We start from the raw sequence: 230,686 nt of genomic DNA on the forward strand, positions 1-230,686 counted from the left end.
CTCAAATTATCCACATCAAAACTCCTATATTTAGATATTCTCTCTATGCTTTATATTTCAGTTTCCATCTGCACTTTTTCTCTTATTTTATTCCTGCAGTAGCTTTCAGTCATTAGCGCCTGAGATAATGGTTTTTTTGATTTTTCCAATGTGATTAACGTATGTAAAATTGTGCACAACCCTATCAGGTGATTCAGCGTGCCAAACAAAAAATCACCGAGCAGACCAAGCCGTTCTGGACCAAAAGAAGAAAGAGACTCATTAAAGTCATAAAAAGGAGAGCTGACCGTCTTTCATGTCAGAGGTTGTAAGCCCAAAACAATTGATACCGTTGTGAATTTAACCAAAAAGCAGAGTTTTCTCATATAAAGAAATCCAAATATTTTGTATTTCTTAAAATATAACTTTGATTATTCATCATCCTTGCTTATCCCTTTGATCATCCTTCGCCCAAAACCTTAAGTAAAAACAAATAGAATATTACTCTACCTTCATAACATTAATTTTTTGCTTATTCTACACTCTAATTCATGGGCTTTTGAATGTCCATTATTCTTCGCAATATCACACCAAAAAAGTGAAAAACCAAGCATACCTTTTTCATAAAAATTTAATGCGATATTGTATTGAGCAATTTTATGCCCCAGCACAGCAGAAGCCTGCTCCCATTGTTGAGATTTAACTTCATCACGAACTGATAATTCATAGTGTTGATATATTCGAAATGCAGATTCAGAATTACCTACTTTAGCCTCTTCTATTAAGCGGGAGATCTCCTTTTCCTCAAGAAAAAAAGTAGTCATAGTGGACTGAGGATGCTCATCGGATTCTGAAGACCCCTCATCAAAATCAAAAGGATTATTTTTCACCTCAGCTCCTGATGAAATTTTATTAAACATTAAGATCAATATAAAAATGATTAGCTTAGAGAGTTCAGCACATAAAGAAAACCGCTTCACTTACCAAACAGTTCATCCAATGAGATGTCCATATGATTAGGCACAGTCTGAATCTCTTTTCCTATTGGCTTACTTAAAAAATGCTTTTCTTCGCCCATAGCTTTTAGCCAAGAATTCCATATTGTAGGGTCGTGGCGCACCCCAGATAAGCCACTAACACTCTGTTTTAGCTTGTCAATTTCAGCGCGCAACAAATCGTTAATTGAGCTATCAAAGTTTTTTTGTTTAACGTGCTCCATAAACTCCTTAGGAACACCCAAATTATGAGACTTTATATAATGAGAAAAACCCTCTGGCCACACCCATTCACCATCAGTTAAGTCTCGGCAGCCCATTTTAGCTTTTTCGACGCCGCATCTAAAGCGGCAATGCGAGAAACCTAACCATGCAAACAACTCTTCACCTTGATCAAGATAGTGAGAAATTTTTTTTCGTGTTAGTTCGTCGATACTATTGTCAACCAAGAAAGCTGGAGCTGCATACTCATCGTATTTTTCCGGCCAATAGCCTATGCTCTTTAACATCGTCACACCTCAAACCTTTCGTCACACAATTGGTTGATAAACCTTTTTACCTTGTCCATTTGGATGAAGAACAGTATTTTCCGTACCGTCTGGATTTATTGTCGTTGCTTGCTCATTCCAAACCACAACATTTCCATTATTAGTCACCGCCATTCGCCCCAATCCTCCAAGCACAGGAACCCCCGTTGTGTTTGCAAGCTCTTGTCGTGCAGGCCCCAACTCTCTTTGACAGGCTACAGCCTCAATACCCTCCGGAGTAAAACCCCAAGATTTAATTAGCTCTCCCAATCCAGATCCCGACACGGGTTTGCCGTGAAGATAAAATGCACTTCCTTCACCATGACATACAAACGTCAGAATTTTCACATTTTTTAACTGATCAATGTTCTCTCTGGAAATAATTGGAACATTACGAGCTTTAGCTAAACGCTCAACACTTTTTGCTACAACCTCATCTGCAGGGTCAAGATTTAAAATTGCATTTTGATATCTATCATTCAGGATGTCGTAGTTTTCAGGAATAGCCTCCTTACACATCAACCCCATCGGATCAACCCACCCCACCGGGTTGGGCGCATACTGATAATTATTCACCCCACCCAACAACCCAATAGGATCTTGCGTCGTGAACTGCCCTAGAGTCGGGTCGTAATAGCGGTGCCGGTTGTAGTGTAATCCGGTTTCTTCATCAAAATACTGACCCTGAAACCGCAGATTGTTTTCAACTTCCTCCACGTCTTTTTCCGCGACATTCCCGTAGGTTTTATAGCGCGCTTTCCAGACAAGTTTACCTTGTTGGCTGGTGAGTTCGCGGGGCGTGCCGAGGTGGTCGAGGTGGTAGTGGTAGATCTCGCCGTCCTGGACCATGGCGAGAGGTTTGAAGCTTTCCGGCTCGTAGACGTAAGTCTTCTTAAGGTTGTTGCGAGTTTCCTGGGCGAGCTGGTCGCCGGCCCAGAGGTAGTGGGTTTCACCGAAGTTGTCTTGTTTGCGAATGCGGCGGCCGATGGGGTCGTAGGCGTATTCCGTTGCCTGCCCTTCTTTAACCACTTTCACTAATTGGTTGTTGAAGTTGTATTCAAAAATTGTTTCGAGCTTGCCGCCTTTACCACGCGCTTCGCGGATCAGGTTGCCGCGTGCGTCGTAATCGAATTTACGGTCGCCTTGCATCTGCAGGCGGTTACCGCGCGTGGTTTTTCCGGTGTCGCTTTTTTGTTGGCCAAGCAGGTTGCCGGCAGGGTCGAAGACGAAGTGTTCGTTTAAATCGCCTTCGGTGCGTTTGAGTTTGTCCACCATGTCGTAGACGTAACGCACTTCCCAGCTACCGTCTTTAAAGCTACTTAAATTACCGAACGGATCGTATTGGTATTCGCGGTTGATCAGATCACTTTTTTGCTGGCGATGGATGGCGTGTTGTTTCGCCAGGCGCCCCATGGGGTCGTAATCGCTGTGGGTAATGATGTCACCCTGGATGCGATTTAACTCGCGTCCAAAATCATCGCGCTGAATTTGGGTAATGGCTACGCCGTTAAATAAGACTTGTTGCAAACGATCAAAATGATCGTAGGCGTAATCAATAGTTTCACGGCCCGGCAATTGCAGTTTTTTCAACTGCCCATTGGCCGCGCGCTGGAAGTGAATATCCACCATGCGGTCGCTGATGCGCTGGCGCTTTTCGTTAAGGTCGCTGTGGTGCTCTTTGATTAAAAACCCCAGGCGGTCGTATTGAAATGCGAGGTATTGGTGGCTGTTGTAGGTTTCAGTCAAGCGGCCGACCGGGTCGTACATGTAGCGGCTGTATTCCGCTGTCGCGTCCGGATTTTTTAATGCGCGACTGGTTTTGGACAGCATACGCCCGAGCGGGTCGCGTTCAAATTCGGTAACGACTTCACCGGCATCCAGGTGTTTAATCAAGTGGCCGACTTTGTTGTATTTGTAGTGCTGAACGCGCCCATCAAAGCCCACTTCTTTAATCAGGCGTTCGTTGCCGTCGTAAACGAATTGGTAGTCATCACCATTTTCGTTAATCAGACGCGTCAGGTTGCGTTCGTTGTCGTATTCATAGCGGAGGCTGTTGCCTTCCGGGTCGGTGCGGCGCACAACCTGGCTCAAGCCATCGTATTCATATTTTGTGACGCGCCCGCGCCGGTCGCTGATGCGTTCGACCTGGCCATTGGCGTTGTATCGGATATCAACTTTTTCGCCGCCGGGATACGTCACCCGCTCCAGTTCGCCGCTGTCGTTATAAAAATAACGCGTCGTGCCGCCGTGGTGGCGGCTGGCGAGCCACACATCCATCTGCACGATCTGCCCCAAGGCGTTGTATTTAAAACTTTGCTTGTGGCCCGCCGGGTTAATCACCGCCGTCAATTCGCCGGCAGCATTCCATTCGTAACGGGTAATGCGTTCGCGCGCATCCAGTTGTTGGCTGAGCAAACCCTGCGCATTGTAGCGATAACGCGTGATCTGGCCGTCCGGTGCGGTGAGGGTATCGAGCAAGCCACGCGCGTTGTAACTGCGGCGCCAGAGTGCGCCATCTTTGTCGGTGGACGTGAGCAGCTTGCCGTGAAAAAAAAAACGCGTCTGACGCTGATCGAGCGCGTCAATGACACCGATTAAATTGCATGCACCGTCGTAGGCATAACGGGTGGTATTGCCTTCAGGATCGGTGTAGCTGGCAAGCAGGCCATTGTCGTAAGTGTAACGATGGGTATTGCCTTCGTTATCAATTTCTTCAGTGATCAATCCGAATTCGTTGTAGGTGTAATAAGACGTGTAGCCACGACTGTCGGTGGCCTGGCTGCGATGGTTGTCCGGGTCCCATTGAAAGCGGTAATCGTAGATGCCCTTGTCACCCCAGGCGCGCAGACAACGCGCTTGCGTGTCTTCGCCATCCCATTCGTAGTAATAACTGAACCCGGTGGCCAGGGTGCGGCGGCTGAATAAATGATGGTTATAGGCATAGCTTTCGCCGCGCCCGGCTGCATCGCGGTGCGCGATCAGGTCACCGTCATCGCTATAGTCGTACTCAGCCACTATCCGACTCTGTTGCGAGGCACTGTCCTGCAGCGTGATGCGACTTACGCGGCCATGGGCATCGCGGTTGAATTGCAAGGCCTTGCCCCAACTTCCCGCCACACGGATTAGCGCGTTATAGGCATCGTAATGCAGGTTAAGCACAAAACCTTGCTCGGCCTCACCGGATGCCTGGCGGGCTTGGTACGCGGGATGTTGTATCTGGGTCAGACGGAAGGCGCCGGTTTGACCGAGGCGTGTAAAAACTTTGTGCGGCTGGCCTTGCTTGCGCAGCACGTAGGCATCGTACGAGATGGCATCCAAGTCCATCTGCTCGTTCAGTAATTTGCTGCGCTGATACGGGCGTGGGCGTTTAAACGTTAGGATGCGGCCTTCGTCATCACTCAGTTCGACCGTATGGTGGCCTTCGTATAAGCGCTCGCAACCACTGTGCGTCCAGCCATGACCCAGGCCGATATCGCGGCTGTGGCCGGTGCGATAAGTACGTTTCCAGGTGAAGGGCAGCGGGCCAGGCAATGTAAAGTCAGTGAGACTTAGCAGCTCCTCGCCGGAGATCATGCTGATAGGACAGCCATTGGTGCAGGTGTTGGCAACCGCGGCAGCGCCTTCGTTAGCGGTGTTGGATACCTTGCCGGGCTGGACGCTGGTCACGGCATTTTGGTCCGAGCAGGTCTCGCTGGACTCCGCCGTTACCGCATGGGCTTTGACGTCTTCTTTGGGGGGCGGCAGTGAATCAGAAGCACTGCTCTTGCCCCCGCCTTTCGCGCTGCGATGCCCACGAAATTCGGTGCCCGCCGTCGCGTCTGGCTGAGCCGTTACCGGCATCAACTGCAACTTTCTGCTGTTCAGGGCGCTGCCGACCTCCTGCTGGATTTTCTCCTGGGAGGGCGGTACCGGTTGCTTGGGAAACAATAATTTCCACACTTCCGCCCAAGTCGCCGGCTGAATCAGGCGGGCGGATTGCAGGATCTGCCGGGAGTCTTTCGCGGGGGCTCCACCTGAGGCGGTGGCAGTGTTAACGGGGGAGAGTTGAAACTCGGCGCCGGTAGTGTTCTTAAACAGTATTTTCATACATCCCTGCTGCTACATAGATATTCCGCAATGCGGGCAACAATAAAACAGGTCGCGCGGTATTCGCAAACCCAATTCAAACGAAGGCTCATGCTATCACAGCAAAATGGCTGCGAAACCGGGCGCGGATAACGTTTTTGACGAAAGGTTTACATCTTCATACAAGCCATCCGAAAAGTGAGTGCTAAACTCGCCCCATCTATATCAATAATGATCGCGAGGACGCCGTGACCGACGCAAACCGGCATATGCAGCAAACCCTGGAGACGATTTACCGCACCGAATCGCGCCGCGTACTGGCGACACTGATTCGCTTGCTGGGCGACTTTGATCTGGCTGAAGAAGCCTTGCATGACGCCTTCAGCGCTGCCATGGACCAATGGCCTCGCGACGGCCTGCCGGATAACCCTCGCGCCTGGCTGGTGTCCACCGGACGCTTCAAGGCGATTGATCAACTGCGCCGCCGGGCGCGCTTTGATACCTCACTGGAAGATGTCGCCGACCGTCTGGATGAAGAAGCAGAGGAGATGGACGACGAGAATATTGAGGATGATCGCCTGCGTCTGGTATTTACCTGTTGCCACCCCAGCCTGTCTCCCGATGCCCAGGTGGCGCTTACCTTGCGTGAAGTCTGCGACCTGACAACCGAAGAAATCGCCCGCGCTTTTCTGACGTCCGCACCGACGGTAGCCCAGCGCATCGTGCGCGCCAAAGCCAAGATCCGCGATGCCCGTATTCCCTACGAAGTCCCGGCGCCGGCCCAGCTACCCGAGCGGCTAGACTCCGTATTGCACGTCATCTACCTGGTGTTTAATGAAGGCTACTCCGCCTCTACCGGTAACGCCGTAACCCGCCACGACCTCTCTGCCGAGGCCATTCGCCTGGGGCGTTTGCTGGTGGAATTACTGCCGGAATCCGAAGCCATGGGTTTGCTGGCCTTGATGTTATTGCATGATTCCCGCCGCCACGCGCGTATGTCGGCCGATGGTGATTTGATCTTGCTGGACGAACAGGATCGTTCACTCTGGGATCGCCAGCTTATCGCCGAAGGTAGCGAATTGATCACCCGCTCATTGAGCTCGCGCCGCTTTGGTCCCTATACCATCCAGGCCGCCATTGTCGGTGTTCACGCCGAAGCGGCCACACCAGCAGATACCGATTGGCATGAAATTGTCGGGCTTTACGACTTGTTGTTGCGCGTGGCCCCTTCGCCAGTGGTAGAGCTCAATCGTGCCGTTGCTGTCGCCATGCGCGACGGCCCGGAAGCCGGTCTGGCCATTATTGATGACATGGTTAACCGGGGCGAACTCAAGGATTACCATTTGCTGCATTCTGCTCGCGCCGATCTGTGCCGTCGACTGGGCCTTCGGACAGAAGCAAAAGCAGCCTATGAACAGGCGCTTAAACTCACCAAGCAAGAGCCGGAGCGGCGTTTTTTGGAGCGACGTATCGCCGAGCTGTAAAAAAATTTTTCCTCTCTGTCGATTCTGCGCACGGCCAAACGACTATCAATAAAAACCGCCAACCAGCAGGAACGACACCATGAAATACCTCTGTCTTATTTACTATGACGAAGATGTCATGAATGCCCTATCGCCCAAGGAGTGGAAAGCGCTGATCAGCGAATGCACGGCCTATTCCGAGCAACTGCAGGCCAGCCATTACTTCCTGGCTGGCGATGCGCTGGAGTCCGTCCATACCGCCACCACCGTGCGCGTGCGCAACGGCAAATTATCAGCAACCGACGGCCCATTCGCGGAAACCAAAGAACAGCTTGCCGGTTATTGTTTACTTGAAGCGCGGGATTTAAACGAAGCCATTCAACTAGCGAGCAAATTGCCGCCAGCGCGCTATGGCGGTGTAGAGGTGCGACCTGTTCGAGAGATGGAAGAAACGCTTGTTCAAGCGGCCAGTTAAACCCTCTTAGTTAGCCCTACCAAGGAAATATTATGACAACCAAGAGATCCATCATCATGACCATTGCCCTGATTATCATCGCGCTGATTGCCATTCTGCTGATAGTGGCTGCAACCAAACCCGATCAGTTTCGCGTTGAGCGCAGCATGATTATCAACGCCTCGCCGGAACGACAAACAATGGCACCAGAGTCGAATGGATAATGGAAGGCCCGAATTCCTTCATCAGCAAACTTATGCATGTCTTTATCAATATGGACAAGATGGTCGGCAAAGACTTTGAGGCTGGCTTGCAGCAGATGAAAACAGTCGCCGAGGCGCCAGAGAGAGCTTCGGTACGTTAATCAATTCAACAACCCAAGGAGAAACAGTATGTCCACATCCAACGAAGAAATCGAAATCCGCGCCAGTATTGAACAATGGGAAGCCGCCATGCGCACCGGCAAGGTTGACGAGATCGTCAAATACTATGCCGACAACCTCGTCGCTTATGATGCCGTCATGAAGCTGCAGTTTGTCGGCAAACAGGCCTACACCGACCATTGGCATGCCTGCATGGAATTTGCGCCACATGGCATGATTTACGAAGCTCGCGATCTGGTTATCCACACCGAAGGCAGTATCGCATTCAGCTACAACCTGGCCCGGTGCGGTGGCTATGATGACCAGGGCAACGAGCAATACTCCTGGATGCGGGTAACACGCGGTTATCGCAAAATAAATGGCCAATGGCTCGTGGTCCATGAGCATTTTTCCAGTCCGTTTGATATGGAGAGTGGTAAGGTGTTGTTTGATGCGAAACCCTGATTAATTGAAAAACATTTCAAAAATCGGAGCGCATTTCCGCAACCCATGCACATTGAGATTGATTCAGTACAAACTGCCCGCAACGCCGTTAATTAACAGGATATTTTATGAAATACCTTTGCCTCGTTTATTACGATGAAAATGTTATCAACGCCATGGCTCCACAAGAGTGGGAGTCGCTGAACAAGGAATGCATTGCCTGCGGCGACAACCTGCGCAGCACCGGCCACTTTCTCGGTGGCAACGCGCTGCAACCGGTAAACACGGCAATGACGTTGCGCATTCGTGACGGTAAGCCCCAGGTTACCGATGGCCCTTTCGCGGAAACCAAAGAGCAATTGGCCGGCTTTTATTTATTGGAGGCCGAGAATCTCGATCAGGTGATTCAACTGGCAGGAAAAATTCCACCCGCGCGACTTGGCAGCATAGAGATTCGCCCCCTCCGTGAATTGCAGCCTGAGTAATCAGGCTGCCATAACCCCGGGAGAAAGGCTATGACAACGTCCTCCACTGACCTGGCACCGGTAAGGGTTGAACAGAAAGGCCCCATGCGCGTTGCCGGTCTACGCCTGCGGCTTGATGATCAAGCGGCTCAAAAGATACCCGCATTATGGCAAGAACTCGCACCGTATCTGGGTAAGGTTCCAGCGCAAGTGGGTCATGCAGATTATGGTTTGTGTATCCGTGTCGATCACAGCAATAGCTGCTTTGATTATCTGGCGGGCATGGAAATTGAAAAGGATATTGAAGATAGATCCGGCGTGCCGGCGGAATGGATTGAGATAATGCTACCCGAGCAACAATACGCTGTTTTTGCTCATCAACAACATGTGTCGCAATTGCGCCAGACCATTCACAACATCTTTGATCGATGGCTGCTTACCTCAGGTTATGTCCACATTGCTGGCGGCCCCGGCACGGTACATTTTATTGAACGTTACGGCGAAGCGTTTAATCCGCAGACAGGTATTGGTGATATTGAAATCTGGCTCCCCGTTAAAACCAAGTGATGTTTCAGTAATTCATCTTCAGCAGGAGAATGATCATGACCGACAATATCAAGAACCCCCAGGTGGTATCCCGTGAAGAATGGCTTGTCGCACGTAAAGCGCACCTGCAAAAAGAAAAAGAATTTACCCATCTACGCGACCAGTTAAGCGCTGAGCGGCGAGCCTTGCCGTGGGTAAAAGTCGATAAGGAATATATCTTTGAAGGACCACAAGGCAAGGAAACCTTAAGCGATTTATTCAATGGTCGCAGTCAATTGGTGGTGTATCACTTTATGTTTGCCCCCGGCTGGGAGCAGGGTTGTGACGGTTGCTCGTTTTTAGCCGATCATTTTGATGGACCCAACCTGCACCTTCCCCATCACGATGTGACCTTGCTCGCGGTATCGCGCGCGCCCTGGCAAGAATTTCAGGCATTTAAGAAACGCATGGGCTGGCAGTTCAAATGGGTTTCCTCATTCGGTAGTGATTTTAATTACGATTACCACGTCAGCCCCAGTGAAGCCGAAATAGCCGCGGGCAAAATGTATTACAACTATGAAGAGCAAGAGGGCGAACCCGGCGAGGGTCCCGGTTTCAGTGTGTTTTATAAAGACGAATCGGGCAATATTTTCCACACCTATTCCGCGTACGCCCGCGGCGGTGACATTCTGATTAACACCTATAATTTTCTGGAGCTCACACCGAAAGGACGCAATGAAGAGGAAATTATGGATTGGATGCGACTTCACGATGAATACGAAGATGCTCAACCGACCAAGGAAGCCTGCTGTCATTGAGCCTGCGAAACAGGCGCCCGTTATCCAAACAGGCGCCTACTTTTGGCGATCAAGCCATCTCGGCTCGAATCGTATCAAGCAATTTTTTGGTTGCGCGAATACCGGCCTCTTCACTTAATTTATTGCCTTCGTATTCAATACCGATATAGCCCTGATAATTAGCCGCTTTCACCAGCTTTAACATAGCTCGAAAGTCGATACTGCTTTCGTTGCCCTGCTCGTCAAAATCAAAACTCTTGGCACTCACCGCACCGGCATAAGGCATGAGTTCCGCCACGCCTTTGTAGATATCATATTGTTCAACACACGGAGATTCCCACATATCGCCATCGCGGCGTCGAACACAGAAATTGCCGAAATCCGGCATAGTACCGCAACGCGGGTGATCCACCGCGCGCATCACATCCGCCAATAATTTTGCATTGGAAGAAAAGCCGCCATGGTTTTCAACCAGAACATGGATATTGAAATCCTCCGAAAACTCGCACAAGGCACGCAGTGTTTCGGTGGAACGTTTTTTCCAGTCAGCCTCGGTTCCCTCGCCATGCAAGTTGATACGAATGGCTGTGCAGTCGAGATATCTGGCCGCTTCAATCCATTTTTTATGCCCCTCAACGGCGGCCGTGCGAATTTTTTTATCGGCAGACGCCATCTCTGGCTCACCGTCAACCATGATTAAAGAATTCACTACGCCATTATCTTCAGCACGTTGCTTGAGTTGGCGTAAAAACACTTGGTCTTTCGCTTTGTCCATAAAAAATTGATTAACGTACTCCACTGCGCCTATGTCATAGGTTGTGCGCGCAACAACCGGAAAATCCAACGCTTTGATCTCACCGGCGAACAACGCCTTGTGCAGTGACCACTGCGCCAGGGAAATCTCGAAGTCAAAGGCTGGCGCAGCAACCGCGCCCATCGTAGCAACCCCCAGGGACGTGCTGCCAATAAGCCCTGCAGATGCAATAAGGAAGTGTCGACGAGAGAGGAAAAAGTCTGAAGAAGACATAGGCGTTGACCTTGTGATTGTTATTGACACAAGGATTCTACTGGGGGGATGGACGGCAGGACAATGACTTTACGTTAGCTTACAGAAGGGGTAAAAAAACCTGTGATGCGCAATTGCCATCACCCAGAGCAACCGGTAAAAATCGAGCGAAACCGGGACTACTGCCAGTTGCGCCGCGTACTGAATTGCGGGCGCAAGAATTCCATCTGGTCGCCGCGAATACGGTCACTGTTGATCAGCGCCAGATATTCCGCCGTATTAGGGCAGAAAGGCAAAGCCAACAATTCCATATTCACCTCGGTCAATAGTCGATTGCCTTTATGCTGATTACAGCGTTTGCATGCCGCTACCACATTATTCCATTTATCTTTGCCGCCACGACTCAAAGGATGCACATGGTCACGGGACAACTGTCCGTAGGTAAAGGAGCGCCCGCAGTACAGGCATTGATAATGATCGCGCGCAAACAGAGCTGCATTGGTTAACGGGGGAATCAAGCGCATGCGCGCAAGGCGGTTGCCGCCACAGGCAATGATGGCTGGCAAATCCATGTAGGTTTGCAGCCCCGTCAGACGGGAGTGACCACCGTGCACCCGGCGAACAAAACCGCCCAGGCTCCAGGCCACCAGGTCGCGCACATAAAGACACACAGCTTCTTGCCAATGCAGCCACTCGATCGGTTGACCCGCCGTATTAAGCCGCAATATTCGTGCTTCCATCGACACCTCCAACGTAGAGAAACCGGACAAAACCAGAAACTACCACTCGAACATCGATACGCTACTACTGCTTTTACTACGTTTTTATGACAAACGCTATCGCCCTTGAGCGGTTTTATGATCTTTTAGCTATACATTGATGAAATTGTCACATTGGACTTGATAAAAGAATACTGGAGAAAGCCGAAAAAAGCTCTCTCCAGGTAGGGGGCAGGATAAAAATTTTTACGCGGATATTACGCACAAACCTTACCGCAGCGTGCTCATTTGGAGGGTGGTAAAACAGCCTCTTCGACGACGGGCGCACGAGCAGGTACTTCATCCGCTTTACGACTAACCAGCCCTTTGACCTTATCGCGAAAATATTTTTCCACGTAAAGGTAGGTGAAGCGAGAAATCAGAACGGTTAACAGAATCAGGGCCATATTAATCAGCACAGCCCAGACGCCGAGATTTTTGGGGGCCGCTTTAAACACAACTTCATACAGGTTGGAAAAGAACGAAAGGATAATGTCGTGGGTCAGGTAGATGGAATACGACCACAGCCCGATACTGCGCAACGGAGACGTGTCCAGCAGCCGCCCCACAAAACCGTGAATGGGACTGGCAAACACCATCAACAACAAACAGAAAGATGCCAGGGTCATGACAAGGTAGCCGTCGCCCCGATGCGCAAGACACACCGCAGCCACCGTCAATGCAACAGCCATGATTTCCAGCACATGAATATTGAAACGTGCCAACCCTTGCGCAATGTCATCCTTCCAGCGATACAAGAACACGCCGCAATAAAATGCGGACATGCAGCGGATAAAGCCGTAATCATAGGTTCCATCCATTTGCCCCGCCGGGTTAACACTGAAGAGAAAGGCATACCCCGGAATAATGACCAGTAAAGGAAAGAGTTTGCTGCCGCTACGGTCGAAGGTGGTTAACAAAATAAAAAAGGCGATATAGGTAAAAAACTCGACGCTGATACTCCAGCTGGGATGATTCCACGACAGGTAATCATGCACCCCCATGGAATGCACCAGGAACAGGTTGCTGACAAAGCTGTACACATTGTTATGTTCAAACTGATCCACGCCGCCGTAACCGGCGCTGATAAAGTACTGTTTGCCCAGGATATAAGGCACCCATACCAGGAGCATAAACACGTGCAGAGGGTAAATTCGCCCAAGCCGCAGGCTGATGTATTCCCGAAACGCTAAACCCTGGCGGATCTTATCGGCATAGGCGAGCGTCAACACAAACCCCGATAAGATAAAAAAGAAATCCACAAACAGATAACTGTTTTTAACAAAATCGAGGCTTTTGGTTCCAACGATAAAATGCGAATGGAAAAGTAAAACAAGACACGCTGCCACACCGCGTAACGATTCCAGCTTGCTATACATAGCAACCCCCTTTGCATTGTGAAGATGTCAGCTTCAAGCAGCTAAACTGCCGCAGCCTAATCTGGCGATAGCGAAAGAACAATGACAAACGGGCGGAATAACGTGGAAAAAGCTTTCTGGTTATCACAAAAAATGTAAATGCTGTCGCGCAAATAATTTCATGCGCATTTTATCAACATAAACAGACAGCAGCGCAAATCGATAATAGAACTTAAGATGGCTAATTGGCAAACCGGCCATAAAATAAACCCCCGCTGCGGGGGGCAGCGAGGGTTTGTGTCTTACAGGATGGGAGCCCGACCTTAGGCTGATATATGGCGCAACTCCTGTCGATCCTTGCCACACAGATCCGTGTGCATGCGTCCGTAACAGTTGCCATTATTGTTGAACGGCACGTCATACACCAGTGGGCATTGGCGGAGAGTTTTGTAGGAAATATCTCACACGCCAGCCGATTTTGGCCCACCGTCAGGCTCGCTCAGAAACTCCTGCCATGTTGACCTGAGCGGGTTTATAATCGCGCCCCTTGCAGGCGGTGCCGCCCCTCACATTCATATGGCGCAACCCCAGCCCCAAAACCCGGGCCCAAAAGCTGGAGCAGACTATGGCAGTAAAAAAGAAAGGTGCGGATTTCGAACAATCCCTCAATGCCCTCGAAACCCTGGTTAACAAGATGGAAAAGGGCGATATGACCCTGGAAGAATCACTCAAAGCCTTTGAAACCGGCATCCAGTTGACGCGGGAATGCCAGGCGCGCTTGGCGGCTGCCGAGCAACAGGTCCAAAAGCTGGTGGAAAATCAGGGAGTTATTAGCCTTGAGCCCTTTGACGCCCAAGGCGATGACGAATGAGTGAAGACTTCAGCCAGTTTGTGGCCGAGTGCCGCCAACGTGTGGATAGCGCGCTGCAAAACCTCTTACCGGTCACCACAGGGCCAGGCGAGCGCCTGCGGGACGCCATGCGTTACAGCCTGTTTAATGGCGGCAAACGGGTCCGCCCTATCCTTGCCTACGCCAGCGGACTCGCCGTCGGCGACACACTGACTCAGGCACAACAGGCCTCACTCGATGCCGTCGCCTGTGCGCTGGAATGTGTCCATGCCTACAGCTTGGTCCACGACGATCTGCCCGCCATGGACGATGATGACCTCCGGCGTGGCAAACCCACCTGTCATATCGCCTTTGATGAAGCCACCGCCATTCTCGCCGGCGACGCCTTACAAACCCTGGCATTTGAGTTGCTAAGTGACGCGCCGCACCTGGACGCCGCCTGCAAGCTGGCCTTGCTGCAGCAACTGACGCGTGCCTCTGGGGTGCGCGGTATGGTGTTGGGCCAGGCCATCGATCTGGCGGCAGTCAACCAACAGTTAAATCTGGACCAGCTGGAAACCATGCACCGCCACAAAACCGGTGCCTTGATCAGCGCCAGTGTGGCCATGGGCGCTATCGTGTGTGGGGCCGACGCAACGCGCCTTCAGGCATTAACCACTTATGCGGATGCTATCGGGCTGGCGTTTCAGGTGCAGGACGACATCCTGGATGTCACCACTGACACGGCCATTCTCGGCAAACAACAGGGCGCGGATGTCGCCCGTAACAAGCCCACCTATGTGTCTTTATTAGGGTTGGATAACGCACGAGCCAAAGCGCAGGAATTACATCAGCAGGCGCTGGCGGCGCTGGCGGATTTTGATCAGCGGGCGCAGCCGTTACGGGCACTTTCGGCCTATATCATCGAACGCAGTCACTAAACCGCTGCCTTAATCTGGGAATGCGCAGTAATCGGGCGCTAGGCAATGGGCCGCAGCCCGCCTACAATGTCGCCCTTTGACCGGCGTAATATAAGATCAATCTTGACCAACCGATGGCAGTCAATGTTTAACGAAATACCCACAAGCCGCCCGTCCACGCCCCTCCTGGATAGCCTTGACTCTCCGGCAGAACTGCGTGCGCTCAGCGAAAAGCAGCTGCCCGAGCTGGCCGAGGAACTGCGGGCGTTCCTGCTCTACAGCGTGGGCCAGACCGGTGGTCACTTTGGTGCCGGCCTCGGCGTCGTTGAATTGACCATTGCCTTGCATTACGTTTACCAGACCCCCGATGACCGCCTGGTCTGGGATGTCGGCCACCAGACCTACCCTCATAAAATCCTGACCAATCGCCGCGAGCGTATGCACAGCATGCGTCAGGGTGGGGGCTTGTCCGGCTTTCCCAAACGCGATGAAAGTGAATACGACACCTTCGGCGTAGGACACTCCAGTACTTCCATCAGCGCCGCACTGGGCATGGCTATCGGCAGTCAGATGGCCGAGAGTGAGCGCAAATGTGTAGCCGTCATTGGCGATGGTGCCATGACTGCGGGTATGGCCTTTGAGGCCCTGAACCACGCGGCCCATATCGACAGCGACATGTTAGTCATCCTCAATGACAACAATATGTCTATTTCCCCGAATGTCGGCGGTCTGGCCACCTATCTCTCCAAGATTTGGGGCAGCAAGTTTTACAATTCCCTGCGCGAAGGCAGTAAGCAAGTACTCACCAAGATCCCTCAGGCCTGGGAATTCGCCCGCCGCACGGAAGAGCATTTCAAAGGCTTTGTCTCACCCGGCACGCTGTTCGAAGAAATGGGCTTTAACTATATTGGCCCTATCGACGGCCATGACCTGATCAGCCTGGTGCGCTACCTGCGCAACCTGCGTGAAGTCAAAGGCCCCAAGCTGCTGCACGTGATTACCCAGAAGGGTAAGGGCTTTGGCCCGGCAGAAGCAGATCCGGTGGGCTATCACGCCCTCAACAAGATCGAGCCAAAAAAGACGGTCATCAAAAACGCCAATATCACCGTCAAACCCAAATACCAGCAGGTGTTCGGCGATTGGTTGTGCGATATGGCGGCGCAAGATGAGCGCTTGGTCGGCATTACGCCCGCGATGTGTGAAGGTTCAGGCATGGTGGAATTCGCGCAGAATTTTCCCGAGCGCTTCTATGATGTGGCGATTGCTGAGCAGCACGCTGTGACGCTTGCAGCGGGTATCGCTTGTGAGGGCCAGAAGCCTGTAGTGGCGATCTACTCCACCTTTTTACAACGTGCCTATGATCAATTGATCCACGACGTGGCGCTGCAAAATCTGGACGTTACCTTTGCCATTGACCGCGCCGGCATGGTGGGCGAAGACGGCGCGACCCATGCCGGCGCGTTTGATATCAGCTTCCTGCGCTGTATCCCGAACATGGTGATTGCCGCACCGAGCGATGAAAACGAATGCCGTCAGCTGCTCTATACGGCTTATCAGTACCCGGGCCCGTCCGCCGTCCGCTATCCGCGTGGTACCGGCACCGGTGTCGCTATCCATGCAGCAATGACCGAACTACCCCTCGGCAAAGGGCTGGTAAAACGGGAAGGCAAGCAGGTCGCCATTCTGAATTTCGGCACATCACTGGCCAGCGCATTACAGGCGGCGGAAAAACTTAACGCCAGTGTGTGCGATATGCGCTTTGTAAAACCGTTGGACACTGACCTGATTGAACGCATGGCCGCAGAACACAGCCTGCTGGTAACTCTGGAAGAAAACGTTATTGCCGGTGGCGCCGGTGCCGCCGTGAGTGAATACCTGGCCAGTATGGGTGTGGTGATGCCAATACTGCACCTGGGGTTCAGCGACCGCTTTGTGGAGCAGGACAGCCAGAAACAACAATTAGCTGACCAAGGGCTGGATGCCGCCGGTATTGAGCAGGCTATCCTCGCCCGTCAGGCCTTGCTGGCGGGGAAAAAAATCGTTGCGGGTTGATCGGGACTGTTAATCGAGCACCAAGAGCGAACCATCAGGAGCGAATCATGAGCGGACACATTGCCAAGTTATCCCATCAGGTGTTTTTCTGGCTGAAGAACCCGGATTCTGCCGAAGATCTGGAACAACTGCTTATCGGCATCCGCAGCCTGTCCGCCATAGAAACTGTGCGCGGTATGCATGTGGGCGTGCCCGCCGCGACCGAGCAACGCCCGGTCATCGACAACAGTTACAGCGCCTCCGAATTGCTCTTCTTCGATAGCATCGAAGACCAGAATGCCTACCAGACGCACCCCTTGCATGAACAATTCATCGCCGATTACTCCCACCTGTGGAGCAAGGTGATGGTGTTTGACTCCATCAGCCGCGCCACCGAAAACGAGTTTGGCTTGTAGCCATTCAGCGCTCCCAAGGCACGCCCGCGGCAAACTTCTCCACCAGAAAATCGATAAACAACCGCACCTTGGCGGCGAGATAGCGTTGCTGTGGGTACAGTACCCATACGCCGGTATCGGTAAATTGATACTCATCCAGCACCGACACCAGTTGCCCGCTCGCCAGGTATTCGGTCACGTAATAGTCCGGCAACTGCGCCAGACCAATGCCGCGCAAGGCAGCATCGACCAGCGCCGGGCCGGAGTTGGCGTGCCAGTTGCCAGTCACCACCAGGTCCTTACGTGCGCCTTTATCCAGAAACAGCCAGTGATCGCGCGAACCGATCAGGCAATTGTGCTGCTCCAGCTCCGCCAGGGTGTGCGGCTGCGGATGGTGAGCGAAATAATCCGGCGAGCCCACCACAAATTCCCGGCGATGACACAAACGGCGCGCTACCAATGTGGATTCTTTAAGCACGCCCATGCGAATCGCAATATCGTAGCCCTCTTCAATCAATTCCAATTGCCGATTGGTCAGGTGCATACTGATTTTTAATTGCGGATACAGGGTATGGAATTCATTCACCAGTGGAGCGATATAACGTTCACCGAACGTCGTTGCGGCAGTAATCTTTAACAGGCCAGTGGGATTGGTCTGGTGATGATCCAGGGCCAGTTCGGCATCCTTGAATCCTTCAAATAACTGACGGCAACTCTCGTAATAGAGCGCCCCGCTGTCGGTCAGACGGATCTGGCGGGTGGTGCGATACAGCAATTGGGTGCCGAGTTGCTGCTCCAGTTGACTGACCAAACGGCTGATGTGCGAACTTGATACTTGCAATTGACGGGCTGCTGCCGAAAAATTCCCCAACCGTACCACTTCTACAAAGGCTTCAATTCTCTCCCAGCGTTGCATTATTGTCCCTCTGCAATAATTATCTGTGTTAATCGATGTTTATGATGTGTGCGGGGATAGTCTACACTGATCGACTCGCCCAATGAATCCGTTAAAACAAACCTTAACCTTAAGGTTCCGACCTACTTTCACTGAATTCCCGGAGGAATGCCCATGAAATCCCGTGCTGCCGTCGCCTTTGCTGCTGGAAAACCCCTCGAACTTGCCGAAATCGATGTTCAAGGCCCCAAGCAGGGAGAGGTACTGGTGCGGATCGTGGCTACCAGCGTCTGCCATACCGATGCTTATACCCTGTCAGGTGCTGACCCGGAGGGTTTGTTCCCGGCCGTACTGGGCCATGAAGGTGCCGGTATTGTCGAGGAAGTTGGTCCGGGCGTGACCAGCCTCAAGCCGGGCGACCATGTTATTCCGCTATACACCGCTGAATGCGGCAAGTGTAAATTTTGCCTTTCCGGCAAGACCAATCTGTGCGGCGCCGTACGCGCAACCCAGGGCAAAGGCTTGATGCCGGACTCCACCTCCCGTTTTTCCCTTGACGGCAAGCCGTTGTTTCACTACATGGGCACCTCGACTTTTTCTGAATATACCGTGCTGCCTGAAGTGTCCCTTGCCAAAATTTCCCCTGAAGCCCCGCTGGAAAAAATTTGTTTGCTGGGTTGTGGCGTCACCACCGGGATCGGCGCGGTGATCAATACCGCCAAAGTACAGCCGGGCTCCACCGTCGCCGTATTCGGTTTGGGCGCCATCGGCCTGGCAGTTATCCAAGGCGCGAAGATGGTGAGTGCCGCCCGCATCATTGCCATCGATATCAACCCCGACAAATTCGCCCTCGCCCAACAATTCGGCGCGACAGATTTTGTGAATCCGAAAGACCATGCCGACCCCATCCAACAGGTGATTATCGATATGACTGACGGCGGGGTGGACTACTCCTTCGAATGTATCGGCAATGTGAATGTCATGCGCTCAGCGCTGGAGTGCTGCCATAAGGGCTGGGGTGAATCCATCATCATCGGCGTGGCCGGTGCCGGCCAGGAAATCTCTACCCGCCCCTTCCAACTGGTCACGGGGCGAGTGTGGAAAGGCTCGGCCTTTGGCGGCGTGAAGGGCCGCAGCCAATTACCCGGCTACGTGGAACAATATATGCGCGGCGAGATCAAGATTGATGAATTCATCACTCACGATATGCCCTTCGAGAAGATCAACGAAGCATTTGATCTGCTGCATGAAGGCAAGAGCATCCGCACGGTGCTGCATTATTAAAGGTACCCGTAGGTCGGATTAGCGCAGCGTAATCCGACAACACTTTCTTCAAATGAGACCGCGTCGGATCAGGCTACGCTAATCCGACCTACGACAACTGCCTAACAACGGAATGATCATGTCAGATACATCCCTTACCCTGGTGTCCGCCACCAAAAGCTTCGGTGGTTGGCTCAAGCGTTACAAGCACAGCTCCAAAACACTCAATTGCGAGATGATCTTCGCCATCTACCTGCCGCCCCAGGCAGAAAGCGGCCCGGTGCCATTGGTGTGGTGGCTCTCCGGCCTTACCTGTACCGACGAAAACTTTATGCAAAAGGCCGGGGCACAACGTGTTGCCGCCGAACTCGGCCTGGCGATCATCTGCCCGGACACCAGCCCGCGCGGCGTTGAACTGCCGGGCGAAGATGACAGTTACGATTTCGGCTCCGGCGCCGGTTTTTACGTCAACGCCACGCAAGCTCCCTGGAGCAGCCATTACCGCATGTACGACTACATTGCCGATGAGCTGCCCGCGCTGGTGCGCAATCACTTCCCGGTGAATGGCCGCGAAGCGATCAGCGGTCATTCCATGGGTGGCCACGGGGCGCTGGTGCTGGCACTGCGTAACCCCTCGCGCTACGCCTCGGTATCCGCCTTCGCGCCGATTGCCAATCCCAGCAACTGCCCCTGGGGTCAAAAAGCCTTTAGCGGTTATCTGGGTGACAATCAGGATTTGTGGGCGCAGTACGATGCCTGTGAGTTAATCGCCTGCGGTGCGTCCAAGCAGCCGCTGTTGATTGACCAGGGCGACAGCGACAACTTCCTCAAAGACCAGTTAAAGCCCGAACACCTTGAGCGCGCCTGCCGCGACTATAACCACCCACTCACCCTGCGTTACCAACCCGGCTACGATCACAGCTACTTCTTTATCGCGACCTTTATTGAGGCGCATCTGCGTTATCACGCAGAGCATCTCCAGAACCCGTGATGGAGCTCGGCAAGGATGCCGCTTTAATCGGCTCGCACGCCGCCTGCCTTTACTTCCCTTTACGCCGTTTTGGTCGCGCCACACCGCGTCTACACCTTGCTCATGCCCACGCTTTCGGGTAACCTTTTGCCCAATAGATTATATTATATTATTAATTAAATCCGATTTTCTGACTCAGCCCTGGCTTTGATACCCTGGTCTCGATAGTAGTAACGCACCCCCCGGTTGCGCCGATTGTTATCAGGCTCGTGAGTGTGAATTGATGTCTGACAATAACAAGATCAAAAAACCCCTTCGCTCGGCGCAATGGTTCGGCCAGAGAGATAAGAACGGTTTTATGTACCGCAGTTGGATGCGCAACCAGGGCATGCCTGAACATCATTTTCAGGATCGGCCCATCATAGGTATCTGTAATACCTGGTCGGAACTGACTCCCTGTAACGCCCACTTCCGCGACCTGGCTGACCGGGTGCGGCGCGGTGTATTGGAAGCGGGCGGCGTGCCGGTCGAGTTTCCGGTGTTCTCCAACGGTGAATCCAATCTGCGCCCTACCGCCATGTTGACCCGCAACCTGGCTTCAATGGATGTGGAAGAGTCCATCCGTGGTAATCCCATTGATGGGGTCGTGCTCTTGGCCGGGTGTGACAAGACCACGCCGGCGCTGCTGATGGGCGCCGCCAGCTGCGATCTGCCGACCATCGTCGTCACCGGTGGTCCGATGCTTAATGGCAAACATAAGGGAATGGATGTCGGCTCGGGCACCCATGTCTGGCGGATGAGTGAAGACTACAAGGCTGGTCTGATTTCCCTGCAGGAATTTATGGATGCGGAAGCGGATATGTCGCGCTCCGCCGGCACCTGCAACACCATGGGCACGGCCTCCACCATGGCCTGCATGGTGGAGGCCATGGGCGCCTCCCTGCCCCACAATGCCGCGATTCCGGCGGTGGACGCGCGGCGCAACGCACTGGCCTTTGCCTCCGGCATGCGTATTGTGGGCATGGTGGCGGAAGATCTGAAACTATCGCAATTGCTGACCCGCGAGGCCTTTATCAATGCCATTCGGGTTAATGCGGCCATCGGCGGCTCGACTAACGCGGTGATCCATTTGAAAGCCATTGCCCAACGGGTCGGTGTTGAGTTGACGCTGGATGACTGGCAAACCTACGGCCAAGGCGTGCCGACCCTGGTGAACCTGCAACCATCCGGCCAGTATCTGATGGAAGAGTTTTACTACGCCGGGGGCCTGCCAGCAGTACTGCGGCGGCTGGGCGAGGCGGATCTGTTACATACTGCTGCATTAACGGCAAACGGCAAGAGCCTGTGGGACAACAATCGCGATGCACCCTGTTACAACGATGACGTGATTCGCCCCCTGAATAACCCCTTGTGCACCAGCGGCGGTATCTGCATCCTGCGCGGTAACCTGGCGCCGCGCGGTGCGGTGCTTAAATCCTCCGCCGCCACGCCGGCGTTGATGAATCATCGCGGACGCGCCGTGGTATTCGAAAATTTCGAGCATTACAAAGCGCGCATCATGGACCCGCACCTGGAGGTAGATGCTTCGTCAGTTCTGGTCCTGAAAAACTGCGGCCCCAAGGGCTACCCCGGCATGGCAGAAGTGGGCAACATGGGTTTGCCGCCGAAGCTCTTGAAACAGGGTGTAACGGACATGCTGCGCATCTCCGATGCGCGTATGAGCGGCACGGCATTTGGCACCGTGGTGTTACATGTGGCCCCGGAGGCGATGGAACTGGGCCCGCTGGCCGCCGTGCGGGATGGCGACATAATTCATCTTGATGCGCATAACGGATTGCTGGAGATCGACATCAGCAACGAAGAATTACAGGCACGCATCGCGCAACTGCGTGTCACGCGTAAACCGGTACAACCCGGCGGTTATCTACAGTTGTATATTGACCATGTTATGCAGGCCGACGAAGGCTGCGATTTTGATTTTCTGGTGGGCTGTCGCGGTGCTGAAGTGCCCGCGCATTCTCACTGACACAATCAAACCCACTAACCACAGCATGCATATAACAACCTAAGAGCCGCCGATGAATCTCAGTAACCAGTACCCGAGTTTGCGCGGGAAGATTGTATTGATCACCGGCGGTGCCTCCGGCATTGGCGCCAACCTGGTGGAGGCGTTTTGTCGACAGCATGCACGTGTGGCGTTTATCGACATCCGCAATGAGGATGCCGAAAAATTGGTGGCATCACTCAGTGATATCCCCGGCTGCACCGCGCCAGTGTATTACCATTGTAATTTATTGAATATCCCGCGCGTGCAGGAAACCATCGCCCGGGTGCGCAAAGAGTTAGGGCTGGTGAGCGTGCTGATCAACAACGCCGCCAACGACACACGCCACGATTTTCGCAAAGTGACGGTGGCCTATTGGGATGAACGCCTGGCAGTCAATTTGCGGCATCATTTTTTTGCGGCGCAGGCCGTTTACTGGCATATGAAAGAGTTGGGCGGCGGCTCGATTATCAATCTCGGCTCCATGAGCTGGTACGCCACCCAGGGCGGTATGCCCGGTTACACCAGTTCGAAAGCCGCGATTGAAGGCTTGACGCGCGGCCTGGCGCGGGACATGGGCAGCGACAATATCCGTGTGAATACGCTGGTCCCTGGCTGGGTAATGACGGAACGGCAGTTGGCGATGTTGATGAATGAAAAAAGTGCGCAGGCCATTCTTGATAACCAGTGCATGAAAAAAAATGTCATGCCGGAAGATATCAGTGCAATGGCGTTGTTCCTGGCGTCGGATGACAGCCGGGTTTGCACCGCGCAGCACTTCATCGTCGACGGCGGCTGGATTTAATACGACGCTGTAAACTATAAACCGTAGGTCGGATTAGCGCAGCGTAATCCGACAAAAACAGCCAGGAAAGAAAATACATTTTAAAAAAGCACAACATAAAAATTACGGGTGATTGTTGACATATTGCACCCGGGCATTGTCGGATTACGCTGCGCTAATCCGACCTACACAAGCGATTAATGTAATACGTGAACATCCAATAATTTTATCGTCACGAGGAAGCCACAATGAAACGATTATTACGCTCGCTCTACACCGCCACGCTTGCATCCAGCTTGCTGATTGCCAGTACCGCCTCAGCACTGACCGTCGGGTTCTCCCAGGTTGGTTCGGAAAGCGGCTGGCGCACCAGCTTTTCTGAATCGGTTAAGGCTGAAGCAGAAAAACGCGGCATTAACCTGAAATTTTCCGACGCGCAACAAAAACAGGAAAACCAGATTAAAGCTGTGCGCAGTTTTATCGCCCAGGGTGTCGATGCCATCATCATTGCCCCGGTGGTCGAAACGGGTTGGCAACCGATCCTGATGGAAGCCAAACGCGCGCGAATTCCGGTGGTGATCGTCGATCGTAATGTGGCCCTCAACAACGATTCGCTTTACCTCACCCGCATTGCACCGGACTTCGAACTGGAAGGTGAAAAGGCGGCAAACTGGCTGATGGAAAAAACCGACGGCAAATGCAACATCCTTGAACTGCAAGGCACCGTCGGTTCCAGCGCGGCTATCGGGCGGATGAAAGGGTTTAATAAAGTCTTGGCGCAACACCCGGACGCGAAGATTGTACGCAGCCAGACCGCTGAATTTACCCGCGCCAAAGGCAAGGAAGTGATGGAAAGTTTGTTGAAAGCCGAAGGTGGTGGCAAAAATATTTGTGCGCTGTGGTCCCACAACGATGAAATGGCCCTGGGCGCTATCCAGGCCATCAGAGAAGCCGGCCTGCAACCGGGCAAAGATATCCTCGTCGTGTCTGTCGATGCGGTTAACGATGCGCTTAAAGCTATCGTTGACGGCAGCATTAATGTATCGGTTGAACTCAGTCCGCACCTCGGCGGCCCGGCATTCGATGTGATCGAACAATACCGCAACGGCAAAAAAGATTTTGAAAAATGGATCCGCATGGGCGGCAATGTCTTCACTGCCGAAAATGCCGCCGATGAATTAGCTAAACGCAAATAATGTAGGTCGGATTAGGCGCACCGCGCCGTAATCCGACACTGATTCATTAATTTCTCCGCGTCGGATTACGCTGCGCTAATCCGACCTACTGCGACGATTGATTTATGTCTACTACTACGGCTGTTCTCCAGTTACGGGGAATCCAAAAAAAATTTCCCGGCGTGCATGCGCTGAAAGGCGTGGACTTTACGCTGCGCGCTGGCGAGATCCATGCGTTGCTCGGTGAAAACGGTGCAGGCAAATCCACCCTGATTAAAGTCATGACCGGTGTTTACACCCGGGACGGCGGCGACATCCTGCTGGAGGGAAAGCCGATCTTCCCAGGCAACACAGGCGACGCCCAGGCGTTGGGCATCAGTACCGTGTATCAGGAGGTGAACCTGCTGCCCAACCTCAGTGTTGCGCATAATATTTTTCTTGGGCGCGAGCCAAAGCGCTGGGGATTCATCGACTGGAAAACCATCAATCAACAATCCCATGCCTTGCTGAAAGATTACGACCTGGATATTGACGTGACGCGACCGCTGTCCAGCTACTCCATCGCCGTGCAACAGTTGATCGCTATTGCGCGTGGTGTGGATATGTCAGCCAAGGTGTTGATCCTTGACGAGCCGACCGCGAGTCTCGACGCCGATGAAGTGCAATCCCTGTTTCGCATTATGCGCAGCTTGAAAGAGCGCGGTATCGGCATCGTGTTTGTTACGCACTTTCTCGATCAGGTGTACGCCGTGTGTGATCGCATTACGATCTTGCGCAATGCAGAATTAGTGGGCGAATTCGACGCTGCCACACTGAGCCGCCCTGAACTGGTGGGGCATATGCTCGGCAAAGAACTGGCTGCATTGGAAGAACGTATGCATCAGACAACCAGTGAGCAACAACGACCCTCCGCGTTAAAACTCACCCAGGTCGGCAGAGCCGGCTCATTGGAGCCCATTGATCTGCAAGTTGCGCAAGGTGAAGTGGTCGGACTCGCGGGCTTACTGGGTTCAGGCCGCACCGAATTGTGTCGATTGATCTTTGGGGTGGATAAAAAGCACACCGGTACCGTGATCTTTCACGGCAAAGACATTCATTTGTCTTCCACGAAAGAAGCCATCGATTTGGGTATGGGTTTGTGCCCGGAAGATCGCAAACACGACGGTATCCTCGGCCCCTTGTCAATTCGCGAAAATATTATCCTCGCCCAACAAATCAAACAGGGCTGGTGGCGATTTATTCCGCGCAAACAGCAAAATGCTATTGCCGAAAAATATGTAAAAGATATTAATATCGCCACGTCTGATATTGAGAAGCCCATCGAGCAACTGAGCGGCGGCAATCAACAAAAAGTGATCCTGGCCCGTTGGCTGGCGTCGAACCCCAGGCTGTTAATCCTTGATGAACCTACACGCGGTATCGACATCGGTGCCCATGCGGAGATCATTAAATTGATTCGCCAATTGTGCGACCAAGGTTTATCGCTGATCGTCGCCTCGTCCGAATTGGAAGAGCTGGTGGCCTTCAGTGATAAGGTGGTGGTCTTGCGCGATCGCAAAAAGGTGGCGGAATTAACCGGCGCTGACATTCAACCCGATACCATCATGCGCGCGATTGCTTCCGCATAAACCTCATTAGCCGAGACGTAAAAAAGCGAGCTCATATTATGAATGCCTTGTTATCCAACTCGCAATTGCGCCGTTATATCTGGCCGGTTGCCGGACTCCTGCTTCTGCTGTTAATCAACCTGGTTATTTCACCGGAATTTTTTAACCTGACGTATAAAGATGGCCGCTTCTACGGCAGCCTGATTGATGTGTTAAACCGCGCAGCACCCATCGCACTCCTGGCTATCGGGATGACATTGGTGATTGCGACCGGTGGGGTCGATTTGTCCGTCGGATCGGTCATGGCGATTGCCGGTGCAGTCAGCGCTTATTTAATTGTCTCGGGTGTGGATAGCCTCACCGTTATCATCGCTGGCGGCCTGGCAGCCGGTTTAGTGGGCGGCATGATCAACGGATTGTTGGTGGGCTATTTAAATATCCAGCCCATTGTGGCGACCTTAATTTTAATGGTGGCCGGGCGGGGTGTTGCGCAATTAATTAATGAAGGGCAAATCGTTACCTTTCAGCACGAGGCGTTCAGTTTTCTTGGTACCGGTTATTTCCTCGGACTGCCGTTTCCCGTTGTACTGGTGATCATTACGTTTGTATTGGTGCAATTGCTGATGCGCCGTACCGCGCTGGGCTTGTATGTAGAAGCCGTCGGTGCCAATGCCTCAGCGAGTCGTTATCTGGGTATTAATGCCAAGGCCATTAAACTCAGTGTGTATTGCCTGGCCGGTTTGTGTGCGGCCCTGGCGGGGATGATTGCCGCCGCCGACATCAAAGGTTCGGATGCAAACAACGCCGGTTTATGGTTGGAGCTGGATGCGATCCTTGCAGTCGTGATCGGCGGCGCATCACTGATGGGCGGGCGTTTTTCATTGCTGCTGTCCATCATCGGCGCCCTGATTATCCAGACGCTTACCGTCACCATCATCATGAGCGGCATTCCACCCAAATTCAATTTATTGATCAAGGCGTCGGCCATTATCCTGGTATTACTGATGCAATCTCCGCGCTTCCAGCAACAGTTGTCCAGCCTTATGTTGTGGAGAAAGCGCCATGGTTAATCGCAAATTTATTCCGTTGATCGTCACCTGTTGTCTGTTCTTTTTATTGTTTGGTATCGGCTCGGTGCAATTCGAATCCTTCGGCACGCCGCGGGTATTCTTTAATTTATTAACCGACAACGCCTTCCTGATTATTGCCGCCGTCGGCATGACCTTTGTCATCTTGTCAGGCGGCATTGATCTCTCCGTCGGTGCAGTTATCGCCCTCACCGGCGTCATCAGCAGCGTATTGATTTCACAATACAACTGGCACCCGTTGGTGGTATTTCCGGTCGTGTTATTACTCGGCACCGGCTTCGGCGCAGCCATGGGTACATTAATTTATGTCTATAAACTGCAACCATTTATCGTGACGCTGGCCGGTATGTTCCTCGCGCGCGGCCTGGCCAGCGTGATCAGTGAAGAATCCATTCCGATCACTCACGAATTCTACGACGCGGTCTCCATGTTCGGTTTTGAATTACCGGGCGGCGCCTGGATCGGCAGCTCCACCATCATTTGTTTAGTGGTGCTCGTCATCGCTATTATCGCAGCGCATTACACGCGCTTTGGCGGCCGGGTCTATGCGCTGGGTGGCGACAATAACTCCGCCGCCCTGATGGGCGTTCCCCTCGCCAGTACCACCATCGCCATCTACGCCACCAGCTCATTCCTCGCCACGCTGTCTGGCATTGTGTATTCTTTCTACACCTTTTCTGGCTATTCACTCGCCGCCGTCGGCGTAGAACTGGATGCAATTGCGGCAGTGGTTATTGGCGGCACCTTGCTGACCGGTGGCTACGGATATGTGATTGGAACCTTGGTCGGCGTACTGATTATGGGCGTAGTACAAACCTATATTTCCTTCGACGGCACCCTGAGCAGCTGGTGGACCAAGATCGTCATTGGCGTGTTGCTGTTTTGTTTTATTGCTATGCAGCGGGCACTGAGTAGAACACAGTAATCAAAATAACTTACGGGTGAGATGATGAACTCGCATCACCCGTTTGTTCTCCTACAGACGACGCGCTTGTCGATTCGCTATTTTCCCGCTCATCCGGAACCTCACTCTCTATCGGTGCTGCTTCCTCGAACGGCTCAGGCTCGTCAATGTCTTCCGGTGATTTACCTTCACTGTCTTCAACCTCCGGTTTGCTGTCCTCGCGCGGCTCTGCTTCAACATCGTCTTCATCCGGTGGATCCAGCGGGATCAAGTCTTCCGGTATTACCTCGCGAATTTTTTCGACCGGGTTTTCAAGTGGGCTTTCTTCTTCCATATCACGTAGGTCATCCGGGGATTCAATCACGCGAAACCGCAGGATGCCGATGACTTGATTCGCTTCAGTGACGACGTGGATTTGCCATCGCCCACTGGGATAAGGCGGGAAGTTTAACTTGTGGGTCCAGGCGCGATAACCGGCCTCACGCCCGCCGCTAATGTCGAGAGCGATTTTATCCACTATGCGTCCGTTGCGCCGCCAGACGTGATAGATCCGCTCATTCAATCCGCGCGGCGCGCGAATAGCGGTGTAAGCATAAAGTCCGGAACGCAATTGCTCCACTGTGATGACGTTTAGTGAATTCTCCGGCGAACGGCTTCGGTCATCAATGCGGTCAGTTACCGCAACCTCGGTCAAGCGCAAGGTGGCAGGCGGTATCCACGCACGCACCGAGACACCGATAATGGCCACCACCACAATGCCGGCTATGGTGAGCAAACTGCGCTTCCACCAGTTGAACGGCAATGCCCGCACAATACCTGGTAGTGACAAAAGGATGGCGATGCCCAAAGACAGCAAATAACTTTTTGGTGTGGGCAGCTGAAAAATAATCGGCAAGGCTGTTAACAACACGGCGAACAAGGTGACGCCATGAAAGATAAAGTACAGCCAGCGTTTGGCAGCCAGCCAGCGATAATAGATGGGATCAACAATGGAGATAAATGCAGCGATGATCAACAGCGAGGTAAAGACCATCTGCCCACCGTTCCACACGGTGGTGATAAAGAAAAAGGGGACAACAAAAAACAGACTTTCCTGATGCACCAGTTGGGTGGCAAAACTCAATAACGGTGGCGGTAATTTAAAACCGAACCAGGAAGAAACACTGCGCTGTAATAAATTCTCCAGTGCCAGCCAACCCCAACTGAGCAACATCAATGCCGAGACAAGCTGGGCAAATTTTTCCTGCTCGCGTTCCACCAACAGAAAACTGGCCACACCGGAAACAAAACCAAACAGCGCCACCGCCCAAGGGAAGCGGGTCACCAATGCAATAATGCGCAACACCAACATCTTGGCAAGGTTCATTGCACTGGCTACCAGTGGTCGCATCATCACATCGATTATTCTCGCAGGGTCAGATATACAAAAGGCGATAACATAGCTGATGTTATCGCCTTTATCAGTGGTATGACGCACTTACTGCAAGAGCGTCTTAACTGGTTTGCGTTACTCGGTGGCGTGCACCTGACGTTCAAGCTTGTGCCGCATAAAGAACAGCAAACCAAATGCCAGGATCAGAAACGCCGGGAACAGTGCCAGGTTTTGCAAAGTGGCCTGCCCGGCCGCCACCTCAACAGCTTCGGCGGTGATGCCGCTGGCAACCGCTTCTGCCTTGGCTTCGTCTAACCAGCGCCCGATAACGGGGTTCCAGATCGACATGGAGAACATGCCCGCACCGCCAATCAATGACATCCCCAAAGCACCGGTCTTGGGTTGGTATTCGCTGATAAAACCGATCATGGTCGGCCAGAAATAAGTAACGCCCAACGCGAAGACTACTGCTGAAACATACACCATCATGCCTGAGGCTGTGCTCAGCAAGAAGATACCGATGGTGGTGACAATCGCCGACATCAGCAACACACCAACAGCGTTAAAGGCTTCTACAATCGGCCCTGCAAAATAGCGACCCAAAGCCATCACACCGGTAACCAGAGCCAGGAACAGCATCGGATGCGCACCGGAGGCGCCGAAGATTAACTCGGCCCATTGGGTTGTACCGAATTCGGAGGCAGCGGTGAGTGTCATGCAGAAGAACATAAAGATAAACAGGGGCGAAAAGAGTGAACGAATATTGGTGGCGGTCGAAGTTTCCGAATTCGCGGTGGCCGGGAATGGATGACCAAAGATCATAAAGCCGTAGATGATGGTAGGAATAATCATCACCGCAATTTGTAATTGCCAGCCCAGTCCCATCTTGGTCATCGCTGCCGATACCAAGGCACCGATCACAATACCGCCCGGGAACCACACATGGAATTTATTCAGCATCGCGGTTTTGCGGGTGTGGTACATGTCGGCGATCAGCGGATTACACGCCGCTTCCACGGAACCATTAGCAAAGCCGATAAAGAAACTGGATAACAACAAGGTCCAGAAGCCGGTAGCGGTCATGGTCAACACCAGACCGAGCAGGTGACAAATAAAGGCCAGGTACAATAACTTTTTTGCACCCAGGTAGTTATAGATCAAACCACCGAACATCATCGCGACCGGAAAACCAAAGAATGCCATACCGTTGATCCAGCCGAGCTGCTGGTTGGTCAGGTCAAAACTGAGGCTGAGGTCGTTGAGGATACCCGCACGGATAGCGAAGGTCATGGCGGTAACAATCAATGCGATACAACTCGCATTAAAAATGCGGGAGGGATTAACGGTATTAACCATAGCGTTTACCTGATTATTGTTGTGACGATGTTATGTGTTGTTGGTTCATGACTTAACTTATGGCATCAAGTGGGGTGCGCGCGCTTTGCATCACCCCACCTGATAAGCACGGGGGTTACAGTGCTGTCCAGGTACCGTTGGCGCCGGATGAATGTAGCACGGCCTGAATAAAACGCATACCTTCAACACCGGTTTCTATACCGGGTACCCAGGCTTGCATCTCATGGGTTTTACCTTGCTGACGCGCCAGCAGGATATCGGCAAAATCCTGGTATAAATTGGCAAAGCCTTCAAGATAACCTTCGGGATGGCCGCCGGGCGTACGCATACCGCGTGCAGCTACGTCACTGCCAATATCACCGCGACGGGTCACGCGCTGACGTGGCTTGTTCAATTCACAGAACCACAATTCGTTGGGATTTTCCTGTGCCCATTCGATGCCGGCTTTTTCACCGTATACACGAATGCGCAAACCGTTTTCACAACCCGGTGCAACCTGGCTGCTCCACAACATGCCTTTGGCTCCGTCGGCAAAACGCAACATGACGTGCACGTTGTCGTCCACCGGGCGGCCGTCCACAAAACTGGCCAGGTCGGCACACACGGTTTCCACTTTTTGCTGCGTGATAAAACGGGCGAGTTGAAACGCATGGGTACCGATGTCCCCCAGACAACCGGCCAGGCCGGAACGGGCAGGGTCGGTGCGCCAGGATGCTTGTTTATTGTCATCACCGGCCGCTTCAGTAAGCCACTCTTGCGGATATTCCGCCTGCACCACGCGCAATTTACCCAACTTGCCCTGCGCAACCAATTCACGCGCGTAGCGCACCAGGGGATAACCGCTGTAGTTGTGCGTCAAACCGAAGAAGCAACCCGAGGATTGCACAAGCTTTTCCAGCTCCAGTGCTTCTTCGAGTGTGCGCGTTACCGGTTTATCGCAAATCACATCCATACCCGCTTCAAGACAAGCTTTCGCCACAGGAAAGTGCATGTGGTTCGGGGTAACGATGACGACGACCTGCGCACCATCCGGGCGACTTTTTTCTGCGCGAATCATGTCTTCATAAGAGGTATAAGCGCGATCGGCAGCAATGTGCAAATCCGCAGCAGACGCCTGTGCTATATCCGGTTTGGATGAAAGCGCACCGGCGACTAATTCAAAGCGGTCATCTATCCGCGCCGCAATACGATGCACTGCACCGATAAAAGCACCGCGACCACCGCCAACCATTGCGTATCGAATTTTGGGAGTTGTCATTGTGAATCTTCTTCTGTGTATTGTTGATCGAGCCTGCACAGCAGTGCTGTGCAGGGACGCGCGAATTAAATTTTTAAACCGAGGATGCGGCGATTTGCCACTTCATCCGTACCGCCTTTGGCAAAATCATCAAAGGCTTTTTCGGTGACGCGGATGATGTGTTCCTGGATAAACTTCGCACCTTCTTTCGCGCCGTCTTCCGGATGTTTCAGGCAGCATTCCCATTCCAGCACCGCCCAACCTTCATAATTGTAAGCAGCGAACTTGGAGAAGATTTGTTTGAAGTCGACCTGACCATCGCCCAATGAACGGAAACGTCCGGCGCGATCTACCCAATTTTCATAACCACCATAAACACCTTGCTGGGCAGTGGGATTAAATTCCGCATCCTTCACATGGAACATCTTGATGCGGTCGTGATAGCGGTCGATAAACGCGAGGTAATCCAGTTGTTGCAATACAAAATGGCTGGGGTCAAACAGGATATTGCAGCGCGGGTGGTGTTCAACGGCGGCAAGAAAACGCTCAAAGGTCGCGCCGTCGTGCAAGTCTTCACCGGGATGGATTTCATAACACACATCCACACCCGCTTTATCAAACGCATCCAGAATTGGTAACCAGCGGGCGGCCAATTCGCGGAAACCGGTATCCACCAAACCGGCGGGACGCTGAGGCCACGGATACAAATAAGGCCACAATAGTGCGCCGGAAAAGGTCGCATGCGCATCGAGGCCGAGATTTTTACTGGCTTGCGCCGCCAACATCAATTGATTCACCGCCCACTTCTGGCGCTCCACGGGATTTCCACGGACAGACTCAGGCGCAAAGCCGTCAAACATTTCATCGTAGGCCGGGTGCACGGCGACCAACTGGCCTTGCAAATGCGTGGATAATTCCGTGACCACCAAATCGTGTTTGGCCAGAATAGATTTGAACTCGTTGCAGTATTCCATGCTGGTTGCCGCGCGCTCCAGATCAAACACGCGACCATCCCAGGTAGGAATCTGTACGCCTTTAAAGCCCAGGCTGCTGGCCCAGGCGGCGATAGTATCCAGGGAATTGAAGGGCGCTTCATCACTACAGAATTGTGCGAGGAATATTGCAGGACCTTTGAGGGTTTTCATGGCCGTTCTCCAAAGCGATTTCAGATGAATTTATTGTAATGAGGGTATTGTCAGGCAAATTATAGTCCGCAAGACTTTATTCGATGTCGTATAGCGGTGCGACAGATCAAACAGTAATTTACACAACTTAACGCTGCTCGGACAGCAGTGATTTTTACGCGTTCAAACGGCGCCAAATTTTTCATCTCGCCATGAAACAACTTGCGCGTTTTGTTACATGCATTGTGTTTTTCCGGGCGAACCTGCCGGGGTGGTATTTTACTGGTAAAAAAACGCAAGGCGAGTAAGGTTTTGTGAACGAAGGGCTTGCTGCAAGAAATGTGATGCGAATCTGGCGCAGCGAAACCGCTGCGCGATTCATGATTTAAAGTCCAAGGTGTCGGATTACGCTGCGCTAATCCGACCTACTTCCAGTTCCGGTTTGGTATTTGGTTTAAAGACGCGCTTGTTCGGCTTTGACATGTTTCATGATGTTGAGAAATGTATCCGTCCAATAAATATCGTTGTTGTCGGCGAGATATTTGAGCAGCTCTTCGTGGGCTTCTTTGGATACCGATAAATGATCACCGCCAATACCGTGGAACGTAAAATTGGCCATAGTGCCTTTTTCAGCGGCCTCTTTCACCACCGCAATCAACTGCTTGCCGGTGACATTTTCGGGTACAGCTACGGTTACCGCGTAAGGATCGAGGGTAGTCATATCCGGGATAACACCGCCGAACGCCGATTTAATGGCAACAAATTCTGATTTGATAGCCGGCAGATAATTTTCACCACCGGCTTTTAAATCACCACAGGGTGTAGTGTAAGTACGTTCACGTTTGCCATCGATGGAAAACAATACCGTGTTAGCAAAACGAATCTGGTCAGCGAGTGCGTCGACACTGATCTTGTCCAGATCGCGGTGTGGCACGACCCAACTTTCGCGACCGGGAATAGCACCGGAGCATTGATGAAAGATAGTGTGGTTCGCCAGTTCATGACCGCTGGCCGCCGCCGCGCGCCAATCTTCCAGGCGCTTGTCGATGGTGTCGCTCGCCAGGGTTAAATAAAAGCTGCCTTTCAGTTTATATTTATCCAGCGCTGGAATGGCATTATCCAGTTGTGAATTCAGTGCGTCATCGTAAGCCAGATTGACCGCTGCCTTGGCACCGTTTGGCCAAGTGAAGCTTTTTTTGTCCGCAGCAAAACCCGAGGGTATCGTCACGGCTACGCCCAATAATAAAAACGCTTTCAAAAAGGTAAATTTCATGATTTTCCCCTCGTTATTGTTAATCAAGCGTGTTCGTGTAGGTCGGATTAGCGATAGCGTAATCCGACACTTTCTTCAGGCTAGGCCCTAATTCATTACACAGCCAGCAACTTTATCTTTATTAACGCTTCGGTTGATTACGCTTCGGTTAATTAGCGTTTCGTCGGATTACGCTGCGCTAATCCGACCTACAAAAAACGGGTTGGCCCTTGTGAGGCCAACCCGTTTTTTATCAGACCGAGTAATGCGTCATGATTAAATTTTCATATCACCGAAAAAATTTTTCATGCCGTCAAACCAGCTGCGCTGCCGGGGCGAATTCTTTCCGCCGTGCATGGTCGCCTGGAATTCACGCAGCAATTCTTTTTGCTTGGCGGTGAGGTCCACCGGTGTTTCCACCACCACCCGGCACAACAAGTCACCGGGCTGGCCACCACGCACCGGCGTTACACCTTTGCCGCGCAATTTAAACATCTTGCCGGTTTGGGTTTCGGCCGGGACTTTCAATTTGACGCGTCCATCCAGTGTCGGCACTTCCAGTTCACCGCCCAGCGCTGCATCAACAAAATCAATCGGCACTTCACAGTACAAATCATTGCCTTCGCGCTCAAAGATATCGTGGCGACGCACACTGACCTGCACATACAAATCACCACTGGGTCCGCCGCCAAAACCGGCCTCGCCTTCGCCGGACAAACGAATGCGGTCACCGGTATCGACACCAGCGGGCACTTTAACGGAAAGGGTTTTGGTTTCTTCCACACGCCCCTGGCCATGACACGATTTACACGGATCAGAAATGACTGTGCCGCGACCGTGACAGCTCGGACAGGTTTGCTGAACAGAGAAAAAGCCCTGCTGCATCCGCACCTGACCGCGCCCACCACAGGTGGTACAGGTCACCGGTTTGCTACCGGACTTTGCACCACTGCCGTCGCAGGTTTTACAGGACACCAGCGTCGGCACTTTAATCTGGACGGTAGTTCCTTTGACCGCCTCTTCCAGGCTCAGCTCAAGGGTATAACGCAGGTCTGAACCACGACTTGCGCCGCCGCGCCCGCCACGGCCACCGGCCGCCGCGCCAAAGATATCGCCAAAGACATCACCAAAAATATCACTGAAATTACTGAAGCCTGCACCGGCACCGCCCATGCCCGATTGCGGATCAACACCGGCGTGACCGTACTGGTCATAGGCCGCACGCTTTTGCGCATCAGAGAGTACTTCGTAGGCTTCGTTGGCCTCTTTGAATTTTTCTTCTGCGGATTTGTCATCCGGGTTGCGGTCCGGGTGATGTTTCATCGCCTCGCGGCGATAAGCCTTTTTTAAATCCGCGGCAGACACGTCGCGAGAGACGCCCAGCACTTCGTAGTAGTCGCGTTTTGCCATGCTTGCAGCTTTCCAAATAAATCAGTTCAAAAAAATTACTGAGACAGGGTTTTTGTTCTAAAAAATATGCTTCGCTTAACGTGACAAATGCGGGACTTGCCCGCATTTGTCGTCGTTCACTTACACATTAGGATAATGATTATTTTTTATCATCCTTCACTTCTTCGAATTCGGCTTCCACGACGCCGTCATCATCGGCTTTCTTGCCGCTGTCTGCTCCACCAGCAGCACCTGCACCACCTTGACCTTGAGCAGATTGTTCAGCGTAAAGTTTTTGCGCGAGTGAACCGGAGGCTTCTGTCAGCTTCGTAGTGGCCGCCTGGATTTTTTCCAGATCATCACCTTTCACCACCTCTTCAGCTTCCTTGATAGCAGACTCAATTGCTGATTTTTCATCAGCCGTTGCTTTATCACCGGCTTCTTTCAAGGTTTTTTGCGTGGCATGGATCAAGCCTTCCAGGGTATTGCGCGCACCGACCACTTCAGCAAACTTGCGGTCTGCTTCAGCATTGGCCTCCGCGTCTTTCACCATCTTTTCGATTTCGTCATCGGACAAACCGGAAGACGCTTTTATAACAATAGACTGTTCTTTGCCAGTTGCCTTGTCTTTCGCGCTCACATTCAGGATACCGTTCGCGTCGATGTCGAAGGTCACTTCGATTTGCGGCATACCGCGCGGTGCCGGCGGAATATCGCTCAGGTCAAAACGGCCCAGGGATTTATTCTGCGATGCCTGCTTGCGCTCACCTTGTACAACGTGAATCGTCACCGCTGTCTGGTTGTCATCTGCCGTAGAGAACGTTTGTGATTTCTTGGTTGGAATCGTGGTGTTCTTATCAATCAAGGGTGTAGCCACACCGCCCATGGTTTCAATACCCAAGGTCAACGGGGTAACGTCAAGCAACAATACGTCTTTTACATCACCGGCCAGTACAGCGCCCTGAATCGCTGCACCAATAGCCACAGCTTCGTCCGGGTTCACGTCTTTACGTGGCTCTTTGCCGAAGAAATCAGCCACTGCTTTCTGTACCAATGGCATACGGGTTTGGCCGCCCACCAGAATCACATCATCGATATCGCTGATGGATTTACCGGAATCTTTAATGGCCATCTTGACCGGGTCCATTGAGCGAGTTACCAGCTCTTCAACCAGTGATTCCAGTTTGGCGCGGGTCAGTTTTACCACCAGGTGTTTTGGACCGCTTGCATCGGCAGTAATGTACGGCAGGTTCACTTCAGTCTGCTGACTGGAGGACAGCTCAATCTTCGCTTTCTCCGCCGCTTCTTTCAAACGTTGCAATGCCAGCGGATCATTGTGCAGGTCGATACCGGTATCTTTCTTGAAGGTATCAGCCAGGAACTCAATCAAGCGCAAGTCGAAGTCTTCACCACCCAGGAAGGTGTCACCGTTGGTGGACAGCACTTCAAATTGATGCTCGCCATCAACGTCTGCAATTTCAATAATGGAGATATCGAAGGTACCACCACCCAGGTCGTAAACGGCAATGGTGCGATCACCTTTACCTTTGTCCAAACCATAGGCCAGGGCCGCAGCGGTCGGCTCGTTGATAATACGTTTTACATCGAGACCAGCAATCTTGCCCGCATCTTTGGTGGCTTGGCGTTGTGAGTCATTGAAGTAAGCCGGTACCGTAATAACCGCTTCGGTAACTTTTTCGCCGAGATATTCTTCAGCGGTTTTCTTCATTTTTTTCAGCACTTCGGCCGAAATTTGCGGCGGTGCTTTTTTATCGCCTTTCACTTCTACCCAGGCGTCCCCATTGTCAGCGGCGACAATTTTGTAGGGCACCATCTTGATGTCTTTTTGCACCACGTCGTCTTTGAATTTACGACCGATCAAACGCTTGACAGCATAAAGCGTGTTGTTGGGGTTAGTGACGGACTGGCGTTTTGCACTTTGGCCCACCAGAATTTCATCGTCATTGGTAAACGCGACGATGGACGGGGTCGTGCGATCACCTTCAGAGTTTTCGATTACCTTGGGCTTGCCGCCCTCCATAATGGAGACGCAAGAGTTGGTAGTACCCAAGTCGATGCCGATAATTTTACCCATGTGATATCTCCTGAATTTTTAGCTGGCGCAAGCGCTGCTCACGCACATAAATCTTGGTTGAATGTTGACTGTCTCACCGGCACCCGGCCTGTTGTTGACACTTGGTGATCTATATTGGCCTGCCCGGGTGGATTTCAAGGCTGGGGGCGACAAATCCCTACAAACAGACCGACTATTTTCAGCGGTTTGATCAATCCGCAGCCTTGGCGACCACGACCATCGCCGGGCGCACCAGACGACCGTGCAAGGTATAACCTTTCTGGAACACATTGATCACGGTGTTGGGTTCGACGTCCGGATTGGGTACGGCTGAGACCGCCTGATGCAATTGCGGATCAAACGGTGCCCCTTGCGGGTCGACCGTCACCACCTGATGGCGAGCCAATGAATCGAGGAAGGATTTCAGGGTGAGCTGAATACCTTCGGCCACCGGGGCCAGGGATTCGTTACCAGCGTCTATCGCCGCCAGCGCACGCTCAAGGTTATCAACCACCGGCAACAAATCATTCACCATTCTTTCCAGGCCGAACTTATGGGCTTTTTCCACATCCTGTTCTGCACGACGGCGGGCATTCTGGGCATCGGCCTGCGCGCGCAATACATTTTCACGCGCGGCATCCAGTTCGGCAGTTAAGCTGGCGATTTGCGCCTGCAAGGCTTCGACGGACACCTCAACGTCCACATCGGCTTGCGTCTCCGGGGCACTGGCTTCGGCGGTGGGGGATTCTTGCTGATACTCTTCGTTGTTAGCCACGCTGGCCTCCATCTTTTATTACCTACGTTCTTTCAATCGGCAGCGGTTCAGCTGCCGGCTAAGCTGTGCGGGGTATATGGGGCTAGCACTGTGGGATTCAAGGCATGTCCACATTTTTGACCGGGGCTTTATCTGCCCTCTGGTCGACGCGCACCAGATACTGTATAAATAACCAGAAAATTTCCCCTTGTGCCGAGGCCCCTATGCTCACTCATCTCAGCATTCAGAACTTCACGCTGGTCGACCACCTGGATCTGGACCTGAAACCCGGTATGACGGTCATTACCGGCGAGACGGGTTCCGGCAAGTCCATCATGCTGGAAGCCCTGGGGCAGACACTGGGCGACCGGGCCGATGGCCAACGGGTGCGCCAGGGCGCGCAGCGTGCCGACATCAGTGCCAGTTTTGACACCAGCAAGATCCGCATCGCCAACAAATGGCTCAAGGAACACGACCTGCAACAGGACGAAACACCCAATGACTGCCTGTTGCGCCGCGTAATCAGCAGCGACGGCAAATCCAAGGCCTACATCAACGGTCAACCGGTTACCCTGCAACAGCTGCGCACCCTGGGCGAGATGCTGATTGATATCCACAGCCAACACGAACACCAATCGCTCTTGTTAAAAGACACGCATCGCCGCCTGCTGGACGACTTTGCCAACCAGGCCGAATTGGCCCGCCAGGTGCGCCAGGCCTTCCGCGAATGGCAAAGCCGGCTGGAGCATTACCTGCACTTGCGCGATAACGCCGCTGAGGTCAGCGCTCGCTTCCAACTACTCAATTATCAAGTGCAAGAGCTGGATCAGTTGGGTCTGAAGACCGGCGAGCTGGATGCACTCGAAGCGGAGCAGCGCACCTTGGCCAACGCCGAAGATATCCTGCGCGGTAGCCAACAACTGGCCGCTATTTGTAGCGATGATGAGCAGGGTTTGTCCATCAACCTGCATCGCGCCCTGCATATCCTGCGCGCCCTGCCGGAAAAAACGGCGGCATTGCAGGAAGCGGAACAATTGCTCACCAGCGCGCAGATCCAGGTACAGGAAGCGCAGCATGAAATTGAACACCATATCGACGGCTTTGCCCTGGATCCGGAACGCCTCGCCTTTGTGGAAGAGCGTTTGTCAGCCATCTACGACATTGCCCGCAAACACCGTATTACCCCCGAGCAACTGCCTGAGCTGATTGCCCAGCTCAGCAGCGAACTGGCTGAGCTGCAAGGGGGCGACGCGCGGTTGGATGTGCTGGAACAGCAGGTTAATGACGCCGAGCGGCAATACCGCCAGTTGGCCGAAACTCTGTCGGCACAACGCCAGAAAGCCGGGTTGAAACTGGCCAAACAGGTCAATGCGCAATTGCAAAAACTGGGGATGGAGAACGCCCATTTACTGGTCAGCCTGATTCCCTTTAATGACAAACCGAGCTTGCACGGTCTGGAAGACGTGGAATTCCTGATCAGCACCAACCCCGGCCAGCCGCCGCGCCCACTGAGTAAAGTTGCCTCTGGCGGTGAGTTGTCACGCATCAGCCTGGCGATTCAGGTGATCACCGCCCAGACCTCTGCCACCCCCACCCTGGTATTCGACGAAGTGGACGTTGGCATCGGCGGCGCTACCGCCGATGTGGTCGGTAACCTGCTGCGTCAGTTGGGCGAAAAAGGCCAGGTGATCTGCGTCACCCATCTCGCGCAGGTCGCCAGCAAAGGCCATCAGCACCTGCAAGTCAGCAAAACCGCCCGTAAAAACAGCGCCGAATCCACCCTGGTGGAATTGAATGGTGATGCAAAAGTGGAAGAGATAGCACGCATGCTCGGCGGCGCGAAAGTGACCGAACAATCCCTGGCCCACGCTCGGGAAATATTGGAAAGTTAGGGGAAAGGGGAAAGGGGAAAGGGGAAAGGGGAAAGGGGAAAGGGGAAAGGGGAAAGGGGAAAGGGGAAAGGAAGGATGATGGCTTTTCTCAAAATGGCAATCCACTGCCCTTGTTTTCCCTTTTCCTTCCCCTTTTACGCCCTTACTTCTTCATCGGTTTAACGTAAAGCACCAGGCTGTGGTCAGTCAGTTGGAAGCCGTGTTCGGCGGCGATGCGTTTTTGCAGGTCTTCAATTTCACTGTTGTGAAACTCAATCACTTCGCCAGTGTCTACACGCACCATGTGATCGTGATGGTCACCACGCGCGATCTCGAAGACTGAATGGCCTCCATCAAAATTATGACGAACCACCAAGCCCGCACTTTCGAACTGGGTCAGCACGCGATACACCGTCGCCAGACCAACATCATCGCCCGCTTCCATCAGTGCCTTGTACACATCTTCGGCACTCATATGGTGTTGCTCCGCCGATTCCAGCATTTGCAGAATCTTTACGCGCGGCAAGGTAACCTTAAGTCCAGCCTTGCGCAGTTCCTGGTTTTCGTCTGCCATTTTTCCTCCGAAATCTTCGCAGTATCCCCGTTGATCGGGTATTATCCCCATTCTTTTGCCAAGTGGAAGCCCTAATATGAAATTAGCCAGTCGCCTCATACTGGTCGCTGTTGTGATTGCAAGTCTTGCCGGTTGTACCAATTTCCGTTTCCCTGGCGTGCACAAGATCAATATTCAACAAGGTCACATCATCACTGAAGAGATGGTCCAACAACTCAAACCCGGCATGACCAAGCGCCAGGTGCGTTTTGTGTTGGGCAATTCGCTCCTCCCCAATACCTTTAACGATGATCGATGGGACTACTACTACAGCTTGCGCCGCGGTGCGGATGGCAAGTTCTTTGACTACTTATTAACGGTCTATTTTGAAGGCGACAGCATGCTGCGTTGGGAGGGTGATTATCTACCCGGACCGGCCCCGATGAGCACGGATAAATCCGAAGATTACCTGGAAGATGCCAAGCTGAATACGCCGCTGCCCACCAACATTGATGATCCTGTACCGCCAGCGGCACCGGACCTGGAAGAATAGTCGCCAAATCCCGGCTCAGCCCCCGCTTCTGTCCCCGCCTCGGCGGGGACAGTCGTTTCTGGCTTTTACTCAGCAATACAGATTTGGTCGCGGCCACCGTGCTTGGCCAGGTAAAGCGCGTCATCTGCCATTTGCAGCAAGGTGTCTGCGGTCAGAGCGCTGCTCAGTTCGGCACAGGCCACTCCCGCACTGAGCGTGACAGTAAAGTGTTTAGTGTCGACGCTGAAATTGATCTCCTTGAAATTCTGCCGCACATCATCCAGCAAGCGTCGAGCCTCTGTGGCATCACAACCCGGTAAGACAGCGACAAATTCTTCACCGCCATAGCGACCGATACTATCGGTTTTGCGCAGACGTTGGCGCAGCAGGTGAGCCAGCGCCTTGATAACTTTATCACCCGCCGGATGGCCATAGGTGTCGTTGACGGATTTGAAATGATCCAGATCGATCATGGCGACACATAATGGTTCACCACTGCGCCGGGTGCGCGCCAATTCGATATCCACCTGTTCCTTGATACGCGAGTGCTTAAGCAACCCGGTGAGGCTATCACGATCAATAGCGCTGCTTAATTGACGACTGCGGGCCGCGCGAATCGATACGGCAGAGATAAGCTCGCGGTCACTGATAGGCTTGGCAATAAAGTCATCACCCGCCTGCCCCATCGCTTTGATCCGCTGATCCACGTCCGTCTCCGACGACAAATAGGTGATAGGTACACGCAGCCACTCATCGCTCAGGCGAATCACCCGGGCCAACTCGGGCCCGGAATATTCGGGAATATTGAGATCCAGCAGGATCATCTCCGGGTTGAAGTTGCGCAGGGCGGTCAGCACGTCCTCCGGGTTCGTCACCAGGTCCACCAGCATCCCCGCCGAGGTCAGCACCAGTCGATAATGTTCCGCCAGGGTTGCATCGTCGTCGACAATCAACACGCGATAAGGCAGTTCGCGGCGGCGATCAAGGTAATGTTCCAGCCGATCCACCAGCCGGATAACGTCCAGGGGTTTAACGAAATAACCGATAGCGCCGGCCTTGACCGCTGCATGGTAAGCCGCAAAATCGTCCCGCGCCGAGATAAAGACCACGGGCAAGGGTTTGGCCAGGGTTTGCTGTAACGCCGCGATCAAAGACGGCGACTCACGCCGCTCGGCGTCAAACACAATATCCACCACCATAAAATCCGGTGGCGCACGCAGGATGGCAGCCTCTGCCGCTTCCAAACGATCAAAATGCTCCACACGGTGGCCGAAGTGACGCAGGTTCAAGGCGATGTCTTCTGCAACGGCAGGGTCATCTTCAAGCAGGTAAATCAGCGTTTGTGTGGTGGCTTTTTCCGGATTCGCCACGGCCACCTGCGCGGGTGGCTGTTCGGCTTGCGTCAACGCCGCCAGTGCACCTACCGCAACAGAAAAGATACGCAGCTGGCCCTGATCAACATCCTGCCCGAGCCATTGCTGTACCTGAATCTCCAGTTGCTTGGCCTGTTTGCCGAGCCGGGTAAAACCAAAACTGCCGGCAGAGCCGGCCAGCTTATGTAAGCGTTGGTGAAGCTGTGCCAGGCGTGCTGCCTGTTGCGTACCCGGATCGGCGAGGGCACCGGCTGCCAGTTCGTGCAATGCAGCGAGCTCCTGGGGTAAGCGGGCGGCGTAGTCCTCGCGCAGCGCGTTGAGTTTTGCGGTGATGTCGGCGTTTGTTGTAGGCACAGGATTTCCTAATCAGGACAACAGTTTTGATCAGCCACCAAAAGCGGCGCACCTTGTGGTATCAGACTGGCCGTTCGCATCAGGATTCCGGTCCGCTACAAGGAATTTCTTTAAACACTATAGACGCTATCTATACTTACGAAACATCAGACGACGATGTTGCGCCAGGGATTCTGTCAGCTTGGATTGATCGGGTACTTTGTCTTATTTTGCTTCAGCAACTTGCATTGATGATGCGAACAGCTGGGCAATGCTGTTAACCGGATATTCATAAGAACGAAAAACCGAGACTTACTATCAATGCTTAAACGAATCGCTGTGCAGGACCTGCGTCTTGGCATGTACATCCATGAACTCTGCGGCTCCTGGATGGAACACCCTTTCTGGCGTTCACGCTTTTTACTCACCCAGCAAAACGACTTGAAAACCCTCCTCGCCAGCGGTATCCGCGAAGTCTGGATCGATACCGCCAAGGGCGCGGATGTCACGCAGGGGGCTACGGCCAGAACCGATGAAGACGTAGCCGAGGAGACAGAATACCTGTTGCGGGAAGCGGACAAATCGCTGTCCACCTCAACCACCAGTATGGCGGACGAAGTTCGCCAGGCCATGAAGCTGTGTAATACGGCCAAGCAATCGGTGGTGGATATGTTCAGCACGGCGCGCATGGGTAAAGCCATTGAGGTGGGCCAGGCCCTGACACTGGTGGAAGATATCGCTAACTCAGCCTCGCGCCACCCTCACGCGCTGATCAGCCTCGCGCGACTCAAGAATGTCGATGAATATACCTACATGCACTCCGTGGCCGTGTGCGGTTTGATGATCGCCCTCGCCCGCCAGTTGAATATGAACGAGGAACGCGTCCGCGAAGCAGGCCTTGCCGGACTGCTGCATGACATCGGCAAGATCGCCATTACCAACCAGATCCTCAACAAGCCCGGCAAGCTGACCGATACCGAATTTGCCGTGATGAAGACTCACCCGGAGCGCGGGCTGCGCATCTTGCAAAGCAGCGATTCCGTCAGTCCGGCGGTGCTGGATGTGTGCTTGCACCATCACGAAAAAATCGACGGTACCGGCTATCCCCACGGCCTGCGCGGTGACGACATCAGTTTGCTCGCGCGCATGGGTGCGGTGAGCGATGTGTACGATGCAATTACCTCGGATCGCCCGTACAAACAGGGCTGGCTACCCGCCGAGGCAATCCGCAAGATGGCCGAATGGAGCAAAGGGCATTTTGACGATGCGGTCTTCCAGGCGTTTGTCAAAACGGTCGGGATTTATCCCATCGGCTCGCTGGTGCGCCTGACCAGCGGGCGCCTCGGGGTGGTGATTGAACAAAACGCCGACTCACTCCTGACTCCCAGAATCAAAGTCTTCTTTTCCACCAAATCCCGAGTGCAGATCGCGCCAGAAGTGGTGGACCTGGCCCGCCAGCAGGACGAAAAAATCGTGGGCCGGGAATCGGCCGAGACCTGGGGATTTCGCAACCTGGAACACTTGTGGATTGATCAGTAGCAGGCGTGCGCCGCCAACAAGCGAAGCGGTGCCAAAAAGATTGCTCTACACCACATTTCTGGCATGTAAATTTGCATTCCTACTAAAATCGTTCATACTTCGCCCAACATAGGCCGCAGGTATTATCAGACGGCCCCCTGACCGCCGCTCGGCTGTCAGCTCCCTTTATTCCCTTCCCTCATACTGACCGGATAGCAGATGCAGGGAAAACAAGTTGCTTCGCAGTCGACATCTGTTTGTCGCGATCATTTTTATCCGGCGGTACCGCTCCGCCGTTACCCAATTGCAGGACGTGATGGATATCCGATGATGAAAAGGTTGTTATTTATCCTGGGCTGTTTATTCAGCACCACTGTTTGCGCCACCTTGAATGACGGCATTAAAGCTTTTGATAATCAGAATTATGCTGCTGCGCTGGCCGAGTTTCGCACCCTCGCCAATGTCGGCAACGCCGAAGCGCGTTATTACCTCGGCATCATGCAGAAGGACGGGCTGGGGATGCCCCAGGACAAGGGCCGCGCAATCGCCTGGCTGAAAAAGTCCGCCCGCCAGGGGCACGCCTTGTCCAACTATGAAGTCGGCAAGATGCTGCTCGACGGGGATGGCGTAACACAAGACGTACCCGATGCCATTAAATGGCTCACGGTCGCTGCCAACGCTGGTATCGAGCCCGCCCAGATAACCCTGGCCACCCTCTATTCCGAAGGAACCAGGACCGACCGAAACCTTCCCCAAGCCATTAGCTGGTTTGAAAAGTCCGCCCGGCAAGGCAATGCCCAGTCCCAGTTCCAACTGGCCAACAGTTTTTTCAAGGGCGAGGGCCAACCCCAGGATTACGCCCAGGCCATCTACTGGTATCAACAAGCGGCCGAACAAGGCCATACCGAAGCCCAGTACACCCTGGCGTATCTGCATATGGAGGGCAAGCATACTCCTCAGGATTACGCCGCCGCATTTCAATGGTTCGAAAAAGCCGCTAACGCCCAGCACCCCGAAGCACAATTCATGCTGGGCTACCTGTACGACCAGGGCACTGGCGTGGCCAAAAATGCCAGGTCCGCCCATGAGTGGTATCTGAAAGCGGCAAACCAGGGTTATGGCGAAGCGCAGTTAATGGTGGGCTACCTGTATTTTGTCGGCAAAGGTACCCGGAAAAATCCGCAATTGGCAGAAGAGTGGGTGGCAAAAGCCGTTGCCCAGGGCAACACCAAAGCCCAAAAAACCCTCGACGATATTCGCAAGGCCCAAGCGCAGTAAATCACCTGATTCCTCCATGATGCGGTGAAGATTCATCGGGGTGGTGTAGTGCCTGTAGATTGTGAAGAAGCGACAAAAGGTGGGAGATAAACACCTGAGAGCAAGCGGTGAGAAAACGTGTTTAACAAAAAGGCGTGGCTAATTTTTTTGAGAGGTTAATCCATGAATGTAAACAACACACAACGCAAAAAGCACGGCCTGGCCCTGGCCATCGCCGGCTTGATGCTAACGCCTTGGGCGCAGGCAGCGGATGTCAACATCTCCGGCTTTTTATCCGTCGGTGGTGGCTTCGTTGACGATGAAACCAGTATCGCCTACGGCGGTTATGACGATGAAGATTTAACGTTCGACAAAAATCTGCTCGGCTTGCAAGTGAGCGGCAAGGTGAACGAAAAAATTTCGGCCACCGTGCAAATGATCGCACGCAGCAGTGACGATTATGACTTTAGTGCGGAGTGGGCTTACCTGACCTGGCAAGCCACCGAAAACAGTAAAGTACGTGTCGGTCGCCTGCGCACCCCGTTTTATATGTTCTCCGATTACCTGGATGTGGGTTATACCTACGCCTGGATCTCGGCACCGCAAGAACTCTATTACTTGCCGTTTAACAATGTTAACGGCATCGACTATTACCTGACCTCCGCCCTGGGCAGTTTCGATACCAGCTTCCAGGTTTACGTCGGCAGTTTTGATGATGACTTTGTACTCACGGGCATTTCTGCGACAGCGGAATCCAAAAACCAGATGGGTGTCGCAGCCACTATCGGGCGCGATTGGTGGACGCTGCGTGCCGCCTATCACCAAACCGACCTGACGATTGAGTTCAGCGATTTTCAGTTGAGCGAAACCGTCAGCTTCAATCAATTTTTGGGTCAGCTTGAAGCCTCACCCTTTGCCGATACGGTTACCAAGGTATTGGTCGACGAAGATCGCACAACGTTTGCGGAAGTGGGCCTCAACATCGACACTGGCCGTTTTGTTGCGGCGGCGGAATATGTCGAGTTTGATGTAGAGGATTCATTCCTCTCCAAAAATATTCGCCACTACATCATGGGCGGTGTGCGCGCCGGGGATTTTTTATTCCACGTAACCAGCGCCAAGTCGGATGACGAACTCGCCTCACCGGAAGCCGGTATTCCAGTAAGTGCGGAGACTGCACCCATCATCGGCACCTTACAGGCGATTGCGGCAACCCGCGGTGAATTCCGCGATACCATGTCTTACGGTGTACGCTGGGACGTCAGTTCCGGTGTGGCATTGAAGCTGCAATACGACGACGTGGATGATAATAAAGGCGAACAGAAAGTTTTCTCTGTTGCGTTGCAATCAGTGTTCTAAGAGGAAGCGCCATGATGAAAAATTTCTTACGTTCTGTAGCCGCTATGGCAATCATCAGTTGGTCCGGTGCGGTGCTGGCTGAAGTGGCTGTTATTGTTCATCCTTCGGCCGGCTTTGACAGTTTGACTGCCGATGAAATCTCACGCCTGTTCCTGGGAAAAAGCAAAAGTTTTCCCAACGGCTCGCCCGCCATTCCCCTGAACCAGGACGATGGCTCTGCCACGCGCGACCAGTTCAACCAGGCAATTTGCGATAAAAGCCCCAGCCAATATAAAGCCTATTGGTCCAAGCTGGTATTTACCGGAAAAGGCACGCCGCCCAAGGACAGCGGCGATGACGCAGCGGTAAAAACCCTGGTTGCGGGTAACCCGAAGATGATCGGTTATGTGGACGCCAGTGCAGTGGATGACTCGGTTAAGGTGATCTACAAACTGCCGTAAAGTAGCTGTAAGTAAGATGTATCGCTAAATCAAAACGCCCGGTGAATCCGGGCGTTTTTTATGAAAAGAAACCTTACTGACGCTCCCAGATTTCGCGCAATTGATCCACCAGCAACATCGGATCAAAGGGCTTGGCGATGACACCGACTGCACCAAGGTCCAGGTAAGCCTGTACTTCCTGCGGTTGCACCTTGGCGGTCATAAACACCACCGGCGTGGTGGCCAGTGTGGGAAATTCACGCAAGCCTGCCAGGGTTTCCGGGCCATCCATATTGGGCATCATCACATCCATCAGGATTAAATCCGGATTAAATGCCTCGGCTTTTTGCAACGCCTCACTGCCGGATGAACATACCTCCAGCGTAAACCCGTGAATCGTCTCCAGCACCATGACGGCGATTGCCTGGATATCCGGATCATCTTCAACATACAAAATTCGTTGCAACTCGGTGTGCATGATGCGTCCCCCACACTATTCCGCACAAGGTAAGGTAATCGTAAAACAACTTCCCAGCCCCGGCTGCGACTCAACGCTGATTTTACCGTTCATGTGTTCCAGCAGTTCTTTGGTGATTGCCAGCCCCAGGCCCGTGCCACCTTTCTGCCGGGAATCCGAGGCATCGGCCTGGGAAAATTTTTCAAACAGGCGGTGCTGAAACTCCAGCGGTATACCGGAACCATAATCAATGACCGACAGTGCAACATGCTTGTCATCCGTCGTTATTACACGAATATCGACACGGCCGCCGGGCGGTGAGAATTTAGCGGCGTTGGATAGCAAATTGGTCATCACCTGCAAGAAACGTTGTTCGTCCACCATGACATACAGATCTTCCGCCATCGGCGCCAACTGGAAACTTACCTGATATTGGTCACCGTAGGTTTTGTTTTCATAGACCGCCTGTTCCAACAATGCTTGCAGCGGTTGCCGGAGGAAATTGAAGGTCATCTTGCCAGCCAATAATTTTTCCATGTCGAGCAGGTCATTGATCAACAAGGTGAGGCGTTGGCTGTTCTTGTAGGCGATGTCGAGCATGGTGCGGGATTTTTCCGGCGCGTCATTGAGCGCCCCGCTGACTACCAGCTTCAAGGCACCGGAGATGGAGGTCAAAGGCGTCCGCAATTCATGGCTGACCGTCGATACAAATTCGTCTTTCATGTGTTCCATTTTCTTGCGCTCGGTAATATCCCAGATAAAACCATCCAGGTATTTCAAATAGCCCTGCGCATCAAAGATACCGCGCCCCACTTCCTGCAACCAACACCATTGTCCATCGGCCCGTTGCACGCGATATTCCAGCGTAAACTCGCGCTTCTCGCTAATCGCCGCGCGCACAATACGACCAGCTGTGCCGGCATCATCCGGATGCATGATATCGCTGAAACTGCGTCGCCGATTGTCGATAAAATCTTCGGCCGGATAACCGGTAAGTGCCTCAATTTCATCGCTGAGGAACTGCATACTCCATTGATGATCGTTGACACAACGGTAGATTGCACCGGGCAAATTGCTCAACATGCTGCGAAAGCGTTCTTCATTTTCTTCCAGCGCGCGGCGCGATTCCATGAGCGCGGTGATATCCACATGGGTGCCGAACATCATCAACGGCATGCCGTCCGCCGTGCGCTTGGAAACGCTGCCATGGGCGTGTATCCACACCCAAAAACCCAATTTGTGACGCATGCGGAACTGGCAATCGTAATAATCTGTCCGGCCACTGAAATGCTGTTGGAGCATGGCCTGGGCGCGCACCAGATCCTCTTTGTTGGTCAGTGATGACCAGGTCGACATACTCAGCGGTTGCAACTCTTCCAGCGAATAGCCGAGCATTTGTGCCCAACGTTCATTGAAGGATGCCGCCCCGGTCTGCACGTTAATTTCCCAAGTGCCAACATTAGCGCCGTTGATAATGGACTGAAGATTTTCAGCATTGCGTTGCAGCAAGTTATTGGCTGATCGTAGATAAAATAATTGCATCACCTGCCGCGCCAATGCGGCCAACGCCTTTTGTTGTTCTGCGGTCAGGGTGCGAGGTTTGTAGTCCACCACGCACAGGGTACCCAGTGCAGCACCCGCGTCTGTCACCAGCGGCGCACCGGCATAAAAGCGAATGTGCGGCTCACCGGTCACCAGGGGGTTGTCGACAAACCGTTTATCCAGCAATGCGTCGGGAACAATGGTCAGCTGCTCCGGTTGTAAGATGGCGTGCGCACAAAAGGCAACGTCGCGGGTGGTTTCGGAACCCTCCAGCCCCACACTGGATTTAAACCATTGGCGCTCCTTATCAACCAACGAGATGATGGACGTCGGCACATCGCAGATCATGCTGGCGATAGCAGTGATATCGTCAAAGTTTTTTTCCCGGGGGGTATCCAGGATCGATAAGTCATAGAGTGCTTGCAGGCGCAGCATCTCATTGGTGGGCAAGGGCGGTTTCATGATGATCTACCGGTATCATCCTGCAACAGGAGCGCCTTATGGCTGCATAAAAAATGATTCAATGACATCAAGAAATTCCTGACTGGATTCACGATTTTTAACAAAGGCCATTTCAATCTGCTGTTTTTGTGTTTCATTGAGTTCACTGGACGACAACACAATGATCTTGGCGGCGGGCTGGTATTCGCGCAATTCCGGCAACAAATCCCAACCATTGCCATCGGGTAAACCCAAATCCAGGATAACGAGTTGGTACAGGTTTTCCTGCATCTTCTCGCGCGCTTCCGCCAGGCTGGCCGCGCCGTCAAACTCGGCGTAACGATGCCCGATAAAAGCAATTAGCCGCTGCAAATCCACATCGTCTTCAATATGCAAAATATGAATCGGCACGGATTGGTTGTGGCTGACAGCGTCCTTGACCAGGGACAACAGGCGCGTTTCGTTGATCGGCTTTTCCAGCCAGTCTACATGGGACAAATTCAGGTCGCTGTTGATGGTGAGGCGCCCTTCATCTACCGCTGCGGAGACCACCACCACCGGTATGTCGGCGGTACTTTTACGCGCGCGAATTTGTTGCAAGACCTGCAGGCCACTCATGTCCGGCAACATTAAATCCAGGGTGACGGCACCGTAAAGTTTACGGGAGAGACTCAATAAGGCCGTTGCCCCACGATCGGCAATATCCACCTGATAACCCGCATTACGCAGCATGGTGGCAATCAGATCTGCCACCTCATGGTTATCTTCAACCACCAGGATGGGGCGGGATTCTACCATCGGCTCCGCCCGCGTCGAAAAATTAACGGGCGAGCTATTCACGCATGGCAAGTCGAAATAAAAGGTCGAACCCACGCCCTCGACGGATTCAAAACCGATACTGCCGCCCATGCGTTCCACCAATTCCTTGCATATCGCCAGCCCCAATCCTGTGCCGCCTTTCTGGCGACGATCCGATGAATCTGCCTGGGAAAATTTCTGGAAGATACGCGAACGAAATTCTTCCGGGATACCACTGCCATTATCACTTACTGCCACACGCACCAGCTCCCGGTGGAGGCTCACGGTAATCTTGACGACGCTGTCGGGCGGGGAAAACTTGGCGGCGTTGGACAGGAAGTTGGTGAGCACTTGCAGGAAGCGGGTTGCATCCACCACCACCTGTACATTCACCTCACTCCCCTGCAACTGAAAGCTCACCTGGTGTTGGGCCGCGTAAGCGGTATTTTCCTCCAATGCCTGCTGGATCAACGGCACCAATTCATGAGAGCGCATATCAAAATGCATCTTGCCCGCTACCAGCTTCTCCATATCCAACAAGTCGTTCACCAGATGATTTAATCGCAAACTGTTTTTGTGGGCGATGTTGATCATCTTATACAGGTTGGGCGGCAATTCGCCGGTAGCGCCGCCGACGATTAACCCCAATGAACCGCTGATAGCAGTCAGTGGTGTACGCAACTCGTGACTGACCGTAGAGATAAATTCGCTCTTGAGGCGATCTGTGCGTTTTAGCTCGGTGATGTCGCGCGCGATGCCGAGAAACCCGTTGATATCACCCTGCGCGTCGCGCAGGCAGGTCACCGCCAGTAACACCGGAATATGGCTGCCGTCGCGATGCACGTAGGTCCATTCACTTTCATCCTTTTCACCGCGGCGCGCCTTGGCCACATAGGCTTCAAAGGCATCCGTAATGTTCAGGTTTAATTCAGCGGATATTGCACGCGCGTGCGCCATCATTTCTTCCGGCAAATGAAAGGCCACGGGCGTGTGTTTTCCGACAACCTCCTCGGACATATAGCCGAGCATATTTTCCGCACCGCGATTGAATGTTTTGATGAGGCCTTTTTCATCAACCGAGATAATGGCCACACTCGCCGCATCGAAGATGGCCTGACGCAGCTCATTGGTTTCCTGCAAGCGTTGTTCCGCATCCTTGGCAGCCGTGACATCGGAAATAAATCCATGCCAGAGAATGCTGCCATCATCCAGTTTTTCCGGCTGCGCATCCCCCTGCACCCAGATCAAGCCGCGCTGTGGATGGTTAACGCGGTAGCTGACCCGCCAGGTCGACAGGGTGGTTGCCGATTCATTCACCGAGGCGGCCACCGCCTCGCGGTCGTCCGGGTGGATGACCTGATAGATCGCGTCCGCATGAATGGAGGCTTGCGCCGGGTTGATGCCATAGACCATTTTGATGCCGGTACTCGCATACGGAAAAAACGAACTGCCATCAGGGTTCAATTGAAATTGATACAAAAAGCCGGGCAATCGATCACTTAATTTGGTGAAGCGTCGGTAGAGTGCACGCTGCCGGTCATCCTGTTGCCAATGGGTGATAACCGACCCCATCCAACGTGCCAGCAAGCGCATAAAATCCTTGTCCTGTTCATCGAAGGGCGTCGCGCGTGCCGCACTGGCGCATGAAAAGCTGACCGTGCCATAGACATCACCCTCAACCCAGAGCGGAACGCCAATATAGGATTGCAATTGCAGCTCTGTATGCGCCGGGTGATCGATAAAAGGAAAATCGGAAAAACATTGCACGGCCACAACGTCACCATCGGCCAAGGTGATGCTGCAAGGTGTTTGCTGCAAGGGAAAGTGTTGCTCGTCCTGAAAGCGACCATCGGGAGAGATTTGTACCACTACCGCGTAGTCAGTATTTTTTACCCGGCTGATGATGCCGTAATGCATGCCCAGGTGGCGTGCGCCCAGAATCAGCGAGCGGCGCAGCTGCTCTTCAAATTCCACCGCCGGCAAGGAGGCAATGTCATTCAGCGCACGCAGGGCAGCCTGCTGGCGCAGGATCGTGAGTTCATTATGTTTGCGCGATGAAATATCCGTGTAGACACCGAGCAAACGCGCGGCGCGGCCATCCGCTAGCCACTCCACCACCTTGCCGCGGGTGTAAAACCATTTATAGGTTCCGTCGTGAATACGCAGGCGGTGTTCATTTTCAAACATGGGCGTCTCGCCTTTGATATGGCGAGTCATGTCATTCACGCACTGCTCTTTGTCGTGGGGATGCAAGCGACTTAACCATTCTTCGCCATCATCCTCAACGGAGTAATCCGTCGGCACGCCACAGATTTTTTTCCATTCCAGTGAGAAGGTGGCCTTATTGGTAACGATATCCCATTCCCAAAAGCCTGAATCACTGCTCGCCAGCGCCAACATCAAACGTTGCCGCGCCGTTTCGCTGGAGTCGCGCTCCTGTTCTAATTGGATGCGGTGTTCATCAATCAATGCGCGAATGTAACGCCGGGTAAAATGCCACAGCAACAGCATCATCACCTGCGCCAACAGCAACGCGAATAACCATTTCACCAGGGTGTCGCGGCGCGTTTCATTATAGATGGCGTGTTCGTTGGAGATATCCTGCCAACTGAAGATGGCAGCAACCGGGGGACGCTGCGGGTCAAGGTCGCCCTGAAAATCCCGCAAGGCGATAGCATGAATCAGATAGACCTTATCTTGCCAGGTCACGATCCGGTAACCCGGCTGAGAAGGATCGGGCAGCAGGCCATTCAGGTACCAATGCTTGAAGATGTCATCGGAAAAGCTTTCCAATAACCAGCGCCCTTCCGTAGCGTGTTCAGGCAGGGTCAGTTCAGCGCGCGCCCTGTCCCATAGGACGGAGTTAAGTAATTCCGGCGCTAACACAATGGCTCGCCCCGAACCTTCGGCGTGCGGCCGTTGAGCCAGTAAACCCACCCCGACTTCAATCGCGGCAATCGGTAAATCACCCGCATTACCCAGCGCAAACACCGGCGCCACCCCTCGGTACCCGGCACCGTGGCGACTTACCTCCATACCTTCATGCAAGCTCCCGTCGGTTAATACCTCCATGACCAACGGACGCAAATGGAGCTGCCGATCACCGAAACGTTCAGGCCGATGCATGCGCAATAATACAGTTGCGTCCGGCGCCAGGTTAACTTGCAGGTAGCGCGCATCCAATGCTTGCAGGTCGCGCCAGTAAGGCTGCAACTGGCGCTCAAGTTCGGCGCGTATGCGTGCCATGTCTTCGCTGTTTTCAGCAGGATCACGTTGATGGATATCGTAGGCGGTACGGATGGTGGTCAGGATTTGCGGGTTAGCCGCAATTAACTCCGCCCCTTGCACGGCTTGTCGTGTCAGATGCCAGCGATTGATGTTTACCTGTACTGCCAGCATCTCCACGCCCGAGCCCAGGCGGTCGCGCCATAACTTATCCTGTTGCCGCCATTCATAATGCAGCAACAATACGAACACGCCGGTCAGCACCAGAGCCAACAGCCAGGGCATCACCCGGAACAGGCGTTTTATCTTCTTATAAGGCATGGGTTATCTCTGGCAATCCGCACTACAAAAAGGCCACTCAAACATGACTCAGTGTAGTGCAAAATTGCCAAAGCGCCTGTTACCTGCCACACCTGGCTCAACAATCCGGCAATATTGACCGGAATTGGATTTACATACATTTGCCCAGGAAGACTACGTGTTGTCGCTTTATTTATTCTTCTACTTATTCTTCCATTTGTTTTTCAATGTAATCTCTTATTTGCCCTTCAATCGGTTTACTTTACTGCGTGCTTACCCTGCTACTTATTTTCCGGCCTGATTAATTTGCGTTGTTCGAGTGCTTCAATGATCAGCTTTCTCGCCATCCACGCCACCGTTCGATCTTGCCGCTTGGCAAGCAATCGAACCGCGTTATTAATTTCCGTATCCACCCTCAGGGTGAGAACAACTTCTTTTTTCATGGCCAACAGTAACAAGCTTCCAGTGAATTCAGCAAAATGGAAAATGCGTTTCCATACCTTGAACGTCAGCACTTTGCATACAGCACAAGTACCTTGAGCGATAGTAGCAACAACTTTTTTATGCTTTCAATGAATACAATGTATTCATTGTATGGGTGTACCTCAGGTGCTATATATTTTCACAGGGATTTAGCCTCGCGCTAAAAAATGTTTATTTATTTGCGTTAAACGCAACTGATTATATGAGATGTACCCAAGGAAATGCAATTAAAAGATATTGTGCGCACCCGCATCTGCACATCACAGCAACACAATGCCGATGACTTCAAAGCCTTTATCCATTGGGCAAGGATGATCGACGAGGAGGTTATGCAGAATGTATTGGGTGAAATACACGAAGAATTACAACAGGAAGCGCAGCACTTCCAACAGATAAGCCAATTGGTCGGGCGGCCGCTCTTGCACCACCAATTGCGCCTGCAATGGTGCCGCTTCTGCACGCAGTTACAAGCCTATTACCGCCCCGTTTCTGCGCATGCCTGCGCCACCAGATTACATTGATGCTCAGGGATATTGTTATGCAGGAAGACTGGCAAGCCGTAAAAGTTCGGGTAAAAAGCAAAATCTGCATCATCCGGATGATACCCAATTACCCCATGGGCGCTTTTGCTGAATGGGTAACGGCACAGAATCTCGAGATCGCCCCGCTGGTCGATATGCTCGACATCATCCAGCTGGATCTGGATGCCGATGAGGCCGCCCTACGTCACACCAAAAACAAAACTCCCTCGCAGTTACGACTTCACGCACTCTACGGTTACTGGTGCCTTTATTGCTCCCAAATTCGTGCTTACTACAAGGCGATACTTCGCGATCCACACTGCAAGCGGCGATTGTCGTTTTTGTTGTAGCGAATTTGTGGAGCAATCTTTTTTAGCACCGACCGGGATATTAATAATATCCGCCTCTTTACCACCCCAATGCAATGTTATAGTATAACAATTTGTACCTTAACAAGTCCGCCAGATCAAACGCGGCACCGACATAATTTTCAGCAAGATTACACCGTCGTAAAACAACGAGAGAGTAACAACACGCGCGCCGATTAATTAGCGGTTTGATTCAACATGAGAGCCTATTGTTATGTTATAACATTTTTAACTTATTGATAGTGATGGGCAACCACGCATCCAGTTTGATTATCACGAGGAGTTGTTGTGAACAGAAAATTTGCTTTGCTCAGTCTTGTTTGTGCGGCGCAGGCCACACTGGCCAATGATCTGGAAGGCGTCATCCTTAACGAACAAGGAAGACCTATTGCCGGGGCGGCAATTGAAGTGGTCGGTGGCCGGATACGTGCTGAGTCAGATCAACAAGGACGTTTTGTCATTCCCAATCTCTCGGCGAAGGAGCAGGAACTGCATATCAAAGCCCCGGGCTTCAGCCATCGTGTTGTGCATGTCGGCAATTCGAACGAGCCCGTTTCATTAACACTGACCGCTTCCCCGCTGGAAATTATCAACGTCGTTGGTTTACCGTGGCATGCATCCAACATTGAGTCAGCCCAACCCATCAGCGTATTAGCCGATGAACAATTGCGCCGCCGCCAGGCTTCGACACTGGGTGACACGCTGAAGTATGAAGTGGGTGTGCACTCAAGCTATTACGGCCCTGTTGCCAGCAGCCCTATTATTCGCGGCATGGATGGCCCACGGGTGCTGATCACCCAGAACAGTCTCGATGCCGGTGATGCATCACGCGTCGGTCCTGACCACGCCGTTGCGACCGAGACATCCACGGCCAGCCAGATTGAAATCCTGCGCGGTCCGGCCACGTTGTTTTACGGTAGTGGCGCCATCGGCGGTGTGGTCAATATTGTCGATAACCGGGTACCTCAGTCCAGTGACACTCGCGGAGAATTTCGTGCTGAGCACAATTCAGTTGCAGATGACCAGTTACTCTCCGGCAGCCTTACCACCGGTACTGAAAATATCGCGGTCCACCTCGACGGTTTCTGGCGCGACGCTGATGACTACAAAATTCCCGGCAATGCAGCGGTCGGTGGAGAACAGGGTGATCGTTTGGCAAACTCTGCCTACGATGCGCAAGGTGTTAATCTCGGCAGCAGTGTGTTACTCGACAATGGTTTTGTAGGCGTATCGGTAGGACGCCTGGAGCGCACCTACGGCATCCCCGGCCACTCCCATCGCGATGAAGATGTTCCCGTACATGCGGACCTCGAACAAGACCGCATCCAGTTGAACAGCGAGCTTACGTTGGATCATGCGTTTTTCAGTGGCCTCAATACCCGTTTCGGTTACACCGATTACAGCCACGATGAAATCGAACTGGATCAGGTTGCTACCACGTTTTCCAATGAAAGTTATGAAGCGCGCGCTGAACTTTTTCACCATCCGCTCATGGATTGGCGTGGTGCATTTACCTTGCATTACAAACGCAGTGATTTTTATGCATCCGGCGCCGAAGCTTTTACACCACCAAGCCTGACAGAAACCTGGGCATTGGCCCTGCTTGAAGAACGTCACTTTGGCGAATTGTTGATCCAACTGGGTGGACGGGTCGAGCATAACGATATTTCGACTGACCGCTTCACCGCGAACATGGGACTCGCGGAGGGTTCGCTTTTATCTGTTTATGCAGTTGATCATCAATCAACACCCTTCAGTGCCTCTGCGGGTGCCGTCTGGGAATTTACACCCGGTTACAATCTCGCGGTTTCACTCAGCCATGCGCAACGCACACCGTCTGCATCGGAACTTTTTTCCTACGGTGCCCATATCGGTTCCGGCCTGTTTGAAGTGGGTTCATTGTTAGCCATCTCCCAAGCGGAAAACGGTAACGTGACATTTGATTTGTCGCGCCAGGATATCGAACTGGAAAAGTCCAACAACATCGACATTTCCCTACGTAAATTTACCGGCGACGTGGGTTTTATCACCAACATTTTCTATAACGCCGTTGAAGATTATTACTACCTCGCCAACACCGGACTGACACAACAAATCAGTCACCAGCACGATGACCATTTCCATTACTTCGACCTTCCGGTTTATCTCTATCAGGCTCAGGACGTCAATCTTTACGGCGCGGAAGGTGAATTTATCTGGCAAGTAAATGAACCGTTAAAGCTGACGCTGATGACAGATTACATTCGTGCAGAGTTGCGCGATGGCGGTGACCTGCCGCGCACGCCGCCGCTACGCGTTGGAGGAAAGATCAATTATCAATGGCAAGCCATGGCGTTTGAGCTGAGCGCTTCGCACTACCTTGAGCAGGATAAGGTCGCAGAACTGGAGACAGAAACCGATGGCTATACCTTGGTAGATATGCAAATAACCTACGACGCAAGTCGCTGGGCTCCCGGTGTATCTCTGTATGTGAAAGGCTCCAATCTTACCGACGAATACGCACGCGTCCACTCCTCCTTCCTGAAAGACAAAGCCCCCTTACCTGCCCGCGCCTTTGCGCTGGGTATCAGCGGACAATTTTAATTTTTTATTCACCCTAACCCACGAGGAAACTATGAAACATAACAGCCTGGTTCGCGGAGCGCGTTATCTGCTCCCCCTTTTTTTGATCAGTTTATTGAGCGCCTGTGGTGGAAGCGACACCAATATCGTTGAGCGCGACCCCGTCAACAACCCCGACCCGGTTGATCCGCCTGTCGAGCATCACAGCGGCGCGCGGCTGCTGGTGACCCAACCCGGTGCGCATGATCACGTTCTGGTATTTGACCTTGAAGAAAAAACTGAACTCGCCAACCTGCACGTTGAAGGCAACATCAGCGGTCTTTATGCAAGCCCTAACAATCGCTACGGTATCGCTGTACAAGGCAATGCCGGCATCGTGAACTTTATTGACAGCGGTGTTGAATGGGAAACCCACGGTGACCACGGGCACCTGCACCTGAGCGAGCCGGCGATGGTCGATTTTCAAATGGCGGGGACCAAACCGGCGCACGTGACCAAACATGAAGATCAGATCGTGATTTTCTTTGATGGTGCGGAAGGCACGCCAGCGGAAATTCGCATCGTGACGGAAAGCGGTATTGCTGATGGCGCAACCCTCGCCGAATACTCCGACAACATCAATCAACACGGTGCGGCCCAAGCCTGGGGCGAGTATCTGATTGCTACCGCGCGTGATGGCAACATTACGCCAGCAACAACACTGCCTTCCATGGTGCGAGTGAGCGAGCGCCATGGTGATCATTTCCATGAACTCGAACTTTTCGATGCACCTGAACACGCTTGCACCGGCTTGCACGGCAGCGCCCAGAATGTGGGTTTCGTTACCTTTGGCTGTACCGACGGTGTGCTAGTGATTGAACCCCATGACGATCATTTTCACGCGCATAAAATTGCTCACGATACGCGCATCAGCAGTTTATATGGGCACCCGAATGTGATCGATTTTGTCGGTACCGGCAGAAACAGTAATGAAGAGCCCGTAGCTCTGTTTGCAGTGAGTCCAGCCACGGAAACCATCACCGCCATCAGCTACGATAGAACGCCGCGCGCTTACAGCTTTGCTGAAGACGGTGAAGTATTTTTGATTCTCGATACGGAAGGCGGCTTAACGGCCCTCGATACGCACGACTGGTCCGTGGTCGGCGAGCGCATTCAGGTTACCGCAGCGGCTGAAGGTGAAGGCCAGGTGTTTCGCCTGACGTTGTCCGACGACGGTGAGACAGCCTATATCGCCGACGTCGGGGCACAGGAAATTCTGGTGGTTGATATTCATGAGTGGGCCATAGACAACGACGCCACTATCGAACTTGATTTTGCGCCCGGTCCTATCCTGTGGGTGGGGACATCAAACGAAGAAGGGGAACATGATCACTAATTGATGGATTAGCTATTAATCCAGTTTTTATTTTCTGCACCACTCAATCCGCATCATCCATCGGCCTATCGTGTCCTGCCGATGGGTGATACACCAACGGCCACTGAAACCTGTGAGCGAGGGCTGCGCGCAGCAACCGTGGCTCCCTCTGCTTAACCGGCAGCAGTAAAGCGAGCAACACAATCGGCCAGGCTGCAGATTGTAAACGCCAGGGGAATTGGGAGATCGACCGCCTGGATTTTTGCACTAATTCCAATTCGATTCTGATGGCAGTCCATTTTTTACGTATGCGATACCGGCATCAAGTGGTTGATCACCAACGCTGGAGTTGATTGAAATTATGCCGGTTGCTCTTGCTGCTCCCCCGGGGCATCTCGCCTTGATTATCGTTAGCGAATACCGGCTAACGAAACCATCAGCCCAATCAAGGCACAGGCACCAACCACTTTGATAACACCTACTTTGTAACGAAACAGCGCAATGCCTGCACCCAATGCGATCAATGCAGATGGCCATTCAAATTTTCCGTCGAAGCCTGCGGGCCAAAGTACGTGGTAACCAAAGAACAACGCGAGATTCAAGATCACACCCACAACCGCAGCAGTAATCGCCAATAAGGGCGCAGTAAATTTCAAGCTGTTGTGCGTCGTCTCAATAAAAGGTGCGCCCGCAAAGATAAAAATAAATGACGGCAGGAAGGTGAACCAGGTAACTATCGTTGCGGCGACAGCACCGGCCAGGAACATCAGGTCCGGGCCGAACACGGCTTTGACATAAGCCCCCACAAATCCCACAAACGCCACCACCATAATCAGCGGTCCCGGTGTGGTTTCACCTAACGCCAGACCATCAATCATTTGTGTGGGTGTCAGCCAGCCGTAATGACCGACCGCGCCCTGATAAACATAGGGCAATACAGCATAGGCCCCGCCAAAGGTGAGCAGCGCCGCCTTGGTAAAGAACCAGGCCATCTGGGTAAATGTATGCGCCCACCCTAAGGTGGCCCAGAGCAATAGCATGGGAACAACCCACAACAGCAGTCCAGCCAGGAGCACACAGGTCAAATGCGACCAGCGAAATAATGCATGCGCTGGCGTTGGTGTATGGTCATCAATCAAGGCTGCACCGAAATCCTGCTGCGCCTGGCCGTGACCACCGCCACTTTTGAAATAATCAGGCGCATAACGTCCGCCCACATAACCCACGAGCGCCGCCCCGATAACGATGTAGGGAAAAGGAATGTTAAACGCAAAAATCGCCACAAAAGCCGCGGCCGCGATGGCCCAAAGAACATTGTTTTTCAGTGCCCGCGAACCGATTCGATGGGCCGCCTGGACCACAATGGCTGTAACCGCAGGCTTGATGCCGTAGAACAAACCAGCCACCCAACCGACGTCACCATAGGCAATATAAACCCACGACAGTACGATAAGAATAAACAGCGAAGGCAGAACAAACAGCACACCAGCTACAATACCGCCCCAGGTGCGATGCATCAGCCAACCGATATAGGTAGCGAGCTGCTGTGCTTCCGGGCCCGGTAATAACATGCAGTAGTTAAGCGCGTGCAAAAAACGCTTTTCACTGATCCAGCGGCGGCGTTCCACCAGCTCCTGATGCATAATCGCAATTTGCCCGGCGGGACCGCCAAAGCTGATAAAGCCGAGCTTAAGCCAGAATAAAAATGCGTCCCAAAAACTGACTTCCGAGGGTGTTGGTAAAGGGTCGGCTGTCGTGTTGCCGGGAGAAAGATTCATGCATTTTTCCTTGTGGACACATTGCACCCGATTCTAGCAGTTGCCACCTATAGATGTTATCCACTGTCGAATTTCCTGCACCACCCAATCCGCATCATCCATCGGCATATCGTGACCCGCCGATGAGTGATACACCAAGGGCCACTGAAACATTTGGGCAAGGGCTGCGCTGGCGCGCGGGGACACCATGCGATCCTTCTGGCTGGCGAGCACCAATCCTCTCACTGCACAGGCGTTGCGCGGACGAAACTGCGCGGCTGCGCGCAGCATCTTCAGAATAGTCGTGCGGGTAATCGGGCGTTGCGCCTGGATGTCGAGCCATCGTTGCAAAAGCTGTGAATAGCGCACCGTGTCGTTACTCACCAGGCGCAGCACCCGTGCTTCCCGCTGCTTGACCGGCAGCAATAAAGCGAGCAACACGGTCGGCCAGGCGGCGGGTTGTAAACGCCAGGAGAGTGGTTGATCGCCGGCGCTGGAGTTGATCAACACGAGGCCGCTGATGTCTTGCGGAAAACGTTGCGCCCAATCCAGAGCAACCATGCCGCCCATGGAAATTCCCACGATAAACACCGGTTCGCCGGATGCCAACGCAGCAGCGATATCCGCTTCTGCGCGCGCGTGATCGGTCATGGCTTCGATGGAATCAAGCGCTGACGTGCGGAAATATTTTCCGCAACCGGGAAAGTCGGGAATGTGCAAATGACAATGCTGACCGATGGCCGTGTGCAGGCGCACCGGAAATTCCAGCCAGTGCGCCGCTTCGCGGGCCAGTCCGCGCAATAAAATAATATGCATCATGAAAACCAGAGGCTCTGGGCGGTTTGGGTTAACAACGCCGCTTGTTGTTTTTCAGGCAGCCAGTTATTGCTATTCAATGCGGCCGCAAGCATGAAATCGAGCAACAGGATATGCCGCCGCAGCACACGTGCGTGGCGATGTTTCATTTGCGGGTTAAATAATCCCGCAAAATTTAATAATTGTCGCGGGCGTTTTTTAACCCAGGCCCAGGAACCCATCTCCAGGGTAAGCGACAAAAAATGTTGTTGCGGTGACGGACTGCTCGCCGTGAACAACGCATGGAAATAATCCCACACATCACCGTGGGATAAATAATGCATCGACTGGGGCTCAAAGATATAAATGTGATTGGGATAGGTGCGCTCCCACAGCAGTTTCAGCGCAACATAATCCGCAATATTATCGATGGGTTTACGGCGATAGGCATGGGGAAACCAGAGGCGATCCTGCATACCAAAACCGGAATGTAGATCAAGGGCCAGTGCCATTGGCCGGCCAAATACCTGCCGTTTGATCACCCGCTCCAGCGCAAGATTTTCTGCTTCCATCGCCGCGCCCTTTTTGCCGCGATACCAGGGAAAAAATCCGCCGAGCCGATGGCCGCCGCCAAGCAATTTCACTTCATCTTCCGCATCAATCGGCGCATTGCGATTCAGATCAACGCCGTTGCCATTGCAGCGGCGATTCAGGCACATGCCCACCGGATTCAAAATCGGCATAAACACCAGTTGTATTTGTGCGATCTGTTGCTGCAATTGCACATCCCAACACAATCGCTCCAGCAGGGTTTGCAACCAGGCAATCAACACCTGGGAGCCAATACGCTCAACGCCATGCATGCCCGCGGTCATCAGGACCGTGGGCGCATGGGGATCGCGCGATCCCAGCGACAGGGAATAGAGCGGTAATGGCAAAGACTGCCAGGTCAGCAGGTGTTCCACCTGTGCCGTAAGGGTGTGTGGGTGCTGCGCTATCAAGGCTTCCAGTTCAAGCAGTTCCGGCAGCTGTTGTGCCACGACTTTTTGCTGCGCCGCATCGCGCACAACCGGGAGTGTCATAGCAGTGGATGCATTTTCCTGTTCGTTTGATTGCTGTCCATTTAATGGCTGTCCGTTCATCGTACCTGAGGTCACCTGTTACCTGCATTTTCACGAGTATAGCGGATCAGGCCAAGAGGAAGTGTACGCCGGCGAACATGCGGGGAAGCGGATAAAAAAGCGGGGACAAAAAAAGCGCCGTGCAATCTAATGACACGGCGCCAGCGCGATATATGACAAATTAATTACTGAATACTTTCTTCGGTGGGCGCCAGTACCAACTGGCCATCTTTTACCGGGATGCGTTGACCGGGATCATAAGTCATCTTGACAGTACCTTCTTCGTCTTTGAAACGATAGGTGACGTTATAACCGGTAATTTCTTCGCGGGTGTCATAGACCGTGTTACAGACTTGCTCGGTAGTGGTATAGGTATTATTTTTTTGCATATTGTCCTGCACGCGATCACCGGCATAACCACCGGCAACAGCGCCCGCCACCGTGGCCACCTTTTTACCACTGCCGCCACCCACCTGATGACCCAACACACCACCGACTACCGCACCGATAGCTTTACCGGCGATGCGGTGTTCATCTTTCACCGGCTTTTGCCGCACGACGGTTTCCTCGCGACATTCTTCGCGGGGAATCTGGATTTGTTTTGTGAGTGTTTCGGTGTTTACCACCTCGGCATACGCGGGCTCTTTTAACAATTGATAACTGGCAATTGCACCACCGGCGGTGGCAATACCAATACCTAATACAGTGCCAATAATCATGGATTTATTCATCGTGGTGTACTCCTTTGACTAAAAAGTCGTTTAACAGCTTGTTACCATCATTTATACCGGGGAAATCTTAACGAAAGCTGAATGTAAAAAATAAACCCCATTCTCGGCCGGGAAGAATGGGGTTTATTTTTTATCGATGCACAGAAATTTTTTCAGAATGTGATTTTTGTAACACGTGATTTATGACATCAATCACTGGCATCCTCATCTTTACTTTTTTCAGCCCGTTTGCGCCGCGCTTCTTTGGGATCGGATTTCAAAGGCCGATAAATTTCCACGCGGTCACCGGGATGCAATTCATAGGTATCCGGCGGATTTAACCCTTTGGTACCCAGCGCCTGTCCGAAGATGCCCATCCGTGCGCTGGTGATATCAATCTCCGGAAATATTTTTACAATACCGGAACGCTCTACCGCCTGTAATGCGGTCGTACCTGGCTCTACCAGCAACTCAATAATTTTCTGCTGGTGTGGCAAGGCGTAAGCGACTTCCACCGTAATTAAATCAAAATCTGCCATATACCCTCTTACTCTACTCAATACGTCCATAAACCGTTTGTGCTCGCGCGCACAAGGCATCAACCTGACGGTTGGCAACGGCTTCAAATAATTTACCCACGGCCATACCCAGCAAACGGTTTTTCAATTCAAACTCTAACTCAAAACTGACTTTACATGCCGCATCACTTAAGGGCGTAAAACGCCAGCAGCCGTGCAGCTTGGAAAAGGGACCATCCACCAATGTCATGGTCATGCAGGTGGGCGGTTGCAAATGATTGCGTGTGATAAAACTTTGCGTCACACCGGCCTTTTGCAAATCGAGCTGCGCTTCAAGCCAGTCATTTTCGCGGCGCAAAATCTTTGCACCGACACAGCCATCCATATACTGCGGATAGGCTTCAATATCATTCACCAGATCAAACATCTGCTGCGCGGAATACTGCACCAGTGCAGAGCGCTGTACCTTATGGGTCAAAAATTACGACTCCCCGAAAAAATTTTTCAATACCGGATACAAACCACCGAGCAATACGGCTAACACCGCCAGCGGCGAAATGTAACGCAACAACCAATACCAGATGCGTATAAAACGGGTGGAATCCAGTTTTAATTCATGTTCAATCAGTTCGCGTTTCACACGCCAACCGACATAGATGGCGGTGAGCAAACCGCCGAGCGGCAGCATGACATTGGTGGTGAGGAAGTCAATCAAACCAAAGAAATTGAGATCCCACAGAATTTTTTTATCGACCCAGACATTGAACGAAAATACCGTGCCCAATCCCAACAACCAGGCGCCCAGCGCAATCAATAAGCTGGCGCTGATACGATGAAAGCGAAAGCGTTCCGTCAGGTAAGCAACGGCGGGCTCCAATAAGGAAATTGTCGAACTCCATGCAGCGAGAATCACCAGCGCAAAAAAAGCGCTGCCAAACACGTTGCCCCAGGGCATGGCCCCAAACGCGATAGGCAAGGTTACAAACATCAGCCCCGGCCCTTCGCTGGGCGTGATATCCGGCGTGGCAAATACCAGCGGAAAGATCGCCAGCCCCGCCACCAGTGCGACGGTGGTATCGAGCAACGCCACTGTCACCGCCGTCTTGCCAATGGCCGAGGTGCTCGGCATATAGGCACCATAAGCCATGATCGCCGCCATGCCGAGGCTCAGCGTAAAGAACGCATGACCCAACGCAATCAGCGCACCGCGCACAGACAAATCTTCCGGATGAAAGCTGAACAGGAAACGCAAACCGGCAGCGAAATCACCAGCATAGATGGCGTAGGCCAACAGCAGCAACAGGAGCAAAAACAGCACCGGCATCATAACGCGCACCGCCGCTTCCAGGCCTTTGTTGACACCGAACATCAGGATCAACGCGGTCATGGAAATAAAGGCGGTTTGCCACTGCACCAGTTGACTGCGGTTGGCCAGCAGCTCATCAAAAATGTTGCCCGAGGCTTCGCCGTCCAGGCCGGCAAAGCGGTTGTCCAGGGCGAGTGTAAAATATTCGAGGGTCCAGCCAGCAATCACGGTGTAGTAGGACAGGATCAGGAATGCGGCAATCACCCCCATCCAGCCAATCACATTCCAGCCGCGCAGCAGGCCACTGTCGCGGGATACCGTTTGAACGGAGGTAATGGGGTTGGCGCGGGCGCGGCGGCCCACCAGGATTTCGGCAATCATGATCGGGATGCCGATGATGGCAACGCACACCAGGTACATCAATACAAATGCACCGCCACCGTTTTCACCGGTCACATAGGGGAATTTCCAGATATTACCCAAACCCACCGCCGAGCCGGTGGCAGCGAGGATAAAGGTGCCCCGGTGGCCCCAGATGGCATGTTGTTTAAATCGCTTCACTGACGTGGCTCCGTGTAGCTGCTGGATGATGAAGCACGGCTCCCGATGGGCGCTGGGCCGGATTGTAGCGGGATTAGCGCGACAGCATAAGCCCGCAGTCGAGACAGGCCGCACTCTTTGCCGATATAATGCCGCCCTTTTTCGCGTTATCAGGACTGTTTTCTCTCATGGCTAAAAAGCAGAACAAGAACAGCGGCAACACCATTGCCCTGAACAAAAAAGCCAAATTCGACTACGAGCTGCACGAGCGTTTCGAGGCAGGCGTGGCGCTGCTCGGCTGGGAAGTCAAAAGCCTGCGCGCCGGCAAAGTCCAGATGACGGACACCTACGTTATCTTCAAGAACGGCGAAGCCTGGCTGCTGGGCTCGCAGATTACGCCCCTGGCCACGGCCTCCACCCATTTCGTTACCGACCCGCTGCGCACGCGCAAATTATTGTTGAACCGCCGCGAACTAACGCGCTTGCAGGACGCCATCGAACAAAAAGGTTATACCGTGGTGGCCACAGCGCTTTATTGGAAGGCGCACCTGATCAAGTGCGAAATCGCCATCGCCAAAGGTAAGCAGTTGCACGATAAACGCGAAACTGAAAAAAATCGCGATTGGGCGCGCCAAAAACAACGTATATTCCAGGCGGGCAATAAAGAATAACGACGGGGCCGCTGGCGTTCTGCGCGGCCTACTCTGTACAAACCGACCTGCGCTGAACGATTTGTGCAGAACGACCGGTACAGAATGATAGGGAACCTCCTTATGGCACACGCTCGCGGACATTTCACGTCCCGTTTTGGATTTTTGATGGCCGCCGCCGGCTCCGCCATCGGGCTGGGAAATATCTGGGGCTTTCCCACCCAGGCGGCCAGTAACGGCGGCGGTGCCTTTGTCCTCGCCTATTTCATTCTCGCGTTTTTATTAGCCTACCCCGCCCTGATGGCCGAGCTGATTATCGGCCGCCACAGCAACGCCAATATCGTTACCGCCTTGAGTACCTTGAGCGATCGCCCGCTGTTACGTCGCGTCGGCGGCATGGTGGGTTATTACGGTGTGCTGGTGGTGAGTTTGATCCTGAGTTTTTATGCCATTGTCGCTGGCTGGATTCTTGCCAAATTTGCCGCGCCGTTGATGCAACTCCTGGGCTTTGAGGCAGGGGCAGGCTGGCTGGCGCAAAGCGGGCTGGTGCGCGACCTGTCCGCCTGTTTTGTATTTTCGCTGATGACCGTGTGGATTGTTGCGCGCGGTGTAAGCCAGGGCATTGAAGCCTGGTCAACGCGGCTGATGCCGACCCTGGCGATTTTATTGTTGGCGTTGATTGTTTATGTGCTGAACCAGCCCGGCGCTGCAGAGGGATTGCGCGTATATTTATTGCCGGATTTTTCACGGGTCCTTGATCCGTCTTTGTTATTGAGTGCGATGGGGCAGGCGTTTTTTTCGCTGTCATTAGGCGTAGGGACCATGTTGGTCTACGGCTCCTATCTCGGCCGCGCCCTCTCGGAAAGAGACCGGCAGGACAAATTACCGCACATCGGCGCGACCCTGACCTTGCTCGATACCAGCTTTGCATTTGTGGCGGGCTTGTTGATTATTCCCGCGATGTACGTCGCGCAGGCACAGGGCATCGCCATCTACGGCGCGGCGGGCGAATTACTTGCGGGGCCGGGATTGGTCTTGCAAGTATTGCCCAGCCTGTTCGACAACATGGGCAACGCCGGCGTGTGGTTGGCGATGACCTTCTTTGCGCTGATGACCATCGCCGCGCTCACCTCGTCTATCTCAATGCTGGAAGCGCCCGTGTCCGTCGTGACGGAAAAAAGTGGCGCGCCGCGCACGCGGGTGACGATGATGATCGGCGGTATTATTTTTCTGATCAGTGCCATCATCGTGATGAATTTTGCCGCGCTGTTCGACGGTGTCGTGTCCTTTACGACGGAATTCAGCCAGCCCTTGTTGGGGTTGGCGCTGTGTTTATTTGCCGGTTGGGTGTGGCATCGCGATAAAAAAATCCAGGCCTTGGCCGCGCAGCAAGGTATAGAGCGGCAGGGCATCTTCTGGCGCATCTGGCCCTTTTATGTACGCATCATCTGCCCGCTGTTGATTCTTGTGACATTTATGCAAAGCCTGCGGGTTTAACACTCACGGCCACTTGCGCTCGGCAAGATACTGGACAAGACTCAATGGGTTACGCGCTGCGGCTGAAGATAACAGGTATGTGATCGAGACAACTGAGCCGAGGGAGGTTTTGCGCCACAGTAGTTATTTATCAAAGGAACTATCATGATGCGCGCCCTATTCCCTTCCCTCTTGTCATTTTTGAGTATCACCACAGTTTTACTATTCCTGAGCGCCTGCCAACAAACCGGGCCGCGTATTGAAACCCGCAAAGACGACTCGGTAAATTTTTCCAAATACCGGACCTACGCCCTGTTAAAAAGTAGCCGTGCTGCAACACCGGACAATGAGATTGCCCAGCATTTTATCCATGCCATCCGCGAGCAAATGGATGCGCGGGGCTATACCTACAGCGAAGAAAAACCGGACCTGCTGATTAATTACCAGGTCAACATCCAGAATTTATTAAAGGAGATGGGCAGCGCTGAACCGGCGCGGGTGACCGAGGGTGGTTACTACAGCCATTCGCAGGAGCTCTATCGCGGCATGCCCGCCACGCAGGAACATACGCAGGTATTTATCGAACGTAAGGGTGCCGCGCGCATTGATATTATTGATGCAAAAAAACGCCAGTTAATCTGGCAGGGTGATGCCCAGGGGCGTTTGACAGAAGAAGCACTGATGCGTCCCAAAGAACCGATTCGCGCAACGGTTGCAGATTTACTGCGCGAGTTTCCCCAGCGTAAAAAATAATTTTCTTCAGGAAAAGGAAGAGCCCCATGAAAAAAACGGCGAGCGTATTGAGTACCCTGTGTCTGGTGCTGCTTGGGTTATCCTGGAGCGCCCAGGCAGCTAATGTCAGTTTCCTCAAAAACTCCCTGTTGCAGCAATTGACTGACGAGGACATCACCTCACTCAAGCAGGAGGTGACACAAGTACTCAACAGAACACCTGACCAGAAAATTATTCGCTGGCATTCAGCAAACAATAAGATCCAGGTGCAGATACTACCCAAATTATCATTTATGGAAGCCGCGCGGGAATGCCGGCGCACGCTGTTTAAATTTACCGCCGATCAACGTCGCGCTGAACACTACCGCTTTGATATCTGCAAAGACGGCGAGGGCCACTGGCAAGTCAGCGACTCCTTAATGCGGCAAACCACCGACAGTGATTGGGCACTACTGGAAAACACCGTCAAGGAAGTACTGGAATCCGCACGCGATAATCGACTGCCCGCTTCGTGGTTTAATCCGGCAAGTAAAAACGCCGGTGTCGTTGTACCAGTCAGCGTGTTATCACATGAGGGTAATTTTTGTCGTGAGTTGGCGATCAGCATCATCAACGCTAAAGGCGGCACCATGGATGGGCACTACACCTTTTGTAAAAGGAATGGTCAGTGGGAGCGTCTGGGTCAGTAAACGCTGCTACGCCAGAGCCACCAGATACACCAGCCATAATGGCTGGTTTTCACTGGTGTTGCGGATAACATAATCACCTTCATCCTGCCAGTACACGATAACATCAGTGAAGCCTGCTTCGAGCAACACCTCACGCACTTCTGTCAGCGTCCAGAAGCGCCATTCATAGGTAAAGGCTTTCTTCAGGCGCGAGCCATCTTTAAATTCAAAATGAATGTGGTTCACCACATCGTGGGTAATGGGATCGACTTCGCCCTGATCCCACACGTATTTGCAGCCCTGCCCGATAGCACGTTTGGTACGCACCGCCTGGTGCGCTTCCCAGCCGCCGTACAGGTCGAGCATAAACACCCCATCGTCCACCAGCGAATGTCTCACGCTGGAAAAATAATCGCGCAGGGTGACGCGGTCCTTAAAGATCCAGTAGCTGAAATTAAACGCATTGATAAGATCAAATTTTTGTTCCGGCGGTAAACGTACATCCTGCTGCAACAGCGTGACCCGTTCACTCGCGCTCCCGAGGGGAACAAGATTATGTTGCCGCCCCCAGGCCAGAACATTCGGATCAATATCTACACCGGTAGCATGGCGCTGCTTATGGCTGGCAGCCCAGGTGCAACTTAACAGCGCCGTCCCGCAAAAATCTTCACGCATGCTATACGCTTTACGTTTGCGGTATTTTTTAAAGGCTTTATCAATAAAGGCCACTTCCACATCAGCCGCTTGCACACTGCGTTGGTAGAGTTCGTGACGATCAGCTTTGTTTGCAGACAATACAGATTTTTTACTCACCGACTGGAGCCCCGTTTTCATATCCAGGAATTTTCATGCGCTAGATTTATCGCGCTTGATGCAACACGCGGGGGAGGTTATCACGGGATAATGATGCTTTACCAACAACGCAGGCGCAGAATGGGTGATGTGATTAAAATCGCTGGCAATGTGACAGAAAAGTGACAAAAAAATACGCGCAAGAACTTATAGGCATATGAAATGCAAGGCAGCATCATGCGGACAAAAATGCAGGGAAATCGGCCTACCGCCGTAGGAGCCTATCGCGCCATCATCCGCAACATCAACACAAGATCAGCGCGGCCCGTTGTAGACCAGCCGCTCTTTGATGGCATCCGCCTTGATACGGGTTTGGTGCAGGAGTTCATTCAGAAACCGCACATCATCGTATAATTCACCATGGGTCTCATTCGCCAGGCGACGCCCCATTTCTTGCGCAAGGCGCATCAGATCGGCCAGTTCACGCGCAGTTTCCTGCTGTTCTTCTTTAAGCATGGTTTGTTGCCTGTCGACCACATCAGCTTTGGATGTCTTTTCCATAACAGCCTCCATATTGACGCATTTAATCTTACTTCTTCGCAGCGTGCGAAACAGATCTTCATCAGCGCTATTAAGTATAGGTGAATTTTTACCGGTTACCGGTTACCGGTTACTGCTACAGGTTATGGCAATAGCGAAGCTGAAAGGTTTCCCCGGCGCGCAACCGACTGGTCAGTGGCGGCATTGATGACATGCTTTCTCTCACTCAGGCAGAGTGCTATATTGCGCCGCGCGATAACAAAAAAGACAACAAGAAAAAAAGTTATGACCCACAAGCCACACCTGACATTCTGGCAAATCTGGAATATGTGCTTTGGCTTTATTGGTATCCAGTTTGGTTTTGCATTGCAAAACGCCAATGTCAGCCGCATTTTTCAAATCCTCGGTGCCTCCATCGACGATATTCCAATCCTGTGGGTGGCCGCACCCATCACCGGATTATTGATCCAACCCGTCATCGGCTACATGAGTGATAAAACCTGGGGCCGACTTGGGCGCCGCCGCCCTTATCTGTTGTGCGGCGCGCTGCTGGCCAGCCTGGCATTGTTTGTGATGCCCAACTCGCCGACGCTGTGGATCGCCGCCGGGATGTTGTGGATCATGGATGCCTCGCTCAATATTGCGCTAGGGCCGTCTATTGCCCTGGTGGGCGATATGTTGCCGGAAGAACAACGCTCCAGCGGTTTTTCCATGCAGAGTTTTTTTATCGGTGTCAGCGCCGTAGTCGCTTCCGCCTTGCCCTGGATACTGACCAATGGTTTTGGTGTTACCAATGTGGCCAATGAAGGTGCCGTACCGCCTTCGGTGATTTATGCGTTTTATATCGGCGGTGGCATCATGCTCGCCTCTATCGCCTGGGCTATTTACTCAACACCAGAATACAGTCCCGAACAATTGGCAGCGTTCAGGGAACGCCACCTTGTTCGTCGAGCAATGCAAGTGCGTGTTGATACGCGGATAAAATTTTTTCGCGGCGGGGCGTGGTTTCTTGTTACCGGTTGTCTCGGCGTGCTGATTATTTCCGCCGGACAACTCGATGAAAAACTGTATGTCCTGGTGGGTGGGCTGGCACTCTTCGGGGCGATCCAAATCACGGCTGGCCTGTTGCGCAAACATGGGCGAACCGATAACGGTCTGTATCAGGTTACCCAGGATTTATTGCGCATGCCCAGGACCATGCAGCAACTGGCAGTGGTGCAATTCCTTACCTGGTTTGCCTTATTTTCGATGTGGATTTACGGCACGGCTGCTGTCACGTCATTTCATTATGGTGCAACGGATACCACCAGCCTGCTCTACAACACCGGCGCGGATTGGGTGGGCGTACTCTTTGCGACCTATAATGGATTTGCGGCGCTGGCTGCGATTGCCATTCCCATGATGGTACGCTGCAGTAATCGCAAAGTGACACATGTGGTGAATTTGTGTTTGGGCGCACTGGCTCTGATATCGTTTATCTGGATCAGCGATCCGCGCTGGTTGCTGTTGTCTATGGTGGCCATGGGATTTGCCTGGGCATCCATATTGTCCATGCCTTATGCGATCCTCTCCTGCTCATTACCGCCGGAAAAAATGGGCGTCTATGCGGGCCTGTTCAATTTTTTTATTGTGATCCCGCAAATCCTGGCATCCAGTGTGCTGGCATTGATTGTCAGCACACTATTTGGCGGACAGACGATTTACGCGATGGTGCTGGCCGGCGCTTTTATGTTATTCGCCGCGATTGCGATGTGCTTTGTGCAGGACGAAGGTGAAACAAACGGCACAATTGCGCTCTAACTAACACAACAGGCCGGCCGCACTGTTCATACCGGTCATTTATTCTTTACCATTCTTCATTAAGCTTCCCGTCGTAAAAACACCCAATGAGAAAGAGGCTGTCATGACTTCATCTTTTCAAGCAACCGACACACTCCACGTGGGCGACAAATCCTATCGCATCTATCCCTTCAGCAAGGTGCAACAACATTACCCGGTAGACAAGCTGCCGTTCTCGCTCAAGATTTTGTTGGAGAATTTATTGCGCCATGCCAACACCAATTTTGTGACCGATGACGATATCAAGGCGCTGGCCAACTGGGACCCGACGGCGGAACCCACCCAGGAAATTGCCTTCGTGCCGGCGCGGGTTATCTTGCAGGATTTCACCGGCGTGCCTGCTATTGTGGACCTCGCCGCAATGCGCGACGCCGTGACAGAACTGGGTGGTAATGCGCAGCAGATCAATCCCCTCTCACCGGTTGAACTGGTGATCGACCACTCGGTGATGGTGGATTTCTTTGGCTCTGAAGACGCCTTCGCCAAAAACACCGCCGTTGAAATCGAGCGCAACCGCGAGCGCTATCAGTTCCTGCGCTGGGGTCAGAAAGCCTTCTCCAATTTTAAAGTGGTGCCGCCGGGCACCGGCATCGTCCATCAGGTGAACCTGGAATATCTGGCGCGCTGTGTATTTGCCAATGAAACCACCGACCAGGCCGAAGCCTACCCGGATACCCTGGTAGGCACTGATTCCCACACCACAATGATCAATGGCCTGGGCGTGCTGGGCTGGGGCGTGGGCGGTATTGAAGCCGAGGCCGCGATGCTCGGCCAGCCAATCTCCATGCTGATTCCCCAGGTCGTGGGCTTCAAACTGACGGGCCAGTTACCGGAAGGCGCCACCGCTACCGATCTGGTGCTGACCGTCACGCAGATGCTACGCAAGCTCGGCGTGGTGGGTAAATTTGTGGAATTCTTCGGCCCCGGCCTTAAACACCTCTCTCTCGCCGACCGCGCCACCATCGGCAACATGGCGCCGGAGTATGGCGCAACCTGCGGCATCTTTCCGGTCGACCAGCAAACCCTGGATTACCTGCGCTTCACTGGCCGCAGCGAAAACCAATTGCGCCTCACCGAGGCCTACATGAAAGCCATGGGCCTCTGGCATGACGACAACAGCCCGGAAGCGCATTACAGTGACTTGCTGACCCTCGATCTCGCCGATGTCGTCCCGTCTCTCGCTGGACCCAAACGCCCGCAGGATCGCATCTCGTTGAGCGAGAGCAAAGCCAGCTTCGGCAAAACCCTGGGAGAATTCCAGGCCCAGCGCGACACGCTGATCAAGACCACGACCCTGGATAAATTTGCCGATGAAGGCGGTGCAACCGCTGTGGGCAATCAATCAGCGGAGCAACCGGGGGATGTGCCCGTCAGTTATCGCGGTGAGCATTTCAGCCTGAAACACGGGGCGGTCGTGATCGCCGCCATCACCAGTTGCACCAATACCTCCAACCCGGCGGTGCTGATGGCTGCTGGTTTGGTGGCCCGCAAGGCACGTGCCCTCGGCCTGCGCAGCAAGCCCTGGGTCAAGACCAGCCTGGCGCCCGGCTCACAAGTGGTGACCGATTACCTGAGCAAAGCCGGTTTACTGGCGGACCTGGAGGCTTTGGGGTTTTATCTGGTGGGCTATGGCTGTACCACCTGTATCGGCAACTCCGGCCCCTTGCCGGATGAGATTTCGTCTGCAATCCGCCAGGGCGACCTGATGGTGGCCTCGGTGTTGTCCGGCAACCGTAATTTTGAAGGCCGGATTCATGCCGAAGTCCGCACCAACTACCTGGCGTCGCCGCCACTGGTGGTGGCCTATGCGTTGGCCGGCACGATGGATATCGATCTCTATGGAGAACCGCTGGGCACCGGCAGCGATGGCCAGCCGGTGTTCCTGAAGGACATCTGGCCGAGCAATGCGGAGATTCAAGCCAGCATCGCCAGCCATCTCGACCCCTCCATGTTTGCCAGCAAATATGCCGACGTTTATCGGGGTGACGAGAACTGGAATGCACTACCCATTACCGAGAGCGAGCTGTACGCCTGGCCCGAGTCCGACTATGTGCGCAAGCCGCCGTTCTTTGAAGGCATCACCGCCGAGGCTGATGCGGTTAAAGCGATTGAAAAAGCCCGCTGCCTGGTCATGGTGGGCGACAGTATCACCACCGACCATATCTCACCCGCTGGCGCCATCATGCCCGACAGTCCGGCCGGCGTGTACCTGCAACAACAAGGTGTGCAGCCGGACGATTTCAATTCCTATGGCTCGCGTCGGGGCAACCATGAAGTGATGATGCGCGGCACCTTCGCGAATGTCCGTCTGAAAAACCAGATAGCCCCAGGTACTGAAGGAAGCTGGACGACCTATCTGCCTGAACAGAAAGTGATGAGCATCTATGACGCCGCCGAGTTGTACCGCCAGAATAAGACGCCGCTGATCGTATTGGCGGGTAAAGAATATGGCTCCGGTTCATCGCGCGACTGGGCGGCAAAAGGTCCGGCCTTGTTGGGTGTGAAGGCGGTGATTGCGCAAAGTTATGAACGCATCCACCGCTCTAACCTGGTGGGGATGGGTATCTTGCCGCTGCAATTTAAAAGCGGTGATTCCGCAGCCTCGCTCGGGCTGACAGGAACAGAAATCTTTGACATTCCAATAGTGCATCCGGACACCCGCGAATTAATTGTGACCGCACACAAAGACGGTGGCGAACCCATTCAATTTATTGCCCATGTGCGTATCGATACGCCGAATGAATTCGCCTATTTCCAGAACGGCGGCATCCTGCATTATGTGTTGCGTAATCTGGCCCGGTGAGCGTTTTATCAGGACGGATTCCCGAGCGAAAATTTTATCGGCACAAACAACTCCAACTCGCTACTGGCGAGTACCTCAGGCAAGGGTGGGAAAGGCGCTGCATCTTTGACCGCCTCTTCCGCCGCTTTATTCAGCAACACATAGTCAGAGGTTTCGATCGGCTTTAACGATTTAATATTTCCCTGGTCATCAATCACCAGATTAAATTTCACGCTGCCGGCTTGTTGCAATTGTTGCGCGCGCCGCGGATAACTGACACGGGCATAGATGGTGCCCAACACTTCGGAGATGTAAAACTGGCGCGCCAGCAGGGTTTGCGATGTTATCGCTGCACGTTCTTCTTCTGCGCCATCTTTTTCCGCCGCTATTGTCGCCGCTGCTTTTTTTACAGGCTCAGATTTTACCGGTGCCGGCGGTGCGCTGGCGACAACGATCGGTGCCGGAACCGGAATCGGCGCAGGCTTTTCCAGGCGCGGTTTATTCTCCGCTTCCGGCTTGGCCGCTGGTGCCGGCACAGGTGCCGCTGCTACGGTAACTTCCGATTCCTCCGCGGAGTCCGTTGATTTTTTCAGCCAATTTTCCACTACCGCGATACGGCTTAAGCGCGGCTCAAGGTGCAAATAGCGATGGCGCAAATCGGGATTGATATCGCCCATCAACAACAGGTCATCACGGTAGGTAGATGACAAGGGCACGCGCCCCAACCATGAACGTAACAAGAGTGCAAAAAAATTATCATCGGGAATATTGCCGAGCAAGGTGTTGTTCACTATCACATCCATCCCCTGACCCGGCACCACACTGAGCACAATGTGATCGTTGGTTTCAAAGCGTCCGCCAAACAAGCCGTCAAAGAGAACCATGTTGTCGGCCTGCGCCATGAGCACGGCAGAGGAGTTGTTGATCGCCGCACCTTCAATCCACATCCGACTGAAACGGCGCAGCGTCATGCCTTCCGGTGCGAGGATTTTTAATTCCATTCGCTTGGCAACAGGACTGGTAACCAGCACCTCGGCATCGCTGCTTAACAACTCGGTATACAGCGCTCCCCAGAATTGATCGCGCCCCAATTCCTTATGCAGGGCAATACCATTCAATAAAGGCTCTGCATGCACCATTCCGGACAACATCAATAGCAGCAACCCAAACCCTGCGCTGCAAAACCGCTTAAATGATCTACCGAAAAACATGACCTCATTACCCCACGTCAAAAAACGGCTGACCGGCCAATACCGATCATTCGACCGCGGGATACTAATCAATGAATAAGACAATTTAGCGACGGGCGAGATCAGGAATCCAGGTGGGGCTTATCTGTTGCGGAGGGACGACCGATATACAACAGGCGACCGTCGGGCAGGGTTCTTATACTGATTGTTCCCTGTTGATGAAGGTATGCCATAGCACGCTCAACCCTGCGACGCTCTTCGTGCAGGCGCTGCCGCAAAATCCACCATTGCAGGATGCCATCCAGCGTATCCGCAACCTGCTCGCGCCCCTGCAGATAGCGGGCAATTTCTTCAGCCAGGGATTGAATGTCCGGTTCCTCCTCATCATTTACCTTCAACTCGCCGCTCCCTGTTAATAGAGATTAGAAAAAAATACACACAGACCACGCACACCATTAGTGCAGCAAATAGCGTTGAGCAACATTTATACCAGTACGGTTTTATTGGCTAATCGATTGATCAGGCAATACTTTTTCTAACAGAAACCATAACAGGTGGGTCGACATTAACCCGCAGGCCTGTTGCTGCGCACTGTCACACCATCTTCATATTGGTATTTAACTGGCTTGCGCAGGTGGGTTCTTTTACACCCATAAAATAAAAAATGTGCGGAGCAGGGAAAATTGATATGCATTGCATATAGAACGAATCAGAATGAAATAAAAAGCGGCACGCTTGACGAAAGCATATTTATAAAATATTGGCACCTCTTCCCCTTGCCCCAACTTGATTTTGACTTGCCCTGTGTTAGCTTTATCAACCCGGTGTTAAAAAATGTATAGACGTTGATATGAATGGATGGAGTCATCAGGACGGTTGTTGATGTAAAACGATAAGACATCACCGGTAGTGATCTGTTAACAAGGACAATGGGAAGCTCACTATGAACAGCACCTCTGTTATCTCTTGTGGTGATAACGACCACAATCATCATTCCACGACTGACAATTCGCACCAGGCCTCACAGGAAAAAATCCGCTTGCTGCAGACGTTTACCGGCCTGAATCTTGTCGGCCATTCACCGACATTTGTCGATACGCTTCAATTAATTCAGAAGATCGCCCAGTGCCATGCGCCGGTATTAATCCGCGGCGAAACAGGAACGGGAAAAGAAAATGCAGCACGGGCAATGCATTATTTAAGCGAGCGGCGCGAGTGCGGTTTTATACCGCTTAATTGCGCGGCTATCCCTGATGAGCTATTTGAAAGCGAACTCTTTGGCCATGAGAAAGGCGCCTTTACCGATGCCAAAAGCAGTCAGGCCGGTTTGGTTGCCTTGGCTAATGGCGGCACTCTATTTCTCGATGAAGTCGATAGCCTGACGCCCAAGGCACAAGCAGCTTTGTTACGTTTCTTGCAGACGCGCGAGTACCGCCCGCTCGGCGGACGTGACACCCGTCAAGCCGATGTACGCATTCTGGCTGCCACCAATGCCGATCTCTCGCAACGCGTGGAAGAGAAATTATTCCGCGAGGATTTGTTTTATCGACTTAATGTACTGACGGTTTTTATGCCGTCGCTGCGCGCGCGGAAGGATGATATTCCGCTGATTGCCAGAGCGTTACTTCATAAATTTTCTGAGGAGTACCGCGCTGCCCCTAAACAGTTATCCGGCCAGTTCATTCATTATCTGATGCAGCAAACCTGGCCCGGCAACGTTCGCGAGCTGGAAAATACCCTGCTGCGTGCGTTTTTGCTGTCCCCCGAGACGTTACTGACTGCGCCTGCCGGGATGCCACCGGGCGATGCATTGTTTGAAACGCATTCACGCTTAGAAAAAAAATCGGGATTAACAAAACATGCAGCAGTAGAAGACAATTCGGCTTTAACAGGAAAATCGCCAGAGAGCGAAGTGCACAAAGCTGAGCATATGCTTCACTCTATCAATCCCCAGCTCAGCTTTCAGGATGCCAAGGCCGAGGTGATAACACAATTTGAAGAACAATACCTCAAGCAGGTATTGTCGATAACAGAAGGAAATGTATCAGCAGCTGCGCGTATTGCCGGAAAAGAACGACGCGCGCTCGGGAAGTTGATTCGCAAATACCGGATCGACAAAAGCCTTTATCAATCGGCACCGGCGTTTTAACGATAACTCGTTAATTTTTTTCCCGACTTTCGACCAGGTTTGTTATTAAATCAGGTTTGTTATCAAAAAGGAAAACCCCATTTCTGATAACAAACCTGATTCATCCTGCTGTAAAAACCCGCTTAAGGAACCGACACAGTCGACGCACTTAAATAGGCCTTGTTATCACTGACATCCACTGTCTTCCCCGCGATGGTAAACTCGCCATTGAGACGGATATCAGTAGAAGAACTGCCAAGCATCAATTCAATCTTGCCCGGCTCAACAATATAACGCATCTCTTGATCATAAAAACCCAGCTGATTCACCGCCAGCGAAAAGGTCAGGGTCACACTCTCTTTTGCTTTTACATGCACACGCTGAAAACCTTTTAATTCCTTGACGGGTCGCGTCAGGCTTGCAATCGGATCGCGTATATATAATTGCACCACTTCGTCACCGTCGCGCGAACCGCTGTTAGTCAGGGTCATGCGGATATCTACCACATCACCGGCCTTGGCCGAGGTTTTGCTCACCTGGAAATTACTGTAAGTAAATTGGGTGTAACTCAAGCCATGCCCAAAGGGATAAAGCGCGCTGGTTTCGGTAAACGCGTAACCGCGCTTGGCGGATGGTTTGTGATTGTAATAAGCCGGAATATGCCCGACCGAGCGGGGAATACTGACAGGCAATTTGCCGCCGGGATTTACATCGCCAAACAGAACCCGCGCAATGGCATGACCGGTCTCTTGGCCAAGGTACCAGCCTTCGATAATCGCCGGCGCCTGCTGCGCGATTTTGCTGATGGACAGTGGCCGGCCATTAATCAGCAGCACAACTGTCGGCTTACCGGTCGCCAATACCGCATCGACCAACGCCTGTTGTTCACCCACCAAGTCAAGACTGGTGCGATCACCGAGGTGGGTTTCCGCCCAGGCTTCGCGCGAGGTTGCTTCGTTATCGCCGACCACCACAATAGCCACATCACTTTTTCGTGCCGCAGCCACGGCTTTTTTAATCATCCCCTTCGTGTCTTCCGGCGTAGCCAACACGACTTCATCGGTATGCCAGCGTTCTTTGGAAAACGAATTAGCCGCAATTGAGTCGGCGCCCGCCTGCCAGGTATTCCGCGTTAGCAAAGTGCCTTGTGCGTGACGCAGGGTAATCCTGCCATCCAGATACTCCTCCAGCCCCTGTAAAATGCTGACCGTCTGCTTGGGTACGTCGCTATAACCACCGAGCAAGACTTCATCAATATGGGGGCCAATCAGCGCAATGGATTTCAGCTTATTGATATTCAGGGGAAGCAGGTTGTTGTCATTTTTTAATAACACCACCGCTTTCTCCGCCGCCAGTTGCGCGACCTGACGGTGTTGGTCGTTGCCAATAAATGCTTCAACACCCGCCGGATCAGTGTAGGGAGTTTCAAATAAACCCAATAAAAATTTTTCATGCAATACGCGGGCAACAGCTTGATTGATGACGGCTTCGTCGAGCTTGCCATCCTTAACTAATTGCACCAACAACGGAAAGGTTTCGCCATCGGGCATCTCTACATCGACACCGGCATTCAATGCAAGCATAGCGGCATCTGCCAGATTATCGGATAGCTGATGACGCGACACCAATTCCTTAATCGCGAAGTAATCGCTCACCAGAGTGCCTTTAAATCCCCATTCGCCGCGCAAGATATCGTTGAGCAATTTGCCATTCGCATGAGACGGCACACCATCGATTTCATTGTAGGAAGCCATCACACTGCGCGCGCCGCCGAGTTTCACCGCTGCTTCAAACGGAAACAGAAAAATTTCACGCAATAGCCGTTCGCCCACCGGCGCCGGTGCAGTATTCAAACCGCCTACAGGCTCTCCGTGCCCCGCAAGATGCTTAAGGGTGGCGATAACACGATCATCACCAATACGTCCCGGTTCATTGCCCTGGAAACCTTTAACACTGGCAACCCCCAGGGCTGCCACCAGGTAAGGGTCTTCGCCCATGGTTTCTTCAATGCGCCCCCAACGCGGATCGCGTGCCACATCAAGGATGGGTGTTAATGCTTGAGTACCACCGCGCCGGCGCATTTCCTGAGCGGATATCCGGTAAATGTCTTCAACAAGTTGCGGGTCCCAGGTACTGGCCAGGGCGATAGCCTGGGGAAAACTGGTGGCATCGCGCCCCGCGTGTCCGTGCAAGGCTTCTTCGTGGAAGATGGCAGGGATACCCAGGCGCGTATTTTCTATCAACCACCGCTGTGCCGCATTGACAAACACCACCGTTTGTTCGGGCGTTTTGTTGGGCGAAACCGGCGCTTTATTTTCTGAAGGACGCGCTATCTGACCAATCCCCAACCCAAGGATGTCTTTTGCTTTTGTCGGCGTAAAGACGCCGGATTCGGTTTCCAACTCCTGACGCTTGATCCACACAGCTTGCAACTGTGCCACTTTCTCTTCCAGAGTCATGCGTTTGATCAAGTCATTGACGCGCGCATCAATGGATTGGGTTTTGTCTTTGTAAAGCGGCTGGTCAGCCGGGGCACCGGATGCGGATAAACTGAGGCATACCCCGGCCATTAGCACGAGCTGATTGAATGTTGCGCGGACAGTTTTCATAGCAATAATCCCAAGCCGGTTTTTGTTATTGTTCGACGACGGCACATCGCCGCAACATGGGTGAAGGTCTTATTAAGGATAGTTAACACGATAAAAATAACACGGATAAAAAAATGCCGGTCATCCATTGGTGCTGGATGACCGGCAATCGGGGGCTACATAAAATCAGTAATTAACGAATATAACGATTAACGATATTTTCGTAGAGTTCTTGCTGGCCACTGATCTGCGCCGGCTCACCAACCTTGTTACCAATATCGGCCAGTTGTGCAAGAGTCATATCACCAGTTTCAAACAATGCACCATTACCGCTATCGAAGCTGGCATAACGTTCTTTGCGCATTTTTTCCAGCGGTGATTTTTGCAACAAATCGTCTGCGATAATCAATGCGCGCGCAAAGGTGTCCATGCCGCCAATGTGACCGTAGAAACGATCCACAAAATCGGTGGAGTTACGACGGGCTTTCGCATCGAAGTTCACACCGCCGCCCTGGAAGCCGCCGCTGCGCAGCAACACCAGCATCATGTCGACAGTTTCATTGATATTGTTGGGGAACTGATCAGTATCCCAGGCGTTTTGATAGTCGCCGCGGTTAGCGTCCATACTACCCAACATGCCGGCATCAGCAGCCACTTGCATATCGTGGTCCATCGTATGACCTGCGAGGGTAGCGTGGTTGGTTTCCAGGTTTAATTTGAAATCTTTATCCAGACCGTGGTGACGCAGGAAACCGATCACTGTCGCCGCATCAAAATCGTATTGATGCTTGGACGGCTCCATGGGCTTGGGTTCGATAAAGAAAGTACCTTTAAAGCCCTGGCCGCGCGCATAGTCACGTGCCATGGTCAGGAAGCGCGCCATGTGTTCCTGTTCGCGCTTCATGTCGGTATTGATCAGGCTCATATAACCCTCACGGCCACCCCAGAACACGTAGTTTTCACCATCAAGGGCGATGGTTGCATCCAGCGCGTCTTTCAATTGTGCGCCGGCATAGGCAACGGTATTGAAATCCGGGTTGGTTGACGCACCGTTCATGTAGCGCGGATTGGTGAACAGGTTAGCCGTGCCCCACAGCAGTTTTACGCCAGACGCTTTTTGTTTTTCTTTCGCATATTCAACAATGGTCTGCAGACGCTTGGAGGTTTCTGCACGGGTGTTGCCTTCGTCGATCAGGTCGATATCGTGGAAGCAGTAGTAGGGCACGCCCAGCTTGGTAATAAACTCAAACGCCGCATCCATTTTTTCGCGCGCGCGGCCTACGGCATCGGCGGTATTTGCCCAGGGGAAATGAAATGGGCCCGGGCCGAAAGGGTCGTGACCGGCGCCGCAGAAGGTGTGCCAGTAACATACCGCAAAACGGAAATGTTCTTTCATGGTCTTGCCGGCAACGACACGGTTCTCGTCGTAATATTTAAACGCGAGCGGATTATCAGAATCCGGACCTTCGTAGCCGATCTTGCCGATACCCGGGAAATATTCTTTGCTACCCAACACAATGCTCATAGTAACCAACCTCATGGATGTCAATGTTGATCACGCCTGCAAGCGGACAATGCTAAGGACAATGATCATCGGTAAAAAATTAAAAAATAAAACGGCCTTGCGATTGCTTACACGGGTAACAACGCTGCCCACTGTTGATAAGCATCCTGATATTGCGCAAACAGCGCTTTATCCGGCTCGACCACACCAACGCGTTGCAGACCATTGAATGCATCTGCTTGTGTTGCATAAAAGCCACTGCCCAACGCGGCTGCGCGAGCGGCTCCTTCTGCACCATCGGTTTCAAACAACTCAACTGCCGCTTGCGTGGTATTGGCAAATGCCTGAGTAAAGACATCGCTCAGGAACATATTGCCTTTGGCAGCACGCACAACTTCACAACGACCACCCAGGGCTTTTAACACATCGAAACCCTGGTTGAGCGAAAAGACGATGCCTTCTTGCGCTGCGCGCACCATGTGACCCAAACCATGGCGATTGAAATCCAGGTTGCGCAATTGCGCACCCAGATTTTTATTTTGATAAATACGCTCGGCACCATTACCAAATGGATGGAAGATCAAACCGTCGCTGCCTACGGGAATATCCGCTGCCAAGGCGTTTAACTGCGCATAGGAAACCGATTGACCGGTGGCATTTAATGTCTGGCGCAACCAGCTGTACAAACGGCCGGTGCCGTTCACACAGACCAGCACGCCGTTGCGCGGCTTTTCATCGCTATTGGTAACGTGCAAAAAAGTGTTGACCCGCGACTCCAGATCGGCGGCGGGTTTATCTGTTACACCATAGATTACCCCGGAAGTTCCCGCTGTGGCGGCTACTTCACCGGGTTGCAGCACATTAAGACTGAAAGCATTGTTCGGCTGGTCACCACCGCGATAACTGACGCGGGTACCGGCGCGAATCCCCAGTTCATCCGCCGCTGCGGCATTGACGATACCCTGCTCACCAAAAGATGGCACAAGCGTGGGGATAACGTCGGTAGAAATCTGCCAATGTTCCAACAACCGTGTCGCTACGGATTTGTTCTGGAAATCCCATAAGGTACCTTCCGACAGGCCGGAAGCCGTGGTGGTAATTTCACCGGTTAACTTCATCGCAATGTAGTCACCCGGCAACATCATCTTGTGCACGCGCGCAAAGGTATCCGGTTCATTCTCCTGAACCCAGCGCAATTTGGCGGCGGTGAAATTACCGGGCGAATTTAACAGGTGATCAAAGCAATAACCCTGACCGAGCTCCTGCAACGCCTGGTTACCATTAGCCACAGCGCGACTGTCACACCAGATAATTGCCGGGCGCAGCACCTGTTGTTGAGCATCCACCAACACCAGCCCGTGCATTTGATAAGAAATGCCGATAGCGCTGATGCGCGAAGGATCAATCTTGTCGCTGGCAAACAAACGGCGGCAGCCTTGTTTGACACAGTCCCACCAGACCGCCGGATCCTGTTCGGCCCAACCGGCCCGCGGACTCTGGATCGCTAATTCGCTCTCGGGATGCGAGATCGAGCCGAGACTTTTGCCGCTCTGCCCATCAAGTACGGATAACTTAACGGAGGAACTGCCTACATCAATACCTAAAAACAGCATGCTTATTCTCTTGGTTGACGCTTTTGTGAGTGTGTTTTGCGATGAACGACAGATCCGTAGACAATGGGATTTTCCCAGATCAATCGGACTGACGCAGGTTTAGCTGCCCATCAGCCGGGAAACCGCAAGATGGGGCAGATCATATCTTATTGTCCTACTGACCACAAGAATAATATAGTACAGCTTTACGGATTTTGCCTCCCCGGCACTGAAATTATCTTATTTATATTCATGCTCGACCATTAGGTGGCGGCCTTATACAATGCGGGAAGATTTGCCTGCCTGGTAGCCCGTATCGGCACGAGCTGCTGTACCGGACAGGGATCGGGAGACAAGCGCCGCCTGTGCGTCGCCATACCACCAATGAGGAACTATCATCGTGCCCACCCGCCACATTCCATCGTCACCCAAACACAGCCACGTCGAACCATTACATTCGCCCCAAAATGTTATCCAGGCGCTCTCTATCGACAACCTGATTTTCGGCCTGGACCACGACCAACTGAAAATTCTGCTGATCAAGCACCATGATCCCATCCATAAAGATAAATGGGCGTTGCCCGGTGGCTGGATTCGCTACGACGAGAATCTGCGCGATGCTGCATCACGTTTGCTGGAAGAATTGACGGGTGTTAAAGAGCTGTATCTGGAACAGTTAAAAGCCTTTGGCCGGGTAGACCGCTTTCCCAATGACCGCGTGGTCACCATTGCTTATTACGCCCTGGTCAGCGCCGAAGATTATCCGATGATTGAGGGTCAGAGTACCTCCTATGCGCGTTGGTTCAGTGTTAACAACCTGCCGGATTTGATTTATGACCATTCCGAAATCGTTGCGCACGGCATCAAGTTCCTGCGCCACCAGGTGTGCCATCAGCCGATCGGGTTTAACCTGCTGCCGGAAAAATTCACCTTGCTGCAATTGCAATCCCTGTACGAAGCCATCCTCAATGTGAAGCTGGACAAACCCAATTTCCGCCGCAAGATCATGAAGATGAACCTGTTGACGCCCTGCAATGAAAAGCAACAAGGAGTCCCGCATCGTGCTGCCAATCTGTATCGATTCGATGACGACGCCTATAAGAAGCTCACTGAGATGGGCTTTGCCTTCGAGATCTGATTATCATCCCCGCACGCAAAAAGTCCTCGCAAGAGGGCTTTTTGCGCTCCCAGACAGGACCAATGCCCCCTTCTCATTAGAGCAAAGTGCATTTGGTCAGCACATATAGTCAATAAAACCCTATTAAGCTAAGATTACCGCGTCATATCGTCAGGCACTTCAACCAATAGACCCTCGCCCGATGAAACCCGCCTGTCCTGCAAGGCATTTGACACCCGCGCCCGACCTGCCGGGAATGTTGTCCCGTGCATCAATATGCTATGGTCACCACGGCGCAGCCCGGCTGCCCATCGCCATGCTTCACTAGAGACAAATAGATAATTTCAATAATCAGGTATCACCATGAACGAGTCATCTACACCCACCCAGGCTAATAGTGCATTTATTATCCTGATCAGCTGTATTGCCACCATCGGTGGTTTTCTTTTCGGTTTCGACAGCGGCGTCATCAATGGCACCGTCGATGGTTTACAAACGGCGTTTAATTCCGACTCCATGGGAACCGGTTTCAGCGTGTCTTCCATGCTGCTGGGTTGCGCCGTCGGCGCCTTCTTTGCCGGCACCCTGGCGGACAAACATGGCCGCCGCGCACTCCTGATTGTGGCAGCGGTATTTTTTATCGTGTCCGCCTGGGGTTCGGGTATCGCCACCTCATCGCTGGAATTCATTATTTATCGCATCCTCGGCGGCCTTGCCGTCGGCGCCGCCAGCGTAATGTGCCCGGCATATATCAGCGAAGTGGCGCTGGCACGCTACCGCGGCAAGCTGAGCTCTGTACAGCAGATTGCGATCATCACCGGCTTGACGGCGGCATTTGTGAGCAATTACTTCCTGGCGGATATCGCTGGCTCATCGTTGTCTGTTTTCTGGCTGGGTTATGAAACCTGGCGCTGGATGTTCTGGGTCGAACTCGTCCCTGCCACCATCTTTCTGTTGGCCTTGCTAGCCATCCCGGAAAGCCCGCGCTTTTTGGTCGCCTCCGGTCAGCAAGCCCGCGCGCAAGCAGTGCTGAGCAAGCTTTATGGCACCATTGAAGGCGACATCAAGATGCGCGAGATCAACGCCTCACTCGCCGCCGACCACCACAAACCCCGCCTGTCAGACCTGATTGATAAAACCACTAACAAGATTCGCCCGATTATGTGGGTCGGTATTGGTTTGGCGGTATTGCAGCAATTGGTAGGCATCAATGTCGTGTTCTATTACGGCGCCGTACTCTGGCAAGCCGCCGGCTTTTCCGAAAGCGATTCCTTATTGATTAACGTGGTATCCGGTACCGTCAGTATCGCGGCCTGCTTTATCACCTTCTTTGTGGTCGACAAGATTGGCCGCAAACCTTTACTGTGGATCGGCTCCGCCGGTATGACAGTGACATTGGCACTGGTGGCCTTTGCTTTCGCTGGCGCTCCGCTGGACGAGGCTGGCAAATTGATGCTGTCCGACGATATGGGCGTGCTCGCGCTGGTGTCCGCCAACCTGTATGTGATCTTCTTCAACGTGTCCTGGGGCCCGGTGATGTGGATTATGCTGGGCGAGATGTTCCCCAACCAGATTCGCGGTTCCGGTTTGGCTGTGGCAGGTTTCGCGCAGTGGGCGGCTAACTTCGTGATCACCCTGACTTTCCCGATCCTGCTGGCCTCTTTCCTGGGATTGGCCGGCACTTACAGCATTTATGCCTTGTTCTCTGCGCTTTCCGTGGTCTTTGTACTGCGTTATGTGAATGAAACCAAAGGCAAAGAGTTGGAACAGATGGAGGGTTAAGCGCATTCGTTTCAGTGCCCAAATGACTTTGGAAGCCATCAGGTTTTCAGCTGGGGACGCTGTAGTCCGTTTGTCGTCAGGGCAGAGTGTTTCGAAAACGCATGAATACATCCTTGTAGCTCCCTCAAGTCATCCCTGACTTGAGGGTTTCGAAACACTCTGCCCTGACGACAAACTCGCACCAAGCCATCCTTATCTTGAGTTGTAATATCAAAGCCACCTGCGGGTGGCTTTTTTATTGGTGAATTTCTGCTTCGACCCCACCAACCAATCGCACATTCTTAATATTTCCGCCCTTGTAGTTTAGGGAGCTTTTCGTTAGCTTGTGGTTTCCTTGACAACAAGCTGGCCTCACTTATTGCTTTTTGGTACCCTAGTATACAAGTTAGCTTTCGGTGGGCCTCTAATAATAACGATCAACAGGTAAACATTATGCAACTCTCACCTCGATCCCCTTTACTTCTCTCCACGCTTTTATCCAGCTTTTTATTCCTTGGCGCCTGCGGCGGCGGAGGTTCCTCATCCGGCAATCCGAGTTCAGCCAGCGCCAGTTCCAGCAGTCAGACGAGCAGCGAGGCCAGTAGCTCAAGTGACCGCAGCAGTTCAAGCAGCAGCGAGGCCTTGAGCTTGCACATCCTGGCAGATTTTCCGATTGGGGTCGCAGTCAGTGCGGCGAATGAGCCGTCGAGCATCATGCAAGATAATGAAGCAGGCATTGCGCAGCGCGCTATCATCGAAGCGCATTTTGATCAATTGACGGCGGGTAACATCATGAAGATGAGCTACCTGCATCCGGCGCAGGATACCTATTTCTTCGACGATGCCGATGCCCTGCTCGACTACGCTGATGCCAATGGCATTAGCCTGCACGCTCACACCCTGGTATGGCATTCCGACTACCAGGTGCCCGACTGGATGAAGAACTTCGAGGGTGATGCGGCCGCCTGGCTTGCTATGTATAAAGAGCACGTTGAAACTATCGCGGGCCATTTTGCCGGACGCGTGCCCAGCTGGGATGTGGTGAACGAGGCTTTCAATGAAGATGGCACTTACCGAAATTCCCTGTTTAACCAAAAATTGGGTACCGCTTATATTGAAACCGCGTTCGCCAGCGCGCGGGAAGCTGATCCGCAGGCAGACCTGTATTACAACGACTTCAACATCTCCAATGGCGGAGCAAAATTCCAGGCCATGATCAATATGGTTGATGACTTTATTGCGCGCGACATTCCAATTGATGGCGTCGGCTTTCAGATGCACGTGTTTATGGACTGGCCCAGTATTGATGCGATTAAAAGCTCTTTTGCTGCCGTGGCGGAACGCGGCTTGAAAGTAAAAATCACTGAACTGGATATACCGATCAACAATCCTTACAGCCCAGGTTACAACTATCCCGATAACTACGAAGCCACCTTCACCGATGAACTGGCGGCAGCGCAGAAAAAACGTTATTGCGATATTGTTACTGCTTACCTCGACGCCGTGCCGGCAGATTTACGCGGCGGATTAACGGTGTGGGGCATTCGCGACAGCGACACCTGGCTGATCAGTGCTTTATTTGACGACAATCATGAAGATTGGCCGCTGTTGTTTGATAATAACTTTGATCCCAAGCCCGCATTCTACGGTGTGGCGGATGGACTAACCAACCAACCTTGTTTATAAACCGGAAGATAAAGAACCCGCTTGTGGATTGAAAAAGTCCGCAAGCGCGGTTGCGAGGAATGACGATGAATTATCTGCGCGCTGGATGGTAAACTGTTTAGCACACCTGCTGGTCCTTTCGTTTAGTGCGGCCTTTTTGTTTGCTGTTGGTCCTTTTTTGTTGAATAGTGACTCCCGTTTAAAGTGAATGCATCCATGCTGACTACACCCTCGATTCCGCTGCACTCCGCTCGTAATATTTCCACTATCCATCGTACAGTCCAATGGCTTGTTGCCTGGCTGCTGTTAATAGCCTGCTCATCTGCCTTCGCGCTGGGCGAACCGAATTACGTCAGCACCAAGTATAAAAAAGGCCATGTGATTATCGTCGGTGAAAAAGAAGTGGCGAGCCTGTATGTCGACGATCAGGACTACAAAGGTGTGCAACGCGCAGTGGGCAACCTGCAACTGGACATTGAGCGCGTCAGCGGAAAAAAGCCGGCGCTGACGAACAACCCCGAGGAACTGGGCCGTTACGCGATTATTATTGGCGCTATCGGCAAGAGTCAACTGATCGACCAGCTTATTGAAAACGGCAAGATCAATCCTTCAAATATCGAAGGTCAGTGGGACGCTTACCATATTCAAACCGTATACAAGCCCTTTCCCGGCGTCATTCGCGCGCTGGTGATTGCTGGTAGCGATAAACGCGGCGCCACCTACGGCACCTATGATGTATCAGAAAAAATCGGTGTTTCCCCCTGGTACTGGTGGGCCGATGTTCCCGTTAAACAAAAAAACCGGATCTACATCAAGAAAAATACACGCGTTCAGGATGCGCCCAAGGTGAAATACCGCGGCATTTTTTTGAACGACGAAGCACCCGCCCTGACCGGCTGGACAATTGAAAACTACGGCAACTACAACCACCAGTTCTACGAAAAAGTATTCGAATTATTGCTGCGCCTGAAAGCGAATTTTTTGTGGCCCGCCATGTGGAACAACGCCTTTGCCGATGATGACCCACAAAACATGATTCTTGCTGATGAATACGGCATCGTAATGAGCACATCGCACCATGAACCCATGATGCGCGCCGATAAAGAATGGAATCGTTATGGCAAAGGCCCGTGGGAATATTCGAAGAATCCTGAAAACTTATATAAATTTTGGGTAGACGGGGCCAAGCGCAACAAACCTTACGAGAGTATTTATACCCTGGGCATGCGCGGCCAACAGGACGAGCCCATGAGCGAAGGGGAAAACGTTGGCCTGCTCGAAAAAATTGTGCGCGACCAGCGGGAAATTCTCACCACTGTCTTTGATGATCGCCCGGTAACTGAAGTCCCTCAGGTGTGGGCGCTTTATAAAGAAGTACAGGGTTTTTATGAGCGCGGTATGCGCGTACCGGACGATGTGATCCTGCTGTGGTGCGATGACAATTGGGGCAACATCCGCCGTTTACCGACGCCGGAAGAGCGCAAACGTAGCGGCGGTGCCGGCGTGTATTATCATTTTGATTATGTCGGAGGACCGCGCTCCTATCGCTGGATCAACACTGTCCCTATCGCCAAGATCTGGGAGCAGATGAATCTTGCCTATCATTATGATGCCAACAAAATCTGGATCGTTAACGTGGGCGATTTGAAGCCCATGGAATACCCGATTGAATTTTTCCTGCGCATGGCCTGGAACCCGGAAGCCTGGCCCAAAGAGCGTATCGAAGAATTTGGTAAATTATGGGCGAAGCGTGAATTTGGTGCTGAACATGCGCAAGAGATAGCCGATCTGATGACTGGCTACACCCGTCACAATGGCCGCCGCAAGCCGGAACTGCAGGAAGCTTTTATCTACAGCCAATTGCATTACGACGAAGCTGATCGCATCACGGCTGAAGTAAAAGATTTGACCGCGCGGGCAGAAGCCCTGTACGAAAAAATGCCCGCATCCCATAAAGACGCTTTTTTCCAATTGGTGCTAGACCCGGTCAAAGCCAGTGCAACCATTACTGAGATGTATGACATGGTGGCCAAGAACCACCTTTATGCCAGTCAGGGGCGCGCGAACACCAACGATTATGCGGAGCGGGCACGAATCCTGTTCCGGCGCGACGCCGCGTTGGAAAAGCAATTCCATACCGAATTGAGTGATGGCAAGTGGAATCACTTTATGTCACAACCGCGCATCGGCTACACCCACTGGAATAATCCTCCGGCAAATACCTTACCGGTGTTGCATCAATATGAAGCACACGGTGCTGCCGATATGGGGATCGCGGTGGAAGGCATGAAAGAGGCCTGGCCCACACCGGCGTCTTATCAATTACCCGGTTTCAGTCCCTATGGCAAACCTCAACGGACGATCGAGGTATTTAACAAAGGGACACAGCCATTTAATTTTTCAGCCACAGTCAGTGAGCCTTGGATTATACTGAGCAATACTAGTGGACAAGTTAAGCTTAACCAGCCTATCCAGGTCAGTATTGATTGGGCTAGGGCCCCAAAAGGAAAGGCTAGCGGTACCATTCATATCGTCGGCACAGGCTTTGGCGGCGCGACCATCAAGGTCAATATAACCAACCCCGATGCCAAGGCGAGAGCCACATTGCGCGGGTTTGTAGAAGCTGATGGTTATGTGTCGATAGAAGCGGAAAATTACAGCGCGAAGACTGACTCGCACGGTTTTGCCTGGGAAAAGATTCCGCAACACGGCCGCACCTTGTCATCAATGGCGCCTTTTCCGGTCACTGATTTCAGCTTCGAAAATCCCAAAAAAGCCCCTTACCTAGAATATGAGGTGTATTTTTTTTCCACCGGCGAATTCACCGTTGAGTCGATCTTTGCGCCCAGCTTACCGATGTTCCCGCATCGCGGGTTGCGCTATGCGATTGGCTTCGGCAACGAGACACCACAGGTTATCGATATTGTGAAAGACATGAGCCAGGCGGCTTGGGAAGAATCAGTGCGCACCGACTCACGCAAGATTCTCAGCAAACACAAGATTGCGACACCGGGTTTACATAAGTTGCGCATTTATATGGTCGACCCGGCGGTAGCCTTGCAAAAAATAGTGATTAACACGGGGGGATTGATGCCCAGTTACCTCGGCCCCGAGCAAAGCGCCCGCTTTTAATTCGACAAAAGCAGGCTGGTACCATCCAATTAGCGAGCATGAAAGAATGAAAATTGTTGCAGCCAAAGTCATTGTTACTTCACCGGGCAGAAACTTTGTCACGCTGAAAATCATGACCGATGAAGGTATTTACGGCGTCGGCGACGGTACGTTAAACGGTCGCGAGAAAGCGGTAGTGTCTTACCTCGAAGATTATCTGATTCCGGCGCTGATTGGTCGCGACCCGCACCAGATCGAAGATATCTGGCAGTTTTTTTATCGCGGCGCTTATTGGCGCCGCGGACCTGTCGGCATGACAGCGCTGGCGGCAATTGATACCGCGTTATGGGATATCAAAGCCAAAGCAGCCAATATGCCGTTGTACCAGCTGCTCGGCGGCCGCAGTCGCGAGCGTATCATGACCTACACCCACGCTAACGGTAAGGATCTGGAATCTACACTGGAAGCTGTCGCAAAAGCACAAGCAAAAGGCTACAAGGCAATTCGCGTGCAATGCGGCATTCCGGGTATCGAAAAAACCTATGGCGTAGCCAAAAGCAACAAAAGTTACGAGCCAGCCGACAGTGATCTGCCTTCTGTTGAAACCTGGTCTACTGAAAAATACCTGAATTTTATTCCCGAAGTATTCGCCGAAGTGCGCAAGGAGTTTGGGCCGGATCTGCATTTGCTACACGATGTGCATCATCGCCTCACACCTATCGAAGCGGCACGCCTCGGAAAAGAACTGGAGCCTTATCATTTATTCTGGATGGAAGATGCCGTCGCGGCAGAAAATCAGGAAGCGTTCAAACTTATTCGCCAACACACCACGACGCCCCTGGCTGTGGGCGAAGTCTTTAACAGCATCCACGATTGCCGTGAGCTGATTCAAAACCAATTGATCGATTATATTCGCTCCACCATTGTCCACGCCGGTGGTATCACCCACCTGCGCCGTATTGCCGACTTCGCTGCGCTGTTCAATGTACGCACCGGGTTCCATGGCGCTACCGATCTATCACCGGTGTGCATGGGTGCAGCCTTGCATTTTGATTACTGGGTACCCAATTTCGGTATTCAGGAACACATGCCGCACAGCGCACAAATGGAAGACGTTTTTCCTCATGCTTACCGTTTCGATGATGGTTACTTTACGCCGGGTGAAGTGCCGGGGCACGGTGTGGATATCGATGAAAAACTGGCAGCACAATATCCTTATAAACGCGCGTGCCTCCCGGTAAATCGATTGGAAGATGGCACCTTGTGGCATTGGTAATTCAAACGCGTTAATTCTTTTTATTATTCAGGTTGTATTTATGCCCAGAAAATCTCAGCTCATCAGTGTTGTTATCCTGTCCGGTGCGCTTTTAGCCTGCCAGGATAAGACCGCAGAGACCAGCGTGTCCGCCAGCTCGGTAGATAAACAATCGTCAGTCGCTGTTGAAGTTGAACACGTCGAGGCTAAAGACAAACCGCAATTTGCAGCCGAGCCGCTGGTCAGCCATATCTATACCGCTGACCCGTCTGCGCACGTCTTTAATGGACGGCTTTATATTTATCCGTCCCACGATATCAAGACAGACATTGCCACCAGTGGTGAAGGTGATCGATTTGATATGAAGGACTATCACGTACTTTCGATGGATAAGGTGGGTGGAGAGGTGACCGACCACGGTGTTGCGCTGGCGCTTGACGATATACCCTGGGCGAGCCGGCAATTGTGGGCTCCCGATGCCGCTGAAAAAGATGGCCGGTATTATTTGTATTTTCCGGCTAAAGATCAGCAGGGTATTTTTCGCATCGGTGTAGCCGTGAGTGATTCACCAAGCGGCCCGTTTAAAGCACAACCCGAACCTATTGAGGGCAGCTACAGTATCGATCCGGCTGTCTTCAAAGACAGTGACGGCAGTTACTATTTATATGTCGGCGGCATCTGGGGCGGCCAATTACAACGTTGGGGCAGCGGTAATTATCAGACCGCCGATCAATATCCTGCCGAAGATCAACCGGCGTTAATGCCCAAGATCGCCCGCCTGAATGACGACATGCTCAGTCTGGCCGAAGCGTTAAAAGATGTGCAGCTGCTGGACGAAGAGGGCCAACCCTTAACGGCAGGCGACAATGCGCGGCGTTTTTTTGAAGGGGCCTGGGTCCACACTTATAACGGCAAGTATTATTTTTCTTACTCGACTGGCGACACGCATAACATCGCCTACGCCATTGGCGATAATCCCTACGGACCCTTTACCTATCAGGGCATCATCCTTGAGCCGGTGCTGGGCTGGACAAACCATCATTCTATTGTGGAATTTAAAGGCAAGTGGTATCTGTTCTACCACGACAGTCAACTATCCGACGGAGCGACGCACCTGCGCAATGTCAAGGTGACGGAGTTAACTCACAACCCTGATGGCAGCATTCAAACACTGAGTGCGTTTGTGAAGCAGTAGTCAGTAATAGGATAGAAACCGGGCCGCACGCCCGGTTTTTTACATCATTAATTTCTCAGCTTTGCAATGCTCGGCGATAAACGCCGCGTGGGATGGCATGACTTCAACGGAACGATCAATCACTGACTTAATCCCCGCCATACGTTTTACCAGTTCGTCCTTCGGCATTACATCCACAATCGGGTGGTAGGCGCGCGGTCGGATGCCCTGGCCATGCATCACCTCCAACCAACTCAGGTCATTGAACATCTCCACACTGTTGCGGTAAATCCGGCCATTCTTTTTAAACTGATTGATCTTCTGTTGCAGCTCCTCCGGTATCGCCATGGTACGGCAATAGTTCCAGAAAGGTGAATCATCGCGCGTGGTTGCGTGGTAGTGCAGAATCAGGAAATCGCGAATACGGTCGTACTCAAAATGCGCCTGACGATTAAATTCATCGATATCTTCCTGATCAAAATATTTGTTGGGAAATAAACTCATCAGCCGCGCGATACTGGATTGCACCAGGTGGATACTGGTGGATTCAAGTGGTTCCATGAAACCACTGGCCAAACCGATAGCCACACAATTTTTATTCCAGAATTTATGGCGTTTACCCGTGGTAAATTTAAGCATGCGCGGTTCAGCCAGCGGTGCTCCGTCGAGATTGTTGAGGAGAATGTTCACCGCCTCATCGTCACTCATGTAATGACTGCTATACACGTGACCATTACCAATGCGGTGCTGCAACGGGATACGCCATTGCCAACCCGCCGCGTGTGCGGTGGAACGTGTGTAAGGCGCAGGGTCACCCGCACTTTCACATGGCACCGCCCAGGCGCGATCACAGGGCAACCAATGGGTCCAATCTTCATAGCCGGTTTTTAATGTCTGCTCTATCAGCAAACCGCGAAAGCCCGAACAATCAATAAATAAATCACCAGGGATCAGCGCTCCATTTTCCAAAGCAACGGATTCGATAAAGCCATTGTCCGGGTTCAGGTTGGCATGGGTAATTTTTCCTTCCGTTCGAACAACCCCTAATTGCTCCGCGAATTCGCGCAAATAGCGCGCGTAAAGCCCGGCATCAAAATGAAATGCATAGGCAATGTTGGACAAGGGCGAATTACCTGCATCGATAGAGCGCATAAATTTTCCTTTACGCGCCGCGATAGCCGTGAGGGTGTATTCGCCGATGTCCGGCACCTCACCCGCCTGATACAACTTTAACCAGTAATGATAAAACTGGATTGCATCCATATCCTTGCCTACTTCGCCAAAGGCATGAATATATGAGCTGCCGATATGACTCCAGTTGACAAATTCGATACCCAGTTTAAATGTGCCCTGGGTGCGCCGCACAAAGTCGTCTTCGTTCAGACCCAACAAGCGATTGTATAACTGGATTTGCGGAATCGTGGCCTCACCAACACCGACAGTGCCGATGTCCTCAGACTCAATCACCTGAATGTTGCAGTATTGATTTTTAAGTACCTTGGCCATGGCCGCAGCGGTCATCCAACCGGCTGTACCACCACCGACGATAACAATGCGTTCAATGCGATTATCAGGCATAAATGTCTCCAGGACTAACGAGCAGGACAATAACGGGTAAGCACTTGCTGATGGCTGGGCATAGCCACAACGGTTTTTTGAATTGCCGCCTTGATGTGTTGGTGTTGTTGCCGCAATTCTTTTTCTGTCAGGGCGTCTGTCATTACGTCATAGCGTTCCGGCCATATTTGCAAACCGAAGAAAAATGCAGCCCACAGCGAATCCGATATTACATCATATTCGTAGGCCGCAATGCGGCCACGGTGGCGGAATAATTCGAGCCGGTGTTGTAATGACACAGGGATTGGCTTTTGCTGGCAAAGAGAGCCAAAAGCGGAATGGGTATGCATCAAATGTTGATGGGCAATATGAAAATCCCGCAGCTGCTCAAATTCAGCCAGGCTTAAACGATTGTATTCGGCGATGTTGCAGGGCTTACAGGTTTTGTCCGGAAAGTAATCCAACAAACGTACCAGCGCCGACTGCGCCCACTGCAACTCCGAAATAGCCAGGGACGTTATGTTACCTGCCGCCGCACCAACAGCTACGCAGTTAGCTTTCCACCAAACAGCGCGGCGACCCGGTCTGATTCGCCTGGATGTATAGCTGACATCTGACGGGAATCCGAAGCGCTGCATCGCCTCAGGTAGCGACGCTTCACGCAACATATCAGAACAATAAATAAATTGGTGAATATTCCGTTTCTGCAAGGGAATTATTCTATGCCATCCCCACGGCATGGCCTGGACTTGGGTTAGTGGAAGCAATGTTGTCGGTGTTTCGGTGTGTGGGTGGGCTAGATTCATCACCTGGTCAGCAGGTAATTCATCCGCCCAGGACTCATATTCAACAGCTAACGCCGGATCACCAATCAGCACCGACAGTTCACCGGAACAGTCAATAAACAAATCGCCCTCGACCTTACTGTTATCGTCAAGCACCAGTGTTTTGATAAAGCCCGAGTCAGGCCAAAGCTCCAGACCGCACACGACCACCTTACGGGTGGTTACCTGTAAGTAGTGGGCATAATCCTGCAAGTATTTTTTATACGCGTAGGTGTCAAAGTGCAGACCGCATGACAAGGTCGACAGGATGGATTTTTTATCCGGTTCCGAAAAGGCAAACTTTCCATGTCGCGCCGCAACCGCCGCCAGAAAAAAATCTTCGTAGGGCGTATCATCACCCGCGTGATGTAATCTGATCGCCTGTTGCTCAAAGGCAGCCGTTGTGGTGGAAAGCTTGCCCAATGGATGAATGAAACGGCTGATATTATTGCCACGATATTCCGTGCCCAGCTTGAAACTTGCAACGGTAATACTCATCAATTGCCGCTCATCAAAGCCCAGCATTTGATGCAAGGGACGCACACCGGGCAGACTTGATTCTGCCATGTCATCGGCCGGTAATCCGGGGATATCAAGCAGGGTGATATGGATATTTTCCGCTTTCAGACCGCGCGCCAGAATTGCCGCCGCTGTCCAGCCAATAACACCACCACCGACAATAACGATTTTTTTGATGGATTCACTGTTCATTGTTGTAGACCATAGAGGCTCATACTCGCCTCCGGGTATCGCGCCTGCATAGCATTCACTGCCGCTTGAATCGCACTGCTGTGACTGGGCATTGCATCAACATCCGCGCGAATGCCTTGATGGATTGTTTGCAGATAATCCGCTATAGCTTCCCTTGTATGTCGCACAACACGTGCATCGTGCCCCTCAGGAATTACCCCCTGCCCGATATAGACCGCCAGCCAACTGGGCAACATGAATAATCCCTGCTGGTAATGTTCGATGTGGGCCGATTCGCGAAATAAATGTATCTTACGTTCCAGCTCTTCAGGAACCGCCATCGCTCGACAGGCATCCCAAAATGCTTCACCGTCTCTGGCGTTAGCCTTGTAATGCAGGATCAGAAAATCCCGCACACGGCGATATTCAAGATCAATATGACGATTAAATTCTAATTGATTGATTGCAACAAAATCCGCATCCGGAAAACACTCCAACAATTTCAAAATCCCTACCTGAATTAAATAAATACTGGTGGATTCAAGCGGTTCCAGAAAGCCACTGGCCAAACCAATCGCAACACAGTTTTTATTCCAGCTTTGTTTGCGCCGTCCTGTTACAAAACGCAGGAAGTTGGGCTCGCCGGTGGGCGCACCTTCTAGCTGGCTGCGTAATTGATGCAAGGCTTCATCATCACTGAGATATTCACTGCAATAGACCTGACCATTACCGGTGCGATGTTGTAAGGGAATGCGCCATTGCCAGCCAACTTTTTGCGCAATCGCGCGCGTATAGGGAAGCGGTTCGCGGATGCGCTCACACGGCATGGCAACAGCGCGATCACAGGGAAGCCAGTGCCGCCAATCTTCATAGCCGGTTTTAAGCGCACCTTCAATCAACAATCCTCTGAAGCCGGTGCAGTCGATAAACAATTCTCCGTTCAGTTGCTCACCTGTCTCGAGCACCAGGGATTCAATGAATCCCGTTGCCGAAGAAAGTTGGACTTGCTCAACCTTCCCTTCAATACGCACAACACCTTTTTGTACTGCGTAGCCCCGCAAATATTGCGCGTAGAGCGAAGCATCCAGATGAAATGCATAACCAAAATCTGAGCGGGGGGATGCCGGGTTTACATCGGGATAGGAAAATTTTTCCGCAAGCGCCGCAACCGCTGCAATCGAATAATTTTCCAGCGGTGAATCGTCGCCCAAAGCCCGCAGACGCAACCAATAGTGATGAAAATCGATTCCGCTGATGTCGTGACCATAAAGGCCAAAAGGATGAATGTAAGACGTATCCGGAGAACCCCAGCCGGTAAATTGGATACCAAGTTTGTAGGTCGCCTGGGTCGCGCGGACGAATTCGTTCTCATCAATACCCAGCAACTGGTTGAAGTGACGAATATGAGGAATGGTCGCTTCACCAACACCGACAGTACCGATTTGCTCGGACTCAACCAGCGTAATATTGCACAGCGCCGAAGGCAGGAAACGCACTAATGCCGCAGCTGTCATCCAACCGGCCGTACCACCACCGACTATCACAACCTGCTGAATTCGTTGGCCTGGCATACCACCCCCATTTATTGTTATCAGGGTTTATTGTAGCCAGAAAACAGCAAACCATCACGCACCGGGCGATGAGTTTTTCCTATCAAAAAAAAAGCGCGCCTGGAGGCGCGCTCAAAGGAGAGGCTATCACAAACGAGGTTAGAACATTGCTCTTACAATCAGGGCCGCACGACGGTCGTTGACAAACCATGAGCGGCTTGCTTCTGTTCCTTCATTATCAAGGATCATGATCGTTTTGGTCTGTGTGTCGAGAATGTTGGTCAACTGTAATCCCACGGTAATGTTGTCATTAACGTTATAGAATATTGAACCGTCCAGGAAACCAGCATCATCATTCCATAGTGGATATTTACTGATTACATCGCGAGTAGTTAGCAAATATTTACTGCGCCAGTTATAAGCCAGACGAAGTGACCAATCATTCTTCTCATACATACCAACAATATTGAATGTATGATCGGATACACCTTTTAAAGGTAAAGCCGAGATATCCGGTAAGGGATAACGATCTTCTTCACCTTCCAGATCAGTAACAGGCTCAACGAGCCCTGACAATGCACTGTTCTGTAGGCCTGAATCAATGTAGGTGTAGTTAACCTGAAGCCCCAATCCATCCCATGGCGCCGGCAACATATCGTAGAACTGTTGATAGGCAAGTTCAAAACCTTGCATATAACCATCGCCGCCATTTACCGTAGTGGTGAACTCCACAGCTTGAGTTTGGCCAGTCACAGGATTGGTGAAGCTTCGTGGAAACGCACCTGTTACAAATGTGTTGCTTAAATCCTTATAGAAGATAGAAGTTGTAAACGAGCCTACTGATGCAAAATACCACTCCAGTGATGCATCGTATTGAACTGACTCCATAGGCTGGAGATAGGGATTACCACCCGAGCCTTCCCACAGCACCGGAGCAACAGATGCAATATCGCGGCCCTCATCGGAGTCCTCATCCTCACCACCAACGTCGGACGGTGGTGGCGCATCTGGCGGCAACTCATCCTCAGGTACATAGGTAACAGCGAGTTGACGCGAGCCTAACACTGCCTGATTTTTTACTTCTGACATGTCTGGCAATGCAATGGCTTTGGATACGGCAAAGCGCGCAATCAAGTCATCGGTCAATTCCAATTTGAGGTTTAAACTGGGTAATACGCCACTGTATTCGTCTATCGCTTGCTCAAGGGTAAAAGCATCATTACCAAATGCACGCTCCTCCGCTGTTAGCCAGTTTTTGGAATCGCGCGCATAGGCGATAGCAGCTTGGACAGTGGGGTATCTATTGTCAGCAACCGCCTGCTCACCCCACGCATAGATAGCTTCATAATCGGTAAGATCTGTTGGTGCATCCGCCGGATAGGGAATACCAACCAAGTCCGGATACATCACCGACCCCATCGCTTCGCGTTCCAATTCTACGTAACGCAATCCAATATTACCGTTGAAGCGCAAAGCCATCTCGTCCGATCCAAAATCCAGGCGCACATAGGCCGCTTTGTTGGTTTCGGTTGTGTTATAAACTTCAGGAGCCTGGAAAATTCCGTGCGAAACAAGATCTTCCCGCTGCGGATACGGAATCCAGGGGTCGTTATCCGGATCCGAGTTATAGAGTTCACGCTGGCCTTTAACAACATCTCTGACCAAGTTTTCACTGGGAAATAGAAAGCCTCCGCCATCGACAGTTAAGACTCCACCGCGATGAAAATCACTGAAGTCTACGAACTCATATTCCTGATCAGCGACAAGGGGATCATTTAAATAGACAGCTGCCTTCCATTCCGCACCAATAGTTCCCCAATTGTAGGAAGTGCTCCGCACTGTTTGTTCACGCTCCGCAAACCGCGCACCAAATTTCACCGACTTTAATAAACCGGCGTCGCCATCAAAGTTATATTTGACATCGGCTCGTGTCGCAAAAGATTCGCCTTCTGAGCGCTCATAATGATCCATTGCAGAACGCCACCAATAGTTTTCCGGATTCTGGAACCAGTCCGGCTCTGCTTCACGACGGGTACTGAAAGGATCTTGTAAAACTAAAGTTGGTGTATCGCCCGTGGTATCGAATGTTTGCAGCGCCCACTGACCCAAGGCAATCTGCAAATCGTCATCAGATGTCTCCGCTTCAATATATTGCAAGTCCAACTCATATTCCCATTGATCATTGGGAGTAAATTTGATGTTGAATGCGTAGTCATCAACAACCGTACGGGTATCTTTATACCGCGTGTCCATTTGGAACTTGTTACCAAATTGTGCGTCACCGGGGGCATAGCCACCACGCCACCCCCCAGATGCCTCATGAACCATGGTGCCACTACCAAATACACCATCGTCACTGAAAGTGAATTCGGTACCTTCCAGAACAGCTATCTGCCGCTCACCACCGTATGCATCACCTTGGTATTTAACTGCGTTTTCAGTCCAGGATAATCGCGCATCAGAACGCATGAATTGCGCCGTAGTCAGAATGGTTTGATCTGTATTTTCCCATTGGAATGCTGCTGCATATCCCTTCCGGGTACGGTCATCATTCTTCATGAAGAAGTTCGAGCCATTAGGCACCCAAACAGTATCAAAGCCTTCTGCACCAGCAAAATCAGTTGCGTCATACTCAAGAAACGCATCTGACTGAATACCATGAGATGCGCCTTTCAGTTCAGAGTGGGCCAGGTTAACCAGGAACCCAAACTCACCTGCAGCAGTCTCCCAACGGTCGCTAAAAAGAGCTGAAATTGTGGGGCTTTCCTCTTCAGCAATATCGCCATAGGAAATATCACCAGATATTGCAATAACGCGATCCGGCGAATCAAAAGGTTTACGAGTACGTAGACTAACCGTTCCCCCGATACCACCTTCAATCATATCCGCCGATTGGTTTTTGTAGATGTCTACGCCGCCCATTAATTCCGGGGGCACATCCTGAAACGAGAGGCCACGACCAGAGTTTGCGGTAAAGGAATCCCGTCCATTAAATTCAGAACGCGTAGCAGTCATACCACGAATTACAGCACCTGAACCTTCAACACCGAAGTGATCAGGGTCTTCTGAAGCGGCAAAGCGTTCAATAGACACACCAGGCAAACGCTGCATGGCTTCCAACACGCTACGATCTGGTAACGATCCAATATCTTTGGAAGAGATGGAGTCAACAAAAGTATCTGCATTACGTTTTATATCTTGAGCGTTTTCTAAGCTGGAACGCACACCACTAACAACAATCTCTTCAATAGAACCCTCACCAGCCGCTGCTGGTTCTTGTGAAAAAGATGGTGAACTCAAAGCCATTACACACATGGCTAAAAGAGATTTTTTAAATTTAGGAACCTGGGAAAACGGGTAAGGCGCATGATTTTTATGGGAGACCATAAACAACCCCTTCTTATATATTATTAATAGGTATTTTTGTTGCAAATCGATTTGTGTAACGCCAACTGACATGGAATGTCACTGTTGGTTATGCAATCCTATACGCCATTCTCACAGTATGTCAATATGACCATAAGGTAAAGTACTAGAATGTTAGGCGCCCTCTAAGGCGTGGTTAAATCATTACAGTTATATAGAGAAGAAAAGCCAACATTCATCAGAAAAATAAATTTCATTGGCAAAGTTCTATTATCATTTTTTCAATGAATACAGATGGGCTGCACAAAATTTCTATGCCAGTCAGAAGCAAAAAAAAAGCATATCGAATAAACGATATGCTTTTTTCACTACAAGGGACTAATTTTTAGAAATTAGCTCGTACGATAAATGCTGCGCGACGATCATTAACAAACCAGGATCTGCCCGCTTCTGCACCTTCGCCATCCAGGATCATGATGGTCTTGGTTTGGGTATTGAGCAGGTTGGTAAACTGCAAGCCTACAGTAATGTTTTCATTGATGTTGTAAAACACTGAACCATCAAGAAAACCAGCATCATCATTCCATAGAGGATATTTACTGATGACATCGCGAGTTGTCAGCAGATATTTAGACCGCCAGTTATACGCCAAGCGTACAGACCAGTCATACTTATCGTACATACCAACGATGTTAAAGGTATCCTTCGATTGCCCTTGCAACGGCACTTTATCGAAATTCACCCTTGCGCCAGTATCGTTCGACGTTCCTTCAAAGTCGTCGACACTGCCATCGCCTGAGTTAGGCACACCGCTCGCTTCAATATAGGTGTAGTTAACCTGCAGACCCAAGCCATCCCAAGGTGAAGGCAGCATGTCATAGAATTGCTGATATGCAATTTCAAAACCTTGCATACTTCCATCACCACCGTTACGGGTCCCCTCCACTTCAGCAACCTGGGTAACACCGGAAACCGGGTTGGTAAATTCCCGCGGAAATGCACCATAGACAAAGAAGTTACTTAAATCTTTATAGAAGAAAGTAGTGGTAAGCGAGCCCACATTAGCAAAATACCATTCCAATGAAGCATCATATTGCACTGATTCCATAGGCTTCAGGTAAGGGTTACCTGAACTGCCTCTCCAACCGGCAACTTCAGCTCCAAGAATACCGCCATTCGCATCAGGATTATTAGGGTCAATATCCGGACGGAGAATATTGATCGCTATGGTGCCCAAATTCGCCTGGTTTTTCACGGATTCCATATCAGGCAAAGCAATAGCTTTCGCCACAGCAAAACGTGTAATCAGCTCATCCGTTAATTCAACTTTCAGATTAAAGCTGGGAAGCACCGTGCTGTAATCAGAAGAGTCTTCTTCGATAGTAAATGCGTTATTTCCAAAACCACGTTCCTCATTGCTCAGGTAATTGTTTTCATCACCAATCCAACGAGACCCCTCATCAGCAAGAACAGCAGCAGCCGCTGTTTCCAATGTTGGGTGTGTTCCTGCATCAACCAAAGCCTGTGCCTGTTCCACAACCCAAGCCTCAACTACCGGGCGAGTCAGCGGGGTGGAAATACCGGCCGGTACTGGATTGGTAGGAATCAAATCAGGATACTGAACCGACCCCAAGGCATCACGCTTCAGGTTGACATAGCGTAAACCAAGGTTACCGCTAAAACGGTATGCGGTTTCATCCGATCCGAAATCAAACCGGACATAGGCTGCTTCATTAGTCTCTTGAGTGACATAGACTTCCGAGGGCAAGAAATAACCCTCTGCACCATCGCGCGCATTAGCCGGAACAAAACTACCCGCATCTGCAACCAACTCTCGGCCACGAATCACGTCTCTAACCAATTTATCGCTGGGGTGCAATGTATAACCACCAGGGATATCTATTACGCCACCACGGTGGAAATCGTCCCAACTGACCGCTTCAATCTCTTGACCGGCAACAATATCGCGATCAGCCCAGTAGATGTCTGTTTGCCAGCGAGGCCCTAAAGCACCCCAGTTATAAACGGAATAACGAACCGTTTGCTCCCGCTCGGCAAAGCGCACACCAGCGGAAACAGATTTCATGAAGCCTTGATTTTCAAAATTATGTTTGACATCAATACGTCCGGCGATGGAGTCACCCTCGGATCGCTCGTAGTGGTCCATTGCAGACTGCCACCAATATGAGGTCGGGTCCTGGAAGAAGTTGCTATCACCCGCGGGGTCACCCGAAAACCCAGGGAAACCCTCCGCGTAAGTTTCGGCATTAGCTTCGCGCAATCCATTCCAGGGCTGAACCAAACGTAAAGAGGGTGTATCACCACGTGTGTCATACTCCTGCATGGCATGGGTTGCCAGCATGATGGTCAGATCATCGTCCTCAGTTTCTGCTTCAATATATTGCAGGTCCAGGGAGTATTCCCATTGATCATTAGGCGTAAATTTCACATTAAACGCGTAATCATCAATGATTGTACGGGTACTTTTATAGCGTGTATCGGTTTGGAATGGGTGGCCCCACTGCGCCACACTGATTGGATTATCACCCCATCCGCGCGGAACGCGGTCTTCATGGCCATCCGCAGTACGCCAGCCATCAGAGTCTGTCAAGAAGCCCGCCTGGAAGATACCTTTATCATCGAATTCAAACTCAGTACCTGCTAGAGGGCGAGTGCGGCGAAGATCTTGTTGTGAGTTCTCATCGAAATAGCCACCTTGATATTTGATGGCATTTTCTGTCCAAGCCAGCTCTGCATCAGAGCGCATGAATTGGAAGGTTGCCAATACCGTATCGCTGGGGTTCTCCCATTGAAAGGCAGCCGCATAACCATTGCGCTCACGATCATCAAATTTCATGGTAGCGTTGGAGCCATTGGGCATCCAGACGGTGCCCGTGCCGTTCTCACCCACAAAAGCCTCTGCTCCAGGCAATGTCTGATTTGGGTAGCCCGAATATACGTTTGTATCAGGATCAGGGTTATTATCCCGAGACATATACTTCACATAAGCATCACTCTGTATCCCGTGCGAAACACCTTTCAATTCCGAGTGCGCCAGATTTACCAAAAACCCAAATTCACCCGCACTCGTGTCCCAGCGATCACTGAATAATGCGGAAACCGTCGGGGTAGCCTCTTCGGCCATATCGCCGTAGGAAACATCACCAGACAGTGCAAAAACGCGCTCATTTGAGTCAAATGGTTTGCGAGTCCGCAAACTCACCGTGCCACCGATACCACCTTCAATCATATCGGCGGTTTGATTTTTATAGAGATCCACTCCGCCCATCAATTCAGGCGGTACATCCTGAAAGCTTAAGCCGCGGCCAGAGTTAGCCGTGAATGAGTCTCTTCCGTTGAATTCGCTACGAGTAGCACTCATACCGCGAATAACTGCACCGCTTCCTTCTACCCCGAAGTGGTCAGGGTCATTAGCAGCAGCAAAGCGCTCGATTGAAACGCCCGGCAAGCGTTGCATTGCCTCAAGCACACTACGATCAGGCAGCGACCCTATATCGGAAGCAGAAATGGAATCGACAAACGTATCGGCATTGCGTTTGATTTGCTGAGCATTCTGCAAGTCAGTCCGCACACCGCTGACCACGATTTCTTCAATGTTTCCAGCATCACCTGAAGTGTCCTGGGCCATCGCCGGCGCACCTAACGCCATGATGCACATCGCCAACATTGATCGTTTGAAGTGAGGACGTTTTTCTGCGGAATGTAGTTTTTTATCATTATTCATAGCCAACCCCTTATTAAAATTATTAGGTATTGTTTAGCCAAGCCATTAGTCATAGCCAAGGCCTTAACACTTATAGTGTAGCCAACCTTAAGTAATGGACAAACCTGGCGTATTTATTGACAACGCTGTCAAAAAGAATTTTATGCAGAAATCAAGATGGGTAGCGCCCAATATGAGGCGCCAATCATAAAGTTGGACGTTCAAACTTCCGCAACAGAAGTTCGTACTTCAGCTTTCCTGATAATCAGCAGTTTTTTAGTTAGCTTTTATTCTATTTGCGAGCATTATCAGTTGAGCTGATAACAAAAAGCCTCCGCTGGGGAGGCTTTTTGGGAAATGAAAACAGAAGAGAATCAGTGAAAGGGATGACGCAATACAACGGTTTGAACACGGTCAGGGCCGGTGGAGACGATATCAATCGGCGTCGCCATTAACTCTTCCAGACGGGCGATGTAAGCCCGGGCGTTGGCAGGAAGCTCTTCAAGGGTACGCGCGCCCACGGTGGACTCGCTCCAGCCAGGCATTTCCTCGTATACCGGTTGTATCTCTGCCCAACCTTCAGCGTCAAAGGGAATACCCGTCGGATTGCCTGCGGCGTCCTGATAACCAATGCAGATTTTGACCGTCTCTAACCCATCGAGCACATCGAGCTTGGTCAAGCATACGCCGGTAACACTGTTGATGCGGTTGGCATGGCGAACGGCTACGATGTCGAACCAGCCACAACGGCGTTTGCGGCCGGTCGTCGCACCAAATTCATGGCCTTTTTCACCCAGGTACACGCCGATCTCACATTCCAGCTCTGTCGGGAAAGGCCCTGACCCCACACGGGTGGTGTAGGCCTTGGTAATTCCCAGCACATAATCCAGATACATAGGACCAAAACCGGAACCGGTGGCGGTTCCACCGGCGGTGGTATTGGAGGAGGTCACAAAGGGGTAGGTGCCATGATCGATATCCAGCAGTGAACCTTGAGCGCCCTCAAACAGGATGTTGTCGCCTTTTTCACGGGCGGCATGAAGCATCTCAGTCACATCAGCAATCATCGGCAGGAGCTCTTCTGCCCAACTGGTGCAATCAGCCAAGGTTTGTTCGTAATCCACTGCACTGACTTTAAAGTACTCGGTCAGGACAAAGTTATGGTAACTCAGCACGTCCTTCAGCTTGATCGCAAAACTTTCCAGGTCCATCAGATCACCCAGGCGCAAACCGCGACGAGCGACCTTGTCTTCATAGGCCGGGCCAATACCACGGCCGGTTGTACCGATCTTGGCGTCACCGCGAGCAGCCTCACGTGCCTGGTCGAGGGCGACATGATAGGAGAGGATCAAGGGGCAAGCTGGCGATAAACGCAACCGTTCGCGGACCGGCACGCCGGTCGCTTCCAGCTCTGCAATCTCTTTAAGCAAGGCTTCCGGGGACAAGACAACACCGTTACCGATCAGGCAGGTAACACCGTCGCGCAGTACGCCGGAGGGTATCAGGTGCAAAACTGTTTTCTTACCATCGATCACCAAGGTATGGCCCGCATTGTGGCCGCCCTGGAAGCGGGTGACGAGTGAGACCTGATCTGTTAGCAGATCAACAATCTTGCCCTTGCCTTCATCACCCCACTGGGTGCCCAATACGACAACGTTTTTGCCCATGACTTGGTTTAACTCTCTGTAAGCTTGATAAAAATTACGGTGCCGGCAACACAATCCGCAGGTTTCTGCACAGTGCCGGCCCAGTGATAGACGCTAAAGTGGAACAACTTCGTAGATTCCCTTGCTCACAATCAACTGGCGATCACAATGTAGCTCCGCAGCAGCGGCAACATCGTTTGCGCAAATAACCCGCTCGCCTTTTACACGCAATGCCTGGATAGCCTGCCATTGTTCGAAGTCGTCGGTCACGACGGCAAGGATGCCTTTGGGCTGCCATTGCGTTAATAATCCCAGTTTGCTTAATGCGGTGATGTCCACAGCAAACCCGGTCGCCGGCCGGGCTCGACCAAAGACTTCACCGATATGATCGTAGCGACCGCCACTGGCAATAGGATTGCCATAACCCGGGGCAAATGCGGCAAAGACCAGACCCGTCAGGTAATGGTAGCCACGCAACTCTCCCAGGTCGAAATACAACTCAGCCTGGGGGTAGCGGCGTTCAATCACTCTCGCCACCGCCGCCAGTTGTTCTACTGCATCCGCAGCGGCTGGGGCGATCAACATGAAACGTTCACTGGCGGCCGCCAGTATTGACTGGTCACCGGCGAAACCAGGTAAATCAATAAAGAGCTCAGCAATGGCTGCATCAGCAATATTCGCAGCCACCCAGGCGTGAATCTCGGCCATGGCCTTGCGCTGAAGCAGATCGAAAAATGCGTCTTCCTGAGCGTCACTCAGGCGTGCCGCATTGGCCAGCGCCCGGTAGATCCCCACATGGCCAAGGTCGATATGCAGCCTCGGCAGCTCAGCCAGTAACAGAGACTCTAACAGCAGAGAAACTACTTCAATGTCGGCCGAGATACCCGCTTCGCCATAAAATTCCACCCCAGCCTGGATGGGCGTGCGTGTAGCCAGGGGATTTTTAGGTTTGGTGTGCACCACGTGACCGGCATAACAGAGGCGATTGGCTCCGACACGATTGAAACTGTGCGCGTCCATCCGGGCGGTCTGTGGAGTGATGTCGGCACGAATACCCAAGGTCCGCCCCGTTAACTGATCGGTTACCTTAAACGTTAATAAATCGACATCTCGGCCAAGGCCGATAAGCAGAGAGTCGGTGTATTCCAGCAAAGGCGGAATCACCATGTCATAACCCCAGTTACTGTATAGGTCCAGCAATCGGCGGCGTAAATGATCTATTGATTTGGCTTCGGCAGGCAGAATTTCTTCCACACCATCGGGCAACAGCCAGCGGTCGGCGTAAGTCATAGCGACTCTAATGTCATTATTTCAGTACATACAGTAAACCGACACCGATCATCATGCTGACCAGGCCCACGATACGCAGGTGGCGGTCAGAGACCATGGCGATACTTGCAACCAAGCGACGCCAACGGGTCGGATATAGAAAAGGAAGTATGCCCTCGATCACCAGCATCAGGCAGAAAGCTCTACCGATTTCTTCCCACATAACCAAGATTCTCCATCGCAGGGCGATGTGCGGTCATCTTTCAACCAGAGCATAAAAAACCGAGCCAGTGGCTCGGTTGCAGGATTTTACACCCTTTGCCGGGGAATGTTGAGCTGAAATCCAGCTATTTTTTCCCGGCGGGGTCTTTCAGGAAGCGGAAGAATTCACTGCCGGGATCAACTACCAGTAAATCATCCTTACCATCAAAGGTGGCTGAGTAAGCATTAAGACTACGCACAAAAGCATAGAATTCGGCGTCCTTATTATAGGCGTTAGCATAGATCGCCGCCGCTTTTGCATCCCCATCACCGCGTAAACGCTCGGCATCGCGATAGGCGTTAGCTTCCAGCACCGCACGCTGACGATCAGCATCCGCGCGGATAACTTCCGCCTGCTCTTTACCTTTTGAGCGATACTCACGTGCTTCTTTTTCGCGGTCGGCCGCCATACGGGCGAAGACCGAGTCACTCACATCCGTCGGCAAGTCAATGCGCTTGACGCGGATATCGATCACTTCAAGTCCCAACAAACCTTCACTGACGGCGTTCAGGTTAAAGGTCAGCTCGCTCATCAACTCATCGCGCTTGCCCGATACCACCTCGTGCAATGTGCGGCGACCGAACTGGTTACGCAGACCATCCGCCACCCGCTGGGCCAAACGCTCCGCCGCAACCGTTTCATCACCGCCGGTAGCTTTGTAGTAAGTCTCAACATTCTTGACGCGCCACTTGATGTAGGAATCCACGATCAGACGCTTGTTCTCAATGGTAAAGAAACTTTCGGGACGCATGTCAGCAGTCAACAAGCGGCCATCAAATTTCCGTACCTTGTCCGCAAACGGAATCTTGAAATGCAAGCCAGGAGGAACATCGGCATTCACCAGACGACCAAAGCGCAACACCACCGCACGCTCGTATTCAGTAACTATATAAAAGCTGCTTGAGCCAAGGATCAGGACAACCACAATGACCAGCAGCGAGAGAAAACCACGGTTACTCATTAGCGGATCTCCCGACGAATATTGGATGGCATGGACTCCTGGCGGGGAATCTCACGAAGCGTTGTTGGGGTATTGGTAGCGGGCGCAGCTGAGCCTTGTTGCACCATTCTGTCGAGGGGCAAATACAACATGTTGTTACCACCCTCGACATCTACCATCACCTTGGAGGTGTTACCCATTACCCGCTCCAGGGTTTCAATATAAAGACGCTCGCGAGTGACCGCTGGTGCACGCTTGTATTCTGCCAACAGACGCTCGAAACGATCAGACTCACCTTCCGCACGCGCAACCACCTCGGCGCGGTAAGCCTCGGCTTCTTCAATCATCCGTTGCGCACGACCACGCGCCTCAGGAATGACCGCATTGGCATAGGCCTGGGCCTCATTCTTCAGCCGCTCTTCATCTTCTTTTGCCTTGATCACATCATCAAATGCCGCGCGCACTTCTTCCGGCGGACGACCTTCCTGAATATTCACATCACGTACCAGAATGCCGGTGCCGTAATTATCCAGATAGGTTTGCAGACGCATCTTCACTTCTGCAGCAATTTTTTGGCGGCCTTCCGAAAGTACCTGATTCAGCTCAGTTGAGCCAATGACATGACGAATCGCACTGTCTGTTGCATGACGCAGGCTGATTTCCGGGTCTTTTACGTTCAGCACATACGCTTTCACATCAGCCACGTTGTATTGCACGGTCAAAGGCAATTCCACGATGCTTTCATCCTGCGTCAGCATCAAGCCGCGCGCGGGATATTGGCTTTCAGTGGTGACGTTCACCTTGAAGACCTGGGAGATAATCGGCGCATTCCAGCGCAGACCGGAGTCTTTGATTTCCTGGAAAGCACCAAATTGCAGGACAACAGCCCTTTCTTTGGCATCGACCTGATAGATACCGGCGATACCGTAGATAATCAGTGCAACTACGGCCAACACCACCAGAATACCGCCGAAACCACCGCCGCTATTCTCGTTGGAGCCTTTACCGCCGGAGCCACCGCCAAACAAGCCGTTCAGCTTTTCCTGCAGTTTCTTGAATGCTTCATCCAGATCCGGAGGACCATCGTTATTCTTGCCCCCACCACCCCATGGGTCTTTATCCTTACCTCCCGGTTCATTCCAGGCCATACATACTCTCCAGTCTTATTAATCAAAATTCGTTCGATCTCCCGGCCTACCGCAAATCCGGTTGGGCCGATGATCAGGTGTCGGGATTCTAACAAAGCCTGAGCGCAAACCAACAGGCTATTTACGGGCGATTACCTTCACCCACCCAGGTCAGCTTGTCCAGCGCCAGGGATTCTGCACTCAATATACGTAATAAATCACTTTTGGGGATGCGAAGATTCAGCTCTGACGAACCATCATCGCGATAATTCTCGTCCGCCACCGCTTGCTGTTGATAAAGCATGGCGCGCAAACGGCCTTGATCTGCCTTGAGCAGCAGCCGTCCCAATACCATCTCTTCACCCAGCAGTTCGGCAATCGCTTGCAGCAGCAGGTCACAACCTGCGCCGGATTGGGCAGATAGCCATACCGCCACCGGCGCGCCATTATCACCACGATCAATGCGTGGCTCCATGTTCAGCAGGTCTATCTTGTTGTACACGCGTAGCTGCGGCAAATCAGCTGCACCGATTTCCTCCAGAACCAAATCCACCTGCTCAATATTGCGCAGGCGCTCATCTGCAAATCCATCGACAACGTGGAGCAACAGTGTGGAGCTGGCCGCTTCTTCCAGCGTCGCGCGAAATGCTTCAACCAGTTTATGAGGAAGGTGACTGATAAAACCCACGGTGTCAGCAAAGATCACAGCGCCAATATCGGCCAGCTCAAGGCGACGCATTGTAGGGTCCAGCGTGGCAAAAAGCTGGTCCTGCACATACACCTCCGCACCCGTCACGCGATTGAACAGGGTGGATTTTCCGGCATTGGTGTAACCGACCAGAGAGACGGTAGGGATAGCGGCACGCTGACGCGAGCGTCGCCCCTGCTCCCGTTGCGAACGCACTTTCTCAAGCCGTTGCTCAATCATGGTGATGCGGTTACGCAGCAGACGACGGTCGGTTTCCAACTGGGTTTCACCCGGGCCGCGCAAACCGATACCACCTTTCTGTCGCTCAAGGTGAGTCCAGCCTCTCACCAGGCGCGTGGACATATGACGCAGCTGCGCCAACTCCACCTGCAGCTTACCTTCAAAGGTGCGCGCGCGCTGGGCAAAGATATCAAGAATAAGCCCGGTCCGATCCAGCACGCGACACTGCAACTCTTTCTCCAGGTTGCGTTCCTGGCTGGGGGTAAGGGTATGGTTAAAGATAACGAGTTTGGCTTCATGGTCGGCCACTGCCTGTTGCAATTCCTGCAACTTGCCGGTACCGATAAAAAACCTGGCATTAGGGGATCGGCTATTTCCTGTTATCAAAGCAACAGGATCGCCGCCAGCGGAGAGCACAAGCTCTTCAAATTCACGGGGGTCTTCCGGCTCCTGGCCGTGAGACACGTTCAGGTGAACCAGCACTGCCAGTTCACCTGACTCAGGGCGATCAAAAAACAATTAATACCTCGAGGGGTTATTGCTCGACTTGCTCTTCTTCGCCTTCCAGCTCTCCCGCTGCATTCAGCAGAGGTACACGAACAGCGCGAGAAGGTACAACGGTGGAGATGGCGTGCTTGTAAACCATTTGGCTCACGGTGTTTTTCAACAGCACTACAAACTGATCAAATGACTCAACCTGACCTTGCAACTTGATGCCATTTACCAGGTAAATGGATACAGGTACGCGTTCCTTTCTCAGGACGTTCAGGTAAGGGTCTTGTAAACTATGCCCTTTTGACATGTTTATTCTCCAATTATGTAAATAACAAGATTACCCACCTAAGTCTTCCGATACGGCATGGAAGGGGGTGGAACAAAGTATGAAAATCTGACTAGGGTTCTCACGGGGCTATTATATGGCTGCGCCAGTTATAAAATTCAAGGCGTAACCCACAATTTCTTCACGTGAGAGTGAAATACCGTTTTCCCGCTCGGTATACAACCAGTATAGATCAGGCCAACCGCGCAACCAGGTAAATTGTCGTTTGGCTAACTGGCGTGTTGCAATGATACCGCGCTCGACCATTTCCTCCCTGGTCAAATCGCCCTCCAGATATTCCCACACCTGACGATACCCCACCGCCCGTATTGCCGGTAAATCAGGGTGCAAGTCCTCGCGTCGATGCAGACGTGTGACCTCCTCGACTAAACCTTGTTCCAGCATTTTGTGGAACCGTGTCGCAATCCGTTGATGTAATAGCGTTCGATCGCGGGGAGCAATAGCCATTTGGGTGACGCGATAACGTTCAGTAAAGGGGACGCCCGTCTCCTGGTGCTGTTCGCGCCGCAATGCTGACATTGTCTTACCACTGACGCGGTAAACCTCCAGCGCACGACTCAGGCGTTGCGAGTGATTAGGGTGAATCTCTGCGGCGGTTTCCGGATCGACCTGCGCAAGCTGCGCATGAATAGAAGGCCAACCATATTGCGCCGCCTCCTGCTCAATCGCTGCCCTCACCTGCAAATCTGCCGCTGGCATATCTGCCAGACCATCGAGCAACGCCCTGAAATAGAGCATGGTCCCGCCGACCAACAGCGGAATTTTTCCGTCGGCAATAATCGCCGCAATTTCAAGCTCCGCGTCTGCGCAAAAATCAGCGGCGGAATAAGGCTCGGCGGGATCGCGAATATCAATCAAGCGGTGCGGTGCCGCTGCCAATTCAGCGGCGCTCGGCTTTGCTGTGCCAATATCCATTCCCCGATACACCAGGGTCGAATCCACACTGATCAACTCCACCGGCAGATGTTTGCGCAGGGCAATGGCCAGATCGGTTTTGCCGGATGCCGTCGGCCCCATCAAAAAGATCACCTGGGGTCGCGTTGCCTGTTGCGATTGGGTTTCGCTCACGATCATTGCCCGCGCATAAATAACTTGTCCAACTCGTCCAGGGATTGCAGCAACCAGGTGGGCCGGCCGTGATTGCATTGCCCGCTGCGCTCAGTGGCCTCCATATCGCGCAGCAGCGCATTCATCTCGGGAATTGTCAGGCGGCGGTTGGCTCTCACGGACGCGTGACAGGCCATGGTGCCAAGGATCTCATTGATGTGATGCTGAATGCGCTCGCTGGTACCGTGTTCAATCAGGTCCGCCAACACATCGCGCACCAGTTGTTCGACCTTCGCACGGTTAAGCACCACCGGGATCTGCCGGACCAGGAGGGTTTCCGGTCCGGCGCGCTGCAATTCAAAGCCCAGACTTTTAAAGGTATCCGCATGCTGTTCTGCGCAATCGGCCTCTTTCTGACTGACAGCGATGCTTTCCGGCACCAGCATCGGCTGGGTTTGTAAACCGCCGCAGGAAAAGGCGGATTTCATCCGCTCATAAGTAATACGTTCGTGCGCCGCGTGCATGTCCACAATAATCAATCCCTGCGCGTTTTCCGCCAGAATATAAATCCCTTTCAATTGTGCGATGGCGTACCCCAAAGGTGGAACGTCATCGTCCGACACCTCGGGCAAGGGCGAAGCCGGCTGATGCAGATCACCGTAAACTTTCATCTGTTCACGCACCGCCGCAGGCGATGCACTGAAAGACGAGGGGAAATAATAATTCGCAGCCTGGGGCGCAACCGGCGCGGTTGATGCAGCGGCGAAACTGATACGTTCCTGCCCCTGAAATTCCCCGGCAGCAAGACCTTGAACCGCCGGCGTTTGCTGCGTTAAGAAAGTATTGACTGCGGTTGTTTTATTGAGTGAATCTTCCGGTTTCACTTGCGCCAGAGCACGATGCAAACTGCTGTAGATAAAATCGTGGACACTGCGATTATCGCGAAAACGCACTTCATGTTTGGTGGGATGAACATTGACATCCACCGTGGCCGGATCCAATTCAAGGTACAACACAAACGCGGGATGACGGCCGTGATACAGCACGTCCTGATAAGCCTGCCGCACCGCGTGGCTGACCAATTTATCGCGGATACAACGACCGTTTACAAAGAAATGTTGCAGATCGGCCTGACTGCGTGAAAACGTCGGCAGGGCCACCCAGCCCCATAAACGTAACCCATTGCGCTCCATTTCAATATGCACCGCATTTTCCATAAATGCCGGCCCACACACTTGCGCCACGCGGCGCTCCTGCTCCAGCTGACTGTCGCCAGCGCGCCAGGCATAAATTGCGCGATTGTTATGGCGCAGGTTAAACGCGACATCAAAACGTGAAAGTGCCAGGCGTTTTACTACGTCTTCCAGATGCGTATATTCGGTTTTTTCAGTACGCAAAAATTTACGGCGCGCCGGAGTATTAAAAAATAAATCGCGCACTTCCACTGTGGTGCCACGCGGATGCGGCGCCGGGGATACTTCGGTTTGCATATCGCGCCCCTCTGCCACCACCTGCCAACCCAGGCTGTTGTCGTTGGTGCTGGTAATCAGCGCAAGGCGCGCGACGGAACTGATACTGGCGAGGGCCTCACCGCGAAAGCCGAGGGTAGCTACTGCCTCCAGGTCATCCAATTCATAAATCTTGCTGGTGGCATGGCGGCTCAACGCCAGCGGCAAATCTTCCTGATCAATGCCCGAACCGTTATCGCGCACGCGCATCAGTTTGATACCGCCATCTTCAACGTCGATATCGAGGCGAGTAGCACCGGCGTCCAGACTGTTCTCAAGGAGTTCTTTAATCACCGACGAAGGGCGTTCCACCACTTCACCCGCAGCGATCTGGTTGGCAAGACGGGGGCTGAGTAATTTAATTCGATTCATGTTGTGATGGTGCCTGAAAAAATAAAAATCCCGCGCAAGCGGGTAAGAAAGTTTTCATCGATGCGTTTACGAAAACGCTGTCAGGACGCAGGGATCTTGAGTGTTTGTCCCACCTTGATGACATGACTTTTCATCCCGTTATGCGCCAGCAATTGACTGATGCTGACATTGTAACGCTGGGCGATAGCGGTCAGCGTGTCCCCCGGTGCAATCACATGTTCGCGGGCAATGCCACCGCCGCCGGCACCTTGTTGTGCGGCGATATAAGTCCCGGCGGGCGGATTTTGCACAAAGTATTGGCGTACGCCTTTAAACACCGCCTGGGCCATTTGTTTGCGATAAGCCGACGAACCCAGTTTCTGCGCTTCTTCGGGGTTGGAGATAAATCCGGTTTCCACCAGGATAGATGGAACATCCGGTGATTTCAGCACCATAAACCCGGCCTGCTCTACATGGCGCTTGTGCAACCGCGCGATGTTGCCCATAGAGTTCAATACGTGATTGCCCACTTGCAGGCTGGAATTCAGTGTGGCGGTCATGGATAAATCAACCAGCACACCCGCCAGTATTTCATCTTTGTCTTCCAGACTGATGCCGCCCACGCCACCAATCAGGTCCGCTTCATTTTCCCGTTGCGCCAGAAAACGCGCCGTTTCACTGGTGGCGCCGTGACGCGATAACGCGAACACAGAGGCACCGCGCGCGGAGGATTTGTGAAACGCATCCGCATGGATAGAAACAAATAAATCCGCTTGCATATTGCGCGCGATATCGCGGCGTTTTTTGAGGGGGATAAAGTAATCACCGGTGCGCACCAGCTTGGCGGTAAATCCGCGCTCTGCATTGATCGCAGCCACCAGTTCTTTACTGATAGCGAGGGTGACATCTTTTTCGCGCAACCGCTTGGGGCCGATAGCACCCGGATCTTCGCCACCGTGGCCGGCATCCACGGCAATAATAATATCCCGTTCACCGGCCACCGCCGCCTGGGTTTTTACGGCTGCCTGGGGCGATACCGCCGGCACGGGCACATTATCCACAACCGGCGTGGCCGCCGGTTTGGCTGGTGTGGTGGTAGCAGGTGTGGTGGTAGCTGCGGTTTGCTCCGGCACTATATCGTAGAGATCCAATACGAGACGATCACTGTTGCCGGCGAAAGGTTTGAGTAAAAAACTGCGCGGCTGCACCTTGGTTTTCAAATCAAACACGATGCGGATATCAGTCTGGTTTTGTACGGCGGTGCGAATCTGGGCAACCGGTGTATCTGCCAGGGGTAATTCCTTTGGGTCTGCCTTTAATGCGGCACCGGGAATGTCGAGTACCAGGCGTTCGGGGTTACCCAAAGGCGCAATCACATGATCCACGGGACCACTGAGGTCGAGTACGATGCGGGTGTGATCCGGCGCGCGCCAGATACGCATACCTTCGATAACGGCCGCATTAACGAGGGGAGACAGGAACACCAGACCCACACAAAGCAGGCCGAATAGCGGGGATAGAATTCTGGTAATGCTCTGCAACAACGCTTTACTCTCTGGCTATTATGGTGGGAAGCGAGCTTCCCCTGTGACAGCATGGATATCAAAAGGGTCACTGACAGGGTGCGCGCACCCCGAGCCACTGCGGCAAAACCTGGTGAAAGTATAGGCCAAGGTTAATTGAATGTGATGGCCTGCCGCAAATGCGATCACTCTACCCAATCGGGATGCACAGCTCCAGTAAAAAATACGCAGGCTACCGCGCAAATTAACTCCCACAAGTGTGAATACCTTGTCAGCAAGATTTCCATAAAAGCACCTATACTGCTGGAGGTCTGTTTCATAACCCACTTTTTACCGATTTTCCGCCACGGGATTATTACCATGTATGTCTTTCGTCCTTTCTCAGTCAGGCATTTGGCCTGCCTCTCCTGCGGGCTGTTATCCCTCGGCGCAGTGCCGGCGAACGCTGTGAATTACGGTATTTATGATGCGCGCGGCCTGGCGATGGGCGGTACAGCAGTCGCGGCGGGCAATACGGCACAGGCGCAGTTTTATAATCCGGCCCTCTTGTCTTTCCATGACGAAGACGAAGACGAATCGCGCGATGGCCGCATTATGTTTCCGCATATCGTGGCCCAGTTTTCCGAGACGGTTGAAACCGCCCTCGAAGCCGCCGACGACGAACTCGATGATCAGTTGCGTCTTGCCGTCAATAATTTCAACGCAAACCCCGGCAGCGAAAGTGCCGGCGCCGTCGCCACGGTATCGCGCGATATGAATGAATTGCTCGATCAATTGGGCAATCAGGACCTGAACCTGGATGCCTTTGTCGGCTTTTCGGTGAGTGAACCGAGCAAACGCGAAGGCGGTGCGTTTTTCTTCGGCGTACGTGCCCTGGGTGCCGGGCGAGCCGACATCAATGACACCGATAGAGAACTGTTGAACCAATATATTGAAGCCATGGATGTCGTAGCGGCGGGCGGTGACCTCGGCAGTATCAATCCCGCACTGCTGGACGAGAACGGCAACCTGCGTGATCCGGTGGACGAGCTAACCTCCAGCGGCGATATCAGTGCCCTGACTATCGGCGAATGGGGCGTTGCCTTGGCCAAGGAGTTCGAAGTGGATGGTCACGATATTTCGTTTGGCATCACGCCCAAGCTGCAACGGGTCGACGCCTATCGCGATACGGTGGATGTCAGCAGCGGTATCACCAGCAGTGATGACGGGGCGCGGCGTTTTTCCGATTCGCAAAAGACTCACATCACCGTCAATGCCGATCTGGGTATCGCGGCATTGATTGAAGGTCATTACCGCTTGAGTGTCGCGGTGAAAGATGTGATCGCCAAAGAGTTCAGCACCACGCCGCAAATTGACCCGGAAACCGGCGAGCCATTGCCGGCGCAGATCGTTCAGCTCAAACCCCGCGCGCGACTCGGTTTTGCTTATGTCACCGATGTGCTGACCATTGGTGTGGACTTTGACCTGCGCGAATCCACCCCCCTGGCCAACGAAGCCCCCTCCAAAGATTTAAGCCTGGGGATTGAATACATCGCGTTTGACCGTCTGGCGTTGCGCGCCGGTTACCGGGAAGATCAAACCAATTTCCGTTCCAGCGTTGCCTCCGCGGGCCTCGGGTACCAATGGGGGCGGGCGGTATTCGAATTGGGTTATGCCGCCAGTAGCGAATATGAAGCGGGTAGCCTGCAATTTGGCTGGGCGTTTTAACCGTCCAGTCGCTGCAACAGGGCTTGGCCTGTCGGGGTTAGCGCACTGATGGCAATCCGCCGCCCAAGCCCCTCTACTTTTACCGCTATTTGCCAGTCCGGCGCCGGCAATACCCCGGCACCGCGCGCTGGCCACTCGATCAGGCAGATGCTGCGCGCATCGAAGTAATCACGAATCCCCATGTATTCCAGCTCCTCCGGATCACCCAGACGATAGAGATCGAAGTGATACACGGTCCGTGCCGGGAATTCATAGGCTTCAACCAGGGTATAGGTGGGACTTTTCACCGCACCGGTATGGCCAAAGGCACGCAGGATACCGCGCGACAAGGTGGTCTTGCCCGCGCCCAGATCACCGCTGAGAAACACGGTGGCGGCACCATCGCCGGCAGCGAGCACGCGCCCCCATTGTTCACCCAGGGCGACCATGTCGGCTTCATTGTCGATGTACCAGGTCTTGCTGATGGATTCGTTCACGCCTTGATTACCTCGTCGCAACGCTACTGGTCACTGAGCAATTGGCATAGATAGGGCATCAAATCCGTGGCGAGCAAGCTGCGCTGACCGACTTCATCCGCCGCCAGGTCTGCCGCCGTGGCGTGCAGGCAGGCACCCAGACGCGCGGCCTGCGCCACCGTCAGCCCCTGGGCAATCAGGCCGCCCAGGATACCGCTCAGCACATCGCCCATGCCACCGGTGGCCATGCCGGGGTTACCCGCCGCCACCACGCCAATACAATCTGCCTCTGCCGCTACCAGGCTGCCCGCCCCTTTCAGGATGACGGCGCCGCCGTAGCTCTGCTGGATTTTGCTGACCGCAGCGAAACGGTCGCTCTGGATATCAGTGGTATTTACCGCCAGTAAACGCGCCGCTTCGCCGGGATGCGGTGTGAGTAACCAGTTGTCACGCCGGGTGTTTTCCGGCACTACGCGACCGGCAGCGAGGATATTCAGGGCATCGGCATCCAGCACCAGCGGCAGGCCACTTTTTACTGCCTGCTGCAACATCTGCTCGGACCAGGGCGAGCGGCCCAGCCCAGGTCCGACCACCAGCACAGTGGGGCGCGCCAGCCAGGGTTCCAATTCCTGCCCGGATACCACACCGCACGCCATCACCTCCGGGCGGCGCGCAAGGATCGCGGGAATATGTTCCGGGCGGGTGGCGATACTGACCAGACCGGCACCGGTACGTGCCGCTGCTTCAGCGGCCATCAGCGCAGCACCACCAAAACCTGTGTCACCACCAATCACCATTACATGACCAAAATCGCCTTTGTGAGCATCCGCGGCGCGCGGTGCCAGGTTATTCAGCAGTGCGGGTAACCTCAGCAGTTCGGCGGAGCCGGACTGGGCCTGCAGGATGTCCGCCGACACCGACAGATCCGCCAGTACCAGGGTGCCGCATAAGGCCGGCCCACGCCCGGTGAGCAAGCCGCGTTTGGTTCCGATAAACGTCACCGTCATCGCGGCGTTGACAGCACAGCCTTGCACGGCACCGCTATCTGCATCCAGTCCGGAGGGCAGATCCACCGCCACCACCGGTAAGTCACATGCATTAATCCGCTCAATCGCTTGCAGAAAAGGAGCCCGCACGGGGCCCTGCAAACCGATACCCAAGAGCGCATCCACCACCACGCCCTCGGCGGGAACGGCAGCATTTTCAAAAGCGGTTATGGCGACGCCCTCCTGGCAGGCGAAGTCATACGCCTGACGCGCGTCACCGGTAAGCTTGTCCAACGCACCGACCTGGATGACCTGCACCGGCAAGCGCCGTTGGGCGGCCAGCGCTGCTACCACATAACCGTCACCGGCATTATTACCCGCGCCGCAATACACGGTAATCAAACCCGGTTCGGGATAAGCCTGGTGCAACGCATCAAATACCGCGCGCCCGGCGCGTTTCATCAGTTGGATGCCCGGCGTGCCGGCAGCAATCGCCGCCTGGTCCAGCGCACGGACCTCGGCAGCACAATAAAGAGTCGAAGGAAATGGAGTCTGGTTGTGGGTGGTTAGGATCATGGCAGTCTCAGTGCGTAGGCGGATCGGCAAAGCCAGTCCGACAGGAAAAGTGGGCGGATTATACGCAACTTGGCGCGCTCTCTGGAAATGCCACAGAAGCCTGAATATGCCATGGGTGTGGAAAGTGTCAGCCCCCCATCAACGCGACATCTGAAGCGTGCGAGCAAATATTCGCAATGCTGTCATCCATTCACTATATTCACAGGGCGTTATTTGCCTTCCAGCAGCGAGTGTTATGTCTACTACCTTTAATCTCCAGGACCTGCTCAAGGGTGACGCAGCGCAACTGCAATCCCTGTTCGACACAGCGGCCCTTACGGTGCCAACGGCCCCCGGGCTGACGCCGTGCCATGACCTGGCCCATGCTGTGGCACTGGTCGGGACAGCCCTCACACCGGCCGAACCCCTGGCCAAACAACTGTCGGCATTACTCGCCGCTCATCAACTCGCACTGGCACCAGCGTTGATGCTGCGGGTGATGGTGGCCGATAAATTATTCCAGACCCTGTGCAATGCCATGGACCCCAGGCTGGGCCAGTTGTTGAGCAGAATGGCACTGCCGGTGGTTATGGCCATCGCGCGGGACGACACGATTTACAGCAATGCGCAGCACCCCCTGCGGCAACTCCTTAACGAGGTCGGCCAACAGGGTTATACCTGGTACCCGCGCGATGCCAAACCGCATCAACAATTTTTTGAAAAGTGCCAGCAGCTGGTTGAGTCCGTCCGCCAAAGCACCGAACCAACAGCGTTGCTGGCCGCCACAACATCCTTTCGCCAATGGACGGACGCCGAAGACAAACGCGCGCGCATGCTGGAGACGCGCCTGTGTGAAACCGAAGTGGCCCACCTGCGTTTATTGGCGGCCGAATGCCAGGTGCTGGATTTGCTTAACCAATCCCTGGCCGGACAAACGATGCCGGTCGCCCTGATTGAACAACTGCCGATATTAAAAAGCGCCCTGCAACATTGTTTGATCAACGACAACACCCAGTCACCTTTTTGGAGAGCCTGGCAACGCAACCTGCCCTTGCTCGGCAAAGTCTTCGCGACCGGCGAAGATATCGATGAACAACAACTCTACCGGGATATTCCGCAATTACTGAGCGAGCTGGAACGCAACCTGCATCAGCAGCGCGACACCAGCGATCACTATCAGGATTTTGTCGACAGCCTCAGCCAACACCTGATGCAGGCTATTCAGAAAAAGCCGCTGGAATGCAACACCGTCGGCGCCTTTGCGTATCCAGAAGGTTATACCGACAACCGCACACACGTAACCAATGCGGTATTACAACACGCGCAGACGATTGCAACCGGCGACTGGATTGTGCTGTACGGTGAGGACGGCCAACCCCTGCGCTGCAAGCTTGCCCTGAAGCTGCCGGATGTGGATCAGCTGTTATTTGTAGATCGCTCCGGGCGCAAGGTAACGGCAAAAAATGTAAAGGATTTTTCGCTGTGTTTATCCACCGGCGTTGCACATACATTAAAACCGGTTGCGTTGGATGACCTGATTGTCAGCGCACTGAAACAATTGATAGCCCTGGGCGATAAACACGCTGAACACTATCGCCAGGAAACTGAACGCCAGCAGGCCCAAGAGGCTGCTGCCAAGCAGGCGGCAGCAGAAAAAGCCCTGGCAGAAGCGCGCAAACTGGCGGCAGAAAAACACCAGCGTGCACTGGCTGAACAGGCGGCGGCAACACAGCGCCAGGCGCAGGAAAAAGCGGCGCGCGCTGCCGAACAACTGGCCCGCGAACAAACCGCGGCAGAGCTGGTGAGCACGCTGAATGTCGGCGCCTGGATTGAGATTGCTGAAGCGGATAAACCCGCCTTGCGCTGCAAGTTGTCCGTCATCATCAGCTCTACCGGAAAATATATTTTTGTCGATCAGGTGGGCCGCAAAGCCGCTGAGCTACACCGCGACCAGTTATTCGACGGCATCAAAACGGAACAGATTCAGGTCATCAGTAAAGGCGATAAATTTGAAGACCAATTAGTCAAAGTGATTCGCGGTTTGCGCAAGGATATTTCCTAAGCGCGCACCGCTTTTATACAAAGCCATCGCAATAGTCATCATAAAAAATGTTACCCACACGGTGTAAACATGAACAACCGACAACAGGACAAACGACAGGAATCACGCCTTACCACCGAGGAAACGGTGTTTATTGAATTGACCTCCGCCGAGCCCGGGGTGGAAATTCCGCCTGACATTGTGATCAGCAACAGCGTGGATCTTTCGGCCAATGGCTTGCGCGTCAGCGTCGACCGCGATCTGGTTATCGGCAGTATCTTGCGGGCTTGTGTGCAGTTCCGCGATTCGCCGCAGCGCTTTTTACTGGTGACCGAAGTGAAGTGGTGTCGACCCCACGAACGCGCCGGAGAATTTATTGCGGGGTTAGCGTTATTTGAATCGGAAGGTACCGATATTCAAGTCTGGAAGGAAATGATTGCCGAGCGTTTTAGTGATTGAAACCTGTCATTCTCTGGCACAATGTGACCATCATCGGCCAAGCCTTCTTACTCCATGATTGATAGCATCGACTTTGCGCAGCTCGCCGCCGACATCAAGTTGTGGGGGCGGGAACTGGGCTTTCAGCAGGTAGGTATCACGGATATCGACCTCAGCCGCGAAGAGTCCCACTTGCAGGACTGGCTGGCACAGGGTTATCACGGCACCATGGCCTGGCTGGCAGCGCATGGCAACAAACGGTCGCGTCCGGCGGAGCTGGTGCCGGGCACCGTCAGGGTTATTTCGGTGCGCATGGACTATTTACCCGGTGATACCCAACAGATCCGCATCCTGAAAGATCCCACCAAAGCTTACATCTCGCGTTACACCCTGGGGCGCGATTATCACAAACTGATTCGCAAGCGCCTCGGCCAACTGGCGCAGCGCATCGATGCCGCATTACCGGCAGATTTTCCCGGTAAAGGTGAGGTGCAAAACCGCGCGTTTGTGGACAGCGCCCCGGTCATGGAACGGCCTTTGGCGGAGAAGGCCGGGCTCGGCTGGACCGGTAAACATACCTTGATCCTCAACAGTGAAGCGGGCAGCTGGTTTTTTTTGGGCGAGATTTTTACCTTCCTGCCGTTACCGATCGATCAGCCGCATCAACCCAACCGCTGCGGTGATTGCACCGCCTGCTTGAAAGTCTGCCCCACCGATGCCTTTCCCCAGCCCTATGTGCTGGATGCGCGCCGCTGTATTTCTTACCTCACCATCGAAAATGCCGGCGCTATTCCGGAAGAGTTCCGCGAGCCGATGGGCAATCGCGTGTTCGGTTGCGATGACTGTCAGGCGATCTGCCCCTGGAATAAATACGCGCAACCAACCCGGGAAACCGACTTTCTGCCGCGCCACGGTTTGGCCGACAGCGATCTGCTTACCCTGTTCAACTGGACGGAAGCGGAGTTTCTGCGTTACACGGAAGGGTCAGCTATTCGCCGGGTGGGTTATGAAGGCTGGCAGCGCAATCTGGCAGTGGGCTTGGGCAATGCGCCGAGCGACCCACAGATCATCGCCGCGCTGGAGCGCAAGCGCCCGCAGGTATCCGCCCTGGTACAGGAACATATCGACTGGGCACTCGCTCAACAGGCGACACCCCATCGCCGACGCAAACGCAAGATTCAGCGGTAGGCCAGCGCCCACCGCTGAACACCGCCATTAAAAATCATACTTCGCCGAAAATTGCAGGCGTGTCATATCACCATCCGCACCCGACTCGATTTCGCGATTGGCGTAGCGTAATTCCATACCAACCATAAATTTACTGGCGACCTGATACAACAAATTCACCGAGCCACTGTGCGTGGTTTTGGTGACGCCCGTCCCGGTGTAGTCAGTGTCGTTGTCTGCCTCAAACACCGAGTAGACAAAATTGGAGCGCCAGTGCGCATTCCACACCTGACGATAAGCCACCGCTGCACCCGTAGCCGTGATCGCTTCCAATGATCCATCGTCGGCAATCACCGCATCGTTCGCGGTATTTAAATTGAGATAACGACCAATGCCGTCACCGCTGCTGATCGTCAACCGCAGGTCGTTGTTGTTCGACAACAGGATTTTTGCACTGGCAGAAATACCAAAAGCGGTTTCCGTTTCGTCACTCACGCCGGAATCGTAGGACAACTGCCGGGCCAGACCCGATACGCTGAAGGTTCCCCAATCACCCTTGAGGTTGTAGCGCGCGACCAGATCGGGAAGGCTGCTGTCTTCCGTCACAATGCGCGTGCCGCCACCAAAAGGCGTCAGGGTGGTTTGCGGGTTTTCGATACCGAATTGGAAATTGCCGTTGGTGTAACGGACTTGCGGCTGGCGGACGAAGATGGTGCCGTCGGTATTGCCGATAAAGTCGAGGGATTCAGGCAGGGCATTCACGTCCATAAACGTGGACCAGGTCTGCCCGAACAGCCAGCGGTCGTAGGTGAAAAATGCATGACGTACACCAGGCGAATAGCCGTTGGTAATACGTTCGTCTCCGCCGACGGTGGACATCATGTCAAACTCCAGATGACCGCCGATGGTCTTGCCATTATCCAGGGCTGTGGTGGTGTTGAAGATAAAACGCGTCTGACGGGCATGGGTGTCGTACTTCGGCCCTTCACTTTCACCGGAAACCGGTATCAGCGACGGCACATAAAAATCCCGCGCGGGAAAATCCAGTTGACCGTATTCCGTGTCAGTGACCATAGCATCCAACTTGAAGAAACCGCTGAACTTGACCTGGGTATCGCCGACGTTAAACGTTTGTGCGGCCAGTGTCATGGGTAAAGCAAAAAGCGTCAGACCGTAACAAATTTGCGTGATAGGTTTGCACATGTGTCGCTACTCCTTTTCTACACAATTATTGTCAGGAAAGAGCTGGGTAAAAACAGCCGGGATATAACTTGTAGACTAGTCCACCACGCCTTTTTATTAATAAAACTTATTACCACTGCAATGGAGGGCGGAGGTTCAATGACCGTTTTCTTACAGTGCTTTCCCAGTTAAGTAAAAGGCCACTGCAACAACCCGACAAGGCGCCATTTGCAATTGCCTAAATAGCAAAAGTTTCTGACTTCGCTCTTGCTTAGATGGTGGTCTAGACTATTCTTGCTTCTAAAGCAATACATCTTAATAAGAAAAACGCCAAGTGTTACCGCAAGCAACAACCACAACGCGTGGAAGATGAAAAATCTGTCAACGTGTTGCCAAATTTGTCGTTAGCGCTCAAGCTCTGCTCGTGCAACTTTCAGCGTCGACGCGTGAAGGTTTACCGATAAAAATAAACACGGGATCCATTAAGCAAATCCGCAAAAAAATGCACCGCTCTGGTGCCGGAGTTAAAACAAACCACGAGGATAATGATATGGCTGATAACAATGAAAGCGTTACCCGCGAGGAGTCCATGGCAAAAGCCTATTGGCGAGCCAACCTGCGATTGATCGTCGGTTGTCTGATTGTGTGGGCGCTGGTGTCTTATGGTTTCGGTCTGGCTCTGCGTCCGATGGTCGCGGGTATTTCTGTCGGCGGTACTGATCTGGGTTTCTGGTTTGCGCAACAAGGTTCCATTCTCACCTTTATCGCCTTGATCTTTTTCTATTCGTGGAGAATGAACAAGCTCGATAAAAAGTTCGATCTGCACGAGGACTAGACCATGAGCCAATTTACGATCAACCTCATCTTCGTGGGGGGTTCCTTCGCGCTCTATATCGCCATCGCCATCTGGTCCCGCGCGGCATCGACCAAAGAGTTTTATGTGGCCGGCGGCGGTGTGAGTCCGGTGGTCAACGGCATGGCAACCGCCGCTGACTGGATGTCGGCAGCCTCGTTTATTTCGATGGCGGGTCTGATTGCCGCCGCCGGTTATGCAAACTCCACTTACCTGATGGGCTGGACCGGTGGTTACGTCTTGCTCGCCATGTTGCTGGCGCCCTACCTGCGCAAGTTCGGGAAATTTACCGTGCCGGAATTTATCGGCGACCGTTTTTACAGTTCCAGCGCGCGCATGATTGCGGTGGTGTGTCTGATCGTTGCCTCGGTCACCTATGTGATCGGGCAGATGACTGGCGCCGGCGTGGCCTTCTCGCGCTTCCTGGAGGTGAGCAGCAATACCGGGCTGATGATTGCCGCCGTGGTGGTATTTTTCTACGCGGTACTCGGCGGAATGAAAGGCATCACTTACACCCAGGTAGCCCAGTACGTGGTGTTGATCATCGCCTACACCATCCCCGCCGTGTTTATTTCCTTGCAGTTAACCAATAACCCGATTCCGCCCCTGGGGCTTTTCTCCACTCATGTGGACTCCGGCCAACCGCTGCTGGCCACCCTTGACGGCCTGGTGCGCGAACTGGGTTTCCGCGATTACACCGCCGATGTACCGAACAAACTGAACATGGTGCTCTTTACCCTGTCGCTGATGATCGGTACCGCCGGTTTGCCCCACGTGATTATCCGTTTCTTCACCGTTCCCAAGGTGGCCGATGCACGCTGGTCAGCCGGTTGGGCGCTGGTGTTCATTGCGGCCCTGTATCTGACCGCGCCAGCTGTGGCCTCCATGGCGCGCCTGAACCTGGTGAACACCATCTACCCCGCTGGCCCCACCGCCGAGGCACTGGAATACAGTGAGCGGCCGGACTGGATTCGCACCTGGGAGAGCACCGGTTTGATCACCTATACCGATAAAAATAACGATGGCCGCATCCAGATGTATAACGATGTACCGGCGTTTACCGAGGTCGCTGAATCGCGCGGCTGGGCCGGTAATGAGCTGACGGTGAACAATGACATCATCGTGTTGGCGAACCCGGAGATTGCCAACCTGCCCAGTTGGGTAATCGCCCTGATCGCCGCCGGCGGTTTGGCGGCAGCCCTCTCTACCGCAGCGGGGCTGTTGCTGGCGATTTCCTCGTCCATCAGCCACGACCTGATCAAGGGGGTGATCAATCCCCACATCTCGGATAAGGGGGAATTGCTGGCCGCGCGCATCTCCATGGCGGTGGCCATTGTGGTGGCCACCTGGCTGGGGATGAATCCGCCGGGTTTTGCGGCGCAGGTGGTGGCACTGGCATTCGGGATTGCGGCGGCGTCGATCTTCCCGGCCTTGATGATGGGTATTTTCTCCAAACGGGTTAACAGTGCGGGCGCCATGGCCGGTATGTTGGCGGGGCTCTTATCGACCACCATTTACATCTTCCTGTATCTGGGCTGGTTCTTTATCCCCGGCACCAACACCTTCGCCAACGTACCCGAGAATTGGCTGTTTGGCATCTCGCCGTTATCCTTTGGCGCGGTAGGTGCAGTCATCAATTTTGCGGTGGCTGCGGCGGTCTCCACAGTGACCAAAGCGCCGCCGCAAGCGATTCAGGATCTGGTGGAAAGCGTGCGCTATCCCAAGGGTGCGGGTAAAGCCACTGCACATCACTGAGTTGCCAGGATAGGTTGAACAGCAAACGGGCTTTCCATCGAAGGCCCGTTTCTTTATGAGCGAGCCGGGGATGTGTAAGCTGGGGCTTTTTTGAGGTAGCTATGCTGCTGGAATTTATCGCCACCCTGTGTGCAGGGTTGGGCGCGGCGGGGCTCGCGCTCCTGTGCCGCACACTCACCGCCAAACGCCTGCCGCGCTGGATCGTACCGGCCTTTGCCGGGGCAGGCATGCTCGCCTTCCAGATTCACAGTGAATACAGCTGGTATGACCATCAGGTTAGCCGCTTACCCGCCGGCGTAAAGGTGGGCAAGGCCGTGGCCGAATTCACCCGATGGAAGCCCTGGACGTATTGGTTTCCACAAACCCTGCGTTTTATTGCGGTGGATACCAGCTCTGCCGCTGCCAACCAGATCAATCCCGATGTGATACTGGCCGACCTGTATGTGTTCGAGCGTCGCATGGCAGCGCGTCGCATTCCGCAGGTCTTCCACTGCGCCCAACATGCGCGCGCCGATCTCACCACCGATTTGCAAATCCCGCGCGCCGGTGAAACCGTAGGCAAGCAATGGCTTAGCCTGGCCCAGGATGATCCGCTCCTGCGCCTGGCGTGCGATGCGCCGCCTCACACCAGCGCCGGATAATCCTTCACAGACACAGGGGGCACGCGTTATGGAGGTTATGGAGGTCACCCGCTTTCTCGCCAAAACCCTGCCATTTGGTTATCTCAACGCGGCGGATGTCGCGCGGCTCGCGCAGCACATCAACGTGGTGTACGTTCAGGCACAGCACCCGGTCACAGCGGTTAAGCCGCGTCTGATGATTATCCGCTCCGGCGTCTTCGCCCTCTACGACGCTCACCAACAATTGCTCGGCAAATTGCAGGAAGGAGATTTTTTTGGCCAGGAATGGTTGCTCTCCGGCCAGGCGGAAAACTATCGGGTGTTGTGCGAAGAAGATGGCCTGGTGTATTGGCTGGAAGCCGATGCCTTTCACAAATTGCTGGCGGATCATGCGCGCGTTGCCGATTACTTTCGTGCACTGGCCGGCCACCGTTTGCATCGCTATGAAGAAGCGCCGGCCAGTTTTCATTTAACGCTCAAAGTGAACGATGTGATCAGCGCCCGCAAAGTCCTGATCACACCGCAAGACACCATCGTAACGGCTGCGCAGCGCATGACTGACAATCGCGTATCCACCTTGTTAGTGGAAGAGAACGGCCAACTGGCAGGCCTGCTGACCGACCGGGATTTGCGCGCGCGGGCGCTGGCAAAAGGCGTTACCGGCGATGCACCGGTGCGCCAGGTGATGACCCGTTCGCCACACACTATCAAACGTTCTGCGTATCTCTACGAAGCGATCCAGACCATGGCGATGCACAACGTGCATCATCTGCCGGTGCTCGACGACGGGCAGATTTACGGCATGCTCTCCATCACCGATATTATCCGCGTGCAACAGGATCACCCGGTTTACCTGATCGGCAATATCCATCGCCAAGCGGATCTGGCCGGGCTGAAAAATATCAGCAACGGTGTCATACCGCTGATGATGTTGCTCGGTCGCCAACGGGTGCCAGCGCTGGAAATCGGGCAGATCATGACCACCATCACCGATGCGCTCACCAAGCGTTTGATTCTTCTTGCGCAGGAACAATTGGGTGCAGCGCCGTGCGAATTTTGCTGGATCGGTTTCGGCTCCCAGGCACGCATGGATCAAAGCCTGAATTCGGACCAGGACAATGCCTTGATCCTGGCGGAGGAACCCGAGGGAGCCGTGGGCGATTATTTCGCCCGGCTGGCGACATTGGTGTGCGAAGGTTTAGGTGAGTGCGGCATTCGTTTGTGCCCCGGCAATATCATGGCATCCAATCCGGCGCTGCGTTTGAGCCTGGCGGGATGGAAAGAAAAATTTACCCACATTGTCAGTCACCCCACACCGGAATCGGTGTTGCAGTCGAGCATTTTTTTCGATCTGCGCGCGATAGATGGCCAGGCAGCTCTTGCGCAACAATTGCATCAACACCTGTTACCACTCACCCGCCACAACACCCTGTTCCAGTTTCATCTTGCACAAAACGCGGTGCGTGATCGCGCCCCACTGGGATTTTTTAAAGGCTTTGTACTCACCCAGGAAGGCGAACAACAACCCGGTTGCGATTTGAAAAAAAACGGTACGTCACTGATTACCGATATCGCGCGCGTGACGGCTTACGCGCAGGGCATTGACGAGGTCAATACCCGGCAGCGTTTACAGGCACTCAACCGCGCCAACGCCATGGACGAAGATCTCGCACAGAATTTACTTGATGCCTTTGATTTAATCGCGCAACTGCGCTGGGAAAAACACCAGCAGGATATTCACGCCCAACGGCCCTTAAGCAATATCCTTGACCCGGCCAGCCTGCACAACCTGCAACGCCACCAACTGCGCGACAGCTTTGAGGTGATCAACAAAGCCCAGGCGATGGTGCGGTTTCGTTTTTTGCGGGGTTTGTAATTGTGGGCTGGATTACTCTTCATAAACGCGCGCAGCATCCACTGATACAGACGTTCGCCAAGGCGACATTCCCTGCGCATCACACCGCAATAGACGATTGCCCCTTGCTTGCCATCGATCTGGAATTAACCGGGTTGGATCCCGCGCGCGACCACATTGTCAGCATCGGCTGGGTGCCCATTCGCCAACGCGAAATTGTGCTCGCCGACGCGCGCCATTATTTGATTCAACCGCCGGTCAGTGTGGGGCAAAGTGCAACGATTCATGGCCTGCATGATCGGGATTTACACAACGCACCCACGCTGGAAAACGTATTACAGGAATGGTTGGAAGATTACGCCGGTTATGTGCTGGTTGCGCATAACGCGGCACTGGATCTCGCGTTTTTGCGCACCGCGTTGCGCAACCTGTTTGGTTCGGCACCGCCGCTGAAAGCGATTGATACCCTGCGTATTGAGAAACGCCATTTGACCCATCGCGATCAGGCATTCAAGGCCGATGGTTTGCGCTTGAACGCGTGTTTGCATCGCCATCATTTACCGCTCGCCAGTACCCACAATGCGTTGGAGGATGCGTACAGTTGCGCGTTGTTATTACTCGCGCAAATAGCGCGCATGAATCGGCAAGTGGAGTTGGGCGATCTGGTGGACCGAGGTGTATGGCGCAGACTCATCGCCCCATTAACGTGACGTATCCGGTTTAAAACCGATACGGAAACCACCCCAATGCCTGCCGTTGACCATAATCGGCACCGACAAATCGTGCATCACTTCCCCGGTGTCCCGCTTATAGGTCTGCAATAACATCGGTTGGGTATTGGCACCGCAACGGCTGCCGGTGCGATCACTAAAGATACGCTTGGTGCGATTGCTCAATAAATCCTTTTCGTATTTGCCCGTCAGCGGCTGCGAGAATTTTTTGTTATGGGTCGGGAAATATCCCTTCACATCCACACCACCAGCAAACAGCACACCGGGATGGCGGGTGAGGATCGGCTCCTGTATGGCGGGGAAATGCTGGTCAGTAAAGTCGTCGTAGGGCGTGTGGTATTTCGGCGGGTTGGTGTCGGGAATCGGTTTGTATTCCTGTGAAAACACCTGCGCCTGGGTCAGGCGCCCCTCCGCAATCGCCTGCTCAAATAATTTGCCGATACTCGCCGCCGCCTGTTGGGCTTCGCGCAGGATCGGCATGAAGAACACCGTGTCGCTGACATCGGCCAGGTCGCTGTAGATGGTCTCGGTTTCTTCGGACACCTCCAGGGCGCGCTTGGCGATGGTGCTGCTCTTTTGTTCAATAGCACCCAAGGCATTACTGATGCTGTTGATGGATTGGCTGATGCGCTCGCTGGTGTCTTCCAGCCCGCTGCCGGCTTGCTCAATCGAACCCAGCGCGGCGGAGGATTTACTGATCTCGCTGTTGACCTGTTCAAAACCCTCCGCCGCCTGTTGCAGTTCCTGTTTTACCTGATCGCTGGAATGCTGCAAGCCACTCATTAACGCCCCGACCTCCTGACTCTGGGTACGAATTGCGCCCAGCATTGCCGCAATATCCTGGGTCGCACCTTGCGTCTTGCCCGCCAGGGCGCGCACCTCGTCCGCCACCACCGCAAAGCCGCGCCCCTGGTCGCCGGCCCGCGCGGCCTCGATAGCCGCATTCAATGCCAGCAGGTTGGTCTGTTCCGCCACGCCTTTGATGACATCGGTAATGCGCTGGATGTTGTCGGCGCTGGTCTGGAGTTGCTGCAACTGCCCCGCTACCCGGGTGACCGATTCTCCCAACTGGTGAATGTTGGTCACCCCCAGTTTCAGGCGTGCATCGGCATCCTGGCAGGCCCGGGCAGTTTGTTCGATGGTTTTGGTAATGGTGTGCAGGTTGCCGCTCATCTGCGCGCTGGTACTGGCCAGGTTGCGCCCGGCATTGACGATCTCACCACTGTCGTCGGCGCTGTGTTTGATGTCTTTCACCAGGCCATCGATATAAAACGAGACTTCCGCCGCCCCGGTGGCCATCTTGGATGTCGCGGCAGACACCCGGTCTGCCATGCGCGTGAGCGTGGCCGACTCGGCCGTCATCCCGGCCTCCGGTCTGTGTTGTGCGGGCCAATACAACAGCACCGCCAGCGCCACCGAGACGCCGATAATCGTCAGCCATAAGGGCAACCCGACCAGCCAGGCCAGCAACTGAAGGGCGATGATACAAACCAGTGTCAGGTGTTTTTTGTCGTTATCGGAAAACATGTGCGTTACCCCGTAACCCGAAGATCTCCTTGAGTCTAGCAGTTGGTGCGCACTCTACCCGTTACAGCGTGCCCAACACCTCGCCCGGCGTCGCCCGCCGACGATGATTTGCCACCACATCATGCACTTGGCCGCCAAAATACTGGCCATTGCGCGCTTTTTTGTCCTGCATCAATAACCGCACAAGCGCTTGCTCTAGACTCCCCGAAAGCTCCTTACAATTACCGGGTGGAAGCCGTTATGAAAGTCGCTGTCTTCAGCAGTAAAGCCTATGACGTGGAGTATTTGACGGCGGCTAATACCCAGGGCCATACGCTGGTCTTCCACGAAGCTGCCGCAAACGAGCAGAGTGCATTGCTCGCCCAAGGCTGCGACGCCGTGTGCTGCTTTGTTAACGACATCCTGGATGCCGCCACCCTTAAGGTGCTGGCCAAACAGGGGGTTCGCCTCGTTGCCCTGCGCTGTGCCGGTTTCAATCAGGTGGATATGACCGCCGCCAGAGACCTGGGCATCACCGTGGCGCGCGTGCCGGATTATTCGCCCCACGCGGTGGCTGAACACGCGCTGGGCCTGATGCTGATGCTCAACCGCCACCTGCACCGCGCCCACTATCGCGTGCACGAGAACGATTTTTCCCTGAACGGTTTGCTCGGCTTTGATATGTACCAGAAGACGGTCGCCATCATCGGCACCGGCAAGATCGGCGCAGTACTGGCCAACATCCTGCTGGGCATGGGTTGCCAGGTCATTGCGTACGACCCGGTGGTCAACCAGGCGCTTGTTGAGCGGGGCGTTCGTTACCTCGCCCGCGATGAGATCTGGTGCCAGGCCGATATTATCTCCCTTCACTGCCCGCTCACCCCCACCACCCACCATCTGATCAATACCGATACCCTCAAAGCCATGAAGGACGGGGTGATGTTAATCAACACCGGGCGCGGCGGGCTGATCGATACGCGCGCGGTTATCGCCGGCTTGAAGTCACGCAAGATTGGTTACCTGGGGCTGGATGTGTACGAGGAAGAAGCCAAGTTGTTCTTTGAGGATTACTCCAACAACCTGTTGCAGGACGATATCTTTGCCCGCCTGCTGACCTTCCCCAATGTTGTGATTACCGGGCACCAGGCATTCTTTACCCGGGAAGCCCTGACCGCCATTGCCCGCGTGACCCTGGCCAACATCAGCCACTTTGCACAGGGCGAACTGGACCGGATCTGCTGCGTGAATTAACCATGAACCGCTCTCTGCCTCCCGAGTTACCGGCTGACGCTCCGCCATTGCCAGACGCGCACGCCCGAACCCCGGCAGAACTGTTCGCGCAGCTGGCATCGAGCGATGTGGGGTTATCGGCTACGGAAGCCTATCGCCGACGCATTCGCTGGGGTGAAAACCGCTTGCCCGCCAACCCGCCGACCCCTGCCTGGCGGCGCTGGGTGCGTCAATTCCACAACCTGTTTATCTACGTGCTGCTCACCAGCGCCCTGATCAGCAGCCTTATCCAGCACTGGGTCGACGCCGGGGTGATCATGGCGGTGGTGCTGATCAACGCCACCATCGGGTTTATCCAGGAAGGTAAGGCCGAGGCCGCCCTGCGCAGTATCCTGCGCCTGAGCAAGAACCAGTGCCTGGTGATGCGCGACGGCCAGAGCTTTACGCTCGATAGCCAACTGCTGGTGCCCGGGGATGTGGTGGCGCTCCAGGCGGGCGACCGTGTACCGGCGGATATGCGCCTGTTTTACAACAAGTCGTTGCGCTGCGATGAAGCCATGCTCACCGGTGAATCCCAACCCACGGAAAAAAGCGTGGACGCTGTGTCCCTGGACACCCCGCTGGCCGAACGAAGCACCATGGCCTATATGGGCACCATGGTGACCTTCGGTACGGCCCGTGGTCTGGTGACCCATACCGGCAACCGCACCCAGATCGGCCAGATCAGTGAACTGGTACAGCATGTCGCCCTGCCCGAAACACCTTTGCAACGACAACTGGCGCAACTGGCGCGCCAGTTGACCCTGGTAATCCTGCTAGTAACAGCAGCTACCGCCGTGTTTGGTTTCCTGGTCCGCGATTACAGCCTGGCGGCGATGTTTCAGGGCGCCATCGGCATCGCGGTGGCCGCCATCCCGGAAGGCTTGCCCGCCATCGTCACTATTACGCTCGCCATGGGCGTGGAGCGCATGGCGCGCAAACATGCGCTGGTGCGCCGCTTGCCGGCGGTTGAAGTGCTCGGCGCAGTGGATGTTATCTGTTCCGATAAAACCGGCACCCTCACCGCCAACGCCATGACGGCGCGGTTGCTGGTGACCAGCACAGCCCGTTTCACCATCAGCGGTGAGGGCTATGCGCCCATCGGCGACATCCAGCATCACCATGGCCGCTCGCCCAACGAGGACGAACAGCAACAGCTGAATACCGCCTGCGGCATTGCCCTGTCGTGCAACGACGCCAATGTGACCGAAGACGACGGCGACTGGAATATCCATGGCGATCCCACCGAGGCAGCGCTCCATGTGCTGGCACTCAAGCAGGGACTCAATGCGGCGGACCATGCCCGGCACCGGCCGCGCCTGGACACCCTGCCGTTTGAAACCGAAAAGCGCTATATGGCCAGTCTGCACCAGATGGCAAATGGCACCCGGGAGATCGCTATCAAAGGCGCGCCGGACCAACTGCTGCACCTGTGTCGCTACCAATGGGGCCCGCGCGGTATCGAGCCGCTTAACAAACATTATTGGGAAGCCGAGGTGAATTTCCTGACCAACCAGGGCATGCGGGTGCTCGCCCTGGCGAACAAAGCCGCTGCGGATAATGCCAGCCAGCTGCACCACGATCAGGTAACTGCGGGCGGCCTGGTGATGGTGGCGCTGGTGGGCATCAGTGATCCACCCCGTGCGGAGGCAGTAGCGGCCATCGCCCAGTGCCAGCAAGCGGGTATTCGCGTGCTGATGATTACCGGCGATAACCCCACCACCGCAGCAGTGATCGGACGGGAGTTGGGCCTGGCAGCGGATCGGGTAGTGACCGGGGCCGAACTGGACCAGGTTGCGGCGCAGGATTTACCGGCGCTGGCGGAGAAGGTGTCCATCTTCGCGCGCACCAGCCCGGCCAATAAATTGCAGTTGGTGCAAGCGCTACAGGCACACCGACATGCCCTGGCCATGACCGGCGACGGGGTCAACGACGCGCCAGCCCTGCGTCAGGCGGATATTGGCATCGCCATGGGCCAGAAAGGTACCGATGCCGCGCGCGACGCGGCTGCGTTTGTGCTGACGGATGACAACTTCGCCACCATCGTAGGCGCTGTTGCCGAGGGGCGCAGGATTCATGACAACATCGTCAAATCCATCGTCTTCATCCTGCCCACCAGCCTGGCAGAGGCCAGCGTGATCCTGCTGGCCATCCTGTTCGGCTGGTTATTGCCGATTACGCCCGCACAAATCCTGTGGGTCAACATGATCACCGCCGTCACCCTCACCCTGGCGCTGGCCTTTGAGCCCCCGGAAGCCAACCTGATGCAACGCCCACCCCGCCCACGCCATCAAGGGTTGCTGACCCCCCGGCTGTTGTACCGGGTGATGCTGGTGGGCGGTATAGGTGCGGCGACTATCTTTCTGCTGTTCCGCTGGCATTTGCAACGCACCGGCGACATTGAGCTGGCACGTTGTGTGGCGGTGAACGCGCTGGTGTGCTTCGAAGCGTTTTACCTGCTGACCGCGCGCAGCCTGCACGATGCGATCTGGCACCGGCGTTACTGGGCTGGCAGTGGGCCGGCACTCTTGAGTATTGCCCTGGTCGCGGTCATGCAGCTTGCCTTTACCTACTGGCCGTTGAGCCAGGAGGTGTTTTCCCTCGCCCCGCTGGCGCCGGCCCATTGGCTGATCCTGGTGGCGGCCACCAGTCCTATTCTGCTGCTGGTAGAGCTTGAGAAGGCGTGGCTACGCCATGCTCACCGGCGCTGGTCGCTTCATCAACCGGGAGTACCTGGCCATGTCCACTTTTGATCGCCCGCTGCCCGAGCCCCTGGCCATCCTGAATGAGCTGGCGGCCGACCTCTGCTGGAGCTGGAACCACGGCGGCGACGAGCTCTGGCAACAGATCAACAGCGAAGTCTGGGACCACACCCACAACCCGGTGAGCGTCCTGCAACTGACCAGCGATGCCGAACTGGCCCGCCTGGCCGGGGACCCGGCGTTTGTGGCCCAACTGGATAGTCTGGTCAAGGCGCGCCGCCGCTATCTCGACGGGCCGGCCTGGTATAGCCGTCACTACCCCGACCAGCCGGTGCGCGGCATCGCTTATTTCAGTATGGAGTTCGGTGTGTGTGATGCCCTGCCGCTTTACGCCGGCGGCCTGGGTATCCTGGCCGGGGACTATTTAAAGACCGCCAGCGACCTGGGGGTACCTCTGGTGGGCATCGGCTTGCTGTACCAAGAGGGCTATTTCCGGCAAAGCCTGACGCGCGACGGTTGGCAACAGGAAACCTACTTATATAACGACCCCGGCAGCCTGCCATTGCAACCATTAAAAGGCGCCGATGGCAGTTGGCTGCATATCGACACCGGCTTCCTCTGTCGCCAGGTGCGCTTTCGGGTGTGGCATGCCAGGATCGGCCGAATCCAGCTGTACCTGCTGGACAGCAACGACCCGCGCAATCGCCCGAGTGATCGCGGCATTACCAGCAAACTCTACGGGGGCTCTACCGAACTGCGGCTGGTCCAGGAGATTGCCCTGGGTATTTGCGGTTGGCGGCTGGTGGAAACCCTGGGGCTGGATATTGATGTCTGCCATTTGAATGAAGGCCACGCCGCCTTTGCGACCCTGGAACGCGCCCGCGCCTATGCGGAAAAACATAAAACCGACTTCTGGCGTGGGCTCTGGGCCACCCGGATCGGCAATGTCTTCACCACCCACACACCCGTTGAGGCTGGCTTTGACCGGTACCCCATCGCCCTGTTGAAGTGGTATATCAGCGAATTTGCCCAGCATCTGGGTATCCCCATCGACAGTCTGATCGGCCTGGGGCGAGCTCGGCCCGAACATCCGGACGAGCCGTTTAACATGGCTTATCTGGCACTCAAGACCTGCGCGCGCAGCAATGGGGTGAGCCGGTTGCACGGCGCGGTCAGCCGGCGCATCTTCCAGCCGCTGTTTCCCCGCTGGCCGGAGCGCGAGGTGCCCGTCGGCCATGTGACCAACGGCGTCCATATTCCGACCTGGGACTCTATCGAAGCCGATAACCTGTGGACCCAATTGTTCGGGCGCGAGCGCTGGCGAGGGGAACTGGATGACCTGGACACCAGCCAACTGGACCAGCTCAGCGACAAGCAGCTCTGGCAACTGGCCGGCCAGGGTCGCGCCCGGCTGGTGGATTACGCCCGCCACCGGCTGGCGGAGCAATTCCGCTATGAAACCGCCCCGGACGTATGCGCCCTCCCGACCCCCAATGTCCTTGATCCCAATATCCTGACCCTGGGATTTGCCCGTCGCTTCGCCGAATACAAGCGCCTCGACCTGCTGTTGCGCCAGCCGGAGCGCCTGGCGCGGCTGCTGTGCAATGAACGCTACCCGGTGCAATTGTTGATAGCAGGCAAAGCCCATCCGGCGGATGAGGTAGGCAAGCAGGTCCTGCAAGCCTGGTATCACTTTATCCAGCGGCCGGACGTGAGCCAGCACCTGGTGTTTATCGAAGACTATGACATCGCCCTGGCCCAACACATGGTTCAGGGGGTCGATGTCTGGCTGAATATGCCGCGCCGCCCCTGGGAGGCCAGTGGCACCAGCGGCATGAAGGTGTTGGTGAACGGCGGGCTCAACCTGTCCAGCCAGGATGGCTGGTGGGCAGAAGCCTGGAACCCGGAGGTGGGCTGGTCATTGGGGAACGGAGAGGAACACGAAGACGACGACCGGGATGCGGAGCGGCTGTATCAACTGCTGGAAAACGACGTCATTCCGCTGTTCTACACCCGCGATGCCGAGGGCATTCCGCGCCGCTGGGTCCGTACCATACGCGCCAGCATGGCGCAGTTGACCACCCGTTACAGCAGTAACCGCATGATGCACGAATACCTGGATCAGTATTACTTGCCCGCCGCTGCCGGATGGCGCGAGCGGCAGCGCGACAAGGGCGCCCTGGCGGCCCAACTGGAAGCCTGGCGCAACCAATTGACCCAACACTGGCATGAAATCCATATCGGCGAATTTGAGGCTGCCGAATCTGACCCTTCGGCCATTGAACTGACGGTGTATCTGGGCGGGATTGATCCGGCCACCATCGCGGTGCAGATGGTGGCCGACCCGCGCCCGCCACAAGAGGCCCACATTATCCCCATGGCACTGCTATCCCATATTGAAGGCGCCGTGCATGCCTACCGCTTTCGTACCGCCGTGCCCGAACGCCCATTGAGCGACTTTACCGCACGGGTGATCCCGGCCCATCCCCAGGCTTGCATCCCGGCGGAGAATCCTCTGATCATCTGGCAAACCCGTCGATAATCGATTAGCGGCTGAGCCACCAGCCGATTACACCTGCGCCGAGGCAGTAATACAGCATCGGCGCCAGGGTATAACGGATAATCTGGCCCTCCTTACCCGCCAGTTGCACCACTGACGCAGCGGCAACCACGTTCATGACGCAGATCATATTACCCGCATTGGCGCCCAGCATTTGTAACGCCAGGATAACGTCCGGGGCCAGACCGCTGGCCAGCGCCGCTTCTTGCTGTAAGCGCGCAAACATCATGTTGGAGAAGGTAGAGGAGCCCGCGATAAAGCTTCCCAGCGCTCCGACGAATGGAGCAACAAAGGGCCAGATGTCTGCCGCCGCCGCTGTTGCAGCCTGGGCCAGGGCCCTGGGCATGGGTTCAAGACCCGCCGTATTAACCCCGGAATTCAAAAAGATACGCACCATAGGCACTGAAGCTGCCAGGGCGAGTGCCGAAGGGAGCAAGCCTTGGGCAGCCTCTCGCCACACGTTCAGCGATACCCTCCAGGGCAGCCGGTAATAGATCCCTATCACCAGGGCGACCAGGATAAACACACTGCCAGGCACATAAAGCGGCGTTATCCTCGCCGTAATCGCAGTGCCCAGGATCGCGTCAAATTGCAGGTCAACGGACTGCAGCCATGCTTTAAACGGCAGCGATTCCAATCGAGTTAACACCAACAACAGCGCCACCAGCCCGTAAGCCAACCAGGACTGCATCAGACCGGGCTGCGCTTGCAGTGCAACCGGCCTGTGTTGATGTAATCCCTCCGCCTGAGTGACGACATGCCCACTGCCAGAAACCTCCTGGTCCGGCAAACGCCACAGCACTTTGGGCACCAGCCATCCATAACGCGCCGCAGTAACCACAACGACAAGCCCAACCAAGGCCCCCAGCAAGGTAGGAAATTCCGGGCCCAGCCAGCGGGCGACGAGATAAGCGGGCAGAGTAAAACTGAAGCCACACAAGAGAGCAAAAGGCCATAGCGCCAAACCTTCGCGCCAGCGCCGCCGGGCACCGAAAAAGCGGGTGAGGATCGTCACCATGATTAAGGGTAAAAAGCTGGCCACCACAACGTCTATCCCAACCGCTGTTATTGCAATGGCCTGCAACCCAGCCGGACTGATCCCGGGAATGCCCTGCCCCAGACCAACTATCACGGGAGTGCCAATCGCGCCAAACGACACCGGCGCACTGTCGGCAATCAATGCCATGACCACCGCCGCCATCGCGGGAAATCCCAATGCCACCAATAAAGGGGCCACAATAGCCGCGGGGGTTCCAAAACCGCTGGCGCCTTCCAGAAATGCACCGAACAACCACGCGATGATCAGCACTTGAACCCGGTGGTCCGGCGAGATCCGGCAAAAAGCCTGACTGATTACCTCCAGCGCCCCGCTGGCTTTCATGGTGTTCAATAACAAAATGGCGCCAAAGATAATCAGCAAGATAGTCACGGCAATCAGCCAGCCCTCGACCACTGAACCCGCCAGCTGGCGCAGTGGTACCTGCCACACCCAGGCGGCAAATAAGGCCGTTAACAAAAGACTTAAAGGCATGGCCCGGCTGGCTGGAAGGCGCATCACCACCAGTAATGCAAAGACGGCGATAACCGGGACCAGCGCGGCGATCCAGTGAAGGATAGGCACGAACGACAAACTCCTGAAGCGTGAGTGAAGGCAGGTTAAGCGCAGGCTGACGGAAGTGCCTTGCCACAAATCAAACAAGCCGCAAGCGCCGGCGTCTGATTCTGCCTAGCGGGTGAATCTCCCCTGACTTTCGTCCGGTGTACATTTATTAGCAAAAACAATGAATTAAATAGTGACAACTTTATGCCGCCGCGCTGTTATTTTGGTCGATAAAGTTGAATAATACGCAGCCCTACAAGAGCGCCCAGCGCCACAACCCTCATGAGAACATCAATCACTGATAACAGGCATCCTCTCTATGAAACCACTTTCTGACATAGGCCTCGTTGGGCTCGCCGTCATGGGCGAAAACCTGATCCTGAACATGGCGAGCAAGGGCTATACCGTCACCGCTTATAACCGCTCCGTTGAAAAAGTCGACGCCTTCATCGAAGGCCGCGCCCAGGGCAAGAGCATTCGTGGCGCCCGCTCCATTGAAGAGCTGGTCCAATCCCTGGCCAAGCCGCGCAAGATCATGCTGATGGTCAAGGCCGGTAAGGCCGTAGACGACTTTATTGAACAACTGATTCCCCACCTTGAGCCGGGCGACATCATCATCGACGGCGGCAACACCCACTACCCCGATACCGATCGCCGCACTGCTTACCTTGAGAGCAAAGGCCTGTTGTTTATCGGCACCGGCGTATCCGGTGGTGAAGAAGGCGCCCTGACTGGCCCATCGATCATGCCCGGCGGTTCACCGGCGGCCTGGCCCCACGTCAAGCCGATCTTCCAGGACATCGCCGCCAAGGTGGATGACGGCAGCCCGTGTTGCGACTGGGTAGGTGAGAACGGTGCCGGCCATTTTGTGAAGATGGTGCACAACGGCATTGAATACGGCGATATGCAGCTGATCTGCGAAGCCTATCAAATCATGAAAGACCTGCTCGGCATGTCTGCCGACGAGATGCACGAAGTCTTTAAAGAGTGGAACCAGGGCGAACTGGATTCCTACCTGATTGAAATCACCCGCGACATCCTCGCGTTTAAAGACGAAGACGGCGCACCGCTGGTGGACAAGATCCTCGATACCGCTGGCCAGAAAGGCACCGGCAAATGGACCGGCGTGATCGCGCTGGACCTGGGTATTCCCTTGACGCTGATCTCCGAAGCGGTATTTGCACGTTGCCTGTCATCGCAGAAAGACCAACGCGTCGAAGCGTCCAAAGTCATCAGCGGCCCCGCCATCAAGTTTGACGGCGACAAGAAAGCCATGATTGACGACCTGCGCAACGCGCTCTTCGCGTCCAAGATTATTTCTTACGCCCAAGGCTATTTGCTGATGCGCGAAGCAGCCAAAGAATACGGTTGGAAACTCAACTACGGCGGCATCGCCCTGATGTGGCGCGGCGGCTGTATTATTCGCTCGTCCTTCCTCGGCAACATCAAGGAAGCCTTTGACAAGAACCCGGAGCTGAGCAACCTGTTGCTGGACGACTACTTCCGCACCACCGTGGAAGCAGCCCAGGCAGGCTGGCGGCGTGTGGCGGCGGCGGCCATTGTTAACGGCATCCCCGCACCGACCATCAGTTCGGCACTGACCTACTTCGACGGCTTCCGCACTGCTCGCCTGCCAGCCAACCTGCTGCAAGCGCAACGCGACTTCTTCGGCGCGCACACCTACGAGCGCATCGACAGACCACGCGGTGAGTTCTTCCACACCAACTGGACCGGTCGCGGTGGTAATACGGCGTCGTCTACGTATAACGTGTAACCCAGCCTTTACTCGGGCCAGCCATGCCTGGCTGGCCCGATTGATCACACAATCTTTTCAATATCCCAACTGATCTCCGCTATTTTTATAACTGCAAATCACTATTTTTCCTTCAGGATCACTGCGCTGTTACAAAAAACCGAATGATTTGTATGGTTGTGTAAATGTACTTGCACGGCGCGTGTAAACGATTACATTTGGACCCATAATAATTGCGGTCGGCTCTCTCAAATTAATAGCAATGCGCTCAATAACCGCTGTGTAACCCGCAGCAGTGATCTGTAATTCCGCATCGACTTTCAGCAACCGAGTACCTCTCTATGCCCAACGTTACTGATCCCGGCGTGATAGCCACTTCCGATATTCACCTTGAACGGCGTACTGCAATCAAGCAATTAGCCGCATTGTGTGGCCTCGCTCTGTCTGCCACGTCGCTGTCATTAATGGCGGAAAGTTTTACCAGCCCGCGCGATATATCCCGGCGGAAAAATCGCTTCCTCAAGCCGGAGCAATTGGCATTGGTGCGCGAACTGGGTGAACTGATTATTCCCACTACCGATACGCCCAGTGCGATAGGCGCTGATGTGCATAATTTTATCGATTACCAGGCAGCCTATTGTTTCAATGCCGATGAACAACAATCACTGCTCGCCGGTTTGCAAAAAATTGATAACGCCGCGCAAAAAAATTATGGCAAGGCATTTTTATCCTGCCCGAAAGACCAGCAAGTTGCATTGCTGACGCAGATGGAAAAAGCCCAGGGTGAATTTACGGCGGATGACCGCGAGCACTTCAAACAATTTAAAGCGCTGGTGGTATTTGGTTATTACACCTCCGAAGTCGGTGCCTCCAAAGAGCTGGCGTATCTGGCCATTCCCGGCGGCTATAAAGGTTCGGTGAAATTTTCTACTGTCGGCAAAGCTTGGTCGCTGAACTTCTAAGCAGCCGGGTTTATGAAATAAATACAGATCGAGCAGACTATGAGTAATACGGTTTATATCAAAAAGACCCAGGAAAAATTCGACGCGATTGTTGTAGGTTCCGGGGTTACCGGCGGCTGGGCCGCCAAAGAATTATGTGAAAAAGGTTTGAAGACCTTGATGGTGGAACGGGGCCGCCCGGTAGAACACCGCAAGGATTATGTCGGCGAAGGTGTAAAGCCGTGGGAGATGCCGTTTCGCGGCAAGATCGAACGCGATATTGTTGATGAGCAATATTACATTCAAAAACAAAATTATGCGTTTAACGATGCAACCAAACATTTTTTTGCCAATGACCGCGACCATCCCTATAGCACCCCGCAAGAAAAACCTTTCAGCTGGATTCGCGGCAATCAGTTAGGCGGTAAGTCGCTGTTGTGGCACCGCCAGTCTTATCGCTGGAGTGACCTGGACTTTACCGCCAACGCCAAAGACGGGCACGGCGTGGACTGGCCGATTCGCTACAAGGATATTGAATCCTGGTATGACTATGTAGAACATTATGTTGGCATCAGCGGCTCGGTGGAAAATATTCCCGTGTTGCCGGACAGCAAGTTCCTGCCACCCTTTGAATTCAATGCGGTGGAAAAAGATTTAAAAGCGAAGTTTGAAAAAAAATACAACGACCGAAAATTAATTATGGGCCGCTGTGCGCACTTGTCCAAACCCGCGCCGCACCACATCGAACAGGGCCGCTACCAATGCATGGCGCGCAATGAGTGCCAAAAAGGCTGTACCTTTGGTGCATATTTTTCTACGCAAAGCTCTACGTTACCGGCGGCGTTAAAGACCAACAATCTGTCGATTGCCACCAACAGCATCGTGCATAGCGTGATCTATGACCCTAAAACCAATCGCGCTACCGGCGTGCGGGTTATCGACAGCGAAACCCTGGAGACGCGCGAATATTTTGCCAAGGTCATCTTCCTTTGTGCATCGACACTTGGCACCACGCACGTCATGTTGAATTCCATCAGCGAGGCCTTCCCCACCGGGATTGCCAACTCGTCCGGCGTGCTCGGCCATTACCTGATGGACCACCTTTACGGCGCCGGAGCCAACGGCACAGTGCCCGGTTTTGAAGATGAATACTATTCCGGCCGTCGCCCGACCGGCGTTTATATTCCACGTTTCCGTAACGTCACCAAAAAAGATGCCGACTTCCTGCGCGGTTATTCCTTTGCCGGTGGCGCAGCGCGTGAACACTGGAGCCAGTTTGCCTACAAAGACGGCTTTGGTGTGGATTTTAAAAATGCCATCAAAAGTGCCGGTGAATGGAAGTTCGGTTTGCGCGGTTCCGGTGAGATGTTGCCGCGCTATGAAAATCAGGTGTCGCTGCATCCCACCAAGAAGGATAAGTGGGGTATGCCGCAATTACACATTGAATGCGATTACTCCGACAATGACATCAAGATGCTCAACGACATCGCGGACACCGCCGCAGAAATGCTGGAGTCAGCCGGCCTGAAGAATGTGCAGCGCACTATTGAAGAATGGCCGCCTGGTTTATCCATCCATGAGATGGGGACTGCAAGAATGGGTAAAGATCCTAAAACTTCTATCCTGAATGGCTATAATCAGGCGCACGACGTGCCCAATCTGTTTGTGACGGACGGCGCCAGCATGGCCTCCTGCGCCTGGCAAAATCCCTCACTGACGTTTATGGCACTCACCGCACGCGCTTGCAATTACGCGGTAGAACAACTAAAACTCGGTAACATTTAATAACGCAACAAATAAAAGGAAGACAACGATGAAACTCTCAACCTATCTCAAGGTTTTAGCCATGGCCGTCATCACCAGCAGCAGCGCAGCCAGCTTTGCAGCGGATGTTGCGCCAACCTCGCCGCAACTGAGTGTTCAGCTTTGGTCGATCAAAGACGATGTTGCCAAAGATTTTGAAGGCACATTAAAGAAACTCGCCGACATGGGCTTTCAAGGCGTGGAGTTTGCCGGCAACTTCGGCCCCTACGCAGACGATCCCAAAGGCCTGAAGAAATTTCTGGATAAACTCGGTTTGAAAGCCTCCGGCGCTCACGTCGGCTTCGATAAATTTTCTGAAGAAAATTTTGATAAAACCGTCGCGTTCTACAAAGCGATTGATTGCCACTACCTGATTATCCCCATGGACCACCGCGCATTCACCGCCGAAGGCGCCAAAGAAGTGGCCGCCGACCTGGAAAAAGTGCAAGCCAAATTAAAGCCCCACGGCATGCACACTGGCTATCACAACCACAAAGAAGAGATGCTGGGCAAAGAAGGCAAAACGCCCTGGGACGTGATCGGCACAGGCACCTCCACAGACGTGATCCTGCAGCAAGATGTGGGCTGGACCGAAGTTGCCGGCAAAGACCCGATTGATTTTATTAAAGCCTACCCTGGCCGTACCATCACCACCCACTACAAAGCTGCCGCACCGGCAGAAGGCAATAAGGAAAACCCGATTATCGGCAAAGACACCACCGATTGGGAAGCGCTGATTGTTGCTAACCGCACTGTGGGTGGAACGTTGTGGCTGGTAGTTGAGCAGGAAGTGTATCCGGAAGGTATGACCCCAATGCAAAGCGTTGAAGCGTCGCTGAAAGGTTTGCAGAAGGTGATTGCGGGGATGGATAAATAGTGTCCCTCCCACCAGCAAGAAGGGGCGCGATTAGCGCCCTTTCTTTATGCGTTGAACTCAATTACAACAGCCAACGTTTATACTCCGGCGACTCAATAAAATCCTGATAGAACACCTCGTCTGCAAAAGCTTCTTCGGTAAATTCATAATCAAAATTCTCTTCAAGATACTTCAGTGTTTCAACCACCTGTGCGTATTTTTTGGCGTGTACCTGACAGTTTATTAATGTCCAGTACGGATCTTCCAGGGCCGGCTCTATCGCGATAGCTTTGCGAGCATACTGCTCGGAACAGACGAAGTCCTCGGCCATCAGGCAGGTATTGGCTTTCAAGAGCATCAATACACCATCTTCACCGATCAAACCGACGATACCATCAAGGCTTTTTTGTGCCCGCCTGAAGTTGCCGTTATAAATATGATGATCAATCAATAAAAAGCCGGCCGACTCTTCGTTGCCATAATATTTATCCAGGAGCGCCAATTGCTCGCGGTATTCCGTCTCACCAATCTGTCCCGCCAGATTGATTGCCGAATGCAACATAATTCTTCGGGTTCTGATATTTTCCGGCTGTGCCTGCAAAACCCTGTAGGCTGCTTTGTAATTACCCGCCGCTCTGAATTTAGCGATTCGCTTAAATGCTTCTCCCAGCGCCTCATTGTATTCAACACTGCCAAACAACCGTTTGAGCAGGGACTCGCTCGGGTTGTACAGCATTTGCGATACGACCCCCAGGGTTTCACTCATCATTTGCCCTGATGAAAGCGGAAAAAAATCGACTATTTGCAGTTTTCCACCACCTTGCTTTTCCACCACCAACAGCAAGTACTCATGTCCACCGTCGCTATAGTCAAGCCTGACTACAGGCTGATTATTCTTGATGGTACGAATAAATTTCGCATTCGGGTTTCGTTGATAGGTCGACGTAAATAACACCTTGGACAGATGCACCTCCCCATTTTTCATACTCCCTGCAACATAGGCATTGATATCCCGCTCAAGCGTGAACATTGATCTTGCCGCGCGACGAAAAAACTCCTTGAGGTTAAAGATCTTGACCATGCGCTTATCATCCTGCTGATTGATGACATCCGCCAGCTGCTCGCCCAACATATCGTATGCATTCATACCTTGGGGCGCATCGCTTGCCTGCGCGCTGTGTATGGTCAAAAATATTGCCAACAAACACAAAAGCCAACGTGTCACACTCACAAGTCCCATACCCCTTTTTATGGTGTTCATAACCAACTCCTGTTTTTCAGTATTTTTGTTTTCAGATAAAGAGCTTTGGCTAGATTAACTCGACGCGGCCTTTGCGCCAACCGAACTGCAAAAAGTTATATTCCCAATACCCAAGGATACAGCTATACCCGCTTTTATTTCATGACAATTTATACTCTCAAAGGTAAACTGCGCGCCGCCCGGAAGGGCACTTATCTTTTATGAATTAAGGAGATTTTCATGCGCAGTTACCTGCTCGGCTCGGCCATTACCCTTGTCTTGGCGGCTGAAGTATCCACCGCACAAACCTACCGCTCTGAGGTAAGACTCGGTTATCTGGATTCGGAGAATGAGTTATTCGATTCTGACCGTTCTGCCTGGATGGCAGGGGGCAGTTACTATTTTTCTCCGGTAACGGCCACCAATCATCCTTTGGCGGAAGCAGCCTTTCTGGAAAAAGCCAGCAGCATTGATATTAGTTATATCCGCCAGGACTGGAAAAACAGCGGCCAGTTGCAAGCGTTCGGTAGTACCTATAGCTACGAAACCTCCTTCGATGAAAAAGATATGGGCGTCATGGTTCAAGCCTTCATTCCGGACAGCATGTTTTATCTAGCGGCCGGGGTGACTCGCTCAGAAGAGAGATCTCGAACCATCTCCTACTATATGGAAGAAGGCTACATAAATCCGGACGTAGAAACTTTCACTGACAGAACCAACGACACCCAGTGGCAAGGATCCATAGGCCTTACCCCTATCAATGGCTTGTTAGTCTGGACAAGTATTTACGAAGACAACGAGGTGGATAAGCGTTGGGACCTGAATGCAAAGTATGTCACTGAGATATTAGGCAAAACAGTAAATCTTGAGAGCAGCTACAACTCTTACGAGGATGATTCAACCCAATCATTCGCGGGCGACGTATATTTTGGAAGAACCTTAAGTATCGGCGCTGGCTACGTTTTCGGTGGCGGCAGCGACGGCTATCAAATACGCGCGCGGAAGTTCTTCACGGATAAATTGAGTGCGAATGCTGCTTTTGCTTCGACAGATGATCTGGATGCTTACACATTGGGACTTGCATTAAGATTTTAATTGCCATAAATAAACCCGGCAGAGGCCGGGTTTATTTATTATCAAGCTGCTTCACGCTGTTACGAAATACCGCCAGCATCGCACTGCCTACTTCAGCAAAATCCGGATGCCGATCAATGTAATGTGTTATCTCCACGGCAACATCTCCCAACGCCTTGATCAACCGCTTTAACAATGCGTCCACGTCCTTTTCCGACAGTCCACAATCAACACGCGCAAAATTTCTCAAATATTCTGGTGCCCACCAGACTTTTCTTCCTGCCAAGGTAAGCGCGGGCACATCATTTTTAAGATAAACCACCGTTGAGACAATATCGTAAACCGGCGCAAGCTTCCGCACACCAAAAGGCTGATCATACAAGATGCCAAAGTTTTTCAGGTGCGCATCGCCATTACCAACGGCCCAGGAAACCAGCAGAGAACTCAAGAATTCCCGCCGCACTTTAACTTGCTCGGCGGGAGACACGTAAGTGATCAAAGACTTTAGTAATTTTTCGTAACTGCCCTGATATTTATGCTCAGGGCGCAGCCCCTGCAAAACGCAAACATCCTCAAAACCCAACCAGGAACCATCTGCCAGGCGGTCAAAGCGTTGCATGACCAGCAATTTGCCATCATCCGACACCGCAACATCCGGCACTTGCAGCCCCATCTCCTGCGCCACCCGCAAGCAAAAATATTCATTGGCGGCCAGTTGCGGATAATCATCGCCCCAACTTTTTACAATAAAACCGCTGGTCTTTAAGGTGGAGCGCTCACTGGCCAAGGCGGGCACCAGCACCTTGGGTTGCACGCCCGACACACCGGAGCGCAACGCATATTTTTCTACCAGCTCTTCAAACAGCGCCGTGTTCGTTGAGCGCGTTAATTGTTCGAGCGACTCGCCTGCAAATAACTCATCGTCCGTTTTCGCGTATGGATCGGACACCACCACACGCCCCACCTGATGACGTCCCAAGGCAGCCAACAAGGTCAGCTCACCGGCGCCGTGCAATTTGGAAAGCGTACGCTGCAATACATCGCCGAGATAACCTTCCGGCAGATTCTGCGCAAAGATCGGGTGCAACCCATGAAAGTGATAAACCTGGCCACTGACCGGCATGGTCACGGATACCGCATGCGCCTCCGGCGTTTGCTGGCCATACATAAAAACCGACGGCTCCGGCAAAGGCGGGCTGAATAACTCACCGACCACCTGGCCCTGCATGCTCACCTGCGCCCGCTGTACCGTCATTCGTCCACCTCATTATTACGCTGCAGCTCCTTTAAGGTCGGCAAACCCGCAGGCACCACCTGAAGACGCAGCCCCAATACGCTCAGCAAGCGCTCCAGCTTGCTGTAACCCAGCTCCGCCAGGCGCTGATTTTCCAGCTTGGACAACGTAGTCCTGTCCACCCCAGCCAACTCCGCCAGCGCCTCCGCGGTTAAACCGGCCCGGCGACGCTCTTGGCGAATGAGATGGCCGATATCTGATAGCAGCATGTGAATATACTCTACAGTAACTACTTATATGTAAAAAAGTAGCTTATATTCACATACGGCGCAAGAAATAGGCTATTTCTCCCAGAGTTACGCACAATTACGCATGGCTTGCGTAATTGAGCATAGGGCGCGCAACTCCGCGTAATCCGACAGATTTTTAGCCTGGTTTTCCGAATCAAGCCCCAATAATTTAATTTCAACTCGCAAAATGCTAGGCAAATATCAAATCCGTGGTAAGCTCCGGTGTTAATCAAAAACCAGACTCTTAGAGGCACAGCCATGATCCGCTGCCATCTCGCCCGCATGATGGGCGAGCACAAGATGCGTATTGCCGACGTCGCAAGAGAAACCGGCCTTAGCCGCGCCACAGTCACGCTGCTTTATAAAGAGACGGCCCAAAAAGTGGATCTCGAAGCCATAGAAAAGCTGTGCCTGCTATTTGAATGCCAGGTGGGCGACTTGCTTGAGCTGACGCAAGCATCATCAGAGTCGCTGGCATAATGCTTGGCCAGCCAAAAGTCGCCCTTACACGATGCACATGAATTAAAACAGGAAGAACGCATGACAAGCTCACAACAACGCGCCGCCCTGCAACGCCAGATCTGGGCCATTGCCAACGATGTACGCGGCGCAGTAGACGGCTGGGATTTCAAACAATACGTCCTCGGCACCCTGTTTTACCGCTTTATCAGCGAAAATTTTGCCGCCTACATCGAAGGTGGTGACGACAGCATCAACTATGCCGAATTGCCCGATAGTGTGATCACGCCAGAAATTAAAGTCGATGCCATCAAAACCAAGGGCTACTTTATTTACCCCAGCCAGTTGTTTAACAATGTCGCCAAAACCGCCAACAGCAATGAAAGCCTAAATACCGACCTTGCAAAAATATTTGCCGAAATCGAAACCTCCGCTAATGGCTTCCCATCAGAGCAAGACATCAAAGGCCTGTTTGCCGATTTTGACACCACCAGCAACCGCTTAGGCAATACAGTCAAAGACAAAAACATGCGCCTTGCTCATGTGCTTAAGCGCGTGAGTGAGTTGGATTTTGGTCAGTTTGATGCGGCGCATATCGACCTGTTTGGCGATGCCTATGAATTTTTAATTTCTAATTACGCTGCCAATGCTGGTAAATCGGGCGGTGAATTTTTTACCCCTCAGCATGTTTCCAAGCTTATTGCCCAACTAGCTATGCACAAGCAAACCAGTGTTAACAAAATTTATGACCCCGCTGCGGGCTCTGGCTCACTTCTACTGCAAGCCAAAAAACATTTTGAAGCGCACATCATTGAAGAGGGCTTCTTCGGGCAAGAGATTAACCACACCACCTACAACCTCGCCCGCATGAATATGTTCTTGCACAATATCAACTATGACAAATTCAATATTCAGCTAGGCAATACCTTAACCGACCCTCACTTTGGTGATGACAAACCCTTTGATGCTATCGTTTCCAACCCACCGTATTCGGTAAAGTGGATCGGTAGCGACGACCCAACCTTAATTAACGATGAGCGCTTTGCGCCCGCCGGTGTGCTCGCACCCAAATCCAAAGCGGATTTTGCTTTTGTGCTGCATGCACTCAGTTACCTTTCGAGCAAAGGCCGGGCTGCGATTGTTTGCTTTCCCGGTATTTTTTACCGTGGCGGTGCCGAGCAGAAAATCCGAAAATATTTGGTGGATAACAATTTTGTGGAAACGGTGATCTCGCTGGCGCCAAATCTATTTTTTGGTACGACCATCGCCGTGAATATTCTGGTGCTGGCCAAGAACAAAACTAACACCGATACCCAGTTTATTGATGCCAGTGGTTTGTTTAAAAAAGAAACCAATAACAACATTCTGACGGATACCCATATCCAGCAGATCATGGAGGTGTTTGACAGCAAAGCCAACGTCGATCACCTTGCCCGCTCGGTGCCTTACCAAGAGGTTGCAGGCAACGACTACAACCTATCGGTTTCCAGCTATGTAGAAGCAAAAGACACCCGCGAAGTGGTAGATATTGTCCAACTCAATGCCGAGCTAAAGACCACCGTCTCTAGGATTACCCAGCTGCGCCAAGACATTGATTCGATTGTGGCAGAGATTGAGGGCGAGGAGCCTGACGCATGAGCAATCTAAGCTTTATGGAAAAGCTTCTGGATGGGGTTGATGTGGAGTGGAAGGCGCTAGGTGATGTTGTACATATGCGAGCTGGTCAACATATTTCGGCAAGCAACATCATGGATGATGCCAGCAAAGAACATCCATATCCTTGTTTTGGTGGAAATGGGGTTCGTGGCTTTGTTGCGAAATATAGCCATGATGGAAAGCATTTGCTCATCGGTCGGCAAGGTGCGTTATGCGGAAATGTACAGCGAACACAGGGAAAGTTTTATGCAACAGAACATGCGGTCGTTGTTACGCCAAGTCATGGCATAAACGTTGATTGGGCATTTCATTTGCTAACATTAATGAACCTTAATCAATATGCCTCACAATCTGCTCAACCGGGATTGGCTGTTGGAAAAATCCAGAGTTTAAAAATCCCCATCCCCTGCCCAGACAACCCCAAAAAATCGCTGGAAATCCAGGCCGAAATCGTTCGCATTCTGGACGCATTTACCGCCATGACCGCCGAGCTGACCGCCGAGCTGACCGCCGAGCTTAATCTGCGCAAAAAACAATACAACCACTATCGCGACCAGTTGTTGAGTTTTGAAGAAGGGGAAGTGGAGTGGAAGACGTTGGGGGAACTGGCCGAGAACCTCGACTCAAAAAGAAAGCCAATCACGAGCGGCTTGAGGGAAGCAGGAAATATTCCGTATTACGGTGCATCTGGAATTGTCGATTACGTTAAAGACTATATTTTCGATGGCGACTTTTTGCTCGTTTCTGAAGATGGTGCAAATTTATTGGCGCGAAATACACCAATAGCATTTAGTATCAGCGGCAAAACCTGGGTTAACAATCATGCCCATGTGCTTAAGTTCGACACCTATGCAGAGAGAAGATACGTTGAGTATTACCTGAATAGTATTGATTTGACACCCTATATTTCTGGCGCTGCACAACCGAAGCTGAATAAGAAAAACTTGGAAAGCATCCGTATACCAAACCCCTCGCTAACAGAAAAAGAGCGAATCGTTTCAATCCTCGACAAATTCGATGCGCTAACCAGCTCCATTAACGAAGGTCTGCCCCGCGAAATCGAGCTGCGCCAGAAGCAATATGAGTACTACCGTGATCTACTGCTGAGCTTCTCTAAGCCAGATGCAGAGGTGGCAGCCTGATATGAGCAAGACGCTAAAAGAGATTGCGGAGCAGTTAAATGCGCCAAGGACGGTGAAGAATAAGAAGACCACCGAGGTCGAAGTCGTCATGCAAGTGCCGAAAGTACAGCTAATTTACGCGTTCAACGGCACGGGCAAAACCCGCCTGTCTCGGGAGTTTAAGCAACTGGTTGCACCCAAAGGCAATGGCGATGATGACGAAGCCATTTCGCCACGGGAGAAAATCCTCTACTACAACGCCTTTACCGAAGATCTCTTTTACTGGGATAACGATTTAGAAGAGGATGCTGCCCCCAAACTGAAAATTCAGCCGAATACCTATACCGACTGGCTGCTCACTTTGCTGAAAGACCTGGGGCAAGATGCGAATATCGTTAAGTACTTCCAGCACTTCACCAATGACAAGTTAACCCCGCATTTCAGTGAAGACTATGCCGAAGTCACCTTTACCCTGGAACGAGGTGACGATAAAAGCACGGAGCCGCTGAAAATTTCAAAGGGCGAAGAAAGTAACTTTATCTGGAGTGTTTTCTACACGCTGTTGGATCAGGTGATTACCATCCTCAACGTTGCAGAACCCGAGAATCGTGAGACCAGGCAATTTGATCAGCTGGAGTATGTGTTTATTGATGACCCGGTGAGCTCACTGGATGAAAATCACCTGATCGAACTGGCTGTTAATCTGGCTGGGCTGATCAAGTCCAGCAAGTCTAATTTGAAGTTCATTATCACTACGCACAGCCCGCTTTTTTATAACGTGCTCTACAACGAGCTAAACAGCAAAGCCTGTTATTTGTTGGAGCGGTTTGAAGATGGCACCTTTGCACTGCTGGATAAGCATGGCGATTCCAACAAGAGCTTCTCTTACCACCTGTATTTGAAGCAGACCTTGGAAAAAGCCATCGCTGACAACACTGTGCAGAAGTACCATTTCACGCTGTTGCGTAACCTGTATGAAAAGACGGCGAGCTTTCTGGGTTATCCAAAATGGTCAGAACTCTTGCCCGATGACAAGCAGGCATATTTAAACCGCATTATTCAATTTACCAGTCATTCAACATTATCGAATGAAGTCGTCGCCGAACCCAGTGGGCCTGAAAAGAATACGGTAGGCTTGCTACTGAACCACTTGGTTACCAATTACGGCTTTTGGCAGCAGGCAGAGCCTGCCGCCAGCGCCACCGTGGAGCCAAAAGGATAACGCCATGCCTAATCTGAGCCTACAAGACCAAACCACCGAGTTTCTGCTCTATACCGCGCCCACGGGCGAGGTGAAAGTGGAGGTGCTGCTGAGCGGCGAAACCCTCTGGTTGACCCAAAAGCGCATGGCCGAGCTGTTTGGTGTGGGTGTGCCTGCCATCTCCAAGCACCTGAAAAACATCTTTGAAAGCAATGAGTTACAGGAGGAAGTGGTTGTTTCCATTTTGGAAAATACCACTGAACACGGCGCCGTGACGGGCCTGACCCAAACCCAGCAGGTAAAATACTACAACCTGGATGCGGTTATATCCGTGGGCTATCGGGTCAACTCGGCGCAAGCCACTCAGTTTCGTATCTGGGCCACCCAGCTCATCAAGGAGTACATCATCAAGGGCTTTGCCATGGATGATGAGCGCCTGAAAAATGGCCGTTTCTTTGGCAAAGACTACTTCCGCGAGCTGCTGGAGCGGGTGCGCTCCATTCGTGCCAGTGAGCGGCGCATCTATCAGCAGATTACCGACATATTTGCTGAGTGCAGCATCGACTACGACCCCAAATCCAAAACCACCCAGCAGTTTTACGCCCATGTGCAGGATAAATTCCATTTTGCCATTACCGGCCATACGGCTGCCGAGATAATTTCGCTCAAAGCCGATGCCAGCAAACCCTTAATGGGCATGAGCACTTATAAAAATGCGCCCGCTGGCCGCGTATTGAAGTCGGATACCACAGTGGCGAAAAACTACCTGAGTGAAGATGAAATCAAAAAACTCGAGCGTGCGGTATCGGCATTTTTTGACTATATCGAAGGCATTATCGAACGGCGTAATACCTTTACCATGGAAAGTTTCGCCGAGAGTGTGAACAAATTTTTAGCGTTTAATGAGTATCAGATTCTGGAAGGCTACGGCACCGTTTCTCGCCAAAACGCTGAATCGAAAGCCTTTGCGGAATACGAAAAATTTAACAAACAGCAGCGCATTGAGTCTGACTTTGATCGTGAAGTGAAAAAGCTGCTGCAAAAAAAGGATAACGACCAATGACGGATTACAAAACCATTGCCGAATCCAATCACTTTATTGTTCTGGATAAATACAACAAAGAATGGAAGGTGGCCGAAAGCTACCAGAGCGAAGGCGATCTTGAGCGCGAGCTGATTCAGGATTTGGTCAATCAAGGGTATGAATACTTGCCTGCGCTGAATAACCCGGAAGCCATGCTGGCCAATGTGCGGGTACAACTGCAAGCACTGAATAGCGTGGAGTTCTTAGAGGGGGAGTGGAAGCGCTTTGTCGAGACCTATCTGGACAAGCCCAGCGACACCATTGTCGATAAAACCCGCAAAATCCACGACGACTATATCCACGATTTTGTGTTTGACGATGGCCGCATCAAAAACATCTATCTGGTAGATAAAAAGAACATTGCCCGCAACAAGGTGCAGGTGATCAAGCAGTTTGAGCAAACCGGCAGCCACGCCAACCGCTACGATGTGACCATTCTGGTGAATGGCCTACCGCTAGTACAAATTGAGCTGAAAAAGCGCGGCGTGGCGATTCGCGAAGCCTTTAATCAGGTGCATCGCTACAGCAAAGAGAGTTTTAATAGCGAAAACTCGCTGTATAAGTATTTGCAGTTATTTGTGATTTCCAACGGTACTGATAGCCGCTATTTTGCCAATACCACAGCGCGCAATAAAAACAGCTTTGACTTCACCATGAACTGGGCGAAAGCCGATAACAGCCTGATCAAAGACCTTAAAGACTTTACCGCCACTTTCTTCCAGAAAAACACCCTGTTGAATGTGCTGTTGCATTACTCGGTATTTGATGTCAGCGATACGCTGCTGGTGATGCGTCCCTATCAGATTGCCGCCACCGAGCGCATTTTGTGGAAGGTGAAAAGCTCGTTTGAGGCCAAGAACTGGAGCAAGCCCGAAAGCGGCGGGTTTATCTGGCACACCACAGGCTCTGGCAAGACATTAACCAGCTTTAAGGCGGCACGCTTGGCGACGGAGCTGGAGTTTATCGATAAGGTGTTCTTTGTGGTCGATCGTAAAGACCTCGACTACCAGACCATGAAGGAATACCAGCGTTTCTCGCCGGACAGCGTGAATGGTTCCGACTCGACCTCCGGCCTCAAGCGCAATATCGAAAAAGACGACAACAAAATCATCGTCACCACCATTCAGAAACTCAATAACCTGATGAAGAGCGAAGGTGATCTACCCATCTACAATAAGCAGGTGGTGTTTATCTTCGACGAATGTCACCGCAGCCAGTTTGGTGAGGCACAGAAAAACCTGAATAAGAAATTCAAGCGCTTCTACCAGTTTGGCTTTACCGGCACGCCTATCTTCCCGCAAAACGCCTTGGGTGCCGAAACCACCGCCAGCGTGTTTGGCCGAGAGTTGCATTCTTACGTGATCACCGATGCCATCCGCGACGAAAAGGTGCTCAAGTTCAAGGTGGACTACAACGATGTGCGCCCGCAATTTAAGCAAATAGAAACCGAGCAGGATGAGAAAAAGCTAAGTGCACTGGAAAATAAACAGGCCTTGCTGCACCCAGAGCGGATTCGTGAAATATCGCAGTACGTGTTAAATAACTTTCGTCAAAAGACACACCGGCTACAAGCAAACGCCAAAGGCTTTAATGCTATGTTTGCGGTCAGCAGCGTGGATGCGGCCAAACTGTATTACGAAACCCTTAATCAGCTACAAGCGAGCAGCCCTTTTGCCGAAAAAAATAAGCCCCTGAAAATTGCCACCATCTTCTCCTTTGCGGCTAACGAAGAGCAGGATGCCATCGGTGATATTGCGGATGAGAGCTTTGAAGTGTCGGCGATGAACTCCAGCGCCAAGGAGTTTTTAAGTGCTGCCATTGGCGATTACAACGCCTTCTTCAAAACCAATTTCAGTGTTGACAGTAATGGCTTCCAGAACTACTACCGCGACCTGGCCAAGCGGGTTAAAAGCAAAGAGATCGACCTGCTGATTGTGGTGGGCATGTTTCTTACTGGCTTCGATGCGCCAACACTGAATACCTTGTTTGTCGATAAAAACCTGCGTTACCACGGTTTGATGCAAGCCTACTCGCGCACCAACCGCATTTATGACGCCACCAAGACCTTTGGCAATATCGTGACCTTTCGTGATCTGGAGAAGGCCACCGTCGATGCCATTACCTTGTTTGGCGATAAAAACACCAAAAATGTGGTGCTGGAGAAAAGCTACAAAGAATACATGGAGGGCTTTACCGATGTGGTGACCGGTGAAGCGCGGCGCGGTTTTATGGAAGTCGTCAGCGAGTTGGAGCAGCGCTTCCCAGATCCTTCCAACATTGAAAAGGAAGCAGACAAAAAAGCCTTTGCCAAACTCTTTGGCGAATACCTGCGCGTAGAAAATATCCTGCAAAACTACGATGAGTTTGCCAGCTTGAAGGCGCTACAAAACCTGGATATGAACGACCCGGAAGCAGTCGAAGCCTTTAAAGCCGAACACTATCTGGATGATGAAAAGCTGGCCGAATTACAAACTATACGCCTGCCTGCCGAACGCAAGGTTCAGGATTATCGCTCGACCTACAACGACATCCGCGACTGGCAGCGGCGACAAAAGTCCGCGGAGGAGAAAGATAAATCCACCATCGACTGGGACGATGTTGTGTTTGAGGTGGACCTGCTCAAGTCGCAAGAGATCAACCTCGATTACATTCTGGAGCTGATCTTCGAGCACAACAAAAAGAACAAAAGCAAAGCAGATCTGGTTGACGAAGTGCGCCGAGTCATTCGTGCTAGCTTAGGCAACCGTGCCAAAGAAAGCTTAGTGGTGGATTTTATCAACCAAACCGACCTGGATCAGATAGGCGACAAAGCCAGCGTGATTGAAGCGTTTTTTGCCTTCGCCCAAGCCGAGCAACAGCGCGAGGCGGAAGAGCTGATCCATGCCGAAAGCCTCAATGCAGAGGAGGCCCGGCGCTATATCACCACTTCGCTCAAACGTGAGTATGCCAGCGATGCAGGCACAGAGCTGAACGCCATCCTGCCCAAGATGAGCCCGCTGAATCCGCAGTATCTGACCAAAAAGCAGAGCGTTTTCCAAAAGATCGCCGCGTTTGTGGAGAAATTTAAAGGTGTGGGCGGGAAGGTTTAAGGGTAGGCAAAGAGGCTTTGGTCGTCTGCCAGCACCACATCGTGTCGTTTGAATCGTGGTGACAAATATACGTAAATGTCACCACTGAGAATGGTTATCTATGGATGAGTTGGCAATGGGAATGGCAGGTTACTTGAAAGAGCTTGGCTATGTGTAAAGTATAAATTGCCTGTGAGCCGTATGGCCCCATCATAGCCGACCACCTTCCCAACGCCGGGAAAATGGTCTGGTTTAGCTTTGATAACCAAAAATGAAACTCAGCTTCAACGAGAAAATACTCTGCATGATTCAGCAAACCGGAATAGCGGAACGTCTTTGGAATGTTTGACCAAAAATCAAACGCCGCAAACCTTTAATTTAAGTTGCTACTAAAAAATGGGATTTTACAGGATAAGGTAAAACGCAAGCTTGATGAGGCTTTCTTTTATTTGAGCTAAATGGTGCCCCATGCAAATACTTAATTCCATTAAAGAATTTATACAAGCTAATTTTTATATAAAACTCGCCATTTCGCTTTTCTTACTTATCTTATCGATACCTTTACTAAAAATTTTTTATTGGTTTTATGATGCATCCTATTTGGCATCATTTGGAATTGGACCAGAGATTTATAGTCGGCCAATATTTTCTAGCAAACTGAGCAATGTATGGATGTTTTTAAGCGCCTTTAAACCATTAAAGTGGGCTTGGGCTGTTTTTTGCTGTTTATTGTTTTTATTTATTTTTTTCATTCTATTCAAAAAGAACAGAATCATACCCAGTAAAAAATCTAATCGCACCAAGCGGATCTCTGAAAACAGCAATCTCTACGTGTTTTTTGAATCCATAGAAAAGGCGTTCACACCTGCTGGCATCACATTCGTTTTAGGCTCTGTATTACTTCTAACGCTGATATTACCAATAGTGTTTTTTATAGAAGAAGCGCAAAAGCATGCCACCAATCAAATTAATAAGTATATAGACCATAGCATATGCATTGATTCATTTGATAACACTCACCTTGGCTGCTATAAAATTCCGGGCGAAGAAGGCGCCAACAAACTCATCATCCATAATGATGAGAAAGTTTTAATTTATATGAGCAGGGTAAACAAAAGCGATACGGATGAATCTGAAGAAGAACATGACTTTTATGTACATATAACGAATAAAGTTAATGGCGAGAAAATATCGCGGTATTTTGTGAGGCGTTGAGAGATTTGTTATTGGTGAGTGTTTTTCGAGGGCAGTGTCGGATTACGCCTTGCGGCTAATCCGACCTACGGGATGTATTACGGTAACCAGTGCGAAGCCGCACGGTTTAGAGTTTAAAGAAAGTGTCGCGGTAGTGTTGCAGTTCGGCGATGGAGTCTTTGATGTCGTCGAGTGCCAGGTGGGCGCTGGATTTTTTTACGCCGGCGAGTACGTCAGGGCGCCAGCGGCGGGCGAGTTCTTTGACGGTGGAGACGTCGAGGTTGCGGTAGTGGAAGTAGGCTTCGAGTTTGGGCATGCCGCGCACGAGGAAGCGGCGGTCCTGGCAGATTGAGTTGCCGCAGATGGGCGACTTGCCTTTGGGTACCCATTGCTCCAGAAACGCGATGGTTTCCGCTTCGGCTTGCGGCGGGCTGATCTTGCTGTCGCGCACCCGTTGGGTTAGGCCGGATTTGCCGTGCTGGTTGGTGTTCCACTCGTCCATGGTGTCGAGGATGCTGTCGGGTTGATGGACGGCATAGGTGGGGCCTTCGGCAAGGATGTTAAGGTCGGCGTCGGTGATCAGGGTGGCGATTTCGATGATCACGTCTTTATCCGGATCAAGCCCGGTCATCTCCAGATCGATCCAGATCAGGTTGTTTTCGTTTTGCATTTATGAAACCTCTTAAAAACGTTAACGGTGAAGGGCTGGCAAGGCAAATTTGGTCGAGGGAGCGGAGTTTACAACGTGTAAATGAGCATCCTGAGACCAAATTTAACGCGGCCGGCACGAGCAAGGTAGTTTTTAAGTGGTTTCATGGTTTTTTCCTTCATATATAGGGCACAATTGCCGGCCAGATTAACGTGTCACTCCTGTCCTCACAACCCGGTAATGAAACTCGCTGATGAGCAAACGCAAACTCACCCGGCGCCAGTCCTGGCGCATTGAAAAGATCCAGGCGGAGCGCAGTGCACGCGCGGCGCGGCGCGATAGTCTGGCGGATGAGCATCTGGCGGAGGGCGAGCTGGGGCCGGAGGAGCACGGGTTGGTGATTACCCACTACGGCACCCAGGTGGTGGTGGAAGCCACCGAGGGCCTCAATGCGGGCACGCATAAACGCTGCCATTTTCGCAGTAACCTCGGTTCGCTGGTGACCGGCGACCGTGTGGTGTGGCGCGATGGTAATCCTTACGGCGTGGTGGTGGCGGTGTTGCCACGCGAGTCGGCATTGTGCCGGCCTGATCCCCATGGTGATATGAAGACCATCGCCGCCAATATCGACCGCATCATTATTGTCGTTGCCCCCTATCCAGAACCTCACGCCAACCTGATTGATCGCTACCTGGTGGCGGCGAGAGGCATCGGCATCGAACCGGCCGTATTGATCAATAAAGTGGACCGTATTGATGATGCGACGCGCGAAAAGATCACTTATCTCGAACAAACCTATCGCCGCTTGGGTTATCAGGTGCTTAAAGTATCGACCAAGACGAACACCGGCCTGGATGAGCTGACGCGCTATCTCGCCGACTTTACCAGCGTCTTTGTCGGGCAATCGGGGGTCGGCAAATCGTCCCTCGTCAACGCGCTCTTGCCAGACTGCAACCTGCGCGTGGGTGAGCTGTCCGACAGGCAACAGGGCAGCCATACCACCACCAACGCCCAGTTGTTTCATTTTCCCGGTGGCGGTCATTTGATTGATTCTCCCGGCATCCGTGAGTTTGGCCTCTGGCATATGGAGGCCGACGAGGTGCTGGAGGGGTTTGTGGAATTTCGGCCGTTTATCGGCCACTGCAAATTCCGCGATTGCAGCCACCGCCATGAGCCGGGCTGTGCGATCTTGCGGGCGCTGGCGGCGGGTGACATCAGCCAGACACGTATGGACAGTTATCGTTATATCTTGAGCACGCTGGATCAGGCTTGAACCGGTGTGTCCGTTTTTCCACGATCAAGGAGCTTTTCCATGGCCGCATTACCCTTTGTGATTGAGCCGACCCAATTGGCGGCACTACTGGCTCAACCCAATCAATTGTTGTTGGTGGATCTGAGCAGTGACGCGACCTACCAGCAGGGCCATATCGACGGCGCTGTACATGTACCGCCGCAACTCTTGTTGTGCAACCAGCCGCCAGTACCGGGCAAGATTGCCGGTGTGGATCAACTGAATCGATTGTTTTCCTTTTTAGGTTTAACACCGGAGACCCACGTCGTGGTGTATGACGATGAAGGCGGTGGTTGGGCCGGACGCTTTATCTGGACCCTGGATGCCATCGGTCACAAGCGCTATTCCTACCTGAACGGCGGCATCCACGCCTGGAAGGCGTCAAAACTGCCGTTGACCACCGAGATTCCCGCCGTCAAACCGAGCCAGGTCAGCGTGACCCTCGACCCAAATGTGGTGATTGAGGTGCGCGACATCCTGTGCGATCTGGATAAAGCCGATTTTGTGGTATGGGATGCGCGTAGCCCCGCGGAGTACCACGGCCAGCGCGGCAGCACGCCCAAGCTCGGTCATATCCCCGGCGCAATTAATTGTGACTGGACCAACCTGATGGACCCGGACAATGGCCTGCGCATCCGCGAAGACGCGCGGGAATACCTGGCGGATTTAGGCATTACGGCAGATAAACGTATTGTCACCCATTGCCAAAGTCACCATCGCTCCGGCTTCACGTATCTGGTGGGCAAGGCGTTGGGGTTGAATATTCGGGGCTATCATGGTTCCTGGGCGGAATGGGGTAGTCATCCGGATACGCCGGTGGAGGTTTAGGTCGGAAGTATGGTGGTTGAGAGTTCGAGGCAGATGTCGGATTACGCGGCTTTGCCGCTAATGCGACCTACTTGGGTTGGTTTGTCGTTTGCGCCAGTTGCGCAAATGTAATCGGCTGGGAAGATGGCGGATGGTGACGGGCGTGATGGAATAAAGCCACCGCACCGTTCGCAGCATCAATCGCCACCGTTTTTCATCCCGCGCACTCCAGTTCAACCCGAACTGCTCGCGCACGCGAGGTTCAAGAAGCGCCCGTGTCACAAATTTTTGCAGCGGCATCAGGATTTTTACATACCAGGGTGCCGCCCCGCCGTTTAACAGTTGCTGCACGTACTGACGCACTGGTTCCGCGACAGTAAACGAGGCAATTGACTGTTCCCAATATACAGAAAACGCCGCTCGATCTGCGGGCCACATGTCCGGGTTCATTTGCAATGTGGTGCCGTATGCTGCCGCTTGCTGATAAATTTTTGTATGACTTTCTTCATCCAACGGACCATTAAATAATTCAAATAAATCGACGCTGCCTTTATACAACGTGGCAGCGACCCAGAGTTGCAATTGCGGGTCAAAAGCATTGTAATTTTCCGAGCGTACCGGCACGTGGGCGCGATTTACTTTCTGCGCAATTTGCGCGCGCTCAGCGTCTGTCCCCAATGCCACGACATAGATGTAATCCATGGTGCTGCGCAAGCGCGACAAGGGCTGGGTTAGCGTCACACTATGTTCAGCCACACCAGTACCTACCGCAGGGTGCATCATTTGCCGAAGCACGGCCGCCCCGGCCCCGATATAGATGTAGGATTCGCGCGCGATATCGGCGAGAGAGACAGGGCGGGCCGATGTCATAAGCAGCCGGTTGATCGGACATATTTCAACAAGGGTTTCATTTCTTTTTGTCCCCTCTCCATTGCACCCGATATAAATCATGGCGGCGGTCTTTGAGGTTTTGTACCGTGCCGCTGTTGCGCGCCATGATCAAGGTCTCCGGGCGCAGGTCGGCGAAGGCGACCATCTCGGCGTTGGGTGTGGTGTCAGCGGCGATACCGTCGCGGGCGAAGGGAAAATCGCAAGGCGTCAGGATACAACTCTGCGCGTATTGAATATCCAGGTTCGCCACATTGGGCAGGTTGCCGACGTTGCCGGACATCACCACATAAATCTGGTTTTCCACCGCCCGCGCCTGGCAGCAATAACGGACGCGCAAATAACTTTGACGCTCGTCTGTACAAAAGGGCACAAATAAAATCTGCACGCCCTGGTCTACCAGGTGCCGCGCGAGTTCGGGAAATTCCGAGTCATAACACACCAGGACGCCAATCGGGCCGCAGTCGGTATCAATCGCGTTCAGCGTGCTGCCGCCTTCAATATCCCACCAGTAACGCTCGTTGGGCGTGGGATGGATTTTTGGTTGCTCAAACATGCGGCCATCGCGCAGGAACACGTAGCTGATATTTTCGATGCGTCCATTTTCAACACGCGTGGGGTGCGAGCCGGCAATGATATTCACGTTGTAACTCAATGCCATATTGCGCATGGCTTCTTTGAAGCGCGGCGTGTATTTGGTCAGCGCTTCAATGGATTCAAAGGGTGATAATTCCTGGTCTTCGATGGATAACAACTGTAGCGTGAACAATTCCGGAAACACCACAAAATCACTTTTGTAGTCCGCCACCACATCCACAAAGTATTCAATATTCTTGATAAATTCGCTGAAGGAACTGACCTTGCGCAACATGTACTGAACGGTGGCAATACGTACCGTATCGGGCATGTGCACACCGAACTTTTTAATCGGCTTTTCTTCCTTGAGTCGCACCTTGGGATTGCGCCAGATCAGGTGCGCGGCGTAGCCCATGGATTGGGTATCGTCCGGTAAATAATTTTCAATGACACCAATCACTTCAAACCCGTTGCGCAATTGAAATGACAACACCGGATCTTTGATTTTTTTATGCACGACCTGATCAATATAATTTTCAACGGTTTTCATTTTTTTGATGCGCTTGGCCAGGTTCGGCAAACGGCCTGCAAACACCACGCCTTTTAAACCCAGGGACTGACACAGCTTTTTGCGCTCGTTGTATAACCGCTGGCCGATGCGATAACCGCGGCAACTGTCATCAATGCACACTTCCATGCCGTAAAGCCAATCACCGTTGATATCGTGACGCGAGGCATAACCATTACCGGTAATCTCATTCCAGGTGTGCGGCCTCATCGCAATCTTTTCGGCGATACGGAAGGTCGCGCAATAACCCACCAGGTTCTCGCCCACGAGCACCACGATTTGCCCGCGTGGAAAATTGTTGATCTGCCCGGTGACCGCCGCCGGGGTATAGGTTTCCATCTGCAAGGGTTTGTAAACACGCTCCGACAAGGCCACGATGGCCGGCACATCCTGCAATGTGGCATTGCGCACAATCAAATGGGAGGAGGGGTCGCGCAGATGATTCGGGGACTTCGACATTTTCTTCTCCTGTTTCCTGGCAAGGTTTTTCGTCAGTGTAGCCTCATCGCGGCTGATATACCTTGTAGCTATAACTGCCAAAGGGTTATTCATGGCGTCAAACCGTGTGATATCAACTCAATTGTTAAAAATAGCTGTTGTTATCTACCACCTCGCCGCTAGCAAAAAGTTATAAGGCATTCGCCAGCAATGACATTGAAGTCTTCTATACTCAGTGAACAACGATCTGCAAGTGAGAGCAGTACAAATGGAATTTTTAAAAAAATCGCCCAAGACCGTCACCCACATTACCTCCGCCAGCCTGCCGCAGAGCGTGCGCAGCTGGAAGGTCGCGATTATCGACGATGAGCGCCAGGTCCATGCCGTTACCAAGCTGGTATTGGGCAACACGCGCATCGATGATATTCCGTTGGAATTTCTCAGTGCTTACAGTGCTGCCGATGGCTTGCGCCTGTTTCAGGACCATCCTGACATTGCCCTGGCATTTATCGATGTCGTGATGGAGCAGGACGATGCCGGCCTCAACCTGATTCACCAGATACGCAACCAACTGCAAAATCACACCACCCGTATCGTGCTGCGCACCGGACAACCGGGGTCATCACCGGAAGAAACGGTGATCCGCACTTACGACATCAACGATTACAAAAGCAAAACCGAACTCACTGACACCAAACTTAAAACCTGTACCTATTCCTGCATTCGCTCCTATCGCGACATCATTACCATCGAGGCCAGCCAGCGCGGTATGCGCAAGGTAATTACCGCCTCGGATTCGGTGCTGCTCAGCCAGACCTTGCACCAATTTGGTAACGCCGTACTGGAACATATGATCCAGTTACTCGGGATCGACACGACCGAAATGTATTTAGTCAGTCGCCATGAAGATCTGTATGGCGATACCGAAATCCGTTTACTCGCGGCCACCGGTGCTGCGGTAGAACTCTACAACCGTTGGGATACGTCAATTATCCCGGAAGCGATCAAAGATCAGATCCTGCAAACCCTGGAGCGCAAGACATCTTTCAGCGGCGAGGGTGTTTTTCTCGCTTATTACAATACCAACCCGCGCACTGAAAGTGTCCTGTATACGCAGTTTCGCCAGCCGGATTGCGACGTTCAGGAAGATATCCTGAAATTGTTTGCGGCCAACATCACCCTGATCTTTCAAAACCTTGCGGCGCGCGAAACGGTGCAGGAAACACAAAAAGAATTGCTGCTGGTGCTCGGCGATGCGATTGAACAGCGTTCCAAGGAAACCGGCGCCCACGTGCGGCGCGTGTCGTTAATGTGCGAGCTGATGGCGCTGAAGATCGGCATGTCTCACGAGTATGCAGAAACCCTGCGCTATGCGTCACCGCTACACGATGTGGGTAAGATCGGTATTCCTGAAAGTATCCTGCACAAGCCGGGTAAGCTCGATCCGGAAGAGTGGGAAACCATGAAAACCCATGCCACCATCGGTTATGAATTATTAAAAAATTCCAACCAGATTATCGCCAAGATGGGTGCGCGCATTGCGTACACCCATCACGAACATTGGGACGGTAATGGTTATCCACGCGGCCTGGCCGGTGAAGCGATTCCCCTTGAAGGCAGGATTGTGGCCATCATTGACGTGATTGATGCGCTCGGCTCAACACGCTCTTATAAAAAGCCCTGGAATGAAGCCGATATTCGCACTTATATTCGCGAGCGACGTGGCCGTCAGTTTGATCCAAAACTGGTGGATGCGGCGCTCGAACTATTTGATACCTTTAAAACCATCCGCCGGCAATTGCCGGACTAATCCGAGTCGCCATGACGCATAATTTTTATAATATTCTTCACCAGGTTTCCAAATCCAAAGTCATTGATAACGGTGATCTGTACGCAGCCAATTCCCTGATTCTTAATTCGGTTATTGAAGGTTTAAAGATAAAAAGGGCTGGCATCTGGTTACTGTCAGAGGATCGCCACGCCATGGTGTGCCGCCTGTTGATTGACCAGGCGAACCCACATGCTGAAACACCGCAACTTTACCGCCAGGATTATCCGCGCTATTTCGCCGCGCTCGATCAAGACCGTGCGATTGTCGCTCACGATGCCCACAGCGATGAAAGTACCAGTGAGTTCAGCGCCGTGTATCTAAGGCCCCTGGGCATCACCGCCATGCTCGACGCCCCCATCCATCATCGCGGCGAAATGACCGGCATTATTTGCTGTGAGCATCAGGGGCCAACCCGGGTGTGGACTGAAGATGAAGTTGCGTTTGTGAGTGCGCTGGCAGATCTCTACGGACGCGCCTTGAGTGCAGAGCAACGCAATAATTACGAAAAACAGTTACAACGCAGCAACGAACAACTGGAAGAAAAAGTTAAAGAACGCACAGAGTGGTTAGAGAATGCATTGCGCAACCTGACCCATACCCAGGCTAAACTGATCGAAAGTGAAAAACTGGCATCGGTAGGACGCATGGTGTCGGGTCTGGCCCATGAAATCAATACACCGCTCGGTATCGCCGTGACCTCGGCCACGCATTGCGAAAGTGAATTGAAACGGGTGCATAAACTCTATACCCAGGGCGACCTGGCCGAAGATGATTTCAAACAATTTCTATTATCGCTGACAGAAGGCATTGCGCTGGTATCGCACAACCTGAATCGCGCCGCTAACCTGGTGCAGAATTTTAAACTGACCGGCGCCATTCAAACCTCATCCGAAGAAGAAGAGTTTGAACTGAATAATTGCCTCGATATCATCATCAAAAGCTTGCAACCCTTGTTGAAGCAACACCAACTCAGCTGCCATTACGCCAGCGATGAACCCATTCGCCTGAACAGCTATCCCGGAGCCATTGCACAGATCATTACCAACCTGGTCACCAACAGCATTCACCACGGTTTTGCGGATAGGGAACAAGGGCAAATCAACATTCATGTGGCGGTGCAACATGGCCAGGTGCATTTAAGTTACAGCGATAACGGCAGCGGCATTGCGCCGGAGATCCAGGATAAAATCTTTGAGCCTTTTTTTACCACCGCACGCAAAACCGGCGGCTCCGGCCTGGGGTTATCTATTGTCTACAACCTGGTGACACAAAAGCTGCGCGGTAAAATCAGCCTGGAATCGCAATTGGGTGTCGGTGCAACGTTTATCATGATATTCCCGATCTCCGCCGCCGAAGGTGTTAGTTAACGTAGCTGTCGGTATTCCCTTCGCGCTCCGCTCTGTGTTGATCAGCACGTTGTCCACAGGATTTTTATGACACAATTAACGCCGTACTGTCCAGATGGCCATCCGGATCACCACTAGGTTATTGCTCATGCGTTTTCTCCGTTCCTGTTCGCGCAGCAGTATGTTGCTGCTCTCCTTATTCGTTATCGGTTGTAGTGTTATCGGCGGTTCCTTTTGGGATCAACGTTATGGCAAACCCCAGCCACGCGAATACGTGCCTCAGCCCTCCAGCACCGGCATTGATTACCATGCCGATGTACAACAGATCTTCGAGCAGCGCTGTATCGTTTGCCACGCCTGTTACGACGCGCCGTGCCAATTAAAGCTGGAGTCCTACAAAGGCTTGCTGCGCGGCGCCAGCACAGACAAAGTCTACGACGGTTCGCGTTTGCTCGCAGCCAATCTCACGCGTTTGTTTGAAGACGCCACCACCACGCAGGAATGGCGGGACAAGGGATTTTTTCCGGTATTGAATGAACGCATGAATGTGGCAGAAGCCAATATCAGCGGCAGCGTCATGGCGCGCATGTTGATGCTGAAACAACAACATCCACTCCCGACAACCGCCATCCTGCCCGACAGCTTTACCTTCGAACTTAATCGCAGCCAGCAATGCCCCAAGCTGGACTCTATGGAACAGTATGAAAAAAAATATCCACTATGGGGCATGCCTTACGGTTTACCCGGCCTGGATCAGGATGAATATAACCTGCTGATGCGCTGGCTGGCAGAAGGTGCGCAGCCGGGCGCCGCAAAACCGATGGTTGCGCAATTGACTGCGGTAATTGCCGAGTGGGAAGATTTTTTAAACGGGGATGACATCAAGTCACAGTTGGTTAACCGTTATCTGTTTGAACATTTATTTCTGGCGCATCTGTATTTTGAAGAAGCGCCGCAGGACTACTTTCGCCTGGTGCGTTCCAGCACGCCGCCGGGGGAACCGATCCAGCGCATCAGCACGCGCCGCCCCTTCGATGATCCGGGGGTAGACCGGGTTTATTACCGCTTCTGGCGCGACCCTTCCACCATTGTGGCAAAAAACTTTCTACCTTACGCTTTGAGCAGTGCGCGTCGAGAAAACTGGCAAACCTGGTTTTACGATACGGAATATCAGGTCAGCAAATTACCCTCTTATCACCCGGATACCGCTGCCAATCCCTTCGCCACCTTTATGGAATTGCCGGTGGGCTCGCGCTATCGCTTTTTATTGGATGAAGCGCAATTCACCATCATGAATTTTATTAAAGGTCCGGTGTGTCGTGGCCAGGTTGCGCTCAATGTTATCCAGGATCACTTCTGGGTATTCTTTGTCGATCCGGAGTTGATGTCTTCCGAACTGGATGCCATGTTCCTCGCGCAAAACAGCAACCACCTGCAATTGCCCGCGTCCGTCGGCAGTACCTTGTTGCCCATGACCAACTGGTCGCGTTATTCCAGTTTGCAAAAAGATTACCTGGTAGCCAAAGCCAATTATGTGCAGGAAAAAGTGGAGCGCCAGGGCGCGGTTACACTCGATATGATCTGGGATGGCGACGGTAATAATCAGAATGCCGCACTGACCGTGTTTCGCCACAGCGACAGCGCCAGCGTCAACCAAGGCTTGATCGGACAAGACCCGAAGACCGCCTGGGTTATCGGTTATCCGCTACTCGAACGCATTCATTATTTACTGGTGGCCGGCTTCGATGTGTACGGCAATCTATCGCATCAATTACTTAGCCGTTTGTACATGGACTTTTTACGCATGGAAGGGGAAATTACCTTTCTGGATTTACTACCACCGGAAACCCGCCAGGCCGAGCTGGCCTTCTGGTACAGAGATGCCGAAAAGGAAGTGCACGAATACCTGGGCTTGTACCAAAAAAACCTGCACGTAAAAAATGCGATTCCTTATAAAACGGATCAACCCAAAGCAGAATTATTCAACCTGTTAAAAACGCACCTGCAACCCGCGCTCAACCATCAACACGACATTGCCAGCACGCGTTTGCCACAAGCGACTCAGGATGCCTTACAGCAATTACATGCGGCCAGCGGAAAACCCATCAGCTTCCTGCCCCAAACCACCCTCATTCGCGTGCCCGACGTCGGCGTGTTTACCCTGCTGCACAACAACGCCTACACCAACCTGTCATCACTCTTTCGCGAAGAACATCGCCGCGTTCCCGACGAAGACGACATTACCCTGGTACGCGGCATCATCGGCGCCTACCCCAATGCATTTATGCTGGTGAGTGAAAAACAGTTACCGGATTTCGTCAAACGTATTCAGGGATTAACCAGTGAGGCTGATTACCATAGCCTGCGCGATCACTACGGTATTCGCCGCACTGATCCGGACTTCTGGCAAATCAGCGACGAGATCCACGCCTACTACCGCGCAACCCAACCAAACGACGCCGGCATTCTTGACTACAACCGCCTGGAAAATCGCTGAGTTTTCTCGCCGCCACTGAAATGTGAGTTTGACGTGAGGTGGGGATGTTTCGAAACCCTCACGTCAAGGACGACGTGAGGGAGCTACAGGGATGTATTCACCGCGTTTTCGAAACATCCCCACCTCACGTCAAACGTATTCAACGCAAAAATCTACACATCAACAACTCACATTACTACCCGGTGTTGTTCCCAGAATATTTATAAACTGGTTATACAAATTCACCCGGCTTTGCACCTGCCCCGGATTTGCACCATTACATTCCAACGCACCATTGATAGTACGAATGGTTTCACCAAAACCGTAACCATTCACCATGGACGTGTGGGCAGGCCAGTAACCGGCACCGGATTGAGTCATCCAGAACCAGAGCGCGGTTTTCCAGGCAGTCGTTGCATTTTGTTCGACCTGCTCGGGATAACGACGCAAATCCAGACCCAATGCATCGCCCGCCGCGCAGTAGTTGCCATTCCAACTTAACTGGATTGGACCGCGACCGTAGTAACGTTTGCCCGGCTCACACGGACAGGTAGACGGATTACCATCCCAATCGCCGCAGTATTCACCCTTGGCAATTTCGGTGATGTATACCAGGCCGCCGGTTTCGTGGTGGAAGTTAGCCAGCGCGGCAGCGGCTTCGCGTTTTTTGGTGGCCAGGTCGCCGGTGCCGGCAAAGGCCGGATAGGTTTTCGCGGCTTCCACTAACCCGGAATAGGTGTAGAAGGGATTGCGATTGGGGAACATTTGATTGAACTGCGCTTCACTGACAATCGCTGCAAAACCGGTCGCACCGCCACCACCACCGCTGCCTGCGGTGCGCACGACAATCGAGCTGGCGCGATCATGCAGGTTAGTTAAACAGCCGTTTGAAGCTGTCACCACATGGGATGCCCCGCCGAAATTATCGTGTTCGTACAGCACAACTTCATAGCCCGCATTCACGCGAACAGAGGAGGTTTGGTCATTGCGCGCACCGCGTGCAACCATCGCGTTGAGGTTGTAGGAACCCGCCGGGAAGCCTGCTGACCAACCGCCGTAGTTGCAGTGTTCGTACAAGGTGACCGGGCCGGTGGTACCACCGCCACCGGCAGAGACAATTTCAATCCAGTTGAAATTCCAGCCGCCGGTTTTGGCAAAGACGCCGAGGTTGTAGGTGCCCGCGTTGATGTGCACGGTTTTGGATACGGTGGCCCAGCTTTGCCAGCCACCGGTTGCGCCGATATTGAAATCGCCCAGCACAATCGAACCCGCATTCAAATCCACTGACGCTGTGCCACCGGAGGGACTGGCCACGCGCATGCGCACGGTGTAATTGCCGGAGGTGGGCACCGAGAGGTTGTAGTACGCCAGCCATTCGTTGGGCTCGATCCAGCCAACATTGTGGCCACCACCGCTATCGGTGGTGGCTTCGATATCGACACCTTCATTGCGATAGGCACCGCCCTGGTTGCCCGGTGTGGTGTCATAAAACGCGTTGTAATTTTCTGCCTGGAAGACAACGGCGTGAGCACTGAGCGCAACGCCGACACTGAGACCGCAGCCCAGCAAGGGGAGCAGGTATTTTTTGATCGATGGTTTCATAATTATTAGCCGATAGTAATTGACCGATTATGCTTCTTTGCCAAAGAAGCGCCTTGGCAGGACTGACATCCTGCCTGTTTTGATCAGCCTCCGCCGGGCGTCAGGTAGCGAATGGCTGACGGTCTTGATCCGTATTTTTTATTAAGTCCGGGATACAAACCCCTGATGTAAGCTCTCCGATAGCAGGTCCTTCGCCACTGCCGCGCTCATGCCATGACACCGACATGAAATAAAATCGACAGCAGGCCCTACTATATAAAGATATTTACTAACATCCAAAGAACGAAATGGCACTAAAGCAGCACATATGTGCTGCCGTCTCGTTGTTCTGGTTATTAAAGAGGCTTGTAATTGAAGTGGCTTGGAGAGCAGGAGGCGTGGCAATGCCCCCGCTGATATCTCAATCGAGGGAGACCATCAGGCCCTCCAGTAATGGACGGTCCACTAATGGGTGTTCAGCCCGCGCGGATAGCTGCACGATCAAACGCTTCAGGCCCTCCACATTGTCGGTCCAGGGGAAGGCTTCCAGTTGTTGCCAGGCAGATTCGGTAAGATCGAACTCTTTACCCAAGGCACATTCGCGGATAAAAAAGCGGGTGAGATCGCGAATGTCTTCCTGCCGCTCACGCAGATCAGGGAGATACAAGTCCACCGTATTGATCGATAACCAGCGCTGTAGCGACGCCGGCAATTCAGCATCGCGCCGACTGAGACTGAAGATGATATCCACCGATTCGGCGTGACCTTTGGTGGTTTTTTCCAGGGTGCGTTGCGTACAAAACGCCTGCAATACCCGCAGGTTTTCACCGGACAGCTTATCGACACTGCGCAAAAACAAGGTGCCGCCTTTGGCGTAGGCAAACAGGGCTTGCAAGATGCTGGTGGCGGCATCCTCCTCCCATTCATGGCAGCCCGATTCGATAAAGGGCACTATCTCGGTGTGGCGCTCACAGTGCAGCGCGCGCGCCGCAATAATTTTCCCCGCGCCCTTATTGCCGCGAATCAGGATCGGCAGCGCCGACGACGCCAGGGTATCAATCCGTTGGTCCAGTTGCCGTAAGGCCGCACTGTTCCCGATCCAGTAGCATTGGTCGCCATATACGTAGATAGCGCGATAGCGGGTCTGGTAGCGTTTAATAACACCCACCATTTCTTCCGCCACCCGATTCAAACGGTATTTGATGTCACTCGCCGAAGGATGATCCTGTATCTCGTCACCGGGATCGACACGGGGGTTGCGCACCAGCGCCACCAGATACCCGAGGCGCTGCCCCTGGAAATCCACCGGAAAGGTGACGGCCTCCGCTGCACTCAAACGTTCAGCCGGCGGTGTCATGGGCATTTCGGTTGAAATAATAAATTCTTCTACCCGCCCCACCGCAGCAATCTGGATATCCCGGTCATCATTGACCAAAATAAGGTGACGATAACCCTGTTGCGTCACACAGCGCAGGGTTATCGCAAGATTCACCAGACCAAAACGCTCCAGTGCGGACTTCAGAATGATGCGGGTCAGGGTGATAAAACTTTTATTGATCGGCACCCATTTAGCGTTGGCCGCCTGATTGAGCGGATGAATCGCTTTGGCCACCGGCTTGTGATGCAGTGGCTTGTGGGTGGACGACGCGGCGTCCGCCGGTGAAGAATTCGCCGGCAGTTCAGGTTCATAGGTCATGCCATTATTACCATCAAAGACGAAAACTGACGCGGTTAACGGGTGAAACCGAGCCCATCCTGTGGCAATCTATGGCCTGCGCGATTATTTGCCCATTACAAGGAATTACAGGGGCAGCTGTCTGGAGGTCATGGTTTATTCCCCCCGGTTTTCTCACAAGGACTCGCAAAAAATAAGTTTCAACATGCTGTAAGACACGAGCAAACCCTATGGCTTATTTATTTGATGTCGCTGCGGAAACTTTTTTCCCCCTGGCTCCACATCACACCTTCGGCAGACTCGCCAGTGTGGATACCCAACTGGATAAGCCTTATATCTCCAAATTACATGCCGCAATCGAATGGAATGGCCGCTGCTGGCGCATTAAAAATCTTGGCCTCAACGGGACCTGGGTGAATGATGTACAACTGGGGCAAGGAGAAATGGCCGATCTGAATGTGAATGATCACATTCATCTGGCAGAACAGACTGAGCCGGGCTTTACAGTGATCGACCTTGCACCACCATCGGACATGCTCTGGCCGCTGGATATGTCGCCCGAGCAGATGCCGTCCCGCGTGCAACCTATCCAACTCGAACGCTATCACTTACTGCCGGATACCCAAACGCCCGAACTGGCGCTGTATTTTGATCACCGGGACCAGGTGTGGTATGCCGAACTGATGAGCAGCGCGACCCACGAGCAACACCGTGAAATCATTCAACACGGTGACATATTGCAGTTCGATAATCTGCGCTGGCAGTTTATCAATGCGCAGGTTTACGGCCCCACTGAAGCGCGGGTGCGCAGCTCGCACAAACTCAGCGAGTTTGAATTTGTGTTTAACCTCAGCCTGGATGAAGAGACCACCCAATTGGAATTGCACCATCCGCATCACAGCATCGACCTCGCTGTGCGCAGCCATCATTATTTGATGTTGCAACTTGCACGGCATCGCGCCGACGATGCGGCACAAGGGCTGGACGCCAAAAGCCAGGGCTGGGTCTATGCCGATCAATTGGCGAATGAATTGGGGCTGGACTCCACCCACATGAATATCCATATTTTTCGCGCACGTAAACAATTGGCCGACTGCCTGCCGGACTCTTCTGACCACCAGTGCCTGCTGGAGCGACGCGGTGGCAAGATCCGCCTTGGCTGCGAACGCTTCAGGATTTACAAAGGTGATCAACTCACCACGGCATTACCCTTAACCACCGATACTTCAACCAGATGAGCCTCTCCCCGCACAACATCACAGAGATGACGCGCATAGGACATTACGACATCCTCGACTGTATCGGACGGGGAGGAATGGGCCTGGTGTATCTCGCGCGCGACACCCGCCTGGATCGACAGGTGGCGATCAAATGCTTGCGCATGGAATTATTCGAGCCGCATTACCGCGAGCGTTTTAAACGCGAAGCCCTGTTACTCGCCAAACTGAATCATCCCAACATCGTCCAGATCTACGATTTTATTGAAACACCGGACCAACTGGCGCTGGTGATGGAATACGTCGACGGACAAAATCTTCAAACGCGTCTGCGCGAACATCTGGCGCCCATGTCGCAACGCATGACCTGGTTGACGCAAATCGCCCAGGGCCTTGCGGTAGCTCACGATTCCGGCATTATCCACCGCGATTTGAAAGCTGAAAATATCCTGATCAACCAACGCAATGCCGCCAAAATTTCCGACCTCGGTATCGCCAAGTCACAAGACTTCAACGCAACCATTACCGATCATGTCGCCGGCAGCTATGCATCCATGTCGCCGGAGCAGGCTATGGGTGAAGCACTGGATTTCAAGAGTGATTTGTTTTCCTTCGGCATCCTCGCCTATCAAATGCTGTGCGGTGCGCATCCCTTCGGTGATACCGGTAATAAACTGCAATTGATGCAGCGGATCATCTCTCACCCGCCAGTGCCGCCGACAACACACAACCCGACACTGCCGCCGGAAATTTGCGATCTGCTCGGACAACTGCTGTCTAAAAATGTCGACAACCGCCCGGACAATACCCACTGGGTGGCCAGCCAGTTTGAAAAACTAAGTTCTTTGGTTATCGGCACACCGGACTGGTCCAACGATACCGAGTTGACGCCCCGGCAGGCGAGCCTGAGTCAACTGCGCAGTCAGCCAGGCAACAACACCCACGCAACCTTTGATACTCGCCCTCTTGGGCAATCTGCATTGCCATCAAAAAACCTCGCCGGTTTTATCGCGCAACAGAAATCGAATATTATTTTTGGCGCGGTGTTTATCGCAATGCTTGTCGGCCTTAGCCTATGGTTACTGCAACCGGCCTCACCAAAATATGTGGCCGTGTTGCAACCCACATTAACTGCTGATGGCATGCACGAATCGCAACAGGCATTAGTCAAGGCCGCCATTCATGAGGCGATTCAGCAAAGTGTTGTGCAGCTGGATGGTTATTATTTAATTCCCCGCACTGAAGTGACTGATGCTGACAGCACAGCCGTGCATCGCGCCACCGCTGCCGATGAATTGGTCGCTACCGATATCCAGTGTCAGGTAGAAGCCTGCGCGATTACCTTGACACGTTTGGTGCCCAGCGGTGCAGAAGCAGACAGCCGTCTGGTAGCAAAAGATATTAAAAAGCTGGATGTTCTGACGAATCGCTACATGTCGGTTATGAAGGCGGTTCAGGATAATATGGGGCTGCTGTATTCAACCAAACTCACCAGCCCCTTACATGCAGCGTCAGAGCAAGAGTATCAGGCGTTTATCAATATCGGCCTGACGTATCGCGACAGTGGTGCCACGCCGGCACTGCTCAATACGCTCGACAAACTGTCGCCCGAGATAAAAAGAAACCCGATTGTCACCGCGCTCTATAAAGATATTTCTCTCGACCTGTATTACGAAACCGGCACGCCGCTTTATCTGAATAAGCTTGATGCGCTCGTGCATCAACAACATTCAAGGGATAGCATCGCTTTATACAATTTATTTTATCTGGAAGTGGCAAAAGACAACCTGGATCAAGCCGCCGCGATTGTCCGCGAATTGGAAAGCCTGACCAACAACAGTTCAGCCATGTACGAACTGCACGCTTATGTCGCTATGGCAAATAACGATTATCAAAAAGCCATCGATTATTATGAAGCATCGCTGAGCATCAGGAAGACTGCCAATAATCTTTACAACATCGCCAATGCTCACCGTTATTATGGTAACAATGAGCTGGCCAGGCGCTATGCCGAAGAGGCATTGACGTTATCACCCAAGCTATATCAGGCAAACAGCCTGCTCGGTTTTATCGCGCTACTCAATGGCGAGATTGATCACGCGATTACATCATTTGAAAAAGCCGTCGCACAAAACCCCAGCGATATCAGCAATCTTACCCATCTGGGGTTGTGTAATTTACTCAAGCCCGATTATGCCGAAGCCAAAAAAATGTTCGTCGCGGCTCTGGCATTGAGTCCCGACAATACCACGATCCTGTTAAACCAGGCGGACGCCGAAAATTTGCAGGGGAATATCTCTGCTTCAAAAGACCTGTATGAAAAAATTATTTCAATAACAGAAGCTCGCCCAAAAGATGAGACCGCTTTGCGGAACCTCGCGCAATCCTATGCGCATCTACACCGGTTTTCAGCGGCGCTCGGTGCATTGGAAGAGCTGGAAAAGGTCGATGCGCAGAACATAGAAACCTTTTACACCGCTGCCCTGGTGCATACCTTGGCAGAAAATACCCGGTCAGCGCTATTCAATGTTGAGAAAAGTTTAACGAATGGTTTGAGCTCAGTGTGGTTCAGGGTTTCCTGGTTTGATCCCCTGTGTGAGCAATCGCCTTTCCAGGTGTTGATGGAGAAACACGGAGAGCCAGATCGATGCGCTCTCCGGGTGACACAATCAGCGGATATTACAGCGGGCGCTTGGGAATAAAGCCGGGGTCTTTCGATTCATAGATGTTGACCACACCCGAGGTGGAATTGGCAAAGGAAGCAACGAAACGGAAGCCAAAGTGTTCGCCTGTGGGTGTTTCTTCTTGCAAGACATGGACATACACCAACATGGCTAATCCATTGTCGATAATTTCCACACGAACATCATCATCAGGATCGACGTTCGCCAGGTCTGTGGAAACGCCACCCAGAGCAAAACGCCAGGTACCGCCATGGGATGTGAGAGCTTCCTTGCTCATCTTGATCACCAAAATTGCACGCTCAAAACGACGCTCTAATTTACTGTCATTTTCATGAAAGCCAACGCTAATATTGCCATCTATTGACTTTTTGGAACCCTGAGGCACCAGCTTCCACGATTTCGCCTCCAGAACACCTTGCGAGTTTTTTTCTGGAAAAGCAGGTGTCAACTCATAGAACTGGATCACCTGCCCACCTTTAGGCACAACGATATTTGCTGGATCTACAGGAGGGCACGACTCGGGCGCCTTCGGTTTTGGCTTGCTCTTTTCTGCTGCCTTTTTACTTACTTTTTCACCGGATTTCTTTTTATCTGCTGCCATAATTTTCTTCCTATTCATGAATATTTCGTTAAACAACTTATCCATCGAAAAATAACTGATAGAACCAGGTTCTCCATGATTCTCATCCTTGCATAAATTATGCAGAGGTAAACCACAGAATTAAATTACATCAACTTACACTCAATCAATAACGGTAGCGCAACGACACCCCAATAGTGCGCGGACGTGTGATGTATTCAAATTGGCCGCGCTCGCCGTACAGCTCCGCAGTACGCTTACCCGTTATGCCCCTGCTGTTGCTGATGTTATTGACAAACGCACCCAAGCGCCATTGATCAAAGGAAAGTGAAATACGGGCATTGGCCGTTGTAAATCCATCCAGCCGATCATAGTTGGCCAACTCATCATTTAATACCGTGTATATCTCATCAATCCGTGCAACACTCAGACCCGCATCCAGACGCGCATTTTTGATCGATTGGGTGTAATCCACTCCCACGCCCCACTGCTGTTCTGGTGAGCCGGGGAGGCGGTCACCGGCATAGATATTTTCACCCCAGCCGTTAAAGTTATTAACGTCCTCGGTTAATTCTGCATTCGTGTAAGAGAAATTGGCCCACATAGAAAGCCGGTCGGTCACATCGCCCGCTACTTCCAATTCAACCCCTTTTGAGCGAGCGCCTTTTGCGTTCAGGATTGCCCCATATGTCTGCTCGACAACACCGGTAATCTGGATGTCTTCCCAATCGATATAAAACAAGGCAGCACTGATCCGCAATTGTTTATCAAAAAAGTAACTGTGGGAGCCCAGCTCGTAATTAACAGATGTGTCGGGATCATAAATACGATATTGCTCAATATCTGCGGGGATCGGGTTTGCGCCGCCACGCCGATAACCTTCGGCAATCGTTAAATAAATATTCTGCTCCGGTGTAAATTGGTACTTCGTACTGAATTTGCCCAAGGTGCCATCGTGATCATCATCATTTTCAACACACTCTAGTGGCAGGTCAGTTCCATCAATAAACAATGGAAAGACATAACAGGATGTATATTCATCTTCATATTTAAAGCTGCGCACACCGACCAGTACTTCCCACTTGGGCGTAAGGTCGTAAGCGAGCTCTCCATATACTGAGCGCTCTTTCAAATCTTCCGTTTGAAACTCGTAGAGGTCGATATCATCCGGGCGATTAAGGCCCAGAAAATCGGCAAAGCCCGGTACAATATCAGCACGTCTCAGTGCGGCATCATCAGTGCTATAAAACGCACCGACCAGCCAACGAAGAGCTTGTGTGTCAGGCGAAACCAGCCGCACTTCCAGGTTGTCTTTATCAACCGTAACATCGCTGGCACTGATCGCAGAAAAATCTTCATATTGAAAGTAAAACTCCCCGGCGGGATCATATAGCGTATATATATCTGTCTGGTCAGCAGCCTTGATATTGTCATATTCGTAGCGGCTAACACTGACCGTTAGATTAGCCCATTGAAAATCATAATCAGCGTCCAGACTTAGCAACTCCAGCTCGCCCTCCATCGGCTGACGATAACGACTGGCGACGGTATATTTATCACCGGTAAAGTTTTCATTGGTTGCCTGACGATCACCTACTTCACTTTTTTGGTAGTGGTAGCTTCCCGCCAAAGAAAATACCTCGGAGGCTTGCCATAACACACTCACCCGCGCCTGCTCGGTTTCATCGTCATTAATATCTTTCTGCGCACCGCTGAGTAAATAAGGATTATCGATAAACCCCTGATTTTCAGTTTTGCCGAGCATCAACCGCACCCCTAAGGTATCGTTGATCAAGGGCGCATTGATAACCAGATCCGTGTCATAGTTAAGGTCATCACTTTCTTTTGTCTGGGAAACATTCATTGATGCGGTCAATGACGATTTGGAAAGGTCCGGCTTTGCTGTAATGTAACGAACCAGACCACCGATTGATGAATTCCCGTATAGAGTACCTTGCGGACCACGCAAGACTTCCACGCGCTCAAGATCTTTTAAGCTGAACGCTGGCGGCAAGAAATAACCCTGCAACGGAATATTATCGACATAGCTGGCAACACTACCACCATCCCCACCCAAATCATTTTCACCGACATCATCGACACGTAGCCCGCGAATAATCAATGAGCTGGAGTCGCGCGGTCCCGTTTCCAAAACCGCAAAGCCTGGCACCAGCCTGGCGATATCATGAATACCGGAGGAAAAATCCAGAGAGTCTGCGTTAATTGCCGTAACAGAACCGGAAAATTCATTTAATGACTGCTCACGTTTGGATGCCGTAACAGTGATTTCCTCCATTTGCGGCATCGTGGGCTCAGCCAGCGCAAACGAAGGTATCAGGCTAAACAGGTAACATAATGGATGAAGGCGAAAACGTGGTGCGGTCAGGTGTGGTGTAGTTAGCATGCGTTAAAAAATCCCAAGTGTAGTCAGTCCCGGAAAACCCGCATCAGCGAGCAACTCCCAATATTGTTTTAATGGTTGGGCAAGCTGGGCTGCCCAACGAGTTGCCATAAGGCATTGTCAGCGCGATGCAAGCACCATTCCAGGTGTCGACGGGATGCACTCCCGAACATTTTTTACTCGCCAACATTCCACTCGCCCACAAGGATAGCCAAAATTTGAGACAAATGAGGGTTTTCTTGCAAATCCGTTATGAGAAGCCAGCGGCGGCGGGTTGCAGAATCGACTACAATTCCGCCCCTGTTCAGTCCACCGGTCATCAGTGCTAAAGTGCCCCTATGTCATCCCTGATTCCCGAAAAACCTTTGCTGGTTTCTCCTTCGCTGGCCGCTACCATTGGCCTTGAAGAGGCCTGCATGCTCTCGCTAATAAGCGAAGTGGCCACTTACCGACAAGCGGCCGGGGGCTGGCTGGAGCTGGATGAGGCGTTGCTTGGCAAGCTGATGCCCTTCTGGACCGACTACGATATCCAGCGGATCAGCAAAAACCTGAAGGACAAAGGCATCATCCTGCTGGGCTCCGCGCCCTACACCAGCAGCCGCCGCTTGCAGGTGGCCTTCAATGAGGGTGAGGCAAGCATACCTGCCCCGACACCGGTTGCACCGCCCATCGCCAGCGCTAACCTGATTGCGCCCAATTGGCAACCGGACCAGGAGCTATTGCGCCGGGTCGCGGAACACAATATCCCCGAATCCTTTATCCGCCAGCAGATCCCGGAATTTATTACTTACTGGCGCGAACGGGGCGAGATCAGCCATTCCTGGGGCGCGAAATTCCTGAAACATGTACTGCACCAATGGCGTGAATACCAGACCGGCCTGGCCCGCCAGCAACGCGACGAAGGCAATGACTTCCTGCGGCGCGACCTGGAAGTGGCCATGCACAGCCACTGGCGCCCCAGCCGGGATGCCCTTGAAGTCTTGGTAAAACACGCCAATATCAGTCTGGCATTTGTAGAAGACGCTATCCCCGAGTTTGTGCTGTATTGGCAGGAGCGCGGCGAAGTGAGCCGCACCTGGAACAGCAAATTTATCCAGCATGTAAAACGCCAATGGGTGCGTTACAACTCCGCGCTGGAGCACGATAGCGAGCCGCGCCGTATTCCGGAAAATTGGCAACCCGGGGCAGATGTGTTTGATGTGTTGCGCCTGGCCAATATCAACCTGGAATTTGCCAAACGCCAGGTGCCGGAATTTTTATTATTCTGGCGCGAGAGCAACCAGGTCTACAGCTCCTGGAATACCAAATTTTTGCAACACGTAAAATATCACTGGGCCAAACAACACGCCCTGACCACCGTTAATTCGCAACAGGTTAACAGCCATGCAGGACAGCAACACCCTACTTCAACGCGCAGCACAAGAGATCGCAGCCTTGTCGAAGACCTCACCGACAGAAGCTGGGCCAACTGAGCCGCAGCGCCAGCGCCCGACTGATGCGCATATCGATGCATTGAATGAAGTCTTTGCGCTGTTCCGTATTAATTATCACAACCAGTATTACAAAGCCTATGACGACGAAGGCGTGCTGTCGCAGATAAAAAAATTGTGGCTGGAAAGTCTGGTGCAGTTTGAACCGCAAACCATCTTGCGTGGCGCACGCAAGGTGATAGAGGAATCGGAATATCTTCCCACGCTCAATCGTATGATTCGCGCGTGCCAGGGCGACCCGGAAAGTTTTGGTTTGCCCGATGCCCATACTGCTTATATTGAAGCCTGCCGCGCGCCCAGCCCCAAATCGGTATGGCGTTGGAGCCACGCTGCCGTGTATCACGCCGGCGTCGCCAGCGACTGGTTTTTCCTGGCCAACAACAGCGAAAAAGTCGCCTTCCCCGTATTCGAACGTCACTATCAGCGGCTGTGCGAAAAAGTCATGAACGGCACAGAGCTGCCCGTGCCCGACGCACCCGCCCTACCGGAAACCATCGAAACACCCTTATCACGCGAAGAGAATCAGCAACGTCTCGATGCACTGCGCAAACAGATGGATCTGTAAGCCGGTTCACGACGTAACACGTTTTATTGTTAACATTTTGAGTCCGTTACATCATGCAAAAAAACGCATCCTGGCTGTTAGGTCTGGCTTTGCTTGGCTATGCCCTAGGCACTTTGGCATTAATACTGTTTCTTGCCCACTATTCACCTCTCAAGGGTGGCGTTTCAATACCCCATGAGCCTGAAATTACCGACCTGGTCAGCAGCACCCCCTTGCCGGATTTTGTCAGCATTGAACAAACACCCGAGCGCAAAAAAGCGTTTGTGGATTTGTTATTGCCAATGATCGAACAGAAAAATAATTACATACAAAAGAATCGTAAATCGCTTTACAAGATGAAGCTGCAGTTGGCAGAGGGAAAATTATTAACCGAAAAGCAATTAGAAAAACTGGAACAATTACGTGATCGCTATCATGTTAGCCATGAGACCTATCCGGAAACGGCCAGAGCAATAGAAATTTTATTATTGCGCGCCGACATCATTCCCTCCTCCATGGTCCTCGCCCAGGCAGCCATTGAATCCGGGTGGGGCACATCACGCTTCGCCATTGAAGCGCACAATCTTTTCGGTCAGTGGTGTTATAGCCCTGGCTGCGGTCTCGTTCCTGAACGCCGCCCGCCCAACGCCACCCATGAAGTGCAGAAATTCGACAGCGTGGAAGCCTCAGTGGATGCCTACTATCGCAATATCAACACGCACAATGCCTACCGCGAATTTCGCCAGCTGCGCGCCGCGCTACGCGCACAGGATGGCGAATTAACCGGAACAGAATTAGTAGAAGGCCTGGGAAAATATTCCGGCCGCGGCGATGTGTATATCCATGAGCTACGCACCGTTATTCGTGTCAATGATTTTGAAAACTTGCAGTTGAGTGCGGCAGATGTTGAGTCTCTGCCGACGGAAGGCCTACCTTTGCCGCAATAACCGTGCGGCGCATTGCGGTTTATTAATCCTCATGAGCCCAACGCCCATCCTTGCCTTTGGTTAACCACTGTTGGGAAAGCCAGAAAAATCGTCCATTCTCTCCCGTGGGTGCCGTGCAGTTGTAACGCGCGCGCCCCGCTTGCAATGGGTTATTGGCCTGCACGATCAGCTTGCCATCGCGCACCTCTGTTTTAATCGCACCCTGACCGGAAGCAAAACAATTTACGCGCGGCAATAATTTCTGGTCTTCCAATGTCACGACCATCACCGGTTTTTTTCCGTGAGCTAACACAAGATCATCAAGAGGTTTTTTCAACGCTGCATCTTCATAGAGCTCAACAGATGCGATAGCAAACGGGCGGGTATTCACTTTGGTCGCAAAATCCTGCAAATCACCATAGCTGCCACCGAAGGGAAAGCGCGGTAAGGCGAGTAAATCATTGAGCGCAAACAAGGGTCCGGATTGTTGACCAAACGCAACAAAATCCAGTTCTTTCAATACGGCTTTGACATGATTGTCGTATTCACCGTAAGGGTAAGCCAGCAGACGATGCTTTTGTCCGGTTTTCTCTGTGATGCGCTGCTCCGCATCGAGAATTTCCTGCTTGATTCGCTCGCGCCACCGCGCGCGACTTTCATTATCGCGTAAGCGCAGCAGATGCCCGTGTTTGGTCGTGTGGTTGGCAATGGTGACACCTTGCTTGGCCATCTCCTGAATCTGCGCCCAGGTCGCAAAGGATTTTTTATTTTGGTCATGCGGGTCAGTGTTGATAAAAACGGTGAAAGGCCAATCACGTTTTTTCAGCAGCGGGTAGGCTTGGTTGTATACCGATTCATAGGCATCATCAAATGTAATCGCCACCGTTTTATCCGGCAATGATTTGCCTTGCTTAAGCTGGTCGACCAGCTCCGGCAGGGGCACAATGTTAAAATCATGCTCAGCCAGGTAATCCATATGTTGTTTGAACAACGCCGGAGTAACACTGGTAGAAGCGGGAGTGGATTCACTGACGTGATGATATTGCAGGACAACTGCAGCATGAGAAGACAAGCTGACAGAGGCAAGTGTCAGCACGGTGGCGGCGAAGAATATTCGTTGGCCGATACGCCAATCGAATATCACTAAAGATAAAAAAGCTTTCCAACAGTTATGCAAACCTGAAACTTTCAACACGAGCAACCTCTTCAGCAGCATTATTGGTCAGTAGTGTTATTGATCAGCGCATCGCTGGGGTAACAGCTCAATCACCGTCCGCCGCGATAAAGCGCAGGCCAACACCCGTTGGTTCAACGCGCACGACTTCCATCTTCAACTCCGGCGCGTCGCCCACCAATCCCTGCACCTGACCCGTCACGATGGAACCAACGGGCGGTACATGCTGCGCATCAAGGATAACAAAGACTCCACCATCAGAAATATCGCGGGTTTTGACCATCAGTTCTCCAATATTTTCGTGACGAATCTTGATGGAGCAGGAGAATGCTGTACGAACATGGCGACGCTGATCACTCATAGAAAAACCCTTTTTATTGTCAAAGCCCCAGCAACACCAATGATCGATTTTATGGCCACAGGTGCGGATACATTATTTCTCAACCACCTCAACCTGATCTACTTTCTGGAATCCACGCGGCAGTTTATTGCCTCGCCGGCCGCGTTCACCGCGATAGTGATCAAGATCGGCCTGCTTCAGGGTAATGTGGCGCTTGCCTGAGTATAGCGTAAGCATTTGGCCGGGATTGATCACCGCCACCGCCAACACGAATTCCTCACGGCTTTTCACCCGCGCTGAAGGAATATTCATGATCTTGTTGCCCTTACCTCGCGCCAATTGCGGCAGCTCGGTAACCGGGAAGACCAAGAGGCGGCCATCATTGCTGACGGCAGCCAACAGCGTCTGGGCCGGATCACCGGTCAGTAGTTGTGGTGGTAATACCTGCGCACCATCCGGCAGCGTGAGCAACGCTTTACCGGCTTTGTTCTTGCTGACCAAATCGGCCAGCGTGGCCACAAAACCGTAACCAGCATCCGAGGCGAGCAGTACCGGCTGCTCATCATTGCCCATCAAGGCGCCTTCAAACGTAGCACCACTGGGCGGATTAATGCGGCCACTGAGAGGCTCACCCTGGCCGCGTGCCGAGGGGAGATTATGTGCGGGCAGTGAGTAGCTGCGGCCGGTTGAATCGAGCAGGATAACGTTTTGATTACTCTTGCCATGAACGGCGAATTTAAAACTGTCCCCGGCTTTATAACTCAAACCGGCCGGATCAATGTCGTGCCCCTTCGCGGAACGAATCCAGCCTTTATCAGAGATCACCACAGTGACCGGATCTACACTCATCAATTCCGTCTCACTGAAAGCTTGCGCTTCGGCGCGCTCCACAATCGGTGAACGTCGATCATCGCCATACTGTTGCGCCACTTCAATCAATTCCTTGCGCACCAGATTTTTCAGCTTGACGGCAGAGTCGAGAATTTTTTTCAAATTGTCGCGCTCTTTTTCCAGGTCTTGCTGTTCCTGGCGAATCTTCATTTCTTCCAACCGCGCCAACTGACGCAACTTGGTTTCAAGAATGTATTCCGCCTGCATCTCAATGAGATTGAAACGCTCAATCAACACCGGCTTGGGATTTTCTTCTTCGCGAATGATACGAATCACTTCATCCACATTGAGGAACACAATCATCAAGGCTGCCAGGCGCAGCAAACGTTCTTCAACGCGTTCCAGGCGATATTGCAAGCGGCGACGCGTCGTCACCGTGCGGAAGCTCAGCCATTCGGTAAGAATTTTATCGAGCGATTTCACCGCCGGACGGCCGTCAATGCCGATCATATTCATATTGACGCGGTAGGTACGTTCCAGCTCGGTGGTGGCAAATAGATGCTGCATTACCTGTTCAAGATCGACGCGATTGGAGCGCGGTGTAATCACCAGCCGTGTGGGATTTTCATGATCCGATTCGTCGCGCAGGTCGGCTACCATCGGCAATTTTTTTGCCTGCATCTGCGCCGCAATTTGCTCCAGAATTTTTGCGCCGGATACCTGATGCGGCAAGGCGGTCACGATGATATCGCCCGTGTCCGCATCTTTGCTCCACACCGCGCGCATGCGCACACTGCCGCGCCCGGTTTCGTACAATTTGATCAATTCACTACGCGGTGTAATGATCTCGGCATCTGTCGGCATATCCGGGCCGAGCACGTGCTCACATAATTCCTCTACCGTAGCCTTGGGATTGTCGAGCATGTGCACACAAGCGTTAACAACTTCGCGCAAATTATGGGGCGGAATATCCGTCGCCATACCCACCGCAATACCAGTGGTGCCATTGAGTAAGACATTGGGAACGCGCGATGGTAAGACGACAGGCTCATCGAGTGTACCGTCAAAATTGGGCTGCCATTCCACCGTGCCTTGCCCCAATTCTTCAAGCAACACCTCACTGTATTTGGTGAGGCGCGACTCGGTGTAACGCATGGCCGCGAAAGATTTCGGATCATCCGGCGAACCCCAGTTACCCTGACCGTCCACCAAGGGATAACGATAGGAAAACGGTTGCGCCATTAGTACCATAGCTTCGTAGGCGGCAGAGTCGCCGTGGGGATGGAACTTACCAATCACGTCACCCACGGTGCGCGCCGATTTTTTATATTTCGCACTGGCTTTTAAGCCTAGTTCACTCATCGCATAGACGATGCGACGCTGCACCGGTTTTAATCCGTCGCCAATGTTAGGCAACGCGCGATCGAGAATGACGTACATGGAATAATCCAGATACGCTTTTTCGGTATAGTCTTTCAGGGAAATGCGTTCATCCGCATCGGGTGGGGCAATTACGTCGGTCATGAAATGTCCTGAATCCAAAAATACACATTTTTATTCGTTGATCATCTTATCTTGCTGCGACCGATCATGAAGTCGGTCGCATAATCACCAAAGATCAGGGCTGCGCTCCTTGCACCAGAGGAATGCTGCCGCTTTCTTTGACGCGCATGGACGGCAAGAGCGCGCTGAAATCGAGCTTTGCATCAAAGTTGTAATTGACGCTGTCTTTTACACCGGCGCGACTGAAGTATTCGATCAGGCGCACTACCTGCAACATATTCGCTGAGACTTCCAAGCTCACCGGCGTCTCCTGATAGCCTTTCAATACCGGTACATTGTCGGTGACACCGCTGAGCACCGAGAAATTTTCGATGCCAATCGTATAAGAGATTCCACGCAGGGACAAATCCCGATCATTGGGATTGAGAATCGCCAGATCGACACCAATGCGTTGGTTCAACCCGCCCTGGGAGGGCAAGAGTCGCAAACCGGTCACTTTGACTGTCGGCTTTTCGAGCCCGGCTTGAAAACTGGCACAACCACCCAGCACCAACAAGACAAGCGACAATATCATTACACTGAAAAATCCACGGGGACTTGGCATTCAAACTCTCCTGTACAATTTATATTCAGGTTATCCGCAGGGCGGCTCAGCTCGTCGGTTATTGCATTCCAGAGCTCACAGTCACTTTGTGAATCAAATCACACATACCAGGTAAAGTTCGTCATCAGACGCGGTCAGATTTGCAAATACTGGTATACGAGCTAGTGTTTTTGTAGGATTTAACACCTTTGCGACACCATCTTCGCATCCTCAAGGACAACAAAAATCACCTGTTATTCGACGCGTGTGTCAGGCTGCATTTTTCAGCGCAATGAAGCGTTGTATATCATAAAGCTCCCTGATAACAGCATGTGTCTGGAAGGTTATCCGTTAACACTATGCCCAACCAACCACTCAAAACCGAAGAACTGCTCGGCAGCAGGGAAATTCGTTTCATTGACCGCACGGAATCCAACTATCCCAATCTGATGCGGATGTGCATGGATTTTGATTTTTGCGTATTGCAGTTACAGCGCAAGGTGTACAGCCATATCACCAACCGCTATTTATCCGACAGCCAGGCTTTTGTGCTGGCAACCCAGGACTACCGCACCAATGACACGCCCGCCATCACCCCCATCTGCGACACCCTCGCCAAACTGGAAGATTATGTTACCCGGCACCAGGTGGATATCCTGCATGATTATTTATTCGGCGCGATGAGCGATGATGTCTCAAGCGCGGGTTGATGCCATTCCGTGCGATAACCTTCGCGAATACCTTGCGAAAAGTCTTCTGCATCCAATGGTATCAATGCGGCATTGATCGTCGCGCGTGTGCGTAAATCCATGATGGATTTATCTGTCGCCAGCCAGCCTTTCTCTTGTATCACTTCGTCAGAAAAACCCGGCAGCAGTAAACGGTAATCCAGCAAGCTGGTATAAAAACGGTAATCCGGATCATGCTTTAATAAATTGGTCGTGCAATTATCAAGCAGCGTATTATAAAAATCCGGCTGCTGTGCAATCTGTTGAGCATCGCGCAGCAACGCCTGAAATAAATAATGGCGTTCTTCTTCGGTCAGTTGCAGGGGATAAAGCAAGACGCGCTCATTGCGAATGTGAGTACGCAGGCCAATAACGTCAGCTTCTGTCCCCAGCACAACCATCTTGTTGTATTGCCGTAACAATCCCAGAAACGGATTGTAACCTTGTCCTGGACGCAAGCGCGCTTCCACAGAAACCGCGAGAAACTGGCCATCACTGAATTCAAAACTCAATAAGGTATGCGCGAGGCCATAACCGCCAAAATGGGAAATACCCAACCAGACTTGCTGCAAGTCTGCCGGTGCAAAATCGGCGCTGCGATAGTCGGCGCGCAGCACACTGCCGTCGGCGTTGTAACGAAAATCACGCAGGTTTTCGATGTGGTAGTAGGGTTCCCCACCCTCGTGCCGCAGCGTTATTTGCGGCAGCCGTGTTTGTAGCGGCGACCATTCACCTTCATGGGTGGGCGTGCGAGTAAAGAGGTACATGCAGAATAAAATAAAAAGACCGAGCAGAATGCGGGGTAATACACGGCGGGTAGGCGAGACAATGTTGCTCATCGTGAACGGTGATCAATCCTGGAGTTCCTGTTCAAACTCTTCGAGTAGATCCAGCGGCTCCATTTCTTCGCCTTCCAGCTCATCATTCCAGTTAACGCCCACCAACAACACATCATCGTGCATACCCGGCAGCCAATCTTCCAGAAACTCTTCCAGCTCAATGGCGACCGGGGTGTAACCGGCCCATTCATCGCGACAATGAAATTGCGCAAAAGCCTCTTGCGACCAGAGCGGCATTACATCCATATCATCGTAATCTTCTGATGCACAGAGCGCCCAGCCATCTTCACCTTGCAGGCCCCAGACGCAACCATTCTCCATCGACTCGACGATAAAGCGGTCAATGTTTTCACTAAAGTCATCGCTGAGTTCAGTCATGATGGCAGATACTTTTGTTTGTTCAGGATTCGGGAAATGCTTTCACAACACAACCGGCATTGAGCACCAGTGAGTTGTGTTACCTACAGCACCAGTTGCTGGCCATTGGCCTTTAACCAGGCGCGGCATCGCACATAATCGGGACAGACACTTTCTACCAGTTGCCAGAAAGCACGGCTGTGATTGTGGTGGCGCAAATGGCTTACTTCGTGGGCGACAAGATAATCCACAATAGGCTCCGGCGCCAGAATAATTTGCCAATTGTATTGGATGGCACCGCGACTGGTGCAGTGGCCCCATTTGGTTCGGGTTGCCCGAATACTGACACCGGTATGTTGCAAGCCCATGGCCAGGCAAAGCTGATCGGTTTTTTCTGCCAACAGTTTCAGCGCCTGTTGTTGATACCAACCCTGCACCAGGCGCCGGGTTTGTTCCGGTGCACTCATGCGTCGCCGGCGCGAGAGCAGCACATGCAACTGTTGATCGTGCAATACCACCCGCGCACTGGTACCACTGCCCAACACCAGGCGAATGTCATTCCCCAGGTAGGGCAAGTGACTGCCGCTCACATAGATGCGCTGGGGAATGGCGGCCAGCGCTTTTTCCTGTTCGTAAATTTTCTCTTGTACCCAACGGGTTTTCTCGCGCAAAAAATCGTGCAAGACACTGTCAGCCACCTGTTGCGGTGCGCGAATAATCACGCGCGCCGCTTGTACTTCAATACTGATGCTGCGACGGCGCGAGCGCAGAATCGTAAATTCAAACGGGAAAGGCGTGAGGCGGGTTTCCGCCACACAACTGGTGCGCGTGCTCAACATCAGGTTTTCCTGCTTTCGGTATCGCTTCTGGCGTGCACAATCACTGCTGTACGCAAGCGGGTGCGGCCAAAGCTGGTCATCAATTCAAAATCACTGCGTGCCAAAGGAATAAACTGGCAATCGATGGCTGTCTGTCCGTAGGTTTCCGGATCGGGATCATGCACATAGATACACTCATCATCAAAACCGCTCATCACCACCCAGTGCGGGGCTTTTTTACTGTCCATGCGATAGGTACTGATGAGGATGATGGGCACTGCACCGGCGCAGAAGGCGTCAATCAGATCCTGCTGACGAATGTCGCGATAGTGCACCGGGACCTCCAATGCCTGCAACTGCGCACAAAAATCATTGTGCACGGCAGTCATGATGGGCTTCTTGGTTTCGTCACGCACACCGTCCAGGAACAGCGGACCGGTTTGATTCACCCACACCGAGGTAGAAAATCCGCGATGCTGCGCCGCTAGAGCCAGCCCCATTGGATGGCACCCGCCGTGGCCGGAAGTCATGAAGATGGTGGTGGCTTCACGCCACAGGCGCAGTTCCTCCTGCAAGGAAGGCTGATAGTCGGGGTCGAGCGAGGTGAGCGCCATCATCAGGGAGGCCGGGCCGCAGGTAAACCGGGTGTTCTGGCACATCCAGGGAATGGCGCTGTGTTGGGTATCCTCATGGAATACCCGGATACGCTTTTGGTAACGCAGGGCGTCGCTATGGTCTTCGTAGTAATCGTGGTAGAGGCCAAATTGTTTATAGCCCAGCGATTCATACAAGCGGATAGCGCTTTTGTTTTCGCTGCTGACTTCCAGGCGCATATACAGGCGGCCACTGTCCCGCGCCCGCTGCTCTCCGATCTGCATCAACCAACCGGCGATTCCCAAACCGCGAAAGGCCGGGTCGACGGCCAGCGAATAAATGCGCGCCAGACGCGTGCCCCGGTGGCACAGGATCAGGATGTAACCCGCCAGTTGCTGCTCCTTCCACGCCAGCAGAAAGATGTCCTGCGGCGTTGTGAGCCAGCGACGAAAGCTGCGGCGGCTGAGACGGTCGCCGCTGAAGCAGCGTTGCTCCAGTTCCACCAACGCATCCAGGTCTTCCAGCGTGGCTTCGCTCCAGCGAAAGCCAGCCGGCGCATGACGCACAGGGGCAAACGGGGGCTTGGGGTTGTATTCGGGATTGTGCATAAATGCCTGTTGATCAATCAAAGTGCCGCCAGTCCTGCCAATGCCTGGTGAATAACCTGGCGCGCCTTGACCAGCACCAGCTCCCGCCAATAGGCATCACCCGGACAAAAGTGTTCACGCATGGCAGCGCTGGCCGGATGATCTATCGACAATGGACCGCCGCTAGCCCAATCGTGATGTTCCTGCAGCAGTACATCAAACAGCGAATCTGTACCATAGCTACCAAACTCCAGGGTAACGAAACAACCGCGCTGCTCCATCAGGGCGTGCCAGGCGTAATCCAGTAAACCCAGCTTGGGCACCGAACTGGAATCTCCCCGCGCCGGCATCGTCACACTGGCGCCGTACCATGCCTGGGCCTGGGCAGTGCCGCGGCTGTTGAGCGGATGATCGCAAATCAGCTCACCATGACCGTAGAGCCCCAGGCCGGTGTGGACATCAATCACCGCCAGCAGGCGCTGGCCCAACTGAAAACGTTCAATAATGTTGGCAATGACCTGCCGCCCGTGAGCCGGTTCGTTACCGCCATAGAATGGCCCCTGCGGATCTACATATTGCCCACCGCTCAGCGCCCGTTCAAAGGCGCGCTGACCGTGATCCTGGGCGAATTGCTGGAAGAGCTTCTGCCGTTGCGCTGTGGTTTGTGCACGCTTGAGCAGCGGTTGCAGCAGTGAATAACCATCACTGTGGGGAAGCGGCTGGGAAAAGTCGATGAAGTTACGGTTAAGATCGATACCCTGTTCGTCACAGCGTCGGCTCCAGGCATAACCGAACGGGTTAAGTGGATGGATCATCAGGATGGCTACATCCTCCGGCAAATTCACCTTGCGCTGCTCAATCAATCCCCACAAATCGATCTGTACCGCGCTGCCGGCGTGTCCCTCTACGCCATGGGTACCAGCGATCAATACCAACATTTTGCCGGCATCTTCATTGCCAAGCCAGGCGACCCGCGTCATCAGAGCTTCGAACTGCGGTCCCTGGACTCCGCGCACCGGAAATTTCAGGTGTTGTTTAACCAGCTCAATATTGGCAGCCAACCCCTCCAGCCAACGACTTTGCGCCAGGGCATAGGTGCCGGGAAAACAGGCGAGATCACTTTTATTCAACACAACAGGAGAAGAAGGCATGCGAGAGAATCCTGAAGAAATCCACTACAGATTGATTCGATGGAGCATTCACTATGGCGCGTATAACCAGATTTTCATAGGCTTTAGCATAGCATCCAGTGGCTGTTTTACCGGATCTTACCGCACAGAATGACAGAGATGTCCTTGGAGCCCGGTAGTTTTTGCTAACATGGCCGGGTTTTCTGCGGGCAGACCCTGTATTCAGGTCGTTTACTTGTGCGCTCGAAGCCGTCGCTCCCTATCCAATCCATTTGCATAAGATTGTCGTTATGAAAGAAAAATTATTTGTCCTGATGCAATACCTGATTCCGCAACATCTTCTCTCCCGCGCGGCGGGTTGGGTCGCCCGGTCACAAACACCCTGGATCAAGAACACCTTTATCGAATGGTTCGTGAAACGCTATAACGTGGATATGTCGCTGGCCCAGGAAGAAAATCCCCTGGCTTATGCCTGTTTCAATGATTTCTTCACCCGCGCCTTAAAGCCCGGCGCTCGGCCAATCGATCCTGATGCTGCCAGCATTGTGTTACCCGCTGATGGCGCCATCAGCCAATTGGGCGACATTGCTGACGGCCGGATTTTCCAGGCCAAAGGCCAAGGCTATACCACCTTGGAACTGTTAGGCGGTGATGCAGCTTTGGCCGGCGAGTTTGCAGGAGGCACATTCGCCACCGTGTACCTCTCGCCCCGCGACTATCACCGCGTACACATGCCCTACGGCGGTAAACTGCGCAAAATGGTCGCAATTCCCGGCGATTTATTTTCCGTTAACGATGCCACCGCCAAAGGCGTGCCGCGCCTGTTTTCTCGCAATGAGCGCGTTGCAGCCATCTTCGATACAGATATCGGACCGATGGCGGTCGTCATGGTGGGTGCAATGATTGTGGCCGGTATCGAAACCGTTTGGGCGGGCGAAGTGGCCCCCATCAAGCGCCAGATTCAAACCACAGATTATGTCGCAACACCCGCAACCGAAATCGAATTGGCCAAGGGCGCAGAGATGGGGCGTTTTAAATTGGGCTCAACAGCCATCGTGTTGTTTGCCAAAGGACGCGTAACCTGGGACGGCCAATTACGTGCCGGATCACCCACCGTCATGGGGCAGCGCATGGGGCATGTCCAGTCATAAGTCGATAGTGGGAGCGACCACCGCGCCGGGTCGCTCCTTTCTCCAACCTTTCTCGAACCTTCCTGGCGCTTTGCTCACTCCCCCTATCTGACCCCTTCCATTCCCCGCTGTCGCTATAGGTTGTGCGAATCTCAGGGCAGACTCTACACGCTGGGCTTATGAGCGTACCCCCACATTATTCATCACCACGGCTAATTTCCCTTTACAAGACCAACACACCGGCCCATACTGCCCCGGCTGGTGAAGAATACAGCTGATACTTGTCACTACAATTTCGATGAATACACCGTACCACCGCTCCTCTCCCGCAACGAACCTGTTGCTCGAAAGGCCGCTGAATACTCCGTAGCACTTCATTTTGTTTTAGTCATCAATTCTTCTTAGGTCAGTACACCGCCCTATTCGGGTTTATTTCTTTTACAACATAGCAATTATTGCTCTGGAGATTTTTATGGCAGCCGCAACTGGTTCTGTTAAGTGGTTCAACGAAGCTAAAGGTTTTGGTTTTCTGGAACAAGACAACGGTCAAGACGTATTTGTACATTTCAGCGCTATTTCTGGTTCAGGCTTCAAAACCCTGGCTGAAGGCCAACGCGTTAAGTTCAACGTAGAAAAAGGTCCTAAAGGCCCACAAGCTTCTGACGTACAGCCCATCTAAGCTGAACGGCGATTTGCCCACCAGTGGGCAATGAGCATAAAAAAACCACCTGCGGGTGGTTTTTTTATGCCTGAAACACGATGAAGAATCAGCTGCGCTGCAAACGACTCAGCAGCGCCATTAAGCCACGCTTTTCGGTCTTCATCAGGTACTGATCACGGATGTTGGCAATATCCACATCGTAACTGCCGGGCTCCAGGTCCCGCGCAATCTCCACCTTTTCTATCTCGTAGCGGGTTTTCTTGCCGGAATCCAGCAATGCCTGTTTGCGCTTGTCGTCTTCCGAAAGATCCAGCAGGCTGCATTCAGCCAGCGGTTGTTTGCAGGCATCCAGTACCAACATCACCTTCGGCTTCAATCTGCGCTCAAAATTTTGCTCCACCACAACACCTACTTCACCGGTGCTGAGCTCCACTAACGTACCCGTAGGGTAAAGGCCTATGGCACGAATGAATTCCACCACCAACTCTTCCTGGAACTGGATATTGCGCAACTCATAAAGTTTGGCAACCGCCTTGGACGGCGCGATGGGATGACGAGAGCCCCTGGGATTGGTGACGTGGTCGTAGTAAGTCACAATACCCGCGATCTTACCTAATAGGGGAATCTTGTCGCCGCGCAAACCCTGCGGAAAACCACTGCCGTTGAGCCGCTCGCAATGGGTTTTCACCACACTGATCACCCGCGGTTCTACACCCGGGGTTTTACGCAAGATATCCGCGCCCAGTTCCACGAAATTTTCGTAGGCTTTTTCTTCTTCGGCGGTACGCTCAACTTTGGTTAGTAACTCGCTGTCGAGCATTACCTTCCCGACATCCTTCAAGAGTACCCCCAAAGCCAATACATCCAGATCGCGCTTAGGTAAACCGATGTGGCGCCCGAACAAAATAGCCCACACCGATGACCTCACAGCATGACTGTAGGTGTATTCATCTTTTTCCTGCACGCGGGACAACCAGGTAAATGCATCCGGGTTGCGCAGGACACTATCAACCATCTCGCTGGCCACGCGCTTTGTCTCGCCAAGGGAGGCTGTTTGCAGTTGGTTGCGCTCCAGTTGGTCGAGCACTTCTCCCACTGCACCGTACACTTTTTGATGCAGTTGCCGCGCCTTTTTGACTTCTTTTTGCAGGGGCTGGACTTCGCGATAGAGGTTGCGCTGGATCTTGAGTGGGGCAACAGGTTCTGTCAGAAAACTGTTTTTATGTGGCTCCCGTCCAGTGCCTTTAACGCGGCCTTGGGGAGTCAGGGTTTTGAGATTGGCCGACACAGGTCCGCGACCTTTTTCGACATCAATATAGACGTGATTGCAGAGAGTTTTGAGTTGGGTAATTTCACCCAGGTCGCGGATATAGAAACCTTGCAAGGGAAATGGGGTTTGCGACCAAGGCCGATCAAGGCCGGACACATACATGCCAATGGTCAGCTCGTTGACGTTCAGTTTGACCTGTTTAATTCCCACAGTGAATCCTCATCACCAACAGTTCCTGAGCAAAACCCATCCACAGATGACGCCCAGTTTAGTTAAGAAATGATCAACACACCAGAGGCGCCGCTCCACCGGGAGCCCTTGTGACAAAATATTATGAATGATAGGGCGCCGATAATTCGTGTACGGCTCGAATAAAAGCACCAGCGTGTTCAGGATCGACCTCTGGCGTAATGCCGTGGCCCAAATTAAATACGTGCCCGGATCCTGCGCCGTAACTTTCCAGGATGTTGCCGACTTCTGTGCGAATGCGTTCAGGAGATGCATAAAGAATACTTGGGTCCATATTACCTTGCAGCGCAACCTGAGTACCGACGCGCGCGCGCGCCTCACCGATATTCGTCGTCCAATCCAGTCCCAGACAATTCGCGCCACTGGCGGCCATCAATTCCAGCCACTGTCCACCGCCTTTGGTAAATAAAATCACCGGCACCTGGCGACCTTCATGCTCATGAATCAAACCGGAAACGATCTGGCGCATATAGGCCAAAGAGAATTCCTGATAAGCCTGATGCGACAACGCGCCGCCCCAGGTATCAAAAATTTGTACGGCTTGTGCACCCGCAAGGATTTGCCCATTGAGATAAGTGGTCACGGATTTGGCCAGCACATCCAGCAAACGGTGCATCAGCTCAGGCTGGTTGTAGAGCATTTCTTTGGCGCGGCGAAAATCGCGGCTCGAACCGCCTTCGATCATGTAGGTTGCCAGCGTCCAGGGACTGCCGGAAAAGCCGATCAGTGGCACACGCCCGTTCAGTTCGCGACGAATGGTTTTAACCGCATTGAGCACATAGGGCAGATCCCGTTCGGGATTAATAACCTGCAAAGCGTTGATATCGGCCTCAGTGCGCACTGGCTTCCTGAATTTGGGGCCCTCACCGGTTTCAAAGTAAAGGCCCAGGCCCATGGCATCGGGAATAGTGAGAATGTCGGAAAACAGGATGGCTGCATCCAGCGGATAACGCTCAAGTGGTTGCAAGGTAACTTCGCAGGCAAGCTCAGGGTTGGTACACAACCCCATAAAATCCCCGGCTCTTTCACGGGTAGCGCGATACTCCGGCAAATAGCGCCCAGCCTGACGCATCATCCAGACGGGGGTGACATCGACGGGTTGTTTTAATAAAGCGCGAAGGAAACGGTCGTTTTTAAGCTCAGCCATGCAATCAGTCTCTGGTCGCCAATGTTCTAGTTATTGAATGCCATCTCCATAATCAGCTGACGAGACCGGGCAGGCTGGGAGTCGAATAGCCGATCCCCCAGTTTCAGAAGCCTGTGAGGTTAACAGGCTTCTACCGAGCGAATAACCTGATTACACACCGAGATAGTCGAGGATACCGGTAGCGGCTTCACGGCCTTCCCAGATGGCCGTTACCACCAGGTCAGAACCACGCACCATATCGCCACCGGCAAAGACCTTAGGATTACTGGTCTGGAATTTAAACTGCTGATGCTCCGGCGCCACAACACCACCCCAGTCATTGGTGGAGATCTTGTGGTCAGCCAGCCAGGTCGGCGGATTGGGACGGAAACCGAACGCGATCAGCACCACGTCTGCCGGTAAAACCTCTTCACTGCCCGGCACGACTTCCGGACGGCGACGGCCCTTTTCATCCGGCTCACCCAGTTGCGTGGTCACCACTTTTACGCCTTCCACCTTGCCTTCACCCACCACAGCAACCGGCTGGCGATTGAACAGGAATTGCACACCTTCTTCGCGCGCGTTGGCTACTTCACGCTTGGAACCGGGCATATTTTCTTCGTCGCGACGGTATGCACAGGTTACGCTGCTAGCACCCTGGCGGATTGAGGTACGGTTACAGTCCATCGCCGTATCGCCACCGCCGAGCACAACCACGCGCTTACCTTTCACGCTGATGAAATCCGCAGGATCTTTTTCAAAACCCAGGTTACGGTTTACGTTGGAGACCAGGAATGGCAGGGCATCGTACACACCGGGCAGATCTTCACCAGGGAAACCGCCCTTCATGTAGGTGTAGGTTCCCATTCCCATGAATACAGCGTCGTAATCGCGCAGCAATTCATCGATGGTGATGTCTTTACCCACTTCAGTGTTCAAACGGAATTCGACACCCATCTCGGTAAAGATCTCGCGGCGACGGGACATCACCGATTTTTCCAATTTGAACTCGGGGATACCGAAGGTCAACAAACCGCCGATTTCGGGGTATTTGTCGAAGACAACCGGCTTGACGCCGTTGCGTACCAGGATGTCGGCACAACCAATCCCGGCAGGACCGGCACCGATGATGGCAACCTTTTTATCGGTCCATACCACCTTGGACATATCCGGCCGCCAGCCCATGGCAAAGGCCGTGTCGGTAATGTATTTCTCGGCGTTGCCGATGGTGACGGCTCCAAAGCCGTCATTGAGGGTACAAGCACCTTCACACAACCGGTCTTGCGGACAAACACGGCCACAGACTTCGGGCAATGAATTGGTTTGATGGCTCAATTCTGCCGCTTCAAAGATGTTGCCCTCGGAGATCAGCTTCAACCAATTGGGAATGAAGTTATGCACCGGACATTTCCATTCACAGTAAGGGTTACCGCATTCGAGACAACGGTGCGCCTGCCCGGAAACCTGATCCTGGGTGTAAGGCTGATAGATCTCGACAAACTGATGCTTACGGGTAGCAATATCCTTTTTTGTCGGATCCTGGCGCCCGACATCGAGAAACTGGAAAGTGTTATTTAAACGTTCGGCCATTGTGCATGCCCCTCTTTAGCCCAAGGTGATTATTCGCCGCGTTGCTTGAAGCTGACTAACAGCCCGGCCAAGCTCGCCGCCTTGGGTTTTACTAACCAGAATTTGCCGACGTAATCATCGAAATTCGCCAACAGATGCTTGCCCCACTCACTTTCGGTTTCGCGGGTAAACTCTTCGATCACACTGCGCAGATGGTTGCGATGGGCCTCCAGTGCTTCGGTGTTAATGCGATGGATATCCACCAATTCGTGGTTGTAGCGATCCACAAAATCATTGGCTTCATCCAATACATAGGCGAAGCCACCGGTCATGCCCGCACCAAAGTTAACACCGGTTTGGCCAAGCACCGTCACGACACCGCCAGTCATGTATTCACAGCAGTGGTCGCCCGCGCCCTCTACAACTACATGGGCACCGGAGTTACGCACACCGCAACGCTCACCGGCGGTACCCGCAGCAAATAGCTTACCGCCCGTCGCACCGTATAGACAGGTGTTCCCCATGATGCTGGTGCTATTGGACTTAAACTCCGAATTGCGCGGCGGACGAATGACCAGCTTGCCGCCAGCCATGCCTTTACCAACGTAATCGTTGGCGTCACCTTCCAGGTACATATTCAGACCGCCCGCGTTCCAGACACCGAAGCTCTGGCCGGCAATACCGTGCAGCTTCAGCGTGATCGGCGTGTCGGCCATGCCCTGGTTGCCATAACGTTTGGCAATCTCGCCACTGATACGTGCCCCGATGGAACGATCACAGTTGGTGATGCGGAATTCAAATTCACCACCGGCCTTGCCTTCAATCGCCGGTAATACCGTACGCACCATGGCTTCAGCCAATTCGCCTTTGTCAAAGGGATGGTTTTTGTCCACTGAACAAAGCTGTGGTTTGGTGGCCAGATAATCGTCGGTGTAGATAATTGGGCTCAGATCAAGCTGTTTCTGCTTTTCTGTCTGCCCTTCCAGGACCTGCAACAGATCCACGCGTCCCACCAACTCAGCCAGTGAGCGCACACCCAGGCGAGCCATCCACTCACGGGTTTCTTCTGCCATAAATTTGAAGAAATTCATGGCCATCTCAACCGTGCCGATGTAATGGTCTTTGCGAAGCTTGTCCTGCTGGGTCGCCACACCGGTGGCACAGTTGTTGAGGTGGCAGATACGCAGATACTTACAGCCCAGCGCAACCATGGGCCCGGTACCAAAACCGAAACTCTCTGCACCCAACATTGCAGCTTTAACCACATCCAGGCCGGTCTTGAGGCCACCGTCGGTTTGCACACGAACCTTGTCACGCAGGTCATTCGCGCGCAGGGTCTGGTGGGTTTCAGACAAGCCTAATTCCCAAGGCGAGCCGGCGTAACGGATAGACGACAATGGACTTGCGGCTGTGCCGCCGTCGTAACCGGAGATCGTAATCAAGTCTGCGTAGGCCTTGGCAACACCGGCAGCAATCGTGCCCACACCGGGGCGCGATACCAGTTTTACCGACACTAGCGCATCCGGGTTGACCTGCTTGAGATCAAAGATCAACTGCGCCAGGTCTTCGATGGAGTAAATATCGTGGTGCGGCGGTGGAGAAATCAATGTCACACCGGGCACGGAATAGCGCAAGCGCGCAATCAGGCTATTGACCTTACCGCCGGGTAACTGACCGCCCTCACCGGGCTTCGCACCCTGAGCGACCTTGATCTGCAATACCTCGGCATTCACCAGATAAGCCGGGGTCACACCAAAGCGACCGGAAGCAACTTGCTTGATCTTGGAGCTTTTTACCGTGCCGTAGCGTGCAGGATCTTCACCACCTTCGCCGCTGTTAGAGCGACCACCCAAGCGGTTCATCGCTTCTGCCAGGGCCTCATGGGCTTCGGGAGACAGCGCACCGAGCGACATACCTGCCGAGTCAAAGCGTTTGATGATCGCTTCAACCGGCTCGACTTCACTCAAGGGAATGGGTGTACAAATATCTTCCCGCAATGCCAGAAGGTCGCGCAGCATGGACACCGGACGCTGGTTGACCAGGTCCGCGTAGTTGCGCCATATGGCGTAGTTCCCACTCTGCACTGCTTTTTGCAGCGTCTGCACCACGTCCGGGTTGAACGCGTGATACTCGGAGCCGTGGACATATTTGAGTAAGCCACCCTGCACGATAGGCTTACGCTCCACCCAGGCATTTTGCGCCAGTATCTTTTGGTCTGCTTCGAGATCCGTGAAGCGGGCACCCTTGATGCGGGATGGTGTGCTTTCAAAGCAGGTATTTACCACTTCATCAGACAGGCCGACCGCTTCAAACAGTTGGGCACCGCGATAAGAGGTAATGGTGGAGATACCCATCTTGGACAGGATCTTCATCAGCCCCTTGTCGATACCTTTGCGGTAGTTCTTGTAAGCGTCATCAATGCCAGTCAACAACTCACCGGTTTCCACCAGATCATTGAGCACATGGTAGCTGAGGTAGGGATAAACCGCCGTCGCACCATAGCCGATGAGGGCAGCCACCTGGTGCGGATCACGGGCACTGCCGGTTTCGATGATGATATTGGCATCGCAACGCAAGCCAACGTTGGTCAAATGCTGGTGCACCGCGCCCACAGCAAGCAGCGCCTGAATCGGCAATAAGCCTTTTTGCAGGTTGTTGTCGCTCAGCACCATCAACACCTTACCGGCCTTGACAGCTTCCGCCACGCCCTTGCATAGGAGGTCGATAGCCTGTTGGAGATTCATCTGCTCCGGGTCGTAGTGCAGTGGAAACTCTGCAACTTCATACCCGGGGCGATTCATGCTCAGCAGGGCGCGAAATTTGGCTGGCGAGAGCACCGGAGATGACAAAATCACCCGGTCCGCATGTTCCGCCGTTTCTTCATAAACAGACAGCTCACGCCCCAGGCACGTCTCCAGCGACATAACAATCGCTTCGCGCAGCGGGTCGATGGGTGGGTTGGTTACCTGGGCAAATTGCTGGCGGAAATAATCGTAGATAGAACGCTGCTGGCGAGACAGCACCGCCATAGGCGTGTCGTCACCCATGGAGCCCACAGCTTCCTGACCACCTTCGGCCAAGGGGCGCAGCAACTGATCGCGCTCCTCAAAGGACACCTGGAACATCTTCATGTAGGACTTGAGCTGGATACGGTCGATACCGTTTTCTTTGTCGTCCGCCACCAAGGTGGATTCCACGCGCAACGCACGCTCTTTCAGCCACTGCTTGTAGGGCTGACTGGATTTGAGCTGCTGATCGATATCCTTGGTGTGGTGCAAGGTGCCGGTAGCCGTGTCGATAGACATGATCTGGCCTGGCCCGAGACGGCCTTTGGCCACGACATCTTCCGGCTTGTAAGAATACACACCTACCTCAGATGCCACGGTGATCATGTCGTCTTTGGTAATGACCCAACGCGACGGACGCAGACCGTTCCGGTCCAGGGTACACACAGCATAACGACCATCGGTAATCACCAGACCAGCCGGACCATCCCACGGCTCGATATGCATGGAGTTGTATTCATAGAAGGCGCGCAGGTCCGGGTCCATATGGTCCACGTTCTGCCAGGCCGGCGGCACCAGCATACGAATGGCGCGGTGCAAATCCATCCCGCCCAAGGTCAGGATCTCGAGCATGTTATCAAGGCTCGACGAGTCTGAACCGGTGCGATTTACCAACGGGGTAACGCTCTGCAACTCAGGCAACAACGGCGTACAGAACTTGGGGGTACGCGCGACCGACCAGTTGCGGTTACCGACTACCGTATTGATTTCACCGTTGTGCGCCAACATGCGAAAAGGCTGGGCCAAGGGCCACTGCGGCATGGTATTGGTGGAGAAGCGTTGGTGAAATACACAGATCGCCGTTTCCAGGCGAGAGTCCGCCAGGTCGGCAAAGAATTGCGGCAGGTCCACCGGCATCATCAAACCTTTGTAGGAAAGGATACCGGTGCTGAGACTGGCTATATAAAAAGCCTTGTCTTCAGCTAGGCGTAATTCGGCCTTCCGACGCGCCATGAAAAGGCGGGCATTCACCTGCTCCAGCGGCAAATCGGTGTTGTTTACGAAAACATGATTGAAGACCGGCAGGGACTTGAGGGCGATAGGTCCGAGGCAGCTGCTGTCGACCGGCACTTCACGCCAACCGGCAACCACCAACCCCTGAGCAACCAGCTCTTCTGACAGAATCGCACGCGCGGCGTCAGCCTGGGCTGCATCGCGACTCAACATCACCGCGCCTACACCATAAATGGGCGTCAGGTCAGCACCGCAGGCTTCTTTGGCCACAGTGCGCAGGAAAGCATCCGGTTTCTGGAGCAACAGACCGCAACCATCACCTGTCTTGCCATCCGCCGCGATACCGCCGCGATGTGTCATACAGGTCAATGCTTCGATAGCCGTTCTCAACAAACGGTGACTTGTCTTGCCCTTTAAGTGAGCAATCAAGCCAAAGCCGCAGTTGTCTTTGAATTCGTCCAACCGGTAAAGGCCAGTGGTCATAGGCTGTTTCTCAATCAATGCAAATCATTATTACTGAGCGCGACACCCACAACGCTGGCAGCACCACGATAGCCGCCGGGCAAAAATCGCACTCCAGACAAAAAAGCCCCTTAGGGTAGGGGCTATAGACAAATGGGCGCAGGATATTACCCGCTGGAGACGGTAATGGCAATATATGAAGTAGTTCCGAAACGGCCTGATGAAATGTTCAATAGGCCACAAGCAGCATATTTCAAGGCTTCAGCATATATACCGCGAATTACCGGGAGATCCTTCATTGACCATGACGAGCATCGATTTCCTGCTGAATCACTTTCATTTCTCTCGGCCATGGCCCTGCCTTGCGCTGTTCTGCCGGCAAGCTGGCAACCGCTTGACGGGCGGCAGCGGCAGTTGGATAACGCCCTGCCACTACGACAAACCAGTCTTTGTTTTGACGCACAGTGTTAAACATTAGTAAATCGGCCCGATTGGGTTGAGCAGCAATATAGTCACGTGCCGCTTTTTCAGTGCTGACGCCTAATAATTGCAACGTAAACTCAGAAGCACGCCATGAAAGCAGAACCTGTTCGTCCTCCGAGAAATTGGTTGCCCTCGGCCGTTGACTGACCGCAGGGACAACTGAGGCAGCTGCTACAGATGATGAGGCTGTAGCCTGCGAAGCGGGGGTGACCTCAACAGCAGCGACCTCGGGTGTGGCGACTGAGGGCGTCACCGGCGGCAGCTGCTCCGGCGTCAGAGGTTCAAGCGCTCCACCGGTCCGCACTTGAATATCCTCGGGTAAGGATACATCCCCAGTCGGCTGCACCGGCATACTCACCACCGATTCAACACCAACTGAAGCTGCAACCGAAGACACAGCCAAAGAGCTGGCCGCCGTTTTGACAGGGTTTATGGGTAAGGGCTGAGAAAATATTTGATCGCCAACAACTTCCTCGTCGTCGCTGCTGTAGAAAAACGTCATCAGAAATACAGCCCCCAGAACAGCGGCGGCAACAATATGCAGTAAGGGGAATGCTTTTTTACCCGTTGCTTCCTCAGGAATCACCGACTCCAGCAAACAACCTCGTGCATATTCGTGGATTAGCGGCAACTGACCATGAGCTTCCTGCCACCAAGATTCAACAAGGGATTCATTGAATATCTCCGGCCCAAGATAGTCCGCCATCTCCATTCGGAAATTCAGGTAGTCCACAGTTTCATGCAGCGTAAAAGGTGCCAATTGGAAGTCATTGATCATGACATCCTGCATATCCAATTGGTCGAGCCGTTGAATTAATGATGGCTCAGCAAAAAACACGATATGCAGGCGGCGGTTATCTTCATCGCGCCCCTGCAAAAGACTGAGCAAAGCAGCGAGCGCCTGATCATCCAAGTGGTGTGCATCGTCGACCACCACTAAAGCAATATCGCCACCGCCCATAATCGGCTGACTGAAGCTTCGCAAAGCAGCGAGTAATTGCCCGGCCGTCTCAACACCCTCTCTTCGCAAGGAAAACGCGTGAGCCACCTGGATCAGCACCTGATCCAACCCCTGTTTTGGCTGCGCCGTGACAAGGCAAAGCTCATCCGTTTCTGCCATTGAATCCAGCAGAGCATGGGCCAATCGGGTTTTCCCTACACCTCGTTCGCCCAGCACCACCAGCAGGCTTTTGCCGAACTGGCAAAGATGAAGCAATTGATCAAGCAATTCGCGGCGCTGGGCACCGGTAAACAACGGAAAATCCACATCGTCCGCAAAGGGGTCCATAGCCAAGCCATAGCGCTGCCGGTAGTCGGCAAGGTAATCGTGCCCGGCAGATTGACCACTGTCGGCTACAGGGCTACCACCAATACGACCATCCGGATCAGCACTGATCGGGGACTCTGGAACCATATGCACCTCCACAACAGCCAGCAACGATGATTAACAGTAACTCTCTTTAACAGCAACTTTGGTTTTATAACGGAGCAGTTTAACGGCACGCGGCAAATGTTTGCTTCAGCAACTCATCATCAATATCACTGGTGACCGTGGCTTTCCCCATGGATTCCAGCAATACCAGACGCAAGCGACCATCAAGCACTTTTTTATCGACGCCCATAAGGGTCAAAAATGTTTCGTCCGTCATATCCGCCGGCGCTTTAACCGGCAGCTTGGCCTGCAGCAGCAACGCTATGGTGCGATCCAGTTCTGTTCGGCTGATGTCACCGCGACGCCAGGATAAATCAGCAGCCATCACCATCCCGGCGGCCACCGCTTCGCCATGCAACCAGTTGCCGTAGCCTTGCGCGGTTTCAATGGCATGCCCGAAGGTGTGTCCCAGGTTAAGGATTGCGCGGATACCGTCTTCGCGCTCATCCTGAGCAACGACCTCCGCTTTAATTTGGCAGGAGCGCTCAACAGCATAAGCCAGTGCAGCTTTGTCGCGCGCCATAAGTGCCGGCATCTTAGCTTCAAGCCACTCAAAGAAGGCGTAATCTGCAATCAATCCGTATTTAACAATCTCTGCGATACCCGCGGACAATTCACGCGGCGGCAAAGTTTCCAGCAGTGCTGTATCAGCGATCACGCAGCGAGGCTGATAGAAAGCGCCGATCATGTTTTTGCCCAATGCGTGATTCACACCGGTTTTACCACCGACAGAAGAGTCCACCATTGAGAGCAAAGTGGTAGGTATCTGGATAAAATCCACACCCCGCTGATAACAGGCAGCAGCAAAGCCGGTCATGTCACCCACAACACCACCACCCAGGGCAACCAATGTTGTGGTACGGTTATGCCGCGCGCTTAATAAACCATCAAAGATCAGATTGAGTGTGTCGAGGTTCTTGTGGCTCTCACCGTCCGGAAGCACAACAGTATCAACTTGATATCCGGTCAACATTTCTTGCAGCAAGGGTAAATACAATGGCGCAATCGTGTCGTTAGTGACAATGCAGAGTTGGCGCCCTCGAATGTGAGGAACAAGAATCTGTTTGTTAGCCAAAAGCTTTTCACCGATGTATATCGGATAACTGCGATCACCCAGATCGACATTTAACTGACGCATAGCGAGACTTTGCCTGGTTGAGAATTGCCTGATTGAGAAAAGGAGAAAAATGCAGGAGGCACTTTACCATAAGCCGGGGGAAGGCTCACTGAGCAGCAGTCACCAAACCTGCTATTTCCTGGGCAACCGCTTTCGGGGACCGACGGTCCGTATTGATAATAAAATCAGCCGCCGCGCGATAGAGCGGATCACGAAGGGATAATAAATCAATGATCTTCTGACGAGGGTTTTCCACTTGCAGTAACGGACGTTTTTTGTCGCGGGACGTCCTTTCAACCAACTGATCAATAGAAGCCGTAAGATAACAGACAAAACCTGAGGCGCTCATTATGCTACGGTTCTGCTCACGCAGGATAATTCCACCACCCGTAGCAATCACAACACCTGTTTCCGTTGCCAATTCTGTCAGAACCGCCGTTTCCCGCTCACGAAATCCCTCTTCACCCTCCATGTCGAAAATCCAGGGGATATCCGCACCGGTACGCTCTTCGATAACACGATCACTATCCCGGAAAGATAGGTCAAGCTCCGACGCAAGAAGACGCCCTATGGTAGATTTGCCGGCCCCCATGGGGCCGACAAGGAAGATATTGGAGCGGGACATCAGTTAGTCAGGCTTTCAGCCATAATTTTGGGGGTGATGAACAGCAGCAATTCGGTTTTATTATTTTCGTTAACATCGCGCCGGAACAAACGCCCCAGGTAAGGGATATCCCCGAGAAACGGCACCTTATTCTCACCTTTAATACTTTCCACCGTAAATACACCGCCCAATACGACAGTTTGCCCATTCGCCACAAGCACTTTTGTGGTCAACTCTGTCACATCAAGAGTGGGGATACCGGTAGCGAGGTTAAGCTGGCCAACCGTGTCCTGATTAATAACCAGATCCATGATAATGCGATTATCCGGGGTAATCTGCGGCGTCACATCCAGCTTCAAAACCGCTTCTTTAAATGAGGTTGTAGTTGCACCGCTGGCGGAAGCTTCCTGATAAGGGATCTCTGTACCTGAAGAAATGGTCGCACGTTGTTTGTCACCAGTTATCACTTTCGGCTGCGATACGATTTCAGCAAAACCGGTATTTTCCAAAGCAGACAATTCCATATCGAGGAAGGCATTATCAGTTAAAACGCCCAGCGCAATACTACCGGCGGGGTTTGCAACACCCAAATCCACCATCCGATTCTCATTTAATTCCATGGAGCCGTTGCCCGTCAGGAAGTCAAACGGTGTACCCGGGTCTGAGTCCAACCCATCCATAGAGCCAGCCACTTCGATAATAGAGTTGGATGACTGATCATAACCCACACCACCCCAGCGAATACCCAGCTCCCTACGGAAATCCGTATTAGCGACTACAATGCGCGCCTCAATCATGACTTGGCGAATCGGGATATCAATTTGATCCACTAGACGTCTAAAGGCTTCGATACGGTCGGCCGTATCCGTAATAATGATGGAGTTGGTTCGCTCATCGACAATCGCCTGACCGCGCTCTGACAGAACACTACCGGTGGATTGGCTACCGCCCCTGCCACCTGAGCCACCACTCCCACCGCCGCCAGTGCGCCCTCCCGGTTCACCACGAAATAACTCAAACATCTCTTTAGCATTCGCATAACGTACACGAATATATTCAGTGCGTAGTGGCGCCAGTTCTTCCAGTTGTTTTTTGGTGGTCAGCTCCTGGCGCTCGCGCTCAGCAATTTCTGCAGCAGGAGCAACCATCAATACATTACCCACTTGACGTTTATCCAGACCTTTGGTTTTTAACACCAAGTTAAGCGCCTGATCCCAAGGCACATTGTCCAGTCGCAAGGTAATGCGCCCCTGCACTGTGTCACTAGCCACCAGGTTTAATTCGGTAAAGTCAGCGATAATCTGCAGTACCGCACGAACTTCGATATCCTGGAAATTGAGCGAAAGCTTTTCACCCGTAAATTCAAATTCTTCCTTCTTCTCTTTAATTTCCTGTGCCGTTAACGGTTTGATGCTGACGACATATTCTCTGTCGGCTTGATAAGCCAAATAATCGTAATCTCCCGAAGCTGCAATATTCAATGTCGTGTCATTGCCGCTATGCGTAGCAGAAACCAAAGAAACCGGCGTGGCGAAATCGACCACATCCAAACGACGACGCAACTCTTGTGGCAACCAGACATTTTTAAATGTCAGCCGAACACCAGCCCCCGTACCTGACATCTCGGCACTGATATTAGGGTCGGACAATGCGATGATGATACGGCCCTCTCCCGTTGTGCCGCGCCGGAAATCAATATTGGTGATGGATGGCCCCTGAACTGCAGCAGCTCGCGTATTTGATGCAGATGGCACAGTCACACTGGGAGTTACTGCATTGTTAGCGTACCCGCCATCGCTCGCACCCACCTCAACAATATAGGTATTACCTTCAGCACGGCTGGTGTAAGACGTCAAATCATCCAGGTTCAAAATTAATCGGGTTCTACCCTCCGTCGTCAGCACCATTGCACTTTGGCCATTATCAAACGACAAGGGATAACGGCGTTCTTTCAGCGCGCTGACAACCTGGGGGAAATCCAGAACAATACGCGCAGGTCTTTCAATGGTATAACCAGCCGGTTCCGGCGGCGGCCCGGAGAAGGTCATCCTGACTTCAAACCGTTCACCAGGAAGCTCAGCAAAACGAATATCATCAAGTGTATTTGCCCAGGAAACAGGGGCCAGCAGACAAACGAGTAATAAGGCTATATTTCGCATTTTTAACCCCAATGAGAACAAAGCACCCATGATGGTTTATTCCTTTTCTTCTAATTTGATAATTCTGGGACGCTCAACCCAACCGTTTGCGCCATCAGAGACAATTTCGAGCACTTCAATTTGTGCACGATCCGCAGTTATGATCTTGCCGTGGTTTTTGCCCATATAATTGCCAACGGTAACCGAGTGCACCCCACCCTGTCCGTCATCAATCAAGGCCCACAGACGGCCGGATTTGGTTAATGTACCCACCATCGTCAGGCCAGCAATATTGAAGCTCTCAAGATACTCCCGCTCACGGTTCATATCCGGCTCAACAGTCCTACCACCTTTTATTGATGCTTTATCTTCTTCCCTTACTGGCGGATCGAACGGGCTCCGCAAGGTCATCGCACTATAAGCAAAGGGACGATAGGGGCGAAATGCCGGAAGCGGTTCAATTTGTCCTTGTGGTCGGCGCTTGGTTTCCGCCATAAAATCATGCAGATCCTGATGCTGGGAAGATGAATCGCAAGCTGTTAGCAAAAACGCACACAAACCGGAGACGAGAGCGTATGAAATTTTCTTCATTTCTACTGCTCCTGCGATTTGTAGCGATAGGTTTTTGCAGAGATTTTCATTGCCAGCTCAGCACCGTCTTTTTTCCGGGTGATTGAATAATCATGCAAGGTAACAATCCGAGGCATACCCGCAACACCACTGACAAAACCGCCCAGATCATGATAGCCACCCTCTACATCAATACTGATGGGCAGCTCAATGTAATACTCAGCTGTGCGCTCCGCTTCCAGTTTGATGCTGTTGATGGTCAGGCCGCTTTCCGAACCACGGGTATCGATATCTTCCAATAATCCCGGCACTTCGGTATCTGTCGGTAAGCGTGACAACAAGGAATCGAAGGTGCTCTTCATCTCCACCATCTGGGCTCGGTATGCTTCAAGGTTAGCGGCCTCAAAACTTTTCTTTCTAAATGTCTCTTTTAATGTAGCTTCTTTTTTAACAATTGTATCAAGCTGCATATTCAGGTCTTTGATCCACACGTAGTAGGTCGCAGCAAATACAACAGCAACTAATAATGCCGCCACAAAAATCTTTGCCGGCAAAGGCCAGATACCTATTTTTTCAAAATCGATATCATTTACATCGAAGTTCTTAAGCTGCTCCATGGATTCTGCAAATGACATGTTATTTACCCTCCGCATTTGCAGCTGCATCAGTCTGTTCTTGTGGAGCAGATGTGCGCACAGTCATCTTGAAAGAATTGGCTTGCTCGCCTTGCTGAGGCGCGGCAGTCACGGATGTCAAGTTGGGGGATGCAAACCAGTCAGACTGATCAAGGTTACGCATAAAGCTGGATACGCGGTTTGTCGATTCAGCAATACCTTCAATACTGATTGTGTCACCGGTACGCACCACAGAATTCAAATGAACACCATCAGGAACCGAACGCACCAGGTCATCAAAATAACGCACAATCACCGGCCGGGTTCCTTCGAGATCCTGAATAACCTTGATACGTGTCAACAGGTCATCACGCACTTTTTTCAGTTCAGCAATTTCCTGAACCTGTTTTTCCAAGGCTGCAATTTCTGTTTCCAGCAAGCGGTTGCGAGAGTTTTGATTGTCGATGGCGGCTTCCACGCTGGAAATCCAGGCGTAAGCCAACAGCGCCGACACGATAAAAACCCCGATCAATACCGCAATAAATTGATCCTTCTTTTCCTTGCGATAGGCTTCACGCCAGGGGAGTAAGTTAATCTTTGCCATTAGTCGAAACTCCTCATTGCCAAGCCTGTGGCAATCATTAATGAAGGAGCGTCATTCGCCAGCGCCACAGCATTAACCCGTGAAGACACCGACATACCGGCAAAGGGATTGGCCACCACGGTTTGGGTACCCAACTTTTCCTCGATCAAACCGACCAAGCCATCCATTGAAGCGACCCCACCCGCAAGGATGATGTAATCCACATCGTTGTATTGGCTGGCAGAAAAGAAAAATTGCAAAGAACGTGTAACCTGCTGGACGACCGCCTCTTTAAACGGACCAAGCACCTCGGATTCATAATCGTCCGGTAAGCCGCCCTGCTTTTTAGCCAGGCCAGCTTCTTCCATGGATAAGCCGTAACGACGCTGGATTTCCTCGGTAAGCTGCTTGCCGCCGAACAATTGTTCGCGGGTGTATACCGTTTTTCCGTCCACCAAAACGCTAAGGGTCGTCATCGTGGCGCCCACATCAATGATAGCCACGACCTGGCCATCCTGATCTTCCAGTTGATCTGCAATCAACTCGTAAGCGCGCTCCATGCTGTAGGCCTCGACATCGACCTTCTCCGGCGTCAGATCAGCCAGTTCAAGCACATTGGCGCGCATCTCAACATTCTCGCGTCGGCAGGCGGCGAGCAAGACTTCAACCTGGTCCGGATTGCGTGGCGACTCCCCCTGAACTTCGAAGTCGATAGCCACCTCTTCAAGAGGGAAGGGAATGTATTGGTCAGCTTCCAGTGAAATCTGGGTTTCCATGGCATCGTCGCTCAACCCGGCAGGCATATCGATTACCTTGGTAATCACCGCCGATCCGGCAACAGCCACCGCCGCATGCTTCAGCTTGGTTTTGGACTGCTTGACCATCGCTTTGATGACCTCGGCGACAGCCTCCTGATCATTGATATTTTTCTCTACCACTGCATTTGGCGGTAAAGCTCTGACAGCATAAGTCTCGACACGATAGCGATCACCGTGGCGGCTTAATTCAAGCAATTTGACCGAAGTTGAACTGATGTCCAGTCCCAACACTGGTTTCGCTTTTTTCTCGAGGAAGCCTAAGATGCCCATTTTTCTATCTATATCCGTAACTTAGACGCTGTTTATGTTATAGCACTTTAACTTAAGCCTGCAACAAACCAGCCGATATGTAAACAGGGAAAAAGCCCGTATAATGCCCGCCACTTGTCGCAAAACTGCTAACTCATTAATTCTGTTAGAAAAAATGCCTATTAAAAAAACCTGGTTGAAAGCCTTTTTCTGGCTGTTACTGTCCGGCTTCAGCGTTACCTTGGTGACACTGGCTGGCATGTACCTCTACTTAAGCCCCAAGCTGCCATCTGTCGAAACGTTAAAGCAGGTTAAATTACAGACCCCTTTACGCGTTTATTCAAGGGACAATAAGTTAATTGGTGAATTTGGCGAACAGCGTCGCACACCATTAACCTTCGAAGAGCTTCCTCCCTTATATATCAAAGCCTTACTCGCTGCCGAAGACGCCGAATTCTACGACCATCATGGCGTTTCGCTAAGAGGCCTATTGCGCGCGGGTTCACAATTATTGCAAACAGGTCAAATCCAGTCCGGTGGCAGCACCATCACTATGCAGTTGGCACGTGATTTTTTCCTTACCCGGAAACAAGTATTTTCGAGAAAGTTCAATGAGATACTGCTTTCTTTTCAAATTGAGCGGCAGCTCACAAAAGAAGAAATCCTTGAGCTATTCAGTAACAAGATGTTTTTTGGCAACCGGGCCTATGGTTTGCAGGCTGCGGCCCAGATTTACTATGGAAAAGATGCCAGTGATCTATCTCTGGCCCAATATGCCGCCATCGTCGGCAGCCTGAAGGCACCTTCTGCTTACAACCCGCTGGCTAATCCTCAACGGGCCTTGATCCGCCGCGATTGGATCATCGGACGCATGTTGAAGCTGGGCTATATTGATCGGGCAACCCATGATGCCGCCATTAGTGAGTCCATACTCACCAGCTACCATGGCCTCACACTGGACCTGTATGCGCCTTATGTGGCAGAGCTGGCGCGCAAGGAAGTTTTTGATCGATTTGGTGAAAACGCTTATAACGATGGCTATCGGGTTTACACCAGCGTCGATAGTGAGATGCAGGCCAGTGCGCAGGCAGCGGTCATCAGCGGCTTACTCAGCTACGATCAGCGCCATGGCTATCGCGGCCCCGAACAACGCTTCGAGCCATCGACAACTGATGATTTCAGTGATTGGCGGGAGAAGCTGGGGGATATTCCCAATTTTGGCGGATTGGAAGTGGCCGCCATTACTGAAGTCGCCGAACAGGCAGCCAAAGCCGTCACGGCTTCCGGTGAGCTCATTGAGCTGGGTTGGGAACAGGGTTTAGCTACCGCTCGCCCCTATATCAATGAAGACAGTCGGGGCCCTGCGCCCACCAAGGCCAATGATTTTCTCCACTACGGCGACGTTATTCGTATCGCCCGCGACACAGAAGGTGCCTGGCGCCTGAGCCAGGTTCCGGCAGTTCAGGCTACCCTGGTTGCCCTCAATCCGCAGGACGGTGCCATCCTCGCGCTGGTGGGTGGTTTTGATTTCCGGCAGAGCCATTTTAATCGTGCGGTACAAGGCGCGCGTCAACCAGGGTCCAGCTTTAAGCCCTTCTTCTACACTGCCGCCCTGGAAAATGGCTTTACACCGGCGTCTGTCATCAACGACGCGCCGATCGTCATCGAAAATACAGCGACAGGTGCATCATGGAGACCGGAGAATGACGATGGCAAATTTTCTGGTCCTATCCGCCTGCGCCAAGCGCTCTACCGCTCACGTAACCTGGTATCCATTCGCCTGTTGCGCAGCCTGGGGTTAGACAAGGCGCTTGATAGCCTTGAGCGTTTTGGCTTCGATAAAACCCGTTTCCCCCGTGATCTGACCCTGGCGCTGGGAACCCATGAGTTGACGCCGCTACAAATGGCGACCGGCTACGCGACCTTTGCCAATGGCGGTTTCAAAATCGAGCCACACCTGGTGACACGCATTGAGGACGCATCGGGCAAGGTGGTATACGAAGCGCAACCCATGATCGTTTGCAAAGAGTGCGAACAAGCCGAGGCTGCGCGGCAGGCCGCTGCCCTGCTGGAAACATTGCCAGAAGAAGAGCTGGGTTATGTTCCCTTTGAGGAGACCCTGACAGACGGCATTCTTCCCCAACCCATCGACACCACTCGCTATGCTCCGCGCATCATTGAAGAACGCGTGGCTTATATTATTGATTCAATGCTGAAGGACGTCATTACCCTGGGTACTGGCCGCCTGGCCCGCAAGCTTGATCGTAGTGATATTGGTGGAAAAACCGGCACCACCAATGGCCCGAGGGACACCTGGTTTGCGGGCTACAGCCCTGACGTGGTTGCCGTCAGTTGGGTAGGGTTTGATCAAAATACCTTGTTGGGACGCACAGAGTACGGGGGATCAGCAGCACTGCCGATCTGGATAGATTTCATGCGCACCGCTCTGGATGGCGTTGCCGAAAATATCCCACCGCAACCCAATGGTATCGTCACTGTGCGCATTAATCGCGACACCGGTGCTCGAGCACAACCCGAAGATCCCGACGCGATATTTGAAATCTTTCGTGTAGAAGACGTTCCCCAGGCAGGAGATAGCACTTCATCCAATGCAGGACAATCGGCGGATGACATCTTGCCGGAAGAAATATTTTAAGGTCGGTCGACAGGCTTTTTAAGCGGGGACATCTCCAGCATCAGCGGATGCCGGACTTGCAACTGCAGAGGCTTAAATCCCCGCTTGCGCTGAAACTCACCGGCGCGGTTGATCAACCAACCGCGCACCTTAACGGGTTTGCCCAACCATGATTGCCATTCTTTGTCAGCAAAATAACGCCGATCCTGCTGCGCTATCTTGATCACCACCGGGCCATCAAGCTCCAGCCAGACATCGCGTTGCACGCTCACCTTCGTTACTTTCCCATGAAGGCGAACAAAGCCGGTTTGATCGAGTTCAAGCCCAGCGGCGGCTCGTAGGTCCCAATCCTTTTCCCGCCATATGCCACGGTTTTTCTGCCGTGCAATACCCTCCTGGCGCCTCAGGCAATCCATCTCGCTGACATTGGGCGGCACAACCACCTGCAACGCCAACCCTTGCGCAAGCAAATATGCCGCCAGGCTCTGACGTTGCTGGTTGTATACGTGCGCTAACAATCTGCCATAGCGGTCTTCGCGATCCAGATCGTAAACAAGGTGAACTTGCTGATGACGCGGCAGAAACTGGCGGCTTGCCGCTGTTGCTTCAGTCCCGAGAGCCTGACCCGCATGCCCCTCCCATGCCACTTCCGGCGTATTGATACCCAGAACCCGCACGCGGCGGCCATCCTGCAAACGCAGGGTATCGCCATCCACAACCTGAGCAAGCTGAACGGTTTCGTCAATCTTTGCGGCAGGACAAGCAGCAAACGCTATGTTGCCCCAGACAAACGTACAAACAAAAACGCCGAAAGCGAGCGCTTTCGGCGTTTCTGGATGCATGCTTCCCGACTGATAGCGAGAAAACATAACGTCTGTCTTACTTCTTGCCACCAATACGGCTGGCGAAGCGCTTGGTAAAACGGTCAATACGGCCACCGGTATCTACCATCTTCTGCTTGCCGGTATAGAAGGGGTGGCATTCATTGCATACGTCGACGTGGAAGTCTTTACCTAATGTAGAACGGGTTTTAAAAGTGTTGCCACAGCTGCAGTTAACAGCAACTTCGGCGTAATCGGGATGAATTTCTGGTTTCATGATGTTTGCCTGTCGTTTTTTGTGCCGCCACCCGAGCATTTGTCGAGCACCGCACAACGGTTGGTAAAAGGGCGGAATTTAAGGAGCGGGGATACTATCAGAATCAATGCATAACGCAAGGGGAAAAACTAACCCGCTTGTGCGACATGCCTTAGGAGAGAAAGCCCGCCTAATGGAAGCCCAATGTGAGATAGTTATGCGGTATCCTGCCCGGCAGTTCATTGACAACCACCAAGACTGATCACCCAATGCCCACGGTTTTTCTTCAGGTCGCTATCCCTACACCGCTACGTCGTCGCTTCGATTATCTACCGCCGTTGGACATCTCACCGGAACAGGCAATGCAACTGCAACCTGGCACGCTGTTGCGTTTACCCTTTGGGCATCAGGAAGTGATTGGTGTATTGCTATCAGTAGAAACGGAAGCATCCGTAGCACCTGGCCAATTGCGCCACGCGCTAGCGATCATCGATAGCTCGCCAGCGTTTATGCCTGACATCCTGGCATTGTGCCTGTGGGCCGCCGATTATTATCAAAGCCCTGTTGGTGAGGCCTTACATACCGCATTGCCAGCGCTCTTGCGCCAGGGAGAAATCGCCCGGTTACGTACAGAAGCTGTCTATCGCCTCACAACGGCGGGCAAAGGTCTACCGGCGGGGAGTTTGAAACGTGCGCCGCGACAATCCGCTCTGCTGACTGCGCTACAGGAACATCCTTATTTGACCCGCGGCGATCTACAAGCCCTTGAGATACCCCTTACCGCGATTAAACCCTTGGTGGATAAAGGCCTCATTACTTGCAGTGAGCAAGTACTTACACCCGAGCCGACCCGGACTATTCTGCGCGAACAGCCATTGACCTTGAACCCGGAGCAGGCAGCGGCACTGGAACACATCTCCCTGGACCAGTTCCAGGTATACCTGCTGGATGGCGCCACCGGCAGCGGTAAAACCGAAATCTACCTGCAAACCATTGCCCGCAGTCTGGGTCAGGGCAAGCAGGCGCTGGTATTAATCCCGGAAATCGGCCTCACGCCCCAAACCTTGCAGCGGTTCCAGCGACGTTTTGCCGTGCCGATTGTCGCGCTTCATTCCGGTCTCAATGATCGTGAACGCCTGGATGCCTGGGTGCAAGCGCGGGACGGAATTGCCCGGGTCATCATCGGTACCCGCTCAGCCATCTTCACGCCCCTAAAGGAGCCGGGCATCATCATTGTCGATGAGGAACACGATAACTCCTTTAAGCAGCAGGACGGTTTCCGTTATTCAGCGCGGGATCTCGCCGTCATGCGCGCCAGCCAGCTAAAGATTCCGCTATTGCTCGGTTCTGCCACGCCAGCGCTGGAAAGCCTCAATAATGCTCAACAAGGGCGCTATCAGTACTTGCGCCTGACCCACCGCGCCGGTGCCGCCTTGCCTCCCAGCATTCAACTGCTCGATATTCGTGCGCAGCCATTGCACGAAGGCTTTGCACAGGAGACCCTGCAAGCCATTGCTGCGGAAATCCAGGCGCGCCACCAGGTGTTGATCTTTATTAACCGGCGCGGTTACGCCCCCACACTGGAGTGTCACGACTGTGGCTGGCTGGCCAACTGCAACCATTGCGACGCACGCATGACCGTTCACCAGCAGCCGCGCCACCTGCACTGCCACCATTGCGATCACCAACGCCCCATACCCTCCCGCTGCCCTCATTGCCATAGCCATCAATTACAGCCACTGGGGCATGGGACGGAACGCAGCGAAGCAGCGTTACGCCAATTGTTTCCGCACACGCGGATACTGCGGGTTGACCGTGATTCAACGCGCAGCAAACATGCCATGCACCGCTTGCTGGAGGAAGTACAGGCAGGCGAACCCTGCATTCTGGTGGGGACGCAGATGCTGGCCAAGGGCCATCACTTTCCACTGGTCACCTTGGTGGTGATTATTGATGCAGACGCAGGCTTGTTCAGTACTGACTTCCGCGGTCCCGAGCGGATGGGGCAATTGCTGTTGCAGGTCGCCGGGCGCGCCGGACGCGCAGACAAACCGGGAAAAGTCATCCTGCAAAGCCACCACACCGAACACCCGCTGGTGCAAACCCTCATGTTGCAGGGCTACCACGCGCTCGCCGAGTTGTTGTTGCACGAACGGCGGGTCACCCAATTGCCGCCTTATCGACACCTCGCGCTGCTGCGTGCGGAAAGCAAGCGACCGGAACTGGCTGTCGAGTTCTTGCGTCTGGCGCGGGCGCAAGCTGAACAGTGGCAGCCAACCAGCCCTCACTTTACCTATCTCGGTCCCTTACCGGCGATGATGGAGAAACGCGGCGACCGCTTCCGCTATCAGTTGCAGTTCAACAGCGCCCAGCGCAAAACCTTGCAGCAACTCCTCACCCAACTCGCCGCTCATTTGGAGGGCGAGCCACTAGGCAAACGGGTACGCTGGTCTATCGATGTCGATCCGCAGGAAATGAGTTAGGGTCGCATAGTGACTCACCTGCACCACGCAAGTACAATTGCGCCCACCCTGAGTTTGATGAAGTTGCCATGTCCCGAGATTACGCCAAAAAAAATCGCGCCCCCAATCGTCGTCGTGCACCGGCCAAACCCGCTGTGCCGGGGTGGGTATGGTTATTAATTGGCGGGGTGCTGGGTGCGTTTATCATGTTTTTGGTTTACCTGGCCGATGTCGTGCCACCCCCAACCAAAACGCAACAACCTGCCCCGGAAAAACCCAAGGTGACACGCACACAAACCGAAGAAGACGTGCCCAAGCCGCGTTTTGATTTTTATAAATTACTACAGGAAAGCGAAGTCATCGTACCCGCCACTGAGCCGGCACAAACCGTGGAAAAAATTGCACAACCCCAGCCGGATTCCATGGAGTACATCCTGCAAGTCGGCTCGTTCCGCAACGATGTGGATGCCGATAAATTACGCGCACAACTTATCCTGCTGAACCTCGATGCGCGTATTGAAAAAGTGACCATCCGCAACGGTGAATTATGGCATCGCGTCATCGTCGGCCCGTTTCAGGACCAATCCCGTCTGGCCAGCGCGCGTTCCACCCTGGTGGCGAATCAATACAATGCCCTCATGTTAAAACGCGACAAAAACGCGGCGCCCTGATCCCGGGCCGCCGCCCGTAAAATAATCTGCTTGAAATTACCCACCCCGCCCCCACTTTTCAGGGAATCCCTGCGGCTTACGGCCGCAGTCCGCAACAGTTCAACAAAGGATTTCCCCTGTGACCACAATTCTCTCTGTACGCCGTGAAGGCCAAGTTGTGCTTGGCGGCGACGGTCAGGTTTCTCTCGGCAACACGGTGATGAAAGGTAACGCGCGCAAAGTGCGCCGACTTTATAAAAATCAGGTTATCGCCGGTTTTGCTGGCGGCACCGCCGATGCCTTCACCCTCTTCGAGCGTTTCGAAGCCAAACTTGAATCTCACAACGGCCAGTTGGTGCGCGCTGCTGTGGAGCTTGCCAAAGACTGGCGTACAGACCGGGCGCTACGGCGACTGGAAGCACTGTTGGCCGTGGCCGATAAAGAAGCTTCATTGATCATCACCGGCAACGGCGACGTTATTCAGCCTGAAGACGACTTGATTGCTATTGGCTCCGGTGGTCCTTTTGCCCAGGCAGCGGCGCGAGCACTGCTGGAAAATACGCACCTGGATGCACGCAGCATCGTAGAGAAAGGTTTGCATATTGCCGGTGATATCTGCGTCTTCACCAATCAGAACCACACCATCGAAACATTGGAATATTAATTTTTTGGATACTGATTATGTCCACCATGACACCCCGTGAGATTGTTCACGAACTGGATAAACACATTGTCGGCCAACAGGAAGCCAAGCGTGCCGTAGCAATTGCACTACGCAATCGCTGGCGCCGCATGCAGGTACCCGCCGATATGCGCAGTGAAATTACCCCCAAGAATATTTTAATGATCGGCCCGACCGGTGTCGGTAAAACCGAGATAGCCCGCCGCCTGGCCAAGCTGGCCAATGCGCCGTTTATTAAAGTGGAAGCCACCAAGTTTACCGAAGTCGGTTATGTCGGTCGCGATGTTGAATCCATCATCCGCGACCTGGTGGATGTTTCAATCAAGATGCACCGCGAGCACGCACTGAAGACGGTACAACATCGTGCAGCAGAAGCGGCGGAAGAACGCATTCTTGATGCATTATTACCGCCGGCACGCGGCGGCGATCCAACGTTGAATAATGAATCCGGCACGCGCCAGGTATTTCGCAAAAAACTGCGCGAAGGCGAGCTGGACAATAAAGAGATTGAGATTGATCTGGCGGCTACGCCGGTCGGTGTTGAAATCATGGCACCACCCGGCATGGAAGATATGACCAGCCAATTACAGAATATGTTTTCATCGTTATCAAGTGGCAAGACCAAAAAAACCAAACTGACAGTGAAACAGGCGTTCAAGCAATTGCAGGAAGAAGAAGCCGGTAAACTGGTTAATAACGAAGATATTAAAGCGCAAGCCATAGAAGCAGCCGAGCAAAATGGCATTGTCTTTATTGATGAAATCGACAAGGTTGCGCGCCGCGGACAAACTTCCGGTGCAGATGTGTCACGTGAAGGTGTCCAGCGGGATTTATTACCCCTGATCGAGGGCTGCACTGTCACCACCAAACACGGCATCATCAAAACGGATCACATTTTGTTTATCACCTCCGGCGCATTTCATTTAAGCAAACCGTCAGATCTGATTCCGGAGCTGCAGGGGCGTTTGCCGATTCGTGTCGAACTGAGCGCGCTAACCCCGGATGATTTTGAGCGTATCCTTACCGAACCTCGCGCTTCACTGACGGAACAACAGCAAGCGTTGCTCGAAACAGAAGGCGTGACGATTCAATTCACCAGAGACGGTATACGCCGAATTGCCGAGACGGCGTGGGAAGTGAATGAACGCACCGAAAATATCGGCGCGCGTCGCCTGCACACCATCCTCGAACGTTTACTGGAAGATATTTCTTTTGATGCAGGCAATGAAAAAACCCAACTCGAAATCAATGCGACGTATGTTGATGAACACCTGGGAGAGCTGGCTAAAAATGAAGACCTCAGTCGTTATATTCTGTAGTGCAGGGTGAACGTTTTGATTCCCACCAAGGTTCAGTTGCACAAACAATCCAGAAGGCTGGAATTGCACTTCGGCGCCCAAGTGTATCAACTGGGTGCCGAATATTTGCGGGTGCATTCACCCAGCGCCGAAGTCAAGGGACACGGGCCGGGTCAGGCGGTTTTACAGTTTGGCAAAAAAGATGTGGGCATTAGCGGCATCGAACGCGCCGGCAACTATGCGTTAAAAATTCTTTTTGATGACGACCACGATTCCGGCATCTACACCTGGGATTACCTTTATCAGCTTGCCGTCGAACAGGAACACAAATGGCAAGTTTATCTTGACGCACTGGCTGCCGCGGGCAAAACCCGCGAGAAAGACACCAGTGTCGTCAAGTTTGTTTAATGTTTCAGGGCGTCGGATTCCAGTAAAGCACAATCAAAAAAATCCCCAATGCAATGCGATATACCACAAAAGGTTGCATACCGATCCGGCTGATAAACGCCAGGAAATAATAAATACACAAGTAAGCGCTGATGCCAGAAACGAGCGTTCCCACAATCATTGCCGTCCAATCCACCGCAACTTGCGCATGCACCAATTCGTTGGTCTCTACCGCGCCGGCAATGATAATCACGGGAATGGAGAGCAGGAAGGAAAAACGCGCAGCAGCTTCGCGGGTAAAGCCCAACATCAAGGCCGCCGTAATCGTAATACCGGAACGCGATGTGCCGGGAATCAAAGCCAACGCCTGAGCACAACCCACCCAGAAGACGTCCCATTTATTCATCTGGTATTCACTGCGCGAACCGCGATGGCGCCAGTCGGCCCACGCCAGTAGCAGGCCAAAGGCAATCAGACCGAAGGCTGATACCAGAGGTGAACGCATCGCAGTAGCCACCAGATCTTTAAGAAAAAATCCGGCGATGCACACCGGAATGGTGCCGACGATAACGGCCCAGGCCAAACGGCTGTCTTCGGAGGATTCACGACGGGTAATAGACGCGAGCCAGGCATAATACATCCGTTTGATATCGTGCCGGAAATAGATCATCACCGCCGTCAAACTACCCACATGCAGTGCCACATCAAATGCCAGCCCCTGATCAGGCCAGTCAGCAAAGATAGGAACCAGTAATAAATGCGCCGAGCTGGAAACCGGTAAGAACTCGGTCAACCCCTGCACCAATGCCAAAACAACTGCCTGAATTAAATCCATAACGACTACTCGCCATTGGTTGGTGAAAGCGGGGCAAGTCTGAAATAAAACCCCAGCATTTGCAAACCGCCTGACTAAAGATTAAAAATGGCAATGATTCACAATAAAGATGGTCGAATCACTGGACAATAATGCGGATAGCATACTTTACCTCGAGGACACTTTTATGAACCCACAACTGGCGAGTATACCGACAATGTCCCGCTCACTTTTGCATTTTTGGCTGCTCGCACTGGTATTGATCATGTGCGGATGCGCCAGCACCAAATACAACCAGGACTTCAAACCTGGTACCGACTTTAGCGGGCACAATACTTACAACTGGCGTAATACCTCATCAGAAATCCCGGGTGTCAGCGCGCAGCAACTCCAACGACTGGCAGATACCCAACTGGCCAGCCAGGGATTCAGCCGCACTGAAAGTAATCCGGGGCTGCTGATTGATATGACGGTGGTGTCACGTATTCGTACCGGCTCCTCCACTGGATTGGGATTATCTATTGGTTTGCCGATTGGCCGGCACGGCAACATCGGAGTGGGCGGAGGTAAAAGCATGCCCAACGACAAGCAGGAGGGCATCATCATCGTGGATATCACCGATACGTCTACCAATAATTTAATCTGGCGCGGCAGTGCGGAAGCTGTGCCGCTGCAAAATTTCTCGCTAAGCAATGAAGCAAAACTCGCTGAGGTGCTACGCAAACTCCTGATTCAATATCCGCCCAAATAATGTCGCCGCGCAGCAGATCAGTGATCAGCTGCGCAAACCACTTATGACATCCGTTCTGCTCTCTATTAACGCCCATAGATCGACATGGATACTGGGCGTGTTGTCGTTGATCAGTCTGGAATCCTATCGATTCTGGAGCCAGGGGTTTATCAGTACCTCCGAGCAGGGCCTGCTGGAAGTGGGGCAGAGTATTTTTTTACTGCTGGCTTGTCTGTTACATAGCTATCACAGCCATACCAATACAACGGCCCCACTCTATCGTTACCTGCATGCAGGACTGGGGCTCTTCTGCCTGGCGTTGCTGCTACGCGAACTCGATATAGACAAACTGGGAAATCAGGATAACCAGTGGTGGCGTTATGTTGAATGGTTGGTGCGCGCAGTGGCACTGTTGGGGATTATGATTTACGGGGGGAAATTATTCAGGCACCCGGATATTACATTTACTCGCCTGACATCATTGGCGGCTACGCCGGCTCTTGGTTTTACCGTTTGGGGAATCTGTTGTTACCTTTGCAGTTGGCCATTTGATAAATCTATCTTCGACCTTCCGCCAGCGTTATCCGCCTGGGCAGAAGAAACGCTTGAACTCAATGCAACGATTTTATTCTTCTGTGCAGCCTGCACAAGACTCTCTCACACCGATAACTCATTGCTGCCGAATTTTATTCACGATGGCCGTGGTTGAACAACTGTCAATAAAACTCAATACCTTGACACTGCCACCATAGCCTTTGACGATATCGCCCCCAACGACTTGATGCTCACGATAGTCACCGCCTTTTACCAACACATCCGGTTTTAGATTGCGCAGCAAACGTTCCGGTGTATCGTCTTCAAAATATAACACCCAGTCCACCGCTTCCAGCCCGGCCAGGACTGCCATGCGACGATCCACGGGATTGATTGGGCGGCCTTCACCTTTCAAGCGTTTTACTGACGCATCGCTGTTGATGGCAACAATCAGGCGATGCCCTAACTTGCGCGCTTCTTCCAAGTAACCAACGTGACCGGCATGGATAATATCGAAACAGCCGTTGGTAAATACAATTTTTTCACCGCGTGCACGCGCATCTTCCACCGCTTGCAACAACTGTTCTTCACTGACAACACCGCGCTCTGAACCTTGCTCACCCTGCAAGGCAAAACGCAATTCCGGCGCGCTGACTGCTGCGGTACCCAGTTTGCCGACGGCTATGCCGGCAGCAAGATTCGCCAGGGCCACGGCTTCTGTTAGGGGCTGGCCCGATGCCATCACAGCGGCAACAACCGCGATGACGGTATCGCCCGCACCGGTCACATCAAACACTTCGCGTGCACGCGCGGGTAAATGCAATTCCGGTTGATTAGGACGGAGCAAGGTCATGCCTTGCTCGCCGCGCGTTACCAGTAGTGCTTGTAAATCCAGCTCCTGCATTAACGCACTGCCTTTGCTAACCATTTGTTGCTCGCTGTCACAACCGCCCACAACCTGCTCAAATTCCTGCAGGTTGGGTGTGAGCAAGGTTGCACCGCGATAACGGGAAAAATCTTTGCCTTTGGGATCAACCAATACCGGAATGCGACGCATGCGCGCCATGGCAATCAGCGCCTGACAATCCTGCAAACTGCCCTTGGCATAATCGGACAATACCAGCGCATCCATCTGCGGCATGATAAGGCCGGCTTTTCGCGCAAATTCATTGCTGTCCCGCGCATCAAAGGACTCTTCAAAATCCATACGCAGAATTTGTTGGTGCCGACTGATAACACGCAGTTTGGTAATCGTGGGTTTGTTGCGGGAAATTTGAAAATCCGTATGGATGGATGCTGCTTTTAAACGATTCTGTAACACAATACCGGCATCATCATCACCGATGGTGCCGATCAAACAGGCCGCTGCGCCAAGCGCGGCAATGTTGAGCGCAACGTTGGCCGCACCACCGGGACGCTCTTCCGATTGACTCACCTTGATCACGGGAACCGGCGCTTCCGGCGAAATACGCGATGTATTGCCATGCCAGTAGCGATCCAGCATAACATCACCTATAACGAGCACGCGCGCGCGATCAAAAAAAGGCATGGTCAGATTCATGATATTTCCTTTGGTTTTATCCCATAAAACCTGTTAGTCAGAGAACCGTTGCACCTGTTACACCTATTGACAGCGGCTCACCGGATATCCTGTGTTACCCAGCGTAATTTATTCAGCAGGCTTACTGGCATCCTGGGGTTCATCGCGAAATTGCATCGAATATAAATTCGCATAATGTGCGCCCTTGGCCAGCAGCTCGGCGTGAGTACCCTGTTCTACAATCTCACCGGCGTCCATCACGACGATGCGATCAGCCCGCTCAATCGTGGACAGGCGATGGGCGACCACAAAGGTGGTGCGATTTTGCATGACGCTTTCCAGCGCCGCCTGAATAAAACGTTCGGACTCGTTATCCAGTGCGGACGTTGCTTCATCCAGAATCAAAATCGGTGCATCTTTCAGGATGGCTCGCGCAATCGCGAGACGTTGCCGTTGACCACCGGATAAACGCGCACCACTTTCACCAATCATGGTGTCAAACCCTTGCGGCAGTTGCTCAATAAACTCTGTCGCATGCGCCAGGTCCGCCGCGCGGCGAATCGCGACCATGTCCCGATCCGTCAAACTGCCGTAAGCAATATTGCCGGCCACCGTATCATTGAACAAGGTGACATGCTGATTTACCAAGGCGATTTGTTGGCGCAAATTAGCCAAGCGAAAATCTGCCAGTGGAATGCCATCGATGGCGATTTCACCCTGGTCATAGTCATAAAAACGAGCCAGCAAATTAACCAGCGTTGACTTACCACTACCGGAACGCCCCACCAGGGCAATGACTTCACCCGGCATCACATCAAGGTTGATATCTTTCAGCGCCGGCTTATCACTTCGGGCGTAATGAAAATATAACTGTTTAAAACTGACCTGACCCTGAACGCGCTCAACGGCTTGCGTACCCTCATCACGCTCGGGCGCCTGGTCGAGCAAGCTGAACACGCTATCCGCCGCCGCAACTCCCTTAAGAATAATCGGAGCCACTTCACCCAGGCGGCGCATGGGTTGCAACATGGCACCCACCGCAGTCATGTAAGCCACAAACTCCGCCGGGTTACCCAGCTCCATCACATTCAGCGCAAGATAAATCAAGGCCGCGATTGCAAAGGCAACAATCAGCTGAATCAAGGGCGTATTAGCCGCCGCCGTTACCACGATCTTCATATTCTGCTGGTAATTTTTTTTGCTCGCCGCTTCAAAACGTTGCCTTTCATAATCTTCGCCGCCGAAGCTGCGCATCACGCGATAACCGGTAATCATCTCGCTGGTGACCTGGGTAATATCACCCACCGTGGTCTGCACCTTGGTGCTGAGCCGCCGCAACCGCTTGCCTACTGTGGTCACCAATGAACCAATCAGCGGCGCAATCAAAATAAACACCAGCGTCAGTTTCCAATCTGTATAAAACAGATAAGACAACAAGGCGATGACGGTCAGCCCCTCGCGTAACAATATTTTTATCGCATCCGTCGCGGCGGCGGTCACACCATTGATGTTATAGGTGATGACCGATACCAGATGACCGGAGCTTTGATCATCAAATGTCATACTCGGTAAACGCGTCATATGATTGAACACTTGCACGCGTAAATTGTGAATGACACTGAAGGCAACTCGCGATAAAAAATACACGCCGGCAAACGCGCCGATGCCACGCAGCACCGTCAAACCAATGACCTGTAAGGGCACCAGAAAACGTTCCTGCGGATTATTATTTTCAATAATGTTAATCAGGTTTTCGAGAATCTTGATAAACATCGTGGTGGATGAAGCGTATATCGCAAAACCCACAATGCTGATCACAAACATCAAACGGTAGGACTTAAGGTATGACAGCAACCGCAAATAAATTTTCAGCGCTGATGTTTCCACAACCGGTTGTGCGGTTTTGTTTTTGTCTGCCATAAATCGCCTATTTCCGAGGGGAAACTCTACTCGCCCGTCGTGATATTGTGTGTAAGAAATTGTAGCCCCGGAGCATTAACCAACAGGCATATTCTCGCTTGGTTTTATTCAATACCTGATAGCTTCTGTTCGACCAATGCGCGGTAGGCCGAACGAAAATGCCCGATATCGTAATGCTCCAGCACACGTTGGTGATGCAACACCCCTTTGGCCCGACGCTCTGCCGGCGACCATTGGTAAAACGTTTCCATGGCCGAACGCATGGCGACTTCATCGGTTGTATCAACCGTTACGCCGCAACCGGCAACGATGCTGCTTAACGGCTCCACATTATTCACCAGCGCAGGCAAGCCGAGGGCCATGGCTTCCAGCAGGGCAATACCAAAACCTTCCGACGCCGAGGGAAAGACAAACACATCCAGCGCCCGGATATAGCGCATTGCCTGGGGTACATAACCGGTTAAAAAAACCTTGCCATGTAAATGATGCCGGGCGATGTATTCGTCCAGCGCCGGGCGCAGTTCGCCATCGCCGATAATCACCAGAAATACATCCTCACGTGCGCCGCAAAACTGGTGAAACGCTTTGAGCATTTCCAGATGACGCTTGCCTTTCACGCAGCGCCCGACAGTACCGAATATCAAACCGGTTGCAGGCAGTTGCAAGGCCGCACGGGCTGTGTTTGCGTCCATTGCCTGGGACTCAATCGCCCCGACATCAACCGCGTTGTTAATCGCCGAGGTGTTGTGTTCATACAAACCGCAGCGGGCATTGATCAGGTAACGCCGCACCGGCTCGGATACACCCACCATATGCCAGCGCTCATCTAATGAGAGCCGCATCATCCAGCGGCGACCGAACCGATCAAACTCGCCAAAAGCATGGATGATACCAATACACAGTCTTGCCGACACTGAGCGACGCAATTGCATCAACAAATGCACGGGTTTGTACATATTGGCGATGACCACATCAAATGTGTTGGCTTCCAGAAACGGACGTACCTTTTTCATCGCTTTGAGGCGTAAGCCTTTGTAATCGGTTTTGTCCAACCCAAGGAAAACGCACTGATGGGCCAGAGCATCGGTCGCTGTGGGCTCGCCGGTTTCAAGATAAACCAGCGTGACCTGATAATGTTCCGGTGGAAAGGCGTTAACCAACTCGGCCGTGAGGTAGGAAATACTCTCAATGTGCCGGGTTTGCAAGATCATCACCTTTATCTTGTCAGGCATCGGCGGCGCCCCATGACCACGGCGGCCAGTAACCCGGCGGGAACCCAATACATCAACCATTGCGTGTCAGGACGTGTCAACAGGTTGGAGCCATTGGTAAAGAGACACAGGCTGCCGTAGGCCAGCCAGAGATACAGTGGCAGGATATCCCGGTCGCGGCTGAAGCTCTTCGCCAGCAACACCCAATGCCACAGGGCCAATAACAGGCCGATCAACCCGGTATAGTAAAGGATGTCAATCCACGAATTATGTGCGTGATGAAACACATCCACATCGGGGATGATGATGCGCGAATCCCGCTCCAACCCAAGCCCAAACAATGGCCGCTCCAGGGAGCGATCCAACAGTTCTATCCAGATAGCGTCGCGAAATGAGAAGGAGATGCCGCGTTTTTCCAGCACGTCATCCATATTGGTCAAGGTAAACAACGCCAAACTGCCGACAATCGCCAGGGTCACCTGCGGCACCCAGATAAGCGGGCGCGGGCGCACAATCAGGAGACCGGCAAAACACACCAGCATCAGCGCCATGGCCGCTCCGCGGCTTTGGGACATCAGGATAACCAGCGCGCACACCATGGCGGCAATAAAAAACAGAGGGGACAGTTTCCAGTTTTCCTCCTGCAAGGATTTCAGGTAGGCCAGCAACGCCGCCACACCAAAAATCTGCGCCACGATGGTGGAGTTTTCAGCCAGTCCAAACCCGGAGAGACGCGCCGCGATGGAGTAGTTTTTGTAGACGTAGAAAAAGTAAACCGTGACCAGCGAGCAAACTACCCCGATGCAGATAACCACCAGGTAAAGCCGTTGCAGATTGACCGGACGGTAATAGAA

General features: G+C 52.7%; 183 protein-coding genes (2 of these 183 only partly in view). 88 read left to right on the forward strand and 95 right to left on the reverse strand.

The features are described from left to right. The 4 genes from ACSV5M_RS04965 to ACSV5M_RS04980 all read right to left on the reverse strand — a co-directional run. Positions 1-14, reverse strand: partial view of an ADP-ribosylglycohydrolase family protein gene (locus ACSV5M_RS04965; protein WP_439174489.1) — the 5' portion only. The gene continues 595 nt to the left of window position 1, outside the view; 14 of the gene's 609 nt are visible here — the first part of the coding sequence; it begins with the start codon at positions 12-14; the stop codon falls past the left edge of the window. A 477-nt stretch (positions 15-491) separates the two neighbouring features. Beyond that, complete coding sequence (locus ACSV5M_RS04970; RefSeq protein WP_439174490.1) at positions 492-869, reverse strand: hypothetical protein; 378 nt, start codon at positions 867-869, stop codon at positions 492-494. 86 nt (positions 870-955) lie between these two features. Then, on the reverse strand, positions 956-1,483 hold the full coding sequence (locus tag ACSV5M_RS04975; protein ID WP_439174491.1) for a hypothetical protein: 528 nt from the start codon (positions 1,481-1,483) through the stop codon (positions 956-958). A 21-nt stretch (positions 1,484-1,504) separates the two neighbouring features. Beyond that, a complete protein-coding gene (locus ACSV5M_RS04980) occupies positions 1,505-5,587 on the reverse strand; it encodes an RHS repeat-associated core domain-containing protein (RefSeq protein WP_439174492.1) in 4,083 nt (1,360 codons plus the stop codon). Between the two features lie 227 nt (positions 5,588-5,814). On the opposite strand from ACSV5M_RS04980, the gene ACSV5M_RS04985 reads away from it, so the two are divergent. The 8 genes from ACSV5M_RS04985 to ACSV5M_RS05020 all read left to right on the forward strand — a co-directional run bounded on the left by ACSV5M_RS04985 (position 5,815) and on the right by ACSV5M_RS05020 (position 10,096). Beyond that, a complete protein-coding gene (locus ACSV5M_RS04985) occupies positions 5,815-7,050 on the forward strand; it encodes an RNA polymerase sigma factor (RefSeq protein ID WP_439174493.1) in 1,236 nt (411 codons plus the stop codon). A gap of 79 nt (positions 7,051-7,129) precedes the next feature. Then, entirely contained in the window at positions 7,130-7,504 is a 375-nt protein-coding gene (locus ACSV5M_RS04990; protein ID WP_439174494.1) for a YciI family protein, read from the forward strand. Positions 7,505-7,536: 32 nt separating this feature from the next. Then, positions 7,537-7,707 (forward strand): hypothetical protein, encoded by a 171-nt coding sequence (locus ACSV5M_RS04995; protein WP_439174495.1) that lies wholly within the window; start codon positions 7,537-7,539, stop codon positions 7,705-7,707. After that, positions 7,707-7,847 (forward strand): hypothetical protein, encoded by a 141-nt coding sequence (locus ACSV5M_RS05000; protein WP_439174496.1) that lies wholly within the window; start codon positions 7,707-7,709, stop codon positions 7,845-7,847. The genes ACSV5M_RS04995 and ACSV5M_RS05000 overlap by 1 nt, the downstream gene beginning before the upstream one ends. Positions 7,848-7,875: 28 nt before the next feature. Further along, positions 7,876-8,310: a YybH family protein gene (locus tag ACSV5M_RS05005; protein ID WP_439174497.1), complete on the forward strand. Its 435-nt coding sequence runs from the start codon at positions 7,876-7,878 to the stop codon at positions 8,308-8,310. 107 nt (positions 8,311-8,417) lie between these two features. Next, positions 8,418-8,774 carry a YciI family protein gene (locus tag ACSV5M_RS05010; RefSeq protein ID WP_439174498.1) on the forward strand — a complete coding sequence of 119 codons (357 nt, stop codon included), beginning with the start codon at positions 8,418-8,420 and terminating at the stop codon, positions 8,772-8,774. Between the two features lie 30 nt (positions 8,775-8,804). Continuing rightward, entirely contained in the window at positions 8,805-9,320 is a 516-nt protein-coding gene (locus ACSV5M_RS05015; RefSeq protein ID WP_439174499.1) for a GyrI-like domain-containing protein, read from the forward strand. 35 nt (positions 9,321-9,355) lie between these two features. Then, positions 9,356-10,096 carry a DUF899 domain-containing protein gene (locus ACSV5M_RS05020; RefSeq protein ID WP_439174500.1) on the forward strand — a complete coding sequence of 247 codons (741 nt, stop codon included), beginning with the start codon at positions 9,356-9,358 and terminating at the stop codon, positions 10,094-10,096. A 49-nt stretch (positions 10,097-10,145) separates the two neighbouring features. On the opposite strand, the gene ACSV5M_RS05025 is transcribed toward ACSV5M_RS05020, so the two are convergent. The 3 genes from ACSV5M_RS05025 to ACSV5M_RS05035 all read right to left on the reverse strand — a co-directional run bounded on the left by ACSV5M_RS05025 (position 10,146) and on the right by ACSV5M_RS05035 (position 13,218). Further along, entirely contained in the window at positions 10,146-11,102 is a 957-nt protein-coding gene (locus ACSV5M_RS05025) for a sugar phosphate isomerase/epimerase family protein (protein ID WP_439174501.1), read from the reverse strand. Between the two features lie 158 nt (positions 11,103-11,260). Continuing rightward, positions 11,261-11,821, reverse strand: coding sequence for an HNH endonuclease (locus ACSV5M_RS05030; protein WP_439174502.1), 561 nt, complete (start codon positions 11,819-11,821; stop codon positions 11,261-11,263). Between the two features lie 263 nt (positions 11,822-12,084). Further along, positions 12,085-13,218: an acyltransferase family protein gene (locus tag ACSV5M_RS05035; RefSeq protein WP_439174503.1), complete on the reverse strand. Its 1,134-nt coding sequence runs from the start codon at positions 13,216-13,218 to the stop codon at positions 12,085-12,087. Positions 13,219-13,822: 604 nt separating this feature from the next. Between ACSV5M_RS05035 and ACSV5M_RS05040 the strand changes: the two genes are divergently transcribed. The 4 genes from ACSV5M_RS05040 to ACSV5M_RS05055 all read left to right on the forward strand — a co-directional run bounded on the left by ACSV5M_RS05040 (position 13,823) and on the right by ACSV5M_RS05055 (position 17,393). Beyond that, the gene (locus tag ACSV5M_RS05040; RefSeq protein ID WP_439174504.1) at positions 13,823-14,068 is read left to right on the forward strand and encodes an exodeoxyribonuclease VII small subunit; all 246 of its coding nucleotides are present in this window, start codon (positions 13,823-13,825) and stop codon (positions 14,066-14,068) included. Next, positions 14,065-14,967, forward strand: coding sequence for a (2E,6E)-farnesyl diphosphate synthase (gene ispA, locus ACSV5M_RS05045; protein WP_439174505.1), 903 nt, complete (start codon positions 14,065-14,067; stop codon positions 14,965-14,967). Before ACSV5M_RS05040 ends, ispA begins: the two co-directional genes overlap by 4 nt. A gap of 123 nt (positions 14,968-15,090) precedes the next feature. Then, positions 15,091-16,998: a 1-deoxy-D-xylulose-5-phosphate synthase gene (dxs, locus tag ACSV5M_RS05050; RefSeq protein WP_439174506.1), complete on the forward strand. Its 1,908-nt coding sequence runs from the start codon at positions 15,091-15,093 to the stop codon at positions 16,996-16,998. A 47-nt stretch (positions 16,999-17,045) separates the two neighbouring features. Beyond that, positions 17,046-17,393, forward strand: a complete 348-nt coding sequence (locus ACSV5M_RS05055) for a Dabb family protein (protein ID WP_439174507.1) — start codon at positions 17,046-17,048, stop codon at positions 17,391-17,393. A 4-nt stretch (positions 17,394-17,397) separates the two neighbouring features. Here the strand turns inward: ACSV5M_RS05055 and ACSV5M_RS05060 are convergent, their stop codons facing one another. Continuing rightward, positions 17,398-18,288: a LysR substrate-binding domain-containing protein gene (locus ACSV5M_RS05060; protein ID WP_439174508.1), complete on the reverse strand. Its 891-nt coding sequence runs from the start codon at positions 18,286-18,288 to the stop codon at positions 17,398-17,400. 153 nt (positions 18,289-18,441) lie between these two features. Here ACSV5M_RS05060 and ACSV5M_RS05065 point away from each other — a divergent pair, with 153 nt between their 5' ends. The 8 genes from ACSV5M_RS05065 (at position 18,442) to yjfF (ending at position 28,123) form a co-directional block, all read left to right on the forward strand. Next, a complete protein-coding gene (locus ACSV5M_RS05065; RefSeq protein WP_439174509.1) occupies positions 18,442-19,551 on the forward strand; it encodes an S-(hydroxymethyl)glutathione dehydrogenase/class III alcohol dehydrogenase in 1,110 nt (369 codons plus the stop codon). Positions 19,552-19,669: 118 nt separating this feature from the next. Continuing rightward, the gene (gene fghA / locus ACSV5M_RS05070; RefSeq protein WP_439174510.1) at positions 19,670-20,521 is read left to right on the forward strand and encodes an S-formylglutathione hydrolase; all 852 of its coding nucleotides are present in this window, start codon (positions 19,670-19,672) and stop codon (positions 20,519-20,521) included. Between the two features lie 262 nt (positions 20,522-20,783). Continuing rightward, the gene (locus ACSV5M_RS05075) at positions 20,784-22,526 is read left to right on the forward strand and encodes an IlvD/Edd family dehydratase (protein ID WP_439174511.1); all 1,743 of its coding nucleotides are present in this window, start codon (positions 20,784-20,786) and stop codon (positions 22,524-22,526) included. 52 nt (positions 22,527-22,578) lie between these two features. After that, positions 22,579-23,349 (forward strand): SDR family NAD(P)-dependent oxidoreductase, encoded by a 771-nt coding sequence (locus ACSV5M_RS05080; RefSeq protein WP_439174512.1) that lies wholly within the window; start codon positions 22,579-22,581, stop codon positions 23,347-23,349. A gap of 227 nt (positions 23,350-23,576) precedes the next feature. Continuing rightward, positions 23,577-24,524, forward strand: a complete 948-nt coding sequence (locus tag ACSV5M_RS05085; protein WP_439174513.1) for an ABC transporter substrate-binding protein — start codon at positions 23,577-23,579, stop codon at positions 24,522-24,524. A gap of 104 nt (positions 24,525-24,628) precedes the next feature. Then, on the forward strand, positions 24,629-26,131 hold the full coding sequence (locus ACSV5M_RS05090) for a sugar ABC transporter ATP-binding protein (RefSeq protein ID WP_439174514.1): 1,503 nt from the start codon (positions 24,629-24,631) through the stop codon (positions 26,129-26,131). Positions 26,132-26,169: 38 nt separating this feature from the next. After that, positions 26,170-27,180 carry an ABC transporter permease gene (locus tag ACSV5M_RS05095; protein ID WP_439174515.1) on the forward strand — a complete coding sequence of 337 codons (1,011 nt, stop codon included), beginning with the start codon at positions 26,170-26,172 and terminating at the stop codon, positions 27,178-27,180. Beyond that, complete coding sequence (gene yjfF / locus ACSV5M_RS05100) at positions 27,173-28,123, forward strand: galactofuranose ABC transporter, permease protein YjfF (protein WP_439174516.1); 951 nt, start codon at positions 27,173-27,175, stop codon at positions 28,121-28,123. Before ACSV5M_RS05095 ends, yjfF begins: the two co-directional genes overlap by 8 nt. Positions 28,124-28,133: 10 nt before the next feature. Here the strand turns inward: yjfF and ACSV5M_RS05105 are convergent, their stop codons facing one another. From ACSV5M_RS05105 to grpE, 8 genes are all read right to left on the reverse strand, one after another. Beyond that, positions 28,134-29,495 carry a DUF5924 family protein gene (locus tag ACSV5M_RS05105; RefSeq protein ID WP_439174517.1) on the reverse strand — a complete coding sequence of 454 codons (1,362 nt, stop codon included), beginning with the start codon at positions 29,493-29,495 and terminating at the stop codon, positions 28,134-28,136. 114 nt (positions 29,496-29,609) lie between these two features. Next, a complete protein-coding gene (locus tag ACSV5M_RS05110; RefSeq protein ID WP_439174518.1) occupies positions 29,610-30,830 on the reverse strand; it encodes an MFS transporter in 1,221 nt (406 codons plus the stop codon). Positions 30,831-30,945: 115 nt separating this feature from the next. Further along, the gene (locus ACSV5M_RS05115; protein WP_439174519.1) at positions 30,946-32,088 is read right to left on the reverse strand and encodes a Gfo/Idh/MocA family protein; all 1,143 of its coding nucleotides are present in this window, start codon (positions 32,086-32,088) and stop codon (positions 30,946-30,948) included. Between the two features lie 65 nt (positions 32,089-32,153). Next, positions 32,154-33,212, reverse strand: a complete 1,059-nt coding sequence (locus ACSV5M_RS05120; protein ID WP_439174520.1) for a sugar phosphate isomerase/epimerase family protein — start codon at positions 33,210-33,212, stop codon at positions 32,154-32,156. Positions 33,213-33,645: 433 nt separating this feature from the next. Continuing rightward, positions 33,646-34,464 (reverse strand): polysaccharide deacetylase family protein, encoded by an 819-nt coding sequence (locus ACSV5M_RS05125; RefSeq protein ID WP_439174521.1) that lies wholly within the window; start codon positions 34,462-34,464, stop codon positions 33,646-33,648. Between the two features lie 255 nt (positions 34,465-34,719). Next, positions 34,720-35,853 (reverse strand): molecular chaperone DnaJ, encoded by a 1,134-nt coding sequence (dnaJ, locus tag ACSV5M_RS05130; RefSeq protein ID WP_439174522.1) that lies wholly within the window; start codon positions 35,851-35,853, stop codon positions 34,720-34,722. A 139-nt stretch (positions 35,854-35,992) separates the two neighbouring features. Continuing rightward, positions 35,993-37,927: a molecular chaperone DnaK gene (dnaK, locus tag ACSV5M_RS05135; protein WP_439174523.1), complete on the reverse strand. Its 1,935-nt coding sequence runs from the start codon at positions 37,925-37,927 to the stop codon at positions 35,993-35,995. Between the two features lie 190 nt (positions 37,928-38,117). After that, positions 38,118-38,693, reverse strand: coding sequence for a nucleotide exchange factor GrpE (grpE, locus tag ACSV5M_RS05140; RefSeq protein ID WP_439174525.1), 576 nt, complete (start codon positions 38,691-38,693; stop codon positions 38,118-38,120). A gap of 191 nt (positions 38,694-38,884) precedes the next feature. On the opposite strand from grpE, the gene recN reads away from it, so the two are divergent. After that, positions 38,885-40,552 carry a DNA repair protein RecN gene (gene recN, locus ACSV5M_RS05145; RefSeq protein WP_439174526.1) on the forward strand — a complete coding sequence of 556 codons (1,668 nt, stop codon included), beginning with the start codon at positions 38,885-38,887 and terminating at the stop codon, positions 40,550-40,552. 142 nt (positions 40,553-40,694) lie between these two features. Here the strand turns inward: recN and fur are convergent, their stop codons facing one another. Continuing rightward, positions 40,695-41,105, reverse strand: a complete 411-nt coding sequence (fur, locus tag ACSV5M_RS05150) for a ferric iron uptake transcriptional regulator (RefSeq protein WP_439174527.1) — start codon at positions 41,103-41,105, stop codon at positions 40,695-40,697. 76 nt (positions 41,106-41,181) lie between these two features. On the opposite strand from fur, the gene ACSV5M_RS05155 reads away from it, so the two are divergent. Further along, entirely contained in the window at positions 41,182-41,637 is a 456-nt protein-coding gene (locus ACSV5M_RS05155) for an outer membrane protein assembly factor BamE (RefSeq protein ID WP_439174528.1), read from the forward strand. Positions 41,638-41,702: 65 nt separating this feature from the next. Here ACSV5M_RS05155 and ACSV5M_RS05160 read toward each other — a convergent pair whose 3' ends face one another. Then, complete coding sequence (locus ACSV5M_RS05160) at positions 41,703-43,343, reverse strand: diguanylate cyclase (RefSeq protein WP_439174529.1); 1,641 nt, start codon at positions 43,341-43,343, stop codon at positions 41,703-41,705. A gap of 300 nt (positions 43,344-43,643) precedes the next feature. Here ACSV5M_RS05160 and ACSV5M_RS05165 point away from each other — a divergent pair, with 300 nt between their 5' ends. The 4 genes from ACSV5M_RS05165 to ACSV5M_RS05180 all read left to right on the forward strand — a co-directional run bounded on the left by ACSV5M_RS05165 (position 43,644) and on the right by ACSV5M_RS05180 (position 47,896). Then, complete coding sequence (locus tag ACSV5M_RS05165; RefSeq protein ID WP_439174530.1) at positions 43,644-44,861, forward strand: HD-GYP domain-containing protein; 1,218 nt, start codon at positions 43,644-43,646, stop codon at positions 44,859-44,861. 306 nt (positions 44,862-45,167) lie between these two features. Continuing rightward, positions 45,168-46,118, forward strand: coding sequence for a tetratricopeptide repeat protein (locus ACSV5M_RS05170; protein ID WP_439174531.1), 951 nt, complete (start codon positions 45,168-45,170; stop codon positions 46,116-46,118). Between the two features lie 162 nt (positions 46,119-46,280). After that, the gene (locus ACSV5M_RS05175; RefSeq protein ID WP_439174532.1) at positions 46,281-47,456 is read left to right on the forward strand and encodes a DNA topoisomerase IV; all 1,176 of its coding nucleotides are present in this window, start codon (positions 46,281-46,283) and stop codon (positions 47,454-47,456) included. Between the two features lie 11 nt (positions 47,457-47,467). Next, positions 47,468-47,896, forward strand: coding sequence for a phosphate ABC transporter substrate-binding protein (locus ACSV5M_RS05180; RefSeq protein WP_439174533.1), 429 nt, complete (start codon positions 47,468-47,470; stop codon positions 47,894-47,896). Positions 47,897-47,969: 73 nt separating this feature from the next. On the opposite strand, the gene ACSV5M_RS05185 is transcribed toward ACSV5M_RS05180, so the two are convergent. The 4 genes from ACSV5M_RS05185 to ACSV5M_RS05200 all read right to left on the reverse strand — a co-directional run bounded on the left by ACSV5M_RS05185 (position 47,970) and on the right by ACSV5M_RS05200 (position 55,153). After that, positions 47,970-48,353, reverse strand: a complete 384-nt coding sequence (locus ACSV5M_RS05185) for a response regulator (protein WP_439174534.1) — start codon at positions 48,351-48,353, stop codon at positions 47,970-47,972. Between the two features lie 15 nt (positions 48,354-48,368). Further along, on the reverse strand, positions 48,369-50,336 hold the full coding sequence (locus ACSV5M_RS05190) for a PAS domain-containing protein (protein WP_439174535.1): 1,968 nt from the start codon (positions 50,334-50,336) through the stop codon (positions 48,369-48,371). Positions 50,337-50,372: 36 nt separating this feature from the next. Beyond that, complete coding sequence (locus tag ACSV5M_RS05195; protein ID WP_439174536.1) at positions 50,373-54,659, reverse strand: PAS domain S-box protein; 4,287 nt, start codon at positions 54,657-54,659, stop codon at positions 50,373-50,375. A gap of 260 nt (positions 54,660-54,919) precedes the next feature. Next, a complete protein-coding gene (locus ACSV5M_RS05200) occupies positions 54,920-55,153 on the reverse strand; it encodes a ribbon-helix-helix domain-containing protein (protein WP_439174538.1) in 234 nt (77 codons plus the stop codon). A gap of 189 nt (positions 55,154-55,342) precedes the next feature. Between ACSV5M_RS05200 and ACSV5M_RS05205 the strand changes: the two genes are divergently transcribed. The 4 genes from ACSV5M_RS05205 (at position 55,343) to ACSV5M_RS05220 (ending at position 59,947) form a co-directional block, all read left to right on the forward strand. Continuing rightward, positions 55,343-55,642, forward strand: a complete 300-nt coding sequence (locus ACSV5M_RS05205; protein WP_439174540.1) for a hypothetical protein — start codon at positions 55,343-55,345, stop codon at positions 55,640-55,642. Positions 55,643-55,659: 17 nt separating this feature from the next. Then, on the forward strand, positions 55,660-55,992 hold the full coding sequence (locus tag ACSV5M_RS05210) for a hypothetical protein (RefSeq protein WP_439174542.1): 333 nt from the start codon (positions 55,660-55,662) through the stop codon (positions 55,990-55,992). A gap of 306 nt (positions 55,993-56,298) precedes the next feature. Continuing rightward, on the forward strand, positions 56,299-58,593 hold the full coding sequence (locus ACSV5M_RS05215) for a TonB-dependent receptor (protein ID WP_439174543.1): 2,295 nt from the start codon (positions 56,299-56,301) through the stop codon (positions 58,591-58,593). Between the two features lie 31 nt (positions 58,594-58,624). Continuing rightward, on the forward strand, positions 58,625-59,947 hold the full coding sequence (locus tag ACSV5M_RS05220; protein WP_439174544.1) for a hypothetical protein: 1,323 nt from the start codon (positions 58,625-58,627) through the stop codon (positions 59,945-59,947). A 389-nt stretch (positions 59,948-60,336) separates the two neighbouring features. Here ACSV5M_RS05220 and chrA read toward each other — a convergent pair whose 3' ends face one another. The 7 genes from chrA to ACSV5M_RS05255 form a co-directional block, all read right to left on the reverse strand. Next, the gene (chrA, locus tag ACSV5M_RS05225) at positions 60,337-61,704 is read right to left on the reverse strand and encodes a chromate efflux transporter (RefSeq protein ID WP_439174545.1); all 1,368 of its coding nucleotides are present in this window, start codon (positions 61,702-61,704) and stop codon (positions 60,337-60,339) included. A 33-nt stretch (positions 61,705-61,737) separates the two neighbouring features. Then, complete coding sequence (locus tag ACSV5M_RS05230) at positions 61,738-62,502, reverse strand: alpha/beta fold hydrolase (RefSeq protein WP_439174547.1); 765 nt, start codon at positions 62,500-62,502, stop codon at positions 61,738-61,740. Continuing rightward, a complete protein-coding gene (locus ACSV5M_RS05235) occupies positions 62,499-63,560 on the reverse strand; it encodes a DUF2817 domain-containing protein (protein WP_439174548.1) in 1,062 nt (353 codons plus the stop codon). The genes ACSV5M_RS05230 and ACSV5M_RS05235 overlap by 4 nt, the downstream gene beginning before the upstream one ends. Before the next feature lie 224 nt (positions 63,561-63,784). Continuing rightward, positions 63,785-64,330 (reverse strand): glycine zipper 2TM domain-containing protein, encoded by a 546-nt coding sequence (locus ACSV5M_RS05240; RefSeq protein ID WP_439174550.1) that lies wholly within the window; start codon positions 64,328-64,330, stop codon positions 63,785-63,787. Between the two features lie 188 nt (positions 64,331-64,518). Beyond that, positions 64,519-64,848 carry an RnfH family protein gene (locus tag ACSV5M_RS05245; RefSeq protein WP_439174551.1) on the reverse strand — a complete coding sequence of 110 codons (330 nt, stop codon included), beginning with the start codon at positions 64,846-64,848 and terminating at the stop codon, positions 64,519-64,521. 13 nt (positions 64,849-64,861) lie between these two features. Then, complete coding sequence (locus ACSV5M_RS05250) at positions 64,862-65,305, reverse strand: type II toxin-antitoxin system RatA family toxin (RefSeq protein WP_439174552.1); 444 nt, start codon at positions 65,303-65,305, stop codon at positions 64,862-64,864. A gap of 3 nt (positions 65,306-65,308) precedes the next feature. Further along, entirely contained in the window at positions 65,309-66,694 is a 1,386-nt protein-coding gene (locus tag ACSV5M_RS05255; protein ID WP_439174554.1) for a sodium-dependent transporter, read from the reverse strand. Between the two features lie 167 nt (positions 66,695-66,861). On the opposite strand from ACSV5M_RS05255, the gene smpB reads away from it, so the two are divergent. The 4 genes from smpB to ACSV5M_RS05275 all read left to right on the forward strand — a co-directional run bounded on the left by smpB (position 66,862) and on the right by ACSV5M_RS05275 (position 70,220). Then, the gene (smpB, locus tag ACSV5M_RS05260) at positions 66,862-67,344 is read left to right on the forward strand and encodes an SsrA-binding protein SmpB (RefSeq protein ID WP_439174555.1); all 483 of its coding nucleotides are present in this window, start codon (positions 66,862-66,864) and stop codon (positions 67,342-67,344) included. 102 nt (positions 67,345-67,446) lie between these two features. Then, positions 67,447-68,820 (forward strand): sodium-dependent transporter, encoded by a 1,374-nt coding sequence (locus ACSV5M_RS05265; RefSeq protein ID WP_439174556.1) that lies wholly within the window; start codon positions 67,447-67,449, stop codon positions 68,818-68,820. 144 nt (positions 68,821-68,964) lie between these two features. After that, positions 68,965-69,552 carry a DUF4136 domain-containing protein gene (locus ACSV5M_RS05270; protein WP_439174557.1) on the forward strand — a complete coding sequence of 196 codons (588 nt, stop codon included), beginning with the start codon at positions 68,965-68,967 and terminating at the stop codon, positions 69,550-69,552. A 26-nt stretch (positions 69,553-69,578) separates the two neighbouring features. Then, a complete protein-coding gene (locus tag ACSV5M_RS05275; RefSeq protein ID WP_439174558.1) occupies positions 69,579-70,220 on the forward strand; it encodes an RT0821/Lpp0805 family surface protein in 642 nt (213 codons plus the stop codon). A gap of 6 nt (positions 70,221-70,226) precedes the next feature. Here the strand turns inward: ACSV5M_RS05275 and ACSV5M_RS05280 are convergent, their stop codons facing one another. Together ACSV5M_RS05280 and ACSV5M_RS05285 are read right to left on the reverse strand one after the other, a co-directional pair. Then, on the reverse strand, positions 70,227-71,012 hold the full coding sequence (locus ACSV5M_RS05280; RefSeq protein ID WP_439174559.1) for an SAM-dependent methyltransferase: 786 nt from the start codon (positions 71,010-71,012) through the stop codon (positions 70,227-70,229). Between the two features lie 294 nt (positions 71,013-71,306). Next, positions 71,307-71,552 carry a hypothetical protein gene (locus ACSV5M_RS05285; RefSeq protein WP_439174560.1) on the reverse strand — a complete coding sequence of 82 codons (246 nt, stop codon included), beginning with the start codon at positions 71,550-71,552 and terminating at the stop codon, positions 71,307-71,309. Positions 71,553-71,816: 264 nt separating this feature from the next. Between ACSV5M_RS05285 and ACSV5M_RS05290 the strand changes: the two genes are divergently transcribed. Together ACSV5M_RS05290 and acnA are read left to right on the forward strand one after the other, a co-directional pair. Beyond that, positions 71,817-73,331 carry an MFS transporter gene (locus ACSV5M_RS05290; protein ID WP_439174561.1) on the forward strand — a complete coding sequence of 505 codons (1,515 nt, stop codon included), beginning with the start codon at positions 71,817-71,819 and terminating at the stop codon, positions 73,329-73,331. 103 nt (positions 73,332-73,434) lie between these two features. Beyond that, complete coding sequence (gene acnA, locus ACSV5M_RS05295; protein ID WP_439174562.1) at positions 73,435-76,173, forward strand: aconitate hydratase AcnA; 2,739 nt, start codon at positions 73,435-73,437, stop codon at positions 76,171-76,173. An 8-nt stretch (positions 76,174-76,181) separates the two neighbouring features. On the opposite strand, the gene ACSV5M_RS05300 is transcribed toward acnA, so the two are convergent. Both ACSV5M_RS05300 and ACSV5M_RS05305 read right to left on the reverse strand, forming a co-directional pair. After that, entirely contained in the window at positions 76,182-77,315 is a 1,134-nt protein-coding gene (locus tag ACSV5M_RS05300) for a TonB family protein (RefSeq protein WP_439174563.1), read from the reverse strand. A gap of 149 nt (positions 77,316-77,464) precedes the next feature. Continuing rightward, positions 77,465-77,740 carry a hypothetical protein gene (locus tag ACSV5M_RS05305; RefSeq protein ID WP_439174564.1) on the reverse strand — a complete coding sequence of 92 codons (276 nt, stop codon included), beginning with the start codon at positions 77,738-77,740 and terminating at the stop codon, positions 77,465-77,467. A gap of 545 nt (positions 77,741-78,285) precedes the next feature. On the opposite strand from ACSV5M_RS05305, the gene ACSV5M_RS05310 reads away from it, so the two are divergent. Then, on the forward strand, positions 78,286-79,491 hold the full coding sequence (locus ACSV5M_RS05310; RefSeq protein ID WP_439174565.1) for a sigma-54 interaction domain-containing protein: 1,206 nt from the start codon (positions 78,286-78,288) through the stop codon (positions 79,489-79,491). 122 nt (positions 79,492-79,613) lie between these two features. On the opposite strand, the gene ACSV5M_RS05315 is transcribed toward ACSV5M_RS05310, so the two are convergent. From ACSV5M_RS05315 to ACSV5M_RS05325, 3 genes are all read right to left on the reverse strand, one after another. Beyond that, positions 79,614-82,079 carry a glycoside hydrolase family 3 N-terminal domain-containing protein gene (locus tag ACSV5M_RS05315; protein ID WP_439174566.1) on the reverse strand — a complete coding sequence of 822 codons (2,466 nt, stop codon included), beginning with the start codon at positions 82,077-82,079 and terminating at the stop codon, positions 79,614-79,616. A gap of 172 nt (positions 82,080-82,251) precedes the next feature. Further along, positions 82,252-83,583 carry a xylose isomerase gene (xylA, locus tag ACSV5M_RS05320; RefSeq protein ID WP_439174567.1) on the reverse strand — a complete coding sequence of 444 codons (1,332 nt, stop codon included), beginning with the start codon at positions 83,581-83,583 and terminating at the stop codon, positions 82,252-82,254. A 107-nt stretch (positions 83,584-83,690) separates the two neighbouring features. Further along, the gene (locus ACSV5M_RS05325) at positions 83,691-85,175 is read right to left on the reverse strand and encodes a xylulokinase (RefSeq protein ID WP_439174568.1); all 1,485 of its coding nucleotides are present in this window, start codon (positions 85,173-85,175) and stop codon (positions 83,691-83,693) included. Between the two features lie 379 nt (positions 85,176-85,554). On the opposite strand from ACSV5M_RS05325, the gene ACSV5M_RS05330 reads away from it, so the two are divergent. The 6 genes from ACSV5M_RS05330 (at position 85,555) to ACSV5M_RS05355 (ending at position 95,258) form a co-directional block, all read left to right on the forward strand. After that, positions 85,555-86,292 carry an NUDIX hydrolase gene (locus tag ACSV5M_RS05330; protein WP_439174569.1) on the forward strand — a complete coding sequence of 246 codons (738 nt, stop codon included), beginning with the start codon at positions 85,555-85,557 and terminating at the stop codon, positions 86,290-86,292. A 342-nt stretch (positions 86,293-86,634) separates the two neighbouring features. Then, complete coding sequence (locus ACSV5M_RS05335; RefSeq protein WP_439174571.1) at positions 86,635-88,053, forward strand: sugar porter family MFS transporter; 1,419 nt, start codon at positions 86,635-86,637, stop codon at positions 88,051-88,053. 432 nt (positions 88,054-88,485) lie between these two features. Next, on the forward strand, positions 88,486-89,718 hold the full coding sequence (locus ACSV5M_RS05340; RefSeq protein WP_439174572.1) for an endo-1,4-beta-xylanase: 1,233 nt from the start codon (positions 88,486-88,488) through the stop codon (positions 89,716-89,718). A 195-nt stretch (positions 89,719-89,913) separates the two neighbouring features. Beyond that, on the forward strand, positions 89,914-92,829 hold the full coding sequence (locus tag ACSV5M_RS05345) for a glycosyl hydrolase 115 family protein (protein ID WP_439174573.1): 2,916 nt from the start codon (positions 89,914-89,916) through the stop codon (positions 92,827-92,829). A gap of 46 nt (positions 92,830-92,875) precedes the next feature. After that, positions 92,876-94,084, forward strand: a complete 1,209-nt coding sequence (gene manD, locus ACSV5M_RS05350; protein WP_439174574.1) for a D-mannonate dehydratase ManD — start codon at positions 92,876-92,878, stop codon at positions 94,082-94,084. Positions 94,085-94,124: 40 nt separating this feature from the next. After that, the gene (locus ACSV5M_RS05355; protein WP_439174575.1) at positions 94,125-95,258 is read left to right on the forward strand and encodes a glycoside hydrolase family 43 protein; all 1,134 of its coding nucleotides are present in this window, start codon (positions 94,125-94,127) and stop codon (positions 95,256-95,258) included. A gap of 39 nt (positions 95,259-95,297) precedes the next feature. Here the strand turns inward: ACSV5M_RS05355 and ACSV5M_RS05360 are convergent, their stop codons facing one another. The 15 genes from ACSV5M_RS05360 to ACSV5M_RS05430 all read right to left on the reverse strand — a co-directional run bounded on the left by ACSV5M_RS05360 (position 95,298) and on the right by ACSV5M_RS05430 (position 118,309). After that, on the reverse strand, positions 95,298-96,815 hold the full coding sequence (locus ACSV5M_RS05360) for a tryptophan halogenase family protein (RefSeq protein WP_439174576.1): 1,518 nt from the start codon (positions 96,813-96,815) through the stop codon (positions 95,298-95,300). Between the two features lie 14 nt (positions 96,816-96,829). Beyond that, the gene (locus tag ACSV5M_RS05365) at positions 96,830-98,329 is read right to left on the reverse strand and encodes a tryptophan 7-halogenase (protein ID WP_439174577.1); all 1,500 of its coding nucleotides are present in this window, start codon (positions 98,327-98,329) and stop codon (positions 96,830-96,832) included. Next, positions 98,326-99,879 carry a tryptophan halogenase family protein gene (locus ACSV5M_RS05370; RefSeq protein WP_439174578.1) on the reverse strand — a complete coding sequence of 518 codons (1,554 nt, stop codon included), beginning with the start codon at positions 99,877-99,879 and terminating at the stop codon, positions 98,326-98,328. The genes ACSV5M_RS05365 and ACSV5M_RS05370 overlap by 4 nt, the downstream gene beginning before the upstream one ends. Before the next feature lie 138 nt (positions 99,880-100,017). After that, positions 100,018-103,245, reverse strand: a complete 3,228-nt coding sequence (locus ACSV5M_RS05375; RefSeq protein ID WP_439174580.1) for a TonB-dependent receptor — start codon at positions 103,243-103,245, stop codon at positions 100,018-100,020. A gap of 364 nt (positions 103,246-103,609) precedes the next feature. After that, a complete protein-coding gene (locus ACSV5M_RS05380; RefSeq protein ID WP_439174581.1) occupies positions 103,610-106,969 on the reverse strand; it encodes a TonB-dependent receptor in 3,360 nt (1,119 codons plus the stop codon). Positions 106,970-107,322: 353 nt separating this feature from the next. Continuing rightward, on the reverse strand, positions 107,323-108,615 hold the full coding sequence (locus ACSV5M_RS05385) for an adenylosuccinate synthase (RefSeq protein ID WP_439174582.1): 1,293 nt from the start codon (positions 108,613-108,615) through the stop codon (positions 107,323-107,325). Between the two features lie 93 nt (positions 108,616-108,708). Continuing rightward, a complete protein-coding gene (locus ACSV5M_RS05390; RefSeq protein WP_439174583.1) occupies positions 108,709-109,884 on the reverse strand; it encodes an ATP phosphoribosyltransferase regulatory subunit in 1,176 nt (391 codons plus the stop codon). 16 nt (positions 109,885-109,900) lie between these two features. After that, positions 109,901-110,086, reverse strand: coding sequence for a DUF2065 domain-containing protein (locus ACSV5M_RS05395; RefSeq protein ID WP_087467909.1), 186 nt, complete (start codon positions 110,084-110,086; stop codon positions 109,901-109,903). A gap of 124 nt (positions 110,087-110,210) precedes the next feature. Then, entirely contained in the window at positions 110,211-111,086 is an 876-nt protein-coding gene (gene hflC, locus ACSV5M_RS05400; RefSeq protein ID WP_439174584.1) for a protease modulator HflC, read from the reverse strand. Beyond that, the gene (hflK, locus tag ACSV5M_RS05405; protein WP_439174585.1) at positions 111,086-112,213 is read right to left on the reverse strand and encodes an FtsH protease activity modulator HflK; all 1,128 of its coding nucleotides are present in this window, start codon (positions 112,211-112,213) and stop codon (positions 111,086-111,088) included. Before hflK ends, hflC begins: the two co-directional genes overlap by 1 nt. Before the next feature lie 121 nt (positions 112,214-112,334). Continuing rightward, positions 112,335-113,639 carry a ribosome rescue GTPase HflX gene (gene hflX / locus ACSV5M_RS05410; RefSeq protein ID WP_439174586.1) on the reverse strand — a complete coding sequence of 435 codons (1,305 nt, stop codon included), beginning with the start codon at positions 113,637-113,639 and terminating at the stop codon, positions 112,335-112,337. A 16-nt stretch (positions 113,640-113,655) separates the two neighbouring features. After that, positions 113,656-113,922, reverse strand: coding sequence for an RNA chaperone Hfq (gene hfq, locus ACSV5M_RS05415; protein WP_087467905.1), 267 nt, complete (start codon positions 113,920-113,922; stop codon positions 113,656-113,658). Between the two features lie 111 nt (positions 113,923-114,033). Beyond that, a complete protein-coding gene (gene miaA / locus ACSV5M_RS05420; protein WP_439174587.1) occupies positions 114,034-115,029 on the reverse strand; it encodes a tRNA (adenosine(37)-N6)-dimethylallyltransferase MiaA in 996 nt (331 codons plus the stop codon). A gap of 2 nt (positions 115,030-115,031) precedes the next feature. Beyond that, positions 115,032-116,888: a DNA mismatch repair endonuclease MutL gene (gene mutL / locus ACSV5M_RS05425; RefSeq protein WP_439174588.1), complete on the reverse strand. Its 1,857-nt coding sequence runs from the start codon at positions 116,886-116,888 to the stop codon at positions 115,032-115,034. An 80-nt stretch (positions 116,889-116,968) separates the two neighbouring features. Then, the gene (locus ACSV5M_RS05430) at positions 116,969-118,309 is read right to left on the reverse strand and encodes an N-acetylmuramoyl-L-alanine amidase (RefSeq protein WP_439174798.1); all 1,341 of its coding nucleotides are present in this window, start codon (positions 118,307-118,309) and stop codon (positions 116,969-116,971) included. Positions 118,310-118,750: 441 nt separating this feature from the next. On the opposite strand from ACSV5M_RS05430, the gene ACSV5M_RS05435 reads away from it, so the two are divergent. Further along, positions 118,751-120,097, forward strand: coding sequence for a conjugal transfer protein TraF (locus ACSV5M_RS05435; protein WP_439174589.1), 1,347 nt, complete (start codon positions 118,751-118,753; stop codon positions 120,095-120,097). Here ACSV5M_RS05435 and tsaE read toward each other — a convergent pair. Continuing rightward, the gene (tsaE, locus tag ACSV5M_RS05440) at positions 120,094-120,525 is read right to left on the reverse strand and encodes a tRNA (adenosine(37)-N6)-threonylcarbamoyltransferase complex ATPase subunit type 1 TsaE (RefSeq protein ID WP_439174799.1); all 432 of its coding nucleotides are present in this window, start codon (positions 120,523-120,525) and stop codon (positions 120,094-120,096) included. The genes ACSV5M_RS05435 and tsaE overlap by 4 nt on opposite strands. A 71-nt stretch (positions 120,526-120,596) precedes the next feature. Further along, positions 120,597-122,114: an NAD(P)H-hydrate dehydratase gene (locus tag ACSV5M_RS05445; protein ID WP_439174590.1), complete on the reverse strand. Its 1,518-nt coding sequence runs from the start codon at positions 122,112-122,114 to the stop codon at positions 120,597-120,599. Between the two features lie 235 nt (positions 122,115-122,349). On the opposite strand from ACSV5M_RS05445, the gene ACSV5M_RS05450 reads away from it, so the two are divergent. From ACSV5M_RS05450 to queG, 3 genes are all read left to right on the forward strand, one after another. Further along, on the forward strand, positions 122,350-124,155 hold the full coding sequence (locus tag ACSV5M_RS05450; RefSeq protein WP_439174591.1) for a DUF1631 family protein: 1,806 nt from the start codon (positions 122,350-122,352) through the stop codon (positions 124,153-124,155). Between the two features lie 69 nt (positions 124,156-124,224). Further along, entirely contained in the window at positions 124,225-124,593 is a 369-nt protein-coding gene (locus tag ACSV5M_RS05455) for a PilZ domain-containing protein (protein WP_439174592.1), read from the forward strand. Positions 124,594-124,647: 54 nt separating this feature from the next. Then, positions 124,648-125,760 carry a tRNA epoxyqueuosine(34) reductase QueG gene (gene queG, locus ACSV5M_RS05460; protein ID WP_439174593.1) on the forward strand — a complete coding sequence of 371 codons (1,113 nt, stop codon included), beginning with the start codon at positions 124,648-124,650 and terminating at the stop codon, positions 125,758-125,760. Positions 125,761-125,787: 27 nt separating this feature from the next. Here queG and ACSV5M_RS05465 read toward each other — a convergent pair whose 3' ends face one another. Further along, positions 125,788-126,942 carry a DcaP family trimeric outer membrane transporter gene (locus ACSV5M_RS05465; RefSeq protein WP_439174594.1) on the reverse strand — a complete coding sequence of 385 codons (1,155 nt, stop codon included), beginning with the start codon at positions 126,940-126,942 and terminating at the stop codon, positions 125,788-125,790. Positions 126,943-127,471: 529 nt separating this feature from the next. On the opposite strand from ACSV5M_RS05465, the gene ACSV5M_RS05470 reads away from it, so the two are divergent. The 5 genes from ACSV5M_RS05470 (at position 127,472) to ACSV5M_RS05490 (ending at position 132,714) form a co-directional block, all read left to right on the forward strand. Next, entirely contained in the window at positions 127,472-127,756 is a 285-nt protein-coding gene (locus ACSV5M_RS05470; RefSeq protein WP_439174595.1) for a DUF4212 domain-containing protein, read from the forward strand. Positions 127,757-127,759: 3 nt separating this feature from the next. Further along, positions 127,760-129,529 carry a sodium:solute symporter family protein gene (locus ACSV5M_RS05475; RefSeq protein WP_439174597.1) on the forward strand — a complete coding sequence of 590 codons (1,770 nt, stop codon included), beginning with the start codon at positions 127,760-127,762 and terminating at the stop codon, positions 129,527-129,529. A 101-nt stretch (positions 129,530-129,630) separates the two neighbouring features. Next, entirely contained in the window at positions 129,631-130,170 is a 540-nt protein-coding gene (locus tag ACSV5M_RS05480) for a hypothetical protein (protein ID WP_439174598.1), read from the forward strand. 28 nt (positions 130,171-130,198) lie between these two features. Continuing rightward, a complete protein-coding gene (locus tag ACSV5M_RS05485; RefSeq protein WP_439174600.1) occupies positions 130,199-132,025 on the forward strand; it encodes a DUF294 nucleotidyltransferase-like domain-containing protein in 1,827 nt (608 codons plus the stop codon). Between the two features lie 2 nt (positions 132,026-132,027). Beyond that, positions 132,028-132,714: an exonuclease domain-containing protein gene (locus ACSV5M_RS05490; RefSeq protein ID WP_439174601.1), complete on the forward strand. Its 687-nt coding sequence runs from the start codon at positions 132,028-132,030 to the stop codon at positions 132,712-132,714. Here ACSV5M_RS05490 and ACSV5M_RS05495 read toward each other — a convergent pair. Beyond that, positions 132,706-134,262 (reverse strand): methyl-accepting chemotaxis protein, encoded by a 1,557-nt coding sequence (locus ACSV5M_RS05495; protein ID WP_439174602.1) that lies wholly within the window; start codon positions 134,260-134,262, stop codon positions 132,706-132,708. The two genes, ACSV5M_RS05490 and ACSV5M_RS05495, sit on opposite strands and share 9 nt — an antisense overlap. A 61-nt stretch (positions 134,263-134,323) precedes the next feature. Next, positions 134,324-134,446 carry a hypothetical protein gene (locus ACSV5M_RS05500; RefSeq protein WP_439174603.1) on the reverse strand — a complete coding sequence of 41 codons (123 nt, stop codon included), beginning with the start codon at positions 134,444-134,446 and terminating at the stop codon, positions 134,324-134,326. Positions 134,447-134,502: 56 nt separating this feature from the next. Here ACSV5M_RS05500 and ACSV5M_RS05505 point away from each other — a divergent pair, with 56 nt between their 5' ends. From ACSV5M_RS05505 to glgP, 3 genes are read left to right on the forward strand one after another with little or no spacing between them, the layout of a single operon-like run. Further along, positions 134,503-135,492, forward strand: coding sequence for a 2-hydroxyacid dehydrogenase (locus tag ACSV5M_RS05505; RefSeq protein WP_439174604.1), 990 nt, complete (start codon positions 134,503-134,505; stop codon positions 135,490-135,492). Positions 135,493-135,494: 2 nt separating this feature from the next. Further along, complete coding sequence (locus tag ACSV5M_RS05510) at positions 135,495-138,263, forward strand: cation-translocating P-type ATPase (protein ID WP_439174605.1); 2,769 nt, start codon at positions 135,495-135,497, stop codon at positions 138,261-138,263. Beyond that, positions 138,250-140,754, forward strand: a complete 2,505-nt coding sequence (gene glgP / locus ACSV5M_RS05515; RefSeq protein ID WP_439174606.1) for an alpha-glucan family phosphorylase — start codon at positions 138,250-138,252, stop codon at positions 140,752-140,754. Before ACSV5M_RS05510 ends, glgP begins: the two co-directional genes overlap by 14 nt. A 4-nt stretch (positions 140,755-140,758) precedes the next feature. On the opposite strand, the gene ACSV5M_RS05520 is transcribed toward glgP, so the two are convergent. Beyond that, entirely contained in the window at positions 140,759-142,393 is a 1,635-nt protein-coding gene (locus tag ACSV5M_RS05520; RefSeq protein WP_439174607.1) for an L-lactate permease, read from the reverse strand. 298 nt (positions 142,394-142,691) lie between these two features. Between ACSV5M_RS05520 and gnd the strand changes: the two genes are divergently transcribed. The 4 genes from gnd to ACSV5M_RS05540 all read left to right on the forward strand — a co-directional run bounded on the left by gnd (position 142,692) and on the right by ACSV5M_RS05540 (position 147,746). Then, the gene (gene gnd, locus ACSV5M_RS05525) at positions 142,692-144,146 is read left to right on the forward strand and encodes a decarboxylating NADP(+)-dependent phosphogluconate dehydrogenase (protein ID WP_439174608.1); all 1,455 of its coding nucleotides are present in this window, start codon (positions 142,692-142,694) and stop codon (positions 144,144-144,146) included. A gap of 320 nt (positions 144,147-144,466) precedes the next feature. Beyond that, positions 144,467-145,087: a gluconate 2-dehydrogenase subunit 3 family protein gene (locus ACSV5M_RS05530; RefSeq protein WP_439174609.1), complete on the forward strand. Its 621-nt coding sequence runs from the start codon at positions 144,467-144,469 to the stop codon at positions 145,085-145,087. Positions 145,088-145,126: 39 nt separating this feature from the next. Further along, positions 145,127-146,851: a GMC oxidoreductase gene (locus tag ACSV5M_RS05535; RefSeq protein WP_439174610.1), complete on the forward strand. Its 1,725-nt coding sequence runs from the start codon at positions 145,127-145,129 to the stop codon at positions 146,849-146,851. A 28-nt stretch (positions 146,852-146,879) separates the two neighbouring features. Then, positions 146,880-147,746: a sugar phosphate isomerase/epimerase family protein gene (locus ACSV5M_RS05540; RefSeq protein ID WP_439174611.1), complete on the forward strand. Its 867-nt coding sequence runs from the start codon at positions 146,880-146,882 to the stop codon at positions 147,744-147,746. A 61-nt stretch (positions 147,747-147,807) separates the two neighbouring features. Here the strand turns inward: ACSV5M_RS05540 and ACSV5M_RS05545 are convergent, their stop codons facing one another. Then, the gene (locus ACSV5M_RS05545) at positions 147,808-148,986 is read right to left on the reverse strand and encodes a hypothetical protein (RefSeq protein ID WP_439174612.1); all 1,179 of its coding nucleotides are present in this window, start codon (positions 148,984-148,986) and stop codon (positions 147,808-147,810) included. A gap of 219 nt (positions 148,987-149,205) precedes the next feature. Between ACSV5M_RS05545 and ACSV5M_RS05550 the strand changes: the two genes are divergently transcribed. Beyond that, positions 149,206-150,060, forward strand: a complete 855-nt coding sequence (locus ACSV5M_RS05550; protein WP_439174613.1) for a putative porin — start codon at positions 149,206-149,208, stop codon at positions 150,058-150,060. 31 nt (positions 150,061-150,091) lie between these two features. Here the strand turns inward: ACSV5M_RS05550 and ACSV5M_RS05555 are convergent, their stop codons facing one another. After that, positions 150,092-151,294, reverse strand: a complete 1,203-nt coding sequence (locus ACSV5M_RS05555) for a type II toxin-antitoxin system HipA family toxin (RefSeq protein ID WP_439174614.1) — start codon at positions 151,292-151,294, stop codon at positions 150,092-150,094. Then, positions 151,291-151,542 (reverse strand): helix-turn-helix domain-containing protein, encoded by a 252-nt coding sequence (locus ACSV5M_RS05560; RefSeq protein WP_439174615.1) that lies wholly within the window; start codon positions 151,540-151,542, stop codon positions 151,291-151,293. Before ACSV5M_RS05560 ends, ACSV5M_RS05555 begins: the two co-directional genes overlap by 4 nt. 279 nt (positions 151,543-151,821) lie before the next feature. Between ACSV5M_RS05560 and ACSV5M_RS05565 the strand changes: the two genes are divergently transcribed. The 7 genes from ACSV5M_RS05565 to ACSV5M_RS05595 all read left to right on the forward strand — a co-directional run bounded on the left by ACSV5M_RS05565 (position 151,822) and on the right by ACSV5M_RS05595 (position 161,367). Further along, positions 151,822-152,043, forward strand: a complete 222-nt coding sequence (locus ACSV5M_RS05565) for a helix-turn-helix domain-containing protein (RefSeq protein WP_439174616.1) — start codon at positions 151,822-151,824, stop codon at positions 152,041-152,043. A gap of 60 nt (positions 152,044-152,103) precedes the next feature. After that, positions 152,104-153,660, forward strand: coding sequence for a type I restriction-modification system subunit M (locus ACSV5M_RS05570; RefSeq protein WP_439174617.1), 1,557 nt, complete (start codon positions 152,104-152,106; stop codon positions 153,658-153,660). Next, the gene (locus ACSV5M_RS05575; RefSeq protein WP_439174618.1) at positions 153,657-154,820 is read left to right on the forward strand and encodes a restriction endonuclease subunit S; all 1,164 of its coding nucleotides are present in this window, start codon (positions 153,657-153,659) and stop codon (positions 154,818-154,820) included. The genes ACSV5M_RS05570 and ACSV5M_RS05575 overlap by 4 nt, the downstream gene beginning before the upstream one ends. 1 nt (position 154,821) lies before the next feature. Then, positions 154,822-156,021 carry an anticodon nuclease gene (locus ACSV5M_RS05580; protein ID WP_439174619.1) on the forward strand — a complete coding sequence of 400 codons (1,200 nt, stop codon included), beginning with the start codon at positions 154,822-154,824 and terminating at the stop codon, positions 156,019-156,021. A gap of 4 nt (positions 156,022-156,025) precedes the next feature. Then, complete coding sequence (locus ACSV5M_RS05585) at positions 156,026-157,063, forward strand: virulence RhuM family protein (protein WP_439174621.1); 1,038 nt, start codon at positions 156,026-156,028, stop codon at positions 157,061-157,063. After that, on the forward strand, positions 157,060-160,173 hold the full coding sequence (locus tag ACSV5M_RS05590) for an HsdR family type I site-specific deoxyribonuclease (RefSeq protein ID WP_439174622.1): 3,114 nt from the start codon (positions 157,060-157,062) through the stop codon (positions 160,171-160,173). Before ACSV5M_RS05585 ends, ACSV5M_RS05590 begins: the two co-directional genes overlap by 4 nt. Before the next feature lie 447 nt (positions 160,174-160,620). Continuing rightward, a complete protein-coding gene (locus tag ACSV5M_RS05595; RefSeq protein WP_439174623.1) occupies positions 160,621-161,367 on the forward strand; it encodes a hypothetical protein in 747 nt (248 codons plus the stop codon). Positions 161,368-161,473: 106 nt separating this feature from the next. Here the strand turns inward: ACSV5M_RS05595 and orn are convergent, their stop codons facing one another. Continuing rightward, the gene (gene orn / locus ACSV5M_RS05600) at positions 161,474-162,016 is read right to left on the reverse strand and encodes an oligoribonuclease (RefSeq protein WP_439174624.1); all 543 of its coding nucleotides are present in this window, start codon (positions 162,014-162,016) and stop codon (positions 161,474-161,476) included. A 232-nt stretch (positions 162,017-162,248) separates the two neighbouring features. Between orn and rsgA the strand changes: the two genes are divergently transcribed. Together rsgA and ACSV5M_RS05610 are read left to right on the forward strand one after the other, a co-directional pair. Next, on the forward strand, positions 162,249-163,268 hold the full coding sequence (gene rsgA, locus ACSV5M_RS05605; RefSeq protein WP_439174625.1) for a small ribosomal subunit biogenesis GTPase RsgA: 1,020 nt from the start codon (positions 162,249-162,251) through the stop codon (positions 163,266-163,268). A 39-nt stretch (positions 163,269-163,307) separates the two neighbouring features. Then, a complete protein-coding gene (locus tag ACSV5M_RS05610; RefSeq protein ID WP_439174626.1) occupies positions 163,308-164,114 on the forward strand; it encodes a sulfurtransferase in 807 nt (268 codons plus the stop codon). A 57-nt stretch (positions 164,115-164,171) separates the two neighbouring features. Here ACSV5M_RS05610 and ACSV5M_RS05615 read toward each other — a convergent pair whose 3' ends face one another. After that, entirely contained in the window at positions 164,172-164,963 is a 792-nt protein-coding gene (locus ACSV5M_RS05615; protein WP_439174627.1) for an oxygenase MpaB family protein, read from the reverse strand. 37 nt (positions 164,964-165,000) lie between these two features. Beyond that, on the reverse strand, positions 165,001-166,584 hold the full coding sequence (locus ACSV5M_RS05620) for a nitrilase-related carbon-nitrogen hydrolase (RefSeq protein WP_439174628.1): 1,584 nt from the start codon (positions 166,582-166,584) through the stop codon (positions 165,001-165,003). Between the two features lie 247 nt (positions 166,585-166,831). On the opposite strand from ACSV5M_RS05620, the gene ACSV5M_RS05625 reads away from it, so the two are divergent. The 3 genes from ACSV5M_RS05625 to ACSV5M_RS05635 all read left to right on the forward strand — a co-directional run bounded on the left by ACSV5M_RS05625 (position 166,832) and on the right by ACSV5M_RS05635 (position 172,237). Next, positions 166,832-168,373: a DUF3369 domain-containing protein gene (locus ACSV5M_RS05625; RefSeq protein ID WP_439174630.1), complete on the forward strand. Its 1,542-nt coding sequence runs from the start codon at positions 166,832-166,834 to the stop codon at positions 168,371-168,373. 11 nt (positions 168,374-168,384) lie between these two features. Further along, positions 168,385-169,761, forward strand: a complete 1,377-nt coding sequence (locus tag ACSV5M_RS05630; protein WP_439174631.1) for an ATP-binding protein — start codon at positions 168,385-168,387, stop codon at positions 169,759-169,761. Between the two features lie 127 nt (positions 169,762-169,888). Beyond that, positions 169,889-172,237, forward strand: coding sequence for a fatty acid cis/trans isomerase (locus tag ACSV5M_RS05635; protein ID WP_439174632.1), 2,349 nt, complete (start codon positions 169,889-169,891; stop codon positions 172,235-172,237). Between the two features lie 159 nt (positions 172,238-172,396). On the opposite strand, the gene ACSV5M_RS05640 is transcribed toward ACSV5M_RS05635, so the two are convergent. Together ACSV5M_RS05640 and ACSV5M_RS05645 are read right to left on the reverse strand one after the other, a co-directional pair. Then, a complete protein-coding gene (locus tag ACSV5M_RS05640) occupies positions 172,397-173,818 on the reverse strand; it encodes a glycoside hydrolase family 19 protein (RefSeq protein WP_439174633.1) in 1,422 nt (473 codons plus the stop codon). 400 nt (positions 173,819-174,218) lie between these two features. Further along, a complete protein-coding gene (locus ACSV5M_RS05645) occupies positions 174,219-175,493 on the reverse strand; it encodes a sigma 54-interacting transcriptional regulator (protein WP_439174634.1) in 1,275 nt (424 codons plus the stop codon). Between the two features lie 209 nt (positions 175,494-175,702). Here ACSV5M_RS05645 and ACSV5M_RS05650 point away from each other — a divergent pair, with 209 nt between their 5' ends. Beyond that, on the forward strand, positions 175,703-176,710 hold the full coding sequence (locus ACSV5M_RS05650) for an FHA domain-containing protein (protein ID WP_439174635.1): 1,008 nt from the start codon (positions 175,703-175,705) through the stop codon (positions 176,708-176,710). Further along, positions 176,707-179,391, forward strand: coding sequence for a protein kinase domain-containing protein (locus ACSV5M_RS05655; RefSeq protein WP_439174636.1), 2,685 nt, complete (start codon positions 176,707-176,709; stop codon positions 179,389-179,391). The genes ACSV5M_RS05650 and ACSV5M_RS05655 overlap by 4 nt, the downstream gene beginning before the upstream one ends. On the opposite strand, the gene ACSV5M_RS05660 is transcribed toward ACSV5M_RS05655, so the two are convergent. Beyond that, positions 179,369-179,974, reverse strand: a complete 606-nt coding sequence (locus ACSV5M_RS05660) for a DP-EP family protein (protein WP_439174637.1) — start codon at positions 179,972-179,974, stop codon at positions 179,369-179,371. The genes ACSV5M_RS05655 and ACSV5M_RS05660 overlap by 23 nt on opposite strands. A gap of 145 nt (positions 179,975-180,119) precedes the next feature. Then, entirely contained in the window at positions 180,120-182,357 is a 2,238-nt protein-coding gene (locus ACSV5M_RS05665) for a TonB-dependent receptor (protein ID WP_439174638.1), read from the reverse strand. A gap of 335 nt (positions 182,358-182,692) precedes the next feature. On the opposite strand from ACSV5M_RS05665, the gene ACSV5M_RS05670 reads away from it, so the two are divergent. The 3 genes from ACSV5M_RS05670 to ACSV5M_RS05680 are packed head-to-tail and all read left to right on the forward strand — an operon-like array spanning position 182,693 to position 185,335. Continuing rightward, positions 182,693-183,826: a DnaT-like ssDNA-binding domain-containing protein gene (locus ACSV5M_RS05670; RefSeq protein WP_439174639.1), complete on the forward strand. Its 1,134-nt coding sequence runs from the start codon at positions 182,693-182,695 to the stop codon at positions 183,824-183,826. Then, positions 183,789-184,409: a replication protein P gene (locus ACSV5M_RS05675; protein WP_439174640.1), complete on the forward strand. Its 621-nt coding sequence runs from the start codon at positions 183,789-183,791 to the stop codon at positions 184,407-184,409. Before ACSV5M_RS05670 ends, ACSV5M_RS05675 begins: the two co-directional genes overlap by 38 nt. 53 nt (positions 184,410-184,462) lie before the next feature. Continuing rightward, entirely contained in the window at positions 184,463-185,335 is an 873-nt protein-coding gene (locus ACSV5M_RS05680) for a glucosaminidase domain-containing protein (protein ID WP_439174641.1), read from the forward strand. A gap of 22 nt (positions 185,336-185,357) precedes the next feature. Here the strand turns inward: ACSV5M_RS05680 and ACSV5M_RS05685 are convergent, their stop codons facing one another. From ACSV5M_RS05685 to ACSV5M_RS05700, 4 genes are all read right to left on the reverse strand, one after another. Continuing rightward, a complete protein-coding gene (locus tag ACSV5M_RS05685; RefSeq protein WP_439174642.1) occupies positions 185,358-186,509 on the reverse strand; it encodes a polysaccharide deacetylase family protein in 1,152 nt (383 codons plus the stop codon). 67 nt (positions 186,510-186,576) lie between these two features. Then, on the reverse strand, positions 186,577-186,849 hold the full coding sequence (locus ACSV5M_RS05690) for a PilZ domain-containing protein (RefSeq protein ID WP_439174643.1): 273 nt from the start codon (positions 186,847-186,849) through the stop codon (positions 186,577-186,579). 72 nt (positions 186,850-186,921) lie between these two features. Beyond that, a complete protein-coding gene (parC, locus tag ACSV5M_RS05695) occupies positions 186,922-189,183 on the reverse strand; it encodes a DNA topoisomerase IV subunit A (RefSeq protein WP_439174644.1) in 2,262 nt (753 codons plus the stop codon). Between the two features lie 94 nt (positions 189,184-189,277). After that, positions 189,278-189,766: an LEA type 2 family protein gene (locus ACSV5M_RS05700; protein WP_439174645.1), complete on the reverse strand. Its 489-nt coding sequence runs from the start codon at positions 189,764-189,766 to the stop codon at positions 189,278-189,280. A gap of 338 nt (positions 189,767-190,104) precedes the next feature. Here ACSV5M_RS05700 and ACSV5M_RS05705 point away from each other — a divergent pair, with 338 nt between their 5' ends. Further along, the gene (locus tag ACSV5M_RS05705; protein ID WP_439174647.1) at positions 190,105-190,455 is read left to right on the forward strand and encodes a hypothetical protein; all 351 of its coding nucleotides are present in this window, start codon (positions 190,105-190,107) and stop codon (positions 190,453-190,455) included. Here ACSV5M_RS05705 and ACSV5M_RS05710 read toward each other — a convergent pair. The 5 genes from ACSV5M_RS05710 to ACSV5M_RS05730 all read right to left on the reverse strand — a co-directional run bounded on the left by ACSV5M_RS05710 (position 190,410) and on the right by ACSV5M_RS05730 (position 194,819). Next, positions 190,410-191,312 carry a lipoprotein N-acyltransferase Lnb domain-containing protein gene (locus ACSV5M_RS05710; RefSeq protein ID WP_439174648.1) on the reverse strand — a complete coding sequence of 301 codons (903 nt, stop codon included), beginning with the start codon at positions 191,310-191,312 and terminating at the stop codon, positions 190,410-190,412. The genes ACSV5M_RS05705 and ACSV5M_RS05710 overlap by 46 nt on opposite strands. 12 nt (positions 191,313-191,324) lie before the next feature. Further along, positions 191,325-191,690: a DUF2750 domain-containing protein gene (locus ACSV5M_RS05715; RefSeq protein WP_439174649.1), complete on the reverse strand. Its 366-nt coding sequence runs from the start codon at positions 191,688-191,690 to the stop codon at positions 191,325-191,327. Between the two features lie 83 nt (positions 191,691-191,773). Further along, positions 191,774-192,508, reverse strand: a complete 735-nt coding sequence (locus tag ACSV5M_RS05720; RefSeq protein WP_439174651.1) for a M48 family metallopeptidase — start codon at positions 192,506-192,508, stop codon at positions 191,774-191,776. Beyond that, entirely contained in the window at positions 192,508-193,710 is a 1,203-nt protein-coding gene (locus tag ACSV5M_RS05725) for a GNAT family N-acetyltransferase/peptidase C39 family protein (RefSeq protein ID WP_439174652.1), read from the reverse strand. The genes ACSV5M_RS05720 and ACSV5M_RS05725 overlap by 1 nt, the downstream gene beginning before the upstream one ends. After that, the gene (locus tag ACSV5M_RS05730; protein ID WP_439174653.1) at positions 193,707-194,819 is read right to left on the reverse strand and encodes a DUF2817 domain-containing protein; all 1,113 of its coding nucleotides are present in this window, start codon (positions 194,817-194,819) and stop codon (positions 193,707-193,709) included. Before ACSV5M_RS05730 ends, ACSV5M_RS05725 begins: the two co-directional genes overlap by 4 nt. A 269-nt stretch (positions 194,820-195,088) precedes the next feature. On the opposite strand from ACSV5M_RS05730, the gene asd reads away from it, so the two are divergent. Further along, positions 195,089-195,949: an archaetidylserine decarboxylase gene (gene asd, locus ACSV5M_RS05735; protein ID WP_439174654.1), complete on the forward strand. Its 861-nt coding sequence runs from the start codon at positions 195,089-195,091 to the stop codon at positions 195,947-195,949. 451 nt (positions 195,950-196,400) lie between these two features. Further along, the gene (locus tag ACSV5M_RS05740; protein WP_439174655.1) at positions 196,401-196,607 is read left to right on the forward strand and encodes a cold-shock protein; all 207 of its coding nucleotides are present in this window, start codon (positions 196,401-196,403) and stop codon (positions 196,605-196,607) included. Between the two features lie 88 nt (positions 196,608-196,695). Here the strand turns inward: ACSV5M_RS05740 and ACSV5M_RS05745 are convergent, their stop codons facing one another. The 12 genes from ACSV5M_RS05745 to ACSV5M_RS05800 form a co-directional block, all read right to left on the reverse strand. After that, positions 196,696-198,069: an HD-GYP domain-containing protein gene (locus ACSV5M_RS05745; RefSeq protein ID WP_439174656.1), complete on the reverse strand. Its 1,374-nt coding sequence runs from the start codon at positions 198,067-198,069 to the stop codon at positions 196,696-196,698. A gap of 121 nt (positions 198,070-198,190) precedes the next feature. Then, positions 198,191-199,255: a uroporphyrinogen decarboxylase gene (gene hemE, locus ACSV5M_RS05750; RefSeq protein WP_439174658.1), complete on the reverse strand. Its 1,065-nt coding sequence runs from the start codon at positions 199,253-199,255 to the stop codon at positions 198,191-198,193. 150 nt (positions 199,256-199,405) lie between these two features. Continuing rightward, complete coding sequence (locus ACSV5M_RS05755) at positions 199,406-200,824, reverse strand: FAD-dependent oxidoreductase (RefSeq protein ID WP_439174659.1); 1,419 nt, start codon at positions 200,822-200,824, stop codon at positions 199,406-199,408. A 29-nt stretch (positions 200,825-200,853) separates the two neighbouring features. Beyond that, positions 200,854-205,305 (reverse strand): glutamate synthase large subunit, encoded by a 4,452-nt coding sequence (gene gltB, locus ACSV5M_RS05760; RefSeq protein ID WP_439174660.1) that lies wholly within the window; start codon positions 205,303-205,305, stop codon positions 200,854-200,856. 274 nt (positions 205,306-205,579) lie between these two features. Next, positions 205,580-207,055 carry an AAA family ATPase gene (locus tag ACSV5M_RS05765; protein ID WP_439174661.1) on the reverse strand — a complete coding sequence of 492 codons (1,476 nt, stop codon included), beginning with the start codon at positions 207,053-207,055 and terminating at the stop codon, positions 205,580-205,582. Between the two features lie 205 nt (positions 207,056-207,260). Then, positions 207,261-208,337: a 3-dehydroquinate synthase gene (aroB, locus tag ACSV5M_RS05770; protein ID WP_439174662.1), complete on the reverse strand. Its 1,077-nt coding sequence runs from the start codon at positions 208,335-208,337 to the stop codon at positions 207,261-207,263. Between the two features lie 85 nt (positions 208,338-208,422). Further along, entirely contained in the window at positions 208,423-208,941 is a 519-nt protein-coding gene (aroK, locus tag ACSV5M_RS05775) for a shikimate kinase AroK (protein WP_439174663.1), read from the reverse strand. Next, complete coding sequence (locus tag ACSV5M_RS05780; protein ID WP_439174664.1) at positions 208,941-211,079, reverse strand: type IV pilus secretin PilQ; 2,139 nt, start codon at positions 211,077-211,079, stop codon at positions 208,941-208,943. The genes aroK and ACSV5M_RS05780 overlap by 1 nt, the downstream gene beginning before the upstream one ends. A gap of 36 nt (positions 211,080-211,115) precedes the next feature. Beyond that, positions 211,116-211,649, reverse strand: a complete 534-nt coding sequence (locus ACSV5M_RS05785) for a pilus assembly protein PilP (RefSeq protein ID WP_439174665.1) — start codon at positions 211,647-211,649, stop codon at positions 211,116-211,118. Between the two features lie 2 nt (positions 211,650-211,651). Then, a complete protein-coding gene (locus ACSV5M_RS05790; protein WP_439174666.1) occupies positions 211,652-212,263 on the reverse strand; it encodes a type 4a pilus biogenesis protein PilO in 612 nt (203 codons plus the stop codon). Between the two features lies 1 nt (position 212,264). Next, on the reverse strand, positions 212,265-212,846 hold the full coding sequence (locus tag ACSV5M_RS05795) for a PilN domain-containing protein (protein ID WP_439174667.1): 582 nt from the start codon (positions 212,844-212,846) through the stop codon (positions 212,265-212,267). Beyond that, positions 212,846-213,913, reverse strand: coding sequence for a pilus assembly protein PilM (locus ACSV5M_RS05800; protein ID WP_087467838.1), 1,068 nt, complete (start codon positions 213,911-213,913; stop codon positions 212,846-212,848). The genes ACSV5M_RS05795 and ACSV5M_RS05800 overlap by 1 nt, the downstream gene beginning before the upstream one ends. 154 nt (positions 213,914-214,067) lie before the next feature. On the opposite strand from ACSV5M_RS05800, the gene ACSV5M_RS05805 reads away from it, so the two are divergent. Further along, positions 214,068-216,548, forward strand: a complete 2,481-nt coding sequence (locus ACSV5M_RS05805) for a penicillin-binding protein 1A (protein WP_439174668.1) — start codon at positions 214,068-214,070, stop codon at positions 216,546-216,548. On the opposite strand, the gene ACSV5M_RS05810 is transcribed toward ACSV5M_RS05805, so the two are convergent. Both ACSV5M_RS05810 and rpmE read right to left on the reverse strand, forming a co-directional pair. After that, positions 216,545-217,369 (reverse strand): thermonuclease family protein, encoded by an 825-nt coding sequence (locus tag ACSV5M_RS05810; protein WP_439174669.1) that lies wholly within the window; start codon positions 217,367-217,369, stop codon positions 216,545-216,547. The genes ACSV5M_RS05805 and ACSV5M_RS05810 overlap by 4 nt on opposite strands. A gap of 37 nt (positions 217,370-217,406) precedes the next feature. Beyond that, the gene (rpmE, locus tag ACSV5M_RS05815; protein WP_439174670.1) at positions 217,407-217,625 is read right to left on the reverse strand and encodes a 50S ribosomal protein L31; all 219 of its coding nucleotides are present in this window, start codon (positions 217,623-217,625) and stop codon (positions 217,407-217,409) included. A gap of 248 nt (positions 217,626-217,873) precedes the next feature. Between rpmE and ACSV5M_RS05820 the strand changes: the two genes are divergently transcribed. The 5 genes from ACSV5M_RS05820 to ACSV5M_RS05840 all read left to right on the forward strand — a co-directional run bounded on the left by ACSV5M_RS05820 (position 217,874) and on the right by ACSV5M_RS05840 (position 223,104). Continuing rightward, a complete protein-coding gene (locus ACSV5M_RS05820; protein ID WP_439174672.1) occupies positions 217,874-220,087 on the forward strand; it encodes a primosomal protein N' in 2,214 nt (737 codons plus the stop codon). Between the two features lie 68 nt (positions 220,088-220,155). Then, positions 220,156-220,737 carry an SPOR domain-containing protein gene (locus ACSV5M_RS05825; RefSeq protein ID WP_439174673.1) on the forward strand — a complete coding sequence of 194 codons (582 nt, stop codon included), beginning with the start codon at positions 220,156-220,158 and terminating at the stop codon, positions 220,735-220,737. A 118-nt stretch (positions 220,738-220,855) separates the two neighbouring features. Beyond that, positions 220,856-221,380, forward strand: coding sequence for an ATP-dependent protease subunit HslV (hslV, locus tag ACSV5M_RS05830; protein WP_439174674.1), 525 nt, complete (start codon positions 220,856-220,858; stop codon positions 221,378-221,380). A 17-nt stretch (positions 221,381-221,397) separates the two neighbouring features. Then, positions 221,398-222,717: an ATP-dependent protease ATPase subunit HslU gene (hslU, locus tag ACSV5M_RS05835; protein ID WP_439174676.1), complete on the forward strand. Its 1,320-nt coding sequence runs from the start codon at positions 221,398-221,400 to the stop codon at positions 222,715-222,717. A 6-nt stretch (positions 222,718-222,723) separates the two neighbouring features. After that, entirely contained in the window at positions 222,724-223,104 is a 381-nt protein-coding gene (locus ACSV5M_RS05840) for a gamma-butyrobetaine hydroxylase-like domain-containing protein (protein ID WP_439174677.1), read from the forward strand. Positions 223,105-223,108: 4 nt separating this feature from the next. On the opposite strand, the gene ACSV5M_RS05845 is transcribed toward ACSV5M_RS05840, so the two are convergent. Beyond that, a complete protein-coding gene (locus ACSV5M_RS05845) occupies positions 223,109-223,918 on the reverse strand; it encodes an undecaprenyl-diphosphate phosphatase (RefSeq protein WP_439174678.1) in 810 nt (269 codons plus the stop codon). Positions 223,919-224,084: 166 nt separating this feature from the next. Here ACSV5M_RS05845 and ACSV5M_RS05850 point away from each other — a divergent pair, with 166 nt between their 5' ends. Both ACSV5M_RS05850 and ACSV5M_RS05855 read left to right on the forward strand, forming a co-directional pair. Next, complete coding sequence (locus ACSV5M_RS05850; RefSeq protein ID WP_439174679.1) at positions 224,085-224,648, forward strand: DUF4136 domain-containing protein; 564 nt, start codon at positions 224,085-224,087, stop codon at positions 224,646-224,648. Between the two features lie 97 nt (positions 224,649-224,745). Next, positions 224,746-225,336 carry a hypothetical protein gene (locus tag ACSV5M_RS05855; protein ID WP_439174680.1) on the forward strand — a complete coding sequence of 197 codons (591 nt, stop codon included), beginning with the start codon at positions 224,746-224,748 and terminating at the stop codon, positions 225,334-225,336. Here the strand turns inward: ACSV5M_RS05855 and hldE are convergent. From hldE to ACSV5M_RS05875, 4 genes are all read right to left on the reverse strand, one after another. Continuing rightward, positions 225,298-226,722, reverse strand: a complete 1,425-nt coding sequence (gene hldE, locus ACSV5M_RS05860; RefSeq protein WP_439174681.1) for a bifunctional D-glycero-beta-D-manno-heptose-7-phosphate kinase/D-glycero-beta-D-manno-heptose 1-phosphate adenylyltransferase HldE — start codon at positions 226,720-226,722, stop codon at positions 225,298-225,300. The genes ACSV5M_RS05855 and hldE overlap by 39 nt on opposite strands. Before the next feature lie 108 nt (positions 226,723-226,830). Further along, on the reverse strand, positions 226,831-228,621 hold the full coding sequence (msbA, locus tag ACSV5M_RS05865; RefSeq protein ID WP_439174682.1) for a lipid A export permease/ATP-binding protein MsbA: 1,791 nt from the start codon (positions 228,619-228,621) through the stop codon (positions 226,831-226,833). Between the two features lie 104 nt (positions 228,622-228,725). Next, positions 228,726-229,853 (reverse strand): glycosyltransferase, encoded by a 1,128-nt coding sequence (locus ACSV5M_RS05870; RefSeq protein WP_439174683.1) that lies wholly within the window; start codon positions 229,851-229,853, stop codon positions 228,726-228,728. Next, positions 229,838-230,686: the 3' portion of an O-antigen ligase family protein gene (locus ACSV5M_RS05875; RefSeq protein WP_439174684.1), read on the reverse strand. It continues 336 nt past the right edge of the window; only the last 849 of its 1,185 coding nucleotides appear in the window; its start codon lies beyond the right edge, outside the window — the gene reads right to left on this strand; the stop codon is at positions 229,838-229,840. Before ACSV5M_RS05875 ends, ACSV5M_RS05870 begins: the two co-directional genes overlap by 16 nt.

It is taken from the genome of Cellvibrio sp. ARAG 10.3 (assembly GCF_051846955.1).
Classification (GTDB): Bacteria; Pseudomonadota; Gammaproteobacteria; order Pseudomonadales; family Cellvibrionaceae; genus Cellvibrio.

Excerpts from the sequence above, each read along its gene's own strand:
- ACSV5M_RS04975 (WP_439174491.1), bottom strand. The coding sequence starts at position 1,483 with ATGTTAAAGAGCATAGGCTATTGGCCGGAAAAATACGATGAGTATGCA.
- ACSV5M_RS04980 (WP_439174492.1), bottom strand. The coding sequence starts at position 5,587 with ATGAAAATACTGTTTAAGAACACTACCGGCGCCGAGTTTCAACTCTCC.
- ACSV5M_RS04990 (WP_439174494.1), top strand. The coding sequence starts at position 7,130 with ATGAAATACCTCTGTCTTATTTACTATGACGAAGATGTCATGAATGCC.
- ACSV5M_RS04995 (WP_439174495.1), top strand. The coding sequence starts at position 7,537 with ATGACAACCAAGAGATCCATCATCATGACCATTGCCCTGATTATCATC.
- ACSV5M_RS05000 (WP_439174496.1), top strand. The coding sequence starts at position 7,707 with ATGGAAGGCCCGAATTCCTTCATCAGCAAACTTATGCATGTCTTTATC.
- ACSV5M_RS05005 (WP_439174497.1), top strand. The coding sequence starts at position 7,876 with ATGTCCACATCCAACGAAGAAATCGAAATCCGCGCCAGTATTGAACAA.
- ACSV5M_RS05010 (WP_439174498.1), top strand. The coding sequence starts at position 8,418 with ATGAAATACCTTTGCCTCGTTTATTACGATGAAAATGTTATCAACGCC.
- ACSV5M_RS05015 (WP_439174499.1), top strand. The coding sequence starts at position 8,805 with ATGACAACGTCCTCCACTGACCTGGCACCGGTAAGGGTTGAACAGAAA.
- ACSV5M_RS05020 (WP_439174500.1), top strand. The coding sequence starts at position 9,356 with ATGACCGACAATATCAAGAACCCCCAGGTGGTATCCCGTGAAGAATGG.
- ACSV5M_RS05025 (WP_439174501.1), bottom strand. The coding sequence starts at position 11,102 with ATGTCTTCTTCAGACTTTTTCCTCTCTCGTCGACACTTCCTTATTGCA.
- ACSV5M_RS05030 (WP_439174502.1), bottom strand. The coding sequence starts at position 11,821 with ATGGAAGCACGAATATTGCGGCTTAATACGGCGGGTCAACCGATCGAG.
- ACSV5M_RS05035 (WP_439174503.1), bottom strand. The coding sequence starts at position 13,218 with ATGTATAGCAAGCTGGAATCGTTACGCGGTGTGGCAGCGTGTCTTGTT.
- ACSV5M_RS05040 (WP_439174504.1), top strand. The coding sequence starts at position 13,823 with ATGGCAGTAAAAAAGAAAGGTGCGGATTTCGAACAATCCCTCAATGCC.
- ispA (WP_439174505.1), top strand. The coding sequence starts at position 14,065 with ATGAGTGAAGACTTCAGCCAGTTTGTGGCCGAGTGCCGCCAACGTGTG.
- dxs (WP_439174506.1), top strand. The coding sequence starts at position 15,091 with ATGTTTAACGAAATACCCACAAGCCGCCCGTCCACGCCCCTCCTGGAT.
- ACSV5M_RS05055 (WP_439174507.1), top strand. The coding sequence starts at position 17,046 with ATGAGCGGACACATTGCCAAGTTATCCCATCAGGTGTTTTTCTGGCTG.
- ACSV5M_RS05060 (WP_439174508.1), bottom strand. The coding sequence starts at position 18,288 with ATGCAACGCTGGGAGAGAATTGAAGCCTTTGTAGAAGTGGTACGGTTG.
- ACSV5M_RS05065 (WP_439174509.1), top strand. The coding sequence starts at position 18,442 with ATGAAATCCCGTGCTGCCGTCGCCTTTGCTGCTGGAAAACCCCTCGAA.
- fghA (WP_439174510.1), top strand. The coding sequence starts at position 19,670 with ATGTCAGATACATCCCTTACCCTGGTGTCCGCCACCAAAAGCTTCGGT.
- ACSV5M_RS05075 (WP_439174511.1), top strand. The coding sequence starts at position 20,784 with ATGTCTGACAATAACAAGATCAAAAAACCCCTTCGCTCGGCGCAATGG.
- ACSV5M_RS05080 (WP_439174512.1), top strand. The coding sequence starts at position 22,579 with ATGAATCTCAGTAACCAGTACCCGAGTTTGCGCGGGAAGATTGTATTG.
- ACSV5M_RS05085 (WP_439174513.1), top strand. The coding sequence starts at position 23,577 with ATGAAACGATTATTACGCTCGCTCTACACCGCCACGCTTGCATCCAGC.
- ACSV5M_RS05090 (WP_439174514.1), top strand. The coding sequence starts at position 24,629 with ATGTCTACTACTACGGCTGTTCTCCAGTTACGGGGAATCCAAAAAAAA.
- ACSV5M_RS05095 (WP_439174515.1), top strand. The coding sequence starts at position 26,170 with ATGAATGCCTTGTTATCCAACTCGCAATTGCGCCGTTATATCTGGCCG.
- yjfF (WP_439174516.1), top strand. The coding sequence starts at position 27,173 with ATGGTTAATCGCAAATTTATTCCGTTGATCGTCACCTGTTGTCTGTTC.
- ACSV5M_RS05105 (WP_439174517.1), bottom strand. The coding sequence starts at position 29,495 with ATGATGCGACCACTGGTAGCCAGTGCAATGAACCTTGCCAAGATGTTG.
- ACSV5M_RS05110 (WP_439174518.1), bottom strand. The coding sequence starts at position 30,830 with ATGGTTAATACCGTTAATCCCTCCCGCATTTTTAATGCGAGTTGTATC.
- ACSV5M_RS05115 (WP_439174519.1), bottom strand. The coding sequence starts at position 32,088 with ATGACAACTCCCAAAATTCGATACGCAATGGTTGGCGGTGGTCGCGGT.
- ACSV5M_RS05120 (WP_439174520.1), bottom strand. The coding sequence starts at position 33,212 with ATGAAAACCCTCAAAGGTCCTGCAATATTCCTCGCACAATTCTGTAGT.
- ACSV5M_RS05125 (WP_439174521.1), bottom strand. The coding sequence starts at position 34,464 with ATGAAATTTACCTTTTTGAAAGCGTTTTTATTATTGGGCGTAGCCGTG.
- dnaJ (WP_439174522.1), bottom strand. The coding sequence starts at position 35,853 with ATGGCAAAACGCGACTACTACGAAGTGCTGGGCGTCTCTCGCGACGTG.
- dnaK (WP_439174523.1), bottom strand. The coding sequence starts at position 37,927 with ATGGGTAAAATTATCGGCATCGACTTGGGTACTACCAACTCTTGCGTC.
- grpE (WP_439174525.1), bottom strand. The coding sequence starts at position 38,693 with ATGGAGGCCAGCGTGGCTAACAACGAAGAGTATCAGCAAGAATCCCCC.
- recN (WP_439174526.1), top strand. The coding sequence starts at position 38,885 with ATGCTCACTCATCTCAGCATTCAGAACTTCACGCTGGTCGACCACCTG.
- fur (WP_439174527.1), bottom strand. The coding sequence starts at position 41,105 with ATGGCAGACGAAAACCAGGAACTGCGCAAGGCTGGACTTAAGGTTACC.
- ACSV5M_RS05155 (WP_439174528.1), top strand. The coding sequence starts at position 41,182 with ATGAAATTAGCCAGTCGCCTCATACTGGTCGCTGTTGTGATTGCAAGT.
- ACSV5M_RS05165 (WP_439174530.1), top strand. The coding sequence starts at position 43,644 with ATGCTTAAACGAATCGCTGTGCAGGACCTGCGTCTTGGCATGTACATC.
- ACSV5M_RS05170 (WP_439174531.1), top strand. The coding sequence starts at position 45,168 with ATGATGAAAAGGTTGTTATTTATCCTGGGCTGTTTATTCAGCACCACT.
- ACSV5M_RS05175 (WP_439174532.1), top strand. The coding sequence starts at position 46,281 with ATGAATGTAAACAACACACAACGCAAAAAGCACGGCCTGGCCCTGGCC.
- ACSV5M_RS05180 (WP_439174533.1), top strand. The coding sequence starts at position 47,468 with ATGATGAAAAATTTCTTACGTTCTGTAGCCGCTATGGCAATCATCAGT.
- ACSV5M_RS05185 (WP_439174534.1), bottom strand. The coding sequence starts at position 48,353 with ATGCACACCGAGTTGCAACGAATTTTGTATGTTGAAGATGATCCGGAT.
- ACSV5M_RS05190 (WP_439174535.1), bottom strand. The coding sequence starts at position 50,336 with ATGAAACCGCCCTTGCCCACCAATGAGATGCTGCGCCTGCAAGCACTC.
- ACSV5M_RS05195 (WP_439174536.1), bottom strand. The coding sequence starts at position 54,659 with ATGCCTTATAAGAAGATAAAACGCCTGTTCCGGGTGATGCCCTGGCTG.
- ACSV5M_RS05205 (WP_439174540.1), top strand. The coding sequence starts at position 55,343 with ATGCAATTAAAAGATATTGTGCGCACCCGCATCTGCACATCACAGCAA.
- ACSV5M_RS05210 (WP_439174542.1), top strand. The coding sequence starts at position 55,660 with ATGCAGGAAGACTGGCAAGCCGTAAAAGTTCGGGTAAAAAGCAAAATC.
- ACSV5M_RS05220 (WP_439174544.1), top strand. The coding sequence starts at position 58,625 with ATGAAACATAACAGCCTGGTTCGCGGAGCGCGTTATCTGCTCCCCCTT.
- chrA (WP_439174545.1), bottom strand. The coding sequence starts at position 61,704 with ATGAATCTTTCTCCCGGCAACACGACAGCCGACCCTTTACCAACACCC.
- ACSV5M_RS05230 (WP_439174547.1), bottom strand. The coding sequence starts at position 62,502 with ATGATGCATATTATTTTATTGCGCGGACTGGCCCGCGAAGCGGCGCAC.
- ACSV5M_RS05235 (WP_439174548.1), bottom strand. The coding sequence starts at position 63,560 with ATGACACTCCCGGTTGTGCGCGATGCGGCGCAGCAAAAAGTCGTGGCA.
- ACSV5M_RS05240 (WP_439174550.1), bottom strand. The coding sequence starts at position 64,330 with ATGAATAAATCCATGATTATTGGCACTGTATTAGGTATTGGTATTGCC.
- ACSV5M_RS05245 (WP_439174551.1), bottom strand. The coding sequence starts at position 64,848 with ATGGCAGATTTTGATTTAATTACGGTGGAAGTCGCTTACGCCTTGCCA.
- smpB (WP_439174555.1), top strand. The coding sequence starts at position 66,862 with ATGGCTAAAAAGCAGAACAAGAACAGCGGCAACACCATTGCCCTGAAC.
- ACSV5M_RS05265 (WP_439174556.1), top strand. The coding sequence starts at position 67,447 with ATGGCACACGCTCGCGGACATTTCACGTCCCGTTTTGGATTTTTGATG.
- ACSV5M_RS05270 (WP_439174557.1), top strand. The coding sequence starts at position 68,965 with ATGATGCGCGCCCTATTCCCTTCCCTCTTGTCATTTTTGAGTATCACC.
- ACSV5M_RS05275 (WP_439174558.1), top strand. The coding sequence starts at position 69,579 with ATGAAAAAAACGGCGAGCGTATTGAGTACCCTGTGTCTGGTGCTGCTT.
- ACSV5M_RS05285 (WP_439174560.1), bottom strand. The coding sequence starts at position 71,552 with ATGGAAAAGACATCCAAAGCTGATGTGGTCGACAGGCAACAAACCATG.
- ACSV5M_RS05290 (WP_439174561.1), top strand. The coding sequence starts at position 71,817 with ATGACCCACAAGCCACACCTGACATTCTGGCAAATCTGGAATATGTGC.
- acnA (WP_439174562.1), top strand. The coding sequence starts at position 73,435 with ATGACTTCATCTTTTCAAGCAACCGACACACTCCACGTGGGCGACAAA.
- ACSV5M_RS05310 (WP_439174565.1), top strand. The coding sequence starts at position 78,286 with ATGAACAGCACCTCTGTTATCTCTTGTGGTGATAACGACCACAATCAT.
- ACSV5M_RS05315 (WP_439174566.1), bottom strand. The coding sequence starts at position 82,079 with ATGAAAACTGTCCGCGCAACATTCAATCAGCTCGTGCTAATGGCCGGG.
- xylA (WP_439174567.1), bottom strand. The coding sequence starts at position 83,583 with ATGAGCATTGTGTTGGGTAGCAAAGAATATTTCCCGGGTATCGGCAAG.
- ACSV5M_RS05325 (WP_439174568.1), bottom strand. The coding sequence starts at position 85,175 with ATGCTGTTTTTAGGTATTGATGTAGGCAGTTCCTCCGTTAAGTTATCC.
- ACSV5M_RS05335 (WP_439174571.1), top strand. The coding sequence starts at position 86,635 with ATGAACGAGTCATCTACACCCACCCAGGCTAATAGTGCATTTATTATC.
- ACSV5M_RS05340 (WP_439174572.1), top strand. The coding sequence starts at position 88,486 with ATGCAACTCTCACCTCGATCCCCTTTACTTCTCTCCACGCTTTTATCC.
- ACSV5M_RS05345 (WP_439174573.1), top strand. The coding sequence starts at position 89,914 with ATGCTGACTACACCCTCGATTCCGCTGCACTCCGCTCGTAATATTTCC.
- manD (WP_439174574.1), top strand. The coding sequence starts at position 92,876 with ATGAAAATTGTTGCAGCCAAAGTCATTGTTACTTCACCGGGCAGAAAC.
- ACSV5M_RS05355 (WP_439174575.1), top strand. The coding sequence starts at position 94,125 with ATGCCCAGAAAATCTCAGCTCATCAGTGTTGTTATCCTGTCCGGTGCG.
- ACSV5M_RS05360 (WP_439174576.1), bottom strand. The coding sequence starts at position 96,815 with ATGCCTGATAATCGCATTGAACGCATTGTTATCGTCGGTGGTGGTACA.
- ACSV5M_RS05365 (WP_439174577.1), bottom strand. The coding sequence starts at position 98,329 with ATGAACAGTGAATCCATCAAAAAAATCGTTATTGTCGGTGGTGGTGTT.
- ACSV5M_RS05370 (WP_439174578.1), bottom strand. The coding sequence starts at position 99,879 with ATGCCAGGCCAACGAATTCAGCAGGTTGTGATAGTCGGTGGTGGTACG.
- ACSV5M_RS05375 (WP_439174580.1), bottom strand. The coding sequence starts at position 103,245 with ATGGTCTCCCATAAAAATCATGCGCCTTACCCGTTTTCCCAGGTTCCT.
- ACSV5M_RS05380 (WP_439174581.1), bottom strand. The coding sequence starts at position 106,969 with ATGAATAATGATAAAAAACTACATTCCGCAGAAAAACGTCCTCACTTC.
- ACSV5M_RS05385 (WP_439174582.1), bottom strand. The coding sequence starts at position 108,615 with ATGGGCAAAAACGTTGTCGTATTGGGCACCCAGTGGGGTGATGAAGGC.
- ACSV5M_RS05390 (WP_439174583.1), bottom strand. The coding sequence starts at position 109,884 with ATGACTTACGCCGACCGCTGGCTGTTGCCCGATGGTGTGGAAGAAATT.
- ACSV5M_RS05395 (WP_087467909.1), bottom strand. The coding sequence starts at position 110,086 with ATGTGGGAAGAAATCGGTAGAGCTTTCTGCCTGATGCTGGTGATCGAG.
- hflC (WP_439174584.1), bottom strand. The coding sequence starts at position 111,086 with ATGAGTAACCGTGGTTTTCTCTCGCTGCTGGTCATTGTGGTTGTCCTG.
- hflK (WP_439174585.1), bottom strand. The coding sequence starts at position 112,213 with ATGGCCTGGAATGAACCGGGAGGTAAGGATAAAGACCCATGGGGTGGT.
- hfq (WP_087467905.1), bottom strand. The coding sequence starts at position 113,922 with ATGTCAAAAGGGCATAGTTTACAAGACCCTTACCTGAACGTCCTGAGA.
- mutL (WP_439174588.1), bottom strand. The coding sequence starts at position 116,888 with ATGAATCGAATTAAATTACTCAGCCCCCGTCTTGCCAACCAGATCGCT.
- ACSV5M_RS05430 (WP_439174798.1), bottom strand. The coding sequence starts at position 118,309 with ATGCGTATCTGGCGCGCGCCGGATCACACCCGCATCGTACTCGACCTC.
- ACSV5M_RS05435 (WP_439174589.1), top strand. The coding sequence starts at position 118,751 with ATGTATGTCTTTCGTCCTTTCTCAGTCAGGCATTTGGCCTGCCTCTCC.
- tsaE (WP_439174799.1), bottom strand. The coding sequence starts at position 120,525 with ATGGTCGCCCTGGGTGAACAATGGGGGCGCGTGCTCGCTGCCGGCGAT.
- ACSV5M_RS05445 (WP_439174590.1), bottom strand. The coding sequence starts at position 122,114 with ATGATCCTAACCACCCACAACCAGACTCCATTTCCTTCGACTCTTTAT.
- ACSV5M_RS05450 (WP_439174591.1), top strand. The coding sequence starts at position 122,350 with ATGTCTACTACCTTTAATCTCCAGGACCTGCTCAAGGGTGACGCAGCG.
- ACSV5M_RS05455 (WP_439174592.1), top strand. The coding sequence starts at position 124,225 with ATGAACAACCGACAACAGGACAAACGACAGGAATCACGCCTTACCACC.
- queG (WP_439174593.1), top strand. The coding sequence starts at position 124,648 with ATGATTGATAGCATCGACTTTGCGCAGCTCGCCGCCGACATCAAGTTG.
- ACSV5M_RS05465 (WP_439174594.1), bottom strand. The coding sequence starts at position 126,942 with ATGTGCAAACCTATCACGCAAATTTGTTACGGTCTGACGCTTTTTGCT.
- ACSV5M_RS05470 (WP_439174595.1), top strand. The coding sequence starts at position 127,472 with ATGGCTGATAACAATGAAAGCGTTACCCGCGAGGAGTCCATGGCAAAA.
- ACSV5M_RS05475 (WP_439174597.1), top strand. The coding sequence starts at position 127,760 with ATGAGCCAATTTACGATCAACCTCATCTTCGTGGGGGGTTCCTTCGCG.
- ACSV5M_RS05480 (WP_439174598.1), top strand. The coding sequence starts at position 129,631 with ATGCTGCTGGAATTTATCGCCACCCTGTGTGCAGGGTTGGGCGCGGCG.
- ACSV5M_RS05485 (WP_439174600.1), top strand. The coding sequence starts at position 130,199 with ATGGAGGTTATGGAGGTCACCCGCTTTCTCGCCAAAACCCTGCCATTT.
- ACSV5M_RS05495 (WP_439174602.1), bottom strand. The coding sequence starts at position 134,262 with ATGTTTTCCGATAACGACAAAAAACACCTGACACTGGTTTGTATCATC.
- ACSV5M_RS05505 (WP_439174604.1), top strand. The coding sequence starts at position 134,503 with ATGAAAGTCGCTGTCTTCAGCAGTAAAGCCTATGACGTGGAGTATTTG.
- ACSV5M_RS05510 (WP_439174605.1), top strand. The coding sequence starts at position 135,495 with ATGAACCGCTCTCTGCCTCCCGAGTTACCGGCTGACGCTCCGCCATTG.
- glgP (WP_439174606.1), top strand. The coding sequence starts at position 138,250 with ATGTCCACTTTTGATCGCCCGCTGCCCGAGCCCCTGGCCATCCTGAAT.
- gnd (WP_439174608.1), top strand. The coding sequence starts at position 142,692 with ATGAAACCACTTTCTGACATAGGCCTCGTTGGGCTCGCCGTCATGGGC.
- ACSV5M_RS05530 (WP_439174609.1), top strand. The coding sequence starts at position 144,467 with ATGCCCAACGTTACTGATCCCGGCGTGATAGCCACTTCCGATATTCAC.
- ACSV5M_RS05535 (WP_439174610.1), top strand. The coding sequence starts at position 145,127 with ATGAGTAATACGGTTTATATCAAAAAGACCCAGGAAAAATTCGACGCG.
- ACSV5M_RS05540 (WP_439174611.1), top strand. The coding sequence starts at position 146,880 with ATGAAACTCTCAACCTATCTCAAGGTTTTAGCCATGGCCGTCATCACC.
- ACSV5M_RS05545 (WP_439174612.1), bottom strand. The coding sequence starts at position 148,986 with ATGAACACCATAAAAAGGGGTATGGGACTTGTGAGTGTGACACGTTGG.
- ACSV5M_RS05550 (WP_439174613.1), top strand. The coding sequence starts at position 149,206 with ATGCGCAGTTACCTGCTCGGCTCGGCCATTACCCTTGTCTTGGCGGCT.
- ACSV5M_RS05555 (WP_439174614.1), bottom strand. The coding sequence starts at position 151,294 with ATGACGGTACAGCGGGCGCAGGTGAGCATGCAGGGCCAGGTGGTCGGT.
- ACSV5M_RS05560 (WP_439174615.1), bottom strand. The coding sequence starts at position 151,542 with ATGCTGCTATCAGATATCGGCCATCTCATTCGCCAAGAGCGTCGCCGG.
- ACSV5M_RS05565 (WP_439174616.1), top strand. The coding sequence starts at position 151,822 with ATGATCCGCTGCCATCTCGCCCGCATGATGGGCGAGCACAAGATGCGT.
- ACSV5M_RS05570 (WP_439174617.1), top strand. The coding sequence starts at position 152,104 with ATGACAAGCTCACAACAACGCGCCGCCCTGCAACGCCAGATCTGGGCC.
- ACSV5M_RS05575 (WP_439174618.1), top strand. The coding sequence starts at position 153,657 with ATGAGCAATCTAAGCTTTATGGAAAAGCTTCTGGATGGGGTTGATGTG.
- ACSV5M_RS05580 (WP_439174619.1), top strand. The coding sequence starts at position 154,822 with ATGAGCAAGACGCTAAAAGAGATTGCGGAGCAGTTAAATGCGCCAAGG.
- ACSV5M_RS05585 (WP_439174621.1), top strand. The coding sequence starts at position 156,026 with ATGCCTAATCTGAGCCTACAAGACCAAACCACCGAGTTTCTGCTCTAT.
- ACSV5M_RS05590 (WP_439174622.1), top strand. The coding sequence starts at position 157,060 with ATGACGGATTACAAAACCATTGCCGAATCCAATCACTTTATTGTTCTG.
- ACSV5M_RS05595 (WP_439174623.1), top strand. The coding sequence starts at position 160,621 with ATGCAAATACTTAATTCCATTAAAGAATTTATACAAGCTAATTTTTAT.
- orn (WP_439174624.1), bottom strand. The coding sequence starts at position 162,016 with ATGCAAAACGAAAACAACCTGATCTGGATCGATCTGGAGATGACCGGG.
- rsgA (WP_439174625.1), top strand. The coding sequence starts at position 162,249 with ATGAGCAAACGCAAACTCACCCGGCGCCAGTCCTGGCGCATTGAAAAG.
- ACSV5M_RS05610 (WP_439174626.1), top strand. The coding sequence starts at position 163,308 with ATGGCCGCATTACCCTTTGTGATTGAGCCGACCCAATTGGCGGCACTA.
- ACSV5M_RS05615 (WP_439174627.1), bottom strand. The coding sequence starts at position 164,963 with ATGACATCGGCCCGCCCTGTCTCTCTCGCCGATATCGCGCGCGAATCC.
- ACSV5M_RS05620 (WP_439174628.1), bottom strand. The coding sequence starts at position 166,584 with ATGTCGAAGTCCCCGAATCATCTGCGCGACCCCTCCTCCCATTTGATT.
- ACSV5M_RS05625 (WP_439174630.1), top strand. The coding sequence starts at position 166,832 with ATGGAATTTTTAAAAAAATCGCCCAAGACCGTCACCCACATTACCTCC.
- ACSV5M_RS05630 (WP_439174631.1), top strand. The coding sequence starts at position 168,385 with ATGACGCATAATTTTTATAATATTCTTCACCAGGTTTCCAAATCCAAA.
- ACSV5M_RS05635 (WP_439174632.1), top strand. The coding sequence starts at position 169,889 with ATGCGTTTTCTCCGTTCCTGTTCGCGCAGCAGTATGTTGCTGCTCTCC.
- ACSV5M_RS05640 (WP_439174633.1), bottom strand. The coding sequence starts at position 173,818 with ATGAAACCATCGATCAAAAAATACCTGCTCCCCTTGCTGGGCTGCGGT.
- ACSV5M_RS05645 (WP_439174634.1), bottom strand. The coding sequence starts at position 175,493 with ATGACCTATGAACCTGAACTGCCGGCGAATTCTTCACCGGCGGACGCC.
- ACSV5M_RS05650 (WP_439174635.1), top strand. The coding sequence starts at position 175,703 with ATGGCTTATTTATTTGATGTCGCTGCGGAAACTTTTTTCCCCCTGGCT.
- ACSV5M_RS05655 (WP_439174636.1), top strand. The coding sequence starts at position 176,707 with ATGAGCCTCTCCCCGCACAACATCACAGAGATGACGCGCATAGGACAT.
- ACSV5M_RS05660 (WP_439174637.1), bottom strand. The coding sequence starts at position 179,974 with ATGGCAGCAGATAAAAAGAAATCCGGTGAAAAAGTAAGTAAAAAGGCA.
- ACSV5M_RS05665 (WP_439174638.1), bottom strand. The coding sequence starts at position 182,357 with ATGCTAACTACACCACACCTGACCGCACCACGTTTTCGCCTTCATCCA.
- ACSV5M_RS05670 (WP_439174639.1), top strand. The coding sequence starts at position 182,693 with ATGTCATCCCTGATTCCCGAAAAACCTTTGCTGGTTTCTCCTTCGCTG.
- ACSV5M_RS05680 (WP_439174641.1), top strand. The coding sequence starts at position 184,463 with ATGCAAAAAAACGCATCCTGGCTGTTAGGTCTGGCTTTGCTTGGCTAT.
- ACSV5M_RS05690 (WP_439174643.1), bottom strand. The coding sequence starts at position 186,849 with ATGAGTGATCAGCGTCGCCATGTTCGTACAGCATTCTCCTGCTCCATC.
- parC (WP_439174644.1), bottom strand. The coding sequence starts at position 189,183 with ATGACCGACGTAATTGCCCCACCCGATGCGGATGAACGCATTTCCCTG.
- ACSV5M_RS05700 (WP_439174645.1), bottom strand. The coding sequence starts at position 189,766 with ATGCCAAGTCCCCGTGGATTTTTCAGTGTAATGATATTGTCGCTTGTC.
- ACSV5M_RS05705 (WP_439174647.1), top strand. The coding sequence starts at position 190,105 with ATGCCCAACCAACCACTCAAAACCGAAGAACTGCTCGGCAGCAGGGAA.
- ACSV5M_RS05710 (WP_439174648.1), bottom strand. The coding sequence starts at position 191,312 with ATGAGCAACATTGTCTCGCCTACCCGCCGTGTATTACCCCGCATTCTG.
- ACSV5M_RS05715 (WP_439174649.1), bottom strand. The coding sequence starts at position 191,690 with ATGACTGAACTCAGCGATGACTTTAGTGAAAACATTGACCGCTTTATC.
- ACSV5M_RS05720 (WP_439174651.1), bottom strand. The coding sequence starts at position 192,508 with ATGTTGAGCACGCGCACCAGTTGTGTGGCGGAAACCCGCCTCACGCCT.
- ACSV5M_RS05730 (WP_439174653.1), bottom strand. The coding sequence starts at position 194,819 with ATGCCTTCTTCTCCTGTTGTGTTGAATAAAAGTGATCTCGCCTGTTTT.
- asd (WP_439174654.1), top strand. The coding sequence starts at position 195,089 with ATGAAAGAAAAATTATTTGTCCTGATGCAATACCTGATTCCGCAACAT.
- ACSV5M_RS05740 (WP_439174655.1), top strand. The coding sequence starts at position 196,401 with ATGGCAGCCGCAACTGGTTCTGTTAAGTGGTTCAACGAAGCTAAAGGT.
- hemE (WP_439174658.1), bottom strand. The coding sequence starts at position 199,255 with ATGGCTGAGCTTAAAAACGACCGTTTCCTTCGCGCTTTATTAAAACAA.
- ACSV5M_RS05755 (WP_439174659.1), bottom strand. The coding sequence starts at position 200,824 with ATGGCCGAACGTTTAAATAACACTTTCCAGTTTCTCGATGTCGGGCGC.
- gltB (WP_439174660.1), bottom strand. The coding sequence starts at position 205,305 with ATGACCACTGGCCTTTACCGGTTGGACGAATTCAAAGACAACTGCGGC.
- ACSV5M_RS05765 (WP_439174661.1), bottom strand. The coding sequence starts at position 207,055 with ATGGACCCCTTTGCGGACGATGTGGATTTTCCGTTGTTTACCGGTGCC.
- aroB (WP_439174662.1), bottom strand. The coding sequence starts at position 208,337 with ATGCGTCAGTTAAATGTCGATCTGGGTGATCGCAGTTATCCGATATAC.
- aroK (WP_439174663.1), bottom strand. The coding sequence starts at position 208,941 with ATGTCCCGCTCCAATATCTTCCTTGTCGGCCCCATGGGGGCCGGCAAA.
- ACSV5M_RS05780 (WP_439174664.1), bottom strand. The coding sequence starts at position 211,079 with ATGCGAAATATAGCCTTATTACTCGTTTGTCTGCTGGCCCCTGTTTCC.
- ACSV5M_RS05785 (WP_439174665.1), bottom strand. The coding sequence starts at position 211,649 with ATGAAGAAAATTTCATACGCTCTCGTCTCCGGTTTGTGTGCGTTTTTG.
- ACSV5M_RS05790 (WP_439174666.1), bottom strand. The coding sequence starts at position 212,263 with ATGTCATTTGCAGAATCCATGGAGCAGCTTAAGAACTTCGATGTAAAT.
- ACSV5M_RS05795 (WP_439174667.1), bottom strand. The coding sequence starts at position 212,846 with ATGGCAAAGATTAACTTACTCCCCTGGCGTGAAGCCTATCGCAAGGAA.
- ACSV5M_RS05800 (WP_087467838.1), bottom strand. The coding sequence starts at position 213,913 with ATGGGCATCTTAGGCTTCCTCGAGAAAAAAGCGAAACCAGTGTTGGGA.
- ACSV5M_RS05805 (WP_439174668.1), top strand. The coding sequence starts at position 214,068 with ATGCCTATTAAAAAAACCTGGTTGAAAGCCTTTTTCTGGCTGTTACTG.
- ACSV5M_RS05810 (WP_439174669.1), bottom strand. The coding sequence starts at position 217,369 with ATGCATCCAGAAACGCCGAAAGCGCTCGCTTTCGGCGTTTTTGTTTGT.
- rpmE (WP_439174670.1), bottom strand. The coding sequence starts at position 217,625 with ATGAAACCAGAAATTCATCCCGATTACGCCGAAGTTGCTGTTAACTGC.
- ACSV5M_RS05820 (WP_439174672.1), top strand. The coding sequence starts at position 217,874 with ATGCCCACGGTTTTTCTTCAGGTCGCTATCCCTACACCGCTACGTCGT.
- ACSV5M_RS05825 (WP_439174673.1), top strand. The coding sequence starts at position 220,156 with ATGTCCCGAGATTACGCCAAAAAAAATCGCGCCCCCAATCGTCGTCGT.
- hslU (WP_439174676.1), top strand. The coding sequence starts at position 221,398 with ATGTCCACCATGACACCCCGTGAGATTGTTCACGAACTGGATAAACAC.
- ACSV5M_RS05845 (WP_439174678.1), bottom strand. The coding sequence starts at position 223,918 with ATGGATTTAATTCAGGCAGTTGTTTTGGCATTGGTGCAGGGGTTGACC.
- ACSV5M_RS05850 (WP_439174679.1), top strand. The coding sequence starts at position 224,085 with ATGAACCCACAACTGGCGAGTATACCGACAATGTCCCGCTCACTTTTG.
- hldE (WP_439174681.1), bottom strand. The coding sequence starts at position 226,722 with ATGAATCTGACCATGCCTTTTTTTGATCGCGCGCGCGTGCTCGTTATA.
- msbA (WP_439174682.1), bottom strand. The coding sequence starts at position 228,621 with ATGGCAGACAAAAACAAAACCGCACAACCGGTTGTGGAAACATCAGCG.
- ACSV5M_RS05870 (WP_439174683.1), bottom strand. The coding sequence starts at position 229,853 with ATGCCTGACAAGATAAAGGTGATGATCTTGCAAACCCGGCACATTGAG.